This window comes from Bradyrhizobium sp. TM102 (genome assembly GCF_009176685.1).
Taxonomy (GTDB): Bacteria; Pseudomonadota; Alphaproteobacteria; order Rhizobiales; family Xanthobacteraceae; genus Bradyrhizobium; species Bradyrhizobium ottawaense.
In genome coordinates, this window is sequence record NZ_AP021855.1 from 4,973,997 (window position 1) to 5,204,682 (window position 230,686).

Here is a 230,686-nt window from a genome sequence, read left to right on the forward strand (position 1 = left end):
ACATGCACGCCGAGGCAACCAAATGGGAGCCGGTGCTGAAGGCGGCCAACATCCGCGCGCAGTGAGCAGCAGCAGGCGGCCTTGCGCGGCGCGGTCAGGACTTCGCGCGCGTAGCAAGCCTCGGCTCAGCAACAAGGGCCTGTTCAGTTGTGGGCCCTCGCCCGCATCTTCTCCGGCGTAACGGGCCGTAGGAAATCGGCATCATCGTCGGTCGACGGGATCAGGATCGCGCGCTCGCGCGGCAGCGCCTCCGGCATCTCGTCGCGGATGAAGGCCACGAGCTTTTCCCTGATCTCGCAGCGCAGGTCCCACGACTGCGGCGCGTTTCTCGCGCTGACCAGCGCGCGGAGCTCGATGGTCCGCGAGTCCGCCTCGATCACCTGGAGATTGACCACGGCACCATCCCAGAGCTTGGACTGTTTCACGGCGTCCTCCAGCCAACGCCGGATGCGCGGGACGTCGGCACGATAGTCGACGTGGAGCGCGATCACGCCGATCAGGGATGCGGTGTCGCGGGTCCAGTTCTGGAACGGCTTCTCGATGAAATAGGACAACGGCACCACCATGCGGCGCCAGTCCCACAGCCGGATCACGACATAGGTCGAGGCGATATCCTCCACCCAGCCCCATTCGTTCTCGATGATCACGGCATCCTCGATGCGGATCGGCTGCGTGATCGCGATCTGCAGGCCTGCGATCAGGTTGCTGAGCAGCGGCCGGGCGGCAAGGCCGACGATGATGCCGGCCGCGCCGGCGGAGGCGAACAGGCTGACGCCATATTGCCTCACCGAATCGAACGTCATCAGCGCGGTGGACACCGTGATGACGACGATGATGGTGTCGGTGACGCGCTTGAACACGCGAACTTGCGTCACGTGCTTGCGCGCGACGAAATTCTCGCTGACGTCGCGGAAATTCTGCAGATAGCGCGCCGCGCTCATGTCCACGATCCGGATCGAGATCCAGCCGATCAGGGCAATGACGGCCACGACGAACAGGCGCATCAGCGGCGTGCGGATCATGTCGTCGAGCGGGGCAAGCGGCAGGACCAATGCGACGGCCGCCAGGCAAAGCGCCAGCTGGGCCGGGCCGGCGGTGCGGTCGATGAATACGCTCAGGAGCGGAAGGCGGGTTCCGAAGGCGCGCGCGAGCAGCCATACGGCGAGCCGGTAGACGAACAGCGCAAGCAAGATCGCGCCGACAACCAGGCCGAGGCCGACAAACCACGACGGTATCCAGCCGAACATCCTGTCGATGTCAGCCATCAGGGCCTGCAAATTCATCGATTGTCCCCGTCATTGCATTCGCATAGCCCGCTCAACGCCTCCCGGCCGGCTTCGCTCCCCTCTCTCGTGCAACGCAGCATTCCGCAGATGCAACCGTCGCCGAACTGCGCTAATTTGTGAGCACCATGACCAGACGTACCGGCAGCGCCGATCTTCCCTTGCACACCGGACGGGTTCCGCCGTGGCTCGCGAGCCGCATGGCTTCGCTGGGATCGATCGTCACGCAGGCGATCGTGCATCATTACGGCCGCGATGCGTTTCTCCAGCGGCTGTCCCATCCATTCTGGTTCCAGTCATTCGGCGCCGTGATGGGAATGGACTGGCACTCCTCCGGCATCACGACATCCGTGATCGGCGCACTGAAGCGCGGGCTCGGGCCGCTCCAGGACGAGCTTGGCATCTATGTCTGCGGCGGCCGCGGCCAGCATTCGCGCAAGACGCCGGACGAGTTGATGCAGCTCGGCGACCGCGTTGGATTCGACGGCGCACAGCTCACCCGCGCCAGCCGCCTGGTGGCGAAGGTCGACAGCGCGGCCGTGCAGGACGGCTTCGACCTCTATCTCCACGGCTTCTTCGTGACCGCCGACGGCAAATGGACGGTGGTGCAGCAGGGCATGAACGGCGACAAGCGGCAGGCCCGCCGCTATCACTGGCATTCCGAGGCGCTGAAGAGCTTTGTCGATACGCCGCACAGCGCGATCGACGGCCCGCAGCAAGGCGAGATCGTCAATCTCACCGACCACCGCGCCGATATCTCGCGGAGCGCGCAGCTCGAGCTCCTCAACGATCTCGGCCCCGATCGAATCCTCACTGAATTCGAGCGGCTCACCGGGCCTGCGCCCGAGCCTGCGCAGGCCATGCTGCCGCATCTGATCATGCCCGCGCATCACGATGTCCGGCCGAAGGATGTGTTCGCGCGGCGCCTGCACGGCACCCTCGCCGCAGCCGCCGAACGCGGCCCGGTCGATTTCCCGGAGCTGCTGCTGACGCCCGGCGTCGGCGCGCGCACCGTGCGCTCGCTGGCGATGGTCGCCGAGGTCGTGCACGGCGCGCCCTATCGCTTCAGGGATCCCGCGCGTTTCTCGCTCGCCCATGGCGGCAAGGACCGGCATCCCTACCCTGTGCCGATCAAGGTCTATGACGAGACCATCCGCGTGCTGAAGGGCGCGATCCAGAACGCCAAGCTCGGGCGTGATGAAGAGATGCAGGCGATGAAGCGGCTAGATGATCAGGCACGGCGGCTGGAACGCACCGCGCACGGCCCGTCGGTCGAGACCTACATCGCCGGCGAGCGCGCGGCGTCACCCGACCTCGACGGCCGCTCCGTCTTCGGCTGGGAGCGCGATCTCGTGCCGACAAAAAAGCGGACCGGCTGAAGACCGGTCCGCAAGTTTCAGCGGGAGGAACGGCTCTCTCAGGTCTCGTCAGTCTCCGGCGTCTCGTCGAGCCGGTTGGCTGCATGATCCTGATACTGTTCGGTCTGAATGGACTTGCCGTCCATGCCGCGAATGTCCGAATGCTGGGCCTTGTCGCGGTTGGACAGGACCATGTTATCGCCGATCTTGTCCTTGGGCACTTCGGTCAATGCACCGGTGCCGTCGCCCTTGCCATGCATGCCGGATCTGAAGTGCGTCTTGCTGCCGTGCCCACTTGGCATCAGTCTCTCCTCTTGCAGTGATCGCCCGTTGAAAGCTCGGTACTCCCGTTGCACCGGCGTCGGTCGCGGCGGCCGCTGTGGTCTATCTGCCGCCGCCCTTGCCGGCCGCATCGTGGCGGTGATGGGAATCCTGCTCGCCTCCACCACCGGAGACGCGGCTGTGGCTTCGCTGTTCATCGTCCGCAGGCGGCTTCTTCACCTCCAGCGGCGCCTTCGCGTTCTCATGCGATGCCCCGGGGCCGCCCTGACGAATGCTGCTGGGTGTCTTGGTGGATGTCGACATGAATGTCGCCTCCTCAACGGTCTTGCTGGTGTCCCTGATTGGTCGTGTTCTGCTTGATGTTGCCTTGTTGGCCCTGTTGGTCCGGATTTTCCGCGCGCTGCTGGCCGCGCGGAGTCTGATCGGCCGACGTTTGCTTAGTGTCGCCAGTTCCCTTCCGGCTCTGATTGTCCGGCGGAACATTCGGCATTTTGCTGGTCATGATCCAACCTCTCTGAGAGATGGGAATCCCTGGACACGCAACTGTTCCTTCGCATGCCATCAGGTCCCGGTGGACAACAGCAAGCGCCACAGGCTGTTCCGAGCAGATCATGGTCAGCGACGATTTGCCGAAGAGAGAGCCTCACTCCGCCCGAACGGGAGAACGATCAGCCATCGCCGGCGCCGCAGCGGTAAATGTTCCGTGGACCGCGGCCGTGACAGGAAGCTTCGCAATCATGCGAATCCCCGGCCGCTTGCGCCAATGGATCTGCGAGGGATCGACGGCCAGACCAAGTTTCGGCCAGCGCACGAACAGCGCTTCCAGCGCGCAGGCCGCCTCGATGCGCGCCAGCTGATGGCCGAGGCAGAAATGGATTCCTGTCCCGAACGAGAGGTGACGGTTCGGCTTGCGCTCGAGATCGAGGCTTTCGGGACGATCATGCATCGCCGGATCCATGTTTGCGGCGGCGAGCATCACCATGACACGGTCGCCCTTCTTCAAACGCACGCCTTCGACCTCGACGTCCCGCCGCACATAGCGCGGTTTTGAAAATTGCACCGGAGAGACGAAACGCAAGAACTCTTCCACCGCAAGCCCGGCGCGGCTCCAGTCCTGTTCCAGCCAATCGTGAAGGCCGGGATTCCTGAGCAGCTCGTAGGCGGAACCGCTGATGAGATGCGTGGTCGTCTCGGAGCCGGCTGCAAGCAGCAGAAACACCATCGAGACCATTTCATCCGGCGTGATCTGAGCACCCTCGCGCTCGACCTGGACCAGTTCGGCGATCAGGCCTTCACCGCCCTGCACGCGCGCGGCCTGCAATTGCTGCTCGAGGTAGGCCCGCATCTTGCGAAAGGCCCACAGCAATCGACAGAAGCTGACGACATTCGTCAGCGAGGACATCGCGTTGCCCCAGGCGATGAATTTGGGCCGGTCGGCCAGAGGCAATCCCAGAAGCTCGGAGATCACTGCGAGCGGCAGGATGCGCGCGTAGCGCTGGACCAGATCTGCTGGCCATCCCTCCGCGAACAGCTCGTCGGCCAAGCCGTCGGCAATGGCACGGATGCGCGGCTCCATCGCGACGATGGCACGACGGCGAAAGGCCTCGTCCACGATGCTGCGGAGCCTCGTGTGATCTGGCTCGTCCATCGTCAGCATGTTGTTGGCGATGGTCCTGACGAAGCTCGGCATCCACCAGCGCAGACTCGCGACGTCGCCATCCTCCTTGCGCAGCGTGAAGGTGGCGCCGTCTTTCAGCACCTGTGCCGTCGCGTCATGGGTCGTGGTGATCCAGACATTGCCGACCAGGGGAAATCGCGTCGCGACGAGAGGACCGGACATGCGCAACGCCGCGATCGCCTTGGGCGGATCACGAAAGAAGGCCTCGCTTGTGAAATCGAGGCGCGCTGTCATGGGATCACCGGAGTGATTGTTGGCGTCTCACCCAAATGGTATGGGCGGGCCAACGCGCAAGGGTCGGAACTGGCGCGAGGAGACGAAGACCTATCCACGCCCGGGCGAGCGCTGGCCGGTCTTGCGCTGCTGCTGGTTGGTATAGGCGTCCCAATGGCTCCAGCTGCCGTTGCTGAGGCTCTGCATGTCGGTGCCGAGCGGACGGCGCGTGCGCTTGTCGTGATCGGCGATCACGCGCTCGGACTGGGCGATCTTACGCTTGAGTTCCGCGATCGCCTTCTGGGTCTGGCCGTTCCGCTTCGAGGAGGCGATCTCACCCATCGTGAAGCGCGCGGTCTCCAGCGCCTTCAACTCGGCGCGGTTCTTCTTCAACTGGACCCGGTGCCAGGCGATGTTGCTGTCGCTGTCCGCAACCATGTGGGAACTCCGCTGATTCGTTCCCACAGTGTATCAAGCGCCGAATCGGCGCCGCAACGGGCCCGACGCGGCGAAAATGCGGTCTTCTCAAGCAAGAATTGCGTGTTAGCGCTCGGCAAAGGCCTTTTCGACCACGAATTGGGCCGGCTCGCCGTGATTGCCCTCGACAAAGCCGCGCTCTCCCAGGAGCACGCGCGTATCAGCGACCAGTGCCGGGCTGCCGCAAATCATGACGCGGTCGTGGGCAGCCTCCAGCACCGGCAGGCCAATATCGGCGAACAGCTTGCCCGTGGTGATGAGGTCGGTGATGCGGCCGCGGTTGCGGAAGGGATCGCGCGTCACGGTCGGATAGTAGATCAGCTGATTCTGAATGTACTCGCCGATCAGTTCGTCCTTCGGCAGCGTCTCGGTGATCATCTCGCCATAGGCGAGCTCCTTGACGTGCCGGCAGCCGTGCAGCAGCACGACCTTCTCGAACCGCTCGTAGGTTTCGGGGTCCTTGATCACGCTCAGGAACGGCGCAAGACCCGTGCCGGTGCCGATGAGGTAGAGGTTGCGCCCCTCCTCCAAATTGTCGATCACCAGCGTGCCCGTGGCCTTGCGGCTGACGATGATCTCGTCGCCTTCCCTCAAATGCTGGAGCCGCGAGGTCAGCGGACCGTCCGGCACCTTGATCGAGAAGAACTCGAGCGTGTCCTCGTAATTGGCGCTGGCGACGCTGTAGGCCCGCAGCAGCGGCTTCTCCCCGACCTTGAGCCCGATCATGGTGAATTCGCCGTTGCGGAAGCGGAAGCCGGGTGGTCTTGAAGGAGAACAGCGTATCGGTCCAGTGGTGGACGCTCAAAACACTTTCCTGATTGAAATTGCTCATCTCACCTTCCCTGTCGCGTCCAATGCGGTTCCGAGGCGGGCAGCTATGCGTCGTTTGTACACGATCATTCGTATACTAATGAATAATCCTGCTTGATCCCGCGGTCAAGGCTGCCCAAGATCGAAAGCGTTGCAGTTAGGAATAAGGAGCCCCTTCCATGGCGCATGACGCACCCCAGGCCGCCGGACCCTCGAAGCTCGTGATCCGGAACATCGGCCTGATCCTGTCCGGCGCCCTGGAAAAGCCGATCCTGGATGGCGACACGATCGTCGCCGAGAACGGCAAGATCACCGCGATCGGCCGCTTCAAGGACGTCGACATCGAAGGCGCGACCACCATTGTCGACGCCCAGGGCACCACGGTGGCGCCGGGCCTGATCGACAGCCACGTCCACCCCGTTGCGGGCGACTGGACGCCGCGACAGAACCAGATCAACTGGATCGACAGCTATCTGCATGGCGGCGTCACCACCATGATCTCGGCCGGCGAGGTTCACATGCCGGGCCGCCCCCGCGACGTCGTCGGCCTGAAGGCGATGGCCATCTTCGCCCAGCGCGCGTTCTGGACCTTGCGTCCGGGCGGCGTGAAGGTTCACGCCGGCGCGCCGGTGATCGAATGCGAGATGGTCGAGGAGGACTTCAAGGAGCTGGCCTCCGCCGGCGTCAAGCTGCTCGGCGAGGTCGGCCTCGGCGGCGTCAAGGACGGTCCCACCGCACGCAAGATGGTCGGCTGGGCACGCAAATACGGCATCCAGAGCACCATCCACACCGGCGGCCCCTCGATCCCCGGCTCCGGCCTGATCGACAAGGACGTCGTGCTGGAGGCCGACACCGACGTGGTCGGCCACATCAATGGCGGCCACACCGCCCTTCCCGACGACCAGATCCGCTGCATCTGCGAGGGCTGCAAGCGCGGTCTCGAGCTGGTGCATAACGGCAATGAGCGCTCCGCTCTGTTCACGCTGCGCACCGCGCGCGAGATGGGTGATCTGCACCGGGTCATCCTCGGCACCGACGCGCCCGCCGGCTCCGGCGTGCAGCCGCTCGGCATTTTGCGCATGGTCTCGATGCTGTCCTCGCTCGGCGAGCTGCCGGCCGAGATCGCCTTTTGTCTCGCCACCGGCAACACCGCCCGGATGCGCGAACTCGATTGCGGCCTCATTGAAGTGGGGCGATCCGCCGACTTCGTCATCATGGACAAGGCCCAGCACTCGCCCGGCAAGAACATCCTGGAGAGCGTCCAGCTCGGCGACCTCCCGGGCATCGGCATGACCATCATCGACGGCATCGTGCGCACCCAGCGCAGCCGCAACACCCCGCCGGCGGGCAAGGTGCCGGAGGTGGTGGCGAAGTGACGCAGCCGGAGCGGCACACTGCTCCGCACCTCCCTCGATGGCGTTGAACAAGTCTGCGACCTGCTGCGTCTAACGCAGGCAGCCCCCGGTGGCGGCATTTGATTGCTGGACCATCGAGGAAAACATGAAGAACTCATCGCGAATAGCCCTCGGCGTTGCTGGCGCGGTGGCGGGCTATGTCGCGATCTTTGTGCTGTTTTCCCTGTTCGAATTCGGCAACCGCGCGGACCCGATCACCTCGGGTCTGTTGGGACTGTTCGTCTACTCCCCCATCGGCGCGATCGCCGGCGCGGTGTTTGCCAACTGGCTGGTGACGCGTTCAGGCGAGGACGCAGGCAATGGCAGCGTCGGGCGCAACAGCCTGAAGTCTCTCGGCGTCGTCGTCCTGCTCTGCGTCGCCGGGATCGGCATCTACATCGCCTACGCCTATGCGACGGCGACGCCCTGGCTCAACCGGAACGGCGGCAATCCCCTGCTCGTATTCGAGGTGCGTTTTCCGGCCGGGGTCACGGTGCCGACATCAGCCCAGGGCATCACCATCGAATTGCAGACCGACCTCAACACGATGCCGGGCGAAGTGACCCCGGCCGCCTTCTATCGTGACGGCGACCAGCCCGTCATCGCAGGCGACGTCGAGCTCGCGTTTCGAACCTCGCACCGGCAGCTCGCCGTCAATATCGAGGGCCAGCCGAGCCGAATCTACCCGATCGACTTGACGGCCCGGGCGCCGCATACGCCGGAGTTCGGGACCTGGCGGCGGCTCGCCGACGGCAGCGAAATCCGCTACCGCGCCAAATGGCCGGGCAAGACATAAGCGTTCGAGATCAGCGCTTGTTCGCGATCTCACAACGCACATAGGTCTGGCGCTTAGCCTGCCCGACCGGTCCGTTGTCCATCACCAGCTTGCCGTCGGTTGCGATGGAGACCCGGGGATTGGACCGAAACTTCTCGCCCTCGCCTTCGCAGGCGAGCTTCATCTTCCAGCCGAGCTTTCCGTCGGCGGTGATCTCGCCGGCGCGGCAGCGCGTCTCGTACCAGTAGAGGCGGTTGCCGCCCTCGATGCTCATGCGGTTGGGGCTGTCGTCGTCGCGGCAGTCCTTTTTGGTAGACGCCCAGAAGCCTTCGTAGGGCTGCGCGGCAAAGGCAGGCGCGCTGCCCGCCAGCGCCGCACCGAGAGTGAGGAGCATTACAAATCTCGTGGCGACTCTCATGAATAAAGACCTCGACAGACCCTCCATCGAGATTAGTCGCCAGTCCTCGCACCTTGTTCAACTGCCGTAGGTGGGCAAAGCGAAGCGTGCCCACCATTGAGAAGTGGTGGGCACGGCGCTTCGCGCCTTTGCCCACTCTACGAGACCGTCTACGGCACCCTCACCGCAGCTTGTTCAACAACGCCATCAGCATCTCGCGCTCCCTGGGCTCGAGCGGCGCCAGCGTCTCGCGGGTGATGGCCAGCGCGTTCGGCGCGACCTTCTCCGAAAGCTGCTGACCGGCGCGCGTCAGGCTGACAAGGAGCCGCCGACCGTCCTCGGGATCCTGGCTGGTCTCGGTCAACCCGCGCGCCGTGAGCCGATCGATCACGCCCTTGATGGTCGCGACGTCCATCGCCGTCAGCCGGCCGAGCTGGTTTTGCGAGCACGGCCCGGTCTCGGCGAGTTTCGACAATGCCGCCCACTGCGTCGGCGTCAGATTGGTGCCGATATCGCGGGAGAAGATCGAGCTGTGGCGCTGCCAGACCTGGCGCAGGATGAAACCGACCTGCTCGTCGAGCACGTAAGGCGGTTTTCCCGGTTTGACGCTCTTCTTGGCCGTGACGCTTCTCGCCATCCGCTCGCTGCCCCTCCCTTTGCGTTCACAACGACAGATGCGCGTCGCGGATATCCGGACGCGCATCGAGCTCGGCCATGGTGCCGCCGAAGCAGATGCGGCCGCGCTCGATGATGTAGGCGCGATCCGAAATCAGCCGCGCGAAATGCAGATTCTGCTCGGAGACGACGATGCTGACGCCCTCCTTCTTCATGGTCAGGATGGCGTCGACCATCTGCTCCACGATCTTCGGCGACAGACCTTCCGAGGGCTCGTCCAGCAGCACCAGCGACGGATTGCCCATCAGCGTCCGCGCAATCGTCAGCATCTGCTGCTCGCCGCCGCTCATGCGCCCGCCGGGACGGTTCTTCATCTCGCCGAGATTTGGAAACAGCGCGAACAGCTTTTCGCGTGTCCAATGCGGCGCGTTCGGACGCTTGGGCTGCCTGCCCACTTCGAGATTCTCCTCGACGGTCAGGTCGGTGAATATCCGGCGCTCCTCCGGCACATAGCCGAGCCCCTCGCGCACGATCTCGTGGGTCGGCTTGGCCGAGACGTCCTTGCCCTCGAACATGATGCGGCCGGTTCGTTGCGCGACCAGGCCGACGATCGAGCGAAACGTCGTCGACTTGCCGGCACCGTTGCGCCCGAGCAGCGCAACCACCTCGCCCTCGCCGACCTCGAAGCCGATGTCGAACAGGATATGCGCCGGGCCATAATGGCTGTTGAGGCCCTCGACGGTGAGCTTCATATTGATGCTCCGTCGCGATGGCGGGCATCGTAGACCAGGCCCTCGCCGAGATAGACCGCCTGCACCTGCGGATTGCCGCGCACCTCGGCCGGCGTGCCCTCGGCGATCAGCGTCCCTCGATTCAGCACGATGATGCGGTCGGCATGCTCGAACACCACGTCCATGTCGTGCTCGGTGAAGAGCACGCCGATCGATTTCTCCCGCGCGATGCTCGCGGTCAGCCGCATCAGGTCGACGCGTTCGCGCGGCGCCATGCCGGCGGTCGGCTCGTCCATCAACAGCAGCTTGGGCTGGTTGGCGAGCGCCACCGCAAGCTCGAGCCGCTTGAGGTCGCCATAGGCAAGCTCACCACAGGGGCGATCGGCATAGCCGCCCATGCCGACCAGCTCGAGCAGACGGCCGGCCTCGCCGCGGTCGAACTTCGGCGCCGAGCCGAACAGATTGAACAGCTGCCTCCCGTGCGAGATCAGCGCAACCTGCACGTTCTCGCGCACGGTCATGGTGGCGAAGGTCGCGGTAATCTGGAAGGTACGCCCGACACCCATGCGCCAGATCTCGCGCGGCTTCTTCCCGGTGGTCTCTTCGCCGAGCAGACGGACTTGCCCGGTATCAGGCTTGTTCTGGCCGTTGAGCATGTCGAAGCAGGTGCTCTTGCCGGCGCCGTTCGGCCCGATCAGCGCCAAAATCTCGCCGGCGCGCAGCGAGAACGCGACGCCGCGCACGGCATGGATGCCGCCATAGGATTTGGTCAGACCTTCGACCGCAAGAAGTGGGGGTGCAACACTCATTCGGCAGACTCGATCGGCTTGGCGAGCAGAGGTGATCCCGGCGGCGACGCCTTCCTGCGACGCTGCGCCAGCATCTCCAGCATGCCGACAATGCCCTTGGGGAAGACGACGACGATCAGAACGATGAAACCGCCGAGCACGAGTTTCGACAAATCGGTCTGGCTGACCAGCCAGATGTTCAAGGCCTTGTAGACGATGGCGCCGATCACCGCGCCGGACACCGTCTCGACACCGCCGAGCAGCACCATCACCAGCGCATCGACCGAGAGCGAGATGCCGAGATTGTCAGGGAAGACGCTGCCCTTGAGGTAGGCGAACAGCGCGCCGCCGATGCCGGCGGTCGTGCCTGCGATCACGAAGGCGGTCCACTGGATGCGCTTGGCATTGATGCCGATCGCCTCCGTACGCAGGAGCGAGTCGCGCGTGGCGCGGAGCGCGTAGCCGAATGGCGAGAATACCATGGCCCGAAGTGCGATGGTCACCAGCGCCGCAACGCCGAGCGCCAGCCAATAGAAGTGCGACGGGCTAGCCGCCCATTTTTCCGGCCAAACGCCCAAGATGCCGTTGTCACCGCCGGTGACGCTCACCCACTGGAATGCGATCGACCACACGATCTGCGCGAAAGCGAGCGTCAGCATCGCAAAGTAGACGCCGGAGAGCTGCACGGCGAAGAAGCCGAACACGGCCGCGCCCATGCAGCCGAGCAGCGGCCCGAGCAGCAGGCACACGATCATCGGCAACCCCGCCATCTTGGCGAGGAAGGCGACGCCGTAGGCACCGAGCCCGAAATAGGCGGCATGGCCGAAGGACGCGAGCCCGCCGACCGACATCAGGAAGTGGAGGCTGACGGCAAAGATGACGAAGATCGCGATCTCCGAGCCGACGGTCAGCGCATAGTTGCCGGCGAACAGCGGCAGCGTCGCTGCGATCACGAGCGCGGCAAGCGCTGCAAGCCGCTCGTTCGACGTCAGCGGGCGCCAGGGATTGACGGTGAGACCGGGCGTCTTGCGCGCCGGCGCCTCCGGTTTGCCGAACAGACCCCAGGGTCGCACGATCAGCACCACCGCCATCACCAGGAAGACCAGGATGATGGAAATCTTGGGGAAGATCAGGATGCCGAAGGCATTGAGCTCGGAGACCAGCACCGCCGCGACGAACGCGCCGACGATGCTGCCGAGGCCGCCGATCACGACCACGACGAAGACTTCGACGATGATGCGCAGATCCATCGCGTGATGCACGGCATCCCGCGGGATCTGAAGCGCGCCGCCCAGCGCGGCGAGGAAGACGCCGACCGCGAACACCGACGTAAACAGCCATTTCTGATTGACGCCGAGCGCTGCGACCATGTCGCGGTCCTGCGTCGCCGCGCGTACCAGGACGCCCCAGCGCGTGCGCTGGAACAGCAGCCAGAGAATGCCGAGCACGACGGGCCCGAGCACGATCAGGAACAGATCGTAGCTCGGGATGTTCTGGCCGAAGAAATCGATGGCCCCCTTGAATCCGGGCGCACGACGGCCGACGAGATCGTCGGGCCCCCAAATCAGGACGACGAGATCCTCGACCATCAAGGTCAGGCCGAAGGTCGCAAGCAGCTGGAACAGCTCGGGGGCGTGATAGATGCGGCGGAGCAGCACCATCTCGACCAGCACACCGATCATCGCCACGGCAATCGCGGCCAGCACGATACTGCCCCAGAAGCCAAATGCGCCCGACAGGCGCTCCGTCAGCGTGAAGGCAATGTAGGCGCCGATCATGTAGAAGGCGCCATGCGCGAAATTCACGATCCGCGTCACGCCGAAGATGATCGACAGGCCCGAGGCCACCAGGAACAGCGACGCCGCGCTGGCGAGACCGGTCAGAAACTGTACGACGTAAAAGGCCATCGGCGGTCCGGGTTCGGGGAACTCGTAGGGTGGGTTAGCGCAGCGTAACCCACCACCTTTTCTCGTGTGGCACCGAAAGAGGTGGGTTACGCCGAGCAGATACGCTTTGCGCATCTGCAGGGCTAACCCACCCTACGGCAGCGGGGATCAATCCTTCGGACGCAGCTTCTCGACTTCGGCATCGCTGGGCAGATAGTCCGAGCCCTTCTTGTAGGACGAATCCACCATCACGCCCTTGCCGTCCTTCAGCGCGGTCTTGCCGACAAAGGCACCGAGCGTCGACTGATGGTCGATCTTGCGGAAGGTGATCTCGCCGAATGGCGAGGGCATCGACAGCCCCTCTGCCGCGGTGATCAGCTTCTCCGGATCAGTCGAGCCCGCCTTCGCCAGGATCGCGGCGGCCGCCTTGATGGTCTGGTAGCCAACGATCGAGCCGAGGCGCGGATAGTCGTTGTACTTGGCCTGGTACGCCTTCAGGAACGCGTCGTGCTCGGGCGTCTTGATCGAGTACCAGGGGTAACCGGTGACGATCCAGCCCTCGGGCGTCTCGTCCTTGAGCGGATCGAGATATTCCGGCTCGCCGGTCAGGAACGAGACAACCTCGCGCCCCTTGAACAGGCCGCGGGTGTTGCCTTCGCGCACGAGCTTGACGAGGTCGGCGCCGAAGGTGACGTTGAGGATCGCTTCGGGATTGGCGGCGGCAACAGCCTGCACCACCGGACCCGCGTCGATCTTGCCCTGCGGCGGCCACTGCTCGTCGACCCACTGGATGTCAGGGCGCTTCTCCGACATCAACTTCTTGAACACGGCAACCGCGGACTGGCCGTATTCATAGTTCGGCGCGATCGTCGCCCAGCGCTTGGCGGGCAGCTTGGCGGCTGCTTCCACCAGCATCGCCGCTTGCATGTAGTTGGAAGGGCGCAGGCGGAAAGTGTATTTGTTGCCCTTCGACCAGGTGACGGCATCGGTCAGCGGCTCGGCCGCGAGGAAAAACACCTTCTTCTGGTTGGCGAAGTCGCTGACGGCGAGGCCGATGTTCGACAGGAACGTACCCGTCAGCATCGCGACGCCCTCGCTCGACACCAGCTCATTCGCCGCAGTCTGCGCGTCCGCCGGCTTGCCGCCGTCGTCCTTCGAGATCACGACCAGCTTCTTGCCATTGATACCGCCGGCCGCGTTGATCTCTTCGACCGCGAGCTGCCAGCCCTTGCGATAGGGTTCGGTGAACGCCGGCAGCAGCGAATAGCTGTTGATCTCGCCGATCTTGATGTCCTGCGCCAGGGCCGAATGAGCCATGCCGCCCGCCAGAAGCGCAAAGGCCGCGCCGACGAAGTAATTTCTTGCTCGCATCCCAACCTCCAGTTTTGAACTCTTTACGTCTTCTGCCTGATCTCATCGGAGAGGCTGTGCCCGCCTCCCGCTTCGAGCCCTATCTCAGACCGTCCTCGCCCTTCACTTCCGCAACGGTAAGACCGCCGACGCGCGGCAGCGGCCGGCCGCTGTCCGTGACGGCGACCGCGACCATGATCTCGTTGGCCCGCGGCGCGTCGTTGATCTGCACCTCCATGCCGTCGAAATGGCTGCGCACGAACGCGGCGTCCTTGTGCCCAAGCGGGATGTCGAGCGTCGTGCCCGGCCCGCTGCGCTTCTTCGACGACGGGATCAGGGCCGCGCCCTTGCTCAGTACTTTCCGCACCGGCGCGCCCATCTTGGGGTGGAGGATCGCGGCGGCATGCTCCAGCTCGCCGTTCTCGCCGACAGCGGCAGCCTTGCCGTAGCTCTGCGCCTTCGCGCCATCGATGCCGAGCGCCGCCACGGCGCGCTTCGACAAGAGCTCACCGAGCTCTTCCCCGATCGCGATCAGCGGCGAGAGGTCCTCGACATATTGTCCGGCAAAGGGATTTTCGATCACGGCGATCGCAGCCGCGCGCCGGGTCGGCGGCGAGACCTGGCGGCCCATCTCCATCTGCGTCTCTTCGACGACGGTGACGATCTTGCGGATGATCGCGCTCATGTTTCACTTCCCTGTTCAGGCACAGACGGCGTTCTCCGGCAGATGCGGGCGCGTTCGTTGCTCTTCTATATCCTTAGCTCCGATGACAAGCATATCACCACAAAGCTGCAAGACGGCACCCTCGATCAATCCGCGATCGAACAATTGGCGTGCACATTCCGCGCCAGATTCGAGCGTTGTCCCGACCTCGTCCTGCGACAACTCGCCGACGTCGCGGGTGACGAGGCGCGAGCCGAGATCGCTGTCGGGCTGAAGCTCGTTTGCAGGCGTTCGGATGATGGCGGGATGCCCGGGCAGGTCGACGGCATTGGCTATGACCGTCGCCGCCGCATCGGCCTGCGACGCCGTTGCCGCCAGCACCGTCACGGCGTCGGCAATGCCGAACGAAAAACTGCGGCCGTGGCGTCCGCTGGTCGCGATGCCCCGCACGGGGTCATCCGCATCCACCCTCATCGTTCGCATCACGCCAGCGCGATCGGGTCGGTCCATCAGGCCGACCGAAAAATGCTCGCCCTTGCCGAGATGGAGCGCGATGTCGCCACCATTGTTGACATAGGCCTGATCCAGCGTCACAGCGCCCAGCATGGCGCCCAGAATCTCCTCAGCCACGCTACCGGCAACAGCCGCCATCGGCGTGATGAAGCAATCGGAGGCGTAAGGCGCGACCGCTGCGTGCATCCGGCGCGCCACCACGCCCCTCAGCGAAGTGCGCTTCCCGGCGGCCGTCCGCAGTTCCGGCAGCTCCGCGCAGAGTTCGTCGAGCAGTCCGGTGAAGCGGCGCGCGGCCGCCTCATAGGCCGCACGTACATCGTCCGTGCGCCCCCTCGCCTCAACGACCAGATCGATCGGCCCATCCTGCAAATGCAGCCGCCGGCCATCAGACAGCAATGCGATTTGCGGGAGCCTTGTCATGCCCGCGGTCCCGGGATCGGGTTCTGCCAGGGCAGCTGGCGGACATCGTCGCCGCTCTGCACCTCGGAGAGCGGCTTCACATAGTCCATGTGCCCGCCGAGCGCGGCATAGTCGGACAGCTTCATCGTGAACTCGATCGGCGCAACCAGCGCCGGCGTCGGCACGTAGCCGAACGCGCCCGCCGGCATCTGCGTCACGTCGACCATGTAGGTGATGCCGCCGCCCGGCCAGACATAGACCGGCGCGCCGCCACTGGTGACGCGCGTCAGCGCGTCCTTCACCGAGCGCGTCAGCCGCACCGGATTGTCGGTGACACCGGCGCGCAGCGAGCCGCCGGCACCGGCCATGAACAGCACCGTGCACAGCGCCGGCTCGCAATTCTCCTGGATACGCTCGACCGAGAACTTCAGGTCGTCAGGCATCTCGGTCTCGACTGGCTTCAGGGCCCCGTCGAGCACGTAATAAGACGAATGCTCGCCGGTCGTGGAGACCATCAGCATCGAGAGACCCGGTTTTGCTTCCTTGGCGTCGAACGGCCCGAGGATCGCGAGCGGATCGGAAATGTTGGTGCCACCCCACCCCGTGCCGGGATCGGCGACCTGGAAATAGCGGCCTGGCGTCGAGCGGCGGCCCTTCATCTTGATGCCGGTGTCGGCGATGTCGAGCAGCTTGCCGGCCTGATGCTCCGAGAGCACGCCGGTGATGTGATCGTCGACCACGACGACTTCGTCGACCTTGCCGTGCCATTGCTTGGCAAACATGCCGATCGTCGCCGAGCCGCAGCCGACGCGCATGCGCTCTTCTTTCATGCCGTTGACGATCGGCGGCTGGCCGGCCTGGACCACGACGCTCGCGCCGCCGTCGATGGTCAGCTCGACCGCCTTGCAATTGGCGAGATCCATCAGCGTGTCGCAGGTGACGCGGCCCTCCTTCTTGGAGCCGCCGGTGAGATGATGCACGCCGCCGAGCGACAGCATCTGCGAGCCGTATTCGCTGGTGGTGACGTGGCCGACCGCCTCGCCCTGCGCGCGGACTGTCGCGGTCTCCGGCCCGAGATAGCGATCGGTGTCGATCTTCACCTTGATGCCGCAATAGGAGAAGATGCCCTCGGTGACCACAGTCACCATGTCGACGCCGTCGACCTCCGCCGAGACGATGAACGGCGCCGGCTTGTAGTCGGGATAGGTCGTGCCCGCGCCGATCGCCGTCACGAAGGTGGAAGGTTCGTGGACGATCTTGCCGTCCCAGTCTTCGGTGCGGCTGAACGGGACCAGCTTGCCGCCATGCGAGACCGTGCGCTCCAGGATCACATGCGGATCGACGCGGACGAGCTTGCCGTCGTGGTTGGCGTAGCGATCGCAGGCGCCCGCCGCGCCCGGCTTGATGTAGCACATCACCGGACAAGCATCGCAGCGGATCTTGTCGATAGCAGCGCTCGTCGTTTCCATCACCATGTCAGAGCCAGCGAGACCGCGGTTATCATTCGTATACGAACGATGGTGCGCGCGCCCCGGATGGCTGTCAAGCGGCGGTGCAGCGCAAAAGATGCTGCTGCTGCATAAAACCTCATTTGCCTATCCGCCCTGTCCACAAAGAAGGCAGTCGCGCTGCAGTGCGGCATGCATGGCTTGCACGTTTGTGTACAAACGGTATCGTCGCGACGTAGATTTTCGCCATTACTGGCCGAGCGCTTGGAAACGAGGATGACGCAGACACCGATCCGCCTCACCGTGAACGGGGGGATCCACGAGGTCGCTGCAGCGCCGGAGACGCCGCTGCTCTACGTGCTGCGCAACGATCTCGCGCTCAACGGCCCGAAATATGGATGCGGCCTCGGCGAATGCGGCACCTGCACTGTCCTGATCGACGGGGCCGCGGCCCGCTCCTGCGTGATTCCCGTCAGTGGCTGCGCCGGCCGCGACATCGTGACGCTCGAAGGGCTCGGCACGCGCGAGAAGCCTGACCTCGTGCAGCAAGCCTTCATCGACGAGCAGGCCGCGCAATGCGGCTATTGCCTCAACGGCATGATCATGACCACCAAGGCGCTGCTCGCGATCAACCCGCGCCCGACCGAGCAGGAGGCGCTGGCGGCGCTCCGCTACAATCTCTGCCGCTGCGGCACACATGTCGAAATCCTGCGCGCCGTGATGCGCGCTTCCGGCCAACTCACCGAGGCCGTTGATTGATGGCCTCCCCTGCCCCTGATGGATCTGAGCGCCAATCCGGTTCGCTCGTCGTCGTCCGCACCGTGGACGAGCTCACGTCCGAGACTTTCATCCGCATCGCCGCGGATGGCTCGGTCAGCGCCTATAACGGCCATGTCGATCTCGGCACCGGCATCCGTACCGCGCTCGGCCAGATCGTCGCGGAGGAGCTGGACGTGTCCTTTGCGCGCGTCGTCGTGGTGCTCGGCGACACTGCGGTGGTGCCCAATCAGGGCGCGACGATCGCGAGCGAGACCATCCAGATCACGGCCGTGCCCCTGCGCAAGGCCGCGGCGCAAGCCCGTCACTTCCTGATCGCGCGCGCGGCCGAGCGGCTGGAGCTGCCGGCGGCCGATCTCAGGATCGAAGACGGCCTCGTGCGCGGGCACGACAATCGCAGCATCAGCTACGGCGAATTGATCGGCGACGAGACGATCCGCCTCGAGCTGGCCGACGACGTCACCGTCAAGGCGGTCGGCGATTATGCCATCGTCGGCCAGTCGATGCCGCGCGTCGACCTGCCCGCCAAGGCCACGGGCGAGCTGACTTTCGTTCACGATATCCGCGTCCCCGGCATGCTGCACGGCCGCGTGGTGCGCCCGCCCTATGCCGGCGTCGATGCCGGTCCGTTCGTCGGCACCAGCCTGATCGCGGTCGACGAATCCTCAGTGCGCAACATTCCCGGGCTTGTCGCCGTGGTGCGCATCGGCGACTTCGTCGGTGTCGTCGCCGAGCGCGAAGAGAACGCGATCCGCGCGGCGGAGCAGCTCAAGGTGAGCTGGAAGCCTACGCCTACCCTCACGGATCTCGCCGACATCGAGACCGCGCTGCGCGCCAATCCATCGACGCCGCGCACGCTGATCGACAAGGGCGACGTCGATGCGGCGATAGCAGGTGCGGCCAAGCCGATGCAGCGTACTTACGTGTGGCCGTATCAGATGCACGCCTCGATCGGCCCATCCTGCGCCGTCGCGGATTTTCAGGACGGCAATATCCGGGTCTGGTCGGGCACGCAAAATCCGCACGTGCTGCGCAGCGACCTCGCACTTCTGATCGAGCGACCGGAAAGCGAGGTCGAGGTGATCCGGCTGGAAGCCGCCGGCTGCTACGGGCGCAACTGCGCCGACGATGTCACTGCCGACGCCTTGCTGCTGTCGCGCGCGGTCGGGCGGCCCGTGCGCGTGCAGTTGACACGCGAGCAGGAGCACGCCTGGGAGCCCAAGGGCACCGCGCAGCTCATCGACGTCAATGGCGGTCTGGATGCGGACGGCGGTATCGCGGCGTATGATCTCGCCACGCGTTATCCCTCGAATGCCGCACCGACGCTGGCCCTGCTGCTGACGGGTCGGATCTCGCCCGAACCTGCCGTGCTGCAGATGGGCGACCGCACCGCGATCCCGCCCTACGATTACGACCACATGCGCGTCGTCGCGCACGACATGCCGCCGATCGTGCGCGCCTCCTGGTTCCGCGGCGTCTCCGCGCTGCCGAACACCTTTGCGCATGAATCCTACATCGACGAGGCCGCGACCGAGGCTGGCGTCGATCCGATCGAATACCGCCTGCGCTATCTGAAGGACCAGCGCGCCGTCGATCTCGTCAATGCGGTCGCCGAGCGCGCGGGCTGGACGCCGCGGCCGGTGCGCGAGGAGCAGGACGGGGAGATCGTGCACGGGCGCGGCTTTGCCTATGCGCTCTACGTCCACAGCAAGTTTCCCGGCTACGGTGCGGCGTGGTCGGCATGGATCGCTGATGTCGCGGTGAACAAATCGACCGGCGATGTCAGCGTGACCCGCGTGGTTGCGGGACAGGATTCCGGATTGATGATCAATCCGGCGGGCGTCCGCCACCAGATCCACGGCAACGTCATCCAGTCCACCAGCCGCGCGCTGATGGAAGAAGTCTCGTTCGAGCGCGGCGCGGTGGCGGCGCGCGAATGGGGCGCCTATCCGATCATCCCTTTCCCCGACGTGCCCAAGATCGACGTGCTGATGCTGCCACGTCAGGACCAGCCACCGCTTGGCGTCGGCGAGTCCGCTTCGGTCCCGAGCGCGGCGGCGATAGCGAATGCGATCTTCGATGCCACCGGTGTGCGCTTTCGCGAGCCGCCCTTTACGCCCGAACGCATCCTGAGGGGATTGCACGGTGAAACATCGCCCGTGCCGCAGGCCCTGCCCGCGCCCGCCGCGCCGCCGCCGTCGCGCATCCGGGAGACTCCCTTCGCCAAACGCGCCGGCATTGTCGCGACGATTGCCGCGGTCTGCACTGCCGCAATCGGCATCGGCGCGGCGCTGCTGCCGGGGCGCGCGATTGCGCCGATCGCCCGGCCCGACGCATCGGTCTATTCCGCCGCGACGATCGCACGGGGAGAGCAGCTTGCTGCGCTCGGCAATTGCGCGGAGTGCCACACCAATATCGACAGCGTACTCAATGCCGGCGGCCGCGCATTGGAGACGCCATTCGGCACGATCTATTCAACCAATATCACCCCCGACGTCGAGACCGGCATCGGTGCCTGGTCCTATCCCGCCTTCGAGCGCGCAATGCGCGACGGCTTGCATCGCGACGGGCGGCAGCTCTATCCCGCCTTTCCCTACACACACTTCGCCAAGACAAACGAAGCCGACCTTCAGGCGCTCTATGCCTATCTGATGGCGCAGCCTGCAGTGCGCGCGACGGCGCCGGCGAACTCGCTCGCCTTCCCGTTCAACCTGCGCCCGCTGCTCGCGGGTTGGAATGCGCTCTTCCACCAGGCAAAGGAATTCAAGCCCGACCCCACCAAGTCCGAGGCCTGGAATCGCGGTGCCTATCTCGTCGAGGGCCTCGGCCATTGCAGCGGCTGCCACTCGCCGCGCAATGCGCTCGGCGCGGAGCAACGCAAGGCCTATCTCGCCGGTGGCTTCGCCGAAGGCTGGGAAGCGCCGCCCCTAACCTCGCTCTCTCACGCCCCGATCCCGTGGAGCGAGGACGAGCTGTTCGCCTATTTGCGCACCGGCCATTCGCGCTATCACGGCGTCGCCGCCGGCCCGATGGCGCCTGTTGTCAGGGATCTCAAGGCCCTGCCCGATCAGGATATCCGCGCGATGGCGGTCTATCTCAACTCGTTCAACGACACCGCAGCCGATGCGCCGGAGGTGCTCGCCGCGAAGCTGGAGAGCGCGACGCAGGTTACCATCGCCTCCTCCACCGGCGCACGGCTCTATCAAGGCGCCTGCGCCGTCTGCCACGAAGTCGGCGGCCTGCCACTGTTCGGCAGCCGGCCCTCGCTCGCGCTCAACAGCAATCTGCACAGCGCAACGTCGGACAATCTCGTGCAGGTGATCCTGCATGGTATCGCCGAGCCGGTGTCGAGCGACCTCGGCTACATGCCGGCGTTCAGGAACAGCATGAGCGACGCACAGGTGGAGGAGCTCGTCAGCTTCCTGCGCGGCCAGTTCGCGCCGGACAAGCCGGCGTGGACCGGCGTGCGCGAGACGATTGCGCGGGTGCGCATTTCAATCCACTAAGCGTGCTTCTTCACTTCCACCGGCGGCGTGCCGTGGGTGTGGAAGGACTCGATCGTCTTCAGCCCCCACGCCTGGCCCTTCTTGCGCTCCTCCTCGGTCCACACGATCGGCTTCCAGTCCGGCGCGAGGATCAGGCGCGCGCCGGCATTGGCGACTTCGACGCGGTTGCCGCCGGGCTCGTAGACGTAGAGGAAGAAGGTCTGCTGGATCGCGTGCTTGTGCGGGCCGGTCTCGATGTGGATGCCGTTCTCCAGGAAGATGTCGGCAGCGCGCAGAATTTCCTCGCGGCTATCGAGCGCATAGGTGACGTGGTGGAAGCGGCCCGGCACGCCTGAATGGTCGAGCGAATAGGCGAAGTCGTAGCTCTTGTTCGACATCGTCAGCCACATCGCAGCTTCACGGCCGTCATTGAGCACGATCTGCTCGGTGAGGCGGCAGCCGAGGTAATTCTCGAAGAACTCGCGGTTGGCCTTGATGTCGACGGCGAGGCAGTTGAGATGATCGAGGCGGCGGACATTGACGCCGCGCGCGGGGAAGCGCTGCGCCTGGTTCTTCAGCGCCGGCTTCAGCTCGGGCGGCGCCTGATACCATTCGGTCTCGTAATAGAGCTCGACGATGTGGCCGTCAGGGTCGCGGCAGCGGAAGGTCGGCCCCTGCCCCATGTCGCCGTCGATCCAGCCGATATCGAAGCCGGAGCCTTTCAGCGCGGCGACGCGGCGCTCCAGCGCCTGCTGGCTGCGCGCGCGCAGCGCCATGTGCTCCATGCCCGAAGTCTTCGACGCCGTCAGCTTGAGCGAATAGCGCTCGTAATCGTCCCAGCCGCGCAAGTAAACCGACTCGCCCTTCTGGCCGCTGAGGGTCATGCCCATGACGTCAACGAAGAATTTCAGGCTCTCATCGGGCTTGGGCGTCAGCAGCTCCATATGGCCGAGATGAGCGAGATCGAGGATCGGTTCGGGCAGCATGGCTTTCCTCCAGGGCACAGCTGGCGATCCGCCGACCGGATCGCATCATCGGGAGCAAGGCTGCAACGCGCTCTGCACCCGGAGACGGTCACAAGGTCCGCCAGCCTATTTGTACTAATGTACAAATGATTAGGTCCCGTCAACAAATCAACCACCCCTGGATCGAAGGAAGACGTCCCCCGAACGGTGGACTGACTGGCCTGATGGTAAAATGTTCCTTAATTGCCTTTCGGCTCCAACGGCCCGAAATTGCGCCAATTCCCCGCCGTTTCCGCCAGTAAGTACGCAATCGGAACAAACCTCGCGGCCGAATTGTCGCGGATTTAACGAAGTGCCCGCGCCCGGCGCTTAACCGTTTGTGCAGCCACGGCCGCGCATAGTCCGAGCAGATCCCTTGCTCTTGCCAGGTTCATTCATCGTGACATCCTTTGGACGCGTGATTTCGGTTCGCGGATCGCTGGCCCGGGTCGGGCTGCTGGCAGAAAGCCAGATGCCTATCTCGGAAGTTCGGGCGACCGTCGGCCGCTTCGTCAGTATTCGCAGCGCCAGCTCGGTCATCGTTGCGATGATCACCGAGGTGTCCTGCGAGAACCTGTCGAGCAGCGACAGTTATATCGCGGTTGCCTCGGTCGACCTGCTCGGCGAGATCCTCAACGCCAGCGACAAGCCGAAATTCCAGCGCGGCGTCACCAACTATCCGACCATCGGCGATTCCGTCGATCTGATTACCAGCCAGGAGCTGCGCACGATCTACGCGCCGACCGGCTCGGACCAGATCAATGTCGGCTTCCTCCAGCAGGATCGCTCGGTCGTCGCCTATGTCGATGTCGAGGAAATGCTGTCCAAGCATTTTGCAGTGCTGGGATCGACCGGCGTCGGCAAGTCCACCGGCGTGTCGCTGCTGCTCAACGAGATCCTGAAGGCGCGCCCGAACCTGCGCATCTTCCTGCTCGACGTGCACAACGAATATGGCCGCTGCTTCGGCGACCGCGCGCTGGTGCTCAACCCGCGAAACCTGAAGCTGCCGTTCTGGCTGTTCAATTTCGAGGAAATCGTCGACGTGCTGTTCGGCGGCCGCGCCGGCGTGCCCGAGGAGCTCGACATCCTGGCCGAGGTGATCCCGCTCGCCAAGGGCGTCTACACCCAATATCAGAACGCCGACCGCATCGGCCTCAAGCGCATCGATCCCAAGCAGATCGGCTACACCGTCGACACCCCGGTGCCGTACCGCCTGGTCGACCTGATGTCGCTGATCGACGAGCGCATGGGCAAGCTCGAGAACCGCTCCTCGCGCATCATCTATCATAAGCTGATCTCGCGCATCGAAGCGGTGCGCAACGACCCCCGCTACGCCTTCATGTTCGACAACGCCAATGTCGGCGGCGACACCATGGCCGAAGTCATCAGCCATCTGTTCCGCCTGCCGGCGAACGGCAAGCCGATGACGGTGATGCAGCTCGCCGGCTTCCCCGCCGAGGTCATCGATTCCGTCGTCTCGGTGCTGTGCCGCATGGCCTTCGATTTCGGCCTGTGGAGCGACGGCGTCTCGCCCCTGCTGTTCGTCTGCGAGGAAGCGCACCGCTACGCCTCCGCCGACCGCAATATCGGCTTCGGCCCGACCCGCAAGGCGGTGTCGCGCATCGCCAAGGAAGGCCGCAAATACGGAGTCTATCTCGGCCTCATCACCCAGCGTCCGGCCGAGCTCGACGCCACCATCATCTCCCAGTGCAACACGCTGTTCACGATGCGTCTTGCCAACGAGCGCGACCAGGCGCTGCTGCGCGCCGCGGTGTCGGACGCCGCCGCGAACCTGCTCTCCTTTGTGCCCTCGCTTGGCACGCGTGAAGTGCTGGCCTTCGGCGAAGGCGTCGCACTGCCGACCCGGTTGCGCTTCAAGGAGGTGCCACCGCACCAATTGCCGCGCGGCGAGGCTACCATCAGCAGCGTGCCTTCGGTCACCTCCGGCCATGACATGCATTTCGTCAGCGCCGTGCTCGAACGCTGGCGCGGCGCCACCTCGCAGCGCGACGTGCCGAACGACCCTGTGTTCTCGGCTCCGCCCGCCAAGACGCTCTCCAACGTCGAGGCCCCGATGCTGCAGCCCTCGATGGGGCTCGATCCGGACCGCTTCTCGCTGTTGAAGAAGCCGCTGCGGTAAGGACTCTCGTGTCCCGGACGCGCAGCAGCGTGAAACGCTGCTGCGCAGAGCCGGGCGCCACGCCACAATCACGGACTCTCGGAGACATGGGCCCCGGCTCAGCAGCGCACCGCACCGAACGATGCCTCGCATCGCCGGGAGCGCTGCGCTGCGTCCGGGGCACCAGACGTAACGACTCCTCTGGAGCCTCTCGCCCGCATCGACTATGGTCCCCGGCCGCAAGCCGGAATCCATGACCATGACACAGCCCTCACAACGTTTCCCAGCTCCCGCCCTCGACACGCTGCCCGATGACATCCGCACGCGTCTTCTCGCGGTGCAGGAGAAGAGCGGCTTCGTGCCGAACGTGTTCCTGACGCTGGCCTATCGTCCCGACGAGTTCCGCGCGTTCTTCGCCTATCATGACGCACTGATGGAGAAGGACGGCGGCCTCACCAAGGCCGAGCGCGAAATGATCGTGGTCGCGACCTCGGCCGCCAACCAGTGTCAGTATTGCGTGATCGCCCACGGCGCGATCCTGCGCATCCGCGCCAAGAACCCGCTCATTGCCGACCAGGTCGCGGTGAACTACCGCAAGGCCGACATCACGCCGCGGCAAAAGGCGATGCTCGATTTCGCGATGAAGGTCTCGGCCGACGCGCAGCGCATTTCCGAGGACGATTTCGCCGCACTCGCGCCGCACGGCTTCAGCGACGACGACATCTGGGACATCGCCGCGATCTCCGCCTTCTTTGCGCTGTCGAACCGGCTGGCGAATTTCACGGGCATGCGCCCGAACGACGAGTTCTACCTGATGGGACGCGTGCCGAAGAAGTGACGGACAAGACATGACCGAGATGGACTGGCCCGAAATCCTGCTGCGCCTCGGCACCGCGACGCTCGCCGGCAGCGCGATTGGCCTGAACCGCGACCTGCACGGCAAGCCGATCGGGCTGAAGACACTCGGCATCGTCGGGCTCTCCACCGCAACCGTCGTGCTGCTCGCGGTCCAGTTCGCCGAGCCCGGCAAGATCACCGATGCGGCGAGCCGTGTGATCCAGGGCATCCTGACCGGCATCGGCTTCCTCGGAGCCGGCGTCATCGTCCATGAGAGCGATCGTTTTCGCGTACGCGGCCTGACCAGCGCGGCCTGCACCTTCCTCGCCGCCTGTCTCGGCATTGCGTGCGGCGCCGGGCAATGGAAAATCGTCCTGGTCACGCTGGCCTTCACCTTCGTGCTGCTCACGATCGGCCGACGTTTCGAACGCTGGCTGCATCGGATGCTTGGCGGAAAGGATGAGAAACACGACGTCAGCCACGATATCGAAGAGCGCCACCTGTCGGAGCCGGATCGCCGTCCATAAGTCTCAGCGGGGTCGACCTGCACGGCGCCAGCAGACAATCGCCAGAACGACCGGCAACGACAACCCCAGCCACGAAAGAGCGTCCCAGAAGCCGTCCCCGACGAGCGCAACGCCGAGCCCCGCGCCGCAGACGACGCCGACAAGGACAGGCCAGCGGAAGACATCCCAGGCGCTCCTGTGAATCCGGAGCTGGTTCCGGGCGGGAATGGCCATGGGCTAGACGCCGACTGCCGCGGTCCGGCCCGCGTCGAGCGGCTTGCGGCGGACCGACGACTTTCGCCTCGCCACCCACAGATAGATCCCGCTGACGAGAACGATGATCGTGATGATGTCCAGCAGCGCCCAGATGATCTTCAGTGGAAGCCCACCATAGTCGCCGAAATGCAGTGGGCGCGAGACCTGAAGCGTCTTCAGATACCAGGGCACCTCGGGTGCCGCGATCGTCTTGCCGTCATTGGCATCAACGAGCATCGGCTGGAGCATGCGCGCCGTGAAAGGCGTCGCGCCCTTGGTCCAGACGACGAGGTGCTGCGGACTGCCGAAGCGGGCCGACGTCGGCATCGTCACCGAGGTGACCAGACGATCCGGAAATCTCGCGCGGACGAGTTCGACAGAAGCCTGAACCGACGGGATCGGAGCCACGGGCTTGCCGAGATGAGGCGCCAGCAAGACCGGGATCAGCTGCGCGCGCCACAGATCGAACAGCGGCGTCGCCAGCGTGTTGATCATGCCGGTGAGACCCACAACCATCGTCCAGGTCACGGTGACGATGCCGAGGAGATTATGGGTGTCGAGCCATTTGGCGCGTGGCGACGAGCGCCGGCGGATCGTGCCGAAATCGAGCCGCCGCATGAACGGCCAATACACGACCACACCGGATATGATCGACGCTGCGAACAGAAGACCCATCCCTCCGAGAAACAATTCGCCGGGCAAGCCCGCGAACATGTCCTTGTGAATCCGCAATACAATGTCCATGACGTCCTGATGGGGAGCCTCCTCCCCGAGCACCTCGGCGGTGCGCGCATCAAGCGTTAGGCGATGAAAGCTGCCCGGCGCCGGGATCGCCGTCGGAGAAACCGCGACCGTGACCAGCGGCTCCGTCTGCTTGAGATTAAGGAGCAGCACGTACTGACCGGGAAAGCGCGCCTGTGCCGCCGCGATCATCCGGTCGAGCGAGAGCCGCGCCGTACCGGCCGGCATGGCGGGCGCCGCGATCTCATCCTCGAGCAGGTCGTCGATCTCATCGTGAAAGACCAGCGGCAGCCCCGTGACGCACAGCATCAGCAGAAACAGCATGCACACCAGGGACGTCCAGGTGTGAATGCGGGACCACAGGCGAATCGTGCGTGCTTGAACCATGACGAATACTACCAGCGATAGCTGACCGTGCCCGTGATGGTGCGCGGGCTCGTGTATTGGCAACCGCCATTCGTCGTGCAGGCAAGCGTGACGCGATCGGCGATGTTCTTCACGTTCAGCGCCAGGTTGACGCCCTTCGGCTGACGATAATGCAGGCCCGCATCCAGCACGACGTAGCCCTCGTTGACGATTGTGTTGGTCGTGTCGGCGAAGGTCGGTCCGTTGTAACGGATGCCTCCGCCAAGTCCCCAGCCGTCCCAGGTGCCGCCCTGGATCGTGTAGTCGACATAGGCCGATGCGAGCTGGCGGGCGACGAGCGTCGGCACCTTGCCGAGGTCGGTCCCGGTGCTCTGCGTCACCCTCACATCCTGGTTGGTGTAGGTCGCCACGAAGTTCAGCCCGGGCATGATCTGCGCCAGCGTCTCGAACTCGATGCCGCGCGAGTTCACCTCGCCGAGCTGGACCGAGAAGCCGAGATGTGATGGATCGGACGTGAGCGAATTCTGCCGCGTCAGGTCGTAGATCGCCACGGTCATCAGCAGGTTTCGCGACGGCTGATACTTGACGCCCACCTCATGCTGCTGCGCCATCGTCGGCTTGAACGGGTTTCCCGCAAAGTTCGTGTTGGGTGTCGGCAGGAAGGATTCCGAGTAGCTATAATAAGGCGCAACACCGGAATCGAACACGTAGGAGACGGCTCCCCGCTTGGTGAAGGCCGTGTCCTTCGTGTCGGTGGTCTTGTTGGTCGCCAAGGCGTAGGTGTTTTGTTCCGAGGCGTCGTACCGGCCACCCAGCGTGAAGATCCAGTTCTGGATCTTCATCTGATCCTGCACATAGACGCCGACCTGGTCGATCGTCTGGTTCGTCGAGGGGGTGGTGAGCGCAGTCGGAACGACGACGGCCTGGTCGTACACCGGATTGAGCTTGCTGAGCGGCGGCGCTGCTCCGGAATAAGTCCGGTCCGTCATGTTGAACGTCAGATAGTCGACGCCGGAGACCACCGTATGCTGAAGCGGCCCCGTGCTGAACTTGCTGATCAGGTGGTTGTCGGTCGACAGCGATTCGACCTGCTCCTGTATGCGCACCGCACGCCGCGGAAAGACCGTGGTCGTATCGAGCGGACTTCCGATGAATGTCAGATAGCGATAGTCGAGTTCGGTGTGGCCGTAGCGGGCCTTCGATTCGAAGACCAGATTGTTGCTGAAGCGATGCTCGAACTGGTAGCCGACACGCTCCTGCTCCTGGTCGAACTTGTTGTAGCTGGGATCGCCAAGGAAAAGCGGCAGCGCCGTGATACCGGTGATCTTCCCGCCGCTCACATGGGCCATCGACAGCGGAAAGGCGTTGCCGGTCAGATCGCGGGTATAGTCGGCGAGAATGGTCAGCGTCGTGTCATTCGTCGGCTTCCAGGTCACCGCCGGCGCGATATAGGTGCGATTGTCCTTCACGTAGTTCGAGAAGTTGGCGATCTGCGCATCGGAATCCCTGAACACACCGGTCAGCCGGTAGAGCAGCGTGCCGTCCTTGGTGGCAGGACCACCGAAGTCGAAGGCACCCTGAAACCGGTCGTAGTTGCCGAACTGCCCGACAATCTCACCGAAGGCCTTTTCGGGCGGCCGCTTGCTGATGACATCGACAAGTCCGCCCGGCGCGCCCTGTCCATACATGACCGAGCTCGGCCCCTTGATGACGTCGATGCGCTCGAAACCATAGGGCTCGTTGCGGAACAGCGAGAGGAAGTTGGGATCGCCCATCTCGCGAAGCCCGTCGCGATATGCGCCGTAGCCGTTGTTGTCGAAGCCGCGGATGAAGACATTGTCGAAGCGCGGGTCCTTACCGCCCGGCTGAATGGCGAGACCTGCGACATGCTGCAATCCTTCGACCAGTGTCGTGACGGAGCGGGCATCGAGCTGATCGCGACTGACGACGGAGACGGATTGAGGCGTCTCGAGGATCGGGACGTCGGACTTCATCGCAGCCGAGCTGACGACAGGTACAAATCCCTTCACCGGATCCGTACCGCGCTCCATGGCGACGGCGGCGGGCTGAGAGCCGGACTGGAGCACCTGTCCTGCCGCGCGCGATCGCGCAGTTCGGGCGCTCACAGACCGGGTGGTGCGCGATCTCGTGACCTGACGCTTGTTCGCGCGGCTTTGCTCGACGACGACCGGCGGAAGATCTGATGCTGCGCTCGCGCTCTGGGCTTGCGCGTTTCCGCCAAAAGCGATCGCCGGAGGAAGCACGACAAGACCGCACAGCATCGACACGCATCCGCGCTTCGTTGCGCGTGCGTCAAACACGAATTCCAGCATTCCCAGTCCCCGAATTTACCGGGACGACCATGCAAAGACTCCGAACGCACAATCAAAGTCTTTTGGACGTTCGTGTCGTAGAATCTATGTAGACTGGATCCATTCTAATGAAATGGCCTCAGCATCTTGCGCCGGCCCTCCACGGGCTGCATGAATTCCCGACGCTGACGATCCACCGCAGCGCGCCGCGATGACCGACCTGCCGCGTCACGATCTAGAATCGCAACCGCCGGCCCCAAACCGGCTTCAGCAGTTCGAGCGCCGTGAGTACCAGCAATCCTGCGCCGAGCGTGACCATCAGATCGTCCAGGTGCAGGGGACCGAACCGGAACAGACTGGACGCCGGCGGCCAGAACAGGGCCGCGGCCAGAACGAGCGCGATCGACAGGAATATCCAGAGCAAAGCCGGATTCGGACGGAAGAACGCCGACAAGAACGACGCGCTGAAGGACCGGTTGACCAGCACCAGCGCGACGACGCAGACGACCAGCGCGATGAAAGCCAGCGTGCGCGCCTCGTCGGGTGGAATACCGGAACGAAGCGCAACGACGAAAATCACCGCGATCAAGGCAAAGGCCATGACGCCTTGAAGAACGCTCCAGCCGACCAAAGCCCACGAGAACAGTTCCGCATCGGCGCGCCGCGGCGGGCGCGTCATGACATCGCGCTCCTCCCGCTCGGCTTCGAACACGAGCGAGCAGACCGGGTCGATGATCAGCTCCAGAAATGCAATGTGAACGGGCCCGAGAACCAGAGGCAGCCCGAAAACCAGCGGCAGCAGGGCGAGCCCCGCGATCGGAACGTGGACGGCGAAAATGAAGGCCATCGCCTTGCGGAGATTGTCGTAGATTCGGCGCCCCAGCCGGATGGATGCGACGATGGAGCCGAAATCGTCGTCGAGCAGGACGATCGAGGATGCCTCGCGGGCGACATCGGTGCCGCGGCCACCCATCGCGATCCCGATATGGGCCGCCTTCAGGGACGGCGCGTCGTTGACGCCGTCGCCGGTCATCGCGACGATCTCGCCGTTGCGCTTCATCGCCTGAACGATCCGCAGCTTCTGCTCCGGCAGGACCCGCGCGAACACGTTCACGTTCCTGACGAGGGCCTCCAGCCCGCTCTCGTCCGCGAGCCTGATCTGCTCACCGGTCGCGACCTCGTTGACGTCGAGCCCGGCCTGCCCGGCGATCGCCATGGCGGTCGCCGGATAGTCGCCCGTGATCATGACGACGCGGATGCCGGCCGAACGACATTCGGCCACCGCCTCGGGGACATGCGGACGAAGCGGATCGGCCAACCCGACCAGACCGAGGAAGCGAAACGAAAAACCTTCCTGCGAGCTCGGCAGGGCCTCGCCGTCGCAGGTCGCGGCGGCCACGCCGAGCACGCGAAGACCGTCCTTGGCCATCGCCGCGACCGCATCCCGCATCGCGTCCTGGTCCGCACCATGCAACTTGCAGAGGCGCGCAATCGCTTCGGGAGCACCTTTGGCCGAGGCGAACACTCCCTGGGACGATTGCCAAACCTGGGTCATCGCCAGCAGTTCGGGACGCAGGCCGTAGGTGCGGATCAAGGTCCGAGCATGCAGGGTTTCATCAGCCTCCGGCAGGTTCGCCTGCGCGAACGCGTGCAGGGCCTTCTCCATCGGATCGAACGGTTCGGGCGAGCTCGCCAGAGCACTGCAACGCGCCAGCTCGAAAAACTCCGCTCCCACGGGCGCCGGCTGCGAAGACACGAGGCGGACGCTCGTCCCGTCGCGTAGCCTCAGCTCCGCGACCGACATCCGGTTCTGCGTCAACGTGCCGGTCTTGTCGGTGCACAGCACCGTGGCGGAGCCGAGCACCTCGATCGCAGCCGCGCGCCGCGTCAGCACCCGCGCCTTGGAGATCCGCCAGGCGCCCATGGCCATGAACACCGTGAGGACGACGGCAAACTCCTCAGGCAGCATGGACATGCCGATCGCGATGCCTCCGAGCATTGCCTGCAGCCAATCCCCGCGCAACGCTCCGTAAAGCAGGACAGCCGCCAGGCTGATCGCCGCGCCGCCGAGAAAGCAAAGCCGTACGAGCCGTGCGGTCTGCTGCTGCAGCCGCGGCGGCTCCGACTGCAAACCATGCAGCGACAGTCCGATCTTCCCGATCTCGCTGCGAGGGCCGGTGGCCTCGACCTCGGCGAGGCCCTCGCCTCGCACGACCAGCGAGCCCGAATACACGAACGGCAGGTCATCGCCGCCCGGGCGATGTTCGGCCAAGGCGACCTTTTCAGTCATGGAAGCCTCGGCGACCGGCGTCTTGAGGGCCTGCTTGCGAACCGGGACCGACTCTCCGGTCAGCAGGGACTCATCGACCGCCAGATCACGCGCACTGACGAGTACCGCATCCGCCGGAATCCGATCGCCTTCGGCCAGGACGAGGAGATCGCCGCGGACGATGTCCCGGCCCGCGATCCGCCGCCGCTCGCCATCCCTGACCACGAGCGCTCGCGGACTGGTCAGCTCCCGCAACGCCTCCAGCACGCGCTCGGTGCGGGTTTCCTGCACGATCGTGATCACGACGGAGATGGCGCCGAATGCCAGGAGAAGCAGCGCCTCGCGGAGGTCGCCGAGCAGCAGGTAAACCAGCCCGCCACACAGAAGGAGAGCGAGCATCGGCTCGCGCAGCACCTCGAGCACGATGCGCAGGGGCGTGCGCCGTTCGGGCCGAGGCAGCTCGTTGTAACCTTCATGTTGCAGCCGCAGCCGGGCCTCGGTTTCGCTGAGCCCGGCCGAACCGCCGCTTTCTGTCCTGCTCACGTCTTCCGCCGCATGCTCCAGAGACTTCCAGCCCCCACGACGGCTGTCACGAGCAGGACGGCGACGAAGGTCTGGATGATGGTGAAGTTCAGGGCATCACGCGCGACGAACAACGCGGTGAGCGCGCCGGCAATGATAAAGACGATACGAAAGATGAGGCTCATGGTCATGTCTCCGTCTTGCATGACTTGGAGCCCGGGCCCACGACGTCTGGGCACAACGCTGCTTCTGCAACCATGCAGAGAGACTTTAGCCCGTCACAGCGGCGCAGATTTGCGACAAGTCAAGCCTGATCCGGCCATCGCCGCATCTGGCCGGTCGACGGGTGCGACGTGATGTCCCGCCGCGAGCGATCAGCCGCGGCATCGCTCATGGTTGCAAGGCGCCGTGCCGCTAGCGCTTCGCCATCAACTCGAGCGCCGGAGCAAAGCGCTCCGCGAACGTCAACGACTTGGCGTGGTGAACTGCGGCAAACGATGCCGAAATTCCTGCCGAAGCGACCGCGAGCAACGCAATTACGAAAGCCAGACGGCGCATGTTCGCCTCCTGTGTGAGCTCGTCTACCCCATACAGATGGGACGGCTCTGTTTCAGGACGGTTTCATGGGCGCGGAAATTGATTTCACTCAAGCGCCTGTGATGGGATCCGGCTTATCTGGACGCATTCCGCAACCAACTAACAATGGTCGACGTATTTTGCAGCGGAGCCCGGCCGTGTTGGGAATTCTACGTCCGCGGACACGATCCTAAAGCACTGCGGCGACCAGCAGCATTCGCTGGAATGGGAGTCATCAAGGACTATTCAAATGAAGATCGTGATCCAGAAGCTCAATGGCCTGTGGCACCTCATCGTCGGATCGTGCCTGATCCGAACGCCCTTCCTCGACACGCAGGATCGTGCGCAAGTGGTCACTTACGCTCGCCGCGCCTATCCCGGCGCCAGGATCTTCCAGCGCGACTGACGCGAGCGGCTGCGCATGATGGTCAGCTCACTAGAGCGATTCCCGACTGCCCCTAATCATCGTCCTCCGGACCGCACCAGCCGGGCAGATAGATCGCGTCCTTGCTCTTGGCTGCGGACATCGCCTTCTCGATCGCCTTGTCGAAATCGGCCTCCACCGTCTTGCGCGAGACCTTTCGGCGCAGGAAGTCGGCCCACAGGAATTCCGAGAACGGCGTGGTGTCCTTGGCGAAGCCGCCCAGGCGGCGCAATTCGCCGGCAAGGCTGCGGAACGGATCGTCCTTGAGATCGGCAACCGATTTTGGCAGGTCGCGAAACTGCCGCCGTTCGCCCTTGGCGTCGTAAGGATAGACCCAACGCTTGTTGTCCATCACGCCCCAGAAGGCCTCGCGCTCGACCATGCGGAGGTCGCCGACGATGGTCACCAGCACCTCCTTGACGCCTTCGTCGTGCAGCGCGCGGCCGAGGTGATGATGGTCGATCACATAGTAGCGCGCGTCGGGGCCGTAGACGACGGGGATCATGTGCTTGCCGAGCAGATCCGCCTGCTTCTTCTTGTCATGCTCGCGCCAGCGCTTGCGCTTCTCCTTGACCTCGCGCATGCCGACCGTCATCTGCGTCGGCCGGAGCGACAGGATCGGGACCGGATGCACTCTCGGCTCACGCGCGTTGGTCGTGGTCATGGTCGAAGGCCCCCTCGCATGGATGCAACTGACGGTTCAGGTTCCCCGACTATGACATGGGCCATGCGGCGGCAAAACGTGTTCGGAAGGACGCGGAGATCACAAGCCGATGTAAAGGGGAACGAAGGTGTGAAGTCCTTGGCCCTTGCTACCTCTGTTGTTGCAACGCAACCCTTGCATCCCTGCCGCCGACACGACGGCCGGTTCCGCGGTCGCTTCCCACAATCCATGCACAAATAGTGCGAGCGTACAAATGCACGCGGGCATTGCGAAGATTTTCTGCAACACGTTCATCACGTGTGCTATCTAAAATCGCTGCTTCGGAGTGATCCCCGCCCCATGACGACCCAGCGGCCCATAAGCTCTGACGACGAGCACCGGGTGCTCCAGTTCAGGCCGCGCACCTCGCCTTCCCCGACGGTCCACCGCGGCAGCGGTACCGTGCAGCCGTTGCGAGTCGCCCCCGAACCGCTCGACCTGTCGCGCTACGAGAAGCCCCGCGCCGAGCCGGACGATTTCCGCCATCGCATGCTCGCCAACATCGCGGCGCTGGCCTTCACCATCGCGCTAACCGCAATCGGAATTTGGCTCGCGGTCAGCATCGCCGACCTGCGCCGGACCCAGGATTGCGTGCTGATGGGCCGTCGCGACTGCGTCAAGATCACGACGCCGCACATCTAGGCCCACCTCGCCCCGGCCCCGGCGGGCACGCGACTCCAGCGGGGCATCCCCAGCCCCGTCTCACCGCCTGCCCGCCTCCATTGAACTCAGGGCGGCGCTCCGATATACGGGCTTTCGACCCGGCCAGAGGGGGGTTTGAGGGCGTCATCAGGGGCGCGATGCCCACCCACCGTGCCACTCTGGATAACCTGACAAATATCCGCAATATATCAAAGGCTTAGTGATGTCTTCCACATTCGATCAGGTCGCCACGATCATCGCTGAAACCTGCGACATCCCGCGCGACACGATCACGCCGGATAGTCATGCCATTGACGATCTCGGCATCGACAGCCTCGATTTCCTTGATATCGCGTTTGCGATCGACAAGCAGTTCGGCATCAAGCTCCCGCTGGAAAAGTGGACCCAGGAGGTCAATGACGGCAAGGCGACCACCGAGCAGTATTTCGTGCTGAAGAACCTGTGCGCCCGCATCGACGAACTGGTTGCGGCCAAGGGCGCGAGCGCCTAAGCGCGCGGTCATGCAACTCGAATACTTCCACATGATCGATCGCATCGTCGACCTCAAGGTCGACGAGAAGACGATCGTCGTCGAAGCGCAGGTCCCGCAGGAGAGCACCATCTTCGAGGGGCACTTCCCGGGTTACCCCTTGATGCCCGGCGTGCTCCTGATCGAATCGATGGCGCAGGCCTCGGGCTGGCTTCAGCTCGGCGTGTTCAAGTTTGAACGCATGCCGATCCTTGCCGCCGTGAAGGAGGCCAAGGTCCGCGGCTCGGTCTTCCCCGGCGATCTCATGAGCATCGAGGCGAGCCTCATCCATGAAGGCTCCGGCTATGCCATGACCGAAGCCAAGATCAGGGTCGGCGGCAAGCTGCGCGCGAATTCGGCGCTGACCTTCACGCTGATCCCCTTCCCCAATGCGGATATGCGCGGCTACATGACGAAAGTCGCTGAGCGCGTCGGCTTTCCGCAACAGGCCGTATCGCCATGACTGACACTGCTTCGAAGCCCGGCCAGACCGAAGTCTGGATCACCGGCATTGGACTCGCGACCTCGCTCGGCGAGGGCCTGGACGCCAACTGGGCCGCGCTTCAGGAGAAGCGCATCAATGTCGACGAGAAGGGCTTTGCGCCCTACATCGTGCATCCCTTGACGCCTGTCAGCTTCGACAGCCAGATCCCGAAGAAGGGCGACCAGCGCCAGATGGAAGCCTGGCAGCGCATCGGCACCTACGCCGCCGGCCTTGCGCTCGATTCCGCCGGGATCAAGGGCAACAAGGACATCCTGTCGAAGATCGACATGGTGGTGGCCGCCGGCGGCGGCGAGCGCGATCTCAACGTCGACACCGGTGTCTTGACGGCCGAGGCCAAGGGCGCGAACGCGCCCGGCTTCCTCAACGAACGGCTGATGAGCGATCTGAGGCCGACGCTGTTCCTGGCGCAGCTCTCCAATCTGCTCGCCGGCAACATCGCCATCGTGCACGGACTTGGCGGCACCTCGCGCACCTTCATGGGCGAAGAGGTCGCGGGCGCCGATGCTGCCCGCATTGCGCTTGCGCGCATCGCCTCGGGCGAGAGCGACATCGCGCTGGTCGGCGGCTCGCATAATGGCGAGCGCAAGGACTTGCTCGTCCTCTACGAATTCGGCGATTTCAATCTCAAGGACAAGTTCGCTCCCGTCTGGGCGCGCAAGGACCACGCCGGCTTCGCGCTGGGATCTGCCGGCGCCTTCCTGGTGCTGGAATCGAAAGCGCATGCGCAAGCGCGCGGCGCAAAGCCGTTCGCAAGGCTGTCGAGCGTCGTCGCCGACCTCGCCCGGCGCAAGCAGCCCGGCGACATGGCCGCGACATTGGAGCAGCTGTGGGCCAAGCTGCCCAAGCGCGAAGGTAAAGGCGCGATCATCTCAGGCGCGACCGGTGCGGAGCCCGCGACAAGCGAAGAGCGCGGCTTCCTGAAGGGCCATGCCGACTTCCCGGTGCGTTCGACCGGCACGATGTTCGGCCACACCATGGAGACGCAATTCCCGCTCGGCATCGCGCTCGCCGCGCTGTCGATCTCGCGCGGTGCGCTGTTCCCGCCGAACGATTCGACGGGCACCGAGATTGAAATGCAGGGAGCGCCCACCCAGATTGTGGTGGTGGGGGCCGGACACTGGCGCGGCGAAGGCATGGCGCTGGTCGAGGCAGTTAGCTAGCTCTATCGGGGGATCGACATGACTGCACCACGCGACAAACTCGGGCGCCCCGTCGTCGTCGTCACCGGCATGGGCATCATGACCTCGCTCGGTGCCGGCAAGGCCGACAATTGGGCCAAGCTCGTTGCCGGCGAATCCGGCATCCGTACCATCACGCGCTTTCCGGTCGACGGCCTCAAGACCACGATGGCCGGCACCGTCGATTTCGTCAGCGTCGATCCATTCTCCTCCACCGGCCTGTCCGAGCGGATGGCTGAGCTCGTGACGGAAGAAGCGCTCGAGCAGGCCGGCATCGGCGCCAAGGCCGATTTCCCGGGGCCCCTCTTCCTCGCGGTTGCGCCGGTCGAGGTCGAATGGCCACAGCGACGCGAGCTCGGCCGCGCCGTCGGCGCGCTCGACTTCAACTATGACGATCTCTTGCGCATCTCCGGCGGCGGCAAGTACAGCGCCTATCATCACCGCTTCATGTTCGGCTCGGTGGCCGCGCATCTCGCCGAGACCTTTGGCACCAAGGGCTCGCCGATCTCGCTGTCGACGGCCTGCGCGTCCGGAGCCACCTCGATCCAGCTCGGCGTCGAGGCGATCCGCCGCGGCGAGACCGATGCTGCGCTGTGCGTCGCGACCGACGGCACCGTGAACCCCGAGGCCCTCGTGCGCTTCTCGCTGCTCTCGGCGCTGTCGACCCAGAACGATCCGCCGCAGGCGGCCTCCCGCCCCTTCTCCAAGAACCGCGACGGCTTCGTCATGGCCGAAGGCGCCGGCGCGCTCGTGCTGGAAAGCTACGAGGCCGCCACCGCCCGCGGCGCAAAGATCCTCGGCGTGATCGCCGGCTGCGGCGAGCTCACCGATTCCTTCCATCGCACCCGCTCTTCGCCCGACGGCAAGCCGATCATCGGCTGCATGAACAAGACGCTGGCCGATGCCGGCATGACGCCGGACCAGATCGACCACATCAACGCGCACGGCACGGCGACGCCCGAGAACGACAAGATGGAGTTCAACACGACATCGGCCGTGTTCGGCGAGCTGGCGCAGAAGATTCCGGTGACCTCCAACAAGTCGATGGTCGGCCACACCATCTCGGCGGCAGGCGCGGTCGAGGCGATCTTCTCGCTGCTCACGCTCGAGCATCAGCGCATCCCGCCGACGATCAACTACGAGACGCCGGATCCCACGATCCTGTTCAACGTCGTCGGCAACAAGGCGCGCGACGCCCGCGTCACCGCGGTGATGTCGAACTCGTTCGGCTTCGGCGGCCAGAACGCCTCGCTGATCCTGACCCGCGAACCGGCCTGACCGGACGCATGGCGCTGCTTCCTGCGAGGACGAAGGCCCGCGCGCGGGAGGCTGCGAAATCGATCGGCGGCAGCCTGATCGGCGCCGCCACCGTCGGCATGCTGCGTACCACGCGCTATTTCGATCCGGTCAAGACCTCGGACTTTTTCGCGCGCATGGTGAAGCTGATCGGCCCACGCCTGCGCGAGCACCGCATCGGTCGCGCCAACCTCACCGCGGCGTTTCCGGAGAAGTCGCCCGAAGAGATCGAAGCCATCCTGATGGGCGTCTGGGAGAATCTCGGCCGCGTCGGCGCCGAATTCGCCCATATGGATCACGTCTGGGATTACGACCGCGACCATCCCGAAAACAGCCGGATCGAACTCCCGGCGCGCAGCATCGAGCTGTTCGACCAGATCCGCGACGACGGCAAGCCGGCGCTGATCTTTGCAGCTCACCTCGCCAATTGGGAATTGCCGGCGCTCGCCGCCGTCTCGCATGGCCTCGATGCCGCGATCCTCTACCGTCGGCCGAACATCGCATCTGCCGACCGCATCATCCAGGAGATGCGCCAGGTCAACATGGGCACGCTGATCCCGGCGGGCCGCGACGCTCCCTTAAGGCTCGCGCAGGCGCTCAAGGACGGCAAGCACGTCGCCATGCTGATCGACCAGTATCTGACCGGCGGCGTCGAGGTCACCTTCTTTGGCCGCAAGACCCGCGCCAACCCGATGCTGGCGCGCCTGCTCCGCCAGGTCGAATGCCCGATCCACGGCGTCCGCATCATCCGCCTGCCCGGCGGCCGCTTCACCGCCGAGATCACCGAGGAGGTCCAACCGGTGCGCGATGCCGACGGCAAGATCGACATCCAGGGCACCACGCAGGCGATCACCAGCGTCGTGGAAGGCTGGGTGCGCGAGCATCCCGAGCAGTGGTTGTGGCTGCACCGCAGGTGGCGGTAGTTGCCGTCACTGCGAGGAGCTAAGCGACGAGCAATCCAGAGTGCCCTCACCGAGAGATTCTGGATTGCTTCGCTCCGCTCGCAATGACGAGTGCGGCCCCTCTACCTTCCCGTCTTCACCTTGGTCCACAGCCGGTTGATGATGCGCTGGGTCGCCGGCTCGCGCGCGGTGATGACGAACAGCTTTGCGAGCGTCGCTTCGTCCGGATAGATGTTCTTGTCGTTCAAAATCTTCGGATCGACCAGCTTCTGGCTGGCGAGGTTGCCGCTCGCGTAGGACAGGAAGTCCGAGTTCTTGGCGGCGACGTCCGGACGGTAGAGATAGTTGATCAGCTCGTAGGCTTCCCTCACGTTCTTGGCGTCCGCGGGGATCGCGAGATTGTCGAAGAACATCTGCGCGCCCTCCTTCGGGATCGCGTAGCCGATCTCGATGCCACTGCTGTTGTCTTTCTTGGCCTCGGCCGCGCGAGCGCGGGCCTGCATGATGTCGCCGGACCAGCCGACCACGAAGCAGATCTCGCCGGTCGCGAGCGCGCTGAGATATTCGGAGGAGTGGAATTTGCGCACGGAGGGGCGGACTTTTGCGACGACATCGGCGGCCTTCTCGAGGTCAGCCTGCTTGGTCGAGTTCGGATCGAGCCCGAGATAATTCAGCGCCGCCGGAAAGATGTCGTCGGCGGAGTCGAGCATGTGGACGCCGCAATCTCTAAATTTGGCGAGGTTCTCCGGCTTGAAGACGATGTCCCAGCTGTCGATCTTCGCGTCGGGCCCCAGGATCTGCTTCACCTTGGCGACGTTGTAGCCGATGCCCGTCGTGCCCCACATATAGTTGGCGGCGTAATTGTTGCCGGGATCGTAGGTCGCAAGGTTCTTGGTCACCATCGGCCAGGCATTTTCCAGGTTGGGCAGCTTCGACTTGTCGAGCTTCTGGAAAATGTTGGCCTTGATCTGGCGCTGCAGGAAATAGGCCGTGGGCACCACGACGTCGTAGCCGGACTTGCCGGCCATCAGGCGCGTCTCCAGCGTCTCGTTGGCATCGAAGGTGTCGTAGACCACCTTGATGCCGGTCTCCTTGGTGAAGGCCTCGAGGACGTCTGGCGCCATATAGTTGGACCAGTTGTAGAAATTGACGACCCGCTCCTCGGCCCTGACAGGGGCGGAAAGCAAATTCAGCGCGGCGGCGATCGCGAGGCCAAGGCCAAACCCGCAGCGGCCGACATTCGTCATCTCTACCTCTTGCGACCGCGCACCGCGTCCGACAGCCGCTCCAGGGCGGTGTCGAGGGTCTCGTCCTTCTTGGCAAAGCAGAAGCGCACCACTGATGTCACGGGGTCCTGCTCGTAGAAGGCCGACACCGGGATCGCCGCGACCTTGTAGTCCTTCACGATTCGCCAGCAGAACTCGGTGTCGCTCTCGTTGAGCCCGAGCGGCGACAGGTCGACGGTGAGGAAGTAGGTTCCTTGCGACTTCAGCACGGGGAAGCCGAGGCTCTCCAGCCCCTTGGTCAGGCGGTCCCTGCTCCGCGTCAAATCCTTGCGCATCGACAGGAAGTAGTCGTCGGACTTGCCGAGGCCGTAGGCGACGGCGGCCTGCAGGTTCGGCGCCGTGGTGAAGGTCAGGAACTGGTGCACCTTGGCGGCGACGCGCAACAGCGGCGGCGCGGCGCAGACGAACCCGATCTTCCAGCCGGTCAGTGAGAAGATCTTGCCGGCCGAGCCGACCTTGATGGTGCGCTCGCGCATGCCCGGAATGGTGATCAGCGGGATGTGCTTGTGCTCGTCGAAGGTGACGTGCTCCCAGACCTCGTCGCAGATCGCGATGACGTCGAACTCCTGACAGTAGCGCGCCAAGAGCTCGAGATCCTCGCGCGGAAAAACCACCGCGCTGGGATTCAAGGGGTTGTTGAAGAGCACCGCCTTGGTCTTTGAATTGAAGACGCTTTTCAGCATGTCCTCATTCAGCCGCCAGTGCGGCGGCTCCAGCCGCACGAGGCGCGGGATGCCGCCGGCCTGGCGGATGATCGGCAAATAGGAATCATAGACCGGCTGGAAGCACACCACCTCGTCGCCGGGCTGCACCACCGCGAGGATCGCCGAGGTCAGTGCCTCGGTGCCGCCGGAGGTGACCATCACCTCGCTCATCGGATCGAGCTTGAGCCCGTGCCAATGGCCGTAATGGGTCGCGATCGCCTGGCGCAGCTCCGGCAGGCCCATCATCGAGGGATACTGGTTGTAGCCGTTCAGCGAGGCCTCGGCCGCGGCGCGGCGGATGTCCTCCGGCCCCGGATCGTCGGGAAAGCCCTGGCCGAGATTGATGGCGGCATTGTCGCGCGCGGCCTGCGACATCGCCTCGAAGATGGTGACGGGAAGGTCGGCGAAGACCTTGTTCAGCGAAGAGCTCTTGGACGTCATCGCGGGGCTAGCCACCGACCTTGCTGGGAAGCCCCGCCGCCTTCCAGCCCAGCATGCCGCCGGCCAGATGCTTGTCGTAAGGCAGGCCCGCCGCCTGAGCCGCGAGCGAGGCCGTCACCGAGCGTTTGCCCGAGCGGCAGGCAAACACGACGTCCTTGCCCTGGGGATCGGGGATCGCCTTGGGATCGAAGGTCGAGAGCGGCACCACGACGCCGTAGGGATAGGCCTCGGCTTCGACCTCGTTCGGCTCGCGCACGTCGACGAGGAGATAGCGGCCCTCCGCGACACCCTTGGAGACCTCGTCCGGGGTCAGATCCTGCACCTGGTTTGCCACATCATCCTCCAACGTCGCGCGTGCCAGCCGGACCTATCCCGGCCGGCGGCAACCTCGCCTCTCGGCTCACGAAAATCAAGCGCTACAAAGGCTTGAGCCGCGCGGCGCAAGTTAAAGCTAAATCGCAGCGACTTGAAGTGGGGCGTTCAGGACGCCCGAATCTGCTGCTGCACCTCTCACCACTCGTTCGGCGTCATTCCCCCCGAAGGCGGGAAATCCAGCACGCCGCGGCTCCTCGGTCCTAGCCGGGCGATGACAGCGGTGGAACTAGATCGTCACCTGCGTTCCGACCTCGACCACGCGGCCAGAGGGGATCTGGAAATAGTCAGTGGCGTCGTTGGCCGAGCGGCTGAGCGAGATGAACAGCCGGTCCTGCCAGCGCGGCATGCCGGAATGGACGGCGGGCTTGAGCGCTCTGCGCGACAGGAAGAACGAGGTCGACATGATGTCGAACTGCCAGCCGAGCTTGCGGGCGATCGCCAGGGCTTTCGGCACGTTGGGCGATTCCATGAAGCCGAACTTCAGCGTCACCTTGGAGAAGGTCGGTGAGATCTGCTCCAGTTTCACGCGCTCGGCCGGATCGATCCGTGGGGTCTGCGCCGTCTCGATGGTGAGAATGACATTCTTCTCGTGGAGCACTTTGTAGTGCTTCAGACTATGCATCAGCGCGGTCGGCGCGCTGAGCGGGTCGGAGGTCAGGAACACCGCGGTGCCGGGCACCCGCTGCGGCGGCCGCTTCTCCAGCATCGCCACGAGATCGGCGAGCGGGAACTCGAGTTTGCGCGACTTCTCGAACAAGAGGCGGCTGCCGCGCCGCCACGTGTACATCAGGATGATCATGAGCGCGCCGAGCGCCAGCGGCACCCAGCCGCCTTCGAACACCTTGAGCAGGTTGGCGGCCAGGAACGTGAGGTCGAGAAACAGGAACGGCGCAATCAGCGCCCCGGCCGCGAGCGGCGACCAGCGCCAGACCTTCCAGATCACGACGAAGCCCATCATCGCCGTGACCACCATGGTCCCGGTGACCGAGATGCCGTAGGCCGAGGCGAGCGCGCTGGACGAGCGAAACAGGAGCACCAGCAGCACCACCGCGACCAGCAGCAGCTGGTTGATGCGCGGGATGAAGATCTGGCCGGAATGGGCTTCCGACGTATGGCGAATTTCGAAGCGCGGCAACAGGCCGAGCTGGATCGCCTGGCGCGTCAAGGAATAGGCGCCTGTGATGACCGCCTGGCTGGCGATGACAGTCGCCATGGTGGCGAGCACGACCATGCAGCCGCGGAACAAGCCCTGCGGGAAGAGCTGGAAGAACGGGCTGACGATGGCGCCGGGATCGCCGAGCACGAGGGCGCCCTGCCCGAGATAGTTCAGCGCGAGCGACGGCAGCACGATGAACAGCCACGCGGTCTGGATCGGTCGCTTGCCGAAATGGCCGAGATCGGCATAGAGCGCCTCAGCCCCGGTGACCGCGAGGAACACCGCGCCCAGCGTGACGAAGCCGATGATGCCGTGGTGGAACATGAAAGAGACCGCATAGAGCGGGTTCAGCGCATACAGCACTTGCGGCTGTTGGATGATCGGATGGATCGCCGCCGCGGCAAGGACCGCAAACCAGACGCACATGATCGGGCCGAAGAAGGCGGCGACGCGGGCGGTTCCGCGCGACTGCACGGCGAACAGGCAGACCAGGATGACCACGGTTAGCGGCACGATATAGGGCTCGAACCGCAGCGTGACGTCCTTCATGCCTTCGATCGCGGACAGCACCGACAGCGCAGGCGTGATCACGGCATCGCCATAGAACAGCGCGCCGGAAATGATGCCAAGTAGGACGACGGTCGCCCCGCCGGTGCCGACCGCGCGCTGGGCCAGCGCCATCAGCGCCAGCGTGCCGCCCTCGCCGTTGTTGTCGGCCCGGAGCAGGATCACGACGTATTTGAGCGTCACCACGACAATCAGTGCCCACAGGATCAGCGAGACCACGCCGAGCACCGCCGTCGGCGTCGGCAGCCCGTCCGCGCCCGATGCCGCCATCACCGCCTCGCGGAACGCGTAGAGCGGGCTGGTGCCGATATCGCCGTAGACGACGCCGATGCTGCCGAGGGTCAGCGCGCCGAAACGGGCGGTGGTATGGGCCTCGCCATGCCCATTGGCCGCCGCCGTTTCCGGGGCGGAAATCACTATGTCGCTTGTCATGGGAGAGCCCAGTGGCCTCTAAAATGCTTCACTGCACAATGGCGGAAGAGCGCGCGGCTTATAGTCCTGCGCTACCGGCATAGCCTAGCCCGATTCCGGGGCTTAGACATGCGAATTTGCATGACTAAGGCAGTTGCGTTCTAGATGGTGACTTGGGTTCCGACTTCAACCACCCGTCCCGTGGGGATCTGGAAGTAATCCGTGGCGTCGTTGGCGGACCGGCTGAGCGCAATGAACAAATGGTCCTGCCACAGCGGCATACCCGACTGCGCTGACGCCTTCAGCGACCTCCGGGACACGAAGAACGACGTCGACATGATGTCGAACTGCCAGCCCTGCTTGCGCGCGATCGCAAGTGCCTTGGGCACGTTCGGCTGCTCCATGTAGCCGAAGCGCAGCCGGACCTTCGAGAACTTCTCGCTGATCTTCTCCATCCGGAATCGCTCGGACAGATCGACCCGCGGCGTATGCGCGGTCTCGATGGTCAAGATCACGTTGTGCTCGTGCAGCACCTTGTTGTGCTTGAGATTGTGCAGCAGCGCGGTCGGCACAAAGGAGGGATCGCTGGTCAGGAACACCGCGGTGCCCTTGACGATGTGCGGGGGCCGCTTCTCCAGGCTGCGGATCAGATCGTCCAGCGGCACCTCGATCCGGCGCGTCTTCTGGATCAGGATCCCGGAGCCCTTCCGCCAGGTCCAGATCGTTCCCGCCATGGCCACGCCGAACAGCAGCGGCACCCAGGCGCCCTCAAGCAGCTTCAAGAGATTGGCGCTGAAGAAGCTCAGATCGACGATGACGAAGGGCATGATCACGGCCGCAGCCGTGGCAGCGCGCCAGTTCCACAATTTCCAGATCACGATGAAGCCCATGATGCCGTCGGCGACCATGGTGGTGGAGACCGCGATGCCGTAAGCCGACGCCAGATTGCTGGGGGTGTGGAACAAGAGCACCAGCAGCATCACGCCGATCAGCAGCAGCCGATTCACCCGCGGCAGGTAGATCTGGCCGGCGTGAGTCTCGGAGGTATAGCGGACCTCGAAGCGCGGCAAGAGGCCGAGCTGCACCGCCTGATAGACCAGCGAATAGGCGCCGGTGATCACCGCCTGGCTCGCGATCACGGTCGCGGCGGTCGCAAGCCCGACCAGCGGCAGCACCAGGCTCTCGGGCACCATGCGATAGAACGAGTGCTCGATCGCGCTGGGATCAGACAGCACCAGCGCGCCCTGCCCGAAATAGTTGATCAAGAGCGCGGGCAGCACAAAGAACATCCAGGCCGACTGGATTGGCTTGCGCCCGAAATGGCCGAGATCCGCATAGAGCGCCTCGCCCCCGGTCACCGCCAGGAACACGGCGCCGAGGGTGACGAGGCCAATCGTGCCGTGCGACAGCACGAACTGCACGGCGTAATAGGGATTGATCGCCGCCAGCACCGAGGGATCGTCGGCGATGTGGACCGCTCCCATCACGGCGATGACGGCGAACCAGATCACCATCACCGGCCCGAAGGCCGAGGCCACCAACGCCGTCCCCTTGCTCTGGACCGCGAACAGCAGCACCAGGATGAGGACGGTGAGCGGCACCACGTAATGCTCGAGCGCGGGGGTTGCGAGCTTCAGGCCTTCGACCGCCGATAGCACCGAGATCGCCGGCGTGATCATGGAATCGCCGATGAACATGGAAGCGCCGACCACGCCGAGGGCGAGCAGGAACCAGCTCCGCCGCCCGAGCGCGCGCTGGCCGAGCGCCATCAGCGAGAGCGTGCCGCCCTCCCCGTTGTTGTCGGCGCGCAGCAGCAGCAGCACGTATTTGGCGGTGACGACGATCAGCAGCGCCCACAGGATCAGCGAGAGCACGCCGAGAACCATGACGCGCGAGACCGGCTCGCCATGGGCGGCGCCCCTGACCGCCTCGTGGAATGCGTAGAGCGGCGAGGTGCCGATATCGCCGAACACGACGCCGATGCTCCCGAGCGTAAGGGACCAAAAGCCCGAGGTGACCGGCCCGTCCTGGGTCTCGGTCTGTGTGATGCTCGCCGTCATGAAGATGGAAAACGCTTCTTCCCTGGAATTGATCCGGCGCCTTTTGACGCTTCCGGTGCGCCTGTCAATCGGCGCATCACCATAGCAGGCGCAGAGCCGGATGCTGTGACGCTGCAGCCACGCTCATTGCCAGCGCGACGACATGCCTCAGGTAGAATGGTAGCGCAAGGGGGCCTATTTTCCGGGCAGGATCTCGTCGGAAAAAGGTGCTCACCGTGCCCGGGTGATGCTCACGGCTTCAGATTCGGCGGCAGCGGCGGATCTTCGCGCATCAGGGTGATGGTCACCCGCCGGTTGGCCGCGAGCGAGGGATCGTCCGGAAACAACGGCTGGGTATCTGCCTTGCCGGAGACGGCGAAGATGTGCGACGGCGGCAGGCCCTCGCGTTCGAGGATCTGGCGAACGGCATTGGCGCGGTCGGCCGACAGATCGAAGGCGCCGTAGTCGCTGCGGGTCGGCACGAAGCCGGCCGCTGTGTGGCCGGCGATGGAGACGCGGAGCGGCGTGGCCTTGAGCGGGATCGCGAGCTTCTCGACCAGGCGGCGGGTGCGGTCATAGGGCACCTTGGAGCCGTCGGCGAACATCGAGCGGCCGTCCTGGTCGACGATCTCCAGATTGAGACCCTGCTTGGTCTCCTCGAACATGATGTGCTTGGACATCTCGGTCAGCTCCGGCATGTCCTGCAACGCCTGGCGCAGCGAGGCTGCGGCGAGCGCGAAATTGCGGTCGACCTTGATCTTCGCGCCCGACGTCTTGTCGCGATCTTCCTGGTCCGGGGTCGGCGTGTTGGAGGCATCCTCGGGCTGGATATGGTCGACGTTCTTTAGCCGCGGGCGGGTCGGCAAACCGTCGGACTCGACGATGCCGGCATAGCGCGCCTCGCTCTGCACGCCGAAGGCGTCGCGCATCGATCCCGCGACGATCTTCAGCTTGTTGGCGTCCTGCGTCGAGAACGCCACGAGCATCACGAAGAAGCTCATCATCAGGCCCATGAGGTCGGCGAAGGTCACGAACCAGCCGTGACCGCCTCCATGGGCATCGCCGCGTTTCTTCTTGGCCATGTCTCAAAATCCCGGCGGGCGGGCTTACGCCGGCACCGGCTCGCCCTCGGCGTGGCGATGCTTCTCCGGCAGGTAGGCCAGCAGCATTTCGCGCACCAGGGTCGGGCTCTTGGAGTCGCGGATCATCAGGATGCCGTCGATGATCAGCGTGCGGTTGGTCTCCTCGTCCAGCAGCTTGCCGTGCAGCTTGTCGGCGATCGGCAGACAGAACAGGTTCGCGACCAGCGCGCCGTAGAGCGTGGCGAGCAGCGCGGTCGCCATGAACGGGCCGAGCTTGGAAGGGTCGGTCATGTTGGCGAACATCTGCACCATGCCGATCAGGGTGCCGATCATGCCGAAGGCCGGAGCGCAGTCGCCGATGGCGCGATAAATCTTGCTGCCCTCGTCGAGGTGCATGAGGAAGTTGTCGCGGTCGCGCTCGAGATTGTCGCGGATGAAGTCGAGGTCATAGCCGTCGGCGACGTAGCGGATGCCCTTGGCGAGGAAGGGCTCGTCGGTCTCGACCTTTTCCAGACCCACCGGGCCCTGCTTGCGGGCGATCTCGGCGATGCGGGCGAGTTCGTCGACGAGGTCGTGCGCCGACAGGCGGCTCATGGTGAAGGCGAACTTGGCGCCGAGCGGAAGGCCGTGCAGGAGTGCCGAGAGCGGAAAGCGGATCATGGTGGCGGAGATCGAGCCGCCGAAGATGATGATCATGGCATGTTCAGAGATGAACATGTGAAGGTCGCCGCCCATGAAGATCATCATCGTGATCACGATGATGCCCGCAATGAGCCCGACGCTCGTCATGATATCCATGGGATACTCCAACGCGTACGCAACAACGGCCGTCCTGGCCGCTGGCGCGGCCCAACCCCGAACCGCATCGGAAACCCTAGAGTGCCGCCCTTAAAGCCGCGTAAAGGTTAAGTTGAGCCGGCGCGCCAGACCGGGGCAACGCATCGGGATGAGGCCGGCTTTGCCGACTGCCGACACGAATTTCAACGCTTTGCTAACCATGATTGCGGCGCGCTAGCGTGCCAGGCCCGTCAGCTTCAGGCTCAGTTCGCGCAGGCGCTTGCGGGCAGCTGCATCGTAGGCCTGCGGATTGGCACGCGCCTCGTTCATGCCGTTGAAGAACAGCCCGCTCTTGCCTGCGACATCGTCGCCCTCGACGAGGCGCAGGATCGCCGCCCCACCCTGCTCCACCGTCGAGATCGGCGTGACGCCGCCGGCGCGCACCATCGTGGTGTTCATATAGGTCGCCGGATGCAGCGCGTTCACGGTGATGCCCGCGCCCTTCAGTTCGTCCGCGAGATCGATGGTGAACATGATCTGGGAGAGCTTGCTCTGTGCATAGGCACGCGAACCGCTGTAGCCTTTCGTGATCATGACGTCGTCGAAGTCGATCGGGTGCTGGCCGAGGGAAGCGACGTTGACGATCCGCGACGGCGCCGCCGCCTTGAGCAGCGGCAACAACAGATGGGCCAGCAGGAAACCGGAGAGGTGGTTCACGGCAAAGCGCAGCTCGTGACCGTCGGCGCTGACTTGTCGCTGCGGCCCATCGTTTTGCGAACCGATGCCGGCATTGCTGACGAGGACGTCGAGACGTTGATGATCGCGGATGACCGCTTCGGCGAGCGCACGCGTACCCGACATCGACGACAGATCGGCCTGGTAGAAGGTCGGCGCGGCATTGCCGGCTTTCGCGATCTCGTCGCTCAACACCTTCGCGCGCGTGGCGTCGCGGCCATGGATCAGGACCCTTGCACCGTCTTCCGCCAGCCGTCGCGCGACGTAGCGGCCGACGCCGTCGGTCGAGCCGGTTACCAGGATCGTCTTGCCATTCATCTTCATCGTGCGTCCTCCGGCTGCGGCCCTGCGCCACGGGGGCGGAACGAGGGATGACTGCTATTCTAGGGCCCTGCGGCATGCTCCATCGCGGGAGCCGTTTTGCAATGTTGACGCTGTTCAGCCTTCTCACCGCGCTGCCTGCGGTGTTGGCGCTCCACCTGCTCGAGCCGGAACTCGTTCTGCCGGCCTTCAGCCTCGTGCTCTTTGCCGAGGCCGCCTTCGCGGTGATCGCAGCGCGCTTGATTCACCTTCCGGACAATGCGGAGGACATCACGCTGTGGGACCTTGCAGGCGGCTTCACCCTGATCGGGTGCGCCGCCGCGATGTTCGGCGAGCCGGATCAGGCCGCCCTGTTTCTGACGGAACAGGGTGACCCGCGACCGGTGTCGCGGCCTTAGGCCGCCTCATCACCCCTCAGTGGATCTCCGCCGAGCGCTTCAGCGCGGCCTTCAGCTTCTCGAGCGAAAAGTCGGGGCTGCGGGCGATCTCCAGAATCGGCGTCTCGCGGCGGCCGCAGAGCTCGGCGGCCTCCGGCAGCTTTGCCGCGATGTCGAGCGGGATCACGATGGCGCCATGCTGGTCGGCGTGGATCAGATCGTCAGACTTCACGGTCATGCCTGCAACGCGAACCTCGCCGCCAAAGCTCTCCGCATGCACCCAGGCATGCGACGGACCGATCGAGCCGGCCAGCGCCTGGAAGCCCGGCGCCCATTGCGGGATGTCGCGGATCGAGCCGTCGGTGATGACGCCGAGGCAGCCGAGCGCCTTGTGCACGTTGCTCTGCACCTCACCCCAGAACGCGCCGTAGCCGAGGTCGGGACCATCGATGTCCTGGATCACCGAGATGCGCGGACCATGGCCGGTGCCGACATATTCGTAATACTCGATGCGGCGCCTGGACTGCTCTTCGGCCGGAAGCGAGGATTTCAGCACCGAGCGGATCGCAACCGTTCGGGCATAGCCGACGATCGGCGGCAGGTCGGGAAACGGGCAGACCAGTTGCTTGGTGGTGTAGCCGATCAGCCGGCGCTCGGGCGCCACAATCTCCATGGCATTGCAGATCGTCGGCGTGTCGTAGCGGCCCAGCGCTTCGAGGACGGAAGCGGGCAGCGGCCCGGTCGCTTTATCAGTCACGGCGTTCTCTCCCAGATTGGCGGTCGCTGTTGGCGCGATGCCGCCGGCACAGGGCGATATAGCCGAGATCAGGTCTCAGCCCAACTCGGGGAGCCTCATGGCAGATATCCGCGTGTGGCCGCTCAGTGCAGCCGTCCGGGCCGGTCGTCGTCGTCGTTGGGCGGCTCCGACAAATTCGCCAGCGTCGGCGCCGACGGCGGTGAGGTGACCTCGCCTCCCGACGGCGCGGAGGCTTCCATCGCGCGGGCCTGGTCGCGATAGGATTTGTAGCCGAGCGGCAGGCAGAGCAGGTACAGGACGGTGCCGGACGAGAGTACGTGCCAGGGATAGGCGATCAGCAGCGCGATGAAGACGATCACCGCGACGAACGCCGGCAGCACCAGCTCCGGCGGCACGCGCATGCGCTTGGTCTTGCCGGAGAACACCGGCAGGCGCGACACCATCAGGAAGGCGATCAGCAGCGTATAGGCCGCCGTCATCGCGGCGGGCCAGCGGCCGAGATCGAGGAACGCAACATAGATCGGCAGCAGCACGGTGATCGCGCCGGCCGGCGCCGGCACGCCCGTGAAGAAATTGGCAGCGAAGGCCGGCTTGTTCGGGTCGTCCATGGTGGCATTGAAGCGCGCCAGGCGCAGGCCGCCGGAGATCGCGAACACCATGGCGGCGATCCAGCCGGCATTGCCGAGCTCGTGCAGCTGCCAGAAATACAGCATCAGGCCCGGCGCGACGCCGAAATTGACGAAATCGGCGAGGCTGTCGAGCTCGGCGCCGAACTTGGACTGCCCCTTGATCATGCGCGCGATGCGGCCGTCGATGCCGTCGAGGGCGGCCGCGAACACGATGGCGTAGACGGCGAGCGACATCCGCCCTTCGATCGACAGGCGGATCGAGGTCAGACCGGCGCAGATCGCCAGCAGCGTGATGACGTTGGGCACCAGCATCCGCACCGGAATCGGGCGGAACCGCCGGCGGCGTACGTCAGGGTCTTTGAAGTCATAGGGCGTCATCGCGGGTCCTCACCTCAAGGCGAGATATAGCAAGCCGCGTCTCGCTCCGCCATTGCGGCGGAAGGCCCCCACAGACCGACTTATTGGTTAATTGGCGCGGAAGGCGCGACTGGGGTCGTCTCCGGAAAGATCGGCCAGAATCGTCTCGCCGGCGATCGCGGTCTGCCCTTCCGAGACCAGCGCCTTGATCCCCACAGGCAGATAGACATCGAGCCGGGAGCCGAAGCGGATCAGGCCGAAGCGCTCGCCGGCGCCGATCGCCTGGCCCTCCCTGACGAAGCAGACGATGCGCTTGGCGACGAGCCCTGCGATCTGCACCACGCCGATCCGCGCCGTCGCCGTCGAGATGACCAGCGAGTTGCGCTCATTGTCCTCGCTGGCCTTGTCGAGCTCGGCATTGATGAAAAGGCCGGGCCGGTAGGCGATGCGGTCCACCCTGCCCGCCACGGGAGCGCGGTTCACGTGGCAGTTGAACACGCTCATGAACACCGAGATGCGCGGCAGCGGCCGGTCGCCGAGCCCGAGCTCGGCCGGCGGCAGCGCCATGGTGATCATCGAGACGCGGCCGTCAGCCGGCGACACCACAAGCCCCTCGCGCACCGGCGTCACACGGACGGGGTCGCGGAAGAACAGCGCGCACCACACGGTCAGGATCGTGCCGATCCACCCCAAAGGCGACCACAGCCAGAACAGGACGAGGCTTGCCAGCGCAAAGCCGCCGATGAAGGGATAGCCCTCCTTGTGGATCGGCGGGATCTGACGCTGGATCGAATCGAGAATGGACATCGGTATCTGCCGCTCGGGGTTAATGGCACGGGTCGTCGCGCGGGCCTGTTTAGGCCAGAGTTGGGACCGGAGACAAGGTCACTCCGCTGCCGCAGGCGCCGTCAGGGCGTCATCGACCGGCGGCGGCTCCCGGTTGGGGGCCTCGCTGGTATCGGCCATCTTGGCCAGTTTCTCGCGTGCCGCCTCGGCCTCACGCTGCCTGTTCCACATGCTGGCATAGAGACCGCCATGCGCGAGCAGCTGGCCATGGGTCCCCCGCTCGGCAATGCGGCCCTGGTCCAGCACGATGATCTCGTCGGCCCCGACGATGGTCGAAAGCCGGTGCGCGATCACCAGCGAGGTGCGGTTCTTCGCCACGCGGTCGAGCGCGCCCTGGATCTCGTGCTCGGTATGGGTATCCAGCGCCGAGGTCGCCTCGTCCAGCACCAGGATCGGCGGCGCTTTCAGGACGGTGCGCGCGATCGCGACGCGCTGCTTCTCGCCGCCGGACAGTTTGAGCCCGCGCTCGCCGACCTGGGTCTCGTAGCCCTTGGGCGCCATGCGGATGAAATGGTCGATCTGCGCCAGCTGCGCGGCCTCTTCGACTTCAGCGTCATCGGCGTCCCAGCGGCCGTAGCGGATGTTGTAGCGGATGGTGTCGTTGAACAGCACGGTGTCCTGCGGCACCATGCCAATGGACGCGCGCAGCGAATCCTGCGTCACCGCGCGGATGTCCTGGCCGTCGATCAGGATCCTGCCGCCGGAGACGTCATAGAGGCGGAACAGAAGGCGCGAGATGGTCGACTTGCCTGCGCCCGACGGGCCGACGATGGCAACGGTCTTGCCGGCCGGCACCTCGAAGCTGATGCCCTTGAGGATCGGGCGGGTCGGCTCATAGGCGAAGCGCACGTCCTCGAAGCGCACGGTGCCGGCGGAGACGACCAGCGGCATTGCATCGGGCGCGTCCTTGATCTCGGCCTCGCGGCCGATCACGCCGAACATCTTCTCGATGTCGATGATCGCCTGCTTGATCTCGCGATAGACCATGCCCATGAAGTTCAGCGGCTGGTAGAGCTGGATCATCATGGCGTTGACCAGCACGAAGTCGCCGACCGTGTTGGTGCCGTTGCGCACGCCGATCGCGCACATCAGCATGGTCGCGGTCAGCCCCAGCGTGAAGATCACGGCCTGGCCGGTGTTGAGCACCGCGAGCGAGGTGTAGGTGTGGACGCTCGCCTCCTCGTAGCGCGCGACCGACTTGTCGTAGCGCTGCGCCTCGCGGGCCTCGGCGCTGAAATACTTCACGGTCTCGTAGTTGAGCAGCGAGTCGATCGCCTTGGTGTTCGCCTCCGTGTCGGAATCGTTCATCCTGCGGCGGATGCCGATGCGCCACTCGGTCGCGATGTAGGTGTAGTACATGTAGAGCGTGACCGTGATCAGGGTGGCGACCACGTAACGCCAGTCGAACTGCCAGAGCAGCACGGCCATCAGCAGCGAGACCTCGACGATGGTCGGGATCAGCTGCAGGATCACCATGCGCACGATGACCTCAATGCCCTCGCGCCCGCGCTCGAGCACGCGCGTCAGGCCGCCGGTCTTGCGCTCGAGGTGGAAACGCAATGACAGCTCGTGCATGTGGACGAAGGTGATGGTGGCGAGCTTGCGCACCGCATGCATGGCCACGCGCGCGAAGATGCCGTCGCGCCATTGCGTCAACAGCGCCATCAAAATGCGCATCGCACCGTAGCTCACGGTCAGCAACAGCGGCGAGGCGATCACCCAGAGGTGCCAATTGTCCGCCTGCACCGGCGCCGTGTTGGCGCCCGTCAGCGCGTCCGTCGCCCATTTGAAGCTAAACGGCACCGTCAGCGTAATCAGCTTGGCAGCGAGCAGCAGCACAAGCGACCACACCACGCGCATCTTCAGGTCGAAGCGGTCGCCCGGCCAGATATAGGGCCACAGATGCGCCAGCGTTCCCATCAGCGTCGCCCGCTCCGGTGGTCCGCCGGGAGGAGGATCGGGAACGTCGGCGCCGTCGAACGATTGAGGTTGGTCCATCAAAAAGCCTGAAAGCCCGCCGGATGCGGGCGTCGCTGCGATTTACGATTTTCGCACGTCATATAGAGCCTTCCCGATGCCAGCGCACCCCGCCAGATGGCGATTCTTTGATTGTTTGCCGTCGTTTACCAGTAGATTTCCGGGAGTATCGAATCACCGATTGGGCTTGACGCCTCTTCGCTGCAATGCATCATGGCACCAATGAGCACGATCAAAACTGTCTGTGTCTATTGCGGCTCAGGCCCCGGAACCAATCCCCGCTTCACCGAAGGCGCCAAGGCGTTCGGCAAGGCGCTCGCCGAGAACAACGTCCGGCTCGTCTATGGCGGCGGCTCGCTCGGCCTGATGGGCTCGGTCGCGACCTCCGTGCTCGATCACGGCGGCACCGTCACCGGCATCATCCCGGAATTCCTGCGGATGCGCGAGAACGCGCTGACACGCGTGCAGGAGATGATCGTCACCCCCGACATGCACGAGCGCAAGCGCTTGATGTTCGAGCGCTCCGACGCCTTCGTGGCGCTGCCCGGCGGCGTCGGCACGCTGGAAGAGCTGGTCGAGCAATTGACCTGGAAACAGCTCGGCCGCCACGCCAAGCCGGTGCTGCTCGCCAACATCGACAATTTCTGGGAGCCGCTGTTCTCGCTGCTGTCGCACATGCGGCAGACCGAGTTCATCCGCGCCGGCCTTTCGGTCGACATCCTCAAGGCCGATCGAGTCGAGGACATCTTGCCCAAGCTGAAGGCGGCCGCAGCCCAGATCGACGAGGCCGAGAAGAAGCTCGCCCCGGAAGTCGCGCGCAAGCTCTGACGTCCTACTCGCTCGGAAACGTCACCGCCTCGATCCGGTTACCATCGGGGTCGGTGACGAAGGCCGCGTAGTAGCGCACGCGATCATGCGGACGGATGCCGGGCGCACCGTCCGAAGCGCCGCCGGCGGACAGCGCTGCGGCGTGAAACGCATCGACCTCGCTTGTCGTCTTCGCCCGCAGGCAGATATGAACGCCGCTTTCGGGCGGCACGCGCGGCATGGCCTCGCGTAGATTGATCCAGAATTCCGGATAGGCCTTGCCGAAACCGACCGTGCGCGGCCGCGTGACGAGGCGCGAAAGGCCGAGGGCGGCGAGCGTTGCCTCGTAGAATTTCGCGGCGCGATCGAGATCGCTGACGCCGACGGAGATGTGGTCGATCATGCCGTACTCCCTCCCCTCGCAATGACGGCGTTTGTGGCCACGCCGTCGCTTACGCCGGCGCGCCCGACTTCACGAGCTTGTAGATCACCGAATCCATCAGCGCCTGGAACGAGGCGTCGATGATGTTGGGGGAGACGCCGACCGTGGTCCAGCTGTCGCCGTTCTCGTCCTCGCTCTCGATCAGGACGCGCGTGACCGCGCCGGTGCCGCCGTTGAGGATACGCACGCGGTAGTCGATCAGCTTCAGCCCCTCGATGTATTTCTGGTACTTGCCGAGGTCCTTGCGCATGGCGACGTCGAGCGCGTTGACGGGACCGTTGCCTTCGGCAGCCGAGATCAGATGCTCGCCGGCGACGTCGACCTTCACCACGGCCAAAGCGACGGTGACGCGTTCGCCATGCGAATTGTAGCGCTGCTCGACATTGACGTCGAACTGCTCGACCTCGAAATAATGCGGCACCTTGCCGAGCGTGCGGCGCGCCAACAGCTCGAACGAGGCGTTGGCGGATTCATAGGCGTAGCCGGCCGCCTCGCGCTCCTTCAATTCCTCGACGAGGCGTGTCAGCTTCGGATCGCTCTTCTCGTAGGGAATGCCGGCGCGGTCGAGCTCGGCGATGACGTTGGAACGTCCGGCCTGGTCCGAGACCAGGACCTTACGGTGGTTGCCGACCGTCTCCGGCAGCACGTGCTCGTAGGTCTGCGGGTCCTTCAGCACCGCGGACGCATGGATGCCGGTCTTGGTGACGAAGGCGCTCTCGCCGACATAGGCCGCATGCCGGTTCGGCACCCGGTTGAGCATGTCGTCGAGCGTGCGCGAGACCTTGACAAGCGTCGCCAGCTTCTCGGCCGTGACGCCGATCTCGAGGGCGTCCGAAAACTCCGGCTTCAGCTTCAGCGTGGGGATCAGTGAGCAGAGATTGGCGTTGCCGCAGCGCTCGCCAAGGCCGTTCAGCGTGCCCTGGATCTGCCGCGCGCCTGCCCGCACCGCGGCGAGAGAATTGGCCACCGCCTGCTCGGTGTCGTTATGGGCGTGGATGCCGACGTGGTCGCCAGGGATGTGTTTCGTCACTTCAGTGACGATGGCCTCGACCTCGTGCGGCATGGTGCCGCCATTGGTGTCGCACAGCACCACCCAGCGCGCGCCGGCCTCGAAGGCGGCCTTGGCGCAGGCGAGCGCGAAGCTCGCATCTTCCTTGTAGCCGTCGAAGAAATGCTCGCAGTCGAGCATGACCTCGCGACCGGCGGCCTTCGCGGCCGCGACGCTGTCGCGGATCGAGGCGAGGTTTTCTTCCTTCGTCGTCTCCAGCGCGACGCGCACCTGATAGGCGGATGCCTTCGCCACGAAGCAGATCGCGTCGGCCTTCGCTTCCAAAAGCCCGGCCACGCCGGGATCGTTCGAGACCGAGCGTCCGGCCCGTCGCGTCATGCCGAACGCGGTGAAGCGCGCATGGGCGAGCTTGGGCTTGCTGCCGAAGAACTCTGTGTCGAGCGGATTGGCGCCGGGATAGCCGCCTTCGACATAGTCGATGCCGAGGTCATCGAGCATCGCGGCGATGACCTGCTTGTCGGTCAGCGTGAAATCGACGCCGTTGGTCTGCGCGCCGTCGCGCAGCGTGGTGTCGAACAGATAAAGGCGCTCCTTGCTCATTGCGGCGCTCCGAGCGTCTTCTTCATGGTGGTGTTGGCGAGCCACTCGTCGTTAATCGTGATGCTGTTACGCTGCATGGCGACGTAGCCGCGCTTGGCGAAAAAACCCTGCGCGGTGTCGCTGGCATCGACCGAGAGGTTTTGCGCGCCGCGGCCGCCTGCAAGCTTTTCCAAAGCGTCGACCAGCAGGGTTGCGATGCCCTGCCCGCTGACGGCCGGATGCACGTAGAGCATGCGGATGTGGTCGGTACCGCGCAGCGAGGCAAAGCCAACCGGCGAACCATCGAGCGTCGCGATCAGCGTCAGGTCGGACGCGAGGTGCTTGCCGAACTCTTCGCTGTCCGCCGCCTCCATCCAGGCCTGTTGCTGCGCCTCACTATAGTCGTCGCCAGTCAGCTCCTCGATGCTGGCGGCGAAGATCGCAGCAAGAATTGGCACGTCCGCCGGCAGGAACGGCCGCAAGCCGGGCTTTGGCAAAGTCTGTCCCATCGTCCTCACCACATCCCATAAAGCTTAAGCACCAGCGCCACGGCACCAGCGAGCAGCGCGATCTTCAGCGCGATGTAATAGAGCCAGTGACGCGGGAAAGGCGTGTCGGGCCGTTTCATCGCGAAAACTCCCAGGTGGTGCCGGCCTTGGAGTCCTTGATCGCGACGCCCATTGCAGCAAGCAGATCGCGAATGCGGTCGGATTCCTTGAAGTCCTTGCGGCTACGGGCCGCCGTCCGCTCTGCGAGCAGGCGCTCGACCTCCTTGGCGTCGACGCCACTCGCCTGCTGCTTGCGGCCTTCCCACTGCGCGGCGCTCTCGGACAAGAAGCCGAGCAGGCGCAACGAGCCCGCCAGGGCACCCACGTCACCTCCACGCAGGCTGTGCAGCGCCGCGATCGCCAGCGGGGTGTTGAGATCGTCGAGCAGCGGCTCGACCACGGACGCAGCCGGCTCGCCGGGTGCGACGTCGGCCGCGACGCGATACCAGTCGTCGAGCGTCTTGGCGCTCTCCTCCAGCGACTTCATGGTCCAGTCGATCGGCGAGCGGTAGTGCGTCTTGAGCATGTTCAGGCGCAGCACCTCGCCAGGCCAATCCGCGAGCAGCTCATGGATGGTGATGAAGTTGCCGAGGCTCTTCGACATCTTCTCGCTTTCGACCTGCAGGAAGCCGTTGTGCATCCAATAGTTCGCCATGCGCTGCTGGTGGAAGGCGCAGCAGGTCTGCGCGACCTCGTTCTCGTGATGCGGAAACACGAGATCGATACCGCCGCCATGGATGTCGAAATGCTCGCCGAGATGCTTCCAGGCCATGGCCGAGCACTCGATGTGCCAGCCCGGACGCCCCTCGGCCTTGATACCGGCCGGTGACGGCCACGACGGCTCGCCCGGCTTGGACGGCTTCCACAGCACGAAATCGGTGGCATCGCGCTTGTAAGGCGCGACATCGACGCGGGCGCCGGCGATCATCTCGTCGAGCGATCGCTTCGACAGCGCACCGTAGCGGGGCAGCGAGGAATTGGCCGCGTTCATCGCCTGCGGCGAGAACAGCACATGGTCCTCGGCGGCATAGGCAAAGCCGCCCTTGATCAGCCGCTCGATGATCTCGCGCATCTCGGCGATATGCTCGGTCGCGCGCGGCTCGACGCTCGGCCGAAGCGCGCCGAGCGCGTCGACGTCGGCGTGAAACTGCCTGCCGGTCTGCTCGGTGACCTTGCGAATGGCCTCGTTCAGTGGCAGGCCCGGGAAATCGCGCGCGGCGCGGTCGTTGATCTTGTCGTCGACGTCGGTGATGTTGCGGACATATTTGACGTACGCCTCGCCATAGAGGTGGCGCAGCAGCCGAAACAGCAGGTCGAACACGATCACCGGCCGCGCATTGCCGATATGGGCGAAGTCATAGACGGTCGGCCCGCAGACATACATGCGGACGTTCTCCGCATCGAGCGGCGCGAAGATGCGTTTTTCCTTCGTCAGCGTATCGTAAAGGCGCAATTCCATATGGATACCCGTCGGCTGTTGGCCGGGCGTCCAGGGCTCTCAATGTTTTGAGAAAAGACGGCTCCAGCCAGCGAATCGCTAGCTCGTAATCTCGCGGCAAATGGCGCAAATGGCGAGGAGACCGTTCATGCGGCCACATATGGGCTATGAGGCGGCCCCGCGTCAAGGGAGCCGCGAAAATGCCGTTTTACGTCCGCAAAGCGCGCCGCCGCCGGGATCGTTCATGATCCTTAACTATTTGAGTCCATTCTGGAACCAGATTGTTCCTTTTTGCCTCCCGGTATTTTCATGCGATCCTTGCCCGCGCTCATTTTCAGCGCCGCGATCCTCGCGACATCCGGCGCCTGCGCCGAGACCCGCGTCTTCATCATCGCCAACCAGGCTGACGGCTACGGCGTCGATCAGTGCCTGGCCAAGGGCGAGAAATGCGGCGCCTCCGTCGCCCGCACCTACTGCCAGTCACGAGATTTTGCCCAGGCATCAAGCTATCGCCGGGTCGACCCCGACGAAATTACCGGCTCTGTCCCCAAATCCGGCGCAAACTGCTCCCATGGCCATTGCGACGAATATGTCGCAATCACTTGCCAGCGCTGAATTCGCTCGGAGCTGGCGCAGCTTAGGCCCGGTCCATTGGCCCCCAAAACGACGTGACGATGCCGCAGGAAGCGGCTATGGGGAGGGCGCGCTTCGGGGCCCAAATTGCTTCGGCGTCCAAGTCGCTTCGGCGTCCAAGTCACTTCAGCGTCCAAGTCACATTGGGCCATGACCTCGCTAGAATGGCGGATATGCCTGAATTCCTGTCCCTCTCCCGTGCTCGCTTGCTTCTTGCCTGTACCGTGCTCTTGGGCACCGCCCTGCTCGTCACCGGCGCTCTCGCGCAGGCCGGTCCGCCCGGACCGCCGCCTCAGCCCGGTCAGAACGGACTCGGGCCCAATCCGATGTGCGTGCGTTTGGAAGGCCAGCTCGCGGCGCTGGACCGCGGCGGCGGTGGTGACCCCGCGCGCGAAGACCAGATCCGCCGTTACCAGGATTCCCAGGCCAAGCAGCAGGCCGAGCTCGACCGGGTCACCATGCAGGCCAAGCGCATGGGCTGCGATTCCTCCGGCTTCTTCTCGCTGTTCAACGGCCAGTCGGCCCAATGCGGACCGGTCAACACCCAGATCCAGCAGATGCGCGCCAATCTGGACCAGATCACCGGCAATCTCGAGCGCCTGCGCGGCGGCGGCGGCTTCAGCCCGGAGCGCGACAGTCAGCGCCGCTCGGTGCTGGTTGCGCTGGCGCAGAACAATTGCGGCCCGCAATATGCCAACGCCGTGCAGTCACAAGGCGGCGGCAACTTCCTCAGCAATCTGTTCGGCGGCAACAACGCGCCGCAAGGTGTGCCGCCGTCCGATCTCGGCCCGCCATCCGGCACCTACCGCACCGTGTGCGTGCGCACCTGCGACGGCGCCTATTTCCCGGTCTCGTTTGCAACGGTGCCGGCGCGCTTCCCCGACGACGAGAAGACCTGCAAGGCGCTCTGCCCGGCCGCGGAAGCCGTGCTCTACACCCATCGCAATCCCGGCGAAGACATGAACTCCGCGGTCTCGGTCAGCGGCCAACCCTACACGGCGCTGCCGACCGCCTTCAAATTCCGCAACGAGTTCAACCCGTCCTGCTCCTGCAAGGCCGCAGGACAGACCTGGGCGGACGCGCTGAAATCGGCCGACGACAAGGCGGCAGCCGAGCAGCAGGGCGATATCATCGTCACCGAGGAGAGCGCCAAGAAGATGCAGCAGCAGCGGCTCAACAAGGGCACGCCTGCGAACGCCAAGAAGGGCGCAGCCCCCGCGCCGACGACGGCGAATGCACCGGCCGCGACGCCGCCGGCAGATACCGGCACGGCAGCATCGAGTTCGGAGAACAAGCCGATCCGCTCGGTCGGGCCGACCTTCCTGCCGCAGCAGCAGAAGTAAATCACCTTTTGCCCAACTGTCATGCCCCGCGACCCGGCTACGCCAAGGCTTCGCCGGGGTTTGAGGTCTTGGCGCGCCGAAGCTTCAGCGTAGGCGGCAAGCGGGGCATCCAGTACTCCGTGTCGACACTTGGCTCGCACCGGCAGCGCCGCGGCGTACTGGATCATCCGCTTTCGCGAATGATGACAACAATCAATGGGCGCAATCGCCCGTCTCACTCACGCTCGCGGCTCCACGGGAAGAGATTGGCCGGAAAGTCCGCTGCGTAGCGCCTTCCCTTCGTGGGCGGCGGCGGCGCGTCCGGTGGATTCGGATTCGGCTCGACCACCCGCCGATAGAGGTGCCAGGTGGCATGGCCAAGCACCGGCAGAACGACAGCGAGACCGACGAAGAGCGGTACAGAGCCGATCACGAGTAGCACCGCGACGATGAGGCCCCATCCGGCCATCGCAACCGGGTTCGCCGCTACTGCTCGGAGCGAGGTACGGATCGCGTCGATCGCAGTCGCATGCCGGTCGAGCATCAACGGAAACGACACGACGCTGACACACAAAGCCACAACCGCAAACAGGAAGCCGACACCGCAACCGACGATGATGAGCGACCAGCCTTCCGGTGTCGTCAGCACGCGCGTTGCGAAGTCGGGAATGCTTGCGGCCGCCGCATGACCGAAGATTGAGACATAGATTGCGTTCGCGACACCGATCCAGGCCCCGAACAGGACCAGCAGGAGCACGCCGAGTTCTACCATGGCCCCGAACGACGGTGCGCGCAGCACCTTGACCGCATCCCATGCAGCGACCTCCTCGCCGCGCTCACGACGCCGGCTGAGTTCGTAGAGACCGATCGCGGCAAACGGGCCAATCAAGGCAAAGCCGGCGGCCAGTGGAAATAGCAGCGGCAGCACCGAATAGCCGAGAACCATCCTGAACAGGACGAGACCGAGAACGGGATAAATCACGCACACGACGATCGCGTGACTCGGCATCGCCTGGAAATCTTCCCAACCCAGGCGCAGGGCCTCGGTCAGATCGGACAGGCTGATCTTGCGAATGGGATAGGAGGCCGCTTCGCCGAATACGTGCCGCCTGATGATGTCGTGGGAGTACAGAGTGGCCATGAACGGACCCTCCCGTGCTGAAAATCGCGGTTTCGATAACACGCGCTTTCCAGCCACGCGTGTCCGCCTGATGAGCAGGAAACGCGATGGGTCGAGTACGGCAACTCAGGTTCAGCGAACGAGCCTGGCCGGACGGAACCCGTCGCGACCTGCCTCGCAAAGTTTAGCGCTTGCGGCGCAAAGCTGCACTCACGGTTGAGTGAATTGTGCACCAGCACGGATTTGTGCGTTGCATCACCCAGACCCAACATGCGCGCCAGATGCTTCGTCGGCTTGCCAGCACGGCGATCACCCCACGTCGGGCACCTACCATTGCGCTATTGACGCCGGGTTAGGCTGGTATCATTTTAGAAGCAGACGCCCTTAGAGTTGATGGTCGCGAACATTCTCTTGATTTCGCGGCCGGTGGAATGGGCGAGGCAAGAGGCCGGCGATGGCATAAGTGCCAACCGAGAAAGGCCAGCCATCGCGACAGACATGAGCTCCGCCCTGGATTCGTATCCGTAGCCTTTGATGGCAAGGATGGATCAGGATGGCTGTCGCACTGATACTGCTTCTGGTCGCGATCGGCTCGGTGCTGTTTCACCTCTACAGCCCATGGTGGTGGACGCCGATCGCCACGAACTGGGCCTATATCGACCACACCATCAACATCACGTTCTGGATCACGGGCTTTGTTTTCGTCGCCGTAATCGCCTTCATGGCCTATTGCGTCTTCCGCTTTCACCACAAAGAGGGAAGACGGGCTGATTACAATCCCGAGAACAAAAAGCTCGAATGGTGGCTGAGCGTCGGGACCGGAATCGGTGTCGCGGCCATGCTGGCGCCCGGCCTCGTGGTCTGGCATCAGTTCGTGACCGTGCCTGCGGACGCCACCGAGGTCGAGGTCATGGGCCAGCAATGGCAATGGAGCTTCCGCCTTCCGGGCAAGGACGGGCGGCTCGGCACATCCGATGTCCGCAACATCGCTTCCGACAATCCGATGGGACTCAATCGCGACGATCCGCATGCGCGGGACGACGTCGTGATCGAGAACGGCGACCTGCACCTTCAACTGGGAAAGCCGGTCAAGGTTCTGCTCCGCTCGGTTGATGTCCTGCACGATTTCTACGTGCCCGAATTCCGAGCCAAGATGGACATGGTTCCAGGCATGGTGACTTACTTCTGGATCACGCCGATCCGAACCGGAACGTTCGACGTTCTCTGTGCGGAGCTTTGTGGCGCGGCTCACTATCAGATGCGGGCCAAGGTCATCATCGACGAAGAGCGTGAATATCACGCTTGGCTGGAGCAACAGAAGACGTTTGCAGAATTGTCGCCGGCAAACACCGTCGTGAAGGCGGCATATCAATCCGGCGGCAAGTAGCAAGGCGCCGCCGCGAAGATGAATCGGGTGCGTGAGACCAACTCGTCGCCCCCGATGGAAACGACCGAGGAGGTTCTCTATGGTCGATATTCCATATGAAGGGATCGCTGGCGCGCCGCCTGCCGAAGTACCCGATGTCGAGCTCTATCATCCGAGGAGCTGGTGGACACGGTATGTCTTCTCGCAGGACGCCAAGGTGATCGCCATTCAGTACTCGCTGACGGCCTCGGCCATCGGGCTGGTGGCCCTGGTGCTGTCGTGGCTGATGCGACTGCAGCTGGGATTCCCCGGCACGTTCTCTTTCATCGATGCCAACCAGTACCTCCAGTTCATCACCATGCACGGCATGATCATGGTGATCTACCTGCTCACCGCGTTGTTCCTCGGCGGCTTCGGCAACTACCTGATCCCGCTGATGGTTGGCGCCCGGGACATGGTCTTCCCTTATGTGAACATGCTGAGCTACTGGGTCTATCTGCTCGCAGTGCTGGTGCTGGCCTCGACATTCTTCGTGCCTGGCGGCCCCACCGGCGCCGGCTGGACGCTGTACCCGCCGCAAGCAATCCTCTCCGGAACGCCCGGGCAGGATTGGGGCATCATTCTCATGATGTCGTCCCTGATCCTATTCATCATCGGCTTCACGATGGGCGGGCTGAATTATGTGGTCACGGTGCTCCAGGCGCGCACCCGCGGCATGACCTTGATGCGCCTGCCCCTGACGGTGTGGGGGATTTTCACGGCGACGGTCATGGCGCTCTTGGCATTCCCTGCGCTCTTCGTTGCCTCGGTCATGCTGCTGCTCGACCGTCTGCTGGGCACCAGCTTCTTCATGCCCTCGCTGGTCGAGATGGGCCAGCTGTCGAAATATGGTGGCGGCAGCCCGCTGCTCTTCCAGCACCTGTTCTGGTTCTTCGGCCATCCCGAGGTCTACATCGTCGCCCTGCCCGCCTTCGGCATCGTCTCCGATCTGATCAGCACCCATGCGCGCAAGAACATCTTCGGCTACCGCATGATGGTCTGGGCAATCGTGGCCATCGGCGCGCTCAGCTTCGTCGTATGGGCGCACCACATGTATGTGAGCGGCATGTTCCCGCAATTCGGGTACTTCTTCGCCACCACGACGCTCATCATCGCCATTCCCACCGCGATCAAGGTCTACAACTGGGTGCTGACCCTGTGGCGCGGCGACATTCATCTCCGGGTGCCGATGCTGTTCGCCCTCGGCTTCATCATCACCTTCGTGAACGGCGGGCTCACCGGCCTCTTCCTCGGCAACGTCGTCGTGGACGTGCCCCTCTCCGACACCATGTTCGTAGTCGCGCATTTCCACATGGTGATGGGCGTGGCGCCGATCATGGTCGTGCTGGGTGCGATTTATCACTGGTACCCCAAGGTCACGGGGCGAATGTACAATGACGCACTCGGCAAGTTTCACTTCTGGGTCACTTTCCTCGGCGCCTACCTGATCTTCTTCCCCATGCACTATCTTGGACTGCTCGGGGTTCCGCGCCGGTATTTCGAACTCGGAGATACGTCGTTCATCCCGTCCTCGGCCCATTCACTGAACGCCTTCATCTCCGTGGTGGCCTTGACCGTCGGCTTCAGCCAGATGGTGTTCCTGTTCAATCTTGCCTGGAGCCTGTTCAAAGGTGAGGCCTCAGGCGGCAATCCGTGGCGGGCGACGACGCTGGAATGGCAGACGCCGGAGACCCCTCCCGGGCATGGCAACTGGGGCAAGGAGCTGCCGGTCGTCTACCGCTGGGCCTATGACTACAGCGTACCCGGCGCCGAGGAGGACTTCATTCCGCAGAACCAGCCGCCGCGCGCGACGCACGTCGTTCAAGGAGCTGCTTCGTGAGTGCCGTCATCCTGTTCGTGGCTGTGATCGCGGTCGTCGCCGGATGGTGGCTGTCGCAGCAGCGGCTGACGGCCAGGCCCTGGCTGGAGGAAGGTCCGGCCGGTGACTTCCCCGGCGGCGACGCCATGACCTGGCCGGCAGCGAAGATCGGACTTGGCGTGTTTCTCGCCGTCGCGAGCGCATTGTTCGTCCTCTTCATCAGCGCCTACTCGATGCGCATGAACGTGGTGGACTGGCGGGCGCTGCCTGTGCCGCGGCTGCTGTGGTTCAACACGGGGGTCCTGGTCCTGAGCAGCATCGCGCTGCAATGGTCCTACGTGGCCGCGCGCCGAGACGACGCTGAAGGCGTCATGATCGGCCTGCTCGCGGGCGGCGCAGCTGCCGTGATCTTCCTCGGCGGACAGCTTCTGGCCTGGCAACAGCTCGGTGCGGCCGGATATTTCGTGGCGTCCAATCCGGCGAACTCCTTCTTCTACCTGTTGACCGCAGTGCACGGGCTGCATCTGTCGGGCGGTCTGGTGGCTTTGGGCCGAACCTCGACCAAGATGTGGCGTGGCGCCGGGATCGCCGACATGCGCTTGAGCGTGGAACTGTGCGCCATCTACTGGCACTTCCTGCTGCTGGTCTGGCTTGTGCTGCTCGGGCTTCTCACGGGCTGGACCGACGATTTCGTCAACGTCTGTCGCCGATTGCTGAGCTAGGGAGGCGTGACCAGATGGCCGAGACTGTGCTGACAAATCCGGGCCATTCGACTGCGCGGCTTGAAGGCTGGCGCGGCATCGCCGCCGACTGGGCGTCCGATCAGCGCGCCTTCAAGAACGTGTCCTGGGGCAAGGCCATGATGTGGATCTTCCTCCTCAGCGACACCTTCATCTTCAGCTGCTTCCTGCTCTCCTACATGACGGCGCGCATGTCGACGACCGTGCCCTGGCCGAATCCCAGCGAAGTCTTCGCCCTCAATATCGGCGGCAACCACATCCCCCTGATCCTGATCGCCATCATGACCTTCGTGCTGATCAGCAGCAGCGGAACGATGGCGATGGCGGTCAATTTCGGCTACCGCCGCGATCGCGTGAGAACCGCAATCCTGATGCTGGTCACAGCGGCATTTGGCGCAACATTCGTCGGAATGCAGGCGTTCGAATGGACCAAGCTGATCATGGAGGGCGTTCGCCCCTGGGGCAATCCATGGGGCGCGGCACAGTTTGGCTCCAGCTTTTTCATGATCACGGGTTTCCACGGCACTCACGTGACGATCGGCGTGATCTTCCTGATCGCGATCGCGCGAAAAGTCTGGCGGGGAGACTTCGATGTCGAGAGGCGCGGCTTTTTCACAAGCCGCAAGGGCTATTACGAGATCGTCGAGATCATGGGCCTGTACTGGCACTTCGTCGATCTCGTGTGGGTGTTCATCTTTGCATTCTTCTATCTTTGGTGAGGTCGGCGCATGACAAACGCGACAATACATATGGAAGGACAGCTCCACGCTCCGGCGCATGGCGCAGTCGCAACAGGAGCCGTTCACGCCAAGGGTCAACAGCACCCGATCAAGCTCTACCTCGTGGTCTGGGGCTGGTTGTTTGTCCTCAGCACGTGCTCCTACCTCGTCGACTACTTTGGCCTGCACGGCTACCTGAGGTGGTCGCTGATCCTGCTGTTCATGATGTTGAAGGCCGGCCTGATCGTCGCCGTCTTCATGCACATGGCCTGGGAGCGACTGGCCTTGGCCTATGCAATCCTGCTGCCGCCGATCGCGGTATTGGTATTTGTGTCGATCATGGTGCTCGAATCCGAATACACGCACTTGCTTCGGGTCCTGTTCTTCGCAACCCCGTCGTAGCGCCGGCAGGCCCAGTCTCCAACCTCACCCCTCGAACGCGTCGATCGACGCCTTGCTGCCGCGCGAGACCAGCGTCTCGCCCCCGGCGGGCAGCCCCTCGCCCTTGTCGCGAAAGCGGTTGGTGATGGGATAGCGGCGGTCGCGGCCGAAATTCCTCGGCGTCACCTTCACGCCGGGCGCGGCCTGGCGGCGCTTGTATTCGGCGACGTTGAGCAGATGGTCGATGCGGGTGACCGTTTCGCGATCGAAACCGGCCGCGATGATCTGATCCAGCGGCTGCTCGCGCTCGACAAGACGCTCCAGGATGGCATCGAGCACCTCATAGGGCGGCAGCGAATCCTGGTCGGTCTGGTTCTCGCGCAGCTCTGCGCTCGGCGGCCGCGTGATGATGTCGGGCGGGATCACCTCGCCCGCCGGCCCGAGCGCGCCATCGGGCTTCCAGCCGTTGCGCAGGCTCGCCAGCCGAAACACCTGCGTCTTGTAGATGTCCTTGATCGGATTGAAGCCGCCGTTCATGTCGCCATAGAGCGTGGCGTAGCCGACCGACATTTCGGACTTGTTGCCTGTCGTCACCACCATCAACCCGGTCTTGTTGGAGATCGCCATCAGAAGCGTACCGCGGCTGCGGGCCTGGAGGTTCTCCTCGGTGATATCAGGCGGCAGATTCTTGAAGAGGCCCGAGAGGATGGTCTCGAACCCGGTCACGGCTTCTGCGATCGGCAGCACCTCATAGCGGATGCCGAGATGACCGGCGAGCTCGCCCGCATCGGCGATCGAGTGTGCTGCGGTGTGGCGATACGGCAGCATCACGCCATGCACCTGATCGGCACCGAGCGCATCGACCGCGATCGCCGCGCAGAGGGCCGAGTCGATGCCGCCGGAAATGCCGAGCAGCACGCCGGGAAAACCGTTCTTGGTGACGTAGTCGCGCAGGCCCAGCACGCAGGCGGCGTAGTCGGCCTTGTCGCCCTCGGGTTGCTCGGCGATCGGTCCCGTGCAGCGCCAATCGTCGCCGTTGCGGATGAAGCGCAGCGTGACGATGCTCTCCTCGAATGTCGGCAATTGCGCCGCGAGCGAAAGATCGCCGTTGAGCGCGAAGGAGGCGCCGTCGAACACCAGTTCGTCCTGACCGCACACCTGGTTGAGATAGACCAGCGGTAGCGCGCTTTCGGTGACGCGCGCCACGGCGACGGACAGGCGCACGTCGCTCTTGTCGCGGGCGTAAGGCGAGCCGTTCGGCACCAGGATGATCTCGGCGCCGGTCTCGGCCAGCGTCTCGACCACGTTCTCGTAATCCTCGGACTCTTCCAGCCAGATGTCCTCGCAGATGGGGACGCCGATGCGCACGCCGCGCACAGTCACGGGCCCCGCCGCCGGGCCGCGCGCAAACAGCCGCTTCTCGTCGAACACGCCGTAGTTTGGCAGATTGCATTTGAAGCGAAGTGCGGCGATGCGGCCGCCGTCGAGCAGCGCGCAGGCATTGTAGAGTTTGCCGTCTTCGACCCAGGGCGTGCCGACCAGCATGGCCGGCCCGCCATCGGCGGTCTCTCGGGCCAGTGCCTCGATCGCAGCGCGGCAGGCCGCCTGGAAAGCAGGCTTCTGCACGAGGTCCTCCGGCGGATAGCCGGCGATGAACAATTCCGGAAACAGCACGAGATCGGCGCCGTCGGCGATGGCTCGCGTGCGCGCATTGCGCGCCTTGGCGGCGTTGCCCTCGATGTCGCCCAGGGTCGGATTGAGCTGGGCGAGCGTGACCGCGAATGCTTTGAGACGTTCGGTCATGGCCGCCGCGCTCCGATCAGATAAATCCCAGTCGCTCGATGATGGCGATGATCCAGAACGCGCCGGCCATCAGCAGCGCGACGCCGACGGCGGCCGAGCCCATGTCCTTGACCCGCCCGATCTGCTTGTCGTGATCCATCGTCAGCCGGTCGGCAAGCTTTTCGATCGCGGTGTTGAGCAGCTCGACCGTCAGGACGAACGCAACCGAACAGACCAGCTCGACCGCGCGCATCGCGGTCGCGCCGATCAACCAGGCCAGCGGCAGCGAGGCGAGGAGCGCAAAAATCTCCTCGCGGACGGCCTGCTCCGATCGGAACGCAAAGGCCAGACCGTTACGGGAATTGATCGTGGCCTTCCAGATCCGCAGCAAGATCCTAGAGCCCCGCTGCGGCCGGCATCGGCGTGGCCTTGCCCGCGCGTTCCTGCTTGAGGAGCTCGGCGATCAGGAAAGCCATGTCGATGGATTGCTCGGCATTGAGGCGGGGATCGCAGACCGTGTGATAGCGGTCGTTGAGGTCCTCGTCCGTGATCGCGCGGGCGCCGCCGATACACTCGGTGACGTCCTGCCCGGTCATCTCCAGATGCACACCGCCGGCATGGGTGCCTTCGGCGGCATGGATCGTGAAGAAAGACTTCACCTCAGACAGAACCCGGTCGAAGGGGCGCGTCTTGTAGCCCGAGGTCGAGGTGATGGTGTTGCCGTGCATGGGGTCGCACGACCAGACCACCACTTTGCCCTCGCGCTTCACGGTGCGGATCATGTTCGGCAGATGCTCGCCGACCTTGTCCGAGCCGAAGCGGCCGATCAGCGTCAACCGGCCCGGCTCGTTGTCGGGATTGAGCACGTCGATCAGCTTCAACAGCTCGTCGGGCTTGAGCGACGGGCCGCATTTCAGCCCGATCGGGTTCTTGATGCCGCGGAAATATTCGATATGGCCGTGATCGAGCTGGCGGGTGCGGTCGCCGATCCAGATCATGTGGCCGGAGGTCGCGTACCAGTCCCCGGTGGTGGAATCGACGCGGGTCATCGCCTGCTCGTAGCCGAGCAGCAGCGCCTCGTGGCTGGTGTAGAAATCGGTGGCGCGAAGCTCGGGATGGGCCTCGAGATCGAGGCCGCAGGCGCGCATGAAGTTGAGCGCATCCGAGATGCGGTCGGCCAGCTCCTTGTAGCGGCGGGACTGCGGCGAATCCTTGAGGAAGCCGAGCATCCACTGATGCACGCTGCCGAGATTGGCGTAGCCGCCGGTGGCGAAGGCGCGGAGCAGGTTCAGCGTCGCCGCCGACTGGCGATAGGCCATCAGCTGGCGCTGCGGATCGGGCACGCGCGCTTCCTTGGTGAAAGCGATGTCGTTGACGATGTCGCCGCGGTAGCTCGGCAGCTCGACGCCATTGATCTTCTCGGTCGGCGAGGAGCGCGGCTTTGCGAACTGGCCGGCAACGCGCCCGACCTTCACCACCGGCACCGCGCCGGCGTAGGTCAACACCACGGCCATCTGCAGCAGCACGCGGAAGAAATCGCGGATGTTGTTGGCGCCGTGCTCGGCAAAGCTCTCGGCGCAGTCGCCGCCCTGCAGCAGGAAGGCCTCGCCGGCCGCAACGCGCCCCAGCGCCTTCTTCAGGTTGCGCGCCTCGCCGGCGAACACCAGCGGCGGAAAGGTCGCAAGCTGCGCCTCGACGTCCGCCAGAGCCTTGGCGTCGGGATAGTCGGGCACCTGTAGCACCGGCTTGCTGCGCCAGGACTCGGGCGTCCACCGCTCGGACATCGCAATCTCTCCGTGAAGCAAAAAAGTGCAACCTGATCTGGGGGTTGCGAGGGCCGCCTTATACACAGGCTGGCACGACATCGCCAGTTGTAAATCCATTTGGTACTGCAAACCCTTGCGGGGAAAGCCAAATTCGCATTTGCTGGGAGGGCGAGGCAACTGGCAGGATACCTTGCGCCCATGGACGCGGCACTGGACGACGTTTTCATCGACGAGATCAACTTCCCGGCGACCGACGGGTATGCCCTGACCGGCACCCTGTTCCTGCCGCGCGGCACCAAACGCCATGCCGTCCTGATCAACTCGGCAACCGCCGTTCCGCGCAAGATCTACCGGGGCTTTGCCTCCTATCTCGCCCATCGCGGCTGCGCGGTGCTGACCTACGACTATCGCGGCATCGGCGATTCCCGGCTGCCGGCGATGGTCGGCTACAACCAGCGGAAATCGCTGGTCGGCTTCAAGGCGTCGATGTCGGATTGGGCCGCGCTCGACGTCACCGCTGCGGTCAGCTGGATGCGGGAGCGGTACAACACCCTGCCGCTTGCCTATGTCGGCCATTCCTTCGGCGGTCAGGCGCTGGGGCTGATCGCCAACAACAGCGAAATCTCGCGCGCCGCCTTCGTGGCCTCGCAGGCCGCGACCTGGCGGCTGATGACCTCGCCGGAGAAATACCGCGTCTTCGCCTTCATGAACCTCATCGGCGTGCCGCTCGCCCACACGCTCGGCTACGCCCCGGGCTGGGCCGGCGTCGGCGAGGATCTGCCCAAGGGCGTCTTCCTGCAATGGGCCGATTGGGTCTCGAGCCCCCGCTATCTCTTCGATTCCAAGCTGCCGGCGCTGGAGAATTTTGCAAAGTTCAAGGGCGAGCTGCGGGCGCTGTGCTTCTCCGACGATCCCTGGGCGACCCGGCCGGCGGTCGAGCTGCTCGCGAGCGGGTTCACCGCGATCAAGCCGGAGGTGCTCAACGTCAAGCCGTCCGAGGTCGGCGCCAAGGCAATAGGCCATTTCGGCTTCTTCCGCCCCGAGCACCGCGACACGCTGTGGCGCGGCGTCGCGGAATGGATTCAGGGGGACTGAGACACAGCTTCGCGTCCTCGCGGCGCATTTCGCCCGAGCTTCCGGAATGCCTTCGCGGAGACAGTCTCGATTGCTTGTGCAAGGGCTTCTTGCAATGAGGGCGCGTGTGGCGATCTGCGTCTCTCTCGTGTCCCGGACGCGCTGCAGCGTCCTTACGCTGCTGCGCAGAGCCGGGACCCAGCAGGCCACGGCACTCGTTGATGCATGGGCCCCGGCTCTGCAGCGCATCGTCGAAGGGACGCTGCGCCGCGTCCGGGGCACGAGACCTTCGTTCAATGACACACATGATTGATCATCCTCGCGGCGCATTTCGCCCGAGCTTTGCTTGATCGCTTCACCCTCACTTGAAAGAGGGCGCAGGGAAGACCGGGCGCCGGCTGGCACCCGCGGTCCACTGTGCGAATTCTGCGTAACAAGAAGCTGCACAGCGGCATACAGGTGAAGCCGTACATCCGGCCTTCCCTGCGCAGTGGGTTTACGGCTTATGTCGTGCTCTCCCCGGGGAGCGTTGCACTATTGCCCCCGTCGCCTTGTAGATGACTGATGCGCGTGCCCGGTCGGGCCGCCACATCACCGCAAGACTTGGCGCACAGACCCCGGGCGCCAGGACGACACGATTTTGCCGTACGCCGATCACACCGGTCGTGTGCGCCAGGTGTTTCGCTCACGGTTGCCCGCCCTGCGGAATCCTTGGCGCCGATGTGACCCACGTCCACCGCCGCCCGGCCCGCGTTCGTGACGATCGCGATACGCCCCTCTTCGTTGGGCCGGGATGCCGCAACACATACGCGATATCCGAATTTCGGTAAAGTGGAATATTTTCGGCGATCAGAGTTGCCCCAGCGCTCGCGTGTTTCGCCCGTCGGCAGCACAAGGTGTTGTAGATATCGTGCCCGGCCGCGGCTCGGGCGTTGCCGTGGAAGCGCTGAAGGCGTGCGATTCCCGACGCACAGCCGCGCCTTCACCGACAAGGAAGCCGCCAAGCTGAAGGCTTCGGGACCGCCGGCGTGCGCCTTGAACCAGGGCGTGGACTCATAATGTTGGGTCGCTATCGTAAAGCGGAAGTCGACCACCTTGACCGTGATCTGCGGCTTGTAACCCCTTGCCGACCTTCTCTACCTGCTTTGCGGTGGTCCGTAGTTTGAGATAGGCTTCGGTCTCAGATGCAACCTTTGGACGAAATCGTTAGTGCGAATGGCACTGAGTAGACATACACTTAAGGGGCTGTTCCTCATATCCTGTCTGATAGGCATGGGGATGATCACCTTCCTTAGGGGGCGCGATCTCTTCCAGCAATTCGGCTTCTCTATCGGCCTCGGTGCGGTTCTGATCATTGCGGGGTCCTCTGTGATCTTCGTCGCTATTGCGATCCGGCAAACCTTAGCGGTTTCGGGAAAACGTCCGCAGGCGATCAATAGACAATCAGATGAGGCTGACTTGGACATGCCTCAATGAGCTTTCCTCGCATCGCTGTTTTCATCGCGACAATTTCTCGGCTGGGGCAGCGGCGCTTCCGCTCCTGACCCATCAGCGACCTCGGAAGCCATCCGCTCCTCGGCCGATGCCGGCGGTAAACCGGACGTCAGGCGGATAGCCGATCAATGAGCAGCGGCCCTACCGGATGATCGTCGTCAGCGACGAGTAGCGCCTGTTCGGCTTGGCCTCGCCGGCCGAGAACTGCGCGAAGGCATCGCTGACGCGCGCCGCCGGCGTGGTGCCGTCTGCGAAGCGGAATTCCTTCGGCCGCGGCGCGTAGAAGCTGGCGCGGTAATAGGCGTCGTCGAAGCGTACCTCGCCGACCCCGAACAATGCGTCGCAGGCGAACAGGAGCGCGTAAACTCCCGCGAGCGCAGCGACGACCTCCTTGAGAACTGACATGTTGATGCCCCACCCTTTTGCGGGAAGGATGCATGCCGGTTCCAAAGCCCTGGTTTAAGACCGCGCGGTTCTTGTCCGCAGGGTTTGCCACGGCTGAGCGGATTGCAGACAATTTTATCGATCTCAAAAAAAGAGCCGCCGATCGGACGATCAGGCGGGCTCAGGATTGGCCGCTCGGGAGGTTTCGGACGGCCAGGTTCATCAGCCGTGGCCGGCCTCCTTGCGATGGCCGCTCTCGCTGAGGCGGTCGACCCAGGCGATGCCGATCGCCGAGATGATGAAGGTCAGATGGATCAGCACCTGCCACATCACGCCGGTCTCGGTGAAATTGCTGCGCGTGGTGCCGAGATTGCCGGCCTCGATGAAGGTCCTGAGCAGCGAGATCGAGGAGATGCCGATGATCGCCATCGCGAGCTTGATCTTGAGCACGCTGGCATTGACATGGCTCAGCCATTCCGGCTCGTCGGGATGACCGGTCAGATTCAGGCGGGAAACGAAGGTCTCGTAGCCACCGACGATCACCATGATCAGAAGGTTCGAGATCATGACGACGTCGATCAGCCCGAGCACGACCAGCATGATCTGCTGCTCGCTGGCGTCGAACGAGTGCGCGACCAGATGCCAGAGCTCCTTCAGGAACAGCAGCACATAGACGGCCTGAGCGACGATCAGGCCGACATAGAGCGGCACCTGCAGCCAACGCGAGCCAAAGATGAGCTGCGCAAACAGGCCTAGGCGCGGCGGCGCGGCCTGCGCCGAAGGTGCTTGGGGTTCGGACGTCATGAATTACTCCGGATTGCGGAAAGAGTTGTCGCCTCAGAGACTCGCTATGACCGGCGCGAGCTCGAGCGAGCCCCGATAGATCATCTCGAAGGCGACGTAAATGATGATGGCAAGGCCGATATAGGCGACCCAGCGATGCTTCTGGAGCACTCGGCCAAGCAGATCGGCGGCAACGCCCATCATCGCGACCGACAGCAACAGCCCGAAGACGAGAATGTAGGGATGCTCGCGCGCGGCGCCCGCGACCGCGAGCACGTTGTCCAGCGACATCGAGACGTCGGCGGCGACGATCTGCACCGCGGCCTGGCCGAAGGTCTTTCGCTGCACGGCCGCACCATCCGCGCCGCCGCCATGGCCGAACGCCAGCTGCCGCGCATGCGCCTGCTCGCGCAGCTCGCGCCACATCTTCCAGCAAACCCAGAGCAGCAGCACGCCGCCGGCAAGCAACAGGCCGATGACCTGCAGCAACTGGGTCGCGACGCCGGCGAAGACGATGCGCAATGCCGTGGCGGCGGCGATACCGACGATGATGGCGCGACGGCGCTGCTCGGCCGGCAGTCCCGCTGCGGCGAGGCCGATGACGACGGCATTGTCGCCGGCGAGAACGAGGTCGATCAGGACGACTTGAAGGAGGGCCGTAAGCGCTTCGGGTGTGATGAATTCAGTCATGTTTGATCATTTTTTGGGGCAGACGGATCGAGCCAATGCGGCTTGCGGCGCTCGATCCAGTCGAAGACCTTCGAACGCGACGAGCGCAGCGCAGGCACGTCCTCGGCGAGCAGCGCGAGGCCGAGCGGCAGCATCCAGATGCCGAGCACCGGCAGGATGGAGAGCACACCGCCGACGACCAGCAGCGTGCCCGAGGGGATTCGCACCCAGCGGCTGGACGGCTTGAGCAGATAGGCGAAGGTGTCGCCCATGCGTGGCGGCAAACGGTGGACGAGCTTGTCCAGACGCGGGTCTCCGCCGGCCATCTGACCGGCGCCCTCGGTTTTCGCCGTGCGCTCGTCCGAAACTGTGCTCATGCTTACTCCTTCAAGGCAGCCTGCCGTTCGGCACCCGCAGCACTCGGCACGACCGGTTTCGCGCGCGGCAGCACCAGCGTCAGCAAGCGCAACAATTTGATCGCCTGCACTTCATGAGGATGGACGTCCTCATCCGCCGCAGCCACGCGCTCCGACAGCTCCATCAGATGGGACGAGAGCGGCAGGTTCGAAACCGGCCGCAGCGTGTCGATCACGACATTGGCAAAATCCGGCTCCTCGAGCCGTTCGGCCAGTTCGTCGAACATCGCGTAGAGCCGTTCTTCCGAAATGTGCGGCGCCAGCTTGCGATCCCTGATGAAGCGGATCACCTCGTCGCGCTCGACCGCCGAAACGCGCCGGTCGGCAACCGCGACCAGCGCGCCCACGATTACCAACGCGGCCGCGGCCTGCTCGTTCAGGCGGGACGGTTCCGTGATCTCGATCTCGATGGGATTTGAGGATTTGGCGTCAGACATCGTTGCTCCCTTAACTTGCGAAATGACCGCACGGAGCTGCGATGGGGACGAATGGTCGGAGAGAACGTACAGAGGCCCGACGATCGGCCGATCCATCGCATTCGCGCGGGACAGGTCATCCGACATCACGAGGTTTGCCGACGTCGTCGGCGTCCTCGCCAGAGGGGCCCGGATTCTTGTTCGTGTCAGAGATAAAGGTGGGCCTGTCGGAATCAAGGCGGCACGGCTGCGACCAGCCGCCGCATCGGTTCCGTGGTCGGGCATCGTGTTCCGGACGCGCTGCGCACCGCTAAGTCGGCGCTGCGCTGCGTCCGAGGCAAGAGGCCACCATTTCGTCGCGCACCTGCATCAACGCGTCTCACCCCACCGGCTCGACCAGATGCGCACGGGATGGCGCGGGATCGAAGCGGTCGCCGAAATATTGCGTCTCGCGCGTCACCAGTCCGTCGTGGAATTCCATGATGCTCACGACATGAGACGGCACCCCGTCATAGCTCAGCACGAATTCACTGACCCAGAGATCGCCGCCGCCAACGATCCGCCGAACCGTGAAGCGCTTCTGGTTCGGCTGCACGAACCTGCTCTCCTGAATGTTCCTGCGACCGCGGATGCGCTCGCCCGACTGCGGATAGTCGAGCACTGCGTCCTCGCGATAGATATCGTGCTCGACCTCGAAATCATTGGCATCCGAGGCGTCCCAATGACGCTGAAGCGCGGCCAATACGGCTTGATCGTTCATCGCGGTCTCCAATTTCGAATTGCCGCATCGTAACACTGAAGCCGCCTCTGGTCGTGATCGCTGCTTGGCGCCGGGAACCACGAGGCCGGCACGTCGGTTAGTGCAGCTCACGACCCATCCGCCGCCTCACAGGAACCCCATGTGCCGCTGGATCGCATACCGAGGCGAGACCACCTCGTTTGAGCCCTATGTCACCGAGCCCGAACATTCGCTGGTCGCGCAAAGCATCCGCTCGCTGCAATCCACGGCGGGCTCGAATGGCGACGGCTTTGGTCTCGGCTGGTACGGCGAGCATCCGGAGCCCGGCCTTTATCGCGAGACCCGCCCTGCCTGGTCGGACGAAAACCTGCGCTACCTCTGCCGGCATCTGCGCTCGCATTTGTTCTTTGCCCATGTGCGCGCCGCCACCGGCACGGCGGTGACGCGGCAGAATTGCCATCCCTTTGCCTGCGGCCACTGGATGTTCATGCACAACGGATTCGTCGGGAGCTGGAATCGGCTGCGGCGGAAGGTCGAGGCGCTGATCCCCGATGCCTATTATCCGTCGCGGCTGGGCACGACCGACTCGGAAGCCGTGTTCCTGGCGATGATGGGCGCCGGCCTCGACGGCGATCCGCTTCGAGCGACGCGGCGCGTGCTGCAAGCCCTCGTCGGCCTCGTCAATGAAGGCCAGCTGCGCGAACGGCTGCGCTTCACCAGTGCGATCGCCAACGGCCGGGATCTCTATGCGTTTCGAGTTGCGGTCAACGACGCCGCAAATACGCTCTATTACCGCGAGGACGGCGGCCAGGTCATCGTCGTGTCCGAACCCTTCGACAAGGAATCGGACTGGACCGAAGTGCCGCCAAATCACGCGCTGATCGCGCGCGCGTCCGAAAACGTGAAGATTGTTCCGTTCGACGCGACAATTTGCAGTAGCGCCGACAGGGAACCCGCCCCTACCAGAAGGATTAGTGCCCGCAGGTGATCTTTGCCGGGTGGGATATGACATTTGCTTCAGACGTTTTGAAACTGCTTCGCCTGGATTCCTCGGGCGACAAGCAGAATCTCGTGATTCGCTCCGCTGGCGGCGGCGACAAGGCGGCTGAATATTCCTTCGGAATCGAGGAGGAATACTTCCTGGCCGATCGGCGCACGTTCGACGTTGCGATCGAAACGCCCAACGAGCTCTTCGAGTCGGCGAACTGGTCGACCGGCGGCCAGGCCATGCGGGAGATGCTGCAATCCCAGCTCGAGGTCGCCACCAACGTCCACGTCGACGTCAACGACGCCCGCGAAGAGCTTCGCTTCCTGCGGCGCGAAGTCGCGAACGTCGCCGCGCAATATGGTTTCGTGATCATGGCCTGCGGCACGCACCCGACCGCGGTCTGGCGCATGTCGCAGCCGAGCCCGAAACCGCGCTATGAGGAGATGATCGAGGATCTGCGCAGCATCGGCCATCGCAACATGATGTGCGGCATGCATGTGCACGTCCAGTTGCCCGATCCTGAGAAGCGCATGGCGGTGATGCGGGCGATGCTGCCGCATCTGCCGCTGTTCATCGCGCTGTCCGCGTCCTCCCCGTTCTGGAATTCGCACAAGACCGGACTGAAGGGCTACCGGCTTGCCGCCTATTCCGAGCTGCCGCGCACCGGCCTGCCCGAACTGTTCGAGAGCAGGCAGGATTACGACGATTATGTCGGCGCGTTGCAGCGCTCCGGCGTGATTCCCGACGAGAGCCACATCTGGTGGGCGATGCGTCCGTCAATGCGGCATCCGACCCTCGAGCTTCGGGCGCCCGACACCTGCACCTTCGTCGACGACGCCGTCGCCATCGCCTCGCTCTATCGCTGCCTGACGCGCCACCTCTATCTGCGACCGGATCTGTCCAAAGGGGTCACCGCGGTCGAACGCGCAATTGCGGTGGAGAACAAATGGCGCGCCCAGCGCTACGGCACCGATTGCATCTTCGGCTCCAGAGACGGACCGGTCACGATCTCCGAGATGCTCTCCCGAATCATCGACGACACCGCCGGGGACGCCGACGCCCTGGGCTGCATCGCCGAGATCGAGCATTGCCGCACCATTGTGGACCGCGGCAGCTCGGCCGAATTCCAGCTTCGCGCCTATCGCGAAAGCGGCGACGACATCGCAGCCGTGTCACGATGGATCGCGACATCGACGACTTCAGGGACGAGCGCGCCCATCGGGCGCAGCGCTCCAGCGCCGTCATAGCGCCCGCGCAAGCTTCGCGGACGAGAACGTCATTTCTGAATTTGCTACGCCGTGGGGGAATGCATGACTGACATCGCCTGGTGCGCCGGTTGCGGCCACAGCCTGGTCCCGATCCTGTCCGAGAACGGCCGCGCGCGGCCAAGCTGCTTCTGGTGCGAGGGCGTCGACGCACGGACCATGGAGATGGCAAAGTGGGCTGACAGCCCGGCCGGCAAGCCGGATCGGGCCGCGCCTCGCGCCTTTGATTGAGCTGGCCTCTGCGTCAAACCCGCGCCACCACGCGCGGACGGAACACGGAATCCACGGTCGGGGAAAGAGCCGCGACCGGCTTTCGCGTCGGCCGGCGCCGCGGGATGAAGAAATTGTTCACGAGGATCGGCTCGTCATCGCCGAGCGCGATCCGCTCCTTCACGAGCAGGCTCATGACCGAGCGCATCTTGATGACTTCCTGCGCCACGAAGCTGCAATCCTCGTCGCGGTTGATCTGCTCATGCATGATCGCTTCCGCTTCGCGCATGCTCACGCGGAGCGCTCTGATGGTTCTGCGGATTTCGTTGATGCGGTTGTCCATGGCGGCCTCCATCTCGGTCGCAGCATAAGAACAAAACATGAACAATCTGTCAATCACCGCCCTGCCCGGTCGCGACGTTTTCGCTGAATCCCAAAGGCGCCATCGGACCGATCCGGCTCCGCCGCCGCTGCACGAGCACTCGCGCCTGCCGACAAATTAGACAGCCCTCTCGCTATGCCGAAAGCGCGCGTCCCTGGTACGCGTCCGACCATCAGAACAAGCCGTCGATCTAACCCTCCGTGCAACCACCGGATTTTTCCCGAACGGGCACGCCGGCATCGCGGCGCCAGGCCGGCTTGCTCCTTCGCAAACCAACTGGCCCAAAATTCGCAATGACGGTGCAAGCGAAGCAACGGCGCAGAGCGGAGAACGTCATGAACGTGCATGCTGCGGGCGATCTCAAGACGACCGGCCTCACCCATCCGAATGGCGCGCCGCTCCGCCTCAACACCCAGGACTTCGTCGCAATCGATCGCGACCGGAATGCGAAGTTCGAGGCGACGTATCGTCCGCAAGCGCTCTACAATCGCGCCAATGAAGGCTTTCACGCCAACAACGAGACCTTCCTGCTGCACGAAGTCGTGACCAATCTGCCGATCTACCGTCCCGACACCGGTCCCACCGACTTCCATCTGCATCTGCCGCCCGGCGGCTTTCAGCTCGTGCTGGTCACCTCGGGCGCTTTCACCTTCGACTATGACGGGCGCTTCTACAATGTCGGCCCCGGCGCGGCGATGCTGCAAAGCGCGATCGTGCATCGCCAGTTGTTCTACACCTGGTCGGGCCTGACGACCGAAGAGAATTTGAAGACGCCGCAGACGGTGGTACCGGATCCGGTCTCGATGGGCTATTCGGGCAAATTCCTCGAAGCCTTCATCACCGATCCCACCACCTTTCCGAATCCCACCATCGTCGGTCCCGATCAGATCAACGAAGCCGAAACGCCGCGCGTGGCCTGGAGCCATCCGCTGCACGATCGCCCGGCCAATGCCGGCTTCTGGCTTCAGGATCCGCTGGCGCTGGATGCGTTGTTCAAGCCGCTTTGCGACGGCTCGATCAAGTCAGCGCTGCCGGTTTACGTGCGCGATATCGGCATCGAGGCGCCGAGCGGCCAGCTCGTCACCGGCCACATCATCGCAACCGACCCGCGCGGCGGGTCGCTTCTGCCGAAGAGTACATTGGCATCCGCGGACGCCGCCTCGTTCGCCAAGGGCGAGGTCGTGATCTATCGCGTCATTCGCGGCACGGCCGAATTCAGGACCAAGGCGGGCGAGACCTTCGAGCTCGCGGCCGGCGACGTCGTGACCGCAGGCAAGAGCTCGATCAGCCTCATTGCGGTCGGCGAGAACACGCAGGTGCTCCGGCTCGGCCTTCTCAGCGGTATCGACGACCTTCGCGGCTGGACGCCGACGCAGCGCGACGAGATCGACGGTCTCGCCGGCCAGATCATCACACGGAAGGACATGCGTCCCCTGCGGACCGAAGGCAAGCCGGTCGGATATCTGTACGACCGAGCGTAGAAGGTCCCGTTGGCTATTCCGGGACCCGGCGCCCCGGAAAGCAGACAGGCATTGATATCGACAGCCATCTTGTTGCGGTGCGCTTTGTTCAGGAGCGCGTCGCGCTCTGCACCGGGTTCAAGGCGCGCGGCCTGTTCGCGCAATCTCAGTGCATCGGCCGCCAGACGCTCGGCAAGTGAACCCGCCTGATGGATGCGGCTGCGATTCTCTGTCATGACAAATGTCCTTGGTGCCTTGGGAGAGTCGAGGTCGATCAAGCCTGCGCCTTTTTAGGGCGCAGGACCGGCGGGACCGCGCCGTCGAGCCAATCCTCAGTTTCCGCGAGAGCGAGCCAGGCATCGCCCATTCGCCTGTACCGCTTGCGCGCCGCGTCGCTGGGAGCGGTGCCTTCCAGGGTCAGACAGCGTCCGGCATTCTCCCGAAGATGCCCGGACCGACTGACCTGGATCTCCGTGCCGCTCGCGGGATCGGCAGAAGTCTGCCAGGAGTTTCGGCACACAGAACACCGCCATTGATAGACGAACTTGCCTATGGGCAAGTAGGTCGAGTGCACCGGGGCCGCAGCGAGCCGCCCGCACACGGCGCAGCCGACCGTCGCTTGCGACGCGGTCATTTCGCCGTCGTCCTGAACCACCTTCGCGCTCCAGCGGCGTTCAAACTTGCGACAAAGATGCAGGGGATATTGCAAAACGTTCAATGCGCGCCTCCTGTTTCGGCGGGAGCGCTGTAACGTCTCTCGGCCACTAGCGCCTGTCGTGTGTTGTGCTAGCGATACATTCAATGTGGGGTCTCAATCGCCATTCACCAGAGCGCGGCGCCGAAAATACGTTCCCGGCATCCGGCCCGTGGCCATACCCCGACCACACTTCACGTGCCGATGAACGATGCTCCGGCGGGGCTTCCGTTTGAGTGACAGTCTTCCTGCCGTACCAATCCGTGGGACTTAGGAACATATCGCGGCCTCTCCTGTTGCGTCTGCCCATGGATGCATGCGTCCCCGAGATCAGGCCATGGGCGTACGCTCCCTTTCTTCCCTTCCAATATCTTCATCGAAAGTTTTCAGATGCGCATACTGAAGAAACGTTCGCCATCTTTGGCGGCCACGAGCCTTCGCGTTCTTGCAGAAAATCCGGTCGCGTCCGCGATTGCCGCGCCTGTCGCCTTGATGGCCACGGCTGCGGTCGTCAATCGAAAGCTCGCCGACAAGGCTCAACGCGAGAACCCGCCGCAGGGGCGCTTCATCGACATCGACGAACAGTCCGGTCGCCTCCATGAGGAAATCAGGCACAGCAAGATGCGACGCGTCGCGAGAGCGGGTCATATGATCCAACAGTCGGATACGGCCGATTTGATGGCCGCAATCGACGAAGCCGCGGCCGAAACGCTGCATTGATCTGAGAATGTATGAAGCTGTCGGAAAGGAACGACCATGGCCCCGAAAATCAAAGAGCGGACCTGCCCGGCGTGCAGCGGAACGGGCTTTCCTCTGTCCATCAAGGCGGCTTCGCCGGGCCGCAAAGTCTACCCGGTCAAATGCGAGGCCTGCGAAGGCAAGGGAAAGATCACCGAAACCGAGTGAAGTGACTTCGTGAGTAAGGCCTACTCCGCGGCCTGGCGCACGTGGCGCGCGGTCGGGGTGCGCATGGTGACGAGCTCTTCGGCCGCCGTCGGATGCAGCGCGATCGTCGCGTCGAAATCGGCCTTGGTCGCCTTCATCTTCACCGCGATCGCGACGGCTTGCGTGATCTCGGCGGCCGCATCGCCGACGATGTGGCAGCCGAGCACGCGATCGGTCGAGCCGTCGACCACGAGCTTCATCAGCACGCGGGTGTCGCGGCCGGACATCGTCGCCTTGATCGGGCGGAACGAGGTCTTGTAGATGTCGACGTGACTGAACTGCGCGCGCGCTTCAGTCTCGGTGAGACCAACGGTGCCGACCTCCGGCTGCGAGAACACGGCGGTCGGGATGTTGGCGTGGTCGACCTTCACCTCGCGCTTGCCGAACACGGTGTCGGCGAAGGCGTGGCCCTCGCGGATCGCGACCGGCGTCAGGTTGAAGCGATGGGTGACGTCGCCGATCGCGTAGATGCTGTCGACCGAGCTCCTGGAGAAATGATCGACCGCGATGCCGCCATTGTTCGGGTTGATGGCGACGCCGGCATTCTCGAGGCCGAGATTGGCCACCGCCGGATGGCGGCCGATCGCGAACATCACCTGCTCCGAGGCGATGCTCGATCCGTTCGACAAATGCGTGGTGAACTCCTCGCCGTGGCGATCGACCTTGCTCACCGTGCAGCCGGTGAGAATGGTGATGCCCTGCTTCTCCATCTCGGCACGAACGTGGGTGCGAACATCCTCGTCAAACCCGCGAAGGATGTTGTCGCCGCGATAGATCACGGTGACGTCGGAGCCGAATCCGGCGAAGATGCCGGCGAATTCCAGCGCGATGTAGCCGCCGCCCTGGATCACGATCCGCTTCGGCAGCTTCTTCAGGTGGAACGCTTCGTTGGAGGAGATCACGTGCTCGATGCCGGGAATCGACGCGCCGTGGTTGGGCGCGCCGCCGGTGGCGATCAGGATGTATCTTGCGGTGATCTTGCGGTCGTTTTCGAGCAGGCGGACGGTGTGCTTGTCCTCGATCACCGCCCGGCTCTTGACGATCTGCGCGCCCGACTTCTCGACATTGGCGGTGTAGGCCGCCTCCAGCCGCGCGATCTCCTTGTCCTTGTTGGCGATCAGCGTCGGCCAGTCGAAGCTGGCGGGCGGAACGGTCCAGCCGAAACCTGCGGCGTCCTCGAGCTCTTGGCGAAAATGCGAGCCGATCACGAACAGCTTCTTCGGCACGCAGCCGCGGATCACGCAGGTCCCGCCCATGCGGTACTCCTCCGCGATCGTCACGCGGGCGCCGTAACCGGCCGCGATGCGGGCGGCACGCACGCCGCCCGAGCCGCCACCGATGACGAAGAGGTCGACGTCGAATTCAGCCATTGTCCACTCCGACCCCTGTCAGGAAGTCCTGATCAGATAGTGTCTGTCAGATCTCCTTGCCACGCTTGCGCATCTCGGCGCGGAAGGCTCCCATCACGGTCTCGGAGAAGTTCTGGGCCCAGGAGTTCATGAAGGCCATGGACAGGCCGATGGCGCGCGGCTCGGCGTCGATCAGCTTCTTGCCCAGCGGCGACTTGTAGAAGGTGACGAGATCCTTCAGCTCCTGCTCGGTGAACTCGCTGGCATAGATCTGCGCCATGCCGTCGCCAATCTCGTTCTGGCGGCCGTTGAGCTGCTGGGCGACGACGCCGGCAACCTCGTTGAGATCCTTCTGGTAGTTGAGATTCTGCTGGATCAGCGCGATCTTGGTCTTCTCGACCAGGCCCGGCACCGCGCCTTGATACATCGCGGTGGCATTCTTGATCTGCAGAATTTCCCTGGCCGCCGCGACCGCCGCCGGCGTGGCCTTCGGCTGGGCGGGTGCGGCGCCAGCCTTCGGCGCCGCCTGCTGCGCGGCGGCCGGGACGACCGAGAGGGCCAGTCCCACAGCGAGGGTCGCAGCCGGCAAAATCTTCAAAACGCTCTTCATTCCTAGTCTCCTTTCGGCTTACGCCGTTCAATCACGCGAATTCCCTCGCCGCCCGCCAGAACAGCCGAGCTGGCCAAGCCGATGAACAACCCATGCTCGACCACGCCGGGGATCGCGCTCAACGCGCTGGCGAGGCCGGCAGGATCCCCGATCTGTCCGAGCTGGGCATCGACGATCCAGTGGCCGCCGTCGGTGACGAAAACGTGGCCATCCTTGTCCCCGCCCTTGGCCTTGCGGACCGCCATTTGCCCGGAAACGCCGCACTCGGCAAATGCCTTCTCGATCGCACGGCGTGTTGCGCCAAGGCCGAACGGAATGACCTCGATCGGCAGCGGAAATTTGCCGAGCGTCGGCACCCATTTGGTGTCATCTGCAATCACGATCATGCGATCCGAGGCCGCTGCCACGATCTTCTCGCGCAGCAGCGCGCCGCCGCCGCCCTTGATCAGGTTGAGCGCGGGATCGATTTCGTCGGCGCCGTCGATGGTGATGTCGAGATGGTCGATCTCGTCGAGCGTGGTCAGCGGCACGCCGCACCGCGTCGCATCGAGGCGAGTCGCCTCGGAGGTCGGCACGCCGATCACCTTGAGCCCGGCGGCGACGCGCTCGCCGAGCAGCTCGACGAAATGCTTGGCGGTCGAGCCGGTGCCGAGCCCGAGCTGCATGCCGTCCCGCACCTCCTCGAGCGCGCGCGCCGCGGCCTGTCGCTTCAACTGGTCCATATTCACGTTTGCGCCTGCCTCTGAAGTCTCGAACGTGCCGCCGATCCCGGCCGCTTTCGGCGGCCTATGTAGCCTCGTTTTCCGCCGGAGAACAGTGTCTGGGGAACCAGGCTATAAGCTGATCTTATGGCGCCGCCCCTTGCACTGACCTTGCCGGGCCGGTAGCGCTTGGACCATGACCTCCCCTCACACCATCGTCTTCGATCTCGACGGCACGCTTGTGGATACGGCGCCCGACCTGATCACCGCGCTGAATCACGTGCTCGACCGCGAAGGGCTGCCGCCCGTGCCGATGGCCTCGGCCCGCAACATGATCGGCGCCGGCGCCCGCAAGCTGATCGAGCGGGGGCTGGAGGCCGAGGGCCGCACGGTCACCCCCGCCGACATGGACCGGATGACCGCGGATTTCATCGCCTATTACGCCGATCATATCGCGGTCGAATCCCGCCCCTTCGAGGGGCTCGAGGCCGCGCTTGACCATTTTTCAGCGCAGGGCCATCGCCTCGCCGTCTGCACCAACAAGCTGGAATGGCTGTCGAAGCGGTTGCTGGACCAGCTCGACCTCAGTCGCCGCTTCGCGGCGATCTGCGGCGCGGACACCTTTGGCGTCCAGAAGCCCGACCCGACCATCTTTCGTGAAACGGTGGCGCGCGCCGGCGGAGCGGTCAAAGCCAGCATCATGGTCGGCGATGCCGGAACCGATGTCGGGGTGGCCCGCCGGGCCGGAGTGCCGGTGATCGGGGTCAGTTTTGGCTACACCGACGTGCCGATCGCCGACCTGAAGCCGGACCGGCTGATCCATCACATGCGTGACCTGCCAGCCGCCGCCAGCAGCCTGATGACGGCATAGCTCTACCAAGCTATTGATATAGCGTCGTTATTCCGCGAAATACCCCTTAACCATTCATTATTTATGCGCAGCCCGCCGGTTGCCCTGCCCCAGACGACGCTCCTAAAGTCCGCGCGGGGTTATGTGGCGGTTCGTCGCAGTTGAAGTGGATGGGTCATGCGTCGTGTCATCGCGGTTGCGTTAGCCGGAGCGAGTCTATTGGGAGCGGCAAGTCTTGGGGGCTGCTCCTCGATGTCCTGGGACATGTTCAAATCGGCCCCGCCGACCGTCCAGGTCCGAATCGAATCCAACCCGCCAGGTGCCGACGCCACCACCTCGCTCGGGCCGGGCTGCAAGACACCCTGCTCCGTCTCGGTTCCCGCACCCGAGGCCCCGTTTACGGTCGCTTTCGCGCTGCCCAAGTACCAGCCGGCGAGCGTCCCGGTGAACGTGATCAAGAATCCCGGGGATTTCACCACCCCGGCCTCGGTGGTCACCGACCCGAATCCGGTGGTTGCGGAACTCCAGCCGGCCACCCCGCCGAAACCGATCCGCAAGCCGCACCGGCCCAGGAAGCCCAAACCGGCCGCCGCGGCGCCTGCTGCGGCACCGGCTGAGGCCGCAACGGCCGCGGGCTCACCGTTCCCCGATCCGAACGCCGGCAGGCGCTGATCTACGTATACCACCCGATTGTCCTCGTCGCGTCCGATGCTTAGATTGGGTGCCGAGCACCGCCGAAGCCAAGGTGCGCCCGTCGCCGTCAGTGACAAGGCCTCTCGCATGAACGGATCCGCCGCGCTGTCCACCCCGATGACCGATCCGTTCGGGCGGACCATCAGCTATTTGCGCGTTTCGGTCACCGACCGCTGCGACCTCCGCTGCTTCTACTGCATGTCGGAAGACATGACGTTCCTGCCCAAGGCGAACCTGTTGACGCTGGAGGAGCTCGACCGGCTCTGCTCGGCCTTCATCGCCAAGGGCGTCAAGAAGCTGCGGCTCACCGGTGGCGAGCCGCTGGTCCGGCGCAACGTGATGACGCTGGTCCGTTCGCTGTCGCGGCATCTGTCGAGCGGCGCCCTGAACGAGCTGACGCTGACCACCAACGGCACCCAGCTTGCGAAACACGCAAGCGAGCTCGCCGATTGTGGCGTGCGCCGCATCAACGTCTCGCTCGATACGCTCGATCCCAAGAAGTTTCGCGAGATCACCCGCTGGGGCGAGATCGACAAGGTGCTGGAAGGCATCGAGGCCGCGCGCGCCGCAGGACTTGCCGTGAAGATCAACGCGGTGGCACTGAAGAACCTCAACGAGGACGAGCTTCCCGACCTGATGCGCTGGGCCCACGGCAAGGGCATGGGCCTGACGCTGATCGAGGTCATGCCGATGGGCGAGATCGGCTCGGGCCGCATCGACCAGTATCTGCCGCTCTCGCTGGTGCGCGCGCGCCTCGCCCAGCAATTCACGCTGACGGATTTGGCGGAGAGCACCGGAGGTCCGGCCCGCTATGTCAGCGTCACCGAGACCGGCGGCAAGCTCGGCTTCATCACGCCGATGACGCATAATTTCTGTGAATCCTGCAACCGGGTTCGCATTACCTGTACGGGAACGCTGCACACCTGCCTCGGCCACGAGGATGCCTCCGATTTGCGCAAACCTCTGCGTGCATCCGATGACGACATGCTGCTTGCGGATGCGATCGACCGCGCCATCGGCTTGAAACCCAAGGGCCACGATTTCATCATCGACCGCCGCCACGACCGTCCCAGCGTCTCCAGGCATATGAGCGTCACCGGCGGCTGACACCATCGGCTGCGGCCTTATTCCCCTTAACTCTCAACAAACTTCCAATTGACGGGCGGCATGGCCGCTGGTTTGGTGCGACAGCCTCATGCCTGCGCGGCGAGACAAGCCACGCGCCCGCTTCGGCAGTCAAGACGGCCGGGGCACGATCGGGAGGATCCGTCGTTGCAAGCGCTCCTGAAGCTGAGCCGAGGAATCGACGCGTTCACACGCTGGACGGGCAAACGCTTGGCGTGGCTGATCGTGGCCGCCGTCATCATCTCCGCGGTCAATGCGATCGTCCGCAAGACGTTCGACACGTCATCCAATTCATGGCTCGAGCTGCAATGGGTGCTGTTCAGCATCGTGTTCCTGCTGTGCTCGCCGTGGACGCTGCTCGACAACGAGCACATCCGCATCGACATCGTGAACAACGCGCTGCCGAAGCCGGTCCGCAACCTGATCGACGTGATCGGTCACCTGTTCTTCCTCATTCCGCTCTGCATCGTCATGATCATCACGGGCGTGCCGTTCTTCCAGCGCTCGTTCGAGATCAACGAGCAGTCCGGCAATGCCGGCGGTCTGCCGCAATGGCCCGCCAAATCCCTGATCATGATCGGATTCGCTTTCCTGCTCGTTCAAGGCATCTCCGAGCTGATCAAGCGCATCGCGGTCATGCGCGGGTTGATCCCGGACCCGCATGAATCCCAGGTGTCGGCGCTCGAGGCGGAAGTCGAGCATCTCGTCGGAGCGATCGAGAAGAAATAGCCGTTGGCGACGGTTTAGGGGAAGTCATGACCGCATTCATCATCGCCAATATGGCGCCCATCATGTTCGCGTCGCTGGTCGTCATGCTGCTGCTGGGCTATCCCGCGGCATTCTCGCTCGGCGCCGTCGGCCTGTTCTACGCCATCATCGGCGTCGAGCTCGGCCAATTCCACCCGGACTTCCTCCAGGCCCTTCCCGAGCGCGTCTACGGGGTGATGAACAACGACACGCTGCTCGCCATCCCGTTCTTCACCTTCATGGGACTGGTGCTGGAGCGGTCAGGCATGGCCGAGGACCTGCTCGACACCATCGGCCAATTGTTCGGAACCATCCGCGGCGGCCTCGCCTACGCGGTGGTGTTCGTCGGCGCGCTGCTCGCCGCAACGACGGGCGTGGTCGCCGCTTCCGTGATCTCGATGGGACTGATTTCGCTGCCCATCATGCTGCGCTATGGCTACGACCGGCGCGTGGCGACGGGCATCATCGCCGCTTCGGGCACGCTCGCGCAGATCATTCCGCCCTCGCTCGTCCTGATCGTGATGGCAGACCAGCTCGGCAAGTCCGTCGGCGACATGTACGAGGGCGCCTTCATCCCGGGCCTCGTGCTCGCGGGCCTCTACGCCCTCTACGCCTTCCTCGTCAGCGTGATCTTCCCGAAGGCCGTCCCGGGCCTGCCAAAGGAGGCCATCGGCTTTCGCGAGGAGAGTGGCGATCGTGGCCTCCGCTCGCTCGGTGTGCTCTTCATCGCGAGCTGCGTGTTCGGCTGGTTCATGATGCGCCATTCGGAGACGCACGGCGCCGATTACGTCGTGCTCAGCATGTTCTACGGCATCATCTTCGCGTTCGCCGTCGCCGTGCTGAACTGGGTTATCGACAAGCTCACCGGCTTCCGTTTCCTGTCCAAGATGGCGCAGCAGACCACCTTCGTCATGGTGCCGCCGCTCTTCCTGATCTTCCTGGTGCTCGGCACGATCTTCATCGGCATCGCGACCCCGACCGAAGGCGGCGCGATGGGCGCCGCCGGCGCCCTCATCCTCGGTGCTGCGAAGCGGCGGCTGAGCTGGGACCTGATCCGGCAGGCCACGGAATCGACGGCCAAGCTGTCCGCTTTCGTCGTGTTCATCCTGGTCGGCGCCCGCGTCTTCTCGCTCACCTTCTACGGCGTCAACGGGCACGTCTGGGTCGAGCACCTGCTCACCTCGCTGCCCGGCGGCCAGGTCGGTTTCCTGATCTTCGTCAACGCGTTCGTGTTCGTGCTGGCCTTCTTCCTCGACTTCTTCGAACTGGCCTTCATCGTGATCCCGCTGCTCGGACCTGCCGCCGAGCATCTCGGCATCGACCTGATCTGGTTCGGCGTCATTCTCGGCGTCAACATGCAGACCTCGTTCATGCATCCGCCGTTCGGCTTCGCGCTGTTCTATCTCCGCTCGGTCGCCCCGAAGGACCGATACACCGACCGCGTCACCGGCAAGCGGATGGACCCTGTCACCACCGGCCAGATCTATTGGGGCGCGGTGCCATTCGTCGTCATCCAGATCATCATGGTCGCTCTGGTGATCGCGTTCCCGTCGATGGTGATGCACTACAAGGGCGTCCAGTCGACCATCGACCCCAGCACGATCAAGATCGAGGTGCCGCAGATCGAGTTGCCGCCGCTGGATCTCGGGCCGCCGCAAAAGTAGCGGGGACAACACGCGCCGTCGTGCTCCGCTCAAGCGGCGCACGACGCGCGACGGCGTGCGTGACAAGCACCGGAAACGGAGGCATACCGGGCCATCCTCAATCCCATGGATGGCCGCTCATGCCCCGATCGCACCCTGCCGCATCGCTCGTTGGCCCGTTGATCGCCTCACTCTGGCTGACATATGCCGCAACGTCGGTGCAGGCTGAGCCGATCGCCGATGTCCACATGCTGGCGCAAAAGGAGCAGCAGCCGCTGCTCGACACGCTGCGCGATCTCGTCGCCATCGAATCCGGCAGCAAGGACATCGAAGGCCTGAACCAGATCGCCGAGCGCGTCGCAGGCCAGCTCAAACAGCTCGGCGGCACGGTGGAGATCCTGCAACCCACCGACATCTATCGCCTCGACGACACGCCCGAGAAGATCGGACCGGCCGTGCACGCCACATTCAAGGGCACAGGCAGCAAGAAGATCATGCTGATCGCCCACATGGACACGGTGTACCTGAAGGGCATGCTGAAGGATCAACCGTTCCGCATCGACGGCGACAAGGCCTACGGCCTCGGCATCGCCGATGACAAGCAGGGCGTCGCGCTCATTCTCCATACCGTGGCGTTGCTGCAGAAACTGAGCTTCAGGGATTACGGCACGCTCACGGTGCTCGCGAACGGCGACGAGGAGATCTCCTCCCCCGGCTGGCGCAGCACCATCACCAAATTTGCCTCTGATCAGGACGCGGTGTTCTCATTCGAAGGCGGCGGCACCGACGGCACGCTGCGCCTCGCCACCAGCGGCATCGGCTCGGCCTATCTCACCGTGCAGGGCAAGTCATCACATGCCGGCGCAAGGCCCGAGGGCGGCGTGAATGCGCTGTACGAGCTCTCGCACCAGGTGCTGCAGATGAAGGACCTGTCCAAGCCCGAGCAGGGCCTGAAGCTGAACTGGACGGTCTCCAAATCCGGCACCAACCGCAATGTGATCCCTGCCGACGCCACCGCCCAGGCCGATGCGCGCGCGCTTAAGGTGTCCGATTTCGACGAGTTGGAGAAGGCCCTCCAGGACAAGATCAAGGATCGCCTGCTGCCGGACTCCAAGGTCGAGCTGAAGTTCGAGGTGCGTCGCCCGCCGTTAGAGGCCAACGAGGCCTCGCGCCGCGTGGCGGCCTACGGCAAGACGATCTATCAGGAGCTCGGAATGTCCCTCAAGGTCGACGAGAAGGCGACCGGGGGCGGCACAGACGCAGCGTTTGCCGCGCTGAAGACCAGTGGAGCCGTGGTGGAGGGCATGGGCCTGTCGGGCTTCGGTGCGCACTCCAACGACGCCGAATATGTGCAGATCAACAGCATCGTGCCGCGGTTGTATCTGGCCACACGCATGATCATGGATCTGTCCACGGGTAAACTGAAGTAGCGACGGCCTTTCTTCCTTCTCCCCTTCTTGTGCAGGGCAATCGCATATGGCAGCGATTTCGCCTGTAGCCATCCTTCGAGACGCCCGCCGTTGGCGGGCCCTCAGGATGAGGACCGGACGTTCGGCACTCGCTTCAACGAGCACCGATGCTGCTTAGCCCCATCCTGAGGAGACCGTGAAGCGGTCGTCTCGAAGGACGAGGCGCGCGCTCGGGTCTCTCAATGCGCCATCTGCGATTACCCTGCCTTCTTGCGGGAGAAGGTGGCGCGAACGCAGTGCGCGCCGGATGAGGGGTCTCTCTCCGCGCATTCAATCGAGAGTGAGACTAGCGGAGAGAGACCCCTCACCCGTCTCGCTGCTATCGCGGCGAGCCACCCTCTCCCACAAGGGGAGAGGGTGAAGCGGTGTTGCTGTCCGCCAGCCGAAACCGCAGCGTGAACTCGGCCCCACCCCCCGGAAGATTTTCCACCGCAATCGTCGCGGCGTGATCGTCCGCCACCGCCCGCACGATGGAAAGCCCCAGTCCCGCGCCGTCGCTGCGCCGGCGGTCGGCGCGCCAGAAGCGCTGGAAGATCAGCTCACGCTCGGCCTCCGCAATCCCCGGGCCGCTATCGCGCACGCGCACCGAACCGTCCTCGCGCACCTCGACGTCAACGGTCGTGTCTTTTGCCGTGAACTTGATGGCGTTTTCCGCCAGGTTGAAGACCGCGCGCTGCAGCATCTCCGCATTGCCCTGGATCCTGACCGGCGCGTCGGTCCCCCGGAGCGCAATGTCCTTGTGCTGCGCGATCGCGAACGGGGCGATCGAGGCGACCACTTCGGCGCAGACGGCGCGCAAATCCGCAGTCTCGCCGGGATCGAGCACCAGGGTGTCGAGCTCGGCGATCTCCAGAAGCTGGGCGACGAGGCGGCTCATGGTTTCGATGTCGGCATGCAGCGCATGCCGTGCCGCCCGATCGTCGAGCGTCTCGATCCGCGTGCGCAGGATCGCGAGCGGCGTGCGCAATTGATGCGCGGCATCCGCGGTGAACTGCCGCTGTACCCGAAAGCCGCCTTCGAGGCGGTCGAGCGCCTGGTTGACGGCGGTGACGAGCGGCAAGATCTCGCGCGGGATCTGCTCCGTCGGCAGGCGGATGTCGGTGCGCGCCGGACCGATATTGCTGGCCTCCTCGGAGGCCTTCCACAGCGGCGCGATCGCGCGGCGGAAGATGATGATGTCGGTGGCGAGCAGGACCAGCAGGATCGGGATGGTGATCCATCCTACGCGCCGGAAGAAATTCGACACGATGTCGTCGATGATGACGTCCCGGTGCGCGAGGTCCTCGGCAACCTGGATGCGCACCGTCTTGCCGTCGATGTCGCGGGTGACGGCGGCGCCGGAAATGCTCTCCGACGAGCGCGGTGCAGCGGTGGCGGCGGAGCGCCGATGGGAGGAGAACAGCAGCCGGCCATCGGCATCGCGAATGTCATACTGATAGCGGCCATACGCTTCCGAATAGAGACCCTTGAGACTGTCGGGCAGATTGAACGTCAGCAATCCGCCCGGCTGAACAACGATGCGCTCCGCCAGCACCTCGGCCTGGGCGCGCATGGCATCGCGATGCAGCTGGTCGATCTCGGAATTGAGCAGCCAGAACAGCACCAGCGGCAGGAAGATCGCGACCACCGCGACCGCCAGGATGTGCAGGAACACGATGCGCCAGATCAGCGATTTGAACGTCGGAGACCTACCATAGGACCCGGCATAGGATCCGACGTTGGATCCGAGCTGGTTCACGCTATTTCTCCACGTCCATGAGATAGCCGACGCCGCGGATGGTATGGATCACGACCTTGGCGCCGTGTTCAGCGAGCTGCTTGCGCAGCCGCGAAACATAGACCTCGACCGCGTTGGAGGCGACCTCGCCGTCGAGCCCGAAGATGTGATCCTCGACGTTCTTCTTCGGCACCACCCGCCCCTGCCGGCGCAGCAAAATCTCCAGCACCGAGGTCTCGCGCGCGGAGATGATCCGCGGCTGGTCGTCGACGAAGATCTGGCGGCTCTCGGTGTCGTAGACGAGGTTGGCGAGACTGAGCGAGCGGCCGAGCAGCTGGCCCGGCCGGCGCAGGATCGCCTCCAGCCGCGCCACCAGTTCCTCCATCGCGAACGGCTTGGCGAGATAGTCGTCGGCGCCGCTGCGCAGGCCGCTGACGCGGTCCTGCAGACCGCCGCGGGCGGTCAGCACCAGCACGGGGAGCGGTTCCATCTTGAGGCGCAACTCGCGCAGCACCGACAGGCCGTCGCCGTCGGGCAGCCCGAGATCGAGGATCATCGCGGCATAGCTGACGCTGCTCACCGCCTCGCGCGCCTCGGCCGCGCTGCCGACGATGTCGCTCTGATAGCCAGCCGCCGCCAGCCCGCCAGCGACGAGGCGCGACAGCTCGGCATTGTCCTCGACGATCAGAAGGCGCATCGCATATCTGCCGGATACTCAGGTCACCGCACGCCTCGCGCGGCATCTTCGCTGTCTTCCATCATTCCGGACGCCTCGGCCAGCGAAAAAGCGTCCGGCCGAACCAGTCGTCTGTCAGGTTTGTGTAAGCCGACCAGGTGTACCCCCCAAGAGGCGCAGGCCAATCGCATTTGGAAGCGACTTCCCTATGGCCATCCTTCGAGACGCCCGCCGTTGGCGGGCCCTCGGGATGAGGACACGGTGCGCGGCAGCAATCCTCACGGGCACCAGTGCCGCCTAGCCTCGTCCCTCGAAATAGGCGCAAAGCAGGGTCGTGTCCCTTGGAGCTATGGATTTCCGGAACAGCCGGCACTTGAAGTGACGACCCTTCCCCTCTCCGCTCTCGATCAGGAACATGCACCTGCCGCAGACGTCGGCATTGTGACGGCGCTTGGCAACATCGAGCCCATCGAGGACGCGGCGAAGCGTATCGCGCAGCTGAGATCGATCGGGGAGCTCAAGTGTCACGAGCTGATCTCGAAGGACGTTAATTGGATCGCGCTCGAGGAACTTCTCGCCTTCGCTCGTGATGCAGAGCGCAATCGAGCGCTTGTCTTCTGCAGATGGCTTGCGAACCATCAACCCCTTGCTCTCGAGCACGGCGGCGATCTGCGATGCGACGCTGCGGGTCGTGCCCAGAAAGCTGGCGAGAGCCGTGGGCGTCCGCGAGAACCTGTTTGCGCGGGCGAGAAAGCGCAAGGCCATCCATTCCCGATCGCTCAGCCCCGCAAGGCTCCCTTCAAAAAGCCAGCTGTCGGCCGATTGGACCAGGAGTTGTAGAATTTCAATTGCCAGTCTCATTTGAGAAGTCCCACGGGAAACGGCGGCCCTGGCATCTCGATCAACGATCGAGAGCCGCCGTGTTCGGTGAATGCTGCATTCCCGTCGGGACTGGTTGAGTCCGGTATACCGTACCGTGAAGCGCGACCGGCGTGATGACACGCCGCAGCTTCAGCCCGATTGCCGGATTCCGATAACTCGACCGTTCCGTAAAAGGAACACCGAAAAACTACGCATCGCGTGGGCGTTGAATGACACGAAATCTCGCGCCTCCGGACGCGATGGTCTCTCCCGGCGCACCGCTGATGAGCAGGCATCAAAGAAGGCCACGCTTGTCAGGTTTGTGTAAGCAATGGCGCTTCAGCATGCAGGGATGGAGAGAGCGCAGCGAAGAACCACCTTATGGATGGATCCGCTCCGAACAAACACCTTCCGCAAATCTCAACGGCGGGCAACGCATGCACATTGTCAGCTTCACACTCGCACTCGCATTCGCCTTCTGCCTGATGGCGCTAGCCTGACTTGGTATGGCTCTGCTGAAATGCTGCCCTTAGTTCGGCTAATTGATCGTTCGTTGCTCCCAGCAACGCGTCGGCCCCATCTGCAGGCAAGTCCGCATAAGCGATCGGCCGGTCGAACTGGCTCGCCGTGAAGTCGTACCTCTTGCCTTCGATCCGATTGTAAAAATGGTCGCCGGCCGGCAGTGGCGTCTTCAGCAGGTCGCCGCCGAAGAGTTCATGAACGAGCAGCGACGTGACGTTGCATTGTCCTGCGGCCGGATTGTCCGCCGTCCATTGGCTCGCGGTCGACCGCGACCACGCCTTGAGCAGCGCGCTTTGAACGGCCTCGGGATCGAAACTCATGTCACGTCCAAACGGCTGCCGACGAACCATATTCCGGATCATTGGATCCTAACATTCTGCTTTGCCCGACAAGTCAAGTACTCCTGGTTTCAAAGAAGCAGGACGCACAAGAAACGCCCCGAAGCTTCCGCTCCGGGGCGCTGCATTCGGCGGCGTGACGCGATCAGCTCTGCGAGCGCCGCGCCATGAAGATGTCGTAGCCGACCTCGGCGACCTGGAACCAGGCGTAGCCGTCGCTCGTGAACTTGGCGAGGGAGTCGTGCACCTTCTTGAAATTGGCGTTGGTCGCGCCGACTTCGGCATGCAGCTCCTTGGCGGCCTTGTGGCAGGCATCCATGATCGACGGCGAGAAGGCGTGCAGCTTGGCGCCGCCCGCGAGCAGCTTCTTCAGCGCCAGCGGATTGGCGGTGTCGTAGCGCGCCATCATGTAGTTGTTGGCGTAGTGGCCGGCCTGCTCCAGCACGCTCTGGTAATATTTCGGCAGCGCGTTCCACTTGTCGAGGTTGACGAAGGCCAGCAGCATCGGCCCACCCTCCCACCAGCCGGGATAGTAGTAGTGCGGCGCGATCTTGTAGAAGCCGAGCTTTTCGTCGTCATAGGGGCCGACCCATTCGGCGGCATCGATGGTGCCCTTCTCCAGCGCGGGATAGATGTCGCCGCCGGCGAGCTGCTGCGGCACCACGCCGAGCTTCTGGAGCACGCGGCCGGCAAAGCCGCCGATGCGGAATTTCATGCCCTTGAGATCGTCGGGTGCGTTGACCTCTTTCCTGAACCAGCCGCCCATCTGGCAGCCGGTGTTGCCCGCGAGCAATGAGACGACGTTGTAGCTCTTGTAGAATTCGTTGAGCACGTCGCGCCCGCCGCCCTGCATGTACCAGGCCTGGTTGATGCGCATGTTGGGACCGAACGGCACGGCCGAGCCGAAGGTGAAGGTCGGATCCTTGCCGAAATAATAGTAGGACGCGGTGTGGCCGATTTCGCAGGTGCCGTTCTGAACGGCGTCGAGCACCTGGAGGCCCGGCACGATCTCGCCGGCCGCGAAGATCTGGATCTGGAATTTGTTGTCGGTCGCCTCGGCGACCATCTTGCACATCATCTCGGCGCCACCAAACAGCGTGTCGAGCGATTTCGGCCAGCTCGTCGGCATGCGCCATTTGATTTCCGGCATCGACTGCGCGATCGCGGGAGCCGCGAGCGTGGCGGCGCCGGCCGCACCAAGTCCTGTGACCTTGATGAAGTCTCTTCTCTTCATGATTTCCTGCCCTGATGTACCAGTGATTGTGAGCCTTCTTGCCGAGGCTTGGCGCCACCATGACGCAAGCCGCCGCCCAATTCCATCCCGATCGCACTGCGGCAAAGAAAAAGCCCGGCCTCCAATGGAGGCCGGGCTTTCCGGTCTTTGCGACTTTAGGTCTAGGCGGTCAGCCGCGCGTGCGCGAGCGGATCATGAAGCTGTCGTAGGTATATTCGGCAACCTGCCACCACAGATATTCGTCGGAGCGGTAGGCCTGCATGGCGTCGATCGACTTCTTGAAGTCGGGGTTCTTGGCCGAGATCTCCGCCCAGAGTTCGTTGGTTGCCTTGAGGCAGGCTTCCAGCACCTCGTTGGTGAAGGGACGAAGCTGGGTGCCGCCGGCAACCAGTCGCTTCAGCGCCGCCGGGTTCTGCATGTCGTAACGCGCCGCCATCCAGGTGTTGGCATTGGTCATCGCGTTGGTGAGGATCGCCTGGTAGTTCTTCGGCAGCGAATTCCACTTATCCAGGTTGGCGAAGGCGTGGACGGTCGGACCGCCTTCCCAGAAGCCCGGATAGTAGTAGTACTTGGCGACCTTGGCGAAGCCGAGCTTCTCGTCATCGTAGGGGCCGACCCACTCGGCGGCGTCGATGGTGCCCTTTTCGAGCGCCGGATAGATGTCGCCGCCGGCGAGCTGCTGCGGCACCACGCCGACCTTCTGGAGCACCTGGCCGGCGATGCCGCCGATGCGCATCTTGAGGCCGGAGAGGTCGGCAACGGTCTTGATCTCCTTGCGGAACCAGCCGCCCATCTGGGTGCCGGTGTTGCCGCAGGGGAAGCCGATCACGTTCGACTTCTTGAAGAACTCGTTGCCGAGCTCCATGCCGCCGCCCTGATACCACCAGGAGTTCTGCTGGCGCGCATTGAGGCCGAACGGCACCGAGGCGTAGATCGCGAAGGTCGGGTCCTTGCCGACATAGTAGTACGAGACGGTATGGCACATCTCGACGGTGCCGTTGGAGGTCGCATCGAGCGCCTGGAGGGCCGGGACGATTTCACCGCCCGCGAACACCTGGATCTGGAATTTGTTGTCGGTCATCTCGGCGACGTACTTCGCCACCTGCTCGGCACCGCCATAGATGGTATCGAGCGACTTCGGGAAGCTCGAAGTCAAGCGCCACTTCACCTCGGGCGAGGACTGCGCGATCGCCGGCGAGGCTACCGCGGTTGCCGCCGCGCCTGCTGCCGACACTTTCAGAAAATCACGACGCTTCATCTTCAGGTCTCTCCTTGCTGGGGCGTTTCCCCTTAACTTCTCTTCTTGCCGCCGCTCATTCCGGCGACGCGTTAGGGCCGCGTCGAACCGAAGGGGCTTGACTGCCGTGGGCCTTTACCACGGAAGCCCCGCTTGCGGAACGCGACAATGGCATGACGGGACTCTACGAAAGTCGCATGCCCCCCAAAAGGACGAGGAAGGCGTGCCCCGGGCGGCCGGCTCAGGCCGCCGCGATGACGCCCTTGAGCTGGTCGCGGACCTGCCCTGCAATGGCGCGGTAGATCGCCGCATGAGGACCGTCCGGCTCGCTGTCGACGACGGGATTGCCGGCATCCGAGGTAGCACGAATCGCCATGTGCAGCGGGATCTCGCCGAGGAAGGGGACTTCGAGCTTCTCCGCCTCGTGCCGCGCCCCGCCATGGCCGAAAATGTCCGACCGCGTGCCGCAATGCGGGCATTGGAAGTAGCTCATGTTCTCGACGATGCCGAGCACGGGCACGTTGACCTTCTTGAACATGGCAAGCCCCCGTCGCGCATCGATCAGGGACAGATCCTGCGGGGTCGAGACGATCACGGCGCCCTTCAGCGGCACGTTCTGCGCCAGCGTGAGCTGGGCATCGCCGGTGCCCGGCGGCATGTCGACGACCAGCACGTCGAGCTTGCCCCATTCGACGTCGCGCAGCATCTGCGTCACCGCCGACATCACCATGGGACCGCGCCAGATCATCGCGGTCTCTTCCTCGACCAGGAAGCCGATCGACATGATGGCCAGACCGAAGCGCCGAAGCGGAATCATTTTTCGCTCGTCGTTCAGCTCCGGCTTGTCGTGCAGGCCGGTCAGCCGCGGCACCGAGGGGCCGTAGATGTCGGCATCGAGCAGCCCGACCTTGAGGCCGAGGTCGCGCAGGCCCAGCGCCAGGTTCAGCGCGGTGGTCGACTTGCCGACGCCGCCCTTGCCGGAGGCGACCGCGATCACGGCGGCAACGCCGGGAATTTCCGACTGCCGCGCCATCGGCGACCCGCCGCCCTGCGGCGGCTTGTGGGCATGGACCGGTTGCACGCCGGGCGTGCCGCGGCTGGGTTGCGGGGGCGGCGGCGGCGCGGAGCCCGGCTTGCGCTCGGCGGTCAGCGCCACCATGACGGTGGTGACGCCGGGAATGGTGCGCACAGCGGCCTCGGCTTCGGCCCGGATTGGCTCCCAGGCCCTCGCCTCGGCGGCATCGACATTGATCGAGAAGAACACCTTGCCGTCGGACGCGCTGATCGCGCTCAGCACGTTGGCATTGGTGAGCGCGACCCCGCGGGGAGATTTGATCCTGGCGAGGCTGTCGAGAACCTGTTGCTGCGTCACGCTCAAAGCGCATCTCCTGAACGGAGCATGATCCGGAGCCGGAGGACGGCGCCAGCGCAAGGCGTGGCGCGGCTTTCCGGCAAGGTCATGCTCGAGACTCTAGGATGCCCCATTAGAGCGGAAACGCCCAAAAGGCTACTGCCTGCCGATATCGTCGGCCTTCTCGGCGGGCGCCGCCCCCTGCTCCCTGGCGGCCTCGAAATTCAGCTCGATCATGACCCCGTTGGGATCGTTGACGAAGATCTGCCAGAGGTCGCCGCCGGGCACCTGGCGGGACTCGAACTTCATGTCCTTGGACGCCAGCCGCCGCTTCATGCCGTCAAAGCCGCGACTGACGAAGGCGACATGATGGACAACGCCGGAATCCGGCTTTTGTGGCTCGGCGGTCGCAGAAATATCGACGAGATGCACCACCGCCTTGCCCTCGCTGTACATCCAGGCGCCGGGGAAGGCGAAATTCGGCCGGGCGCCTTTTTCCAGGCCGAGCACATCCTCGTAGAAGCGGACGGTCTCGGCCAGATTCCGGGTCCGGATGTTGAAATGATCGAGGACGCCAACGCTCACGCCGCCCATGCTTTCGCTCCCTTTTTTGAAGTCCTTAGGTCCGCCATCCTAGCACAGGGGGCCGCCAAACGAAGCCGTTGCCCTCCCGGCTTAACGGTTTATGGTGCGCCTCCGATCCGCCCTCGCGGCGGAACTTGGAGGACGCCGCCCTGGCGCCCTCGCCCGGCTGCAACCGTAAAACTCAAGCTACGGACAAGGTACCACACATGGCTAAAGTCGCTTTCCTCGGTCTCGGCGTCATGGGCTACCCCATGGCCGGACACCTCGTGAAAAAAGGGGGCCATGAGGTCACCGTCTACAACCGCACCGCGGCCAAGGCGAAGGAATGGGCGGACAAGTTCGGCGGCAAGACCGCACCGACCCCGAAGGCCGCCGCTGAAGGCCAGGATTTCGTGATGTGCTGCGTCGGCAACGACAACGATCTGCGCGCGGTCACGATCGGCCCCGACGGCGCGTTCGCCGGCATGAAGAAGGGTGCGACCTTCGTCGACCATACCACCGCCTCCGCCGAAGTCGCGCGTGAGCTGGACGCGGCCGCGACCAAGGCCGGCTTCAGGTTCATCGACGCGCCGGTCTCCGGCGGCCAGGCCGGCGCCGAGAACGGCGTGCTGACGGTGATGTGCGGCGGCGCGCAGGACGCCTATGCCGGCGCCGAGCCGATCATCACGGGCGCCTATGCGCGGATGTGCAAACTGCTCGGGCCCGCCGGAAGCGGCCAGCTCACGAAGATGGTCAACCAGATCTGCATCGCCGGTCTGGTGCAGGGTCTCTCCGAGGGTATCCACTTCGCCAAGAAGAGCGGCCTCGACGTCGCCGCAGTGATCGAGACCATCTCCAAGGGCGCGGCGCAGTCCTGGCAGATGGAGAATCGCTACAAGACCATGAACGAGGACAAGTACGATTTCGGCTTCGCGGTCGAATGGATGCGCAAGGACCTCTCGATCTCGCTGGCTGAAGCCCGCCGCAACGGCGCCAACCTGCCGGTCACCGCGCTGGTCGATCAGTTCTATTCCGAGGTCGAGAAGATGGGCGGCAAGCGCTGGGATACGTCCAGCCTGCTCGCGCGCCTGCAGCGCTGAGGAGCGCATCGACGGTCGCTGCCGGGCAGCTGCGACCGTCCCCCCGGCCTTGACGCGGCGCCGCGTCGAGGCTTGCAAGCGCATCGAGCCGAAGAACGAACACCGCGGGGACTGACTTGCTGAGCGTGATAGCCGTCGTCTTCATCGTTGCGTATGCGGCCATCGCGCTCGAACACCCGCTCGGCGTCAACAAGAGCGCTTCGGCTCTCCTGGGAGCGGGCCTGCTCTGGACGATCTACGCGCTGTCCGTCGGCGACGCCTCGCTCGTCAACCATCAGCTCGACGAATCCGTCGCCTCGACCGCGCAGATCGTCTTCTTCCTGATCGGTGCCATGACGATCGTCGAGGTGATCGACGCCCACAACGGCTTCGAAGTCATCACCTCGATCATCCGCACCACGAAGCAAACCACGCTGATGTGGATCATCGGCTTCGTGACGTTCTTCCTGAGCGCGATCCTCGACAATCTCACCACCACCATCGTGATGATCTCGCTGATCCAGAAGCTGATCGGCAACAGGAGCGATCGCCTGCTGTTCGCCTCGATCATCGTCATCGCGGCCAATGCCGGCGGCGCCTGGACCGTGATTGGCGACGTCACGACGACGATGCTCTGGATCGGAGGGCAGATCACTCCCCTCAGCATCATGAAATCGGTGTTCCTGCCCTCACTGCTCAACCTGCTGATACCGCTGCTCGTCATCGGCTATTCGCTCAAGGGGAAGGAGATCGTCCCTCCGCTGCAAGGCCAAGCACAGGCCCTCAGGGTCGAGGTGTTCGAGCGCAACTTGATGTTCTATCTCGGCCTTGGCACCCTGGTCGCCGTTCCGGTCTTCAAGGCCGTGACGCACCTTGCGCCTTTCATGGGTATTCTTTTCGGGCTTGGCATCCTCTGGCTGGTCGGCGAGGTCGTTCACCGCCACAAGGACGAGGATGCGCGCCGTCCCCTCACCCTCGTCCATGCGCTGACGCGCATCGACATGAGTTCCATCGTGTTCTTCGTCGGCATCCTCATGGCCGTCGCATGCCTGGAGCATGCTCGCGTGCTGGAACTGTTGGCGAAATGGCTCGACGCCACGGTCGGGCGTCTCGACGTCATCGTCATCCTGCTCGGCCTGTTGAGTGCCATCATCGACAACGTGCCGCTCGTCGCGGCCACGATGGGCATGTACAATCTGGTGCAACATCCGCCCGACAGCTTCATCTGGGAGTTCATCGCCTATTGCGCCGGCACCGGCGGCTCGATCCTGATCATCGGCTCGGCCGCGGGCGTTGCCGCCATGGGACTCGAGAAGATCGAGTTCTTCTGGTACGCCCGCCGCATCGCAGGCCCCGCCCTGGTGGGGTATCTGGCGGGCGCGATGGTCTACATCGCCCAGTACGCAGCGCTGCATTGACGGCGCAGGCGAGATCCAAAATTAACGCCGGGTTAACGTAATTCTTTAGCTCCTTAAGTCACCTCTTAAGGATTTCTTGCCAGAGATAGACAATGCAGAAGGCCCGCGTCCGGCGTGGGCAGGAATCGTGTTGCTTGATGAGTAACCCCGCTGAAAAGCCTGAGGTTGTGGAGCTTCCGGCCGAGCCGGTGAGCGCTCCATCGGCGAGCAGCCGAAGGGCTGCGGCGCAGCGGGTGCGCGAGGCGCGGGACAAGTTAACGTCGACCAGTGGAACCCGGCCGGCCTTCGACGCCGAGATGCTGCGCCAATACGCCCAGACGCGGCTGTCGGCTTCCTATGTCGTGATGCTGCTGGTGGTCGCGACCGGCGTGCTGTTCGGCCTGTGGATGCAGCCGATCCCGGCCGCGGCCTGGACCGCCGGCATGCTCTGCATCCACAGCGCCATGACCCGCAGTTGCCGGCGCTTCCTGACCGAGCCCGCCTCGCCCGCGGCGACGCGCGCCTGGCGGACGCGCTTCGTCGTGCTCGACCTGCTCTATGGCCTGTGCTGGATGGCGATCCTGATCCATCCCGTGCTCGACATGGTCACGGAATCGCTGATGATGTTCCTGATGCTGCTGGTGATCGCAGTGTCGAGCATGCTCGCCGCGAACTTGCCGATCGCAGCCCTTGCCGCCACCGCGCCGGTCGCGGTCGCCATGGCGCTGAGCTTCGTGATGACCGGCTCGCTGGACAATTACATTTTGGCCGCGCTCGCGCTCGCCGCCGAAGGCTATTTCGTGCTGCTGGCGCACCGCCTGCACTCTTCCACCTTCGCCACGCTGGAAGCGCGCGCCGAGAAGGACGCGCTGATCGGCGAGCTCGAACAGGCCAAGGCGATCTCGGACGAGGCCCGCCACCGCGCCGAATCCGCCAACGTCGCCAAGTCGCGCTTCCTCGCGCAGATGAGTCACGAGCTGCGGACGCCGCTGAACGCCATCCTCGGCTTCTCCGAGGTGATGAAGAGCGAGATCTTTGGCGCGCATGCGGTACCGGTGTACAAGGAGTACTCGGCGGACATCCATAATTCCGGCGTGCACCTGCTCAACCTCATCAACGAGATCCTCGACTTGTCGCGGATCGAGGCCGGCCGCTACGAGCTCAACGAAGAAGCGGTGTCGCTGGTCGGCATCGTCGCCGACTGCCATCACCTGATGAAGCTGCGCGCCTCCAGCCGCGGCATCACCATCCACGAAGTGTTCGAGCAGGCCATGCCGCGGCTGTGGGCCGACGAGCGCGCGATCCGCCAGGTCGTGCTCAACCTGCTCTCCAACTCGATCAAGTTCACTCCGCAAGGCGGCGAGATCTGGCTCAAGGCCGGCTGGACCGCCTCGGGCGGACAATATCTCTCGGTGCGGGATTCCGGCTCCGGCATTCCCGAGGACGAGATCCCGGTCGTGCTCGCCTCGTTCGGCCAGGGCTCCAACTCGATCAAGTCCGCCGAACAGGGCGCCGGTCTCGGCCTGCCGATCGCCAAGAATCTGATCGACCTGCATGGCGGCACGTTCACGCTGAAATCGAAGCTGCGCATCGGCACCGAGGTGATCGTCACCTTCCCGCCGGAGCGCGTGATGAGCGCGCTGGCGCCGCTGTCGGATGATTCCCCGCCGCTCCAGCCGGAGAGTTCCGTACTGCCCGAGGAGAAGCGCCGGCCGCGCCACAAGCCGATCATGAGCGCAGGTACAGGCTCCTAACCAGATGCTTGCAGACATGCCCGACAATCCCCCACTATGTCCGAATGAGCAAAGAAACGCCGTGCGTCGCCGTCTGCATGATCGATCCCAGGACCAAGCTGTGCTTCGGCTGCGGCCGGACCTTGCCCGAGATCGCGCGCTGGCACGCCATGGAAAGCGCGGACCGGCTCGCGGTCATGGCGCTGTTGCCGGCACGCATGACGGAAGCTGGACCGGCGCCGATCGCGGCATCGCCGAAACGCACCTGACCGGCCTGCTCGCCTGCGGAGGCGCGCGATGATCCGCTTCCTGCTCGTTCTCGTCATGCTTGCAGGCACGGCAGGCGCGGTCGTCGCCTATGGCGACCCCGAGCAGATCGCGCGCGCCAGCCACAAGGTCTCCCACATTTTTCGCGCGCAGACGGCAACGCCCGCTCCCGCCGTGCAGATCCCACGCGGCCAGGGCGGCGAATTCGCGCTGCGCGCGAAGATCAACGGCATCGCCGCGCCGATGGTGATCGATACCGGCGCGACGTCGGTGGTGCTGACCTGGGAAACCGCGAAAGCCATCGGGCTGCCGCTCGAGATGCTCGAATACGATGTCGACCTCGAAACCGCGGGCGGACATACCAAGGCAGCCCGCCTCACCCTCGACCGTCTCTCCGTCGGCCATCTCGTCGAAAAATCGGTGCCGGCCCTCGTCGTCCAGCGCGGGCAGATGAAGACCAATTTGCTCGGCATGAGCTTCCTCGACCGCCTGGAGAGCTGGGGGGTGCGCGCCGACAAGCTGATGCTGACCGGCTATCCCGAGCTTCAGAGCAGCCATCGCCGCTCGCGCACGGCGCTTGACTAGAGCATCCGCAAGAACCGCCGCGCGGGTGCCGACTGCCTCGCTTCACACGGGCCGTGACTCAATCCCTGCACCGCGCGTGCCTGCTTGTTGGTGCGGCCAACCCAAAAACGCGAAAACAACCCCATGCACAGTAGCCGAGGCTCGTCAGAACAAGGGCTTACGCGGGCCAACGATTGTCGCCTCTCAGGAGTCTTTTGACACGTCGGGCAAAACACCGGCACAACGGCAACATCGCACAATCCGCGAGCGTCTCTCGAGCGGTGGCGCGTCAACGCATCGACCTCTGAAACAACCCATCGGCCCGCAGGAACGGGGCTAGGCGGCCGCTTCTTCCGCCGGCGCACGCGCACCGACGCGCGCGATCGCATCGCGCAGCACCTCGAGGCCGGCGCCCGCCTTAACCCCCTGCTCGGCCAGATGGCGGCGGAAGGCCCGCGCGCCGGGCACGGCATGGAATGCGCCGACGAAATGCCGCGTGATCGCGTGCAGCCGCGTGCCGCGCGCAAGCTGCTGCTCGATATAGGGCATCATCGCCTCGAGCGCGTCCTGCACGGTCGCGTGCGGGCTCGCCTCGCCGAAGATCTCCCGATCGACGCCGAGCAGCCGCCACGGGTCCTGATAGGCGGCGCGGCCGAGCATCACGCCGTCGACATGTTCGAGATGCGCTCTCGCTTCGTCGAGGCCTCGAATGCCGCCGTTGATGATGACAGGCACGTCAGGCATCGCGCGCTTGAGCCGATAGACGCGCTCATAGTCGAGCGGCGGGATGTCGCGGTTCTCCTTCGGAGACAACCCGTTGAGCCAGGCCTTGCGGGCATGCACGATCAGTGCGTCGCAGCCGGAGGCGACCACCGCGCGCGCAAGCGCATCAAGGGCCACTTCCGGATCCTGGTCGTCGATGCCGATACGGCACTTCACCGTGACGGGAACCGCGACAGCCCGCTTCATCGCATCGACGCACCGCGCCACCAGCTCTGGCTCCGCCATCAGGCAGGCGCCAAAGCGGCCATCCTTCACGCGGTCCGACGGGCAGCCGACATTGAGATTGATCTCGTCGTAGCCGAACGCCTCGCCGATCCGCGCAGCCTGCGCCAGCTCGCGCGGATCCGAGCCGCCAAGCTGAAGCGCCACGGGATGTTCGCTCACGTCGAACCCAAGCAGCCGCTCCCGGTCGCCATGAATGACGGCGCCCGTCGTCACCATCTCCGTGTAGAGCAGCGCCCGCCGCGTCAGGTGGCGGTGGAACACCCGGCAGTGCCGGTCGCTCCAATCCATCATGGGGGCTACGGAAAAGCGATAATTTAGTGATTTCAATAGATTACCACATTTTCTTGCCGTTGCCTTCCGTTATACTATTTTCGCGAGAATAGTATAGCTGCCGATCCCATGTGATCGCCAAGCCGCCCGTAACCACGGCAATATATGCGATGTTGGACATTGCCCTCACTCCCAATCCATCCACGCCAGCGCGATGTGCCTGCGAGGCATCACTGCGACGCGTTGCCGTCATTGTGGGGCAATGGCTGCCGAAACAGCAGTGTCGATCAGTAGTGAATCGGATTTCGACACCCTATCGGCAACTGAAGAAACCGAACTCTCGCTCGGATCCATCGAGAGCCATTTGAGCTAGCGCGCGTCCAGCAGCGGCTATTTCGGCAAACTCCAGGAATGACCGGCAACGCTCGCGCAGCGCGGTTCCCGACCGCCAGCAACTGCCAGCAATCGCTCTACAATTGGGTCAATCGCTCTGGGGCAGCGGCGAGCCATTTCCCTACCATCACTGCGTCGACGTCAACCACGAAGGGACGCGTGATGATCTGGAAAAACCTCGTCAACCAATCTGCGACCCTTGCATCACGGCCGAAAGTCCTCACCGCCACCTTCATGTGCGCCCTGTCAGCGACGGTACGCTTCGCTTCCACGGCAGATGAAGCAACGAAGATTCCGCCGCAACCGGCGCACGCGCAAAATCCCCTGGCCTCGATCATGACCCGGGACGGCGTTCCGATCTTCTGCATGGGCTGGAGACCGAAGCCCACGCAGCCGCTGGTCTTTCAGCGCCCGCGAGGCTGCCGTGCCTGGCCGCTTTAGCAGGATGTCGGAGATATCGTCATGATCCGGGTCCCAACCGGTGGCGCCACGCCCGCGTCCATCGTCGACACGCTGAAAGCGATGGCCGGCGCCTCTCCAAAGGCACGTGCCAGATTCGCCAAAGGCCGCTGCGTCCGGGGCACCTATATTCCGTCGGACCGGGCTGAAGAAGTTACGAAGTCCCGGAGCTTCACGGGCGCGTCGCGCGTGGTGGCGCGCTTCGCGGTAGACGGCAATTCGCGCATGCCGGATACGGACAATCCCGTGCTGCGCGGCTTCAGCTTCAGGCTTGGGGATGTCGACCATCGTTCCGACATCCTCACACAGAGCGCTCCCGTTCACTATGCGAGGACACTTGCACAAATGCTGGCGTACCTGAAGGTGCGCGTTCCCACCCCAGACGGACGGCCCGATCCGGATAAATTCGAGGCGTTCTCCACTGCCAATCCCGAGACCCTGCATCAGGCAAGCTACATGGCCGCCCATCCGCTTCCCGCAAGTTTTGCCGACACCACCTACTGGGCCGTCCACTCCTTTCCGGCGACAAACGGGCGTGACGAGACACAGTTCATCAAGTTCAAGATCGTCCCGGTCGGCAACCGGGCTGCGCCGACCGAAGACGTAGCCGAAACAAAGCCTGGAGCCTTCCTGCACGATGATCTGCAAAGCAGGATCGCAGCACGCGATATCCGGTTCAGCCTGATGGCGGTGCTCGGCCGTCCCGGCGACCCGATCCTGGACGTCACGACTCGATGGCCGGATGAGGACCAAAGGGAGACGGTGCGCCTCGGCACGATCGTGATCACCGCAATCGAAGCGAACGAAGTGTGCGACGCATTGGCCTTCGATCCGGCAGCCCTCGCTGAAGGCATCGGTTATCCACCCGATGAGATCTTCGCGGCACGCCGCGCCGCCTACGCGACGTCGCTGGCGCAACGCCGGTGATCGAATGATCAGCTTTCGCTATCCTCGGTGCCCTGCACTTCACGGCGCCATGCCGCTGGACTGGCGCCGACCTGGGCCGAAAACACTTTTGTAAGGTGGCTTTGATTGGCGAACCCAGCCGAAATCGCAATTTCGGACAGCGACAGATCTCGCGCGGTCATCAACTGCTTGGCCGCTTCGACACGCCGGCGAAGCAGCCATTGGTGCGGCGGCAGGCCGGTCGAAATTCGAAACGCGCGCGAGAAATGACTGACCGAGAGGCCAAACTCGGCAGCGATCAGTTGCAATGGAAGCATCCCGCCGAGGTCCGAGTCGAGCCTTTCGCAGGCGCGCTGTACCTGCCAAGGAGCAAGACCGCTCCGGGGCACCCGAGCGCGCCATCGCAACCCGCCAAAGGCCTGCGCAGCGTGTGTGGTAAAAGCGAGCATAATGTAGTCTATGAAGAGCTGGTTGGTCTCAGTTGGCCGGCGCAACGCTTGCAGTAGCGTCCCGCCAATATGACGCATGACTTGGTCGTCGTGGCCGACGCCGAGCTGAGAAGGCAGATCACCCACGCGCGGTGCGCCGGACTGTTCAGCGATACCGTCGAGCGCAAAGCGCGGAAGATAAAAATGGAGCGAGTGGAACGGTTTGTTGATGATGAAACGCGGATCCTTCTTCATGTCGTACAGATAGGTCGCGCCCGCACGAATATCGGCCTTGACGGCGTTGCCATGCTCCCAAATCTCGCAGTTCGGGTAGTCGTTGAGCTTTAGGCTTACAACATACGCATCCTGAAGACCCATCTCGCCGGAGGGGCGTGGCACGGGCGCATCAACACGAGTCTCAGTGACGGCGATCTCGGCGTTGCGCAGCGAACGCGTGATCAACGAAACCGGTTCTTGCTCCAGGTGCAAGAACCGCTTCACGGTCTGACCGTAGAAACCTGACGATTTCATATGCACCGCCTCCTTGAGTGGAGTTGCACGGAACACCTGATCGGGATCGACCAAAGGTCATGACCATTGCGATGAGTACGAAACAGCCGTCTGGGGCTGTCCGTGATCACATATCATCTTCGGAGCCGCCAGCGGCCTCGCGACGCCATGCCGCCGGACTGATGCCGACCTGCACCGAAAACACTTTCGTAAAGTGACTTTGATTAGCGAACCCGGCTGAGATCGCAATTTCGGACAGCGACAGGTCTCGTGCGGTCATCAACTGCTTGGCCGCGTTCACCCGCTGACGCAGCAGCCATTGGTGCGGCGGCAGGCCGGTCGAGATTCGGAACGCGCGCGAGAAATGACTGACCGAGAGTCCGAACTCGGCCGCGATCAATTGCAATGATAGCCTCCCACCAAGGTCTGAGTCGAGCCGTTCGCAGGCTCGCTTTACCTGCCACGGGGCAAGACCCCCGCGAGCGGGTCCGGCAGTGCTTTGCAGCCCGCCATAGGCCTGCGCGATGTGCGCGGTGAACGCCAGCATCATGTGATCGATGAAAAGCTGGTTGGCCTCTGCCGGCCGACTCAGTGCTTCCAACAGCACTGCCCCAATATGACGCATGACCTGGTCGTCATGGCCGAAGCCAAACTGACAGGCGAGGTCACCGCGCGGGACACGGGATTCTCTGGCGATGCCGTCGAGCGCTGAACGCGGAAGATAGAAGTGCAGGGAATGAAACGGCTTGTCGATGATATAGCCCGGATCGCTCCGGAGATCGTACAGATACGTGGTACCGGCTTTGACATCCGTCTTCATGACGCACTTGCCATGATCCCAGAGTTCGCAGTCCGGATAATCCTGAAGCTTCAGACTGACGAAATAGGCCTCATCCGCCGCTGAACCGGAACGGCCTGGCACGGGATTATCATTCCGGGTTTCGGTGGCCGCGAGTTCGATGCCGCGCAGCGAACGCGTGATCAGCGAGGGCGGCGTATCCGTCAGGTGTAACTGCTGTCTGACCCTCTGTCCGAAGGTGCTCGCCTGTGCCATTTCGACCGGCCCGTCCGAAGTTGACCAGGCAGCTCGTCTCACCGCCACCCGTCATGTCGGCACGCATTATCCGGTATCGGAGTGCGGAGGTCTAGGTCGCGGTGAACGTCGACCGTGATTGTGATCGTCGGCCGCCTTAATTGTCACAAAGTAATTTTTCGAAGTGATTTCAATACCCATCGCGTTCGATGGCAACCTTGCCATTGGCGTCAATCGGAACTCCAGCCGATCACGAAATGCGGCGCGGAGCGCTTTGAGCAGAATCAGACAAATCGCGGCCGCTTTGGGAAAGACCCCGTAATACCACGCGCCTAGATCGCGCAGCGAGAGTTCGCGGCGCCTCGCGGATCAATTCGGGCATACGGAAGCAATGGCTTCACACCGGCCCGCAAGTCGCCCCAGGCGACGCCAGCGCAAGTCCCCCTCCGAAGGGAGCACCCCAATGAGCGAGCCGATCTCGCACGATTCCGCGCATGAGAATCCTTCGGCCGCGTCCGGCGAGCGTCAGGGCCGATCGACGAGCGCCGAACAGCGTTCCGCCGACGCGGAGATGGCGCGCGTCCTCCACACCGAACCGATCCGCATGGCGTTGGACCCCTCTGGAGCCGCAATTGCGCACTGGAAGCATGATCCGTTGCACGATGTCGTCGAGCCCATGAGCGACCACGTCATCATGGCTTACAATGGCAGGGTGCAGCACGTGGAGCGGCGCTCGGGAAAATCGCTTTCGAAGGGAACGTTCCGTCCCGGAGCCGTGATCATCATTCCGGAAGGATCGAGTTCGCGGTGGGATATTCCGAAACCCGTGGATGTCGTTCAGCTCTACCTCCCGACCACAACGCTCGCGCGCGTGGCCCGCGAAGCCGACGCGACCACTGTGGTCGATCTCCGGGAGCGAACCGGGCATCCCGACCCCGTTACATCCCGACTACTCCTGAGCGCGGCCGACGGGCTGGAGGGCAACTCCGCTCTCGATACGCTGTTCAGGCATCAGCTCATCGACCTGCTCGCGACGCGCCTGCTGGCCGCGCACACCGCTTCGCCCACCGCGTTCCAGCCGATCATCGGCGGGCTTTCGCCGAATGTCCTGCTTCGCGCCATCGAACGCTTGCGTTCGGATAGCGACGCCGACGTCTCGCTTGCAGCTCTCGCTTCGGATGCCGGCCTGTCGCGCTCGCACTTCTGTCGCGCCTTCAAGGAAAGTACCGGGCTCTCTCCTCACGCATGGCTGCGGCAATATCGCCTCGAGCAAGCCATGAACATGCTGCGCGACACCGACACATCCATCGTGTCGGTGGCGGCCGAGCTTGGCTATGCCTCGCAGACGGCATTCGCGGCCGCCTTCAGGCGGTTGACCGGAGAAACTCCGACCGATTGGCGACGAGGCGCGCGGTAGCAACGCAAGGATAGTTTCATGAAGAAACCGATCGTGAACGATCCCCTGGAGGCTCTGCTTGGCGCAGCCGGTGCGCACCAGGACGGTTGGCCGGCCGCCCAGCGGCGCGCTGCCGAAGTCGAGATGGCGCGTGTGCTCAAGACGGCGCCGGTACAGATGGCTTCAGACCCTGCCAACGGCGCCATCGCGCATTGGAAGCACGGGGCGTTGCACGACGTGGTCGAGCCCATGGCCGACCATGTCATCATGGCTTACCCCACGGGCGTTCAGCGTCTGGAGCGGCGCAGCGGGAAATCGCTGGCAACTGGAACGGCGCGTCCCGGAGTCGTGACGATCATTCCGGCGGGTTCAAGCTCGAAATGGGATATTCCCGGCCCCGTCGATGTCATCCAGCTCTATCTTCCGCGCACCACGCTCGAACGCGTAGCCCGCGAAGCCGACGCATCCGCTCCCGGCGAACTGCTGGAACGGACGGGGCATCCCGACGCCATCACATCCAGCTTGCTGATGAGCGCAGCGGATGTACTCGACGGCAATTCGTCCCTTGATGCCCTGTTCAGGCAGCAGCTGACGGATCTGCTGGCCACGCGTCTGCTGGCTGCGCATACCGGCACAGCCGTCACGTTCGAGCCGGCCGTGGGTGGGCTGTCGCCCCATGCGCTCCGCCGAACGATCGAACGCCTGCGCTCGGGCAACGATGCTGACGTTTCGCTGGCGGCGCTCGCATCGGATGCCGGCCTGTCGCGCTTCCACTTCTGTCGCGCCTTCAAGGATAGCACCGGGCTTTCACCGCACGCCTGGCTGCGCCAGCAGCGACTCGAGCGGGCCATGAACATGCTGCGCGATACCGACGCATCGATCGAGCTGGTGGCCGCAGAGCTCGGTTATGCTTCGCAAACTGCTTTCACGGCAGCGTTCAAGAAGCTGACGGGTAATACCCCGAGCGATTGGCGCCGGCGCATCCGGTAACAGCAATCTCTCTGCAACCGCGTCAATCGCGCTGGCGCGGTCACAACTCCGATCCCGTAGATTTGCGGTATCGAACATCGACAACGGACGGAGACGAACAATGGCCTGGAAGCACTGTGTCGCCCTCCTTGCAATCGTACCGCGACGGAAGGTCGTTGCGACCGCGCTGGTGTACGGACTGTCACTCAGCGTGCGCTTCACTTCAGCTACGGGCGAGGAAGTTGAAATTCCGACACTGCCCGCAACGTCGATCGTAACCAGAGATGGCGCCCCTGTTTTGCGCGACGGCTGGCCGTTGAGGGCCAGCGAACCGATCACCCTTCAGCTCGCCCGGGCGTCGCGCGGCTGTCAGGCTTCCTGCGAACGTCCAACGATACTAGCGCCGGACTGCAGCGCTCCGTAAGCGCCCGACAATTTTCGTTTCACGTATTCGCGTCGTCACCGATCGCTACGAGCCATCCCCGGATGCGGGAGCGGCAACGGTGACGCGCGCGTAGGTTCGAGAAGTCAAACCAGAGGAGTAACGACATGCGACTTGTCATCATTGGCGCCGGCTTCGCCGGCATGTACGCCGCACTTTCCGCCGCCCGCCTGCGCGACATCCAGGGCGTTTCGCCCGAACAGCTCGAGATCGCGCTGGTTTCGCCCGAGCCGACGCTCGTGGTCCGCCCGCGGCTCTACGAATCGAAGCCCGAGACCTTGACCGCGCCGCTGCTGGGTGTGCTCAAGGCCATCGACGTCGTCTATGTGCAAGGCAGCGCAGAGACGATCGACACCCAGTCGCGCGTGGTGGGAATCGTCGCCGCCGAGGGTGTGAAGAAGAGCCTGTCCTATGACCGGCTGGTGGTGGCGACCGGCAGTCGGCTGGCGCGTCCTGATATTCCGGGCCTTGCCGAACATGGTTTCAGCGTCGACCAGCTCGACGACGCGATTGCCCTCGACCGGCATCTGCATGGCCTGGCTGACCGGCCGGCATTGAACGGGCGCGACACCGTCGTCGTGGCCGGCGGCGGGTTCACCGGCATCGAGGCGGCAACCGAGTTGCCGACGCGGCTTCGCGCTATTTTCGGCAAGCGCGTCAAGCCGCGCGTCATCATCGTCGACCGAAACAGCGCTATCGCTCCCGCCATGGGTGAACGCCCCCGCCCCGTCATTGAGGACGCCCTGCACAAGCGCGGCGTGGAGACCCGGCTCGGCGTCGGTGTCGCCTCGCTCGATAAATCGGGCGTTACGCTGACCTCAGGCGAACACATCGAGACCGAGACCGTGATCTGGGCGGCCGGCATTCGCGCAGCTCCGTTGACCGCACAAGTCCCCGCCGAGCGCGACAATTCCGGCCGGCTGCTGGTCGACCGTGATTTGCGCGTGCCGTCGGTACCCGGCGTCTTTGCCACCGGCGATGCCGCCCGCGCCGCCTGCGACGATGACGGTAATTTCGCGCTGATGTCGTGCCAGCACGCCACGCGAATGGGCGCCTTTGCCGGCCACAACGCCGCCGCAGAACTGCTCGGCGTTCCGACCAAACGCTACCACCAGGAGAAATACGTTACCTGCCTCGACCTCGGCGAAGCCGACGCGGTGTTCACCCGCGGCTGGGAGCGCGAGGTGACGATGGTCGGCGATACCGCCAAGAAAACCAAGCAGGAGATCAACACCGTCTGGATCTATCCGCCGAAGGCCGAACGCGCCGCCGCCCTCGCCTCGGCCGATCCGGAGCGTGTGGGCGATGTAAGCGGCTTCTTCTAGCCCGCGACGTGAAGCAGGCCGCGCTCCGCGCTGGCTGCGCGGCCTGCCCAAACAAGACCTGCCAGCACCCAGCCACTTAACAGGAGAGAAAACATGAACCTGCACGATCCCTCATACACCGGCAACAAGGTGCCCGATGAATTGGTCCCGTCGCGCTACGCGCTGCGGATCGGCGAGATTGACGTGATGGTGGTCAGCGACGGCGTGCTGACGCTGCCGGGCGCGATGTTGGCCCACAACGCTGCGCCGGCCGTCCGCGAGGCCTGGCTGAAAGAAAATTTTCTGCCACCGGACGCTTTCGATTGGGCACTCAACGTGGTCGTGGTGCGGAGCGGCGGCCGGACCATCCTCATCGACGCCGGCATGGGGGCGGAATTTCCGCTGCCCCGGGCCGGGCAATTGATCCATCGGCTGGAGGCCGCCGGTATCGATCTCGCCTCCGTGACCGACGTAGTGCTCACCCACATGCACATGGACCATGTCGGCGGGCTGCTTGTCGACGGCGTGAAGCAGCAACTGCGTCCGGACCTGCAGATCCACGTCGCGGCCGCCGAGGTCAAGTTCTGGGAGTCGCCCGATTTCTCCCACGTCTCGATGCCGGACGGCTTCCCGGATGCGCTTCGCGCCACGGCCAAACGGTTCACGAAAGAATACCGCAGCCAGCTTCGGCTCTTCGAGGATGAGCACGAAGTGGCGCCGGGCGTGGTCATCCACCGCACCGGCGGTCACACCCCCGGGCACAGCATCGTTCGCCTGACGTCCGGCGGCGACCGGCTGACATTCGCCGGCGACCTCGTGTTCGCGGTCGGGTTCGAACACCCCGACTGGCACAACGGCTTCGAACACTACCCCGAGGAAGCCGCCCGTGCGCGTACCAGCCTTTTGCGAGAGCTGGCGGAGACCGGCGGACTGCTGGTCGCCACGCACATGCCGTTCCCGTCCGTCGGCCATGTGGCCACAGCGGGCGATGCGTTTCGTTGGGTGCCGGCCTTCTGGGATTACTGATCGCTTGTCGGGTTAGTGCCGGCAAGCGCGCAGCAAGCGCTCATCCGATACGGGCCGTGTCTTCCGCGCCAGAGCGCGGCCCGCTCAACATCGATCAACCTGGAGCTCGACCGCGATGAAACATGAGACCGTGCGAACGAAGGCCTTCGCCATGCCGCTGACGAACCCGGCTTTTCCACCCGGCCCCTACCGCTTCGTCAACCGCGAGTACTTCATCATCCAGTATCAGACCGATCCCGAGGCGCTGCGCCGGATCGTGCCCGAGCCGCTCGAACTCACCGAGCCGGTGGTGAATTACGAATTCATCCGCATGCCCGACTCGACCGGCTTCGGCGACTACACCGAAAGCGGTCAGGTCATCCCGGTGTCCTACCGGGGTGAGACCGGCAGCTTCACCCATCAGATGTTTCTCAACGATCATCCGCCGATCGCCGGCGGACGCGAATTGTGGGGCTTTCCCAAGAAGCTGGCGCAACCAAAGCTCGCGGTCGAGATCGACACGCTGGTCGGCACCTTGAACTATGGCTCGGTGCGGATCGCGACCGGCACCATGGGCTACAAGCACCGCGCGCTCGACACCGCGATCGAAGCCGGCAAGCTCGCCGCACCCAATTTCCTGCTCAAGATCATCCCGCATGTCGAGGGCACCCCGCGCATCTGCGAGCTGGTCCGCTACCACCTCGAAGACATCACGGTAAAGGGCGCATGGACCGGACCCGCGGCACTGGACCTGTATTCGCATGCCTTGGCTCCCGTCGCCGAGTTGCCGGTTCTCCAGGTGCTGTCGGCCAAGCACATCGTTGCCGACCTGACGCTTGGGCTAGGCACGGTGGTCCACGACTACCTGGCATCTGGCGCTGCCGCACGTCGACGCGGGAGCGGGTCCGAAATCCTGATCGAAGCGAATGCCGGGTGATCGGGTCAACCGCAATGCAGGGAGTATTGGCCATGTTGAACGTGATACGCGAGCAGATCAGTCCGGCGACGCAGCAAACCAGACCGCTGCCCTACGATGTCGTAGCTCTCGTGCTGCAAGGCGGCGGCGCGCTCGGGGCCTACCAGGCCGGAGTCTATGAGGGTCTGCACGAGGCTGGCATCCGGCCGAACTGGCTGGCCGGCATCTCAATCGGCGCCCTCAACGCCGCCGTCATCGCCGGCTCGCCCGAAGGCGAACGGGTGCAGCGGCTGCGCGAATTCTGGGAGACCATCTGCGCCTTCTCGATCGAGTGGCCCGCCGGCGAAGGGCTCGCCAATGCCTTGCCCTTTGCGTTCGACATCAGCTCGGTGCGCAACGCGCTGGCGGCAACGCGGGCGCTGGTGCAAGGCCAGCCCGGCTTCTACAAGCCGCGGTTCCCGTCGCCGCTCTGGTCCCCGTTCTCAGGCGATGCGGCGACTAGCTTCTACGACACCGCACCGTTGCAGCAGACGCTGGAGCGACTGGTCGACTTCGACCGCCTGAACTCGGGTGAAACGCGCGTCAGCGTCGGCGCGGTCAATGTCCGCACCGGCAACCTGACTTATTTCGACACCGCCGAACGCCGGCTGGGAGCGAAGCATTTCATGGCTTCCGGCGCACTTCCTCCGGGATTCCCCGCCGTTGAAATCGACGGCGAGCACTACTGGGACGGTGGCGTCGTTTCCAACACACCCCTCTCCCGCGTGCTGTCCGGCGAGCCGCGCGACACGCTGACATTCCAGATCGATCTCTGGTCGGCGATGGGTCGCGTTCCCCACGACATGATGGAAGTGTCGAGCCGGCAGAAAGACATTCAATATTCCAGCCGGACGCGCGCCATTACCGATCACATGACGCGGATGCAGAAAATGCGTCAGGCGCTGCAACGGACGATGGAGAAATTGCCGGCCAGCGCAAAGGACGATCCGGAAATCCGGGCGATTGCCGATCTGGCCCGTCATCGCTCCTACAACATCATCCACCTGATCTACCAGTCCAAGATCTACGAGGGACATTCCAGGGACTACGAGTTCGGGTTGAGTGCGATGCGCACGCATTGGCAGAGCGGGCTGGATGACATCCGCCGCACGCTGGCCGAGCCGCAACGCCTCGACCGGCCGGCCCACGAACTCGGCATGGTCACCCACGACGTCCATCGCCGCGACTGAGCTTCAACGCCCTCCAGATTTGGGAGAACGCCATGTCCACACTTGCCTATACCGAGGAACAAAAAGCCAAAATCAGCCTTCGCCCCTCACGGCAAGCGATCAAACGTGCCGCCCTGGCGCTGGCGGCGGCGCTCGGGGTCGCAGCCGGAGCCGATTTCGGCCACTACTACCTCACCACCGGCCGCTATCTGGAAACCACCGACGACGCCTATGTCAAAGCCGACTCGACCATCATCGCGCCGAAGGTCTCCGGCTACATCGCGCAGGTGCTGGTAAGCGATAACCAGCCGGTGACGGCCGGCCAGTTGCTGGCGAAAATCGACGATCGCGATTTTCGCGCGGCGCTCCGCCAGGCCGACGCCGACGTTGCGGCGGGCGAAGCCGCCGTCCGCAATCTCGATGCACAGCTCGCCCTGCAGCAGCCAATCATCGAACAAGGTATCGCCGATATCGCCGCCGCTGAAGCCAACCTGAAGTTCGCACAGGAAGAGCAGGCGCGCTACGACGGCTTGATGAAGACCGGCTCCGGCACGGTGCAGCGCGCCCAGCAAACCGATGCGGCGCTGCGTGCCAGCAACGCGCAATGGCAGCACGCGAAGTCCGGCCTGCTGGCAGCCGAACGCAGGGTCGATGTCCTCACCACCCAGCGGGCGCAGGCGATCGCGCAGCGCGACCGCGCGGCTGCGATGGAGCAGCAGGCGGCGCTAAATCTTTCCTACACCGCCGTCACCGCGCCGGTCGACGGCACAGTCGGCGCGCGCTCGCTGCGGGTCGGTCAATTCGTGCAGGCCGGCACACAGTTGATGGCGGTGGTGCCGCTCGACGCCGTGTATGTCGTCGCCAATTTCAAGGAGACCCAGCTCACCCATGTGCGCAACGGCCAGCCGGTGGAGCTCAAAATCGACAGCTTCCACTCGACCCGGCTCAAGGGCCATGTCGATAGCCTCTCGCCGGCCAGCGGCCTCGAGTTCGCACTGCTGCCACCCGACAACGCCACCGGCAACTTCACCAAGATCGTGCAGCGCGTGCCGGTGAAGATCGTGCTCGACGATCACAACCTGAAGGGCCTGCTGCGGCCGGGCATGTCGGCCGAGCCGACCGTCGACACCAAGGCAACGGTCGTCACCGAGCGTGAAGCCGGGAAGCGCCTCGCCTCGCGGGCCGCCGGGCCCCGCAGTTGAACGGCGCCGATCGCCCGCCCCTCGCATCCGACGAGAACCATCATGACCACATTGCAAACCGCCAATAACGGCGTTCCCGCCAGCGATCCCCGGCTCGCCGCCGAAGCCCCGAAGGCTCCTGCCGTCTCCGCAAAAACCTGGATCGCAGTGGGCGGCGCCACGCTCGGCGCCTTCATGGCGGTACTGAACATCCAGATCGTCAACGCCTCACTCGCCGACATCCAGGGCGCGATCGGTGCTGGAACCGACGACGGCGGCTGGATCTCGACCTCGTATCTGATCGCCGAGATCGTGGTAATCCCGCTCTCCGGCTGGCTTGCCCAGGTGTTCTCGATCCGGGTGTATCTTCTCACCAACGCGGTCCTGTTTCTGCTGTTCTCGGCGGCCTGCGCACTGGCGCAAAACCTGCCGCAGATGATTGTGCTGCGTTCCGTGCAGGGGTTTACCGGCGGCGTGCTGATCCCGATGGCGTTCACGCTCATCATCACGCTGCTGCCAAAGGCGAAGCAGCCGATCGGGCTCGCGTTGTTTGCGATCTCAGCGACATTCGCCCCCGCGATCGGCCCCACGATCGGCGGGTATCTCACCGAGAACTGGGGCTGGGAATATATTTTCTACGTCAACCTGGTGCCCGGCGCGGCGATGATTGCGATGCTGTGGTTCTCCCTGGAGCCAGCACCGATGAATGTGTCGCTGCTTCGCGAAGGCGACTGGCCGGGCATCGTTACCATGTCGATCGGCCTGTCCGCGCTTCAGACGGTGCTGGAAGAGGGCAACAAGGACGACTGGTTGGGCTCGCCCTTCATCGTCAAGATGTCGGTTATCGCCACGGTTGCGCTGTCAGCCTTCCTATGGATCGAGCTGACCGCCAGCAAGCCGCTGTTGAATCTGCGCCTGCTGGCTCGTCGCAACTTCGGCTTCGGTATCCTCGCCAACTTCCTGCTCGGCATCGCGCTGTACGGTTCGGTGTTTATCCTGCCGGTCTATCTGTCGCGTATCCAGGGCTACAACGCCGAGCAGATCGGCATGGTGCTGGCATGGACCGGCTTGCCGCAATTGCTGTTCATCCCGCTGGTGCCGCAACTGATGCGGCGCTTCGACGCCCGAATCATCATCGGTGCCGGCTTCGCGCTGTTCGCGGTTTCCAATTTCATGAACATCCACATGACCAATGACTACGCCACCGACCAGTTGTTCTGGCCCAACGTCGTTCGTGCCGTAGGTCAGGCCTTCGTGTTCGCGCCGCTATCGGCGGTCGCTACTGCGGGCATCGAGGCAGAGAACGCCGGCTCGGCCTCGGGCCTATTCAACATGATACGTAACCTCGGCGGCGCCGTCGGCATCGCCCTGTTGCAGACATTGCTCACCAAGCGCGAACAGTATCACTCCAACGTGTTGATGCAGTCGGTTTCCATGCTCGAGCAGGCGACTCAGGCAAGAGTTGAGAAGCTGACACAGTATTTCATCAGCCACGGCGTGATCGATCGCAGCGATGCCGCGCACCGCGCCTATGTCGCGATCGGCAAGATCGTGCAGAAGCAGGCGTTCATCCTCGCCTTCAGCGACATGTTTTTCCTGCTCGGTGCCGCGCTCGTCGTAGCACTCGCAGCTTCCATGATGCTGAAGAAGCCCGGCCAGCTCAGTGCCGGCGGCGCCCACTGATCATTCGTTCCAACCGCACCCAAGGGAGCACGACCATGAACCCCCGCATCAACTTCGACCAGGCGACCAAAGGAATTCCCATGTTAAAGGACAAGGTGGCCATCGTCACCGGTTCGACCAGCGGCATCGGGCTGGGAATCGCGAAGGAGCTGGCCCGGCTCGGCGCCAACCTGGTGTTGAATGGCTTCGGCGACGCAAGCGAGATCGAGACGATCCGCCAAGGGATCGAAGGCGAACACGGTGTCCGGGCCGTCTATGACGGCGCCGACATGTCGAAAGCCGAAGCCGTACGCGGATTGATCACCGCGACGATCGAGAAATTCGGTCGCCTCGACATACTCGTGAACAATGCCGGCATCCAGTTCACCGCTCCGGTTGATGAGTTCCCAATTGCCAAGTGGGATGCGATCCTCGGAATCAATCTGTCGGCGGCGTTCCACGGCATTGCGACAGCAGTACCTCAGATGAAAAAGCAGCGTTGGGGACGGATCGTCAACATCGCCTCCACCCACGGCCTCGTCGCTTCGACCCACAAGGCCGCCTACGTCGCCGCCAAGCACGGGCTGGTCGGCCTGACCAAGGTGGTCGGGCTTGAGACGGCCGGAAGCGGCGTTACCTGCAATGCGGTCTGCCCCGGCTGGGTGCGTACGCCGCTGGTCGAAAAGCAGATCGGCGACATGGCCGCGCAACGCGGCATCAGTCAACAGCAAGCCGTCGAGGAGTTGCTGTCGGAAAAGCAACCGTCTCTCGATTTTGCGTCCCCGGAGCAACTCGGAGGCACCGTCGCCTTTCTGTGTTCGCCGGCGGCAGACCAGATCACGGGAACAACGATCTCCGTCGATGGCGGCTGGACCGCGCAATAGCCGGAGCGGCCAAAGATGTCCATGCTCGCGAGCGACTCCCGCACCTTCGCAAGGACACCGGATTCGGCGGATGACGCAGCGGAGCTGTCGCGCCTGGAGGCGCGGCTGCCGCTGTTGCTCAGCATGATCGCCGGAATGGTCGATGCCACCGGCTTCTTCACCCTGGGTCATGTCTTCACGGCGCATGTGACCGGCAATATCGTGCTGGCCGCCGGCGTCGCCGTGGAGGGCGGCTCGTTTCACTGGGCGCAGTTGTTGGCCATTCCTGTCTTCATGCTGGCGTTGGGGAGCGTCTGGCTGGTCGCGCAGGCTTCGCGCCGGCGCGGTCCGAGCCTGGCGCGACTGTTGCTCCTGGTTCAATTCCTGCTTCTGGTCGCACTCCTGATCTTTTGCGTCATCACCAAGGCATCGGCCGATCCGGTGGGATTGCTGGCCGGCACGGCCGCCATGATCGCGGTGTCGGCCATGGCCTGCCAGTACGCCCTGCTCCGCCTGGCGGTGCCCGGCGCGATCTCGACCGCGGTGATGACCGGCAATCTGGCCAACGCGGTCCTGTCAGCGATGGACTTGCTGACAGACCGACATCCGCTACTGCCGCACGATTCAACCCCGCTGAATCGTTCGCTGGGTCGCTTGTTCGGGTTCCTGCTCGGATGTGTCGTCGCCGCGGCAGCAGCTTCATTGGCGGCAGACTGGGCCTGGTCCCTTCCGGCAGCACTGGCTGCTGTTGCGATAGCTGTACGGTAAGCCAGTTAGCTCCTTCCGGGTGACTGTTACTAAGCGCGGAAGCACCTGCGCCGGGAGACTTGAAGGGCCGCGCTCAAATGGCGCCGCGGTCGCGCAATGCCAGCCGTGCGCCAAGCTCAGCACCGAAGCCGCTCACGCTAGTCGTCGCTAGATTTTCTTTGATCTTCCGGTGCACACGTCGTGCACACAGCGCCTTCTAACCGTTTGAAAAACATGAGCTCTCGCTCCAGTCCATCATGGGGGCTACGGCGAATTTTCGTTCTAAGCTATTCATCTTATTGAGGTATTTTAACTTCGATCAGCCCTTTGTGTAATTGGACCGACTGAGAATTCTCATTTGACGAGGCTTCCGTAACTTGGCTCTTCTAGGACGATATTTGCATGAATTGGAAGCAGAAATCGCTTCTTCGGATTCTCAATGCACACGTCAGACGGAGGCCGAGGTGTGCATGTGCAGTCAAAGCGCTTCGCTCGCACTTTTCTGTGGCAGCCCTCAACAACTTATCGATGTCGCCAAACGGTACGAAGAGCAATCCATCATTGCTTCTAATGATGAGGTCGCCTCGCTCAGCGATTGCTCGAACTGCCAGCTCTTCCGAAATCTCCCAATCGTTCCATGACCGTTCAGCGAAGTCAGTTTGCCTTCGCTTTCACATATCGGCCTGGTGCCACTTCCCCCGGAGGATAGAGGTTGCTGCCGAGTTGCGTCCGGGCGGGCACCTGATCTTCAGCCCACGGCTTGAGCCACGCGATCCAATCGTTCCACCAACTGCCTGGCTTTTCGTCAGCGCTCGCAAGCCACGCCGCCGGGTCTTCGCATCGCTTGTCCGACAGCCAATAGGTTCGCTTGTTCTTCGACGCAGGGTTGATCACGCCGGCAATGTGCCCACTCGCTCCGAGCACGAAGCGGGTGTTGCCACTGAACAGGCCCGTGGTGCGATAGGCCGATCGCCACGGCACGATGTGATCTTCAACGGTCGCCAAGACATAGGCAGGCAGGTCGACTCGCCCCAGATCGACGGACGTGCCGCACATCGTCAACCGGTTCGGCTCCCGAAGTCTGTTCTCCAGATACATGTTCCTGATGTACCAGCAATACATCGGCCCCGGCAGGTTGGTCACGTCGGCGTTCCAGAACAGAAGATCGAAACGCTCAGGCGATTTTCCCTTCAGATAGTTGTTGATCACGTTCGGCCAAATCAGCTCCTTGGAACGCAGGGTTTGGAAGACGAACCCGAGCTCCGAGCCGCGGTAAATGCCGCCGTTGCCGATGGTCTGCTCGCGCTGCCGCACACCCTCCTCGTCCACGAACACGCCGAGATCCCCCGGTTCACGGAAGTCGAGCATCGTGGTCAGCAACGTCACACTGGCGACCGACTCGTCGCCGCGCGTCCGCAGGATCGCCAGCGCAGATGACAGAATGGTTCCTCCGACGCACCAGCCGACCACGTTGACCTTGTCGGCACCCGAGATCGAGCGGGTCACCTCGATGGCGCGCATGGCGCCCTGCCCGACGTAATCGTCCCAGCCAAAGTGCCCGCACGAGGCATCCGGATTGCGCCAGGAGACCATAAAGACGGTCAGGCCGTGCTCGACCGCAAAGCGGACGAAGGAGTTGGCCGGTTGCAGGTCGAGGATGTAAAACTTGTTGATGCATGGCGGCACGATCAGCAGCGGCCGGGCCGTCACCTGCTCGGTCGCGGGTTCATACTGAATGAGCTGAAACAGCTCGTTCTCGAACACGACCGCGCCCCTGGATGCGGCGACGTCTTTTCCGACCTCGAACGCCTCCTCGTCCGTGATCGTCAGGCTGCCTCGGCCGAGATCGGCCATGAGATTGTCCAAGCCCGCCTTCAGGCTCTGCCCCTCGCTGTCCGTCGCAAGCTTTATGACGTCAGGATTGGTGGCGAGAGAATTAGTCGGGCTCATCGCCTCGACCAGCTGGCGCGTGAAGAAGCGCAGCCGATGCTTTTCCTTCTCGTCGAGATCGAGTGCTTCGACGAAGTCGACGCAATAGCGCGCATTGAGTAGATAGCATTGCTTGAGCAGGCTATAGGTGGCATTGTCCCGCCATTCCGTCGCGTTGAACCTGCGATCGCCGCGCGCGGGCTCGATGCCTGCTTCGCTCTGGACGCCGGCGGCCGATTTGAGGACATGCTCGGTGAGCTTGTACAGCCGCATCATGTGGTCCGCCTGCAATTGAGCGAGGCCTGACGAATTCAGAGCCGGGCCGGGATCGGCCCCGTTACGATCGCCCTTTGGCGCCCATCCGAGCGAGCGCCACAGGCTTTCACCCGCCTTCATAAAGCCCTCGACAAATTCGTCAGGCATGTTGAATGGCCGATTCATGGCGTTCCTCGCTTGGCAAAATTGATTGGTTCGTTGACGTCCGGTTTTCGGGCCGCTTCTGCCTGGCGCCCTTTGCCCCCGCTTGCACCGAGCGCTTGCCGTCTCATCCGCCGCGGTCTCAGGATCCGGAGCGGACGGTCGCGCCCTCCCTGATTCCGTCGACATTGACGCAGAGGCGCTTGATCTTGTCGTACAGCGTCTGCTTCGGAATGCTCAGAAGGGCAGCCGTTGCCTGGACATCGCCTTGCCTGCGCCGCAGCGCATCCTCGATGATCGATCGCTCGATGTTCTCCAGTTGCCGCGGCAATGACATATCGGACGCGCCGAAGCCCGACTTGTTGATCGACTTGCCGTCGAGGACACCGAGCACGAAACGGTCGGCGACGTTGCGAAGCTCGCGCACGTTGCCCGGCCACGAATAGGCCAGGAGGTGAGACATTGTCGGGTCATCCAGGATCGGGGCGTCGCGCTCGAAACGCCTGGCGGCATCCAGAGTGAAGTGCTCGAACAGCAGCGGGATGTCCTCCCGCCGTTCGCGCAGCGGCGGCAGCTCGATGAAAGCGACGCCGAGGCGATAGTAAAGATCGGCACGAAACAGCCGCTTTTCGCTGAGCTCCAGCAGATTCACCTTGCTCGCGGCCACGACACGGCAATCTACAGCGATCGGCTTGTTGGTGCCGACGCGCTCGATCGAGCGATCCTGCAGCGACCTCAGCAACTTGACCTGCACGCTGAGCGGCATGCTTTCGATCTCGTCGAGGAACAGCGTTCCGCCGCTGGCGTATTCGATCTTTCCGATCCGCTGACGCGTGGCGCCGGTGAATGCGCCGACCTCGTGGCCGAACAGCTCGCTCTCGACCAGCGATTCCGGCAGGCCGCCGCAGTTCACCGCAACGTAGTTGCCGCCGCGGCGGCCGCTATGATTGTGCAGGCAGCGCGCCACCACATCCTTGCCCGTCCCGGTCTCACCATAGATCGTGACGTCGACATTGGTCGCAGCCAAGGTGGAGACCAACCGGCGCACCTCCTGGATCTGCGGCGACCGACCGAGCAGGCTGGCCTCGATTCCCTGGCGGTCCGCCAAGGCGGATCGCAACGATCGCACCTCGAGCGTCAGCCGCCGCTTCTCCGCCGCCCGGCGCACCACCGAGATCAGCTGCTCCGAGGAGCAGGGTTTCTCGATGAAGTCATAGGCGCCGGTCCGCATTGCCTGCACGGCCATCGAAATATCGCCGTGACCGGTGATCAGGATCACCGGCAGATCCTGATCCAGCCGACGCAGATCAGACAGCCAATCGAGGCCGCTGCGCCCGCGCAGGCGCACGTCGCAGACCACGACAAAGGGCATGTCGGCGCGCACGGAGCTGTGGGCGGTCTCGACCGAGGCAAAGCCCGAAACGGAAAATCCCGCAAGCTCGAGCGCCTGGACCCCGCCGATCCGAACGTCGTCATCATCCTCGACATAGATCACGCCGATCGATTGGTCATCGCCCATGCGGGAGCCGCCTCTGTAATCTCAGCCAATGGAAGGGTCACAACAAATTCGGCGCCGCTCGGCGCCAGGTTTCGCGCATGCAGCTCGCCACCGAACGAGCGTGCAATGTGGTTGGACAGCATCAGGCCCAGCCCAAGCCCCTTGCCCGCGGGCTTGGTCGTCACGAACGGCTCGAACATGCGCTGCAGGACGTCGGGGGCGATCGCGGGCCCGCTGTTGCTGATCGCAATGCGGCAGCGCGCGCTCTGCGCCTCCTCCCTGCCCGCCCGGATCAGGATCGACTTCGGCTCGACATTCTCCACCGCATCCAGCGCATTCGCCACGATGTTGCACAACAGCTGCTCGAGCCGCGTCTGATCGGCGATGACGCAGAGTTTTGCGTCAATGTCCGTCGCGACGGCAACCCCGCCCTCCTTGACTCGCCCGGACAGTATTTTGAGCGATTCAGCCACGGCCTGCTCAACGGAAACCGCGCCAAGCGGGCTGCTCGACTTGTATGCGAACACCCGCAACTGGCCGGTCAGGCGTCCGAGCCGCCGCACCAGCTCGCCAATGCGGGTGAGATTTCCACGGGCATCTCCGATTGATCCGCGGTCGACCAGCAAAACGGCATTGTCGGCGGCGGTCTGCAAGGCCGCCAAGGGCTGGTTCAGTTCATGAACGATGCCCGCCGACATCTGGCCGAGCGCGGCCAGCTTGCCGGCATGAACGAGTTCGTCCTGCGTAGCGCGCAATTCGGCTGTGCGCTCCTGCACCCTGGTTTCGAGCATGTCGTTCGCCGCCTGCAACGCGGCCTGGCTCGCCAACCGCTGCTTGATCTCTCTGCGGCGTTGCTCCACAAGTCCAAGCGCCAACAGCGCGACGAGGGCGGCTAATCCCGATATGACCCCGATGACGAGCGCAGTCTGCCGTATGGGCGCCTCGTCGTCGAGAAGCACGAGTTTCCACAGCCCGCGGTTGATCGGAAGCTCGCTAACGGTATAGGCGGTGCCGTTCTCCGCGGTGATCCTTGCCGTGCCGTTCTCGGACTGGGCGACGAAGGTCCATCCGAGCGGCGCAAGATCGTGGTTTCCGTAGGGCTTGGATCGCGCGATGTCATCGCGCGTTTGAACCGACAGCGGCTCCATCGGGCGATAGCGCCACTCGTCGCGAGAGGCGAGTATCGTGACCTTGCGCTCGTCGACCAGTAGAATGTCGTTGTCGATGTTGCGCCACGCCCGCTCGAACGAATCCAGATTGACCTTGACGGTCGCGATCCCCTTGGTCGTCCCGCTGTCCTTCAGGGCATAGGACAGATAATAACCGGCGCGCGCGGTGGTGATACCGACACCGAAGAATGCACCGCGACCGTTCGCAAGCGCTTCGCTCACATAGGGACGATACGACAGGTTTTCGCCGAAGGGTGTTCCGGGCTGGTCGAAATCGGCCGCGGCCAGGGTCGCGCCGGTGACACCGAGGACGTAGAGGTTGTCGGCCCCCGCCAGCAGGTTGATCGATTTCAGATAGAGGCTGACGGCTTGCTGCAACGCGGGATCGCCGGGCGCCTCCAGCAGCCGGAACACGCCGGGGGACGTCTCCAGGAGAGACGGGAGATACTCAAATCTCGAAAGATGGCCGTCGAGTCTGGCAGCCTCGACGGCCAGCCGCTGCTGGGCCGCGGCGTGCAGATGGTCCAGTCCCCGGCGGAACATGACCGCATATCCGAGCCACGCCGCGGCGGCGACCAACGCAAGGGCAAATGCACCGCGAATGAACCAACGCGTGGAAGCAGGCGCCCCCGAACCAACCTTGGCAGGCTCCTTGACGTTCACCAGGGATGAGAGCTCCGCCATCTTGTGAACCAGCACAAACCCGGGAGCGCCGGCAATTGCGGCAGGCCACTCACGCATAGTCTAACTCTATGGTCTTGCCCCGGAATACGCGATAGGAAAATCCGGTATAGGCGATGATGACCGGCAGCGTCACGCAGACCCCGATCAGTATGACTCGGAGCGACTCCGGACTGCTGGCGGCCTGCCAGACCGTGAGCCGGTCGATCACGACATAGGGGTAGATGCTATAGCTGAGACCAAGGAAGCTCAGGAGGAACACGAGCACCAATAGCGCGAAAGGCAGCCAGCAAAGCGCGCCGCGCACGGCCGGTGCACCCAGCAGAAGGCGGACCGTCAGCAGCGCGACGCTGGACGTGATCGGGATCGAGGCCACCGCGATCATCGCCGGCAGGGTGAACCACCTGATGCGGACCGTCTCGCTGATCCACGGCGTTGCCATCGAGATCAGGATCAGACCGAGAACCATGGGTGCGAAGGCGATCTTGCTCCACTCGATCGCCTTCTCCTGCAGCTCGCCATGCGTCTTCATCACAAGCCACGTCGCGCCGAGCAGTGCATAGGCCATCGGCAACGCAATCGCGATTGCGCCGGCGAAGATCGGATAATTCCAGCCTTCGCCGAACCCGCTGATGTAGCGGCCGAGCATCCAGCCCTGGCACACCGACGCCAGCATCGACCCGGCGATGAACATGCGATCCCACATCGCCTTCCGGTCGGCTTTGGCCTTGACCCGGAAATCGAAAGCTGCACCGCGCAGGATCAGGCCGACCAGCATGAGCGCGGTCGGCAGGTACAATTCCGACAGGACCAGTCCATGCGCCTTTGGGAAGGCGACGAGGAGAAGGCCGACGCCGAGGACGAGCCAGGTCTCATTCGCATCCCAAAACGGGCCGATCGAGGCGACCATGGTATCCCGCTCGTCCGGCGTCGCCCGATGCATCAGCATGCCGACCCCGAGATCGTAGCCGTCGCTCACGACATAGACGAGCAGCGATACGCCCATCAGTCCGATGAAGATCAGTGGCAGAAGCTCGTCGAAGGACATCGACATCATGCGAACTCTCCGCGGCTCTGATAGCGAAGCGGATCCTGTGCAAGGTCCTCCGACGTGACCGCCGCCGGACGCTTTTCCGGCTTCTCCGACATATATTTCAGCACGCCGACATAGGCCACCAGCAAGCCCACATAGAGGGTCACGTAGATGACCAGGGTCAGCGCGATGCTCGCCGATGGAACGCGCGAGGCGACCTCGCTCGTTCGGATCAGGCCTGACACGATGAACGGTTGCCGTCCAATCTCCGTGACGTACCATCCGGCGATGGTTGCCACCCATCCGGCAAAGGTCATTCCCGCGAACAACCTGAGCAATGGCCGCGGCATCAGGGAAAACTCCCAACCGTCGCGCCAATGCCTCCAGAGGCCGACCCAGCTGACGAGCAACATCAGGATGCCCGTTCCCACCATGATCCGGAACGACCAGAACAGCGGCAGCACCGGCGGATGCGCCGATGGAAACTCGTTCAACCCCTTGAGCTCCCCGTCAGGATCGTGACGGAGGATAAGGCTCGCGAGTTTCGGCACGGCCAGTTCGAAATGGTTCGACCGGGTCGCATCGTCGGGAATCGCGAACAGAAGCAGCGGCGCGCCGCGCGTGGTTTCCCAGATGCCTTCAACCGCCGCGATTTTCTGCGGCTGATACTTGAGCGTATTGAGCCCGTGAAAATCGCCCGCCACGATCTGCGCCGGCGCGGCCAGGGCCGCGAACACGAGCCCGGTTCGCAGCACCCGCGAGGCGCTCGCCGTCGCGACGCCCTTGAGGAGCTGCCAGGCGCTGATCCCGATCAGCAGGAACGCGCACGTCAGCGACGACGCAAGCACCATGTGGACGAAACGATAGGGAAAGGACGGATTGAAAACGATCTCCAGCCAATTCCGTGCATGGAACTGGCCGTCGACAATTTCGTATCCCGCCGGTGTCTGCATCCAGGAATTGAGGGCGAGGATCCAGAACGCACTCATCAGAGTGCCCAGCGCCACCAGAAAGGTCGCCCCAAGGTGAATTGCTTCGCCGACGCGGCGGTGGCCGAACAGCATCACGCCAAGAAAGCCCGCCTCGAGAAAAAAAGCGGTCAGCACCTCATAGCTCAGCAACGGGCCTGCGATATTGCCGACCCGCTCCATATAGCCCGGCCAGTTGGTGCCGAACTGGAAGCTCATGGTGACGCCACTGACGACCCCGAGCGCAAATGTCAGGGCGAATACCTTGGTCCACAGCCGATAGGCGCGAAGCCAGTCCAGCTTCTGCTGTGGGTCGGTTGCGCGCAGATGCTTCAGGCGGAAGAACAGCAGCACCCAGCCCAGGGCGATCGAGATCGATGGAAATAGAATATGAAACGTGATGTTCGCGGCGAACTGGATACGCGCAAGGAGCACAGCGTCCATCAGCATCCCCTCCGGGCTCGAGCCGGCGCCGGGTGCGCAACGGCCGACACGACATCCATCTCCTTCGCGACCGCAATCAATGAAGCTTGACGTGCGGCTCGGTCCGCCGGGTGATCAGGCGGGCCAGCGTGTCGAGCGCCACCTTGGCCGGACCATGCAGGGCGTATTCGTGCATCTTGTAGAGCGACAGGTACATCATCCGCGCGAACAGCCCCTCGAAGACCAGGCTGCCGCCCACCAGTGCCCCCATCATCGAGCCGACCGTGCTGAACTCGCCGAGCGAGACCAGGGATCCGAAGTCCCTGTAGCGGTAATCCTTCAGCGCTTCGCCCCGCAGATGCCGCGGGATCTGGGAATAGAGATGCGAGGCCTGCTGATGGGCTGCCTGTGCACGCGGCGGCACATTGCCCCGCTCGCCCCATGAGCAGGCCGAGCAGTCGCCGATGGCAAAAATGTTGTCGTCGCGCGTGGTCTGCAACGTGGGCCGCACCACCAGCTGGTTGATGCGGTTGGTTTCGAGCCCGGCAATGTCCTTCAGGAAATCGGGCGCCTTGACGCCCGCGGCCCAGACGATCAGTTCGGCGGGAATGGTCCGCCCGTCCGTCAGGCTGACGCGGTCGGACCCGACTACGGACACCTTGGCGCCGACCAGCAGATTGACACCCAGCCTGAGCAGCAGTTTCTCCGTCTCCTTCGAGACGCGTTCCGGCAATGCGGGAAGCACCCGATCCGCCGCTTCAATCAGCGTGATCCTGACGTCCTTCTGCGGATCGACCTGATCGAGGCCGTATGCCACCACTTCGCGCGTCGTCCGGTGCAATTCCGCCGCAAGCTCGACACCGGTCGCACCGGCGCCGATGATCGCGACCTTCAACTGATGTTCGCCGAGCGGTGACGATTGGGCATGGGCGCGGATGCAGGCATTGACCATGCGTTCGTGGAACCGCTTGGCATCGACCTGCGTTTCGAGCTTGATCGCGTGGTCCACGACGCCCGGCGTGCCAAAATCGTTGTTCTGGCTGCCAATAGCCATGACGAGGATATCGTAGTCGAAGCTCCGCTTCGGCGTCACCTCGCGCCCTTCGCCATCGAGATAGGGCGCCACCAGCACTTGACGCCGCTCCCGGTCGATCCCGATCATCTCGCCGATCCGGTAACGAAACCCGTGCCAGTAGGATTGCGCGAGATAGTCGACCTCGTGGGCAGCGATATCCATGCTGCCGGCCGCGATCTCGTGCAGCTTCGGCTTCCAGACATGCGTCCGGTTGCGCTCGATCAGCGTGACGTCGAGCTTGCCCTTGCGGCCATATTTGTCGCCGAGGCGGGTCGCGAGTTCCAATCCTCCCGCCCCGCCTCCGACGATCACGATCCGGAGCTTTCCCGATTGCGCCTCACTCATGATGGCCTCGCCCGATCGCGTTCACAGTCCGCCCGATCGTGTCCTTCCGATCAGGCTCTCTCCGACACCGCATCCGCGGCTGCGACGGCAGCCATGTTCACGATGCGGCGGACGGTCGAGGATGGCGTGAGAATGTGGGCGGGCTTGGCCGCGCCGAGCAAAATGCCGCCGACCGTCAGCCCCTGCCCCGCAGCCATCCGCAAAAGATTGTACGAGATGTTGGCCGCGTCCAGATTGGGCATCACCAGCACGTTCGCCGGACCTACGAAACCGGAATCGGGAAACTCGTGGTCACGCACCGACTGCGACAGCGCCGCGTCGCCGCGCATCTCGCCTTCCACGGCCAGATCGGGCGAGCGCGCGCGGATGATCGTGCGCGCCTCCCGCATCTTGTGCGCCTCCGGCACCGCCGAGCTGCCGAAGCTCGAATGCGACAACAGCGCCACTCGAGGCGTGATGCCGAATCGCCTGACTTCGGCGGCCGCCAGCAGCGCGATGTCGGCAACCTGCTCGGCAGTCGGATTGAGATTGCAATGCGTGTCGCAGATGAACAGCTGATGCTGCGGGAGAATGAGCATTTGCATTACGGCGAGCGTCCGCACGTCGTCCCGCGTTCCGATCACGTTCTTGATCGCCGCCAGGTGATCGGCGGTTCGCCCGATCACTCCGCAAAGCATCGCATCGCCGATCCCTCGCTCGAGCAGGATCGACGCCAGCACCGTTGCATTGCTCCGCGTCTCCGACAGCGCGAGGGCCGCCGATACGCCATCGCGCCTCCTGCGCGCATGATACACGTCAGCGCATTTGGAATAGACCTGCGCATCGTGCGGATCGATGATCTCGCAGTCCTGGCCGGGCCTGAGCCGGAGACCGAAAGCCTTGATCTGCTGTTCGATGGTGGCAGGCCGGCCGAGCAACAACGGCTTCGCGATCCGCTCGTCAGCGATGACCTGTGCTGCCCGCAGCACGCGCTCATCCTCGCCTTCGGCCAGAACGAGGGATTTTCCGCTCCCCTTCGCCACCGAAAACACCGGCTGCATCGCATTGCCGGACTGGTAGACAAAACGGCTCAGCTTCTGCCGATAAGCGTCCATATCGGCGATCGGGCGCCTTGCAACACCGGTATCGACGGCCGCCTTTGCCACCGCCGGCGCAATCATCTCGATGAGACGTGGATCGAACGGCTTTGGAATGAGATAGTTGCGCCCGAAGCGAAGGTCCTCGCCCTTGTAGGCGGTTGCGACCACCTCAGGAACCTCGGCCATGGCGAGGTCTGCGAGTGCGCGGACCGTCGCCAGCTTCATCTCCTCGTTGATGGTGGTCGCACCGCAATCGAGCGCGCCACGGAAGATGAACGGGAAACACAGGACGTTGTTGATCTGGTTGGGATAGTCCGAACGCCCCGTGCCGATGATCGCATCGGGACGAACCGCCAGCGCGTCTTCCGGCATGATCTCCGGAACCGGATTGGCCATCGCGAAGATCAGGGGATCGCGGGCCATCCTCTTGACCAGGTCTGATGTCAGCACCTTGCCGGCCGACAGTCCGAGGAAGATGTCCGCATCCTGGATGATGTCGTCCAGCTTCCGCGCATCCGTCTTCACGGCATAGCGCGCCTTGTTGTCGTCCATGCTTTCGGTACGGCCGGCATACACGACACCCTTGGCGTCGGTCACGATGATGCGCTCGCGGCGCAATCCAAGGCTCACGATGAGATCGAGGCAGGCGAGCGCCGCAGCACCCGCGCCGGAGCAGACCAGCTTGACCTCGGCGATGTCCTTCTTGACCAGCTTCAGCCCGTTGAGGATCGCGGCTGCAGCGATGATCGCGGTGCCATGCTGATCATCGTGGAAGACGGGTATCTTCATCCGTTCGCGGAGCTTCTTCTCGATGTAGAAGCATTCCGGCGCCTTGATGTCCTCGAGGTTGATGCCGCCGAAGGTCGGCTCCATCCGCGCGATCGTCTCGATCAGCGCGTCGGGATTCTCCTCGGCGAGTTCGATGTCGAACACGTCGATGCCTGCGAACTTCTTGAACAGGCACGCCTTGCCCTCCATGACCGGTTTTCCGGCCAGCGCGCCGATATTGCCGAGGCCGAGCACGGCGGTGCCGTTGGTGACGACGGCGACGAGGTTGCTGCGGGCCGTCAACACGTCCGCTTGCAACGGATCCTCGGCGATGACCAGGCAGGGCTCGGCCACACCAGGTGAATACGCCAGCGCCAGATCGCGCTGGGTGGCCATCGCCTTGGTCGGCACCACGGAGATCTTCCCCGGCGTCGGCAGGCGATGATATTCGAGTGCGGCTTCCCTGAGATCCTGGTCCATCGTGTTCCTCGACTTGATTCTTCGGTTCGGGAGGCCGCATGCGGCCTCAGATCATGTGCTGGCCGCCATTCGCCGATATCGTCGATCCCGTGATGAAGCCGGCATCGTCGGAGGCGAGAAACACCACCGCGCGCGCGATCTCGTGCGGTTCACCCAGACGGCCGACCGGAATCTGGGGCAGAATGTTCTTGGCCACGATCTCCGGACTGATCGCCTTGACCATCTCGGTGGCGATATAGCCGGGGCAGATCGTGTTGACGGTGATGCCGGCGCGGGCGCCCTCCTGGGCCAACGCCTTCACGAAGCCGATGTCGCCGGCCTTGGCAGCGGAGTAGTTGACCTGGCCCATCTGGCCCTTCTGGCCGTTAATCGAGGAGATGCAGATCACGCGACCGAACTCGCGCTCGCGCATGCCTTCCCACACCGGCCGCGTCATGTTGAACAGCGAGTTCAGATTGGTGTTGATGACCGCGTACCATTGCTCTGGCGTCATCTTGTGGAACATGCCGTCCTTGGTGATGCCGGCGTTGTTGACCAGCACATCGACCGGCCCCAGGTTGGCCTCGACCTGTTTCAAGCCGGCGACGCAGGCCTCGTAGTTCGAGACGTCCCATTTGTAGACGTTGATGCCGGTCTGACTCTTGAACTTCGCAGCTGCCTCGTCGTTACCGGCATAACTCGCCGCCACCTTGTAGCCGGCCGCCTTGAGTGCGACCGAGATCGCCTCGCCGATGCCGCGCGTTCCGCCGGTCACCACCGCAACTCTGGACATGATTTCCTCCTGATCCTGATCGGTTATTCTTTTGCCGGCGCACGGCCAGCCGCTGTCGTTCGCGGATGGTGTGGTGCCGTCCGCGTTCATTCTGCTCCGGCGCTTATGGCCGGTGTTCTCTGCTACCGTTCGACCGTCAGGGCGACGCCCATGCCACCCCCGATGCACAACGTTGCAAGCCCCTTCTTCGCACCCCGCTTCTGCATCTCGAACAGCAGCGTCGTCAGCACGCGGGCGCCAGACGCACCGATCGGATGACCGATGGCGATGGCACCGCCGTTCACGTTCACGATCGAGGGATCCCAACCCATGTCCTTGTTGACGGCGATGGCCTGGGCCGCGAAGGCCTCGTTGGCTTCGACGAGATCGAGATCCCCGACCTTCCAGCCGGCCTTTTCCAGTGCCTTGCGCGAGGCCGGGATTGGCCCCGAACCCATTACCGCCGGGTCGACGCCGGCGGTCGCCCAAGAGACGATTTTTGCAAGCGGCGTCAGGCCGCGCCTGCTGGCTTCCTCCGCGCTCATCAACACCAGCGCGGCCGCGCCGTCGTTGAGGCCCGAGGCGTTGCCGGCAGTCACCGAGCCTTCCTTGTTGAAGGCGGGCTTAAGTTTGGCGAGAGCATCCTGCGTCGTGCCGGCACGGATATACTCGTCCTGGTCGACGACAACGTCGCCCTTCCTGGTCTTGACGGTGACGGGAACGATCTCGTCCTTGAACCGGCCGCCCTTTTGCGCGTCCTCGGCCTTGTTCTGCGAGCGGGTGGCGAAAGCGTCCTGCTCCTCGCGGGTGATCTGCCATTTGGCGGCGATGTTCTCCGCCGTGACGCCCATGTGGTAGCCGTGGAAGGCGTCCATCAGGCCGTCCTTCAGCATGGAATCGACGAATTTGACGTCACCCATCTTGGTGCCGACACGCATATGCGACAGATGCGGCGCCATCGACATCGACTCCATGCCGCCGGCAACGATGACCTTTGCGTCGCCATTGGCGATCTGCTGCAGCCCGAGCGCCACCGACCGCAGACCCGAGCCGCAGAGCTGGTTCATGCCCCACGCCGTCTTCTCCTCCGGAATGCCGGCCGCCATGGCGGCCTGCCGCGCCGGATTCTGCCCCTCACCGCCGGACAGCACCTGGCCCAGGATGACCTCGTCGACATCTTCAGGCGAGACCTTGGCGCGTTCGAGGGCACCCTTGATCGCGACGGCTCCGAGCTCGTGCGCGGTCAGCGATCCAAGTGCACCGTTGAAGGAGCCGACCGGCGTTCGCGCGGCGGACACAATCACCACATCAGTCATGACCATTTCCTCTTGTCTGTCTGTTAAATCTCTCGCAATCCAATCGCTAGATGCCCCTGCCCTCTGCCACGGCGGTCTCGAAGTCTGTCGGATCGATGTCGCGCTCGAGACCGACACGCAGCTTCTCGCGATCGAGTTCGCCCTCCCACCAGGCCACCACCACGCAGGCAACACCGTTGCCGCAGAGATTGGTCAGCGCGCGGCATTCGCTCATGAACTTGTCGATACCGAGCACGATCGCCATGCCGGGAAGCAGCTCCGGCCTGACGGCGGCGAGCGTGCCGGCCAGCGTAATGAAGCCGGCACCCGTGATCCCCGATGCGCCCTTCGAGGTGAGCATGGCAACGACGAGAATCGTCAACTGCTCGCCGAAACTGAGCTGCACGTTCATCGCCTGGGCGATGAACAGCGTCGCCAACGTCATGTAGATGTTGGTGCCGTCCAGATTGAAGGAGTAGCCGGTCGGCACGACGAGGCCAACGACCGGCTTGGAGCAGCCGAGGCGCTCGAGCTTCTCCATCATCTGCGGAAGCGCGCTCTCCGAGGACGACGTGCCAAGCACGATCAGCAATTCATCCTTCAGATATCTGAGGAACTTGAAGATCGAGAATCCGGCGAAGCGGGCGATCAGACCAAGGACCACAAAGACGAACAGGAGCGCAGTGACATAGAAGGTTGCGATAAGCCCAGCGAGATTGCCCAATGCCTGCGGACCATACCGCCCGATCGTATAGGCCATCGCACCGAACGCACCGATCGGGGCCGCCTTAACAATGATCGAGATGACGCCGAACATCGCGTGAGCCACGTCATCGATGAACGCCCGCACGGTATGGGCGCGCTCGCCGAGCCCCATCAGCGCAAAGCCGAACAGGATTGCAAACAGCAGGACCTGCAGGATTTCTCCCTGCGCAAACGCTCCCACGACCGTGTCCGGGATGACGTGCAGGACGAAATCGATCGACCTCATTTCGCTCGCCTGCTTGGCGTAACCCGCGACAGCAGCGGCGTTGGATTGACCCTGAAAGCCTGCTCCAGGCTGCACCACATTGCCGACGATCAAGCCGAGTGCCAGTGCAAGCGTCGACACGATCTCGAAATAGATCAGCGCCTTGATCGCGACCCGACCGACCTTCTTGACTTCGGAGATATGGGCGATGCCGGAGACGACGGTACAGAAGATGATGGGCGCAATCACCATCTTGATGAGCTTGACGAAGCCGTCGCCCATCGCCTTGATCCACTCGTTCTTGCCGAGTTCGGGCGAGACCCAACCGACGATAATGCCGAGCACGATAGCTGCGAGCACCTGAACGTAGAGCACCCGGTAAAATGGCTTCTTCTGCGTCACGGCCTTCTTATCGACCGTCGCACTGGTCGCTCCAGACATTATGTCTCCTCCCTCATTTCGCTGCGTTCCGCGCGGGCAGTCCTACTTCTTCTTCTGCGGCGGCAGATCGGTACAGTGGCCCTCAAAGACCTCCGCCGCCATGCCGATGGACTCGCCGAGCGTCGGATGCGGATGAATGGTCTTGCCGATATCCGCGGGCTCGCAGCCCATCTCGATCGCGAGACAGACCTCGCTGATCAGATCGCCCGCATGTGTGCCGACGATGCCGCCGCCGATGACGCGTTGCGTCGCCGTGTCGAACAGAAGCTTTGTGAAACCCTCGTCGCGACCGTTGGCGATGGCGCGGCCGGAGGCTGCCCAGGGGAAAACCGCCTTGCCGAACTTGATGCCTTCGGCCTTGCACTGATCCTCCGTCTTGCCGGCCCAGGCGACTTCGGGATCAGTGTAGGCCACGGACGGAATCTGCCTCGCGTCGAAATAGGATTTTTCGCCATGGGCGACTTCCGCGGCCACATGACCTTCATGCACGGCTTTATGTGCCAGCATCGGCTGCCCGACGATGTCGCCGATCGCGAGGATATGCGCCACGTTGGTCCGCATCTGCCTGTCGACGTCGATGAATCCGCGATCGGTCACCGCGACACCCGCCTTCTCGGCGCCGATCTTCTTGCCGTTCGGGCTGCGGCCGACCGCGACCAGAACCAGGTCATAGAGTTGCGGCGCCGACGGCGCCTGCTCGCCCTCGAAGGAGACCTCAATCCCGGCCTCGGTGGCCTTCCCACCGACCGTCCTGGTCTTCAGCATCACCTTGTCGAAGCGACGCGCGTTCATCTTGTCCCAGACCTTGACCAGGTCGCGGTCAGCGCCCTGCATCAGGCCGTCGAGCATCTCGACCACGTCGATGCGTGCGCCGAGTGTCGAATAGACCGTCGCCATCTCCAGCCCGATGATGCCGCCGCCGATCACCAGCATGCGCTTCGGGATCGATGTCAGCAGCAGGGCGCCGGTCGAGTCGACGATGCGCGGATCCTCGGGCAGGAACGGCAGCTTCACGGCCTGGCTGCCGGCGGCGATGATGGCCTTGGCGAACTTGATCGTCTTCTTGCCGCCTGCCGAGGTAACCTCGAGATGATGCGGGTCGAGGAAGGCGCCGACGCCGGTCACGACCTCGACCTTGCGGGCCTTTGCCATTCCGGCAAGGCCGCCGGTCAGCTTCTTGATCACGCCGTCCTTGAACGCACGCAGCTTGCCGAGATCGATCTGCGGCGCGCCAAAGGAGATTCCGTGGTCCGGGAGGTGCTTGACCTCGTCGACGACGGACGCCGTATGCAGCAGCGCCTTGCTCGGAATGCACCCGACATTGAGGCAGACGCCGCCGAGTGTGTCGTAACGCTCGACCAACACGGTCTTCATGCCGAGATCGGCGGCTCGGAAGGCGGCGGAGTAGCCGCCGGGACCGGCGCCGAGCACCAGCATGTCGCATTCCATATCCGCCTTGCCGGAATGGAATGCTGCGACAGGAGTCGCTGCCGGTGCCGCGGCGGCGGGGGCAGGCGGCGGCGTGGCCGCGGCGCCCGCGGCTTCCAGCATGAGGATGACGGCCCCTTCGCTGACCTTGTCGCCGACCTTGACCCTGACCTCCCTGACAACGCCGGCATGCGAGGACGGAATCTCCATCGACGCCTTGTCGGACTCGACCATGATCAGGCTGGTGTCGACCGCGACGGTCTCGCCGGGCTTGACCATGACTTCTATCACCGCGACGTCCTTGAAGTCGCCGATATCAGGCACCTTCACTTCGACCTGCTGAGCCATGCTGCCCTACTCCCGATCTCAGAACAGCACGCGCCGCAAATCGGCGAGCACGCTGGCGAAATAGACGTTGAAACGTGCGGCCGCCGCACCGTCGATGACGCGGTGGTCCCACGACAGCGACAGCGGCAAGGTCAGGCGTGACGTCCAGGTCTTGCCGTCAGGCGAATGCTGCTTCCAGTATCCCTTGCACACGCCCATGATCGCGACTTCCGGCGCGTTGATGATCGGCGTGAAATAGATGCCGCCGATGCCGCCGAGCGAGGAGATCGAGAAGGTGCCGCCCTGCATCTGGTCTGGCTTGATCTTGCCTTCGCGCGCAAGCTTGGCGAGCGCGTTCATCTCATTGGCGATGTCAGGCACCGATTTCTTGTCGGCATCGCGGATGACGGGCACCATCAGGCCGTTCGGCGTGTCGGCGGCAAAGCCGATGTGCCAGTAGTTCTTGTAGACCAACGTGTCGCCGTCGAGGCTGGCATTGAACTCCGGAAACTTCTTCAGCGCCGCGACGGCTGCCTTCACCATGAATGGCAGCAGCGAGAGCTTCACGCCGCTCTTCTCCAGCTCCTTGTTCATCTTGACCCGGAACTGCTCGAGCTCGGTGATGTCGGCCTCGTCATGGGTCGTGACATGCGGGATGACGACCCAGTTGCGATGCAGATTGGCTGCCGAAATCTTCTTGATGCGACCGAGCTCCTTGCGCTCGACCGGGCCAAATTTTGCGAAATCGATCTTGGGCCAGGGCAGCAGATCGATGCCGCCGACACCGCCCCCGCTTGCGGGCGCAGCCTGCGGCTTGGCGGCGGACGCCCCGCCCTTGGCAACGGCCTCGACGTCTTCGCGAACGATACGGCCGTGATTACCGGAGCCTTTGACCTTGCCGAGATCGACACCCATCTCGCGTGCCAGCTTGCGCACCGCCGGTCCGGCATAGGCGAGCGCGAAGGCCTTTTCGTCGACCCCGCCGACTTGCGCCACGGGAGCCGCTGCGGGCGCCGACGACACTGCTGCAGGCGCAGGCGCCGCAGAGGCGGCCGTCGTGGACGCATCGCTGGTCGCGAGCACGAGAATGATCGCGCCCTCGCTGACCTTGTCGCCGGTCTTGACCTTGATCTCGCGCACGGTCCCCGAGAGGGGCGCCGGCACTTCCATCGTCGCCTTGTCGGATTCAAGCGCGATCAGCGGATCCTCAGCCTTGACGCTGTCGCCGGGCTTGACGAAGATTTCAATGACCGGAACGTCCTTGAAGTCACCGATATCGGGGACGCGCACCTCGGCGACACCGGCCGGTGCGCTGACTGGCGATGGCGGCGCGCTGACGACCGGGCGAGCCTCGGCCTGCTCCGCGCCAGCGCCCACGAACTGCACGATCACGGCGCCTTCACTGACCTTGTCGCCAACCTTCACGGCCACCGACTTCACCACGCCGTCGCGCGGCGACGGCACTTCCATGGTCGCCTTGTCGGACTCCAGCGCGACCAACGGATCCTCGGCCTTCACCGTGTCGCCCGGCTTGACGAAGATCTCGATCACGGGGACTTCCTTGAAGTCGCCGATATCGGGAACCTTGATGTCGATCAGACCACTCATCGCTCTGCCCTCGGCTCCCTGGCTCACACAGTCCACGGCGCAGCGCGCCCGGCATCGATTTGATATTTGGCGATGGCCTCGGCCACGATTGCGGGCTTGATCGTCCCCTCATCGGCGAGCGCCTTGAGCGCCGCGACCGCGACGTAGTGCCGGTCGACCTCGAAGAACTTTCTAAGCTTCACGCGGTAGTCGCTGCGGCCGAACCCGTCGGTGCCGAGCACGACGTAGCGACGCCCGGCCGCCTGGACATATTCCCGGATCTGGTCGGGGTAGTTGCGCATGTAGTCGGTGGAGGCCACGACCGGCCCTGGATGTCCCTTGAGCTGCGATTCCACCCAGCTCTCGCAACGCGGCTCGGTCGGATGCAGCAGGTTCCAGCGCTCCGCCGCCATGCCATCGCGGCGTAGCTCGTTGAAGCTGGTTGCGCTCCAGACGTCAGCGGTCACGCCGAAGTCTGCCTTGAGCAAATCGGCGGCCGCGATCACCTCGCGCAGGATCGTGCCCGACCCGACAAGCTGGACGCGGAGGCCCTTCTTCGCGGTCTCGCCTCCGTTCTTCAGGAGATAGAGTCCCTTGAGGATCCCCTCCTCCGCCCCTTCGCCTGCATCGGCAAGCGCGGGATGCGGATAGTTCTCGTTCATCAGGGTGAGGTAGTAGTAGACGTCCTCCTGCGCCTCGTACATCCGGCGCATGCCTTCGCGGACGATCGTCACGACCTCATAGGCGAAGGTCGGATCGTAGGAGATGCAGTTCGGGATGGTCGCGGCGAGCACGTGGCTGTGGCCGTCCTCGTGCTGCAATCCCTCGCCGTTCAGCGTAGTCCGGCCGGCGGTGCCGCCGAGCAGGAAGCCGCGGGCCCGCATGTCGCCCGCAAGCCAGGCGAGATCGCCGACGCGCTGCAAGCCGAACATCGAGTAGTAGATGTAGAACGGGATCATCGGCACGTTGTTCGTCGAGTAGGACGTCGCCGCAACGATCCAGCTCGACATCGCGCCGCCCTCGTTGATTCCCTCCTGGAAGACCTGTCCGCTCTTGTCTTCGCGGTAGTACATCAGCTGATCGGCGTCCTGCGGCCTGTAAAGCTGGCCGACCGACGAGTAGATGCCGAGTTGCCGGAACATGCCTTCCATGCCGAAGGTGCGGGATTCGTCCGGTACGATCGGCACGATGTGCTTGCCGATCACCTTGTCGCGCACGAGCGCACCGAGCAACTGCACGAAGGCCATCGTCGTCGAGATCTCGCGCTCGCCGGTGTTTTCGAGCAGCCGCTGGAACGTCGAGAGCGGCGGAATTTGCAAGGACGCGGATTTCCGCCGGCGTTGCGGTAGGTAGCCGCCGAGCTTTTCGCGCTGCGCCCGGAAATACTTCATCTCCGGACCATCTTCCGGCAACCGGAGGAAGGGCACCTTGGCCAGGTCCGCGTCGGCGACCGGCACCTGGAAACGGTCACGAAAGCCGCGCAGCGCGTCCTGCGTCATCTTCTTCGCCTGATGGGCGATCATCTGGCCCTCGCCGGACTCGCCCATGCCGTAGCCCTTGACGGTCTTCGGCAGAATGACCGTGGGCTGGCCCTTGTGGTTCACGGCCGCGGTGTAGGCGGCAAAAACCTTCTCGGGATCGTGGCCGCCGCGCGCAAGCTGCCAGATCTCGTCGTCGCTCATGTCAGAGACGAGTTGCTTGGTTTCCTCGTACTTGCCAAAGAAGTGTTCGCGAATGTAGGCGCCGCTCTTGCTCTTGAAGTCCTGGTATTCGCCGTCGACGCATTCTTCCATGAGCCTTAGCAGCAGCCCGCTCTTGTCCTTCTCCAGCAGGCGGTCCCAACCCGAGCCCCATAGCACCTTGATGACGTTCCAGCCCGCACCGCGGAAGACACTTTCGAGCTCTTGCACGATCTTGCCGTTGCCGCGGACGGGCCCGTCGAGCCGCTGGAGATTGCAGTTGATGACGAAGATCAAATTGTCGAGGTTCTCGCGGCCGGCGAGCGAGATCGCGCCGAGCGATTCCGGCTCGTCGGTTTCGCCGTCGCCCATGAACGCCCAGACCTTCCGGTTGGACGTCTCGGCCAACTTGCGGTTCTCGAGATATTTCAAGAACCGCGCCTGATAAATCGCCATCAACGGCCCCAGCCCCATCGACACCGTCGGGAACTGCCAGAAGTCCGGCATCAGCCAGGGATGCGGATAGCTCGACAAACCCTTGCCGCTGGTCTCCTGCCTGAAGCTGAGGAGCTGCTCCTCGCTCAGTCGCCCCTCAAGGAAGGCGCGCGCATAGATGCCGGGGGAACAGTGCCCCTGCACGAAGATCAGGTCGCCGCCATGGGTCTCGGTCGGTGCGTGCCAGAAATGGCCGAAACCGATGTCGTAGAGCGTGGCGGCAGACTGGAAGCTGGCGATGTGGCCACCGAGCTCCGAGCTCTCCTTGTTGGCGCGCAGAATTATCGCCAGCGCATTCCAGCGGATGATGGAGCGAAGCTTGTGCTCGATCGCGCGGTCGCCCGGCAGCGCCGGCTGCTGCTCCAGCGGGATCGTGTTGCAATAGGGTGTCGTCAGCGACTGCTCGATCTGAAGGCCACCGCGTCGCGCGGCGTCGAGCATCGCATTGACGACGAACTCCGCGCGTTCGTTGCCGCGGTGCCCCCGGACCGCCGACAGGGCATCGAGCCACTCCCGGGTTTCCTGCGGGTCCTGATCGTGAGCGTCCGCGATCGTCATTACCTTCTCCATTGCATGCCAAGCCGCAGTCGCGTGCCAACGTTCATTGCGGTCCGCATTCATGCGGACACGCGCAATGCCGATCGGGTGATGTCCCGGTCGTTTCAGGTGATGGGTTGTGTGTTGGCTGGCATCTGAACGTCCCCTCGCGCTGCATGTTCTGAAGCTGTCGCTTCTTTTGGCAGATGCTTAAGCAGCATTCATGCCAGACCGCGAAAAGAACGGCATTCGCGTCGATGTCGTTCAACTTGCTCGGTTTTACCGGGCGGGTCGGAGCCCCCGCCCATGCATCCGGGCTCGATCCGTCTGAAGCTCCGGAAAACCGGCTAGAGCATCGCCCGAAATCTCGGATCAGCAGATGGAGGGTTCCGAATGCCGCGCGCAATGCCGGTAACCGGCCTTGCACGTCGGGAACGAAAGCGCCCGCGCAAGGCAGCGCGCCCGGTCACCGCGTGAATCAACGCGGGACCACAAATCATGTTGACGTGCTTCACCGCGATAGCTGAATGTCGGCGACCGCGCGCGGGACGGCGTTGTTGTCACGCCACGGCTCGCGCAAGACGGAACGTGTCGCACAATCTGAGCGGAGCCGCCGCCATGTTCGGCTCTCGCACATCGCAAGGGGTGGGCGCATGACGGTGCTACTTGATTTCCTCAACGACGATCCGCGAACGAAGCTGCGGACCGATCGGCCGCGCCATCCCGAAAAGGTCAACCGCCCGGACACGCCGCTACAAAAAAAGCCCGCATGGATCCGCGTGAAAGCCCCCGGCTCCGCCCAATGGACCGAGACGCGACGTATCGTGCGCGAAAACAAGCTCGTGACCGTCTGCGAGGAAGCCGGCTGTCCCAACATCGGCGAGTGCTGGGCGAAGAAGCACGCGACCTTCATGATTATGGGTGACACCTGCACGCGCGCCTGCGCGTTCTGCAACGTGCGCACCGGCCTGCCCGACCCACTCGATGCCGACGAGCCCGGCAAGGTCGCCGACGCCGTCGCCAAGCTTGGGCTCGAGCATGTGGTCGTGACCTCGGTCGATCGCGACGACCTCGCCGACGGCGGGGCCGCCCATTTCGCAGCCACAATTGCGGCGATCCGCGCAATGAGCCCGGCGACCTCAATTGAAATCCTCACGCCTGATTTCCTGCGCAAGCACGGCGCACTCGAGACGATCGTTGCCGCAAGGCCAGACGTGCTCAATCACAATCTGGAAACGGTGCCGTCAAAATATCTCGCGGTGCGTCCAGGTGCGCGCTATTTCCATTCGGTCCGACTCCTGCAACGCGTGAAGGAGCTCGACCCGCGCATCTTCACCAAATCGGGAATCATGGTCGGCCTCGGCGAGGACCGCAGCGAGGTGCTGCAGTTGATGGACGATCTGCGTTCCGCCGACGTCGATTTCCTGACCATCGGCCAGTATCTCCAGCCGACGCGCAAGCACCATGCCGTGATGCGCTTCGTGCCCCCTGATGAATTCGAGGCCTATCGGAAGACCGCCTATGCCAAGGGATTCCTCATGGTCTCGGCCACGCCACTGACGCGATCCTCACACCACGCCGGTGACGACTTCCGCAAGCTGCGCGAGCGCCGAAGCATTTAGCTATCTATGCGGCTCGATCGCGCTTCTCCACAAACCAACACCTAGCGCAAACCGACGCTCAGATTCACAGCCGTAGCTCAGGCTGAGCGGATTGGCAGGCAATATACGCTCGTCGTGCTCTCAAACGGATGGAGTCCGTTGGCGCTCTCGAGATTTTCTTTGATCTCCCGGTGCACACGTCGTGCACACGTCGCTTCCTAACCGATTGAAGAACTAGAACTCTCGCTCCAATCCATCATCGGGGCCATGGAAAATTTCCGATCTAACCCGTTAATTTTACTGAGATATTCCGCCTCTGCCCGACCCTTGATGTGATTGGAACGAAGAAATCTGGTGTGACGAGGCTTCCGCAACCTGGCTCTTCTAGAACCACATATGCACGAATTGGAAGTGGAAATCGCGTCTTCGGAGTCCCGGTGAACGCGTCACGCAAACGCTCAGCGAGAGGGCACACGCCACTCATAGGACACGCATCAAAGGCCCTCGAGCACTCAGCTTGGAGATATCGGCTTCGATCATGTCGGTCGGTCATGTGAATCCAGGTTGCGCAGACGCTGCGCCATTCAATCGCGACCGCGCAGACCGAAGTTTCCGTCCCTGGTCAGACGACACACCCGGTTGCTCACATCCGCGCATGATCCGCTTGTCTTGTGTGAATTACATTTGTCACAATGACAGATCATATGTATAGTTGATTGAGATGACACAAGCGGCTTAAGCGGCATCGTCAGCCAGGGAGGGCGCCGGAAGCTTCAGATCTCACGACTACAATGACCACTCCGCGCGGCGCGGGGCAGCGCATTCGATTCGAGCGACAGACCGCTGCGCGCCCAACGCACGGCATGACACGCGACCCAAAGCAGAGGCGTCATGGTCCGAGTTATTCAGATTTCCGATACGCATCTCAGCCCGAGCAAGCAGCACTTCGACGCGAACTGGGCGCCACTTGCCCGTTGGATCGCGCAGCATAAGCCAGATCTCGTCATACATACCGGCGACGTGACGGTCGATGCAGCCGATCAGGAAACCGACGCAGCATATTGCGCGACCCAACTGGCCTCGCTCGGCGTCCCTGTCGTGGCGGTTCCGGGAAATCATGACGTCGGCGAGGTCGGCAATCCGCATCAGCCGGTAAATGGCGAGCGGCTCGATCGCTTTCGCCGCCACTTCGGCGACGACCGCTGGCTACGCGATGTGGACGGTTGGCGCCTGATCGGCCTCAATTCGATGATCTTCGGCGGCGGCCCCGAAGAGGCGCAGCAGACCGAATGGCTCGAGGCCGCGATGGCCGATGCTGCGGGGCGTCGCCTTGCCTGGTTCACCCACCGGCCGCTGTTCATCGAATTACCGACCGAGGCCGACACCGGTTACTGGTCGGTCAAGCCGGAGCCGCGCCGCGCCCTTCTCGATCTGCTGCAACGCTACCAGGTGGAGATCGTGGCCAGTGGACATCTGCATCGCTGGCACGAAATCCGGCTGAACGGCACGCACTACATTTGGGGGCCGGCGGCCGGCTTTCTGGTCGGTGAGAAACTGGCGCCGCCGATGGGCGGCGCTGCACGGCTTGGGGCGGTGGTCTACGACATCGACGGCGAAAATATCGACGTGAGCATTCGTCCGGTGCCCGGCCTCACCGATTACTGGATCGACGACGTCGTGCACGAAGTCTATCCACCGCGCGATGCTGAGGCGTGATCTGCGATGGCCGGCCTCACATTGCGCGGCATCCATAAGGCTTTCGGCGACACGGCCGTCCTCAACGACATCGACCTCGATATTGCGGACGGCGAGTTTCTGACGCTGGTCGGCCCCTCCGGCTGCGGCAAGTCGACGCTCCTGCGCATCATCGCCGGGCTCGAATCGCAGGACCGCGGCTCGGTCTCGATCGGCGGGACTTCGGTCGACCATTTGCGGCCTCACGAGCGCAGAATCGCCATGGTGTTCCAGAATTACGCGCTCTATCCCCACATGTCGGTGTTCGACAACATCGCGCTGCCCCTCACCATGACGCGCCTCAACCTGTTCGAGCGCCTGCCCTTGATGCGTCAACTGTCGCCTCGCCGCAGGCGCGTCATGGACGGGATCGCGCGTGAGGTGCGGGCCGTCGCGGAGCAGCTTCGCATCGAATCCTTCTTTCACCGCCGCCCCGGACAGCTTTCGGGCGGGCAACGGCAGCGCGTCGCGCTCGGCCGCGCAATGGTGCGTCATCCGCAGGCTTTCCTGATGGACGAGCCATTGTCGAACCTCGACGCCAAGCTGCGTGTGCACATGCGTGGCGAGCTGACCGAGCTGCACGCGCGTCTCGGCGCCACGATGATCTACGTGACACACGACCAGATCGAAGCGATGACGATGTCCGATCGCCTTGCCGTGATGGATCACGGCAACATACTCCAGCTCGGCACCCCCGCCGAGGTCTACGAACGGCCCGCCACGACTGCGGTCGCGCAGTTCATTGGCAGTCCGGCGATCAATCTATTTCCGGCCCATGTGGGCCCCGGCGGCCAGGTCGAGCTGCTCGGCCGGACGCTGCCGATCGATGTCCGCAACGCGCCGACGCCGGAACTGACGGTCGGCGTGCGTCCGGAAGCAATGCGGATCGGAGGCGGACCGTGCGCCGTCACGTGCAGGTTCCGGCGCCGCGAAAATCTCGGCTCGGAAAGCATCCTTCAATTCGATCTCGCGGCCTCCCCGGAAGTGGCGGTGCTCTGCCGGGTCGACAACAGCATCCCCATCCCCGAGGGCGAAGTCCCGCTGGCCTTCGAGCCACGGGATTGCCACGTCTTCGACAACAACGGCCGCCGCCTCGAGGTGGAAAGCCGCAATGCAGCCGGCCGCGATGTGCGCCGCGCGAGCGAGGCCCGATGACCACGGTCGCTGCTCAAGTCACTCCGCTCGACGCGGCGCCGCCAGCCGGCCGCCAGCGATGGGTCGAGCGGTTCGCGGGCTTGGGCTTTGCCGCGCCGGCCTTCATCCTGCTGGTCCTGACGAATCTGGCGCCGCTGGCTGCTCTCGCCTTCCTGAGCTTCACCAACTACGAGCTGGGTGCGCTCGACTTCTCGTTCGTCGGTTTCAAGAACTTCGGCGCGGCGCTACAGGATCCCGTGATTCGACGCTCGGTTACCAATACCCTGCTCTACGTGGCGATTGTCGTGCCCGGCGGCGTCCTGATCTCGCTGCTGGTCGCAATCCTGATCCACCAGCGCAAGCGCACGCGCAGCCTCTATGAGGTTATCTATTTTCTCCCCGTCACCTCGACGCTCATCGCAATGGCCACGATGTGGCAGTTCCTGCTGCACCCGACCCTGGGGCTCATCAATCAGGCGCTCAAGGGACTGGGGTTCGCGGAGACAGCTTTCCTGAGCGAGCCGCGCCTCGTCATCCCGACGCTCGCCGCGATCGGCATCTGGCAGCTCGTCGGCTTCAACATGGTGCTGTTTCTCGCCGGCCTCTCGGCTATTCCCCGCGATCTCTACGAAGCCGTCGATATCGATGGCGCGAGCCACCCCATTGACCGCTTCCTGAAAGTGACGTGGCCGATGCTCGGTCCGACGACGATGTTCGTGACCGTGACGACCTTCATCACCGCCTTCAAGATCTTCGACACGGTTGCGGTGATGACGCGTGGAGGCCCCGGAGGCGCATCCGAGGTGCTGCTGTATGCCATCTATCTGGAGGGGTTTCAGTACTTCCACATGAGCTATGCGGCGACGCTCACGCTGGTCTTCCTGGCGTTCACCCTCGTGTTCTCGGTGCTGCAGACCTTCATCCTCGACCGACGGGTGCACTATTGATGCGCACATCGGCCACGATCACTCGCCCGCCGACGCCGGTGGCGATCCGGATGCGGCGCCTCGTGTCGCTTGCGCTCGTCCATGCGGTGCTGATCGGCGGCGCCGTCTTCATGCTGCTGCCGTTCGTTTTCATGCTGACGAGCGCGATCAAGCCGCCGGGCGAGATCTTCGAGGCGACGTTCCGGCTCTGGCCGCGCCAGTTCTACGGATGGCAGAATTTCGAATCTGCCCTGAGCACCGCGCCACTGCTGCGTTTTCTGCTCAACGGACTCATCGTCTGCGGCGGAATCCTCGTCGTCCAGCTGCTGGTCGCAATTCCCTGCGCCTATGCGCTCGCCAAGCTGAAGTTTCCGGGACGGCCGATCCTGTTTTCGCTGGTCCTGCTCGGACTCTGCATTCCGGTCCAGGCGCCCTCGCTCCCGCTCTACATCGCGTTCGCCGAACTCGGCATCCTCAACACCTACCTCTCGATGATGATGCCCTTCTTCCTGTCGGTGTTCGCGATTTTCCTGTTCCGCCAGTTCTTCAAGTCCTATCCGGATGAGATCATCCAGGCCGCGCGGCTCGACGGCGTCGGTGAGTTCGAAATCGTGTGGCGCATCGTCGTGCCGAGCGCATGGCCGGCGATCGCGGCGTTTTCGATCTTCTCTGTCGTGGCGCACTGGAACGACCTGTATTGGCCGCTCATCGTCGTCTCCGACACCAAGCTCGCGACGCCGCCGCTCGGCATGATGTATTTCGCCGATTCCGAGTTGGGCTCGAATTACGGGGCGCTCGCCGCCGGCGCCACCATCATCACGGCGCCGCTGGTCATCGCGTTCCTGATCGCGCGGCGGCATTTCCTTGCCGGCATCACGATGACCGGAATCAAATGACTTCAACAACCGCTAGGGAGACACCGTCATGCTGCATCGCCGAGACCTCCTGAAAAGCGCCGCGGCCGTTGGGACGACCGCGCTTTCAAGCCCGCTCCTGACGCGATCGGCCCACGCGCAGGACGTTACGCTGGATGTCCTTTATGCCTTTCCTGCCTTCGCGAAATTCCATGAGCCGATCGCCCAGGAGTTCACGAAGCGGCAGTCGGGCATCAAGATCCAGTTCCGGGCACCGGCGGCGAGCTATGACGAAGGTCATCAGACTATGCTGCGGCAGGCCGTCACCAACCAGCTGCCCGACGTCTACTATTCGGGTTATCACCTCCTCGCCGAGCTCGTGCGCACGCTGGTGAAACGCAACCAGATCACCGAGGTCGCCTCGCTGCTGCAGAAGGAGGACGCCGCCTGGCGCAAGGCCAACTATTCCGACGGAATCCTGGCCCTCGGGGCGGTCGACGGCAAGATCTACGGCCTCGCATTCAATGCGTCGCTGCCGGTCATCTATTTCAACACGCAGCTCGTGAAGGAGGCGGGCGGCGATCCGGACAGGATGCCCGACAACTGGACGGACATGATCGCGCTCGCCGTCAACATCAAGAGCAAGGGACCCGATGTCGCCGGCATAGCCTATAACATCCATGACTGGCCCGACGACTGGCTGTTCCGTTCCCTGATCCTGCAAGGTGGCGGGCAGATGCTCGACGCGTCGGAAACCACTGCCGGTTTCGGCAAGGATGCCGGGCTGAAGGCTCTGGTCCACTGCCGGCGGTTCGTGGCCGATGCCAAGATGCCGCTGATCGATTGGGACTCCTCGCGCCAGCAGTTCATCGCCGGGAAAATCGGCATCTTCGCCGACACGCCGGCCCGGTTGCGCCAGGTCACGGATCTGATCGGCGACAAGTTCACCTTGCGCACCTGCACATTCCCGATCGACGACAAGCAGAAAGGTGGGCTGCCCACCGGCGGCAACGCGGCAATCATCACGGCGAAAGATCCGGCGAAGCAGCGGGCCGCCTGGGAGTTCCTGAAATTCGTGAGCGGACCTGAAGCGCAGAAAATCGTGGTGGAGACTACGGGCTACATGCCGACCAATTTGCGCGCCTCGGGGCCCGACTTCCTGGCTCCGTTTTACGACAAGAACCCGAACTTCCGCACCGTGTCGCAGCAGATCGAGCGCGCGAAGCCATGGCAGGGCTATCCGGGCGGACAGTCCGTGAAGATCTGGCGCACGCAGCGCGAGATCATCCATGCCGTCATGCGCGGCGAGACGACTGCCGAGGCCGGGCTCGATCGCATGGTCAAGGAAAGCAACGCCTTGATGAAGAGTTCGTAAGCAACGGACAGCCGGCCACAGCAGGTGACCAAGCGCTGTTAAAGGCCCTTCTCCCCGGAACAGGACTCCCGTGTTCATCATTGCCCAGCTGAGCGATTTCCACGTGCGTCCGCATGGCAGGAAAGCTTACGGCGACATCGATACCAACGCGATGTTTCACGACGCGATCGACGCCGTGCTGAACCTCGGTCCGCAACCCGACTGCGTCGTGGTCAGCGGCGATCTGACCGACTGCGGGCTCGAGGAGGAATACGAGATTGTCGCCGCCGGCCTGGCAAGGCTGCCGATGCCGGTATTCGTCATTCCCGGCAACCACGACCGGCGCGAGCAGTTCATACGGTCGCTGCGACCACGCCACCGCTATCTTCCGTCCGACGGCTTCATCAACTTTGTCGTGGATGAATTCCCGGTCCGGCTGATTTTCCTCGACAGCGTCGAGGTCGGACAGATCCACGGGACCTTCTGCGCGGCGCGGCAACAATGGCTGCGCGAAGTGCTCGCGGAAGGCCCCAGCAAGCCGACGGTCATTATCATTCATCATCCGCCGTTCCTCGTCGGAGCCGACGGAATGGACGAGCTGGGTATCAGCGACGCTACAGCGCTCAACGCAATCATCAAGGACCATCCGGACACCGAACGTGTGCTGTGCGGTCACTATCACCGCTCGATCACGGTGCGCTACGCGGGGACCGTGGGCTATGTGGCGCCGAGCACGGCGCACCAGGTCGCGCTCGACCTGCGGCCAGGTCGCGGTAACCGCTTCATCAAGGAGCCGCCGGGATTTGCCTTGCACTGTTGGCGGCCGGACATGGGCATCAGCAGCCATCTCGTCCCGATCGGAGACTTTGGTCGTCCGTTCGACATCGCGCCCGATCGGGACGATCCGGGAACCGAGGAGCGCAAGAGCCTTCCGACGCTGCTATGGCGCGCAGAGGCCGTCGTTGCTGAGGCTGCAGCCAGGCTGGTCGCGATGCAATCCACGCCGCTACGCACAGAGCGCAAGGACGGGCTCGATATCGTCACCGAGGCGGATCTTGCCTCCGAGGCGATCGTCGTCGCGGGCTTGAAGGCGCTGACGCCGGATGCCGGCATCCTGGCCGAGGAGAGCGGCGCGAGCCAAGGGGACAATGCGGCGCGCTGGATCATCGATCCGCTCGACGGCACGATCAACTACGCGCAGGGACTGCCGTGGTTTTCCGTGACGGTCGCCTACGAGGTCGACGGTGAGACGAAACTTGGCCTGATCAACGCTCCCAAGATCGGACTGACTGCGCGCTATCTCGCGGGGGCAGGCGCAACGATCGATGGCGTGCCCGCCCGCGTCTCCACGACGCGTTCGCTGTCAGATGCGGTCGTCTCGGTGATTCTGACCTCGCATTTCTCGCCCGACGAAGTCCAGCGGACGACGCGTGTAATCGAACTGCTCGGCAAAGTGGCGCGCGGCGTGCGTATCGTCGTCTCGGGCGCCTTCGAGACGACGATGGTGGCCTCGGGTCGCCTGGACGGCTTTGTCTCATTGAAAGCCGACATCGTTTCGCACGCTGCCGCGTTGCCGATGGTGTGGGCCGGCGGCGGGAAGGTCACGACACTGACGGGGCGTCCGTGCAGCAACGACGATCTCGACAAGATCGCCTCCAACGGATTGATCCATGAGGAACTGCTGACTCTCCTGCGCCAGGCGCTGCGATGACGGAGTTTTATCTCGGAAACAGCTTATCGCGGATGTAGCGCGACGTCTGGGTCAGTCTGGCGCCGCGCGGCTTGCGCCAAACCGCTCGATCGATCTCCTTCTTGTCGCCGACCTTCAGGCGCCCCGACACCTTCTTGGCCAGGAAGATCGCATCACTCATCCGCCGGCCGGTTCGGCTCTTTCTCGCTTTCACTTCCTTCCATAGTTTCAACGGCCCGAGCTTCAGCTTGGGAAGCTCCTCCTTGATCTCGCGACGAAGGCATCTCCTGTCGCTCTCGCCTGCTCGCCTTCGGCCGCCGGGAAACATCCAGAGCCCGTCGCGCCTGCGTCTGACCATCAGGACGCGTCCCTTTCTTGCGACGACCAGCTTCGACGATTTCGCCATTGGCACCAGTCCTGCCGAGCACTTGCGAGAGAGCGCTCAATCTACGGGCAGATGATCGCCTTGATGATGCCGTCGCGCCGCGCGACCTGCTGCTCGAACGCGGCAGGCGTCTGGTCGAGCGAGAAACGATGCGTGGCCAGCGGCGCCAGCTTGACCTGCCCGCCTTGCGCAAGCGCGATGGCGCGCGGATAAACTTCCGGCATGCGCCGTGAAAACTTGATCGACAGGCCCTTTCGACGCGACTCCGCGCCGCTGAGGACGTACTGATTATTCTCCGGGATGCCGACGAGGACGACTCGGCCACCGATGCGGGCGCAGCGGGCCGCATGCTCGAAGCCGTGCGATGAGTCGGTTGCCTCGATCACCAGATCGACGCCGCGGCCTTCGGTGGCGTCCCCGACCTCGGCGTAGCTGCGGCACGCCACGTCCGCCCCGAGATCACAGGCCAGTGCAGTACGCTGCTCGACGGGGTCGATCGCGATGATCTTTCCGCTACCTGCAAGCCGCGCCAGTTGCACGAGCAGCAATCCCACCGGCCCGCAGCCGAGCACCGCCACGCTTTCCAGAAGCCGCGGGCGCGCCAGATCCATCGCATGGATCGCGACGCCAAGCGTCTCCAGGATCGCCGCGCCGGCCGGGTCGATGCTGGCAGGCACCAGATGCACGGCGGATCGGGGCACACAGACGAATTCGGCCATGGCGCCGTTGTGAGGCGCGTAGCCCAGGAATTTCACGTTGGGGCAGAGATTGGTGTGACCGCGGTGACACCATTCGCAACGGCCGCAGGGAATGGAAGGATCGACCGCCACCAACGCGTCGGCCGAGAACCCCGCTTTTCGCGCCGAGTCCGGCGTGAGGACACCCGAGAACTCATGGCCCAGGACGAACGGCCTGACTTGGGTCGGGCCAGTTGTTCCGCCCTCGAGATAGGAATGCAAATCGCTGCCGCAAACGCCGACAGCCTTGACGCGGATGATGAGTTCGTCCTCCGCGAGCGGCTTCGGCTCGGGGATATCGAGGACGCGGATGTCACGAATGTCCTGGAGCACCGCAGCGCGCATGTCGACGCCATCCTTCTGAGCAGTTGTCTCCCTCATATTACATATGTAATCCTTAAGTGACAAATGCTTTTGCACACCGTTCGGCGCGCACGGGGGCCTCGCGCCCTCGGTGCCGAAGGCGTGGATCCCCTCTTCGTTGTGAGAAAGCGGTTATTTCTGCTTGTCGATCAGTTTCAGCGCGGCGACGGCGGTGTTCTCGTCCGTCACCAGCACCTTGCCGATCCGCCCGCGCAGCACCGCGGCGATGATCGGCGCCTTGTTGAGCCCCCCGGCGATCAGCATCGACGTCGGCACCCGCGCCAGCTTCTCGAGCGGCAGCGCAATGGCGCGGCTGTTGATGCCGTGATCTATGGGCCGGCCGGTCTTGTCGAGAAATTGCGCCAGGACGTCGCCGACGGCGCCTGCCGCCCGCAGGTGCTCGGCACGAACGTCCGGCGGCAGCCCATGCCGCATCAGCAGCGAGCGCGGCGTCAGATCTCCCATGCTCAACAGCGCTAGATCGATCTTCTCAACGCTGTTCAGCACCTCCTGATAGACCTCCTGGGCCAGGAAGGTGTCGCGCGAGCGCCGGCTGCTGACAAAGATCGGGGCGGCCAGATAGCTGCACTGGGCGTGCAGCCGGTGCGCGAGCTCACCCGCGATCTCGAAGGTGTTGAGCTCGAGTCCACGCGACAGGCCCCCCATCATGGAGACGATGGAGAGCTCGGGATAGTCCGCCGGCGTGACGTAACGGATGGTCTCACGCAAGGTCGCGCCCCATCCGATACCGATGATGCGCGGCCGCTTCTGTTCGAGGAATTTCGATAAATACGCGCCCGCCGCCATCCCGATCAGGCTGCCGACCTGCTCGGGATTCTCCGGGCTCGGGATGACGACCGCGTCCTCCAGACCGCATTCCCGGCGCAGGCGGTGCTCCAGCTCCGTGCAGCTCGCAAAGGCGGAGTTGAGGCGGATGTTGACGATACCGGTCTGCCGGGCATCCGACAGCATGCGATTGACGCGGGCGCGGGTCAGCCCCAGCCGCTCGCCGATCTCGGCCTGGGTCAGGTTCTCCATGTAGTAGAGCCAAGCGACCCGCAGGATGGTTTGATCAGTCACGGCGCAGCCCCCCGCAGCGGCCCCAAGGCACAGTCAGACGTCGGAGCATTTGAGGCGATCTTTCGTTGGTCGTCAAATCTCTGCGATGCGGATTTCGTCATGCGGCCTTCGCGCCCGGCACGCCATCCTCGACCACAAAGCTCGTCAGCCGGCGCACCGCGCTCGCGGCATCCTTGACGTCGTCGAGCGCCTCGAATCCCACAGTGCAATGCCGGGCGTCGAGCTCCACGGTCGCATAGCCGCGCTTGTCGCCTCGCGCGTAGACCAGATGCGGATTCTCCGCCAGCGCCTTGCGCACGCTGGCTTCGCTCGGACCGTCTGAGGTGATCGACGTGCCGACGAACTCGGTCGCAATGGTCGGTCGATCTGGCCGGGCGAAATCATGCTTCAGATCGGCGGCAAAGAAGGCGTGACGGTCGCCGCCGATCACGATCGGATTGCGTCGGCGTTGCGCCACGAGCGAATCGAGGAGACGGCGGCGGGCGTTGGGATAGCCGTCCCAGCCGTCCATCCAGAAGTGAGCACCATCGTCCCCTTCCCGCTTGTCCTGCGCCATCAATGTCTGCTGCGCGACGATCGTCCAACGGCCGCGACAGTCGCGCAGGCGGGCATCGAGCCACTGTTCCTGTTGTTCGCCGAGCATTGTCCGCGTTTCATCCGTCCGGCTCGCACAGTCAGCCACCCAGGTCGGACGCCCGCTTCCGACGCAGGCCGATGCCGAGCGATATTGCCGGTCGTCGAGCAGCAGCACGTCGAGCATCTCGCCGAAGCGATAGTGTTCATAGATCGTGGCGTCGGCGCCGCGCGGGCGCGCCGAGGGAGGCAGCGGCATGTGCTCGTAATAGGCCTGATAGGCTGCCGCACGGATCTTGAGGAACTGAGCAGCATCGCGCGCCGTATAGGAGCGATCATTGGCATAATCGTCCATCACCTCGTGGTCGTCCCAGACCGAAAGCCAGGGAAAGGCAGCGTGCGCGGCTTGCAGGTCGGGATCGCTCTTGTAGAGCGCGTAGCGGTTGCGGAATTCCTCGAGCGTCGTCGGAATTCCGACGCCATGCTGGCGGACGTGGCGCGATCCCCAGGATTTCTCGTAGATATAGTCGCCCAGATGTACGACGAGGTCGAGATCACGCGCGGCCATGTCGCGGTAGGCGGTAAAATAGCCTTGCTCGTATTGCTGGCAGGATGCGAAAGCAAAACGTAAAGGCCGCGCCGCCCTGGCGGGCGCGGTTCGGGTGCGTCCGACCGGGCTGAGCGCCGGGCCGGCGCGGAAGCGATACAGGTAGACGCGGTCCGGCAGCAGCCCCGTCGCCTCGGCATGCACGGAATGCGCAAGCTCCGCGGTCGTCCGCACGACGCCGCGGGAGGCGATGCGCGAGAAGGCCTCGTCCTCCGCAACCTGCCATTCGACGTCCACTGCCGCGTCCCGCATGCCGCCGCCCTCGAGCGGCTGCGGAGCAAGGCGGGTCCACAGGATGACGCGATCCTCCCGCGGGCATCCGGACGCAACACCGAGCGTGAACGGATCCGCGCTGAACGAAACCGGCGCTCCCCGCACGAACCCGGCGGGTGCAGCCAAGGCGGCGCTCGCCAGCGATCCCACGAGAAAGCGGCGGCGGGGAATCATGGGCGCGCCGGCATCGTTTCGAGCCTGCGGCGAATGCTCACGGCGATATCCGGCCGATCGGTCGTGATCTGCCGCACCGGTTGCGAGAGCCAATAGGCGATATCCTCCGGCTCGTTAGTCACCCATGCGCCAAGGCGCTCGGATCCGAGCACCTTGAGGGCGAGCGGCAACGCGAGCCCCAGGAGTGATTTTTCGACCGCGACAATGCAGCCGGGAATGGCGGCCAATCGCGTCAGCGCAGGCTCAATTCCGCCCATCATCTCCGCCGAACGACGGTCGAGCGAAACGAGCACCCGCGCCTCCGGCCACAGCCGGAGCACGGTCTCGATCACGCCGGGCACGAAGCAGGTGATGATTGCACGCCGTTCCAGGCCCCGGCGCTTGATCTGGTCGATCAGCCTCGCTTCGAGGCCCGAATAGGAATTGCCAAGCGCATCCGTCTTGATCTCGATGTGGAGCTCAAGCGTGGTTTCGCTGAACACGTCGAGCACCTCGTCCAAGGTCGGAATGCACTCATCGCCCGCATCACGAAGACGCATTGCCGTCAAGCGTTGCAGGCTGCGCTCGCCCACCGGTCCGCTCTCGAATGTGGTGCGGTCGAGCAGCGGATCATGGATCACGACGACACCGCCATCCGTGCTCTGATGGACGTCGAACTCGACTGCGTCGACCCCTTCCCTGCACAGGTTGCGGAAGCCCGTCAGGCTGTTCTCTGGCCAAAGATTGCGTCCGCCGCGATGCCCGGCGATGAAAACCATGATCAGTCCCTATTTGCTGCTGTCGACAAGACCCTTGATGAACCAGCGTTGCAACAGCAGGACGACCAACACCGGCGGCAACATCGTGAGGAGCGCACCACTCATGGCGATGTTCCAGGCTGGCTCGCTGTCGGAGCGGGGAATCAGGCCCTTCAACGCAATGACCGCCGTTGCCATCTCCTTATCGGTCGTGAACAGCAAAGGCCAGAGATATTGATTCCAGCCGAACAGGAACAGGATGATGGCGAGCGCCACCATGTTCGGCACGGATAGCGGCAGCAGGATGCTCCAGAAGAAGTGCAGCGGCGAGGCGCCATCCAGCCTCGCCGCCTCGCACAGCTCCTCCGGGATCGTCAGGAAGAATTGGCGAAACAGGAACGTGGCGGTGGCCGAGGCGATCAGCGGAAGGATCAGCCCCGGATAGGTGTTGACCATGTTCCATTCGAGCGCGATCGCGACCTCGTGCCCGCTGATCCAGCGCCAGAGATCGGCGACACGCAGCGTATCCAAGAGCCATTGCAGCGGCAGCGCGGCATTTGCCACGGCTTCGAAGGTCGGCACGATCCGGACCTCGATCGGCAGCATCAGCGACATGAAGATCAGCCAGAATGCGAGCATTCGATAGCGGAATCGGAAGAAGGTGATGGCGAAGGCCGAGAGCAGCGATACCGCGATCTTGCCGGCCGTGATGCCGAGCGCCACGATAATCGAATTCGTGAAGGTGCGGCTGAAATTGCCCTTGCTCCAGGCCAGCTGCAGATTGTCGAAGAACTGGCCTCCCGGCAGCCATGGCAACGGCACCTTCTGCACCTCGGCCACCGTGAGCGAGCCGGCCACGAACGCGAAATACAGGGGTATGCAGACCGTCAGTGCGCCCGCGATCAGGATCGCGTGGCAGAGCATGTTAAGGACGGGTGAGCGTTCCACCATGCGGCTAGACCCCGTAATTGACCTTGCGGTCGAAGTAGCGGAATTGCAGCAGCGTGCAGATCAGCGCAAAGCTCATCAAGAGAACCGACTGTGCAGCCGAAGAGCCGAGATCGAGATTGACGAAGCCGTCGACGAAGACCTTGTAGACCAGAATGTTGGTTGCACCGGCCGGGCCGCCTTTGGTTACGGCATCGATGATGGCGAAGGTTTCGAAGAAGCCATAGATGAAATTCATCACCGTGAGGAAGAAGATGGTGGGCCCGAGCATCGGCAGCGCGATCGAGACGAAGCGGCGGATCGGTCCCGCGCCATCCACGGCGGCAGCCTCCATCAGCGACACCGGCACCGCGAGCAGCCCCACGACCAGAAAGATATAATCGTAGCAGATGTGCTTCCATGACGCGGCCAGTGTCACCAGGATCAGCGCATCGGTCGGATTGAGGTTGGGGTCCCATGCAATACCGAGCCCGTGCAGCACCTGCGCGAGCGGGCCGACCGCCGGATTGAACAGGAAGGCCCACAGGATGCCGGCGATCGCGGGCGCAATGGCATATGGCAGCAGGATGATCGTGCGATAGGCCGAACGGCCACGCACGATCCTGTCGGTGGCAAAGGCCAGCACGAGCGCGCTGCCCAATGTGAGCACGTTCTGCGCCACCGTGAACCAGAACGTCACCGCGATCGACTGGCGGTAGTCGCCGCTCGCAAGCAGCGTCTTGAAATTGTCGAACCACACGAACTGAACGTTGGTCCCGAACGGATCGCTGAGCAGAACGGACTGCATCAGCGCCCGCAGCGACGGAATGAAGAAGAAGAACAGCAGGATCAGCAATTGCGGCAGCAAGAGCAAAGTCGGCAGGCCCGGACTGTCGCCGAAATTGGCGCGCTTCAGTCCGGCCTCCTCACGCGGCCGCCTTCTGCCCGACCGACGCGAGCTGCCGGCGACTGCCGCCCGCACGGCCTTGAACCCACCACCCCCGCGCCTTCCCTGAAGCACGGGTGCGCGTGCCTCGCGCCATGGGATGGACAGGCGCAACGTCATGGACGCTCGGTTTCCGGAGTCTTCCCGGCATTCAGCTTTTCGAACTGCCGCAGGATCTCGTTACCCCGCTTGACTGCGTCATCCATGGCCTGCTGCGGCTGCTTCTGACCGGCGAACACCGCCTCGACCTCCTGGCGCTGGGCCAGCATCGTCTGCACGAAGTTGCCGAAGCGAAAGCCGCGGGAGTTCTCGTTCGGCGTGCCGCGCGAGAGCTGCAGCACCGCGATCTCCCTGGTCGGATGATCCTTGTAGTAGCCCCGCTCCCGCGCGACCGCATAGGCGCGATTGGTGGCGGGAACATAGCCGGTTGCGCCATGCCACCAGACCTGGGTTTCCGGCTGCGCGACGAAATCCAGAAAGGCTGCGACGGCCTCGTATCGCTCCGGCGTGTGGCCCTTCATGACCCAGATGGCCCCACCCCCGATCGTGCTGTTGAGAGGCGGATTGATGTCGCTCTCGTGCGGCAGGAAGGTGGCGCTCCAATTGATGGTCGCATTGCGCTCGATGTTGCCGTGCGAGGCGGTCGAATTGACGAAGGTCGAGCACCGCCCCGACGTGAACAATTGTTCCGGACTGAAGCCCTGACCCGCGATCTGCATCACGCCGTCATCGAGCCATTTCTTGAGCCGCGCGACTTGCGACACCACCTTCGTCTTGTTGTAGACGAACTCGGTGCCGAGCCCGTCGAAGCCGTTCGCTAGCGTACCGTAGGGCTGATTGTTGATGGCGCTGTAGTTCTCGAGCAGGCTCCAGTAGAAATCGCCTGGCAGGACCGTGCCGCACTCGCTGATCCCCTTGGACTTGATGGTGTAGAGCTGCTTCTCCAGCTCCTGCCAGGTGTCGGCCGGCTTGTCGAAGCCGGCCTTCTGGAAGTGATCCTTGTTGTACCAGAAGATCGGCGTCGACGAGTTGAAGGGCATCGCCGACATCCGGCCCTTGTAGCTCCAGAAGCTTGCGACGGGCTTGATGAAGTCCGAGAAGTCGATCTTGTAACCTTTCTGCTCCACCAAATCCTGCACGGGGACAATGGCCCCTGAAAGCAGCATCGTCATGTAACCGCGCTCGGCGATCTGCACCATCTCCGGCGGCCGCTTGGCGCGATAGGCGGCGATCACCCCGTTGGTCACCTCGTCATAGTTCCCCTTGGCGACCGCGACGATCGTGTACTTGTCCTGCGACTTGTTGAACTTCTCGACCAGCTCATTGAGCCGATCGCCGAGGACGCCACTCATGGCGTGCCACCACTGGACCTCGACCCGCGCCTGCGCCGGACCCACCAATGCCAACGCGCCGAACAAGGCCGCAATGAATGCGACTTTCCTACCCATGGGCAGCCCTCCCTTCGCCGGACAAAAATGCCCGTCATATACATTTGTATTTTTACAATGACATATGTGTCGAGATGATGAAAGAGGGGCGAATGCCCTTTCCTACGCAGGCAGCGCCGACGTGGATGCAAGCCGTGCCTGGATACGCCCGGTCCAGCTGGCAATGGGCTACGAAGCGCTTCTGATTGCCCGACCGACCTTCTGCAGGGCCTCGAAAGCTTGAAAGCGCCGATCGGCCCAGTCTGCGAGAGCGGCCTGGGGTCGAGAGATGTCTCCCAGAACCGACATCGCCTCCATCGCCTCGCCGAGATTGGCATGGTTGCCCGATGCAACTGATCCAAGCATGGCGGAGCCGAGCAGGACGGCCTCCGGGGATGCCGACGCAGCCACCGTCAAACCCGTCATATCGGCGAGGACCTGCCGCACAAGGCGGCTCTTTGCGGCGCCCCCGCTCACCACGATCGTATCGACCGCGATGCCCTTGTCCTGCTGGGCGCGAACGATCTGCCTGGCCCCGCAACCGAGACCGCACAGGCCGGCAAGATAAAGCGCCAGCAAGCTCTCCAGATCCGAGCGCATATCGAGCCCGGCAATCAGCGCACGCGCTTCGGGGTCCGCGAACGGCGCGCGATTGCCGAGGAACTCGGGGACGACATGAACCTCGCCGACCAATTGCGGAATCATTCCGTCACCGCCGCGCGATTCGGTTTCCGAAGCGAGCCAATCGGCAAGCGTCTGCTGCTTCTGGCGTGCCGCCTGCGTCGCTTGCGCGGAATGCGGATGCATCTGCAACAGATGCTCGATGGCAGCGCCGGCGGCCGACTGCCCGCCTTCATTAAGCCAAAGCCCGGGCACCATGGCGGAGAAATAGGGTCCCCACACGCCGGGGACGAAGGACGGATCCGGCGTGGTCGTCATGGTACAGGCGGACGTTCCGAACACATAGGCCATGCGCGTCAGCACCGTGCCCGCCGTGCCGCGCGCGCCCACCGTACCAACACCGCCGGCATGTGCATCGATGAGGCCGGCAGCGACCGGCGTACCCGTCGCGAGTCCGAGATCGGCCGCAGCCTCCGCCGTCAGGCCCGCCGCAAGCCTCGTTCCGCCGGGCACGACCTCGGTGCCAATCCTGCGGAACTGCTCGTCCGCCAGCACGCCGAGGCCGACCCTGCGGAAGAATTGATCGTCCCAACGGTTTTCGTGGCCCAGATAGGTCCACTTGCACGTCACGGTACAGATGGAGCGAGACAGGCTCCCCGTCGCACGCCAGGTGAGAAAATCGGTCAAGTCCATGAATTGCCACGCACGGGAAAACGTATCGGGCATGTTTTCGGCGAGCCACAACAGTTTCGGCGTCTCCATCTCGGGGGAGATCGTTCCGCCGACATAGTCGAGAACCGTCTCGCCCGTCTGGTTGATCCGGCGAGCCTGATCGGCGGCGCGGTGATCCATCCATACGATGACATTGCGAGCAGGATCGCCGGACGGCCCGACGGGCAGCGGCGCGCCCCCTTCGCCCAGCACCACCAGCGAGCAGGTCGCGTCGAAGCCGATGCCGGCGATGCAGTCCGGCGCGATGCCGGCCTGCGCCACCGCGCCGCGCACGCTGCGGCATACGGCACGCCAGATGTCCTCGCTCGAGTGCTCGACGATGTCGCCTGCCTCCCGCCAAAGTGCGATGGGAGCGTTGTCACTCGCAAGGAGCTTGCCCGAGCGATCGAACACGCCGGCCCGCGCGCTGCCGGTGCCGACATCGATGCCAAGAAAATGGCGGTCATCGGATTGTTTGGTCATCTGGATCGCCAATCGGAGAACGCTACAGATCGTTGCTCTGCGGCAGAATGACGAGGTCGCGGATGGTGACGTTCCTCGGACGCGTCAACATGAAAAGCACCGCCTCTGCGACCTCCACCGGCTGCATCAAGCCACCTGCCGCCATTTCTTCCTCGATCTTCTCTTTGGGCCAGTCTTTGATGAGCGAGGTCACGACCGGACCGGGTGCAACGGCGCCGACGCGCAAACCGTGTTTGGCGACCTGGCGGCGCAGCGTATGCACGAAAGCCTGCACTGCGTGCTTGGAGGCGGTATAGATCGGCTCCCAGACCACGGGGACGAGACCTGCGATCGAACTGGTGACGATGATGTCGCCGCTTTTGCGTTCGACCATATGCGGCAGCACCGCATGGATCGACCGGAACAGCGCATTGATGTTCAAATTGAGCATGCGGTCCCAGGCGTCGGGATCGCCGCCAAGCACCTCACCGCCGACATAGGCACCTGCATTCGCATGGAAGATGTCCAGCTGGCCCGCCTTCTCCAGCACCTGCGGCATCACGGCTCGCATGCTCTCGGGATCGGTGAGGTCGATGCGTAACGGAATCGCCTGATCGCCCAGCTCCACGCAGGCTTTGCTCAGCGCCTCCTCCGCCCGATCGATCAGCACCACCCGCGCGCCCGCGCCGATCAAAGCTCTGGCGCATTCGAGACCGATGCCCGATGCGGCTCCGGTGATCGCGGCAACTTTTCCTGCAAGTTCCTGGGCCAAGGCTTGTCCTTTTCTTGTTCGAGTTATTCAAGCTCGGCCATGGGAGAGACGCGAGCGCCGTGCCAGCGAATCGACAATGACCGCAATGGCAAGGACCGCACCCGTAATCATGTACCGTAGCGACGAGGAGAGATCGAGCAGCGTCAGGCCGCTCGCGATGGATTGGATGACGATCACGCCGAGCAGAGCGGAATAGGCGGTCCCGCGACCGCCGAACAGGCTCGTGCCACCGATGACCGCGGCGGCGATCGCGTTGAGGTTCACATCCCCGGTCCCGGCCTGCTGGCTGGAAGATGCCAGCCGCGCCGCGGCAAGAATGCCGCCGGCCGCCGCCAGCGTGGAGCAAAGCACGAACGCGGTCAGATAGACCCGGCGAACGTTGATGCCGGCCCGGCGGGCCGCCTCGCGATTGCCGCCGACGGCAGACATCGAGCGGCCCCATTTGGTCCGCGTCAACGCGTAGTTCATGACCACGCACAGGCCGACAAACAGACCGAACATCCACGGAATGCCGCGGCCGAGATTGAGATAATAGACGACGAATTCGAGCATGACGGTGACCAGCAGCGCCTTCAGCACCATGCGGCCGAGCGAACTGGCCGATAGCCCCGCCTGCCGCCGGCGCATCGCTGTGCGATAGCTGGTCACGAACATCACAAGGCTCGCAACCGCCGCCAGCACGTAGGACACGATTGGCGGCATGACGAGCATCTGCCCGAAATTGACCAGTGGAGATCCGTACGGAAGGTTGATCGAGCCCGAGGAGCCGAGCAGATACAGCTGCAGGCCGAGCCAACCCAGCAGGCCGGCCAGGGTCGAGACGAAGCTCGGCATCCCCAGGCGATTGAACAGAAATGCGTAGAGCGCGCCGATGGCAGCGCCCAGCACCAACGCCGTGACGATCGCCACAGCGACGGGCCAATCCTGACCGACCCAAAGCACGCCGACGAGCGCTGAAGCGAACCCGCTCACCGAACCGACCGAGAGGTCGATCTCGCCGACCATCAGGATACAGACGATGCCCAGCGAGATCACCCCCACCGTCGAACAATCGAACAGCAAATTGACCAGATTGTTAGGCGCCAGAAAAACAGGATTGAGACTCTCGAACGCCGTGCAGATGACAATGAGCCCGACGACCACCGGCAGCGAACCGAGGTCGCCCGACCGCACGCGGTCCACAAAGGCGCTGATCGTATTGCCGAGCGTGTCCGCGTGCCTGACCCGCTCGTCGCTGCGGTCGAGCAGGCGCGCGGTCGAAATCTGTTGCGTGTCGTCGGTCATCGCCCAAGCTCCGGCGACTGATGGGCCCGGCGCCGGCTGGCGCGGCGCGAGACCGAGTTTTCGTCCGCACCGGTGATCGCGGTGACGAGATCCTGGTTGGAAGCGTCGGGCTCGAACTCGCCGTTGTTGCGGCCGAGGCGCAGCACCACGATCCGGTCCGCGACCGCGCGGACGTCCTCCATGTTGTGGCTGATCATGATGACGCCGAGGCCGCGGGCGCGGACGCGCTCGACGAGGTCGAGCACCTCGGCGGTTTGGGCGACGCCGAGCGCGGCGGTGGGCTCGTCGAGCAGGATGAGCTTCGGCTCGGTCAGCAGTGAACGCGCGATCGCCACGGTCTGGCGCTGTCCGCCGGAGAGCGAAGCAACCGGCTCACGCACGCTCGGGATCCGCGCCGACAATTCGTTGAGCAGCGTCCAGGCGCGGAGCTCCATGGAGACCTCGTCGAGCCGCATCGGATTGAGCTCGCGGCCGAGGAAGATATTTGCGACCACATCAAGATTCTCGCAGAGCGCAAGGTCCTGGAACACGGTGGCGATACCAAGACCGAGCGCCGCGGCGGGATCGGATAGGGTGACAGGCTCGCCGCCGAAGGCGATCGATCCAGAGCTGGGCTGGTGCACGCCGGCAAGGATCTTCACCAGCGTGGATTTTCCAGCACCGTTGTCGCCCACGAGCGCCACGACCTCGCCGGCATGCACGTCGAGATCGACGTTGGTCAGGGCGGACACGGCGCCGAAATGCTTGGAAATTCCGCGAAGACTCAAGACCGGCTTGCGCGGTCCACCCTGCGCGTGATCGACATCCGAGATCGTGGTCATGTGCCAGTCCGTCCTCTCGTCGTTCGTCCCGGCCGCCGCGAGCGGCCGGGACGGACGCAGTTACTGCGTGATGCCGAGCTTCTTGCAGCCGGCGGCATAGCGGCCCGTGCAAAGTTGATCGGCCGTCTGGATCTTCTTGTCGATGATCTCCGCCTTCAGGTTCTCCTGAGTGACGACCGCCGGCACGAACAGATTCGACGGCGCATTGAAGAGCGTGGTTTCCGCCTTGGGTGTCTCGCCGGAGAGGAACTTCACCGCGGCCTGAGCCGCCGCGGCGGCCACGATCTCACTGGGCTTGGAGATCGTGTTGTACTGATCGCCGGCGATGACGAGCTGAAGCGCGGCGATCGTCGCATCGTTGCCCGTCACCGGCGGCACTGGATCGACGCCAGCGGCCTTGAAGGCGGCAATTGCGCCGCCGCCGGTGCCGTCATTGGCCGCCACGACGCCGAGAATCTTCTTGCCAAAGCGAGTGACCTGGCCGCTCGCCCATTGCTGCGCCTTCGGCGGCGCCCAGTCCGGCGTGTCGTATTCGGCGAGAATTGGATAGCCGCTCTTGTCGAGACCGGCGTGAATGCCCTTCTTGATGAGCCCCGCGGCGGCATCGGTCGGCGATCCATTGATCTCAAGCACGCCCTCACCTTCCTTCGCCGTGACGTTGGCGGCCTTCAGATGCTTGATGAGCGATTCGGAGATGGCCTTGCCGATGGCTTCGTTATCGAAGGAGACGTAGAAATCGACCTTGGCGTCCGGGACCGGCCGGTCATAGGCAATGACCTTGATGCCCTGCGACTGTGCCATCTTGACCAGGGAGGCGGCGGCGGTCGAGTCGACGGGGTCGAGCACAATCACCTTGGCGCCCTGCGAGATGACCGAGTTGAACTGCTGTTGCTGCCGTGTGGCATCAGCACTGGCGTTCTGATAGATCACCTTGCAACTTGCGCAGAGCTTCTTCATCTCCGCAGCGAAGCCCGGATAGTCATGTTGTTCGTAGCGGGTGGACGCCTGATCCGGCATCAGGAAGGCAACGGTCGCGTCCTTCACCTCTGCGGCCTGCGAGAACATGGCCGTTGTGCCAAGCAGCGACAGGGCCAGGGCCAGTGTGCCCGTATGTTTCGGGGAGAACCTTTTCATTCGGACTTTCCTTTCCAGAACTAGAGTGCTGTGGTTGATCCTTGAAGACGGGCCTTCGCGGCTCCCGTCGCCGGCGGCGATGAGTGCCGGTGCTCCGAAGCCGCGCGGAATTCCTGGACAAGCGATTCCTGTCGCGGGCTGCCATCGGCATGCCCGCGTCATTCTTCCCGTGGTGGTCTCCTCCTTTGCTTTTTCGCCGGCTAGGCCGCGCGTGCCGTATTGATGTTCTGCGCGAGCAATCGCCTGAAGCGCGAAGGCGGCATGCCTTTCTCGGCCAAAAACTGCCGGTTGAAATTGGAGAGATTGTTGAAGCCGACCTCGAAGCAGATGTCGGTGATCGACGCCTGCTCGTCGCTCATCAAGATCTGGCAGGCGAGATTGATGCGCAGCCGCTTGACGTATTGCACCAGCGACATGCCCGTGTGCCGGCGGAAGGAGCGCGAAAACGCGCTCTGCGATTGGCCGGCGATGGCCGCAAGCTCGGCTTCACCGAAAGGCTGCGTCAGGTTCTGCCGGATGAAGGCGAGCGCCTTGTTCATCCCCGCGGACATGTATCCCGAGGGGTCAGGCAAATAGTTCGGGCTCGAGAGCGGCCGCGCGCTTCGGGCGCGCGAGAGCGTTCCCAGGATCATCAGGAACAGCTCGATCCGGCGCACACCGTTCGCCGTCGCGATCTCCTCCATGAGTGGCGCGACCGCTTCGCTTGTGCTGCGGGTGAAAAGCGCGCCGCGGCGGGAGAATTCCAGCAGCGAGGCAAGGCCCGAAAGCTCAGGCATGACCTTTATCAGGTCGCCGATGAATTCTTCGCTGAACTGGAGGACGCGTCCCCGCAGCGGAATGGTGGTCTCCGCCGGCAGATCGCTCACCCAATTGTGCGGCAGATTGGGGCCGGTAAGAACGAGATTGCCCGGTTCGAATTCGCCGATGAAGTCGCCGACGAAATACCGACCGCTGGTCGCCACGACCTGGTGCAGCTCGTATTCTGGATGGAAATGCCAGCGGACCGTGTGGAATGGGTAGCCGTGCGACCACGCCTTGAACGACTCGCCGCGCCGTATCTGGACAACTTCCAGGTCCGGTTCCATATCCGCTCCCTTCGGGCCGGTGCGGTTTTTGATGATCCGCCCCTGTTCCCTTGTCGGCTGAATTTGCTCAGCGCTTCGTTAGGGATCGTAGCGACCGGTATCCGGGCCCGCCACCACGATTTCAATGTGCAACTGATACTTTTTTGATGTGCAGCACACAGCGGCCCCGTAACCGGGTCCGGCGCCTCACAACACCGGCTCGACCGAAAGTGCGGTCTCGCACATGCGCGACGGTTGCGCACAGCAGGTCACGATTGCGCGGAAGGCTTACGGTGATTGAGCTAACTGTTGCCACTCGCATTCACCCCACGGAATGAGCTGCGACAACCGCGGCCGTGCTCTTCAAAACGTACGCTCACACAAATGATCATGAGTGGATTTTTATGGATCCTCTCGGTGCACACGCCGCGCACACGCAGCCGTCTAACCAATTGAAAAACTTGAATTCTCGGTCCGATCCATCATGGGGGCCACGGAAAACAAAGACCCCTAAGATTCAACGGCTTCGCCCCAAGTATCCGATGGAGTGAGCATAAAAAGCGGCCTCTCTCAGCTATCCGGCTAAAGATAAACATCCATCGCCCAAGCAGAACGGTCCGTTCAACCATTGATCCGAGAACTCAATGACTGTGAACCGACGGGCTCAAATTTGGACACGCTACATCGATCAATAGATCTGTCTGAGTCGCTCCATAGGGGGTAACGGCGCGTAAGAATTGACGTCAGAAGGTCGCGCCGCCTTCCGGCTCGTGCGTTGCAAGGGAGCTCACCGCCATCTTCGCGGACGATGCGATAGCCGATCCAGGCCAAGCCCCGTGCTGCCCTCGCCGATCTGCTTGGTCGTAAAGAACGGCTCGAAGAAGCCGCTGATGTGATACCTATCGATTCCCGGGCCGTTACTCGAAATTCGCGGAGCCGCAAGGACGGTGGATGCGGAGGGCTCCCACATCTGTAACGATGGGACGCTTCAAATCAGCAAGTCATGAGGCGCGGGTACAACGGCGTGATGCGGAACGTTATGAACGGGGGCGACCGCGTGTTCGTCCAGTGCATCAGGGATCGATTTGCCGATGGTGTGGAGGTCCACTTCCTGACCAGGCGGAACGTGCCGACCTGGCGGGCCATCAAGCTCAACTACCGCGCCGAATGTGGGAGGAGTCGCATAGCTATCGAAGCGAAACGCCAATTCCGCACCCCCAATCTCGAAGGCAACTTTAGCCGGCTGTACGGGGTCCAACGCGGTTGCAGCAGGTTGCGCAGCCTGCGGCCAGTTTCCGGAGTCACCGCCATTTGCGACGCTCGGTTTGACCATCTCAGCTGCTTCGGGTGCGTCTTTAGAGCCATGTAAATCGTGCTCGGAGTTGCCATGCTCCACGACGGTCGGTTCTTCCCCGGCTGACGCTGCCGCAACATCCAAGACCGGAGCTTGATGCTCGGCGCCATTTCCCGGCGCGAAGCCAGCCTCAGTCAACTCTGTGGCTGCCGCCTTTGCAGGGCCTGGTTTTGAAACGTGCTGTGAGTCACCGCGGCCCTCGCTACCGGCCGTTGCGACGCTTGGCTCATCGAGCTCAGCTGCTTCAGGTGCGTCTGCAAGAGTTGAGTGCCCCGAATTGCCGCGTTCCACGCCATCTGCGTCTGCCGTCTTCGCCGAACCCGGCGAAGCATCCGAAGCCGGGAAATGATGCTCGTTGTCGTTACCGAAGCTGTGTCCTTGCACAGAACCAGATTCAGTCAGCTCTGTGGCTGCCGCCTTTGCAGGCCCGTGCTGTGAGTCACCGCGGCCCTCGCTACCGGCCGTTGCGACGCTTGGCTCATCGAGCTCAGCTGCTTCAGGTGCGTCTGCAAGAGTTGAGTGCCCCGAATGGCCGCGTTCCACACCATCGGCGTCTGCCGTCTTCGCCGAACCCGGCGAAGCATCCGAAGGCGGAAAATGATGCTCGTTGTCGTTACCGAGACTGTGCCCTTGCGTAGAACCAGCTTCAGTCAACTCTGTGACTGCCGCCTTTGCAGACCCTGGCTCTGAATTGTGCTGTGAATTATCGCGGCCCGCGCTACCGAGGCCAGGCTCAGGGTCGGCTGCTTCCGGTGGTTTTGCAGAGGTTGAGTGCCCCGAATTGCCGCGTTCCAAGCCATCTGCGTCTGCCGTCTTCGCCGAACCTGGCGAAGCATCCGAAGCGGGGGAATGATGCTCGTTGTCACTGCCGGCGCCATTTCCCCGTATGAAGCCAGCTTCAGTCAATTCCGGTGGCTTCGAAGCGTGCTGGGAGTTACCGCCCGCGCTACCGGCCTTTGCGACGCCTGGCTCACCGGGGTCGGCTGCTTCCGGTGGCTTTGCAGAGGTTGAGTGCCCCGAATTACCGTGTTCCACGCCATCGGCTTCTGCCGTCTTCGCTGCCCCTCGCGAAGCCTCCGAAGCGGGGGAATGATGCTCGTTGTCATTGCCGGCGCCATTTCCCCGTATGAAGCCAGCTTCAGTCAATTCCGGTGGCTTCGAAGCGTGCTGGGAGTTACCGCCCGCGCTACCGGCCTTTGCGACGCCTGGCTCGCCGGGGTCGGCTGCTTCCGGTGGCTTTGCAGAGGTTGAGTGCCCCGAATTACCGTGTTCCACGCCATCGGCTTCTGCCGTCTTCGCAGCCCCTCGCGAAACCTCCGAAGCGGGGGGATGATGCTCGTTGTCATTGCCGACGCCATTTCCCCGTATGAAGCCAGCTTCAGTCGGCTCCGGGGGCTTCGAAGCGTGCTGGGAGTTACCGCCCGCGCTACCGGCCTTTGCGACGCCTGGCTCACCGGGGGCGGCTGCTTCCGTTGGCTTTGCAGAGGTTGAGTGCCCCGAATTGCCGTGTTCCACACCATCGGCTTCTGCCGTCTTCGCTGCCTCTCGCGAAGCCTCCGAAGCGGGCGGATGATGCTCGTTGTCATTGCCGACGCCATTTCCCCGTATGAAGCCAGCTTCAGTCAATTCCGGTGGCTTCGAAGCGTGCTGGGAGTTACCGCCCGCGCTACCGGCCTTTGCGACGCCTGGCTCACCGGGGTCGGCTGCTTCCGGTGGCTTTCCAGAGGTTGAGTGCCCCGAATTGCCGTGTTCCACACCATCGGCTTCTGCTGACTTCGCTGCCCCTCGCGAAGCCCCCGAAGCGGCGGGATGATTCTCGTTGTCATTGCCGACGCCATTCCCCTGCATGAAGCCGGCTTCAGTCGATTCCGCTGCCGCCTTTGCAGACCCTGGCTCCGAAGCGTGCTGTGAGTTATCGCCCGCTGCGCTGCTAGAGCCAGCCCCCCCATTGATCGGCTCATTCTTCGATGTGAGATTTTCAACTGCCGTGACCGTCGCGCTATGAGCAAGCGCGATCGGTGATACATGAGCCGACCCGCCGGACCCACCATCGCTCTCATCCGTTGTAGCCACCGAATCGCTAGTGAAGGTTCTGGACCTTGTCGCTCCCCCCGAGCCGGTCCGAGCCTGCCCGAATCCGAACGTCAAGCCGTTGTCGGTCAGAGTGCTCCAAACTGCCGCGCTCCCGAGCGCGCTCTCGCTCGTCCCGATAACTGTATGGGCACTATCCGCACTCAGAACAGCTTCGGTTGCGGTCGCCGATGTCAGCGCTTCGAGCTGATCCAGGGTGATCGCGACAGCCGCGCCTTCCGGCTGGCCGACGAAATCCGACTCCGCAATGGAGACAATCCCCTGCAGATGGATTTCCAGCAGGCCCCGGTCTCCGACATCGAGACTCCGATCAGTCGGATTCACGTACACGATCGTTTCGTTGGTTGCGGGATTGTAGATCCAGGCGAGGGTATGCGGCGGTATGGACTTGCTTGCTGCTGTCATATGGAGCCAGGCAAGCGCTCCGAAAGCCGCAAGATTGATCCGGCTCGATCCAGATGCGAAATCGAAGCCAGAGTGGGAAGAGGTCGAATTGGAATCGATCGGGGAGCGATAAACAACGTTTTCGCCAACGTCGCCGCCCATCCGTTGATCGCGGCCATCTCCGCCAATACCGGCATCGCGACCCGAGCCCGGTGAGCCATGGGGTTCTTGCAGGTTGTGGTCCGCAGCACCATGACTCATTTGGTTCGAAGCGCCTTCGCCCGCGACGCGTTCGTTGCCGGTGGTCACAAGCGCGGCAGGCAGGCGCAAATCGTGCAAAGGGAAAGCCGGGGGAAAGCCGTCTACATCATTGGTATCGGCATCGGTTATCGAGGCCAGTTTTGTAGTCGCATTCTCGCCGGTGACCACCACGAAGCTGTCGATCGGCGCTTTGCCCGGGTCATGCGATTGCACGGCAAGATGGGGGTCGTTCAGTGCGTAGATCAACGCACCGGTTAGAGTGGCGAAGGTGCCATACCCTCCGTGAATCGACGTCGGAGTGGAAGCAAGCCGCGGGAATTGATGTTCAGAGGTCGGGTCTCCAACGATCTGTGTGTCGCTGGTGCCCCGCAGTAATGGCGTAGGAAGATTGGGCGTGCTCGATCCAACCGGGCCGTGGTCCTTCCACGTTTTCGAGCCTGCGGATTGCTCTGCCGGGCTCAGCGCTCCTAGTGCCTCCGCCGGGTTCGTGACCAGGCTCGCCTTGGCAAAGAAGTCCCTCTGGGTTGACGTCTCGCCGGATTCCCAGGCCACGAGGTGTCGGAGAATAGCTCTCTTCCAGGGCTCATATTCGGCATGCTCTCCCGCGCGACCGACGCTGTCGTCGTCCGGATCCACGTCGTTCGCTTCCGACGCCTTGAGTTCGTCCGCAATTGCGAACGCCAGAAACGCCAGCGCAAGCAGGCCGAAGCCGGACGGTCGCTGCAACAACGCGAGGGTAGCGAGCACAGTTCTGTTGGTAATTTCAAGCTTCTGAAATATGTTGTATAGGTGTACTTTGACTGTCCCTGGGGAAACGTTTAGCTGGCGCGCAATCTCCTTGTTTGACATTCCTTCTGAGACTAGTCGTACAATTTGAAGTTCCCGGTGCGTCAATAGCTCCAGCATCGTTTCCACTTTGCCGCCGCCGTCAGCTGCCTGGCCGGCTGGCAAGAGATCGGATTGCTCGCGCGACACGCTGCGCTCCGTCATCAGGCGCAGTAATCGCAGCATAGTGTCCGAGGAAGCATGCTTCGAGATTACGCTGGAGGCGCCAGCAGCAATAGCGGCGGCTAGATCGTGATCTGCTTCGGATTCGGTAAACAACACCAAGCGCGTGGAGAGATTCTCAGCTTTCGCAATCGCGAGGATCTCGGGGACCGTCAGATCTGGCAGGTTGTCAGCAACAAGCGTGACGTCGGGTGTCAGATTCCGAATTGCTTCGAGACACCTTGTCCCATCGCTGCACGATGCGACAACGTCGAAGTCCTGCTGTGCCCCGAGTACCGACTTCAGCCCCTGTAGAACGATCGGTTGTCGATCTACGATCAGAAGCCGGATCCGTCTCTGCTTCACAGATACGTCTAACATGGACTGTGCCTCGGCCCGGCCATCTATGTACTTCGGCATATGGCCGAGGCCAAGCGGGATTATTAAAATACAATTAATAGAATAGGGAAAGAGGCTTAGCTGGCTAAAAATGACTTAAAATCGCAAGCTTTTAAGGCATTTAGGTGATAAATATATCATTTGACCCGATGGCCAGTGCGATTTACCGCGCGGGCGACATCGAGGCGATCGTGGAAATGTATGCCGAAGGTGCCGTGGTTCGCTGCGGCTGCGGGGGCGTCAAGACCATTACCGGCAACGAGGCACTTCGTGCCTATCGGATTGATCGCCTCCGAGAATATCCGGCGGGCACGTTGGACGATCTCAATCCCTGGCACGAGGGGGTCATTATCTCGTACGACCCTGGCGCGATCCAAGCCCGCGTTGGGTCACGTGTTGGCCTTGCGGGGCAAGGCCGGCGTTCCCGCGGACGCGTCGTTGCGTGCCACTCGTTAGCGAAAGCATGTCGAAGGACGATACGCCTCCAGCAGAGTGAGACTGCCAACTCGTCGATGTTAAGGAGGCTTCCCAGCTTACTGCACCGCCAATGCGGCGCGAGCGCGTGAAGGCGCTGGAGACTCGGCTTCAGCTTGAAGCGATGCCGCCCCAACTCGTCTTCAACACGGATACTAGCGGGCCATATACCTACGACGCGGCATGCGATTGTCGGGCCACCCCGTACTCGCCATTGATCATGGGAACCATGTCTGTGGTGGTCGGTTGGCTTGCTGTTGAGCTGGAACGCCGCAGAGCAGCTCGACACATCGGCATGAGTTCTAGTGCCGAGTATCCGTCGGGAGCCAATCCCATGATGGACCATGCGACTAGAATTGAAAATCGTTTGTTAGCAGCGTTGCCGCCAGCGGATTTTGCTTTGCTCGCGCCTCATCTCCGGAAAGTCGCGATCGAACGCAATTCCGTGCTCATCCGATCGGGCGATCGGATCGAACATCTTCTCTTCCCCCTCAGCGGCGCCATCGCCGCGATCACGGAGCTGCCGAACGGGCAAACAGTTGCCACGGCGATCATCGGGCGCGAGGGCGCCGTGGGTTTGACGTCAGCGTTTGGCGCATCCGCCGCGCCTGCGACCGCGGTCGCCCGTCTATCCGGGGCCGCGCTGCAGATCTCACCTGCGCAATTCCTGGCAGCCCAACATCGCAGCCCCGCAATCGCATCCATGGTGCAGGTCTTCACGATGTCGTTGTTGACGCAACTCCAGCACGTGGCGGCCTGCAATGCACTACATTCCGTCGAAGCGCGCTTAGCGCGCTGGCTCCTTCACATCCATGATCGTGCGAATGCAGGTGACCTGCTCCCGCTGACGCAAGAAACATTGTCGGAGTTGCTCGGCGTTCGCCGCACCACGGTCACGCATGTCGTGTGCACAATGCGCGCGTCAAGAGCGCTGAAATCCAGTCGGCGCGGCCAGCTCGAGATTGATCGGCCGCGGCTCGAAGCCGTGGCATGCGAGTGCTACAAGGTCATGAGCCGCAGAATCGATCGGATAGTCTCGCACGGCGCGGTCGGGCTCATCCCTGGGGCTCCAGCGCGCCCCCCCCTCCCGCTCGCCCGGTAGCCGAATAGCCAAGACAGGCTCGTAGGCCGGTTCGCTTTCGCGAACCATCCGCACGCACCCTTCCGGTCGTCCATTCGCTTTGAGACGCTCGTTACACCGCGATTTATTGCAACCGACCAGCACGGGCATGAGCTTCGCCTGTGCGAAGCTGGAACGACCTCCCGCGGTCTGAGCTCGGGCATGGGGGACTGTCCGCCTTGCGCAGCTTGCGCTGACGATTCTCTTCTCGACCTACCCGGTCTCTGAGCTTCTCGAGTTCTGCGAGCCGGGCGACAAGCGCTTCGAGACGCTCTCGAAGAAGGGCCGCAGGACTCTCCGCTCGAATGCGGGTATTCATGACACGCCTCCTGATCGAGCCTCCGGGGAGGCCGCTCGGCTGGCCAGATATGCCTTCGGCCTCGCGTTTGGCCTGTCGGAGCACAAGGCCCAGCCTGGCTTGGCCGCACGGCAGCCCATAGGTCTCCTTCATGGGCTGAGAAGATCTTACGGGCTGGATTGGGTTGCGCTGGAAATCCGAGTACTAGCTCCAGGGCAATCGGCCTTGCGCTTTTCCTCGTTCTCTTCGTCTGCGCAATCGACCCCACCATTTGCACTTGGAATTCCAGAGCCGCCGCCGGTTGCGAAGGGCCCTTTTGCGTTGCCTCCGCCAGCACCGGCCCCGCCGCTACCGCCAGCCCCGCCGGATGCCCCTCCGGCATGAGAAGATCCGGCAGAGCGACCACCAGGTGTTCCCCCACCCCCTGATGATCCGCCGCTGGAACTCCCCGGCCCTGCCGCGGACGAGCGATCATTGTCAAAGAACGACTGGCCGCTGTCGCTTTGCTTCGCCCCGTGCAGGCCGCCCGAACGTGCAATGGCTTTTGAGGTCAGGGAGGTGGACAGAAGCAGCGTCATGACGGGGGGCGTCACGGCTGCAAATCTTCCGCAGGTCTTCAAAAACGCCCGCCGGTCGTCATCTTCGTTGCCGTCCCGGGTCACGATGCGTCCTCCTCGATTTAAAACGACGTTTGCATTATTATATATTAAATATAGATTTTCAACCAAGAATTTTCTTTGTCCGGTGAGAGGTTACTGAACGTGCGCGACCCGGACAGAAAGCCGGCGATTTCCCGTGCTTCTCCCGGTTTTTTGCGGCGCACTGTCTCGGGGCATCAATTTGAGTTGCGCCCGAGCATTTAATTTAGTTAACTTGAATTTAACTAACGGGCGCGGGCTCGGCTACAATGGATCATTGCGATGCCACTGCAATTCTATCGGTCCGTCCGGGACATGGAGATCTGGAGTGCGAGCAGCCACGGCTTCTCGTTCGTGATCAGTTTCGGAAGCCCGGGAGGTCCAGGCTTTCACGGCCGCTCCGGCTACCTGGCGAGTTGGCGTCCGCTCCACAATAACCAAGCCGCAATCAAGATTGGCGGCTCGCCCTTTCGAACGTTGGCCGAGGCCGAGGGGGCCTGCCTCAACATGATTGAGCATCTGGCACCGCGATAGGCCGCCCCTCGCGCATACTGCCGAAGACGCGCCAGACGTACCCCTCAGTTCGCGCTGGCTGGATCCTGACGCAACAGACCAAGGGAATCCGGCTCATCTGGCGCTGCATGCAGCTCGCTTCGCGAGATCGCCAATGCCGCGAGAACCGTACGATTGCTGATTTCCAGCTTCTGGAAGATATGATGAAGGTGGACCTTGATCGTACCGTCGGCGAGATTCAACCGACGCCCAATCTCCTTGTTCGATAGCCCCTCCGATACGAGCCGCATGATCTGCCGCTCCCGGTCAGTTAGCTGTGTCAAAGGCTTCACACTGGCCAGGGGGGCCTCGCTGACGTGCCCGTTGTTCGGCGAAGCCGCAGCTTGGCCCTGGGCAGCTTTCCGCAGGGTTGCGACCAGCATCTCCGCATCCGAATCCTTCGAGAGGACGATGCAGGCGCCGTTCAGGGCCGACCTTTGTAACTCACTGTCGGCCGTAATACCGGTGAAGAAGATAATCGGAGCACGTGGGCCGACGGCGTTCGCACGAGCGAGCATCTGCTGTCGACTGAAGTCGGGCAGTGCAGCATCGACAAGCGCTACGTCCGGCGCAAGAAATCGAATTGCCTCGATACAGCTCGCGCCATCGCTGCAGGAAGCAACGACGACAAAATCACGCTGCGTCGCAAGAACGCTCCTAATCCCTTGCAAGACGATCGGGTGTCGATCAGCGATGACAATTCTGATGCGGCGCATGCTTCCCTTGCCTGTTGCTAACAACCCCTCTTGCAGCCGTTTAATCCACCCTCCTTCTGAGACGCGGGAGTTATATCCAGTCAGCTCCGTCAATAACGTCGCAGGGTCCTAGTCTGAGACGGACCTTGCGGCAACGTTCGATGGCTTACACTATCGTAACTCGCCCAGAGAATGCGTGCAGCACCGTAAGAATGCGGTGCTCAACGCAAAATTCGAAACCGCGGTTTTTGCGAGGATAATGACATTCCATCTACAATTTTTGATGGCTTCGGACTGAAAATTCACGCCAAGAATGTCATCGGCGCACTGATCGGGCGGGTGTGCCATGATGGTCAACATCCAATTAACTTAGTTCGAGCCGGATATTACCAACGATATATAGGGACATTCACGATTCAAATCTAACATTCGACGAAGTTTCACTGAAGCGAGGCCCGTTCATGAAGCCTAGCTCCGGGAAGGGAGGAGGGAAAGTATTACTATTCATCAAAGCAACGGCTGGTAATCAAGGACAGAACAAGGCTGCGGTTGATCGTAGCCCGTGTAGCACCGACGGAAGTCCCAGTACCGCGCTTGAGGCCGAATTTCGTTAATTCAGCAATTTTTCAATTATTGGCACGGATTCGTCGTCGGCAATGAGTAGGTGGTCACATGTATTCTTCGGCAGTTTTGCGTCAAACACATAAAGCCCTCATCGTTCAATTCACAGAATTGCAGAACTTACGTAATCGCGTGTTGAAAGCAGAGGAGCGATTGCTCGCGCCCAAGCGACGGGCCCACGGACGGAGGGCGCTCAGGAGGCGACCGCCCGGTCGGAGATACAGTCTTAACCGCTAGCACCAAGTACTGCGCTGCACACAAGCGCCGCCGCGCGCCCGGATCGCGCTTGCCCAACCCTGCCATGACCTGATAATGCCCCCTCCTGTTTCGGTTCGGAAGTAGCTGGGGACGGCTTCCATGGGGAAAAGTGACTGGGTCGACTTGACCACAGCCGAGCTGTGGGGGCTTTACGATGAGGTGACGACCGTTCTCAGTCGCAGGATGACCGCGGAAAAGGTCAAGCTCGAAGAGCGGCTGCGCAAGATTGAGGGGACCGCCGTTTCGTCCCCGAACGGGGAACGTCCGCGCCGCCCCTACCCGCCGGTGCTGCCGAAATACCGGAACCCGAAAGACCCGTCCGAAACCTGGTCTGGCCGCGGCAAACAGCCCCGCTGGCTGAAAGCGCAGCTGCGCGCCGGCAAGAAGCTGACCGATCTCCTGATCGACCGCTCGTCCGCACAAAGACGCCGCCGGACCGGCTGAGCCCCAGCCGCACCGCGACGGCCCATTGGACCGCAGAATTTACCGATTGTCGTCCTGTTTCCCGTTGGGGGTGCCGTCACCGCCGCCATTGCCGAAGCCATTGTTGCCACGCACAATTCGCCCCCCTGAACTGGCTATCGCGGCCGAGGTCAGGGAAGTGGAGAGCAACAGCGTCACTGTCGGAGGAGTAACCGCGGCGAATTTTCCGCAGGTCTTCAAGAACTCACGACGATCATCGCCTTCCGCGTCGAATTGGGTCATCGGCTCGTCCTGCTGTATTCCAGCCCAATCCTCAAGGTAGACCCAAAATCGTCGACCCTCAAATTAAATAAGTTAATCGCTGATTTGAATTACGCGACTGGAGATCACGATTGCGTTGCCGGCGGTGCCCGGAGATTGAACTCTCCGGTGCAACAGAGCCCAACATTCAGCTCACGGTTTATTTTGACATTTAATCCAAGGCCAATTAATAATAAAATTTAATTTGCAGGCGGACTTGGGGGCCCTGACTCCAAGCGCTGCAGCCGGAGTCTGCGGAATTGCATGTTGATTTCCAGCTTCACTCGTTGAGCGGCCTCCTTGCGCGAGCCAGCTCCCTGCGCGCCGAATACGCAGCTGCAAGACCTTGGCCGCACGTTGTCCTCAACGATGCCTTTCCCGAGAAGCTGTTGGACATGGTCGCGGCCGAATGCGCCGCCCTCCCGGAAGCCCGCCTGATTACCACGACTACCGATCGCCTGGTCAAGCAGGAGGTATCGGACGGACTGGGGCCGGCCACTCAGCATCTGCTGAGCCTAGTGGACAGTGCCGGCTTTCGAGCATTCATTTCGGCAGTCACCGGCGTTCGAGATCTTCATTCCGATCCGACGCACAAATTTGCGGGAGTTCATCGAACGCCCCCAGGAGGCTTCACGAAGATTCACCGCGATTTCGAGGTTCACCCGACGACCGGGCTGTTCCACCGGGTCAATCTGCTCATCTATCTCAATCGGGATTGGCCCGAAGCTTACGGCGGCAGCCTCGAATTATGGCCTGCGGACATGTCGGCGCTCGGATGCCGCATCTTTCCCCGGTTCAACACCGTGATCCTCTGGGAGACGCACGGTGCCACTCTCCACGGCCTTCCGGATCCGGTCTCCTGTCCCCCCGGTCGAATGCGCCTTTCCGTCGCATCCTATTACTACACGACGACGCGCCGTATCGTCGCATCGGGCGAACGCCGCGTGCGGTATTGGGCAGCGCGACCCGGCGAAGATCCGGGGATCGAGCAAATGAGCTGGCAGGATCACGTGCGCGCGCTCCTACCCGATCCGCTCCACAACGTGCTCCGGGCGGCACGCGATTGGATATCCAGAGCGCACCGGTCGAGAACACCATGAAGCCGGCGTCTTCCAGCGGCAACAGCGGGACCCATCAATGACCGCGACCGGAACCTCAGTCGCGCAATTGCGATCTGATGCGGATAAGAGAGCGCTTCGCAGGCCAGGCTTTTCACCTGTTCGACTGCGAATGCTGATGAAGCGCGCCCTCGCTGAAACGGGACTGGACATGTCGGGAATGACTGTGCTGACCGAAGCCGCGACTGGCGCTTATGCCGTCACCCCAGTCTTGGCTGCAATGGCCGGAGCCAAGCAGGTCTACGCATTCACGAAACCTGGCCGCCATGGGACTGTGACAGATGCCAAACGAGAGACGTTCGAGATCGCAGCCACCCTAGACGTCGCTGACCGCATCGAGATTCTGGAAAAGATCAGCCCCGAGGTGCTTCACAGCGTCGACATCGTGACCAACAGTGGCCACCTCCGTCCGCTTACAGCTGCGCTGATCGACCAGCTGCGCGGCGACGCCGTGATTGCCTTGATGTTCGAGGCCTGGGAGTTTCGTCGCGAGGACTTGGATATCGAAGCGTGCGCGCGACGCAAAATCCGGGTGGTCGGCGTCAACGAGCGACACCCCGCCATCGACGTCTTCTCATTCCTTGGCCCGCTCGCCGTGAAGCAGTTGCACGATTGCGGGCTGGCAGTTCTCGGTAACAAAATCGCCCTGCTCTGCGACAACGACTTCCTTGCCCCCCTGCACACCGGGCTGACGAACCTGGGGGCGAACGTCGAGACGTTCGACAGTGTTGCGGCAGTCCATCCTGGCGCATGGGAGGCCTTCGTGGTCGCGTTGCAGCCAACGGACTCGCCGCGCATCGGCCGGGCGGAGGCTGCGCATCTGGCCGCATGCGCGCCCGACGGCGCCGTTGTGGTGCAGTTCTGGGGCGACGTCGATCGAGCCGTGCTAGCCGCCAATGGTCTTGCGGTCTGGCCCCCACAATCGGTCGGACAGGGCCATATGGGCATTCTGCTGTCGGAGATCGGCCCCGAGCCGATCATACGATTGCAGACCGGCGGCTTGCGCGCGGCCGAGTGGGTCCGCCGGGGCGGTGCCGTCACAGAGGACGGTTTCGCCCAGCTTGTACCATGGCCGGAGGTGACATGACGGAGCAGCCGCAGCCCGATGTCGTACTCCTCGCGGACGGACCGACGGGCTTCGCAGCGCTTCGCTCGTTGGCTGCGCACTGCCGCGTGGTCCAGATATTCCGGAGACCGGACCAGCCCGACGCGAGCGCGTTGAAGGCATTTGCCAACAACCGCGGCATCCCGGTCGCGGCAATGCAGGACCTGAACCAGCTTCAGAAAATGATCGCAGAGCTGCGCCCGGCGGCCGTTGTGATCTCTTCGTTCGATCGGATCATCCCGCCGCAGATTCTCGCATTGTGTCGCTTCGTCAACGTGCACTATTCGCTTCTGCCGCATTATCGCGGCCGCGCCAACGTCAATTGGGCAATCATCAACGGCGAGACGACCGCCGGGATCAGCATTCACCTCGTCATCCCGGAACTTGATGGCGGCAATCTGCTGTTTCAGCAGGCCATTCCGATCGGCGCGAACGACACGGTCACCTCGCTCTACGAGCGCCTCAACGCGATTCAGGAACGTGAGCTCGGCGGGGTCGTCGTACGAGCGATCACCGGCTACCAAGGCACTTCTCAAGATACCGACAATGCCTCCTATGGCTGCGCCCGTGTTCCGGAAGATGGAGAGATCGACTGGTGCCAGCCTACCGACACCATCGATCGGCTGATCCGCGGCCTGACACCGCCATTTCCAGGTGCCTTCAGCCACCTTGACGGGCAGCGGCTCATCATCACCAACGCGTCGCCGCGGCTTGATGCTCCCTGCTATATTGGCCGCGTACCAGGCCGGATCGTGGGACGGTCACCTTCCGAAGGCTGGGTGGATGTGCTGACAGGCGACGGCGTCCTGCGCATGTTCAGCGTCCTTCCTCCCAACTCCGAGCGACCATGTGCTGCCGCTTCTGCCATCGGATCGACGCGCGCCACCCTGGGGCTGTCGCGCCTCGATCTTCTTCGCCGGATCGTCGCGCTTGAAGACAGGCTCGCTACGCTCGAGCGGCTCAAATGCGCTCACGAGTAAACGCAAACGCTCTGGCCAAGGAAGGCTCAGGGCTTTCGCGCCAGTGCCTCATACCCCCTCTCGTCCAATCGTGACCCACAGCCCGTCACGGCCCGGGCTTTGCACGCGAACCCAGCGATAGGGCGTCCGCGACCAGGGCTTAACCTGTGGCGTGAGATTGTCGAGGACGAGATCGCCGCTCCTGGTACGCATGAGGAGCACCAGATGATGTTCACCGGAACTGACGACGACTTCGCTCAATAGCAGGACACGCGCCGGCCAGCCGCGCCGAAGCAACTCGTGGCGCTTGCTCACCGCGTAATCGTTGCAATCGCCACGCGCGGGATTAATGGTCCACGCCTCGCCCGCAAGGCCGAGCTCGTTGCGGGCGGGCTCAATCGCCAGATTGACCGCGCGATTGACCTCCCGCAACTCCGCCCATCGCTTCTCGGTCAACCGGATCGGCCCGCCGCGGAAGAAACGCCGCGGGCGGCATTCGGCCTGATAGCGCAGGCAAAACGCGGTGTAAGTGAGGGGGGGAAGGGCCGGACGCCCCAGCTCGATGCGCGCAGGGTCCGCTTGGGGGGCCCTCGGCACGGCCGGCAATGCCGCACCCGCCCATTGAACGCCCCCGATGATGATAACGATGGCTGTCGCGATGATCGAGCCTGAGGTTCGTTGCACCTGCCGCTCTCCTGCAAATGCCAAATCGACGCGGGCCGCAGCACGACCCAGCCGAACGCTGCAGGCCGCAATCCGTTGTTATTTAAATTATATATTATAATTTAATTTGCAAGATTAAATAGAATTAATATCTGCATTTAAACCGCGGCGGACACGACCAGGGCCGGCGACGCTTTGCAAGCGAGGAACTCGGATGGATCGAGAAGCCCCGATCAGACAGGCCCTTTTCATCCGGGCCACGCGAAGTGCAATCACAGGCGACAGGCGTGGCCGCCCCAGAGCGAGACGGACGGCTTCGGACCGAACATTATTTTATTGATTTAATTGGTCGCCATGCTCAAATCGCAAGAACAGCCCTCGCAGGCCGGACCGATTTCATATGCCAATTGAGCTGCTCGTCATTGTGGGAGCCGAAGCTTCAATACTCGGCTTCGTCGTCGCGATGGCCCTGCGCGCCAAGCGGATGGACGTGCTGAGCGGGCGATCGCTTGAACAACCCGTGATCTCAGCGCGGCACGACAGGCACGCGCCCCCGCCGATCGGTCGGCGAGCGCGCGATCTACTGCGGGGGTGGGCGCAGCGACGCTGACGCCCATGTGTAGGGCGCCAGCCCGCGTGCGTTCGCCAAGCGCTGCCCACGGCTTGCACCGAGCTCAGCGCTCCTTGAATGCACGCTCCGCCTGATCGTGCAGCGGCTTGAGCAGATAGGACAGCGCGGTCCGACCAGCCGTCTTGATGAAGACCTCCACCGGCATTCCTGGCAGCAGCTTGGCGGAGCCGAGCTTCGCCAGCTCCTCGGGCTTCAGCAGGATACGGCCCGTGTAATAACTCGTGCCGGCGCGCTGATCCTGCGTGATATCTGCCGAGACCATGCTGACCTCGCCGTCGATTTCGGGCGTGGTCTTCTGGTTGAACGCTGCAAAGCGCATCGTCGCGGTCTGCCCCACATAAACCTGGTCGATATCCTTCGGTGGGATCTTGACCTCGACCGCAAGCGAGTCCGCATCAGGAACGATCAGCATGATTTGCTCGCCGGGAGAGATCACGCCTCCGACCGTGTGGACGCTGAGTTCATGGACGCGGCCGGACTGTGGCGCCCTGATATCGATCCGATGCAATTGATCGACCGCCGCAGTCTTGCGCTCGCCCAGTTCGGAGAGTTTTGAGCGCGTTTCGATCAGGTCCTTGCCGACTTCCGTCCGCAGGTCCTGGTCGATCTGAATGCTCTGGAGGCCGATTTCGGAGATCTTGCCTTTCGATTGCGCAATCATGCCGGCCAACTGGCTGCGCTCGCCTTCGATGCGTGCGGAGTCGCGCTCGAGGGAATTGAGCCGCGTGATCGGCACCAGATTCTTTTGCCAGAGGCTACGCACGCCCTCCAGTTCCTGGCGGATAAATTCAACTTCCTTCTGCTTGGCCTCGGTCTGCCCCGTATAGCCCTTGATCTCGTTCTCCAGCTGCGCGCTTTTTTCCTGCAACTGCGCTTTTTGGCCGCTCCTTGCCTGACGGCGGAGGTCGAACAGCTTCCGCTCCGCAGCGATTGCACGGCTCGCCTCAGAATTGTTCTCCTTGGCTCGGTCGAGCAGCACCTTGGGAAACACGACCTGCTCGGCACCATCGCGCTCGGCCTCGAGCCGGGACTGGCGCGCGAGCAGCTCATCGATGCTGTTCGTGACGATCGTCGCATTGGCGAGCGTCTGAGTCTCGTCGAGGCGGATCAAAACGTCGCCTGCATTGACCCGATCGCCCTGGCGCACGCGCAACTCACCCACGATCCCACCCGTGGAGTGCTGAACCTTCTTGACGCTCGAATCCACGACGACGACACCCTGGGCGATCACCGCGCCCGACAATTGGCTCGTTGTCGCCCAACCGCCGATTCCAAAAGTCACCAGACCCAACATGATCATACCGACGATCATGTAACGCTGGATGGATTGCATCGCCGGCGCTACCAGCTGGCCGTTCATCGGTTGCCTCCTTGAGCTTCCGCGACCACCTTGAGCGGCACGGGATTTCGCAAGACCTTCTTGAGGACCTCCTCCCTCTTGCCGAAGGACTGAACCCTGCCTTCCCCGAGGCACAAGACATGATCGACGGCTTCAAGCGCCTTCGGACGATGGGCGATCACGACGGCGATCCCGCCGCGACGGCGCACGTTCAGGATCGCCTCGGTCAGCGCCTCCTCGCCCTCGGCGTCGAGATTGGAGGAGGGTTCATCCAGCACCACGAGGAATGGTTTGCCGTAGAAGGCGCGGGCGAGCCCGATGCGCTGCCGCTGCCCCGCCGACAGTGCCACCCCCCCCTCGCCGATCTTCGTGCCGTAGCCCTCCGGAAACGAGAGGATGAGATCGTGCGCGCCCGCGGCATGCGCGGCCTCCAGAACAGCGGCGGCGGTCGCCTGCGGATCGAACCGCGCGATGTTCATCGCAACGCTGCCGTCGAACAATTCCACGTCCTGAGGCATGTACCCGATATGCTTGCCGAGGGCGTCAGAAGACCAGTGGTCGAGTGCGGCGTTGTCCAGCCGTATCCGGCCTCGAATGCCCGGCCATACCCCAACCAGCGCACGTGCCAGCGTCGATTTGCCGGATCCGCTCGGCCCAATGATTCCAACCGCCTGCCCGCGCCGCAATTGGAACGACACGTCATTGACGGTAGGCCGCTCCGAGTTCGGAGCGCCGATAAAGAGATTCTCGACCGAGAGAGCGTCAACAGGAGGAGGCAATTCCAGCCGTTCTTCCTCGCTGGGGAGAAGCTTCAGCAAAGCATTAAGCCGTTGTCCCGACTGCCGCGCAGCGACGAACCCTTTCCAGTTCGCAATGGCCAGTTCGACGGGCGCCAACGCCCGCGCGCTGAGGATCGATCCGGCGATGATGATGCCGGCCGTCGATTCCTGGTTGATGACAAGGACTGCGCCAACGGCAAGAACCAGCGACTGCAGGATTGCCCTGAAGATCTTAGAGGCGCCTCCGAGGCTGTTGGCTACATCGCTGGCCCGCTCATGAGCCGCGAGGTACTTCGCGTTGACATCGCGCCACCGCAACGCCGCCTGCTGCCGCATGCCCATGGCCTGCAGAACCTCTGCATTTCGTCGACCCTCGAGCGCGAGTGCCGTTCGCGAGACCGCGAGGCGCGAGGACGCCTTTGCCGGCCCGCGCGTCCTGGTTTCCGTGAGCATGGTAATGCCGATCAACACCAACGCGCCGGCCAGCGCAGTGACGCCAATCCAGAAGTGAAAGAGGAAGCAAACGCCGAGATAGATCGGCATCCAGGGTAGATCGAAGAGCGCCGTCGGCCCGCCGCTCGAAAGAAAGCTGCGGACCTGATCAAGATCCCGCACCGGCTGCAAGCCGTCGCCATCGGCCCTGGTCTTCAAGGGCAAGCGGACAAGCGCGTCGAAAATGCGAATGCCGAGCCGTTCATCAAAGTACCGGCCGACCCGCGCGCTGATCCTGCTTCTGACGAAGTCGAGCCCACCTTGAAACAGGTAGAGGACCGCGGCCAGGACCAGCAAGGCAATCAGCGTCGGTATGCTGCGCCCGGGCAGCACCCGATCATAGACTTGCAGCATGAAGAATGAGCCGGTGAGCATGAGGAGATTGCTCATCCCGCTAAAGGCCGCGAGCGCCCAGAATATCCGGCCGCACGACCGCAGAAATGCCGACATCTCTGAGTGCGGCTCCTCGTAGTCCTCCGCCGACCGGAAACGGCCGACGAATATCCGTTGCCGAAGGGCTTCAACCACGCGCCTTGCCCAGCCGACGAGCCGCGATGTCGGCGCTTCGGCCTCGTCCGCCAGCCGGCGCCCGGCCGACCATAGGCCTGACAAATGCATAATGGGGATTCGATAAAGATTCGCAGGCGGGGGAAACACCCCCCGCCGTCCAACGTCAGTCATGACACCTGCCCTTTAATGATGCCTTTGTCGGGGGATCCCCAAGCGATCCCCCGAGGCAGTTGTTGAGTATCAGCTTGTGCGGCTGACCCGTATCCTACGCGAAGTGGAAGTCGTGGCTGTTCAGCTTGTCGAGCTGCGTGTTCTTCAGCGTGAGGGTGTCACTCCCCGTCGCGATCACGACGTCGTGGCCTGACTGGGCCGCGTGGGAGAGAACGCTCGCAAAGCTGTCGAACACGCTCTTGCTGAACTCGATCGTGTCGTGAGCAGGTCCGCGGGCCGCGAAGTCCTTGATGACGTCCTGGCCGAAGTTGGACGCAAACTGGAACGTATCCGCACCCGCCTTGCCCACCATGACGTCGTTGCCGGTGGTGCCGGTCAGCGTATCGCTGCGGCCCGAGCCGACCATCGCCGCGCCCGAGCTGGTGCCGACCACGTGACCTGTGGTGTCGACCTGTTCCGCGGTGAAGGCATGAGACTTGCCCGACAGGTCGGAGGTCTGGAAGCTCCACTTGCCGTCGGCTCCCGTGGTCACCGAACCGACCGAGGTCGTGCCGTCCGACAGCTTGATCTCGCTGTTGGGATCGGCCGTGCCCTTGATCGTTGCCGTGTGATCCCAGTGCTGGCGCACATTGGTGACTTCGACGGTCGCAGCGTCCTTGGTGCCGCCATGACCAATCGGCGGATCGATCGGCTGCGACAAGGCGCTGGTGTTGCCGGCGGCATCGGTTGCCGTCGCGGTGAAGGTGTGGGACCCGTGCTTGAGATTCGGGGTCGTCACGCTCCAGTCGCCATCACTCGCGACGGTCGCGGTGCCAAGCAGGGTCGTGCCCTCATAGAGCTTGATCGAGCTCCCCGCTTCCGCCGTACCGGATACCGTTGCGCGGTTATGCGTGGTGGGATCGCTCAACAGGATCGGAGCATCGGGGGCAGCGCTATCCACCGTGACATCCAGCGCAGCCGATGCCTTGCTGGTGGCGCCGGAGACCGTGTCGGTCGCGGTGAAGCTGTGCTTGCCGTCAGGCAGTGCGACGGTGGTGTAGTGCCATGCTCCGTTCGCATCCGCCGTGACGGTGCCGAGCTGGGTCGTGCCGTCGAGCACCTTGACCGTGCTGTTGGCAACCGCAGTCCCCGCCAGGGTCACCGTTTTGTCGCTCGTGATGTGATCACCGGCGGTGCCGGTATCGTTGGAGAACGAGGCGATCTTCGGCGCGGCCGGCGCAGTGGTGCCGGTGCCTGATGTGCCCGTGCCGGTGGTACCCGTACCCGAGGTACCCGAACCGGACGTGCCCGAACCGGTGGAGCCCGTCGTCGTTCCAGAACCGACGACCGCATCCACAGCAGCCGACGCAGCACTGACGTTGCCGGCAACGTCGGTCGCCTTTGCCGTCAGGGCGTGCGAACCGGCCGACAGTGCGGACGTCGTGACGCTCCACGCACCGCTCGCGTTGGTCGTCGCGGTGCCGACCTGGGTCGTTCCGTCGAACACCTTGATCGCGCTGTTCGCTTCAGCGGTCCCCGACATCACGACCTGATTGGCAGTGTTGACGGTGTCACTCGCGATCGCCGGTGCAGCTGGCGCCTTGGTATCGACGGTGACCGCCACCGCAGTCGATGCCACGCTGGTTTGCCCCGACGAGTTGGTCGCGGTCGCCGTCAGCGTATGCTTCGCATCGGTCAAGACCTTGGTGATGTAGTCCCAGCTTCCGGTCGAAGTCGCGGTCGCCGTGCCGATCTGCGTCGAACCGTCATAGACTTTCACGGTGCTGCCAGCCGCGGCGGTACCGTGCAGGGTGATCTGACTGGCGTCAGTGATGCCATCGCCAGTCTTGCCCGTATCGGGTGACCAGGATGCGATGCTCGGCGCTGCCGGGACTTCGGGCGTTGCGGGGGGCATCGTCGGTGAGGTCGTCGTCGTACCGCTGTTTGCCGACGTATTGAGCGCCGACGCCAGCGCCGCGCCGTCAGTGTAGTTGCCCGAGAACACCGAGTTATTCCCGCGGATCAACGCGTCACCGTATTGCGCGCCACCGATGTGGTTGTTGGTGAACGACACGCCGGTGATCGAGGAAGTGCCCAGGTTGGAATCCGCGTATACGGTGTAGGCGCCACCAGTCAGCAGGTTATTGGTGACGGTGACATTCGAGACCGGCCCGAAGTCGTTGTCGATCATGACCGCGGAGGTCCATCCCCACTGATTGATGATCGAATTGCCGGTGATCTGAATGTTGGAGAGGCCACCGTCGATCTGGATGCCGTCATAGTGAGGCGATCCGCCCGCTTGGAGATCGTGGATGTAGTTGCCCTGGATGACGGAGTTGCTGCCGGGAACGATGCCGTTCTCCACGTTGTAGATGTTGTTCCCGATGAACGTACCGCTTCCCATGATGCCCTGATTGCCAGTGCCATCCGGCGCACGGCCGGTACCATCGATGGTGCAATTCTGGACCACCGCGCCCGTAGCTCCGGAATCAATGGTCACCCCAGCCCAACCGCCGGACGTGATCTTGCAGTTCTCAAGCGTCACATTGTCCGCCTTGATGTAGACGCTGCCGGTGATGTTGAGTCCGGAGACCACCGCTCCCGCCTGCGTGATGACCACATCTCCAGAAGGAGTCAGCGTTACCCCCGCCGGCACCCCGGTGTTCGTCGCGTCAGGCCATGCATTCGTTGTCGTTGCCAAAACAGTTTCTCCGTCTTCTCTGTATTATCCCCGTTAACTGACACCAGTGCTTATTGCGAGTTTGCGCCATCGATTTAATTGGTGATCGAGATACGCCAGGTGCCGTGCTTGTGCGGCGTTAATGGTCGTCTGCAGACGGCCTTTTTTTGACAAGACCACGGCTCCGCCAAGGTCATTTCGCCACAAGGGCCGCCAGATTCCTGTTTCCGGAAATACAGCGCGGAAATCTACGTTACGGAAATTAAAAGCGATTTCGTTTTAGCTACGATCAAACGACCGCAAAACATGCGCGCGCCACACTTCACAGAAAAATTCTTTCGTGCAGGCTCGTTGCAACGGGTCGAGCGACTCCGAGATCGGCCCCGTTCAACGTCGACGCACATTAAATAAACCATCGAATGTATAAATAGCCAACACGCGCATTATTAAATACGACGCGCGAATGTCCTCTGCAGCAGACAGCGGCAAGACATCAGCTCGAATTTGCCGTGCTGCTCCGTTGGCTGAGATGCGCGCCTACCGGCGAAGCCAGAGGCGATGCAGGATGACTTCGTAAATGGGCTTAGGTGACAAAGCGGTGCGGCCCGATTTCGCCGGGCAACGTCAAAGCACTGCCTGGCCTAAGTCTTCCGGCACAAAAATACTTTTTCGCCGCGGATCAGACCATATTGCGCAACTTGAGGCTCGACCGCCGTATACTCGTCGACGACGAAGCCCGCTCGTTCGAGCCGGCGTCGGAAATCACGACCGAAGAAGCGGACGTGATCATGCTGGTTGAAATACAGTATCCGATCTTCTTCTGTTTTCTGCCTCGATCGATCCTCGAACGTTTCTTGCCATCCCTCAATGAGAGGGATCATCGCGATCAGCGTCCCGCCCTTACGCAAGATCCGAAAGAGTTCGGGGATGGCCAAGCGATCGTTGACGTGCTCGAGGATATGGCAGCAGATGATCCGATCGAACCTGTCACTTTCGAGGTCTATCTTTTCGATATTGATGTCGAAATCAGCGCCCTTCCCTCCGAACTCGCAGGTGACGTAACTTCGCGGCTTTCTCGCCTTGATATACTCCGTGAGCCCCTTTTCGGGCGCGAAGTGGAGGATATCCTTGCCCATAAACAGGCCCTGCTCGGCGTCGCAAAGCACCAACAGACGGTGTCGCTCGTGCGACAGACAATTCGGACAGAGCGAGTCGAAGTTGATTCCCAATGCCAGCGGATTTGCGTACGCGAAAAATCTGCCTCGATACTCACATACCGGACAGGTCCTCTCGAATCGTCCGAACAGGAAACGGATCGTCCGAAGCCCGCTGCGTAATGACCAGACATAAGGTCGCAAACGTCCCTTGATGCCGCCAATCGGCGATGACGCCACGTCAAAATCGCTCATCTTGCGCTCCCAACATCTGCCATTCCCTAAGCGAAGCACGCACACCGATGCAAACGCCCCAAAACGTCCACATGTAGTTCCAGAAATGCACCGTCAAACCCGTGAACAGGAACACCATGCAAGCGATCGTAAACCCCGTCTGAATCCCGCTTGGGCGGCGCCCGGGCACAGGCAATACCGCCGAGAGATTCAAAACGATCAGCAGGATGGTGACCGGTACGCCGTAATGAAGGCTCGTGACCAGCCACACGCTGTCGACTGTGCGATCGAGTAGATAATAGCCGAACGTCACGAATCCGGCTCCCGTCAGAGGCGACTGCCACACCTGCGCCGAGACGGCGTCCCAGATCATGAGGCGATAGAATCCCGTTTGAGGCTCGAGTGTCGCGTGGGACAGCAGCCAGCTGAGAGGGTTATTCGTCACAGCGGTGACGGCCAGCAGGAACATGCCCGCTCCCGTCCAAAGCAGAGGCCATCGCCACGGGCAGCGGCGCAACAACCGCTCGTAGGCGTAGCTTGACATTACGACGACCATCCCCAAGACAGCGGCCGAAGATAACGACAGCAATCCGCCGAATAGGCACAGACACGCCCACGACAGACGCTTGATGGCACTTGTCGCCGAGAACAGCACGATGGCCGCAGTCAGCGAACAGAATACGCCATAGAGAATAGGATGATCGAACGTCGATATTGCGCGTCGCAGACCTGCTCGTACTCCATCTGCGCTCGACGTGCCGTCGTCCACGAACGCCTCAGGCTGCGGCATGAGTGTGGCCATGATCTCGCGGACGATCCAATGCCCCGTCAACACGTCCACTAGCGCAACGCATATCGCAATCGCCGTGAATGCCTTGATGAGACGAATGAACTGCTGGACCGCCGACGGCTCCAGAACGAAGGCTCGCGCAACAAAGTATGCTCCGACAAAGTCGAGAGCCTCTGCAACAGCAGAAAACGCCGATTGAGGTCCGGCGGCGTAACCAGCCGCCGCCACCATGGCGAGCGCAAGCGTCCCCGCGAGCCCGTCCGACAGCAGGAGCCGACGGCTCGGCTGCAATAGCCGCGCAACCGCCGGCAGCAGCAGGACCAGAAGGCATATCCTGGTCGGCGTTAGCTTTGCCCCGGCGATCAGCACCTGGAGCCCCGACGGCAATACGATGCCCATCAGAAGGAGCGGGACGGCCAGACTGCCCCGTTGGAGAATGGTCGAATGGAATCCGGCCGCCGTCGCGCGGATACGCGGCTGCCCCGCGAGGAGAGCATAGCCAGGATAGCTCATGAGGCTGTCTCCCTGGACAGGCCGGACCAAGCCATTAGATCCGACAAGCGCTTGAGTTGGTGCGGAGCACGCCGGCGCTTCATCTGATGGCCTCCTGCGCCGCGACGCTGCCAAAGTCCAGATTGCGCACCAGGCGCCAGCCGTCGGTCGCATTTCTGAGATAGGTGGGCCGGTTTCGCCGAAACAGGGTCGGCCCATACTGCCCCGAGCCGATGTGATTGTCGGTGATCGAAACACCCGAGATCGGATTGTCGTTGAACTTCGCGTCCGAGTAGACCGTATAGCTGCCGCCAGCGAGAAGATTGCCTTCGATGACGATGTTGGAGACCGGGCCAAACTCGTTGTCGATCATGATAGCGCCGGCAGCGCCGTGAGAATTGATGATCGTGTTTTGCCGGATGACCGTGTCCGAGATGCCGCCATCGATCTGGATACCATCGTAATGTGGCGCCCCGCCGGCATTGAGATCGTGAATAAAATTGTGTTCGATCAGATTGTCCCTGCCGGTCAGGACGATGCCGTTTTCGACGTTCGAGATGTTGTTGCGCTGGAACGTACCCTGTCCCATGATTCCCTGGTTGCCATTGCCATCGGGACCAGCACCCTGGCCGTCGATCGTGCAATCCCTGACGACAACTCCTGTCCGATGCGGATCGATCTTGATAACGGCCCAAGCGCTAGCCGAGATGCGGGACATCTCGATGGTCACGTTATCGGCGTTGACGACGACGCCGCCCTGAATGTCCAGTCCTGAAATCGTCGTGCCGGAAACGGCAATCGTGAGGGGACCGGACGGCTTCAGCACGAGATCACGAGGCGGCCCCGTGTTGCTTGCGTCCGGCCATTGGGAGGCGAATGCCAGCTTGGATGCGCCGTTCGGCTCGGCTGCCACAGCAGCCGCCGGAATCTGGAGCGCTGCGACCGCAACCGCTACACGGGCAGCTTCGAGCACAATCCCGCCCCAGCGCATATGGCCAAGCGCGAGCCCCCTGGCTCCTCGCCAACTCCGTCGCTGTCCTTCTAGGCTATCTGATCTCATCGCTCTTCTCGCCGGAAACAACCCGACGCTCTCATGCCGGCTCGACCCTCGGTGCCTCGTAACCGCCAACCCACTCTCGCCGACGCCTCCAGACGGCTTCCCAATAAACAGCGTTCTTTTGCCATTCCGCATTCCGCGCCAGGGCGGCTGCCATGCCGTAACCGTACCGGCGTGTAAGCGGCACGATCAGGTGCAAAGCCTGCCCGATCGTCCGTGCCGGCCAGCCGAAATGCCGATTGATCAGGGTGATTCTCCCCTTGAAAACCTTCACCCTCTTGTCGACAGGCACGACGTCGGATGCCCCGCCATAGTGGACGATGGTCGCTTCAGGCGTGACCGCGGGCCGCGCACCGAGCGACCGCGCGCGATGACAGAGGTCTGCTTCTTCTCCGTACATGAAGAATGTGGGGTCGAACCCGCCGAGCCTCTCCCACACCAGCCGGTCGATCAGCAGAAAGCAACCTGTAACGATGTCGACGTGCCGCGCGGTATCTCGGTCCCATCCGCCATAGGCCTCGGAATTGAAAATCGGACTGCGACGACCGAAATAGGTGAACCCCAGCGCGAAGCAGAACAAATTCCACAAACTGATTCTTCGAAAGCACGAGGTGCGATTGAGACTGCCGTCCGGAAACAGGGTGCGTCCGCCCCAGACGTGAAATGACGGATTGGCCTCGGCGAACTCAAAAAGAACATCGATCGCGCAGTCGAGAATAATGGTGTCTGGATTGAGCAGAAGCAATCGTCGGCCGCGCGCCTGTTTTGCAGCCAGATTGTTGGCGCGTGCAAAGCCGATGTTGTCGTTTAGGGCAATCAGCCTGATGTCAGGGAATTGACGGGCAATTGCGGCAGCTGACTGGTCGGACGAATTATTGTCGACGACGATGACCTCATACCTCGTACCCATTGTCTCAGCGGCGATCGACGCCAGACAGTCGAGCGTCATGTCGCGGGTATTGTAGCTTACGACAATGATGGAGAGGTCCAGTTGCCGATCCGAGTCCGGACCTTCGTCATCATGGTACGCGCTGCTCATAGCGACTCTGCTCCTTTCAAAGAAACCGCGGCCCGCTCGTCGCGCTATCACCCTCGAACCTGAGCTTAGGTGCGGGTTTGGTCTCACTCCGCTGCACCGGCCTCGATTGTTCCTGTCAGATTGTTGCCGGGCTCATCACGGCGCACCGCGGCCTCAGTCCCAACGCCTCGTCGGCTGCCTAGACCTGCAATGTGCGACGACAGCCAACGCGAAACCCACACCTTTTGCTTCAGCGCCGGCGCTTCGACAAATCGCCAGGAGGCATACGCCAGAACGAGAGTCACGGATGCCGACAGCAAGGCCAACGGCCAGCCGGCTGCGAGATCGAACAGCGTCAGGAGCGCCAATATGACCGGTGAATGGATCAGGTATACGCCGTAGGACAGATCGTGCTTGAGTGGCACGCGACTGGCGGCCTCGGAGAGCCCGAGACAGATCACGACGTAGGGTATACACAGCGGCATCGCCACCGCGCCCAACCCGCTCGCAAGACCGATCAGCGCGCCTCCCACGGCGACCGCGGCCCCGATTCCGGAGAACGGGATACTTTCACGGTAGAGGTAGAGGGTCGTGCCGGCGATGAAGTAGACGAAGAGACCGATGAAATCCAAGAGCCGCTGCGGACAGGCCGCGTGCAGCGATGGCGAAAGCGCCAGCCCAACATAGGTGAAGTATACCAGGGCGAAAGTGATCATCGTCAGCGCCCGTCGGCGGAGAAAGCCCGCCACGCTCATCGCCGCCAGCACCGCATAGGACCAGACCTCGATATTGAGCGTCCATAGCGGTCCGTTGACCTGCACTTCGTGTCCATGCCGCACCACGCCGGGCAGGTAGTGGGACATCAGGGTAACGGCGTTCTTCAGATACAGGTAAAGCTCGGCGCTGCCGAAATAGTCGGCTAGCGAATAGGTCGTCAGGGCTGGACCCAGCACGAACATCGACGCGATGACCACGACGAAGAGTGCGGGCAGGATACGCAACGACCTGTTTACGGCGAACCGGACGAGATCGCCAGATCGGGCCAGGCCAGGCGCCAGCAGGAAGCCGCTGACGCAGAAGAAAATAACGACTGCAAACAGGCCGAACTGGATGAACCCGCCGCTGAACCGGTAGAGGACGTCGTTTGTTCCCCACCAAGCATGGTGAGCAACCACCGTGAGTGCGGCCACAAGTCGTATCTGATCAAAACCGGGGCCTCTGGCCGAAAGGACGGCAAGCCGATCGCCGATCGTCGTTGCCCCGAGTGAAATCATCGATTTCTCACGCGAAATGATCTTTCTGCCGCTTCATGATTATATAACGTTTAATATAGAACCGCAATTAAATGAGGCGCCCATTTTAACCGGACCGGACCTCGCCGGCCGGGCGATTTGACTGAGACGAGGCCGTAAATTCGGTTACCCCGTCAGTGCCTGGCCTTCCTCCGGAGACGGTCACGATGATCGAAGCCGCAAGCCCGAGCGAAACAAACCTCGGCGCGAACTCGCCCAGCCGGGAGGTCATGCCAAACAATCCATCACCACGATCCGCCGGAACTCCGAACATCGCTTCGATTCGCAGGCCTGAATCGACGCACCAACTCGCCAGCTTGCGCCCCGAAGCGAAATGAGCACCCACTGCCTCGTAGCCGCTGGAGCGCCCGGACCGGAGACTCGCCCCGAGATAAGACCGAATGCCCCTTGGGGACATCGTGTTGGGCATCTGGATCACTGCGAGCGATTGCTCGTGCATGAACGATCGCAGCCTCAGAAGCAGCTTTTGCGGATCCGGAGCGAGGTGCAACAGATTGAGACATAAAACGCAGTCGTAGGTGTCGCGATTGGAGTCGATACTGTCCAGATCGGCGTAGATCATCTCGATCCCGTCCCCGGCGGGGCCGGCTGCGATCACTGGATCGAGCGGAATCGCGGTGACGTGCAGTCCTCGCGCCTGCAGCCGCTTTTCCGTCTTGCCAGACCCACAACCGATCGAAAGTACGCTGCGCGCCGATGCCGGCACGAGCGCGATCGTCGCCTCGGATTCAGGTTCATAATAGTCCTTGGAAAAGCTAGCGCGGCGAAGGCGCGTTTCCGTCGGGAGCAACGAGTAGGGCGAGCGGCGGCCGTCCGCGATTTGCAGCAGAATTGCCTTCTGCCTGCCAAATTCTTCTTCCCCGATCCCCATCCGGCCGACGTACCGGTTGGTGAGGTGATGGACGGTGAAATCCTCCAGGTGTGAGATTGGCAGCAGTTTCCGCAAACCACATTGGGTGTATGGATCCGTCGCGGCCGTACAGGCCAGATCGTACTTTCCCTGATGCGGAGCTACATCGAAGCCGCCCGAATGTAGGACGCAGCCTAGCTGCTCCCGGGTAAGGACAAAGCAGGCGGCGTGCTCGTTGGTAAAATGCGCGAGAATATAGTCGCCGCGCCGCCTGACCGATAAGGAATCCCAGTGAAAGTGCGCGTGAATATCAGGATAGTTACGCTGGCCGTCTTCGCCGAATTCAATCCGCAGAAACCCGGCAACTTCTTCTGGAGATAGAAACGACGTTGCATCCAGCCAGGCGCGGATGTTCCTCTCGGTGATCAGAATGTCGTCTTCCGAGTAGATGAACAGATCGTACTGGTCACGACGTTCCGCAAACAGCTTCTTGTGCGCGAACGGCAGGGACCACGGGTTTCTGTCGGGTAGGCCAACAATGCATTCCACCCCCGTTCTCGCGCGCTTGTCGATGTTCGACAGCACGACGATATCAACGACGAGGGACATCGACCGGTATTCCCGGATGACCCGCTCGAGATAGCGGTCATTCGAGGTTCCATGGCTTGCAATCGCGACCAGTACGCGAGGCAGGTGACGGCCGTCTTGGCGCGCCACGTGTCGGGCTGCATGCTCGTTCATCGGATTGGGGTCCCGGTGAGGGTCAAAAGCGGGTCTCGCGTTTAAATCCACGCATATTATATAACCAAATCCGGACCGGTCGACATTTATTATGATTTAAATTTGGATTATATCGCGATATGGTTCTCAGCAATGTCAGGTTGGTCTCTCAGCGCTTTGGCGCGACACCCGGAGAATCCCATCGCATGAAGGTGCTGGTCTATCCCCATTCCATGGAACTGGGAGGGTCACAGCTCAACGCAGTCCAGCTCGCCGAGGCGGTTCGAGACCTCGGTCATGAGGTCACCGTGGCGGCAGAGACTGGCCCTCTTCTGGACAGAATAAGGGAGACCGGCCTCAGACATATTGAAATTCCTCGCCATCGGGCCCGCCCCTCGCCTCGTGTTGGCCAGATGCTCCGCAGCATCGTCAACGAACGCACCGTAGACGTGGTGCACGGTCATGAATGGCCCCCTATTGTTGAAGCTTTTCTGAGCGTTGGACTATCGACGAGGGCTGCCGTGGTGGGAACGGTCATGTCGATGTCCGTCCCCTCCTTCCTGCCGCGCAGCGTTCCCCTGACCGTGGGCACGGAGATGATCCGTCGCGCTGCGATCACTGCAGGACATCAGGATGTTACCTTGCTCGAGCCGCCAGTCGATACGAAGTCCGACCACCCCCTCGTCGATGGCACGGGCTTTCGCGCGGCTCAGAATATTGGTCCGGACGAGGTCGTCATAGCGATGGTCTGTCGACTTGTGCCGAACCTTAAACTGGAGGGGCTGCTATCTGCGTGCGATGCTGTCGGCGAAATCGCGCTCGACGGCCTGCCAGTGCGGCTGCTGATCATTGGTAATGGACCGGCGCGACCGAACGTCGAAGCGCGTGCGGCCAGAATTAACTCGCTAGTCGGCCGGAACGCCGTCGTACTGGTGGGCGAGATGTCCGATCCGCGCCCTGGCTATGCTGCCGCGGACGTCATCATTGGCCAGGGTGGCTCGGCGCTGCGCGGAATGGCCTTTGGAAAGCCGCTGGTGGTCGTTGGTGAAGACGGGTTCAGCGAGCTGTTGACACCCGAGAGTGCGCCGACCTTCCTGCAACAAGGCTGGTACGGATTGGGCAAGGGCTCGCGTGGCGCCGGCGCCAGCGCACTTCGATCGGCTCTCGAGACCATTCTCGCCTCCGCGTCGCTCCGTCAGGAGCTTGGCGGATTCGGGCGGCGGCTGGTGGAGCACCGCTTCAGCCTCGCGCAGGCGGCGAGAACGATAGAGCAAACCTATCTACATGCCCTACGCAGCAAGCCCTCAACCAGCCAGCGATTGGCAGACGCCGGCCGATGCTCGGCCAGCCTTGCCAACTATAAAGTGCAGCGAAAATACCGGCGCTGGATGGGCCTGGCTTCCGCCGAAGACGACAACGATCGGGCACGAATCTCTGCGGTGCTATCCGCAAAGTCGGCGGCCCCTCGATCAGAAAGGGCCGCGCCAGATCCGACTCATAAGATATCCCGGCAGACAGATACATGACCCGCCACGGTGGCAGCGCGGTTTGAGCGGGCAAGTTCAGCCTTCACCGCATCTACGATACGATCCTGGTCCGCGCAGTCCATCTGCGCATAAAGTGGAAGCAGGATCGCGTGATCCTGAGCTAGCTCGGATTGCCGCAGATCATCGCGCGACCCAGCGCCGGCATAGGGCGCCTCGCGATGGCAGCACATGATGCCCCTGCGCGTAGCGATGCCCTGATCGAGCAGCGATTGCATCGTCGCCCGCTGATCCAATCGATCGGGCAAGCGTACGCAGTAGCTCTGCCAGTTCGATCGTGCCCACGCCGGCTCGAACGGCAACCGCAGCCCCTCAATATTTCCAAGCAGTTCGGCGTAGCGGGATGCCAGCGCGCGCCGCCGCGCAATCAGCTGCGGAAGTCGCTCGAGCTGTTTGCGCCCGATCGCAGCCTGCATATCCGTCATTCTGTAATTGTAGCCGACGAGGACGTACTCCTCGAAAATGACACGCTGCGAACCATGACGCACGATATCCGGAACGCTCATCCCGTGTTGACGCAGAAGCCTGAACTTGCGATCGAGTTCGGCATCGGCGGTGGTGAGCATTCCCCCCTCACCAGTCGTGATCACCTTTCGCGGATGAAATGAAAAGCAGGCAATGTCTCCATGCGGCTTGCCGATCGCCTCCCATTGCCCGTTCATGCAGATCTGCGATCCGGCGGCACAAGCCGCATCTTCGATCACAGCGATCCCGTGACGACGCGCCACGGCCATGAGCGTTGCCATGTCGCATGGCATGCCCATCTGGTGCACCGCGATGATCGCGCGTGTGCGCTCGGTGATGGCTTCAGCCAGCCGAGCGCAATCCAAATTGTACGTCTCGGGCTCGATGTCGACGAAAACTGGAGTGGCGCCCTGATATCGGATCACGTTCGCTGTCGCGATGAAAGAATGGCTGACCGTGATCACCTCGTCGCCGCTGCCGATACCCAGCGCGGCCAAGGCAAGGTGCAGGGCGGTCGTGCAATTCGCGACGGCACAGGCGTGCGGAGCGCCGACAAGTGCGGCGAACTCCTCTTCGAACGCAGCCACCTGCGGACCTTGCGATACCCAGCCCGACAGCACCACGGCGCGCGCAGCGTCAGCTTCTTCGTCCGCAAGCAACGGAACTGCGATCGGGATCACGATGCCGCCACCTGCCGCTGGCGATCCGAAGGGAGTTCGCGTTCTGATCGCCACCATTTCACGAGGTCGGCGAGCCCCTGCTCGAGCGAAACCGTGGTGCGGAACCCCAGCAGACGATCGGCCTTTCCTGTCGATGCCAGCCGTCTCGGCACCGGATTGACCGAGCGCTCAGGCGCAAATTCGGGAGTCAGACCGCGGCGTCCCATCACCGAGGCAAGCACCGTAGCCAGTTGCGTCAGGCTGGTCTCAGTACCGCTCCCGACGTTGAAAACCTCGTCGGTAATCTTCGCCCTGGCCGCAAGGATGTTGGCGCGCGCGACGTCACGGACGTGAACGAAATCCATCGTCTGACGGCCATCACCAAAGATAACGGGAGGTAACCCGGCCTCAAGCCGCTCCATCCAGCGGATCAGGACCTCGGTGTACCGTCCGTGGATGTCCATGCGGCTGCCATAGACGTTGAAATATCGGAATGCCACGTAGTCGAGGCCGCATGTGTCGTTGAAGGCCCGCAGCAGCCCTTCGTTGAACGCCTTGGCCGCTCCGTATAGCGTCCGGTTGTTGTACGGATTTTGCCGCTCGGTCGTCGGAAACTCCTCGGCCAGACCGTATACGGACGCCGAGGAGGCTGCGATGACCTTCTCGATATCGTGCTTGATGCACAGCTCGAGGAGGTCGTAGGTGGCGTCCACCATGACCTCCTTGGCCAGGCGCGGCTCCGCCGCGCAATGAGTGATGCGGAGTGCGGCCTGGTGAAACACGATGTCGGCAGCCTTCACCAAGGCTTCCATCAGCTTGCGATCGCGTATGTCACCGTGAACCAGTCTCACCGGTCCACGACCGAGCGCACGCCGGAGATTTTCGGGGCGGCCTCTGACCATGTTGTCGAGCGCAACGATCTCGATGCAACCCTCATCGCAGAGCTGATCGACGATGTGGGAGCCGATGAACCCTGCCCCGCCAGTGATCAGAACGCGCTTTCCCTTGAGCTCAATCAAGACGCCCTCCTGTTGCAGGACCTTGTTGTGAAGCTTTGTGATTGCTGCGCCCGGTTGCCGGCGGCTTCGCTGGGGCGCAATGCTCCGGCGTTCCTCAACGTGGAGACAATTTCGGTCGCCCGGTCCGGCAGCAGCTCCGGATAAATGGGAAGGGAGAGAAAGTCGTTCGCAAGCATCTCGGTTACCGGCAGATCACCGGCCCGATAGCCGAGTTCGGCATAGGCCTTCTGCAGGTGCACCGGAATGGGATAGTGAATCCCTGCACCTATGCCTGCCTCCCGCAACAATGTGAGCGCGTCGTCGCGACGCTGCAATCTGATCGAATAGACATGATAGACGTGGCGGGAGTACGAGGGCGGTCGCGGACGCGCGAATGGGAGCTCGGAAAGTAGCTCGTTGTATCGTTCTGCGATCGATCGGCGGGCCTCGGTCCAGCCTTCGATGTAGTCCAGCTTGACATTCAGTACCGCACTCTGGATCTCGTCCATGCGATAATTGTATCCGGGAATGACGTGGTCGTATTTTGTCTCCTGCCCCCAGTCCCGCAGCAGCGACACGCGGTGCGCAAATTCAGGCCGATCGGTTACGACGGCCCCACCCTCGCCGAACGCCCCCAGATTTTTGCCTGGGTAAAAGCTGAAGCACCCCAGATCTCCGATCGAACCTGCGCGGCGTCCTCGGTATTCCGCGCCGTGCGCCTGCGCGGCGTCCTCAATGACGACCAGACCGTAACGTTGCGCAATCGACATGATGGGATCCATGTCGGCCATCAATCCATGGAGATGAACCGGCACAATGGCTCTGGTTCGAGGTGTGATTGCAGCCTCGATCAGACCGGGATCCATCGTCCACGTGACCGGGTCAACGTCGACAAAAACCGGCTTGGCGCCGCTGTAGAGTATCGCCGCGGTTGTCGCCACGAAGGTCATGGACACGGTGATGACTTCATCGCCCGGCCCGACGCCCGCCGCCAACAGCGCAAGGTGGAGCGCTGAGGTTCCACTATTCACGGTGAGGCAACGCGCAGTCCGGCAATATTCCGCAAAACGTCCCTCGAACGCCGCCACCTCCGGCCCGAGCACAAAATGCCCGCTGCTGACGACCCGTGCTACGGCGGCGTCGACTTCCGGCTTGATTTGACAGTATTGGGCTTTCAGATCCAGGAAGGGTATCAAGATTCAAACCTTGGATTGGAGCAACCGTTATTAAATAATTAACTCGAATTATAATATTTAATCAAGCGCCATTTTCAAGAAAATAAATTCGGTTAATTCAATCTAGCCCGAAAGACCGGCGGACGGAGGCACGATCGGCGGTGGCCCTGCTTCCGACTGCGGACATGGTCCGAGCGGGTACTCCGGCGACTGTGGCACCCGGGGCAACATCCCTCGTCACGACGGAGCCCGCGCCGACGGTCGCTCCCGCGCCGATCGTGACACCACATAGGATTGTGGCGTTGGAACCGATGGCAGCCCCCCTGCCGACACGAGTGCGCTCCAATGTCCAGTCAGAAGCTTGCTGAGGGCGACCATCCGCGGTCGTTGCCTTCGGATATTTGTCGTTCGTGAACACCACGCCATGACCGATGAACACTTCGTCCTCGATTGTGACGCCTTCGCAGATGAAACTGTGCGATGATACTTTGCACCGCGCGCCAATCTTTGCTCCCGCCTGGATTTCGACGAAAGCTCCGATCCTGCTCTCATCACCCACCGTGCAACCGTACAGATTGACCAGTTCCGGGTGAACGATGCGGACATCGCGACCAAGTTCTACGTCTTGTGTGATAGGCATATCGCGCACTCCGAATGATGTCGTAGAACCGCTATGGCGCCGTCCGCGAGGGCCACAGCCCCGGCGCCATTCTCGCCAAGCCGGCTGCGGCGTAGTGAAACTGCTGCAGGAGCGGGTGCTCAGTGACCATCAGTCCAAGCCAACAACAGAGCACAGCGACGGAAAAGGCTGACGCCAGCCCACCACCCGAGGTAAGGCCTCCAGCTTCCGTCAGCGCCGCGCAAATAGACACACCGGCAATCACCAGAACCGTTACAGCTCCGCTTCTCCATAGGGTGCGTACAAATTCGGCGGGCCGAAGGCCGAGTTGTCGTCCCAGAAAATAGAACGCAACCAACGCCTGAAATGGCAATGTCACAAGAGCGGATGCAGCAACGGCGTGCACGCCAAGGAACGAGGCGCCCAAGATGACCAGAAGTGATGGTGGCAGCGAAATTAACGACGAGATCAGCGCATCCTGAACCCTTCCGACCGCAACAAACATCGGGTAGGTCAGGCACGCCGCGAAAAGCGCAAGGTTTCCGATACAGAGCAGCTGCACCAGCGGGACGATCTCCAGCCACGTCGGGCCGAGCCAGATCAGAATGATCGGCCGCGCCATGATCGCCATAAAGACCAGGAACGGCCACTGCACGGCGGAGAGCAGCTGGATGGCCTCGAGATAGACGGCCTTGAGATCACCACCCGCTTTGCTTCGCGCAACAATTGCCGGCATGACGACCGGACTAATCACCTGCGTGACCAGCTTGTCGAATATCTGTGTCGAGGCGGTCGCGCGGCTGTAAAGGCCGACAGCGGTGAAGTCGAGCACTCTGGCCAGAAACAGCTGCGGCGCCAGGCCAAAAAACACATTTACGACGCTCACCGCGCCCGAGTAGAGGCCGAAACCGACGATCTCTCGGCAATCGATCAAGGATGGCCGCATCGCACCGAAATCTCTCCGCCATATCAGCAGCATCACGGCCAGCACCCCGTTGCCGGCCACCCCTCCCCAGAGCGGGGCCATGTAGCTGAAGTGGGCCATTGCGAGGCCGACCGAAACGACGGCGATCGTCGTACCTGCCGCGAGGTTACAGATTGCGAGTACGCCAAACTGCATCTCACGACGGAACAATGCGGCTATGGTTCCGGAGAAGGGCAGCAAGAGAAGATTTAGTGAGGAAACCTCGATCCCTCGGCCCAAGCGGTCCAGCTCGAAGAAGCGCGCGATCGGCTGGGCAGACACGAACAGCACGAAAGCCGTGGCAGCCGAAATCATGAGGGTAATCGTGAACGTGGTCTGCACGCTCGCGCGCGACAACTCTCGCTTCTGAATCAGATAGCTTGCGCCCGCAAATTCCTGGAAGCAGGCCGCAATGATGGACGTGACGGCGTTCGCGACGGCATAGATGCCAAACTCTTCCGGGGACAGCAAACGGGCAAGCACGGCGGTCACAACAAAGACCAGCAGCAGGCCGACGTAACGGTCGAGCGCCGAGAACAGAATGGAGCGCTGCACGGACTTCATTGCGTCGTCTGTCATGTCGGTCAGGTGAGCTGGATCGCCGCGCGCGTCATGCTATCGCTCTGGCGCGCTGCCGGGTTCCGTAAGGCTCGCGCAGCAAGACGGGCGCACCCTGCTTTGCGATCGAGCACGATGCCGCCTCCAGAACCTCGATCACGTGGAGTCCCGAGATGCCGCTGGAAATCGGCTGGCCACCGGTGCGGATGCAATCGACAAAATGATCGACCTCGGTCTGTAGCGCCTCCATAGTCGAGATATGCGGAGCCCACATGTCGCCGGCGCGATATCCGATCCGGAATTGATGTGCATCTTCGGGAGGCGCGTCGAGCGTAATTCCCTTGTCATAGACCTTGATCTTTTCGGTCGGCTCGAGATCGTCGTAGACGATCATCTTCTTGCTGCCACCGATGAAAGTCTGGCGCACCTTGACGGGCGACAGCCAATTGACGCTGACGTGGGCCACGCATGCGTTGGCAAAGAACAGCGTGATATGCGCCATATTTTCCGGCGAGCCGACAACGTGGCACGAGCCGGTTGCCGAGACCGCGATCGGCGCTTCATCGAGGATATGGTGGATGATCGAGATATCGTGCACCGCCAAGTCCCAGATCACATTTACGTCCTTTTGAAACAACCCGAGACTCGCGCGCGTGCTGTCGTAGTAGTAAATGTCGCCAAGTTCTCGGCTCAGCAGGAGCTCCCGGATCTTCTGGACCGCCGGTGTGTAGAGGAAGGTATGATCGACCATGAGCGTCAACCCACGCCGATCTGCCTCTTCGATCAAGCGGGTCACGAGCTCAGCGCTCGGCGCGAGGGGCTTTTCGACCAGAACGTGCTTCCCGGCTCTCAACGCCGCAATTGCCAGCTCGTAGTGCGTATGCACCGGCGTGGCGATAGCGATTGCATCGATACGGACGTCCTTCAGCAAATCTTCGTAGCGAGAGGTCGTCTCTACCGCCGGGTAAAGCTGCTTCATCGCGCCGAGCCTGCCTGGGTGCAGGTCGCTCACGCCGACGACGCGGGTGGCAGGATTGATGGAGAAATTGCGAACGAGATTGGGTCCCCAATAACCGCAGCCCACGACGCCGATTCCCAGTTGACTGTCTCGCATGCTAACCTCGATGCATCCAGGTGATACGCCTCAAATCATCCCATTGCCGACGATCACTTCACGCCGGGCACTAGGTCCGCGCTGGCATGTCCTGCCATATGCCCCGGGTATCTATGACGTCGAGATGTCGGCGCTCCGATAGGGGCACCATCTTGAATTCGTCATGATCGACGAGGAGAACCGCGATTTCGCAACTGCGCAGAGCCTCCTCGATGTTCACGAAAGCGACACGGTGATCGGCCAACTGAGGCGGCAGGCGGCGAAGGTTCGGCTCAACGACCTTGACTCGTTCTCCGTACTTTGCCGCGAGATGCGTGGCGATCTCCATGGCGGGACTCTCACGCAAATCGTCGACATTGGCCTTGAAGGTCAATCCACAACAAGCGACGTTTGCATAGGGATGATCGTCGATCAGCGCCTCTGTACGTTCGATGATCTTCTGAGTTTTGGCGTTGTTGACTTCCCGGCTTGTTCGCATCACTCGAGCGAGGTCTGGTGCGGAGTCGATGATGAACCAGGGATCGACCGCAATGCAGTGCCCGCCTACTCCCGGTCCTGGCCGCAATACGTTTACGCGAGGATGGCGGTTGGCGATGTCGATCACCTCCCAGACATTGATGTCGAACCTGTCGCAAATCAACGAGAGCTCGTTCGCGAATGCTATGTTGGTATCGCGGAACGCGTTTTCCGTCAGCTTGACCAATTCGGCTGCCCGCGCTGTGGTCCCGACGCAGGCGCCGCGAACGAACATTTTGTAGAAGCGTTGAGCACGCCGCGTGCATGTTGGCGTAATTCCCCCAATGCACCTGTCGTTGTTGATAAGCTCTGTCAGGATCCGTCCCGGCAACACGCGTTCTGGACAGTAGGCGACGTAGATCGCTCCGTCTTCCTTGCCGTTGACGCCTATGTGTAGATCTGGCCTGCGTTCGACGATACGTTTTGCTATGGCCTCGGTCGTCCCGATCGGCGATGTCGATTCGAGGATGACGAGATTACCCGGCGCAAGGATGTCGACGATTTGGTCGACTGCGGCATTAACGCTTGAAAGGTCTGGACGGTTTTCGCGGTCGATCGGCGTCGGCACTGCGATGATGAAGACGTCCGCAGGCTGCGGCTTGGTGGCGGTCGTCAGGGCACCGCTCGACACGACCTTGGAAACGAGACCATCGAGATCGGGCTCCGCGATGTGAATCTTTCCGGATGCGACCGTATCGACGATACGCTCGTTTGTGTCGATGCCGACCACCTGCATTCCCCGGCTCGCAATCAGCGCTGCGGTCGGGAGCCCGATATAGCCAAGTCCAACGACATTGATCTTCTGAAATTCAGGCATCGAGAAGCACCTTCACGATACGCTCGCTCGCGTGCCCGTCACCAAACGGATTATGCGAACGGGCCATGGCGGCATAAGTCTCGTCATCGTCGAGCAAGCGAAATGTCTCGGCAACGATCTTGTCGTAGTTCGCGCCGACCAGGCGCGCCGTCCCGGCCTCCACCCCCTCAGGACGCTCGGTCGTATCGCGCATCACCAGGACTGGTTTGCCGAAGGTGGGGGCCTCCTCCTGCACGCCACCTGAATCCGTCAGGACCAAATGGGACAACGAGAGCAGACTCACGAAGTCCGTGTATTCCTGAGGAGAAATGAGGACGACCCTCGGGTGATCCGACAATCGGGACGCGAACAAGTCGCGGACGTTCGGATTCGGATGCACTGGGAGCACCACAGCAACGTCTTCCCTTTGCAGGATCGTCTCCAACGCGTTCACGATGTTGACGACACCGCCGCCGAAATTCTCCCGGCGGTGGCAGGTCACCAAAATGATGCGCCGATTGCCGTGTCGCTTCTTGATGCCGTCCCAGCGGCACGAAAGCCCCGGATCGGATTCGACCATGGCTTTCGCGAGGATGAGCGCGTCCACCACCGTGTTTCCGGTGACATGGATGCGGTCGTCCGAGACGTTCTCAGAGCGCAGCGCGCGGGCAGCGCGCTCTGTCGGCGCGAAATGCTGATCGGCGATCGACCCGACGATCTTGCGGTTCACCTCCTCGGGCCACGGAGCGAAGATGTCGCCGCTGCGCAGTCCCGCCTCGATGTGCGAGACCGGTATCCGGTGGTAATAGGACGCCAGCGCGCCGACCATGGCAGTCGCCGTGTCGCCTTGGACGATAACCCTGGTAGGCTTCACCTTGTCGAGGAGCTCACCGACTTCTCCGAGCAACCGGGCCGTTAGATGATCCAGCGTCTGATTGGCCGTCATGACGTTCAGATCAAAATCCGGAACTACCTTGGCAAGCTTGAGGACCTGATCAAGCAGCTGTCGATGCTGTGCCGTCGCACAGATCGTTAGCGAAATGTCCTTGCGATTCTCGGCCTTGAGTCGGTTGATGACCGGAAAGAGCTTGATGGCTTCTGGTCGGGTTCCCAAAAGGATGAAAAAATGCTTGCGCACGTCTCACCCTCCGATCCGGCTCGGGCCGGGCGGCACGGCGCCCGGCGTGCCAAATGTATGCCCTATCGCTTGCTTGGCGAGCGCTTGCACCAGGATGCCCGCAAACAGCGTGTTCGTTGTGGCGTATCGCCACCACATCCGCCCGGGCTCTTGATAGATGCGGTAAAGCCATTCGAGGCCCAGCCCCTGAATCCGCGCCGGCGCGCGCCGAACGGTGCCTGCAAGGATATCGAACGCACCGCCCACGCCCATGATAAAGGGTACGCCGAGCTCGTCACGATGGGCGGCGAGAAAGCGCTCTTTCCGTGGTGTCGGCATGCCAATGAAGAGACAATCGGCCGCGCTGGACTGGATGTCCCGCACGACCTCCCTTTCCTGCTCCGGCTTGAAGTAACCATCGTGCCAGCCGGCGAAGACGAGTGAGGGATATCTCTCTCGCGCGCGCTGCATTGCCTGCTGCAGGACGGCGGGGGTGGCACCCAGGAAGTAGGGCTTGTAACCTTCCCGCGCACATACCGCGAGCAACTCGGCCAGGAGATCGACGCCGGCGACTCGGGACGTTGCCGGCAGCCCTAGGGCTCGGGCACCCCAGAGAATCCCCATGCCGTCGATGCTGACGATGTCGCTATTGGCGACATCGGCCGCGAGCATGGGATCCGATCGCATATTGACAAATTTGGCAACGTTCAACGCGACATGCTGCAGCCGTCGGCGGCAACGCATGGCGCCGCGCGCGAGCTCGACGGTTTCCGCCATTGTCAGCAGGTCGATGGGGCAGGCCAGGAACGATGCACGCATTTGAACCGACCCTCCGAAACGCAATTTGTTTAAGTTGCATTTAAGATTATAATAACGATAATAATTGGCTACCATTTAATTGCAAGGATTAAATGCATCAACCTCCTTCAGAGACGCCAAAATAGCGCGCCGGCAGATATGCCGCAGGCCAACGTGAATTAAATAGGGAATCACCAAAATGATCTCGGTCATTATTCCCCACCTCAATCAGGCTGACGCCCTGGAAGCCTGTCTGCGAAGCCTGGATGCGCAGACCCTGTCACGGGATTTGTTCGAGATCATCGTGGTGGACAACGGCTCGACCGTACCGCCGATAGACGTCATTGCCGACCATTCCGGCGTCAGGCTGGAGCACGAAGCGCTTCCCGGTCCGGGCCCGGCGCGAAACACAGGCGCAGCTTGCGCGAGAGGCGATATCCTCGCTTTTGTGGATGCCGACTGCCGGGCTCATCCGGACTGGCTGACCGCGATCCGTGAGGCGTTCCAGCAAACCAGGGCGGCGACGATCCTTGGCGGAGAGGTTCGCATCAGGCCTGCCGCCGAAGGGCGTTTCACCGCGATCGAAGCCTATGAAAGCGTTTTTGGCTTTCGCAATCGCTTGTACGTCACCAAGCACGGCTACTCCGTCACGGCAAATCTGGCGGTTCGCCGCGCCGACTTTGCGAGGATCGGACCTTTCCCGGGCATTCAGTTCGCGGAAGATATGCAATGGGGACAAATGGCCATCCGCGCCGGCTGCGAATTTCGCTACATTCCCGGGATGATCGTGTTCCACCCTGCGCGCCGCTCGCTTCGAGAGCTGTATGCGAAATGGGACCGCCAAATTGCGCACTACCGCAACACCGCACAGGCCGCGCGCGGCTGGCAGCTGCGCTGGTTTGCCACGGCCCTGCTCGTCCTGGTATCACCGGCGGTCGGCGCCATCACTGTACTGACGAGCGGACGCCTCCATGGGATAAGCGCGCGCCTCAAAGCGATTGCCGTTCTCTGCGCGGTTCGCAGCCATCGAACGACCAGGATGCTGGCCCTGCTCCGGAGAGAGGGCACGGTTGTCTGGAATCGCTAGCCGAGCGCGCTGCCGTTGCGCTGCGGCACGCCGCCGACCGGACTGGCTGGCTGTTCGAACGCGACGTTGTGACTGAGATCCTGCAGGTCGGTACGCCGACCGAATGACCACAAAATCCAACCGAGCTCGTAGCTGCGGCACTCGAGCCGAACGTCCACATTTTGGCGGTCGATCAGCTCTCCCCCGCTCTCGCGCCAAACGTTCCTGATCGCGCGCAACACCCGCGGCGCCTTGGTCGTCAGTTCACCCTTGCGGACCTGCGAGCGGATCGTCAGGTTCAGTTCAGGCACGAGCATGGTCCGGCCCAGCTGGTTCTGGCCGAGTACCCAGTTGAATCCCTTGACCAGCGCTTCCCGCGCTCCCCGTCGTCCAAAGCGCTCGGCCCATTCCAGCAGCGCAGGGGCCATTCCATACTGATGGACCGAATAGATCTCGTAGAAATCGAGGATGCGGCCGCTCGTCGCATCGAAGAACCACGGCCATTCACCTTGGGGACCTTGCAGCGCAATCAGATCGCGCACGCAAGTATCAGCCATGACGAGCGCGGACGCATCGCCGGTGAATTCGCCGTACTGATAGCAGGCGATGGAGAGATAGGTTTGCGTCGCAAATGATGCGAAACGGCGACGAAAACCGGACGGCGCGTCGAAGAACAATCCGGAATCGCCATGGAAACGTTCCTTCAGGAAACGGTAGAGCGGGCCGGCGAAGCATAGCCACTCCTTCTCGCCCTCCCTCGCCTGGGCGATGACACCCGTCAGCAGCATGCCCAGATCCTGCGCCCGGAAAGCGTGCCACCGCGACTGATCCGAGAGAACCGCTTTCAACTCTCGCCTGACTGGCTCCGGAATCGGGAGGCGGAGCTCGGCGGCGGCCCACAGCGCCATGCCGAATGCATATTTGCGCACGGGGAGCGCGGTAAGCTTCATGGCATTTCGATAGAAGATCTCCGGGAGATCAATATCAGCCGGAAGTTTCGCGACCCGCGACATCCCAAGCAAGACGTTGAGAGTGTAGAACACGTCGCTATGCGGCAGCGACTCGTTCGGCGAAGCGGGCCGGTCGAGGTGATAAACATGCGACCAACGACGCTCCGCAGGCAACCAGCAGCGTTCAAGCCCCTGCAACGCGTAGTTCACCAGGGGCGAGTTTGATAACGGCGCCTTCGCTCCAGCGGGCACTATGAATTTCACACCAGAATTCGGACTGATCATCATTTCCAGTACACCATTGTAAATTCGGCTCAGTACTCCCGGATGCTTTCATCCAAGCCGCGAAGCAGGGGATAGAGAAAATATGAAATCACCGTTCGCTGTCCGACCTTCATCTCGGCGGTGACCGCCATACCAGGCATCAACTGAACGCGCTCGGACGGCAGCCGAAGGTGCGTGTCCCGCAGATCGATCAGTACGCGGTAATAGGGAGCTGACGACCGGCGCACACCTTCGGCCTTCGCCTCTGGCGAGAATGAGTCCTGACTAATGACTCCGACCTCGCCAGTAGCGGTGCCGTACTTCTGAAATGGAAATGCCTCGAACTTCACTCGTACGGCCTGCCCGACCGCCACCTGCCCGATATCCCTACCCTCCACGTTGACCTCCGCCCGGAGCGTCTCGTCCCGTGGAACCAGCACAAACAAGGTCTCGGCCTCGCGGACCACCGAACCCACCGTCCGATTGGCAATGTCGAGTACCACCGCATCCGCCGGTGCATTCAGCACGATCAGCTGCCGACGGAGCTCCGCCTTTTTGAGCTCTTCGGCAGTGCCATCCCGCTTTGGCAACGTCTCGACAAGTTCCTGATAGGCGCCGCGGCGAAACTCGGCAGCGAACACCTTCTGGTCTGCACGGGCCTTGTCCAGACGATGCGTGTTGTCGACGATGCTGCCACGGACTCGCGCCAGGTTGCTTTCGACCTCCAACCGCGCATCCCGTGATAGCAGGAAGTTCAGTCTTGAACCGACCTCCTTGGCCATCAACGCGCTTCGCATGGCTTCAATGGACTGCATCGTGTCCAGCCGCTGGGCCAGGACCAACTCCTCGCTCTGAGCCGTTTTTAGATTGGCCTGTGCGGACGCAATCTGTGCGTCATAGTTCTGGATCTGAAGGTCGTAAGCCGCCTTCCTCTGGAGGAATACCCTTCTCTGCAGAGCTTGGTCGGCGTTCGCCGCCTCATCGAGGCCGTAGTCCGTGCCGTCCAACTCGGCTCGAAGCCGGCCGATGGAGGCGTCGAGACCCGCCAGGCGACCGCGCAGTTGAGCAAGATCGGCTTGAGAGAATGTCGGATCGAGGACCGCAAGAACGTCGCCGCGATTGACGGCGTCGCCGGCCTTGACGCGAATCTCCCGAATAACCGACGTTTCCAGCGGCTGTACGACCAGGTTCGGACGCGTCGTGATCAACTTTCCCTGCGCAGTCACAATCATATCAACGCGAGACACGCACGCGAATGTGATCGCCGCAGCGATCAGGGCCACGACGCAATAGAGCGTGATCCGTCCCACACGCGGTGGCGTCTGCTGCTCGATCTCGGCTGCGTCTGATTGAAATTGCGCGACAAAGCGAGAATCTGTGGGCGCGGACCTCATGAGCCGGCGTCTCGTCCGTGAACCGGATGGAGACCCGGATCTGCCTGAGGCTGCTTCAGCTCTGATCTTTTCAGCCGCAGTCATGCGACCTGCCTCGTCTGCTGGTTCCAGAGATGCCTGTAGAAGCTGCATTTCGACAGCAGCGCGTCATGACGATCTACATCGACGACCCGTCCACGGTCGATCACCAAGATCTGGCTTGCGTCCGACAACATCGAAAGCCGATGCGATACGATGACGACGGTCCGTCCCTCCGCGATACGTCGCAGATTGCGCCTAATGATCGCCTCGCTCTCGGAATCCAGTGCGCTGGTGGCCTCATCGAGGATCAGGATACGCGGGTTGACGATCAAGGCCCGCGCGATAGCAAGCCGCTGCTTCTGCCCGCCTGACAGGTTCGATGCCTGCTCCTCTAGCATGGTGTCGAACCCCCTCGGCAACCGCTCTATGAACTCGTCCGCACCGGCGAGCTGAGCCGCCCGGACGACCTCCTCGAACGTGGCGTCGCGCCTCACGCATGCGATATTTTCGCGCACTGTGCCCCGGAACAGGAAACTGTCCTGGAGCACGATCCCTAGATTCCGCCGCAGATGGGCGAGATCGATCTCGCGCGAATCGTGACCGTCGATGCGCACCAACCCCTGCTGCACCGGATACATTCCCGCGATCAGGCGTGTCAGCGTCGTCTTGCCCGAACCGCTCCGGCCGACAATTCCGAAGATCGAGCCGGGAGCGATCGAGAACGACACGTCGTCCAGCGCCGGCGTTCCCTCCCCATAGCGAAACGTGACGTTTTCAAACTCGATCTGCCCGGCGAAGTCGGGCCGCACGCCTTCGCGACGACCGTCGCGTTCCAGCTCCGTGTTCATGACCTCGCCGAGCATCTTAACGGCGAGCGCAACCTCTTGATATTCGTGCACCATGGTCACCATCTGCACCAGCGGCCCCGAAACGCGTCCCGCCAGCATGTTGAAAGCGACAAGTGCGCCGATCGTCATCTCGCCGCCGAAGACATCGAGCGCACCAAGTGCGACGATGCCGAGCGTCATCATCTTCTCGAGGAAACCGGTCAAGGCCTGAGCGCCCGCCGAGATTTTTTCGACGCCAAACCGCATCGATACCGACTGCGCGCAACGATCGTCCCATGTCCTGTTCTGGCCGGGCTCCATGGCCAACGACTTCACGGTACGCATGCCGTGCACGGTCTCAACGAGGAGCGCCTGGCGCCCGGCTTCGGCCTGATAAAGCTGGTAGAGCCGCCGTCGGAACGGTCCCATCAGAATAGCAATCACGCCCGCGCTGATGGCGGTGAAGGCCAGCACGACGCACGTCAGCTTGATGCTGTAAAGCGCCAGAACAGGCAGAAAGACGAAAAGCGAAAGCGCGTCCAAGGCGGTCAGGAACAGTCGGCCGGTCAGGAACTCACGGATTCGTCCGGCCTGCTGCATGTGCTTCACCAACACGCCGGCCGAGATGCGCTCGAAGAAGGTTACCGGAAGTCCCAAAAGATGCCGAAACGTCCTGGTCGCGACCCGGATGTCGATCTTGTTCGTGGCATAGAGCAGCAGGTAGCGCCGCAAGAAGCTGAAGACGGCGTCGAAACAGAGCGCAAGGATCGCGCCAGCCGAGAGCACGTAGAGTGTCGTGAGGCTCTCATGGACAAGAACCTTGTCGATCACGAGCTGAAAGAAGATCGGAAGCGCCAGCCCGAGCGCATAGAGGAACACCGCAGCAATTGCGACGTCGGAAAGGAGCCGCCACTCCCGCAGCATTTCGGGTATGAACCAGCGCAGCCCGAAGGGCCTGTGGCCCTGCGATGGGGAACTCTCGCGCTTGAACAGAACGACCTTTCCGGTCCACCTGGAGCAGAAGCGGTCCGCATCGACCAGCAGGTGCTCTCCCGTCCGCTCGGCCAGAGGATCAAAGACCGTTACAGCGTCGCATTCCGGGCCGGCGCCGACCACGAGGACCCAGTTGAGGTTCGAGAGCTGGACAAGAGCCGGATAGGCCTCGCCGAGCTGGCATATCGCCTTCCAATCGAGCTGCGCCGTGCGGGCGCGAAGGCCCGCATCATGAGCCATGCGGAGCAAGAGATCGGTCGAGATGCCAGTCTCGTCGACGGCATAGGCGTGCCGCAACCGATCAGAAGGCAGATCGATACCGTGATGGGCAGCGATCCTTGACAGGCATTCAAGGGCCGTTTGAGCAGCCCGACGCGGCTCGTCCTCGGACGACGGCGGTTCTGGTTCGAACCTCTCGATTTCAACGGAAGTTGGTTGAGGCATTGGAAGATCGCGGATTGTCCGAAACTGACGAGGCAGGCTCGACGCGCGCACTCGCCTGTGGCGCGGCCATCGGCGTCCTCGGCCGAGAGCGCTGGACGACGCCGGCATCGACCAGACCCTGAAGCGCGTTCTGCATCACCTCCACGGAGTTCGCGAACGACTCCGCCGAAAAGATCAGCCTTTGGCGAAAGACTTTCTTGGGCGCGTTGTTGGCATCACGTTCCGTGGGCGAGAGACTGACCAGGTCGACCCGCACGATCGACCCGCCAATTGTGACCTCGTCAATCCCGTCAGTATAGAGCTCTGTATGCATTGCGGTTCTCCTATGCTGCTAGCTGCGGTCTGAAGAGGACGTCAACCGCGTAGCTCGTCGCGTTGAAGGTGTTGGTGGGGAAGAGGCTTCCGGATCCGTATGCATAGACGCCGTTTCCGCCGCTGGACGCGGATGACGGAGCGGTCAATGGTCCGTTGGTTACCGAACTGGCAAATAGATTCGGATCGTCCGAGTAGTTTCCCGCAGTGTGGTAGGAGGCGATATAGGTCGTGCCCGCCGTGATGGTGACCGGCGTTGCAAAGTTGACCTGCTGCCAGCCACTCGCCGTCTCATTGGTAAATGTGGCCGTCGCTAGCAGGGTCCCGGTGCTGCTCCAAAGATCGGCGACGTGAGTGCCGGTATTGGATGGTCCCTTGTAGAAGCGCAGCCCCATGACGTCGCCAGTGGTGGACGCCTGGAACTTCATACCGAGCTCAACCGAATTCGGATCATTCACCGTCACCACGCTGGGCGTTGGATTCGAGCTGAACAGGCTTACGGTGCTTGCTGACGGCGCGTGAACGGTCACGGTCGCACTTGCGCTCGCCGTCCCGCCTCGACCGTCCGAGATCGTGTAATTGAACGAGGCCGGACCGGTGTAATTGCTCGCCGATGTGAACGTCACCGTATTGTTCTGGGTGCTGAAGCTAGCGGTCCCGTTGACGGCCCCGCTGACCCCGGTGATTGTTAGCGCATCCCCGTTAGGATCGGTATCGTTTGCGAGGAGTGCCGAACCAGAAATGCTGAGTGGCACGTTTTGGGTGGCGTTGAAGCCGCTGTCGTTGTTGGCGATCGGCGGCTGGTTCGTGCCGCCACTCCCGTTGCTGAACAACACATCGACCCAATAGTTTGTCGCGCTGAATGTACTGGTTGGAAACAGATTGCCTGTTCCATAAGTGTACACACCATTGTTGCTCGCGGGAGCCGTGAGCGGCCCGTTCGTGCGTGCGGCGGTAAAGTAGTTTGACGTCGTCGCATAGCGTCCGTTGCTGTGGAAGCTCGCCACGTAGGTGGATCCGGCCGCAATCGAGACGGGGCTGCTGAATGTGAGGGTTTGCCAACCGCTGCTGGTCTCGTTGGAGAAGGTTGCGCTCGCGAGAAGCGTTCCCGTGCTGCTCCACAGTGAGCCGGTGTGAGAGCCGGTGTCGTTTGCACTCTTGTAGTACTTGATCCCGGTAATCGTGCCGGCAGCGGAGGATGTGAACCGTACGCCGAGATTGACCTGAGATGTGTCGGACGTCGAGAGCACCGAAGGCGTATCGGACGCCGAGAACAAGCTGACCGTCGAGGAGGCCGTGCCCACTGCTATGTTGAACGTCTCGCTGGCCGTGAGTCCGCCGAGATCAGTCGCGGCGGCCTTCACACCGAGCGTGCCGACGTCGGCCGACGCCGGCGTGCCACTGAAAGTCCGGGTCGACGCATTGAAAGCCAACCAGGCGGGAAGCGCCGAGCCGTCGGCCGCAGTTGCCGTATAGGCGAGTGAATCCCCGGAATCCACATCGGTGAAGGTGCCGGCCGGCAGCGTCAGCGAGAAGGCCGAACCAACCGTTGCAGTCTGGTTGCCGGTTTGGGCCGCCAGGACCGGCGCATCATTGGCGCCATGAATGGTGACTGTGAGCGTAGTCGACGATGTTGCGCCGGCGGCGTCACGCATCGTGTAATTGAACACGTCCGTCAGCGTGGTAGTCGATAGCCGCAAGGCTTGGATGGCAGAGTCAGTTTCATTGACGGTATAGGTGAAAGCACCCGAAGCATTGAGCACGAGACTTCCGTGCGCTCCATTCAGCGCCGAGCCCAGCGTGCCGGAAGTCGAACCGAAGCTGACCGCAGTCACGGCCTTCGTATCGCCTGCGTCCGGATCGGTGTCGTTGGTCAGAACGTTTCCCGTGGCGGGTGAGCCGCCGCTGCCGTTACTGACACCGCCCTTCTCGGTCGCGTCACCCGTGTCGGCGACGGCGGTTGGCGGGGCGTTCGCGGTCGTTGTCACGACAATATTGAACGTTTCGCTCGCGGTGAGGCTGCCGAGATCCGTCACAGCTGCCTTCACACCCAGCGTGCCGACATCCGCTGACGATGGTGTACCGCTAAAGGTTCGAGTTGATGCGTTAAAGGTCAGCCAGGCGGGAAGTGCGGAGCCGTTCGCCGCTGTCGCACCATAGGTGAGTGAATCGCCGGAATCGACGTCGGTGAAGGTGCCGGCCGGCAGCGTCAGCGAGAACGCCGAACCCACTGTCGCGGTTTGGTTACCGGTCTGGATCGCCAGCACCGGTGCATCATTGGCACCGTGAATGGTGACTGTGAGCGTGGTCGAGGATGTTGCGCCGGCGGCATCACGCATCGTGTAATTGAAGACATCCGTCAGCGTGTTGTTCGCAAGCCGCAGCACCTGCACGGCGGGATCCGTCTCGCTGACCGTATAGGTGAAGGTCCCTGAGGCGTTGAGCACGAGGCTTCCATGCGCGCCATTCAGCGCTGAGCCGATCGTGCCGGAGGTCGAACCGAAGCTGACCGCAGTTACGGTCTTCGTATCGCCGGCGTCCGGATCGGTGTCGTTGGTCAGCACGTTTCCAGTGGCGAGCGAACCGCCGGTGCTGTTATTGACGCCGCCCTTCTCGGTGGCGTCGCCGGTGTCGGCCACGGCGGTCGGCGACCTGTTCGTAGCGGCGGATCCATTGAAGACCACGTCGACAAAGTAGTTGGTCGACTTGTAGACGTTGGCCGGGAAGACGGTCCCGGTTCCGTAGGCGTACACTCCATTCCCCGCCGCTGGCGCGGTCAACTGGCCGTTCGTAACTGAACTCGTGAAGTAGTTCTGAGTGTCGGAATAATTTCCGTTGGTGTGGTAGGACGCGACATATGTCGTTCCCGCGGAAATGGCGATCGGGCTCGCGAAACTGACCTGCTGCCAGCCGCTGGCCGTCTCGTTCGCGAAGGTCGCCGTACCAAGGAGCGTTCCCGTCGAGCTCCACAGATGCGCGACATGGGTACCGGTATTCGACGATCCCTTGTAGAAACGAAGGCCGGTTATCGTCCCGCTCACAGAAGCGGAAAACTTGACTCCGACCTCGACGGAGCTCGTATCACCCGAATTGGCCACGCTCGGCGCGGCGTTTGTGGCGAACAGGCTTTGCGCGGAGACGGGATAGTTGACGTTGAGGAGAACCTGGCCGGTTCCGGTGGCCTCGCTCGTGTCAGTGATCGTATAGGAAAATTGCGCCGATCCCGCGAAATTCGCGGTCGGAGTGAACGTCACTGTCTGAGCCTGAGCGTTGTAGCTTACGCTACCGTTGATTGGGCTGCTCACGCTGGTGATCGAAAACGACAGGCCGGCCGGATCCGTATCATTGGCGAGCAGCGCCGATGCCGGAATGGTCAGAACACCGTTTTCGGTTACATTAAAGCCGCTGTCATTGTTGGCCTGCGGCTGCTGGCTGGTATTTCTGAAGACGACATCGACCCAATAATTCTGAGCCTTCACAATCGAAACAGTGTTCGGGAAGAGCGGTCCGGGACCGTAGGCATAGACACCGTTGAGGCCGCTGCCTGTCGCCGTCAGCGCACCGTGCGTATGGCCGGCATTGTCGAAATAGAAGTCGGTCGTAGAGTACTGACCGGTATTCGTGTGATAGGAGGCGATGTAGGTGACCCCGGCCTGCACATGGACCGGTGTCGCGAAATTCACCTGTTGCCAACCACTCGCGCTTTCGTTGGTGAACGTGGCGCTCGCAAGCAGTACGCCATTCGTCGTCCAGAGATCGCCCAGATGCGTCCCCGTGTTCTGCGGCCCCTTGTAGAACCGAATGCCGGTGATATCGCCGGACTCGGCGGCGACGAACTTCACACCCAATTCTACAGCGCCGGCGTCGTTGGTTGTGACTACGGCCGGCGTATCGGTCGGATTGAAGATCGTCAGGTTCGACGAAGGCGTGACGGTGTAAGCAACGCCCTGGCCAGCCGTCTCGAGGTTCAGGCTGTCGTCCACCGCCCGGCTCTTGATGTTGTACTGGCCGGAAGCGCCAGCGGAGAATGTATACGACCAGGTCACATTCGCGATGCCGACTCTGCTGCTGGCGGGATGCCACGTCTGTCCACTGTCTGCCGAGACTTCAACACCGCCGATGACGCCGCCCGCATCGCTCGCCGATCCGGTGACGGTAACCGACTGGCCCTCCGGGATGCTGCTGGCCGAGACGTTCGTGACGGTGGATGTTGGAGCAGTGTGATCAGTCGATTGGGAAGCAATTACCAGACTCGCTTGCAGCGTCGCGGGTTGCACGCCCATGTCGGCGAGCACATTGACCGTTGCTTGCTGGACGTTCGGATCAATCGGCGTAGCGGACCCAACCACCTGGTCGTGATCGGAGGCGAGGCCCCACGACCAGAACACCGTGCCGGCCCCGAAAACAAGGGCACCGCTGACCGGGTCGCGAAACTCGACCAGATTATGAGTTGCTGTTCCGTTGCCCGTGGTGTTGCCGTAGTCCAGGAGATATTGGCCGGTGATCTGCAGCGTCGAAGACGACACATTTACCAGTCCAGCCGGGCGGAAGCCGTTATCAGGCGACGAATCCCACTCATAACCGAGCAGATTCTGTACAAGCGAGGCGGTTTGGCCCACCGGCGTATTGGCAACCGACGTATTGCGCCAGAAGCGCAACTTCGTCATGTCGTACGGAATCCGGATAATATCCGTGCGATCGGAGTCCACCTGAAATACCTGGCCGGTGAGGGCGTTGGAAGGGATTCCCGACAGGCCTCCAGTCGACGCAAAGCGCGCGTCCATGAAGGTGCCAGTCGCCGTTCCAGTTGGGTCGATCAACTGATTGGCGTGGGTGTCCTTGTACGAGATCAGGGTGCGGTTGGCCGTCTGGCTGGCATCGATACTGGGCGCGAGTCTCGTTTGCCAATACACTTCGTTGCCACTGAGAAACATCAGATTGACGCCGGCACGGCCGGCCGCCTGGACGTTGGAAAACTGGCTGTCGGTCCAATATTCATCGTGACCGACATCCATGTAGACTTGATGGTTGAGCAGGAGTGATCCGCTGGTCGCAGCGTCGATGCCGGAGATATAGGAGACGTCGTATCCGTTCTGCTCAAGCCAGTAGATCGCCGGATATTCCGCCGAGAACACCATATCGTTGGCGGTGCCGTACAGACCACCGTCACGCGTCGTAATGGGGCGGTTGTAGCTTACGGCATAGGCCGAACCGTTGATGCCAGGTCCGTTGCCGGTGTAAAGATTGGCTCCGCCCCAGGGGTTGTAGGCTTGCCACGTCTGATCGGCCGTCTGAAATACCACAGCGCTGTGCGACGCATCGTTGCGGATGACGAATGGAATCTGGAAGATCTGCGTTCCGTCGATGACGTTGGCGATGTACACGCCAGAAACGGCGTCAGTCGGTATGCTCCATGAGTCGGTCACGCTCCAGTTGCCGGCGTCGACGAGGCCCGTCGATGCGTTCTTCAATGGCGCCGGCTGCACAACCGAAGTTGCGGCCTGATGCTGTACGGTCGTAATCAGTCTGGCGCCGTTGCCGCCGTAATAACCCAGCCGGTAGATATCGATACGATAATTCGGATTGCCCGTCTGGTTGTTGATCTTGAATTGAACGGTGCCGCCGATGTTGGTACTTATCGCTGTCGTGAACCCCTGGATTTTCGTTGAGTCCGCGCCAGGGTCGATCTGCCAGATATTTGGCGATGTGCCTTGTTTCTGATTTTCCAGTACGATCGGGTTCGTGACTGGGTCTGCAACGAGCGTGCCGCCCTGCCCATCACTTGCAAAGGTCCAGTTCGTATCCTGGCCGGAGAACAGCAGAGTGACATTGCCGACTCCATTGCTGAAATCGACTGTGCTGATGTTTGAGCCCAGGTCGTAATGAACGGAGGCCGACATCGTCGACGTGAAAGCGAAATCCCTGAGGTCGATCAGATTGCCGGTTGAAAGCGGTCGGTCCGGCGACGAGCTCCCGATCAGGCCATGAAATTGGGCGGAGCGATCGAGAACCAGGGTGCCGACGTCCGTCTCGAACGAGACGGTTATTCCGTAAAACGAACCGTTCACGAGCTGTCCGGAGACCGAGCCTCCGATCTCGAGTGCCGATTTGTCGGAAATCGCGAAGGCGCCCGACCCGCGGACATCACCTTTGAAGTCCGCTGCGGCAACCCCCTCGCCGCCGGGTGATCCGACCTTGATGCTCCCGTTATTTATGGCGTTACCTTCCACCACGAACGACGAGTCTTCCCCGAGCGCGATCGTCACACCTGCTTCAACGATCAAACTGCCCACATCGACATTGGCTCTGGTCGTGACAACATAGGATCCAGGCGCGCCAATGAAGGCGCCGTGCGCCGCCGTCGGAATACCCGCACTCCAATTCGTGGCGACATTCCAATAGCCGCCGCTCGAACTTATCCAATGTGTCGTACCGGCTCGCGAACGCGAAGACGCGGCCACCGCTCGCAGATCGGAGCCTGAGGAGAGTAGCGAGCCGAGGCTGTCCGGGCGCGTCAGGATGCTGGTCGTCCTCCACAGCCAAGCAGCGTCTCTGCTCCGGATCGCATTCCAGAGGGGCGCACCGAGCAAGTCAGCATCTATCTGGCCGAAATCACCCTCTTCCGGGAGGAGCGGCCTTGCCGGCCGATGGAAGACGCTCGCCTTTTGATTCAACATGGCCAGCCCTCGAGCTTCGCAAGCGAAGTATTTAATTTAAAAGAGCCGCGTCGGTCAATTAATTAAATCGGAAATAATAATTTTAAATCAGCCATCGATTGCGACGCCGGAGCGCGCCCCGGGCAACCGCAGGATTTCATTGAGGTATCTGCCGTATCCGCTCTTCTCCAGCGGCTGAATCAGTCCAAGAAGCTGATCTTCATCGATGAATCCCTGCCGAAAGGCGACCTCCTCGAGACAAGCCACCTTCATGCCCTGTCGTTTTTCAAGCGTCTGCACAAAGGTCCCTGCGTCGAGAAGCGACTCGACCGTGCCCGTGTCCAACCATGCAAAGCCCCGTCCCATGCGCTCGACGTGGAGAGCGCCGGCCGCGAGAAAGCGCATTTGCAGATCGGTGATCTCGAGCTCTCCCCGCGGCGACGGCTTGACACGACGGGCATATCGCACGACCCGGTTGTCGAAGAAATAAAGACCGGTGATCGCCCAGTTCGATGTCGGCTTTCTCGGCTTTTCCTCGATTCGTAGTGGGCGGCCCGCCTCGTCGAACGTAACGACGCCATATCGTTCGGGATCGCGCACGTGATACGCGAACACGGTTGCGCCTTCCTCGCGGGCTGCCGCCCTTGTGAGAAGTTCGCGCAAGCCGCCGCCGAAGAAGATATTGTCTCCGAGCACCATTGCGACGCGATCGGTTCCGATGAAATCGGCACCTACGATGAAGGCTTCCGCCAGGCCGCCGGGACGAGGTTGCTCCGCATAGCTGAGGCTAATCCCCCACTGGCTTCCATTTCCGAGCAATCGCTCAAACTGAGACCGGTCTGCCGGGGTCGTGATCACCAGGATTTCGCGGATTCCTGCCAGCATCAGCGTCGACAGCGGGTAGTAGATCATCGGCTTATCATAGATGGGCAGCAACTGCTTGCTCACCACACGCGTGATCGGATAGAGCCGCGTTCCGCTGCCGCCAGCCAGGACAATTCCCTTCAGCATCGGTGTCTCCTTTTCCGACAAGTTGGTCGAGACAGGTTTCGAGAGAGTGGCGCCAGGCCGGCAATCGAATTCCAAACACGCGCTCCACTTTGGACGAGTCCAGGCGGGAGTTCAGGGGCCTGCGCGCAGCGCAGGGGTACTGCTCAGTCGTGATCGCTTCCAGCGCCGGCGGCCGCACTCCACGACGGGATAAACCATCGAAAATTGCCTCGGCAAAGCCGTGCCAGCTCGTTGTTCCCTGGCCGGACACATGGAAGATGCCTGCCGCGATGCGGCGATCATCTGTGATCGACCGCTCTGCGATCTTCAGGAGCGCTGCGGCCAGCTCCGCTGCTGACGTCGGGCTTCCGTGTTGGTCGCAGACCACCCTTACGATTGGACGCGTTTCGGCCAGCCGCAACATCGTCCGAACGAAGTTGCTGCCTGTTGCGCTGTAGATCCAAGACGACCTGACGACAGTCGCGAGAGGATGCGCCGCCAGAACGGCCGCCTCGCCGGCCAACTTTGACGCGCCATATGTGTTCAACGGCGCCGGAACGTCGGTCTCGTCGTAAGCCTCGCTCTTGGCACCGTCAAAGACGTAATCCGTCGATAAATGCACAAGCGGAATGTTTCTCTGCCATGCGACATCCGCTAACGCAGCCGCACCATCGCGGTTGACACTGAAGGCTTTTCCGACTTCCGACTCTGCCCGATCCACAGCCGTATAAGCCGCGGCATTAATGATCATGCAGGGGGCGATCGAGGCGACCGTCCTGTCGATCCCGTCCCGGACTTCTAGGTCGAGCTCCTCACGTCCGAGGGCCACTGCAGATAGGCCGCTAAGCGCAGCGAGATCACGAAGGCAACTGCCCAATTGGCCGTTTCGACCAGCAATCAGAATCGGTCGTTCGATCATGGCAACCTCAGTGGCGGGTGGCTGGGAGACCAAGGCGCGCGCCGTCGTAGACCATATTGCGAGCCCGCGCCCACCAGGCGCCGCTGGCCAGATACCATTCCACCGTGTCGGCGAGACCTTGTTCGAAGCTTCGGGTCGGCTGCCATCCCAGCTCGCTGCGCGCTTTGGACGCATCGATTGCGTAACGTGCGTCGTGTCCCGGACGGTCCGGCACAAACGAGATCAAGGATCGCCTCGCTGTCGGCCCCGGACGTAGTCGATCAAGCACGTCACAAATCTGGGTGACTACCTCCAGGTTCGAGCGTTCGCTATCGCCGCCGAAATTGTACTTCTCTCCGGCCCTGCCCTCGAACAGCAGCCTGATCAGGCCTGCGGCGTGATCGTCGACATGAAGCCAATCGCGCACATTGCTGCCGTCGCCATAGACAGGCAACGGCTTGTGCTCAATCGCGTTGAGAACCGTCAGGGGAATGAGCTTTTCCGGGAATTGGAATGGTCCGTAATTGTTCGAACAATTGGAGACGATCACCGGCAAGCCATAGGTCTTATACCAGGCGAGCGCGAGGTGGTCCGAGGCGGCCTTGCTCGCCGAATAGGGTGAACTCGGCCGGTAAGGGGTATCTTCCCGGAAGCAGTCGACCGGCCCCAATGAACCGTAGACCTCGTCCGTCGACACGTGAATGAACCTGAACTGACTTCGCCTCTGGCTTGAAAGCCCGTCGTAATATCGTCTGGCAGCTTCCAGTAGAGTATAGGTACCGACGATGTTGGTGCTAACGAACGCTGCCGAGCCTGTAATCGACCGATCGACATGGCTCTCCGCTGCCAAGTGGATGACTGCGCTTGGCTCCCACTCGTAAAACAAGCGAGTGACCGCCTCCTGATCGCAGATGTCATGCTGCTCGAATCGATAACAGCTGGTACCTTCGATGGATGCCAGCGAGGCCAAATTGGCCGCATAGGTCAACTTGTCGACATTGACGACCGAGGCACCGGCTTCCAGCACCAACTGTCGACAGACCGCAGACCCGATAAATCCCGCTCCTCCGGTCACCAGGACACGCATGCCACGCCCTCTATTCAAACACTGAAGCAAGCTGGTCGAAACGGGGAAGCGCCCGATCCTTCGGTGAAAGCTGGGCCGCCGAGGCCCTCACCGGCCACTCGATAGCCAATTCCGGATCGGCCCAATGGATGCCGGCGTCGTGGTCCGGAGAGTAGACCTCGTCGACCTTGTAAAAGACCGTAGTTTGAGGCTCGAGCGTACAGAAACCGTGAGCGAACCCTTTTGGAACGAGCAACTGCTCGTCAGTCTCGCTATCCAGTTTGACCGAGACGTGCCGGCCGAATGTCGGCGACCGCCGCCGAAGGTCGACCACCACGTCAACGATCGCTCCCCTTAACACGCGAACCAGCTTGGTCTGCGCGAAAGGAGGCTGCTGGAAGTGCAATCCGCGAACCGTCCCGACTCGCTCCGAGCAGGATTGATTGTCTTGGATGAAATCGTGAGAAATTCCTCTTTCGGCGAAAGCAGAGCGACGAAACGTCTCGCAAAAATAGCCGCGCGTATCGGAAAAGCGTTTCGATCGGACCAGCTTGACATCCGGAATCGCCAAACTTCGCACTTCCAGCATGACCGCACGCTCCGATAAGCGGCGCTAGCGCCCGGACGGTCGGCCTATTCTCCCCATGTCCTCCCAACTGAGCGGCGCAGCAGACCAAGTCCGCCTCGCTCAGTTCGCGACAAATATCGGGTTTAATCGGACGCCGGCCCTTCATCGAGTTAATTTCCAGACAATTAATGCCTGAGCCAGATTTAATTGGCAATACAAAATTTATCAGATATATTATTTTAAATACGGCCGCGGATTCGAATAACGCCTACGGCCCCGTGCTCCCGCGCGACTGTCAATAGCCGAGAGAATTGTCCGATGCTTCAGACCAATACGCTCCAGACCGATGGGGCACGTCTGCCCTCCTCCATGCCAATGCAGGCTGATCGCCAAGACGCCGCGGGCATCGGCGAGCTCATTAAATTGGCGCTCGTCTTTATAAGGCGGCAATACCTCGTCATCATTTTCACCACCGTCCTGGCAGGTGCCGCCAGCCTCATATACCTCCGACTGGTCTCGCCGGCCTATACGGCGCAGGTTCAGGTCCTGTTCGAAAACCCGAGGGCACAATTCCTCCAGAAGCAATCGTTGCTCTCCGAACCGATCGTCGATGTCACTCAGATCGAAACGCAGCTGCAGATCATCAAGTCGCAGGCAACCGCTGCGGCCGTGATCAAGCAGCTAAAATTGGGCGATCATCCGGATTTCAAGGAGTCCCGGTCGCTGCAGTCCTGGCTACTGAGCTGGCTTCGACGATGGCGATCGAATGCGTCGGAAGCTGCGCAATCTGCCGCGCCAGAGCAACTCTCAGAAGCCGCCATTGCGAGCTTTCTGGATCGCCTATCTGCAGGTCGAGTTGGCTATAGTCACGTTATTGAAGTCAACTTCACCTCGAGCGATCCAGCGCTAGCGGCGGAAATCGCGAACGCAATTGCCAAAGCCTACATCAACGATCAGCTCGACGCGAAATTTGAAGCCAGCCGCACTGCAACAAGTTGGCTGCGGGAACGGCTGCGAAACCTCGGTGAGGAGGCGTTGACCGCCGAACGTGCCGTTGACGCTTACAAATCTCAGAACAACATCGTTTCGCCCGGTGGAAAACCGATCGACGAGCAGCAGATCACGGAACTCAATACTCGGCTGGCTACCGCCCGTGCGCAGAGTTCGGAGGCTGCGGCCAAGCTGTCCCGCTACGAAACTCTCCTCGGCACCGACCCGGCAAAACCATCCGCGATGAGCAATCTGGATGCCATCGGCTCCGACGCGATGAACAGTCCAATCATTACGTCGCTACGCCAGCAATATCTCGAACTCTCCAGGCGTGAGGCCGAGTTATCGGCACGCGTTGGGCGCGATCATCTGGCGGTCGTTAACGTCCGAAACAGGCTCCGTGAATTTCGGGTCTCCATTCTAGACGAGGTGAGGAGACTTTCCGAGATCAGCCGCAGCGAAGCCGAACTCGCAAAGCAACGGCAGCAGGAGATCGAAAAACGTCTGTCCGTTGCCATTGCGCAGTCGCGCCTCACGAACTCGGCAGAGCTGACGATAAGAGATTTGGAAAGTCGCGCAAAAAGCTTGCGGGCCCTCTACGATACCTTCCTTCAGCAGTACATGGGCTCGACGCAACAGGAGACCTTCCCTATCTCTGAAACCCGGGTCATCTTCCCCGCCTCCGCCGCTCAAACCAAGAGCAAACCGAAGACGAAGGTCGTGCTGAGTTTCGGTCTTCTGGGTGGCCTCGCGCTGGGACTACTGCTCGGTTTCGTGAGAGACGTAATGGACCGCGTTTTCCGTACCTCTTCCCAGCTCGAGGCCGCGCTGGAACTGCCGTGCCTGTCTCTCGTGCCAATCCTGAACTTACCCAAGCCGCAGAGGCCGTCGGCCCGGCTTCAACAGACGCAGGAAGACTCGAGCCAACGAATACTTTCGACCGCTCCGGACATTCATCGCGCCGTCGTAGGCATGCCCCTGTCTCGGTACACGGAGGCCATCCGTGCGATCAAGATTGCGATCGATCACAGCCCGGCAAAGACCCCCAACCAGGTGATTGGCCTGACGTCAGCTCTCCCAAACGAAGGCAAGACCACGATTGCTGCTTCCGTGGCGCAACTCATCGGACACAGCGGGAAGAAGGTCATCATAGTGGACTGCGATCTCCGGAATCCATCGCTCTCGGCCCGTCTCGTCCCGAAGGCGGTGGATGGCATTATTGAAGTCATGAACGGTGATCGCCCACTCGAGGAGGTGGTATGGCGGGATCCGAGGACAAATCTTGCCGTTCTTCCGGCCGTTCAACGCGGGCCCGTACTTCACTCGAGCGAACTTCTGTCCGACAGCGCGATATGCAAGCTCTTTGATCGCCTGCGACAAAGCTATGACTATGTCATTGTAGATCTTCCGCCGCTGAGTCCGCTTGTCGACGTACGGGTCACGGCGCCTCTGATCGATTGTTACGTTCTCGTCGTCGAGTGGGGACGCACCAAGATCGAGGTCGTTCAGCATGCACTGCACACCGCCCCGACGATCTCGGACTCGCTGATCGGCGCAGTCTTGAACAAGACGGACATCAAGGCAATGGCGCGATACGACACCCATCGAAGCGACTACTACGACGACAGTCACTATGTTCGTTACGGTCTTTCGAGCTCTTGAGCGGCCCCCTCGCCGCGCACCATCACGATTTGCGCGTTAGACGGTCTGCCGATCGGAGCATCCGGAGGAACGTCAAGCCAGAGAGGTGACGTGGTATGCTCGTCAGGTTCCTGATGCTGGCACTCGTTGTGTCCGTCGCAGCAGCTTTTGCAATGCCCGAGATCCCGCAGCAGCGAGCTCTATCCTCTGCTCTCCTCGCGACGGCGGTGCTGGCAACCGCAATCTTCGCCTCATCCTCCGCAATCGCGAGTCTGGTACGGCGGTCAGGACTCGTTCTCATCCTCATTCTCGCTGTACCGGCGATTTACATGGCCGTCCAGCTCGCGCCAGTTCCTGTCCACGGCCTCGGCAATCCGATATGGGAAACGGCATCGGCCGCCTTGAATGCTCCCCTCGCCGAACGGCTCACGGTGGACGTCCGTGCAACCGTGCAGGCATTCTTGCACTACAGCACTGCCGTCGCCCTCGCGCTCATCACGACCGTCGTCGCGCTGGACAGACAGCGTGCGTGGCAACTCCTCTCCATGCTGGTCGCGATCTCGACGATCGTCAGTGCGTACCTGCTGTTGCGGCAGACGATCGGAGCGGACGGTTTCTCGCGCGGCGATACTCCTGTCCTCGCAGCGACCGGCGCAGTCCCGGCAGTGCTGGGGCTGGTGCTGTCCGCAGCGATGATGACCCGTGCGTTCGAGGACCGCCGCCGTGTCAAGCAACGCCCATTTCGAGTGGCAACGACCCCTTGGTTCGCACTCCTCGCGACACTTCTCTGTCTGTCGGCAATCCTCGCCAGCGGAGACGGGATGGGAACGGCCACAGCGGCATTGCTCGGAGTGGGAATCGTGCTCGCCGCGTTCGCGATCCGGAACTGGTTCTCTGGGGTTTGGGGTATCGCGAGCGTCCTGGCCACGGCTGCCGTGTTGTTTCTGGCGGCCTTCACCCTCATGCCAATAAGGCCTAATGCCGATCTGACAGTCGCCCTGTCCGAGCACCCCCCGGGGGCGACTGAGCGGATGTTGCAGGATGCCGGCCATGCCGGCTCCGGCGCGGGAACCTACGCGGCATTGCTGCCAATCCATCGCGATATTGCCGCGCCGTTGTCACGAGAGCGCCCGACGGCTGCCGCGGCCATCGCAATCGAGATGGGCCGCCCCTTTCTGTACGGCGTGTTGATCGTTGCGGTGGTTGGCGCCGGGGCCTTGCTCAGATGCTCCCTGCGGCGAAGGCATGACTACGTCTACGCGGCCATTGGCGCCGGCGCTGCGACTTCGTTGGTTGTGCTGGCCTTGGTCGAAGACGGCATTCTCGAGTTCGGCGCATCGCTGTTGGCTGCCGCGCTGTTCGGACTTGCGGTCGCCCAAAGCCGGCGTGATACAGGAGCCGTAACCGAGCAGTCGCGGTCGGCGCGGCCCGTCGTTGGACTGGATAGTCCGGGCCCGGCATGCGCGCCAATACGCTCATATGGGATTGGCAATGCATCGATTCGTATTGGATTGGGCTCCATCGCAATCGCGCTGATCGCGCAAACGGTCTGGCTGCTCGCTCAGCCGTCGTATCCCGGCGGTTTGCCGGTTGAAGCGCTCGTTCCCAATGATGCCTCACGCCAAGCACTTCTGAGAGTGCTGCCGCAGAACTCACTGCGCAGTGATGGCGATTTGCGGTCTGGGAGACCCGCTCCCGCCCCACAGCCCGCGGCCAATGGAGCAGCAGCCTCAAGACCGGAGTTCGGAGTCCATCCTGCCGCGCCGACTGTACTGGCGCAGGCACTGCGGTCCTCGCCATTACGAGGGGATCTTTGGCTCATGCTTGCGGCACTGTCGAGGGAACAAAGATCGGTCGAATACGACGTCGCGGCCTTGCTGAAACTCTCGTACTACACAGCTCCAAACGATCTGGCCCTGCTTCCGCTACGACTGACTGCCGCTCTCGGCGAGGCTTCGGTCGTCAGCGATCCCGAATTGCGTGAACTGGTGCAGCGCGACGCCAAGATTGCCTTTGCTAGGCAGCCCGCTCTTCGACCCGCTCTCATTGCAGCCTATCAATCGGCGTCGGCGGAGGGGAAGGCCCTGGTGGACAATCTGATTTCGGAATGGGATTCAGCAGCTCTTCAAAGCATGCGCAAGGAAGGCCCGATCCCGGGACCTAAAGCGGATCCACCTTTGCCGAGCCGGACATGGGGTCGAGGGGCGGCGCGGTAGTTCCAAACCCGTTCCGCTTCGATGGGCAGTTCTTCGAGCACGCGCCAGATCCGAAGAGCGTCATTTGGTATCATTTAAATTATGATATTTTGCTTGATATATTCAATATTAATAATAAATTAAATACGAATTCCGAGTGCCCCGCCATGAACTTCGTGAACCGGCACCTCCCCGATCGAAACGATACGGCTCGTGTCAGCCTCGAGCCGTCGGTGTCCTCCAGGCATAAATGGCCCCTCCGTTATGACTGGATCGAACCTGTTGCACTCTGTGCCGATATCGCGACGATTTTGTTGGCCAGCATCGTCTCCACATTACTGTACCGGCTCCAAAACGGGCAAGCTGAGGGAGACCATGGCAACGCATTTGGCTTAGCGCTGGTCAGCGCAGCTTGCGTTGCATCCGTGCTGAAGGCTCAAGGTCTTTATCGCCCGATTGAGCTCCTCGTCCTCAAAAACCAGGTTCGGGCCGTCTGCGTGACGTGGGCGTCATTGCTGCTCTTGATTTGGGCCGCCGACGGCTTTGCAATTCGGCCGGGCGTATCTCAGGAAGCAGGCCCGCTCTTCGCCATCCTTGGCCTGTGGTTGCTTGTAGCCGAGCGATGGGCTGTCAAATCGCTGCTGATAAGAGGCCTGAGCGAAAGAAGATTTGCCAGCACGAATATCGTTCTAATCACGGACCAGCCGCTTTCGAAGAATGCCGGCCTACCGGAAACCTTGGCTATGCATGGATATTGCATCCAGGGGCGGTTCAGCCTGCCGCCCATTGGGTTCGGTCCCGCCGGTCGCAAGCGCCTCACGTCTCGCGTAATCGACCACATTCGCAACGCTCGGCTCGACCAGGTGGTGGTCGAAGCCAGCCCGGAGCGATGGCCCGAGCTTCGGGCATTTGTTGCCGAGTTGCGGGTACTGCCGTTTCCGGTCATATTCGTGCCGGTCGGCACAACAGCCGAATTGCTACGACATCCTACGCGCAGCCTTGGTAGTGCCGTTTGCGTGGAATTGCAGCGCGGTCCCCTTACCCCGTTCGAGTGCGCAACCAAGCGAATCATTGATATCCTTGGCGCGGGGCTCGCCTTGGCGGTATCCGCACCGCTGCTTGCGCTTGCCGCAATCGCAATCAAGCTGGATTCTCCCGGCCCCGTGTTCTTCCGACAACAACGCTGTGGTTTTAATGGTCGGACATTCTTGATCCGCAAATTTCGGACCATGCACGTGCTCGAGGACGGCAGCGTGATAGTTCAGGCCACCCCGGTCGACCAACGCATCACCCGCGTGGGCAGATGGCTGCGTCGGTCTAGTTTCGATGAATTGCCGCAACTGCTGAATGTGCTTGAGGGCAGCATGTCGCTGGTGGGTCCGCGCCCCCACGCCTTGGCCCACGACGGACAGTTTGACAAGCTCGTGCGAAACTACGCGTTTCGTCGCAGGGTCAGGCCAGGACTGACCGGATGGGCCCAGATCCACGGCTGCCGCGGCGCAACACCTACAGCGTCCATGATCGAAGCACGTGTACAGTACGACCTCTGGTACGTCGACAATTGGAGCCTTCGGCTGGATCTCGCAATCCTGTTGCAAACTCCGATGGAGGTCTTGCGGGGCCGCAACGCCTACTAGGCTCGATCCCCGCTCAAAGTGCCAAGCTGCGCCGACCTGCTGGCGTAACGACGTCTCACGCCCGCTGCCGAAGC

At 62.9% G+C, this 230,686-nt stretch carries 196 protein-coding genes and 2 pseudogenes (2 of these 198 only partly in view); 73 read left to right on the forward strand and 125 right to left on the reverse strand.

Annotated elements, in window-relative coordinates:
- Window positions 1–65 carry the 3' portion of a tripartite tricarboxylate transporter substrate binding protein gene (locus tag GDN70_RS23930; RefSeq protein ID WP_038946341.1) on the forward strand. It extends 916 nt beyond the left edge of the window, so only the last 65 of its 981 coding nucleotides appear in the window; the start codon falls outside the window, past its left edge; the stop codon is at window positions 63–65.
- A 78-nt stretch (window positions 66–143) separates the two neighbouring features.
- On the opposite strand, the gene GDN70_RS23935 is transcribed toward GDN70_RS23930, so the two are convergent.
- On the reverse strand, window positions 144–1,283 hold the full coding sequence (locus GDN70_RS23935) for a mechanosensitive ion channel family protein (RefSeq protein ID WP_038970956.1): 1,140 nt from the start codon (window positions 1,281–1,283) through the stop codon (window positions 144–146).
- Window positions 1,284–1,411: 128 nt separating this feature from the next.
- Here GDN70_RS23935 and GDN70_RS23940 point away from each other — a divergent pair, with 128 nt between their 5' ends.
- Window positions 1,412–2,662, forward strand: coding sequence for a DUF763 domain-containing protein (locus tag GDN70_RS23940; RefSeq protein ID WP_038970957.1), 1,251 nt, complete (start codon window positions 1,412–1,414; stop codon window positions 2,660–2,662).
- Between the two features lie 38 nt (window positions 2,663–2,700).
- On the opposite strand, the gene GDN70_RS23945 is transcribed toward GDN70_RS23940, so the two are convergent.
- The 6 genes and pseudogenes from GDN70_RS23945 to GDN70_RS23970 all read right to left on the reverse strand — a co-directional run bounded on the left by GDN70_RS23945 (window position 2,701) and on the right by GDN70_RS23970 (window position 6,123).
- The gene (locus GDN70_RS23945; protein ID WP_028145226.1) at window positions 2,701–2,943 is read right to left on the reverse strand and encodes a hypothetical protein; all 243 of its coding nucleotides are present in this window, start codon (window positions 2,941–2,943) and stop codon (window positions 2,701–2,703) included.
- Between the two features lie 82 nt (window positions 2,944–3,025).
- On the reverse strand, window positions 3,026–3,226 hold the full coding sequence (locus tag GDN70_RS23950; RefSeq protein ID WP_028145227.1) for a hypothetical protein: 201 nt from the start codon (window positions 3,224–3,226) through the stop codon (window positions 3,026–3,028).
- A 13-nt stretch (window positions 3,227–3,239) separates the two neighbouring features.
- Window positions 3,240–3,425 (reverse strand): hypothetical protein, encoded by a 186-nt coding sequence (locus GDN70_RS23955; RefSeq protein WP_028145228.1) that lies wholly within the window; start codon window positions 3,423–3,425, stop codon window positions 3,240–3,242.
- A gap of 141 nt (window positions 3,426–3,566) precedes the next feature.
- Window positions 3,567–4,835, reverse strand: a complete 1,269-nt coding sequence (locus GDN70_RS23960) for a cytochrome P450 (RefSeq protein ID WP_038970958.1) — start codon at window positions 4,833–4,835, stop codon at window positions 3,567–3,569.
- Window positions 4,836–4,925: 90 nt separating this feature from the next.
- Window positions 4,926–5,252 carry a hypothetical protein gene (locus GDN70_RS23965; protein WP_018320980.1) on the reverse strand — a complete coding sequence of 109 codons (327 nt, stop codon included), beginning with the start codon at window positions 5,250–5,252 and terminating at the stop codon, window positions 4,926–4,928.
- 105 nt (window positions 5,253–5,357) lie between these two features.
- A pseudogene (locus tag GDN70_RS23970) lies at window positions 5,358–6,123 on the reverse strand (ferredoxin--NADP reductase).
- 157 nt (window positions 6,124–6,280) lie between these two features.
- Here GDN70_RS23970 and GDN70_RS23975 point away from each other — a divergent pair.
- Together GDN70_RS23975 and GDN70_RS23980 are read left to right on the forward strand one after the other, a co-directional pair.
- On the forward strand, window positions 6,281–7,477 hold the full coding sequence (locus GDN70_RS23975) for an amidohydrolase family protein (protein WP_028145232.1): 1,197 nt from the start codon (window positions 6,281–6,283) through the stop codon (window positions 7,475–7,477).
- Between the two features lie 124 nt (window positions 7,478–7,601).
- Complete coding sequence (locus GDN70_RS23980; RefSeq protein ID WP_028145233.1) at window positions 7,602–8,291, forward strand: hypothetical protein; 690 nt, start codon at window positions 7,602–7,604, stop codon at window positions 8,289–8,291.
- A 10-nt stretch (window positions 8,292–8,301) separates the two neighbouring features.
- Here the strand turns inward: GDN70_RS23980 and GDN70_RS23985 are convergent, their stop codons facing one another.
- From GDN70_RS23985 to GDN70_RS24025, 9 genes are all read right to left on the reverse strand, one after another.
- Window positions 8,302–8,688: a hypothetical protein gene (locus GDN70_RS23985; RefSeq protein ID WP_028145234.1), complete on the reverse strand. Its 387-nt coding sequence runs from the start codon at window positions 8,686–8,688 to the stop codon at window positions 8,302–8,304.
- 160 nt (window positions 8,689–8,848) lie between these two features.
- Window positions 8,849–9,304 (reverse strand): MarR family winged helix-turn-helix transcriptional regulator, encoded by a 456-nt coding sequence (locus tag GDN70_RS23990; protein ID WP_028145235.1) that lies wholly within the window; start codon window positions 9,302–9,304, stop codon window positions 8,849–8,851.
- 25 nt (window positions 9,305–9,329) lie between these two features.
- Window positions 9,330–10,034, reverse strand: a complete 705-nt coding sequence (locus tag GDN70_RS23995; protein WP_028145236.1) for an ABC transporter ATP-binding protein — start codon at window positions 10,032–10,034, stop codon at window positions 9,330–9,332.
- Window positions 10,031–10,822, reverse strand: a complete 792-nt coding sequence (locus tag GDN70_RS24000; protein WP_028145237.1) for an ABC transporter ATP-binding protein — start codon at window positions 10,820–10,822, stop codon at window positions 10,031–10,033. Before GDN70_RS24000 ends, GDN70_RS23995 begins: the two co-directional genes overlap by 4 nt.
- Complete coding sequence (locus GDN70_RS24005) at window positions 10,819–12,708, reverse strand: ABC transporter permease (protein WP_028145238.1); 1,890 nt, start codon at window positions 12,706–12,708, stop codon at window positions 10,819–10,821. Before GDN70_RS24005 ends, GDN70_RS24000 begins: the two co-directional genes overlap by 4 nt.
- Before the next feature lie 147 nt (window positions 12,709–12,855).
- Window positions 12,856–14,058 carry an ABC transporter substrate-binding protein gene (locus GDN70_RS24010; protein WP_028145239.1) on the reverse strand — a complete coding sequence of 401 codons (1,203 nt, stop codon included), beginning with the start codon at window positions 14,056–14,058 and terminating at the stop codon, window positions 12,856–12,858.
- Window positions 14,059–14,137: 79 nt separating this feature from the next.
- Window positions 14,138–14,722: an amino acid synthesis family protein gene (locus tag GDN70_RS24015; RefSeq protein ID WP_018320970.1), complete on the reverse strand. Its 585-nt coding sequence runs from the start codon at window positions 14,720–14,722 to the stop codon at window positions 14,138–14,140.
- Between the two features lie 15 nt (window positions 14,723–14,737).
- On the reverse strand, window positions 14,738–15,634 hold the full coding sequence (locus tag GDN70_RS24020; RefSeq protein ID WP_028145240.1) for a UPF0280 family protein: 897 nt from the start codon (window positions 15,632–15,634) through the stop codon (window positions 14,738–14,740).
- Entirely contained in the window at window positions 15,631–17,088 is a 1,458-nt protein-coding gene (locus GDN70_RS24025) for a hypothetical protein (RefSeq protein WP_028145241.1), read from the reverse strand. The genes GDN70_RS24020 and GDN70_RS24025 overlap by 4 nt, the downstream gene beginning before the upstream one ends.
- 249 nt (window positions 17,089–17,337) lie before the next feature.
- Between GDN70_RS24025 and GDN70_RS24030 the strand changes: the two genes are divergently transcribed.
- Both GDN70_RS24030 and GDN70_RS24035 read left to right on the forward strand, forming a co-directional pair.
- Complete coding sequence (locus GDN70_RS24030; protein ID WP_097668145.1) at window positions 17,338–17,820, forward strand: (2Fe-2S)-binding protein; 483 nt, start codon at window positions 17,338–17,340, stop codon at window positions 17,818–17,820.
- On the forward strand, window positions 17,820–21,344 hold the full coding sequence (locus GDN70_RS24035) for a molybdopterin cofactor-binding domain-containing protein (protein ID WP_152103116.1): 3,525 nt from the start codon (window positions 17,820–17,822) through the stop codon (window positions 21,342–21,344). Before GDN70_RS24030 ends, GDN70_RS24035 begins: the two co-directional genes overlap by 1 nt.
- On the opposite strand, the gene GDN70_RS24040 is transcribed toward GDN70_RS24035, so the two are convergent.
- Complete coding sequence (locus tag GDN70_RS24040; protein ID WP_152103117.1) at window positions 21,341–22,309, reverse strand: catechol 2,3-dioxygenase; 969 nt, start codon at window positions 22,307–22,309, stop codon at window positions 21,341–21,343. The genes GDN70_RS24035 and GDN70_RS24040 overlap by 4 nt on opposite strands.
- Before the next feature lie 418 nt (window positions 22,310–22,727).
- Between GDN70_RS24040 and GDN70_RS24045 the strand changes: the two genes are divergently transcribed.
- From GDN70_RS24045 to GDN70_RS24055, 3 genes are all read left to right on the forward strand, one after another.
- A complete protein-coding gene (locus GDN70_RS24045) occupies window positions 22,728–24,467 on the forward strand; it encodes an ATP-binding protein (RefSeq protein ID WP_026202466.1) in 1,740 nt (579 codons plus the stop codon).
- A 238-nt stretch (window positions 24,468–24,705) separates the two neighbouring features.
- The gene (locus GDN70_RS24050) at window positions 24,706–25,284 is read left to right on the forward strand and encodes a peroxidase-related enzyme (protein ID WP_038946319.1); all 579 of its coding nucleotides are present in this window, start codon (window positions 24,706–24,708) and stop codon (window positions 25,282–25,284) included.
- Window positions 25,285–25,294: 10 nt separating this feature from the next.
- Window positions 25,295–25,810 carry an MgtC/SapB family protein gene (locus GDN70_RS24055; RefSeq protein ID WP_152103118.1) on the forward strand — a complete coding sequence of 172 codons (516 nt, stop codon included), beginning with the start codon at window positions 25,295–25,297 and terminating at the stop codon, window positions 25,808–25,810.
- A 216-nt stretch (window positions 25,811–26,026) separates the two neighbouring features.
- On the opposite strand, the gene GDN70_RS24065 is transcribed toward GDN70_RS24055, so the two are convergent.
- The 5 genes from GDN70_RS24065 to GDN70_RS35135 form a co-directional block, all read right to left on the reverse strand.
- Window positions 26,027–27,172 carry a PepSY domain-containing protein gene (locus tag GDN70_RS24065; protein ID WP_095425879.1) on the reverse strand — a complete coding sequence of 382 codons (1,146 nt, stop codon included), beginning with the start codon at window positions 27,170–27,172 and terminating at the stop codon, window positions 26,027–26,029.
- An 8-nt stretch (window positions 27,173–27,180) separates the two neighbouring features.
- On the reverse strand, window positions 27,181–29,145 hold the full coding sequence (locus GDN70_RS24070; RefSeq protein WP_095425953.1) for a TonB-dependent siderophore receptor: 1,965 nt from the start codon (window positions 29,143–29,145) through the stop codon (window positions 27,181–27,183).
- Window positions 29,146–29,698: 553 nt separating this feature from the next.
- Window positions 29,699–32,275, reverse strand: a complete 2,577-nt coding sequence (locus GDN70_RS24075) for an HAD-IC family P-type ATPase (RefSeq protein ID WP_152103119.1) — start codon at window positions 32,273–32,275, stop codon at window positions 29,699–29,701.
- On the reverse strand, window positions 32,272–32,439 hold the full coding sequence (locus GDN70_RS35130) for a hypothetical protein (RefSeq protein ID WP_162832235.1): 168 nt from the start codon (window positions 32,437–32,439) through the stop codon (window positions 32,272–32,274). Before GDN70_RS35130 ends, GDN70_RS24075 begins: the two co-directional genes overlap by 4 nt.
- A 229-nt stretch (window positions 32,440–32,668) precedes the next feature.
- Window positions 32,669–32,812 carry a hypothetical protein gene (locus tag GDN70_RS35135; RefSeq protein WP_162832236.1) on the reverse strand — a complete coding sequence of 48 codons (144 nt, stop codon included), beginning with the start codon at window positions 32,810–32,812 and terminating at the stop codon, window positions 32,669–32,671.
- Between the two features lie 268 nt (window positions 32,813–33,080).
- Between GDN70_RS35135 and GDN70_RS35140 the strand changes: the two genes are divergently transcribed.
- Window positions 33,081–33,236, forward strand: coding sequence for a hypothetical protein (locus tag GDN70_RS35140; RefSeq protein ID WP_173015858.1), 156 nt, complete (start codon window positions 33,081–33,083; stop codon window positions 33,234–33,236).
- A gap of 52 nt (window positions 33,237–33,288) precedes the next feature.
- Here the strand turns inward: GDN70_RS35140 and GDN70_RS24080 are convergent, their stop codons facing one another.
- Entirely contained in the window at window positions 33,289–33,918 is a 630-nt protein-coding gene (locus GDN70_RS24080) for a ParB-like protein (protein ID WP_028145250.1), read from the reverse strand.
- Between the two features lie 339 nt (window positions 33,919–34,257).
- Here GDN70_RS24080 and GDN70_RS24085 point away from each other — a divergent pair, with 339 nt between their 5' ends.
- The 6 genes from GDN70_RS24085 (at window position 34,258) to GDN70_RS24110 (ending at window position 39,030) form a co-directional block, all read left to right on the forward strand.
- Window positions 34,258–34,599 carry a hypothetical protein gene (locus GDN70_RS24085; protein WP_018320952.1) on the forward strand — a complete coding sequence of 114 codons (342 nt, stop codon included), beginning with the start codon at window positions 34,258–34,260 and terminating at the stop codon, window positions 34,597–34,599.
- A 223-nt stretch (window positions 34,600–34,822) separates the two neighbouring features.
- Window positions 34,823–35,110, forward strand: coding sequence for an acyl carrier protein (locus GDN70_RS24090; RefSeq protein ID WP_007592476.1), 288 nt, complete (start codon window positions 34,823–34,825; stop codon window positions 35,108–35,110).
- A gap of 10 nt (window positions 35,111–35,120) precedes the next feature.
- A complete protein-coding gene (locus GDN70_RS24095) occupies window positions 35,121–35,591 on the forward strand; it encodes a 3-hydroxyacyl-ACP dehydratase FabZ family protein (RefSeq protein WP_028145253.1) in 471 nt (156 codons plus the stop codon).
- Window positions 35,588–36,793, forward strand: coding sequence for a beta-ketoacyl-ACP synthase (locus tag GDN70_RS24100; RefSeq protein WP_028145254.1), 1,206 nt, complete (start codon window positions 35,588–35,590; stop codon window positions 36,791–36,793). Before GDN70_RS24095 ends, GDN70_RS24100 begins: the two co-directional genes overlap by 4 nt.
- A gap of 18 nt (window positions 36,794–36,811) precedes the next feature.
- Window positions 36,812–38,089 carry a beta-ketoacyl-ACP synthase gene (locus GDN70_RS24105; protein ID WP_028145255.1) on the forward strand — a complete coding sequence of 426 codons (1,278 nt, stop codon included), beginning with the start codon at window positions 36,812–36,814 and terminating at the stop codon, window positions 38,087–38,089.
- A gap of 8 nt (window positions 38,090–38,097) precedes the next feature.
- On the forward strand, window positions 38,098–39,030 hold the full coding sequence (locus GDN70_RS24110) for a lipid A biosynthesis lauroyl acyltransferase (protein ID WP_152103120.1): 933 nt from the start codon (window positions 38,098–38,100) through the stop codon (window positions 39,028–39,030).
- A gap of 101 nt (window positions 39,031–39,131) precedes the next feature.
- Here the strand turns inward: GDN70_RS24110 and GDN70_RS24115 are convergent, their stop codons facing one another.
- The 8 genes from GDN70_RS24115 to GDN70_RS24150 form a co-directional block, all read right to left on the reverse strand.
- Window positions 39,132–40,256, reverse strand: coding sequence for a polyamine ABC transporter substrate-binding protein (locus GDN70_RS24115; protein ID WP_038946309.1), 1,125 nt, complete (start codon window positions 40,254–40,256; stop codon window positions 39,132–39,134).
- 2 nt (window positions 40,257–40,258) lie between these two features.
- On the reverse strand, window positions 40,259–41,440 hold the full coding sequence (locus tag GDN70_RS24120; protein WP_049824287.1) for an aminotransferase: 1,182 nt from the start codon (window positions 41,438–41,440) through the stop codon (window positions 40,259–40,261).
- Between the two features lie 7 nt (window positions 41,441–41,447).
- Window positions 41,448–41,774, reverse strand: a complete 327-nt coding sequence (locus GDN70_RS24125) for a rhodanese-like domain-containing protein (RefSeq protein WP_026202463.1) — start codon at window positions 41,772–41,774, stop codon at window positions 41,448–41,450.
- Window positions 41,775–42,041: 267 nt separating this feature from the next.
- The gene (locus GDN70_RS24130) at window positions 42,042–43,970 is read right to left on the reverse strand and encodes a potassium transporter Kup (RefSeq protein WP_038970979.1); all 1,929 of its coding nucleotides are present in this window, start codon (window positions 43,968–43,970) and stop codon (window positions 42,042–42,044) included.
- 140 nt (window positions 43,971–44,110) lie between these two features.
- On the reverse strand, window positions 44,111–46,009 hold the full coding sequence (locus GDN70_RS24135) for a potassium transporter Kup (protein ID WP_038946304.1): 1,899 nt from the start codon (window positions 46,007–46,009) through the stop codon (window positions 44,111–44,113).
- A gap of 230 nt (window positions 46,010–46,239) precedes the next feature.
- Window positions 46,240–47,070, reverse strand: coding sequence for a flagellar motor protein MotB (locus GDN70_RS24140; RefSeq protein WP_028145261.1), 831 nt, complete (start codon window positions 47,068–47,070; stop codon window positions 46,240–46,242).
- 24 nt (window positions 47,071–47,094) lie between these two features.
- On the reverse strand, window positions 47,095–47,868 hold the full coding sequence (locus GDN70_RS24145) for a motility protein A (RefSeq protein WP_018320941.1): 774 nt from the start codon (window positions 47,866–47,868) through the stop codon (window positions 47,095–47,097).
- A gap of 213 nt (window positions 47,869–48,081) precedes the next feature.
- Window positions 48,082–48,906, reverse strand: a complete 825-nt coding sequence (locus tag GDN70_RS24150; RefSeq protein ID WP_152103121.1) for an SDR family NAD(P)-dependent oxidoreductase — start codon at window positions 48,904–48,906, stop codon at window positions 48,082–48,084.
- 101 nt (window positions 48,907–49,007) lie between these two features.
- Between GDN70_RS24150 and GDN70_RS24155 the strand changes: the two genes are divergently transcribed.
- On the forward strand, window positions 49,008–49,301 hold the full coding sequence (locus GDN70_RS24155) for a hypothetical protein (RefSeq protein ID WP_028145263.1): 294 nt from the start codon (window positions 49,008–49,010) through the stop codon (window positions 49,299–49,301).
- A gap of 16 nt (window positions 49,302–49,317) precedes the next feature.
- On the opposite strand, the gene GDN70_RS24160 is transcribed toward GDN70_RS24155, so the two are convergent.
- The 4 genes from GDN70_RS24160 to GDN70_RS24175 all read right to left on the reverse strand — a co-directional run bounded on the left by GDN70_RS24160 (window position 49,318) and on the right by GDN70_RS24175 (window position 53,867).
- A complete protein-coding gene (locus tag GDN70_RS24160) occupies window positions 49,318–50,037 on the reverse strand; it encodes an RraA family protein (RefSeq protein ID WP_038946302.1) in 720 nt (239 codons plus the stop codon).
- 122 nt (window positions 50,038–50,159) lie between these two features.
- Window positions 50,160–51,044 (reverse strand): phosphatidylcholine/phosphatidylserine synthase, encoded by an 885-nt coding sequence (locus GDN70_RS24165; RefSeq protein WP_038946300.1) that lies wholly within the window; start codon window positions 51,042–51,044, stop codon window positions 50,160–50,162.
- Window positions 51,045–51,131: 87 nt separating this feature from the next.
- Window positions 51,132–51,830, reverse strand: coding sequence for a phosphatidylserine decarboxylase (locus GDN70_RS24170; protein ID WP_152103122.1), 699 nt, complete (start codon window positions 51,828–51,830; stop codon window positions 51,132–51,134).
- Window positions 51,831–51,908: 78 nt separating this feature from the next.
- Entirely contained in the window at window positions 51,909–53,867 is a 1,959-nt protein-coding gene (locus GDN70_RS24175; protein ID WP_038970981.1) for an ABC transporter ATP-binding protein/permease, read from the reverse strand.
- Between the two features lie 201 nt (window positions 53,868–54,068).
- On the opposite strand from GDN70_RS24175, the gene GDN70_RS24180 reads away from it, so the two are divergent.
- Entirely contained in the window at window positions 54,069–54,674 is a 606-nt protein-coding gene (locus GDN70_RS24180) for a TIGR00730 family Rossman fold protein (RefSeq protein ID WP_026202462.1), read from the forward strand.
- Between the two features lie 4 nt (window positions 54,675–54,678).
- Here the strand turns inward: GDN70_RS24180 and GDN70_RS24185 are convergent, their stop codons facing one another.
- The 4 genes from GDN70_RS24185 to cysS all read right to left on the reverse strand — a co-directional run bounded on the left by GDN70_RS24185 (window position 54,679) and on the right by cysS (window position 58,690).
- Window positions 54,679–55,056 (reverse strand): VOC family protein, encoded by a 378-nt coding sequence (locus GDN70_RS24185; protein ID WP_028145268.1) that lies wholly within the window; start codon window positions 55,054–55,056, stop codon window positions 54,679–54,681.
- 49 nt (window positions 55,057–55,105) lie between these two features.
- The gene (gene cimA, locus GDN70_RS24190; RefSeq protein WP_038970982.1) at window positions 55,106–56,704 is read right to left on the reverse strand and encodes a citramalate synthase; all 1,599 of its coding nucleotides are present in this window, start codon (window positions 56,702–56,704) and stop codon (window positions 55,106–55,108) included.
- Complete coding sequence (locus GDN70_RS24195) at window positions 56,701–57,192, reverse strand: GNAT family N-acetyltransferase (protein ID WP_028145270.1); 492 nt, start codon at window positions 57,190–57,192, stop codon at window positions 56,701–56,703. Before GDN70_RS24195 ends, cimA begins: the two co-directional genes overlap by 4 nt.
- Window positions 57,193–57,307: 115 nt before the next feature.
- Window positions 57,308–58,690: a cysteine--tRNA ligase gene (gene cysS / locus GDN70_RS24200; protein WP_038970983.1), complete on the reverse strand. Its 1,383-nt coding sequence runs from the start codon at window positions 58,688–58,690 to the stop codon at window positions 57,308–57,310.
- Window positions 58,691–58,978: 288 nt separating this feature from the next.
- Here cysS and GDN70_RS24205 point away from each other — a divergent pair, with 288 nt between their 5' ends.
- Both GDN70_RS24205 and GDN70_RS24210 read left to right on the forward strand, forming a co-directional pair.
- The gene (locus GDN70_RS24205) at window positions 58,979–59,284 is read left to right on the forward strand and encodes a hypothetical protein (RefSeq protein WP_038946295.1); all 306 of its coding nucleotides are present in this window, start codon (window positions 58,979–58,981) and stop codon (window positions 59,282–59,284) included.
- 182 nt (window positions 59,285–59,466) lie between these two features.
- Window positions 59,467–60,645 carry a DUF2865 domain-containing protein gene (locus GDN70_RS24210; RefSeq protein ID WP_152103123.1) on the forward strand — a complete coding sequence of 393 codons (1,179 nt, stop codon included), beginning with the start codon at window positions 59,467–59,469 and terminating at the stop codon, window positions 60,643–60,645.
- 214 nt (window positions 60,646–60,859) lie between these two features.
- Here the strand turns inward: GDN70_RS24210 and GDN70_RS24215 are convergent, their stop codons facing one another.
- A complete protein-coding gene (locus tag GDN70_RS24215; RefSeq protein ID WP_038970985.1) occupies window positions 60,860–61,765 on the reverse strand; it encodes a DUF2189 domain-containing protein in 906 nt (301 codons plus the stop codon).
- 532 nt (window positions 61,766–62,297) lie between these two features.
- On the opposite strand from GDN70_RS24215, the gene GDN70_RS24220 reads away from it, so the two are divergent.
- The 5 genes from GDN70_RS24220 (at window position 62,298) to GDN70_RS24240 (ending at window position 66,829) form a co-directional block, all read left to right on the forward strand.
- Window positions 62,298–63,131 (forward strand): cytochrome c oxidase subunit II, encoded by an 834-nt coding sequence (locus GDN70_RS24220; protein WP_028145275.1) that lies wholly within the window; start codon window positions 62,298–62,300, stop codon window positions 63,129–63,131.
- 79 nt (window positions 63,132–63,210) lie between these two features.
- Window positions 63,211–64,989, forward strand: coding sequence for a cbb3-type cytochrome c oxidase subunit I (locus tag GDN70_RS24225; protein ID WP_038946291.1), 1,779 nt, complete (start codon window positions 63,211–63,213; stop codon window positions 64,987–64,989).
- Window positions 64,986–65,690: a cytochrome c oxidase subunit 3 gene (locus GDN70_RS24230; protein ID WP_038970987.1), complete on the forward strand. Its 705-nt coding sequence runs from the start codon at window positions 64,986–64,988 to the stop codon at window positions 65,688–65,690. Before GDN70_RS24225 ends, GDN70_RS24230 begins: the two co-directional genes overlap by 4 nt.
- Window positions 65,691–65,704: 14 nt before the next feature.
- Entirely contained in the window at window positions 65,705–66,427 is a 723-nt protein-coding gene (locus GDN70_RS24235; protein WP_038970988.1) for a heme-copper oxidase subunit III family protein, read from the forward strand.
- Between the two features lie 9 nt (window positions 66,428–66,436).
- Window positions 66,437–66,829: a cytochrome C oxidase subunit IV family protein gene (locus tag GDN70_RS24240; protein ID WP_028145279.1), complete on the forward strand. Its 393-nt coding sequence runs from the start codon at window positions 66,437–66,439 to the stop codon at window positions 66,827–66,829.
- A gap of 24 nt (window positions 66,830–66,853) precedes the next feature.
- Here GDN70_RS24240 and GDN70_RS24245 read toward each other — a convergent pair whose 3' ends face one another.
- Genes GDN70_RS24245 through GDN70_RS24255 form a run of 3 tightly spaced genes read right to left on the reverse strand, consistent with a single transcriptional unit; the run spans window position 66,854 to window position 70,374 of the window.
- Window positions 66,854–68,611, reverse strand: a complete 1,758-nt coding sequence (locus GDN70_RS24245; protein ID WP_152103124.1) for an NAD+ synthase — start codon at window positions 68,609–68,611, stop codon at window positions 66,854–66,856.
- 16 nt (window positions 68,612–68,627) lie between these two features.
- On the reverse strand, window positions 68,628–68,981 hold the full coding sequence (locus tag GDN70_RS24250; RefSeq protein WP_028145281.1) for a diacylglycerol kinase: 354 nt from the start codon (window positions 68,979–68,981) through the stop codon (window positions 68,628–68,630).
- A gap of 4 nt (window positions 68,982–68,985) precedes the next feature.
- Window positions 68,986–70,374 carry a class II 3-deoxy-7-phosphoheptulonate synthase gene (locus GDN70_RS24255; RefSeq protein ID WP_028145282.1) on the reverse strand — a complete coding sequence of 463 codons (1,389 nt, stop codon included), beginning with the start codon at window positions 70,372–70,374 and terminating at the stop codon, window positions 68,986–68,988.
- 180 nt (window positions 70,375–70,554) lie between these two features.
- Here GDN70_RS24255 and GDN70_RS24260 point away from each other — a divergent pair, with 180 nt between their 5' ends.
- Window positions 70,555–71,451 (forward strand): alpha/beta fold hydrolase, encoded by an 897-nt coding sequence (locus GDN70_RS24260; protein ID WP_038970990.1) that lies wholly within the window; start codon window positions 70,555–70,557, stop codon window positions 71,449–71,451.
- A gap of 1,251 nt (window positions 71,452–72,702) precedes the next feature.
- Window positions 72,703–72,906 (forward strand): hypothetical protein, encoded by a 204-nt coding sequence (locus GDN70_RS24275; RefSeq protein WP_131233226.1) that lies wholly within the window; start codon window positions 72,703–72,705, stop codon window positions 72,904–72,906.
- Window positions 72,907–73,065: 159 nt separating this feature from the next.
- Here the strand turns inward: GDN70_RS24275 and GDN70_RS24280 are convergent, their stop codons facing one another.
- The 6 genes from GDN70_RS24280 to GDN70_RS24305 form a co-directional block, all read right to left on the reverse strand.
- Window positions 73,066–73,329, reverse strand: a complete 264-nt coding sequence (locus GDN70_RS24280; protein ID WP_028145286.1) for a hypothetical protein — start codon at window positions 73,327–73,329, stop codon at window positions 73,066–73,068.
- Window positions 73,330–73,530: 201 nt separating this feature from the next.
- Window positions 73,531–74,112: a TIGR00645 family protein gene (locus GDN70_RS24285; RefSeq protein ID WP_152103125.1), complete on the reverse strand. Its 582-nt coding sequence runs from the start codon at window positions 74,110–74,112 to the stop codon at window positions 73,531–73,533.
- A 33-nt stretch (window positions 74,113–74,145) separates the two neighbouring features.
- Window positions 74,146–74,781, reverse strand: coding sequence for a TerC family protein (locus tag GDN70_RS24290; protein WP_028145288.1), 636 nt, complete (start codon window positions 74,779–74,781; stop codon window positions 74,146–74,148).
- A complete protein-coding gene (locus tag GDN70_RS24295) occupies window positions 74,778–75,137 on the reverse strand; it encodes a hypothetical protein (RefSeq protein ID WP_038946281.1) in 360 nt (119 codons plus the stop codon). Before GDN70_RS24295 ends, GDN70_RS24290 begins: the two co-directional genes overlap by 4 nt.
- A gap of 2 nt (window positions 75,138–75,139) precedes the next feature.
- A complete protein-coding gene (locus GDN70_RS24300; RefSeq protein WP_028145290.1) occupies window positions 75,140–75,613 on the reverse strand; it encodes a TerB family tellurite resistance protein in 474 nt (157 codons plus the stop codon).
- Window positions 75,614–75,971: 358 nt separating this feature from the next.
- Entirely contained in the window at window positions 75,972–76,352 is a 381-nt protein-coding gene (locus tag GDN70_RS24305; protein WP_038946279.1) for a nuclear transport factor 2 family protein, read from the reverse strand.
- 139 nt (window positions 76,353–76,491) lie between these two features.
- Between GDN70_RS24305 and GDN70_RS24310 the strand changes: the two genes are divergently transcribed.
- The 3 genes from GDN70_RS24310 (at window position 76,492) to GDN70_RS24320 (ending at window position 78,815) form a co-directional block, all read left to right on the forward strand.
- Window positions 76,492–77,319: a class II glutamine amidotransferase gene (locus tag GDN70_RS24310; protein ID WP_028145291.1), complete on the forward strand. Its 828-nt coding sequence runs from the start codon at window positions 76,492–76,494 to the stop codon at window positions 77,317–77,319.
- Window positions 77,320–77,336: 17 nt separating this feature from the next.
- On the forward strand, window positions 77,337–78,566 hold the full coding sequence (locus GDN70_RS24315; RefSeq protein WP_038946278.1) for a carboxylate-amine ligase: 1,230 nt from the start codon (window positions 77,337–77,339) through the stop codon (window positions 78,564–78,566).
- Between the two features lie 63 nt (window positions 78,567–78,629).
- Window positions 78,630–78,815, forward strand: coding sequence for a hypothetical protein (locus tag GDN70_RS24320; protein ID WP_126261556.1), 186 nt, complete (start codon window positions 78,630–78,632; stop codon window positions 78,813–78,815).
- Between the two features lie 13 nt (window positions 78,816–78,828).
- Here the strand turns inward: GDN70_RS24320 and GDN70_RS35145 are convergent, their stop codons facing one another.
- On the reverse strand, window positions 78,829–79,137 hold the full coding sequence (locus GDN70_RS35145; RefSeq protein WP_240536297.1) for a hypothetical protein: 309 nt from the start codon (window positions 79,135–79,137) through the stop codon (window positions 78,829–78,831).
- Between the two features lie 374 nt (window positions 79,138–79,511).
- Between GDN70_RS35145 and GDN70_RS24330 the strand changes: the two genes are divergently transcribed.
- Window positions 79,512–80,657, forward strand: a complete 1,146-nt coding sequence (locus GDN70_RS24330; RefSeq protein ID WP_152103126.1) for a hypothetical protein — start codon at window positions 79,512–79,514, stop codon at window positions 80,655–80,657.
- 253 nt (window positions 80,658–80,910) lie between these two features.
- Here the strand turns inward: GDN70_RS24330 and GDN70_RS35565 are convergent, their stop codons facing one another.
- Window positions 80,911–81,354, reverse strand: a complete 444-nt coding sequence (locus tag GDN70_RS35565) for a hypothetical protein (RefSeq protein ID WP_244611270.1) — start codon at window positions 81,352–81,354, stop codon at window positions 80,911–80,913.
- 366 nt (window positions 81,355–81,720) lie between these two features.
- Between GDN70_RS35565 and GDN70_RS35570 the strand changes: the two genes are divergently transcribed.
- Together GDN70_RS35570 and GDN70_RS35150 are read left to right on the forward strand one after the other, a co-directional pair.
- Window positions 81,721–82,050: a hypothetical protein gene (locus GDN70_RS35570; RefSeq protein ID WP_240536299.1), complete on the forward strand. Its 330-nt coding sequence runs from the start codon at window positions 81,721–81,723 to the stop codon at window positions 82,048–82,050.
- Window positions 82,051–82,086: 36 nt separating this feature from the next.
- Window positions 82,087–82,236: a hypothetical protein gene (locus tag GDN70_RS35150; RefSeq protein WP_154694136.1), complete on the forward strand. Its 150-nt coding sequence runs from the start codon at window positions 82,087–82,089 to the stop codon at window positions 82,234–82,236.
- Between the two features lie 20 nt (window positions 82,237–82,256).
- Here the strand turns inward: GDN70_RS35150 and gor are convergent, their stop codons facing one another.
- The 3 genes from gor to rpiA are packed head-to-tail and all read right to left on the reverse strand — an operon-like array spanning window position 82,257 to window position 84,962.
- Window positions 82,257–83,645 carry a glutathione-disulfide reductase gene (gene gor, locus GDN70_RS24350; protein WP_095425860.1) on the reverse strand — a complete coding sequence of 463 codons (1,389 nt, stop codon included), beginning with the start codon at window positions 83,643–83,645 and terminating at the stop codon, window positions 82,257–82,259.
- Between the two features lie 46 nt (window positions 83,646–83,691).
- A complete protein-coding gene (locus GDN70_RS24355) occupies window positions 83,692–84,234 on the reverse strand; it encodes a DUF2059 domain-containing protein (protein WP_028145297.1) in 543 nt (180 codons plus the stop codon).
- Between the two features lie 2 nt (window positions 84,235–84,236).
- Window positions 84,237–84,962 carry a ribose-5-phosphate isomerase RpiA gene (gene rpiA, locus GDN70_RS24360; RefSeq protein WP_038946268.1) on the reverse strand — a complete coding sequence of 242 codons (726 nt, stop codon included), beginning with the start codon at window positions 84,960–84,962 and terminating at the stop codon, window positions 84,237–84,239.
- A gap of 169 nt (window positions 84,963–85,131) precedes the next feature.
- Here rpiA and GDN70_RS24365 point away from each other — a divergent pair, with 169 nt between their 5' ends.
- From GDN70_RS24365 to GDN70_RS24390, 6 genes are all read left to right on the forward strand, one after another.
- Window positions 85,132–85,806: an HAD family hydrolase gene (locus tag GDN70_RS24365; protein ID WP_038946267.1), complete on the forward strand. Its 675-nt coding sequence runs from the start codon at window positions 85,132–85,134 to the stop codon at window positions 85,804–85,806.
- A 156-nt stretch (window positions 85,807–85,962) separates the two neighbouring features.
- Window positions 85,963–86,457, forward strand: coding sequence for a hypothetical protein (locus GDN70_RS24370; RefSeq protein ID WP_038946266.1), 495 nt, complete (start codon window positions 85,963–85,965; stop codon window positions 86,455–86,457).
- A gap of 108 nt (window positions 86,458–86,565) precedes the next feature.
- Window positions 86,566–87,585 (forward strand): GTP 3',8-cyclase MoaA, encoded by a 1,020-nt coding sequence (gene moaA / locus GDN70_RS24375; protein WP_018319985.1) that lies wholly within the window; start codon window positions 86,566–86,568, stop codon window positions 87,583–87,585.
- Window positions 87,586–87,750: 165 nt separating this feature from the next.
- A complete protein-coding gene (locus tag GDN70_RS24380) occupies window positions 87,751–88,332 on the forward strand; it encodes a TRAP transporter small permease subunit (protein ID WP_028145301.1) in 582 nt (193 codons plus the stop codon).
- A gap of 26 nt (window positions 88,333–88,358) precedes the next feature.
- Window positions 88,359–90,014, forward strand: a complete 1,656-nt coding sequence (locus GDN70_RS24385; RefSeq protein WP_028145302.1) for a TRAP transporter large permease subunit — start codon at window positions 88,359–88,361, stop codon at window positions 90,012–90,014.
- A 119-nt stretch (window positions 90,015–90,133) separates the two neighbouring features.
- Complete coding sequence (locus GDN70_RS24390; RefSeq protein ID WP_049801678.1) at window positions 90,134–91,423, forward strand: M20/M25/M40 family metallo-hydrolase; 1,290 nt, start codon at window positions 90,134–90,136, stop codon at window positions 91,421–91,423.
- Between the two features lie 358 nt (window positions 91,424–91,781).
- Here GDN70_RS24390 and GDN70_RS24395 read toward each other — a convergent pair whose 3' ends face one another.
- The 8 genes from GDN70_RS24395 to GDN70_RS24430 form a co-directional block, all read right to left on the reverse strand.
- Window positions 91,782–93,200 carry an ATP-binding protein gene (locus tag GDN70_RS24395; RefSeq protein WP_152103127.1) on the reverse strand — a complete coding sequence of 473 codons (1,419 nt, stop codon included), beginning with the start codon at window positions 93,198–93,200 and terminating at the stop codon, window positions 91,782–91,784.
- Window position 93,201: 1 nt separating this feature from the next.
- Window positions 93,202–93,876, reverse strand: coding sequence for a response regulator transcription factor (locus GDN70_RS24400; RefSeq protein WP_038946264.1), 675 nt, complete (start codon window positions 93,874–93,876; stop codon window positions 93,202–93,204).
- 276 nt (window positions 93,877–94,152) lie between these two features.
- Complete coding sequence (locus GDN70_RS24405; protein ID WP_152103128.1) at window positions 94,153–94,716, reverse strand: MarR family winged helix-turn-helix transcriptional regulator; 564 nt, start codon at window positions 94,714–94,716, stop codon at window positions 94,153–94,155.
- Window positions 94,717–95,207: 491 nt separating this feature from the next.
- Window positions 95,208–95,558 (reverse strand): hypothetical protein, encoded by a 351-nt coding sequence (locus tag GDN70_RS24410; protein ID WP_028145307.1) that lies wholly within the window; start codon window positions 95,556–95,558, stop codon window positions 95,208–95,210.
- A 163-nt stretch (window positions 95,559–95,721) separates the two neighbouring features.
- Window positions 95,722–96,810: a TRAP transporter substrate-binding protein gene (locus GDN70_RS24415; protein ID WP_028145308.1), complete on the reverse strand. Its 1,089-nt coding sequence runs from the start codon at window positions 96,808–96,810 to the stop codon at window positions 95,722–95,724.
- 169 nt (window positions 96,811–96,979) lie between these two features.
- Complete coding sequence (locus GDN70_RS24420; protein ID WP_152103129.1) at window positions 96,980–98,068, reverse strand: TRAP transporter substrate-binding protein; 1,089 nt, start codon at window positions 98,066–98,068, stop codon at window positions 96,980–96,982.
- A 220-nt stretch (window positions 98,069–98,288) separates the two neighbouring features.
- Window positions 98,289–99,425: an Mrp/NBP35 family ATP-binding protein gene (locus GDN70_RS24425; protein WP_028145310.1), complete on the reverse strand. Its 1,137-nt coding sequence runs from the start codon at window positions 99,423–99,425 to the stop codon at window positions 98,289–98,291.
- Window positions 99,426–99,554: 129 nt separating this feature from the next.
- A complete protein-coding gene (locus GDN70_RS24430; RefSeq protein WP_028145311.1) occupies window positions 99,555–99,992 on the reverse strand; it encodes a VOC family protein in 438 nt (145 codons plus the stop codon).
- A gap of 197 nt (window positions 99,993–100,189) precedes the next feature.
- Between GDN70_RS24430 and GDN70_RS24435 the strand changes: the two genes are divergently transcribed.
- The 5 genes from GDN70_RS24435 to GDN70_RS24455 all read left to right on the forward strand — a co-directional run bounded on the left by GDN70_RS24435 (window position 100,190) and on the right by GDN70_RS24455 (window position 105,023).
- Complete coding sequence (locus tag GDN70_RS24435; RefSeq protein WP_028145312.1) at window positions 100,190–101,062, forward strand: NAD(P)-dependent oxidoreductase; 873 nt, start codon at window positions 100,190–100,192, stop codon at window positions 101,060–101,062.
- A 116-nt stretch (window positions 101,063–101,178) separates the two neighbouring features.
- On the forward strand, window positions 101,179–102,459 hold the full coding sequence (gene nhaD / locus GDN70_RS24440; protein ID WP_152103130.1) for a sodium:proton antiporter NhaD: 1,281 nt from the start codon (window positions 101,179–101,181) through the stop codon (window positions 102,457–102,459).
- Window positions 102,460–102,596: 137 nt separating this feature from the next.
- Window positions 102,597–104,192, forward strand: coding sequence for a HAMP domain-containing sensor histidine kinase (locus tag GDN70_RS24445; RefSeq protein ID WP_028145314.1), 1,596 nt, complete (start codon window positions 102,597–102,599; stop codon window positions 104,190–104,192).
- A gap of 44 nt (window positions 104,193–104,236) precedes the next feature.
- Complete coding sequence (locus GDN70_RS24450) at window positions 104,237–104,440, forward strand: DUF1289 domain-containing protein (protein ID WP_038971005.1); 204 nt, start codon at window positions 104,237–104,239, stop codon at window positions 104,438–104,440.
- 28 nt (window positions 104,441–104,468) lie between these two features.
- A complete protein-coding gene (locus GDN70_RS24455) occupies window positions 104,469–105,023 on the forward strand; it encodes a TIGR02281 family clan AA aspartic protease (RefSeq protein ID WP_038946259.1) in 555 nt (184 codons plus the stop codon).
- A 315-nt stretch (window positions 105,024–105,338) separates the two neighbouring features.
- On the opposite strand, the gene dusA is transcribed toward GDN70_RS24455, so the two are convergent.
- Window positions 105,339–106,301 carry a tRNA dihydrouridine(20/20a) synthase DusA gene (dusA, locus tag GDN70_RS24460; protein ID WP_244625816.1) on the reverse strand — a complete coding sequence of 321 codons (963 nt, stop codon included), beginning with the start codon at window positions 106,299–106,301 and terminating at the stop codon, window positions 105,339–105,341.
- A 390-nt stretch (window positions 106,302–106,691) separates the two neighbouring features.
- Here dusA and GDN70_RS24465 point away from each other — a divergent pair, with 390 nt between their 5' ends.
- Window positions 106,692–107,114 (forward strand): hypothetical protein, encoded by a 423-nt coding sequence (locus GDN70_RS24465; RefSeq protein WP_028145317.1) that lies wholly within the window; start codon window positions 106,692–106,694, stop codon window positions 107,112–107,114.
- 21 nt (window positions 107,115–107,135) lie between these two features.
- The gene (locus tag GDN70_RS24470) at window positions 107,136–108,059 is read left to right on the forward strand and encodes a catalase (protein WP_038971008.1); all 924 of its coding nucleotides are present in this window, start codon (window positions 107,136–107,138) and stop codon (window positions 108,057–108,059) included.
- A gap of 8 nt (window positions 108,060–108,067) precedes the next feature.
- Here the strand turns inward: GDN70_RS24470 and GDN70_RS24475 are convergent, their stop codons facing one another.
- Window positions 108,068–108,997, reverse strand: coding sequence for an AraC family transcriptional regulator (locus GDN70_RS24475; RefSeq protein ID WP_028145319.1), 930 nt, complete (start codon window positions 108,995–108,997; stop codon window positions 108,068–108,070).
- A 106-nt stretch (window positions 108,998–109,103) separates the two neighbouring features.
- Window positions 109,104–110,030, reverse strand: coding sequence for an AraC family transcriptional regulator (locus GDN70_RS24480; protein ID WP_028145320.1), 927 nt, complete (start codon window positions 110,028–110,030; stop codon window positions 109,104–109,106).
- Window positions 110,031–110,472: 442 nt separating this feature from the next.
- Here GDN70_RS24480 and GDN70_RS24485 point away from each other — a divergent pair, with 442 nt between their 5' ends.
- From GDN70_RS24485 to GDN70_RS24530, 10 genes are all read left to right on the forward strand, one after another.
- Window positions 110,473–111,426 (forward strand): AraC family transcriptional regulator, encoded by a 954-nt coding sequence (locus GDN70_RS24485; protein WP_028145321.1) that lies wholly within the window; start codon window positions 110,473–110,475, stop codon window positions 111,424–111,426.
- Window positions 111,427–111,444: 18 nt separating this feature from the next.
- On the forward strand, window positions 111,445–112,395 hold the full coding sequence (locus GDN70_RS24490) for an AraC family transcriptional regulator (protein ID WP_028145322.1): 951 nt from the start codon (window positions 111,445–111,447) through the stop codon (window positions 112,393–112,395).
- A 528-nt stretch (window positions 112,396–112,923) separates the two neighbouring features.
- A complete protein-coding gene (locus GDN70_RS24495; RefSeq protein WP_152103132.1) occupies window positions 112,924–114,141 on the forward strand; it encodes an NAD(P)/FAD-dependent oxidoreductase in 1,218 nt (405 codons plus the stop codon).
- Window positions 114,142–114,234: 93 nt separating this feature from the next.
- Window positions 114,235–115,146: an MBL fold metallo-hydrolase gene (locus tag GDN70_RS24500; RefSeq protein WP_038946254.1), complete on the forward strand. Its 912-nt coding sequence runs from the start codon at window positions 114,235–114,237 to the stop codon at window positions 115,144–115,146.
- 115 nt (window positions 115,147–115,261) lie between these two features.
- Window positions 115,262–116,062, forward strand: coding sequence for an acetoacetate decarboxylase (locus tag GDN70_RS24505; protein WP_028145325.1), 801 nt, complete (start codon window positions 115,262–115,264; stop codon window positions 116,060–116,062).
- 32 nt (window positions 116,063–116,094) lie between these two features.
- Entirely contained in the window at window positions 116,095–117,270 is a 1,176-nt protein-coding gene (locus GDN70_RS24510) for a patatin-like phospholipase family protein (RefSeq protein ID WP_038946253.1), read from the forward strand.
- A gap of 32 nt (window positions 117,271–117,302) precedes the next feature.
- Complete coding sequence (locus GDN70_RS24515; RefSeq protein WP_028145327.1) at window positions 117,303–118,451, forward strand: HlyD family secretion protein; 1,149 nt, start codon at window positions 117,303–117,305, stop codon at window positions 118,449–118,451.
- A gap of 42 nt (window positions 118,452–118,493) precedes the next feature.
- Window positions 118,494–120,113, forward strand: coding sequence for an MDR family MFS transporter (locus GDN70_RS24520; RefSeq protein WP_152103133.1), 1,620 nt, complete (start codon window positions 118,494–118,496; stop codon window positions 120,111–120,113).
- 80 nt (window positions 120,114–120,193) lie between these two features.
- The gene (locus GDN70_RS24525) at window positions 120,194–120,976 is read left to right on the forward strand and encodes a 3-hydroxybutyrate dehydrogenase (RefSeq protein ID WP_028145329.1); all 783 of its coding nucleotides are present in this window, start codon (window positions 120,194–120,196) and stop codon (window positions 120,974–120,976) included.
- A 15-nt stretch (window positions 120,977–120,991) separates the two neighbouring features.
- Window positions 120,992–121,723 carry a YoaK family protein gene (locus GDN70_RS24530; RefSeq protein WP_028145330.1) on the forward strand — a complete coding sequence of 244 codons (732 nt, stop codon included), beginning with the start codon at window positions 120,992–120,994 and terminating at the stop codon, window positions 121,721–121,723.
- A gap of 633 nt (window positions 121,724–122,356) precedes the next feature.
- Here the strand turns inward: GDN70_RS24530 and GDN70_RS24535 are convergent.
- The 13 genes from GDN70_RS24535 to aceE all read right to left on the reverse strand — a co-directional run bounded on the left by GDN70_RS24535 (window position 122,357) and on the right by aceE (window position 143,098).
- On the reverse strand, window positions 122,357–124,237 hold the full coding sequence (locus tag GDN70_RS24535) for an alpha/beta hydrolase (protein ID WP_244625817.1): 1,881 nt from the start codon (window positions 124,235–124,237) through the stop codon (window positions 122,357–122,359).
- Window positions 124,191–125,567: a sigma-54 dependent transcriptional regulator gene (locus tag GDN70_RS24540; protein ID WP_038946247.1), complete on the reverse strand. Its 1,377-nt coding sequence runs from the start codon at window positions 125,565–125,567 to the stop codon at window positions 124,191–124,193. Before GDN70_RS24540 ends, GDN70_RS24535 begins: the two co-directional genes overlap by 47 nt.
- Window positions 125,540–127,456, reverse strand: a complete 1,917-nt coding sequence (locus GDN70_RS24545; protein WP_152103134.1) for an ATP-binding protein — start codon at window positions 127,454–127,456, stop codon at window positions 125,540–125,542. The genes GDN70_RS24540 and GDN70_RS24545 overlap by 28 nt, the downstream gene beginning before the upstream one ends.
- Window positions 127,449–128,453 carry a cytochrome d ubiquinol oxidase subunit II gene (locus GDN70_RS24550; protein WP_085967607.1) on the reverse strand — a complete coding sequence of 335 codons (1,005 nt, stop codon included), beginning with the start codon at window positions 128,451–128,453 and terminating at the stop codon, window positions 127,449–127,451. Before GDN70_RS24550 ends, GDN70_RS24545 begins: the two co-directional genes overlap by 8 nt.
- Window positions 128,450–129,841, reverse strand: a complete 1,392-nt coding sequence (locus tag GDN70_RS24555; protein ID WP_271611536.1) for a cytochrome ubiquinol oxidase subunit I — start codon at window positions 129,839–129,841, stop codon at window positions 128,450–128,452. Before GDN70_RS24555 ends, GDN70_RS24550 begins: the two co-directional genes overlap by 4 nt.
- Window positions 129,842–129,917: 76 nt before the next feature.
- Window positions 129,918–131,240, reverse strand: a complete 1,323-nt coding sequence (locus GDN70_RS24560; protein WP_152103136.1) for an NAD(P)/FAD-dependent oxidoreductase — start codon at window positions 131,238–131,240, stop codon at window positions 129,918–129,920.
- Between the two features lie 50 nt (window positions 131,241–131,290).
- Window positions 131,291–133,567: an NADP-dependent malic enzyme gene (locus GDN70_RS24565; protein WP_152103137.1), complete on the reverse strand. Its 2,277-nt coding sequence runs from the start codon at window positions 133,565–133,567 to the stop codon at window positions 131,291–131,293.
- Between the two features lie 46 nt (window positions 133,568–133,613).
- Complete coding sequence (gene phbB / locus GDN70_RS24570; RefSeq protein WP_038971021.1) at window positions 133,614–134,339, reverse strand: acetoacetyl-CoA reductase; 726 nt, start codon at window positions 134,337–134,339, stop codon at window positions 133,614–133,616.
- A gap of 122 nt (window positions 134,340–134,461) precedes the next feature.
- Entirely contained in the window at window positions 134,462–135,634 is a 1,173-nt protein-coding gene (locus GDN70_RS24575; protein ID WP_085968296.1) for an acetyl-CoA C-acetyltransferase, read from the reverse strand.
- A gap of 46 nt (window positions 135,635–135,680) precedes the next feature.
- The gene (locus GDN70_RS24580; RefSeq protein WP_028145339.1) at window positions 135,681–137,024 is read right to left on the reverse strand and encodes a dicarboxylate/amino acid:cation symporter; all 1,344 of its coding nucleotides are present in this window, start codon (window positions 137,022–137,024) and stop codon (window positions 135,681–135,683) included.
- Between the two features lie 42 nt (window positions 137,025–137,066).
- Complete coding sequence (gene lpdA, locus GDN70_RS24585; RefSeq protein ID WP_038971015.1) at window positions 137,067–138,800, reverse strand: dihydrolipoyl dehydrogenase; 1,734 nt, start codon at window positions 138,798–138,800, stop codon at window positions 137,067–137,069.
- A gap of 18 nt (window positions 138,801–138,818) precedes the next feature.
- Entirely contained in the window at window positions 138,819–140,387 is a 1,569-nt protein-coding gene (locus tag GDN70_RS24590) for a dihydrolipoyllysine-residue acetyltransferase (protein WP_038971016.1), read from the reverse strand.
- Window positions 140,388–140,410: 23 nt separating this feature from the next.
- A complete protein-coding gene (aceE, locus tag GDN70_RS35155; RefSeq protein ID WP_085968297.1) occupies window positions 140,411–143,098 on the reverse strand; it encodes a pyruvate dehydrogenase (acetyl-transferring), homodimeric type in 2,688 nt (895 codons plus the stop codon).
- A 632-nt stretch (window positions 143,099–143,730) separates the two neighbouring features.
- On the opposite strand from aceE, the gene lipA reads away from it, so the two are divergent.
- The 7 genes from lipA to GDN70_RS35160 all read left to right on the forward strand — a co-directional run bounded on the left by lipA (window position 143,731) and on the right by GDN70_RS35160 (window position 152,391).
- A complete protein-coding gene (lipA, locus tag GDN70_RS24610) occupies window positions 143,731–144,699 on the forward strand; it encodes a lipoyl synthase (RefSeq protein ID WP_038971018.1) in 969 nt (322 codons plus the stop codon).
- 870 nt (window positions 144,700–145,569) lie between these two features.
- Window positions 145,570–146,394, forward strand: coding sequence for a metallophosphoesterase (locus tag GDN70_RS24615; RefSeq protein ID WP_028145344.1), 825 nt, complete (start codon window positions 145,570–145,572; stop codon window positions 146,392–146,394).
- A gap of 6 nt (window positions 146,395–146,400) precedes the next feature.
- Window positions 146,401–147,567: an ABC transporter ATP-binding protein gene (locus GDN70_RS24620; protein ID WP_028145345.1), complete on the forward strand. Its 1,167-nt coding sequence runs from the start codon at window positions 146,401–146,403 to the stop codon at window positions 147,565–147,567.
- A complete protein-coding gene (locus GDN70_RS24625) occupies window positions 147,564–148,493 on the forward strand; it encodes a carbohydrate ABC transporter permease (protein WP_028145346.1) in 930 nt (309 codons plus the stop codon). Before GDN70_RS24620 ends, GDN70_RS24625 begins: the two co-directional genes overlap by 4 nt.
- A 50-nt stretch (window positions 148,494–148,543) precedes the next feature.
- Window positions 148,544–149,368, forward strand: coding sequence for a carbohydrate ABC transporter permease (locus GDN70_RS24630; protein ID WP_028145347.1), 825 nt, complete (start codon window positions 148,544–148,546; stop codon window positions 149,366–149,368).
- Between the two features lie 28 nt (window positions 149,369–149,396).
- Complete coding sequence (locus GDN70_RS24635; protein ID WP_095425760.1) at window positions 149,397–150,701, forward strand: ABC transporter substrate-binding protein; 1,305 nt, start codon at window positions 149,397–149,399, stop codon at window positions 150,699–150,701.
- A gap of 70 nt (window positions 150,702–150,771) precedes the next feature.
- Window positions 150,772–152,391 carry an inositol monophosphatase family protein gene (locus GDN70_RS35160; protein WP_173015859.1) on the forward strand — a complete coding sequence of 540 codons (1,620 nt, stop codon included), beginning with the start codon at window positions 150,772–150,774 and terminating at the stop codon, window positions 152,389–152,391.
- Window positions 152,392–152,398: 7 nt separating this feature from the next.
- On the opposite strand, the gene GDN70_RS24645 is transcribed toward GDN70_RS35160, so the two are convergent.
- The 15 genes from GDN70_RS24645 to GDN70_RS24720 all read right to left on the reverse strand — a co-directional run bounded on the left by GDN70_RS24645 (window position 152,399) and on the right by GDN70_RS24720 (window position 172,926).
- Window positions 152,399–152,776: an NUDIX hydrolase gene (locus GDN70_RS24645; protein ID WP_152103140.1), complete on the reverse strand. Its 378-nt coding sequence runs from the start codon at window positions 152,774–152,776 to the stop codon at window positions 152,399–152,401.
- A 41-nt stretch (window positions 152,777–152,817) separates the two neighbouring features.
- Window positions 152,818–153,837 (reverse strand): zinc-binding dehydrogenase, encoded by a 1,020-nt coding sequence (locus tag GDN70_RS24650; protein WP_152103141.1) that lies wholly within the window; start codon window positions 153,835–153,837, stop codon window positions 152,818–152,820.
- A gap of 150 nt (window positions 153,838–153,987) precedes the next feature.
- The gene (locus tag GDN70_RS24655; RefSeq protein ID WP_197742265.1) at window positions 153,988–154,935 is read right to left on the reverse strand and encodes a sugar-binding transcriptional regulator; all 948 of its coding nucleotides are present in this window, start codon (window positions 154,933–154,935) and stop codon (window positions 153,988–153,990) included.
- Window positions 154,936–155,032: 97 nt separating this feature from the next.
- Window positions 155,033–156,562 carry an alkaline phosphatase gene (locus GDN70_RS24660; protein ID WP_152103142.1) on the reverse strand — a complete coding sequence of 510 codons (1,530 nt, stop codon included), beginning with the start codon at window positions 156,560–156,562 and terminating at the stop codon, window positions 155,033–155,035.
- The gene (locus GDN70_RS24665) at window positions 156,559–157,320 is read right to left on the reverse strand and encodes a glycerophosphodiester phosphodiesterase family protein (protein WP_028145353.1); all 762 of its coding nucleotides are present in this window, start codon (window positions 157,318–157,320) and stop codon (window positions 156,559–156,561) included. The genes GDN70_RS24660 and GDN70_RS24665 overlap by 4 nt, the downstream gene beginning before the upstream one ends.
- Before the next feature lie 9 nt (window positions 157,321–157,329).
- Window positions 157,330–158,250: an ABC transporter permease subunit gene (locus GDN70_RS24670; protein WP_152103143.1), complete on the reverse strand. Its 921-nt coding sequence runs from the start codon at window positions 158,248–158,250 to the stop codon at window positions 157,330–157,332.
- A 4-nt stretch (window positions 158,251–158,254) separates the two neighbouring features.
- Window positions 158,255–159,292 carry an ABC transporter permease subunit gene (locus GDN70_RS24675; protein WP_152103144.1) on the reverse strand — a complete coding sequence of 346 codons (1,038 nt, stop codon included), beginning with the start codon at window positions 159,290–159,292 and terminating at the stop codon, window positions 158,255–158,257.
- Window positions 159,289–160,620: an extracellular solute-binding protein gene (locus GDN70_RS24680; RefSeq protein WP_063615352.1), complete on the reverse strand. Its 1,332-nt coding sequence runs from the start codon at window positions 160,618–160,620 to the stop codon at window positions 159,289–159,291. Before GDN70_RS24680 ends, GDN70_RS24675 begins: the two co-directional genes overlap by 4 nt.
- Before the next feature lie 168 nt (window positions 160,621–160,788).
- Window positions 160,789–162,414 (reverse strand): FGGY-family carbohydrate kinase, encoded by a 1,626-nt coding sequence (locus GDN70_RS24685; protein ID WP_152103730.1) that lies wholly within the window; start codon window positions 162,412–162,414, stop codon window positions 160,789–160,791.
- 22 nt (window positions 162,415–162,436) lie between these two features.
- Window positions 162,437–163,165, reverse strand: a complete 729-nt coding sequence (locus GDN70_RS24690; RefSeq protein WP_152103145.1) for an SDR family oxidoreductase — start codon at window positions 163,163–163,165, stop codon at window positions 162,437–162,439.
- 27 nt (window positions 163,166–163,192) lie between these two features.
- On the reverse strand, window positions 163,193–164,449 hold the full coding sequence (locus GDN70_RS24695) for a sugar ABC transporter permease (protein WP_028145359.1): 1,257 nt from the start codon (window positions 164,447–164,449) through the stop codon (window positions 163,193–163,195).
- Complete coding sequence (locus tag GDN70_RS24700; RefSeq protein ID WP_038946225.1) at window positions 164,446–165,270, reverse strand: ATP-binding cassette domain-containing protein; 825 nt, start codon at window positions 165,268–165,270, stop codon at window positions 164,446–164,448. The genes GDN70_RS24695 and GDN70_RS24700 overlap by 4 nt, the downstream gene beginning before the upstream one ends.
- 60 nt (window positions 165,271–165,330) lie before the next feature.
- Entirely contained in the window at window positions 165,331–166,404 is a 1,074-nt protein-coding gene (locus tag GDN70_RS24705; protein WP_038971029.1) for a sugar ABC transporter substrate-binding protein, read from the reverse strand.
- Between the two features lie 200 nt (window positions 166,405–166,604).
- Window positions 166,605–167,489 (reverse strand): AraC family transcriptional regulator, encoded by an 885-nt coding sequence (locus tag GDN70_RS24710; RefSeq protein ID WP_152103146.1) that lies wholly within the window; start codon window positions 167,487–167,489, stop codon window positions 166,605–166,607.
- A 967-nt stretch (window positions 167,490–168,456) separates the two neighbouring features.
- On the reverse strand, window positions 168,457–172,926 hold the full coding sequence (locus GDN70_RS24720; protein WP_152103147.1) for a LuxR C-terminal-related transcriptional regulator: 4,470 nt from the start codon (window positions 172,924–172,926) through the stop codon (window positions 168,457–168,459).
- A 580-nt stretch (window positions 172,927–173,506) separates the two neighbouring features.
- Here GDN70_RS24720 and GDN70_RS24730 point away from each other — a divergent pair.
- Window positions 173,507–174,520, forward strand: coding sequence for a Crp/Fnr family transcriptional regulator (locus GDN70_RS24730; RefSeq protein ID WP_244625818.1), 1,014 nt, complete (start codon window positions 173,507–173,509; stop codon window positions 174,518–174,520).
- A gap of 609 nt (window positions 174,521–175,129) precedes the next feature.
- On the opposite strand, the pseudogene GDN70_RS35575 reads toward GDN70_RS24730, so the two are convergent.
- Both GDN70_RS35575 and GDN70_RS24745 read right to left on the reverse strand, forming a co-directional pair.
- Window positions 175,130–175,414, reverse strand: a pseudogene (locus tag GDN70_RS35575) (hypothetical protein); the annotation flags it as partial.
- A gap of 638 nt (window positions 175,415–176,052) precedes the next feature.
- The gene (locus GDN70_RS24745; RefSeq protein ID WP_049801681.1) at window positions 176,053–176,742 is read right to left on the reverse strand and encodes a response regulator transcription factor; all 690 of its coding nucleotides are present in this window, start codon (window positions 176,740–176,742) and stop codon (window positions 176,053–176,055) included.
- A 957-nt stretch (window positions 176,743–177,699) separates the two neighbouring features.
- On the opposite strand from GDN70_RS24745, the gene GDN70_RS24750 reads away from it, so the two are divergent.
- Window positions 177,700–178,044: an H-NS family nucleoid-associated regulatory protein gene (locus tag GDN70_RS24750; RefSeq protein WP_152103148.1), complete on the forward strand. Its 345-nt coding sequence runs from the start codon at window positions 177,700–177,702 to the stop codon at window positions 178,042–178,044.
- Between the two features lie 39 nt (window positions 178,045–178,083).
- Here GDN70_RS24750 and GDN70_RS24755 read toward each other — a convergent pair whose 3' ends face one another.
- Complete coding sequence (locus GDN70_RS24755) at window positions 178,084–178,305, reverse strand: hypothetical protein (protein ID WP_028145369.1); 222 nt, start codon at window positions 178,303–178,305, stop codon at window positions 178,084–178,086.
- Between the two features lie 278 nt (window positions 178,306–178,583).
- Between GDN70_RS24755 and GDN70_RS24760 the strand changes: the two genes are divergently transcribed.
- The 3 genes from GDN70_RS24760 (at window position 178,584) to GDN70_RS24770 (ending at window position 181,526) form a co-directional block, all read left to right on the forward strand.
- Window positions 178,584–179,423: a 2OG-Fe(II) oxygenase gene (locus GDN70_RS24760; protein WP_244625819.1), complete on the forward strand. Its 840-nt coding sequence runs from the start codon at window positions 178,584–178,586 to the stop codon at window positions 179,421–179,423.
- Between the two features lie 136 nt (window positions 179,424–179,559).
- On the forward strand, window positions 179,560–180,528 hold the full coding sequence (locus GDN70_RS24765; RefSeq protein ID WP_152103149.1) for a hypothetical protein: 969 nt from the start codon (window positions 179,560–179,562) through the stop codon (window positions 180,526–180,528).
- Window positions 180,525–181,526 (forward strand): methionyl-tRNA formyltransferase, encoded by a 1,002-nt coding sequence (locus tag GDN70_RS24770; protein WP_095425753.1) that lies wholly within the window; start codon window positions 180,525–180,527, stop codon window positions 181,524–181,526. Before GDN70_RS24765 ends, GDN70_RS24770 begins: the two co-directional genes overlap by 4 nt.
- A 48-nt stretch (window positions 181,527–181,574) precedes the next feature.
- On the opposite strand, the gene GDN70_RS24775 is transcribed toward GDN70_RS24770, so the two are convergent.
- The 10 genes from GDN70_RS24775 to GDN70_RS24820 form a co-directional block, all read right to left on the reverse strand.
- Entirely contained in the window at window positions 181,575–182,189 is a 615-nt protein-coding gene (locus tag GDN70_RS24775; protein ID WP_038971035.1) for a transglutaminase-like cysteine peptidase, read from the reverse strand.
- Window positions 182,190–182,842: 653 nt separating this feature from the next.
- Window positions 182,843–184,159, reverse strand: a complete 1,317-nt coding sequence (locus GDN70_RS24780; RefSeq protein ID WP_038971036.1) for an HlyD family type I secretion periplasmic adaptor subunit — start codon at window positions 184,157–184,159, stop codon at window positions 182,843–182,845.
- The gene (locus GDN70_RS24785; RefSeq protein WP_049801687.1) at window positions 184,156–185,859 is read right to left on the reverse strand and encodes a type I secretion system permease/ATPase; all 1,704 of its coding nucleotides are present in this window, start codon (window positions 185,857–185,859) and stop codon (window positions 184,156–184,158) included. The genes GDN70_RS24780 and GDN70_RS24785 overlap by 4 nt, the downstream gene beginning before the upstream one ends.
- 325 nt (window positions 185,860–186,184) lie before the next feature.
- Window positions 186,185–188,689 (reverse strand): Ig-like domain-containing protein, encoded by a 2,505-nt coding sequence (locus tag GDN70_RS24790; RefSeq protein ID WP_173015860.1) that lies wholly within the window; start codon window positions 188,687–188,689, stop codon window positions 186,185–186,187.
- A gap of 701 nt (window positions 188,690–189,390) precedes the next feature.
- Window positions 189,391–190,158, reverse strand: a complete 768-nt coding sequence (locus tag GDN70_RS24795) for a methyltransferase domain-containing protein (RefSeq protein ID WP_081494263.1) — start codon at window positions 190,156–190,158, stop codon at window positions 189,391–189,393.
- The gene (locus GDN70_RS24800; RefSeq protein ID WP_095426585.1) at window positions 190,145–191,440 is read right to left on the reverse strand and encodes an O-antigen ligase; all 1,296 of its coding nucleotides are present in this window, start codon (window positions 191,438–191,440) and stop codon (window positions 190,145–190,147) included. Before GDN70_RS24800 ends, GDN70_RS24795 begins: the two co-directional genes overlap by 14 nt.
- Window positions 191,441–191,519: 79 nt before the next feature.
- Entirely contained in the window at window positions 191,520–192,392 is an 873-nt protein-coding gene (locus tag GDN70_RS24805) for a right-handed parallel beta-helix repeat-containing protein (RefSeq protein WP_173015861.1), read from the reverse strand.
- A 118-nt stretch (window positions 192,393–192,510) separates the two neighbouring features.
- Window positions 192,511–193,515, reverse strand: a complete 1,005-nt coding sequence (locus GDN70_RS24810) for a glycosyltransferase family 2 protein (RefSeq protein WP_050995553.1) — start codon at window positions 193,513–193,515, stop codon at window positions 192,511–192,513.
- Between the two features lie 83 nt (window positions 193,516–193,598).
- Window positions 193,599–194,768 (reverse strand): acyltransferase, encoded by a 1,170-nt coding sequence (locus tag GDN70_RS24815; RefSeq protein WP_038970398.1) that lies wholly within the window; start codon window positions 194,766–194,768, stop codon window positions 193,599–193,601.
- 85 nt (window positions 194,769–194,853) lie between these two features.
- Window positions 194,854–196,398, reverse strand: coding sequence for a bifunctional 2-polyprenyl-6-hydroxyphenol methylase/3-demethylubiquinol 3-O-methyltransferase UbiG (locus GDN70_RS24820; protein ID WP_081494264.1), 1,545 nt, complete (start codon window positions 196,396–196,398; stop codon window positions 194,854–194,856).
- Window positions 196,399–196,583: 185 nt separating this feature from the next.
- On the opposite strand from GDN70_RS24820, the gene GDN70_RS24825 reads away from it, so the two are divergent.
- The gene (locus tag GDN70_RS24825; RefSeq protein WP_050995556.1) at window positions 196,584–197,903 is read left to right on the forward strand and encodes a glycosyltransferase family 4 protein; all 1,320 of its coding nucleotides are present in this window, start codon (window positions 196,584–196,586) and stop codon (window positions 197,901–197,903) included.
- Here GDN70_RS24825 and GDN70_RS24830 read toward each other — a convergent pair.
- The 9 genes from GDN70_RS24830 to GDN70_RS24870 form a co-directional block, all read right to left on the reverse strand.
- Complete coding sequence (locus GDN70_RS24830) at window positions 197,873–199,123, reverse strand: DegT/DnrJ/EryC1/StrS aminotransferase family protein (RefSeq protein ID WP_049801691.1); 1,251 nt, start codon at window positions 199,121–199,123, stop codon at window positions 197,873–197,875. The two genes, GDN70_RS24825 and GDN70_RS24830, sit on opposite strands and share 31 nt — an antisense overlap.
- On the reverse strand, window positions 199,063–200,064 hold the full coding sequence (locus tag GDN70_RS24835; RefSeq protein ID WP_028143648.1) for an NAD-dependent epimerase/dehydratase family protein: 1,002 nt from the start codon (window positions 200,062–200,064) through the stop codon (window positions 199,063–199,065). The genes GDN70_RS24830 and GDN70_RS24835 overlap by 61 nt, the downstream gene beginning before the upstream one ends.
- On the reverse strand, window positions 200,061–201,239 hold the full coding sequence (locus tag GDN70_RS24840) for a DegT/DnrJ/EryC1/StrS aminotransferase family protein (protein ID WP_028143647.1): 1,179 nt from the start codon (window positions 201,237–201,239) through the stop codon (window positions 200,061–200,063). The genes GDN70_RS24835 and GDN70_RS24840 overlap by 4 nt, the downstream gene beginning before the upstream one ends.
- Before the next feature lie 97 nt (window positions 201,240–201,336).
- Complete coding sequence (locus GDN70_RS24845) at window positions 201,337–201,858, reverse strand: acyltransferase (protein ID WP_038970400.1); 522 nt, start codon at window positions 201,856–201,858, stop codon at window positions 201,337–201,339.
- A gap of 31 nt (window positions 201,859–201,889) precedes the next feature.
- The gene (locus GDN70_RS24850) at window positions 201,890–203,365 is read right to left on the reverse strand and encodes an oligosaccharide flippase family protein (RefSeq protein ID WP_038970418.1); all 1,476 of its coding nucleotides are present in this window, start codon (window positions 203,363–203,365) and stop codon (window positions 201,890–201,892) included.
- A gap of 46 nt (window positions 203,366–203,411) precedes the next feature.
- Window positions 203,412–204,473 carry a Gfo/Idh/MocA family protein gene (locus GDN70_RS24855; RefSeq protein ID WP_152103151.1) on the reverse strand — a complete coding sequence of 354 codons (1,062 nt, stop codon included), beginning with the start codon at window positions 204,471–204,473 and terminating at the stop codon, window positions 203,412–203,414.
- 70 nt (window positions 204,474–204,543) lie between these two features.
- Entirely contained in the window at window positions 204,544–205,806 is a 1,263-nt protein-coding gene (gene wecC, locus GDN70_RS24860) for a UDP-N-acetyl-D-mannosamine dehydrogenase (protein ID WP_038970402.1), read from the reverse strand.
- Complete coding sequence (gene wecB, locus GDN70_RS24865; RefSeq protein WP_028143643.1) at window positions 205,799–206,923, reverse strand: non-hydrolyzing UDP-N-acetylglucosamine 2-epimerase; 1,125 nt, start codon at window positions 206,921–206,923, stop codon at window positions 205,799–205,801. The genes wecC and wecB overlap by 8 nt, the downstream gene beginning before the upstream one ends.
- A 3-nt stretch (window positions 206,924–206,926) precedes the next feature.
- Window positions 206,927–207,721: a WecB/TagA/CpsF family glycosyltransferase gene (locus GDN70_RS24870; RefSeq protein ID WP_038970403.1), complete on the reverse strand. Its 795-nt coding sequence runs from the start codon at window positions 207,719–207,721 to the stop codon at window positions 206,927–206,929.
- A 178-nt stretch (window positions 207,722–207,899) separates the two neighbouring features.
- Here GDN70_RS24870 and GDN70_RS24875 point away from each other — a divergent pair, with 178 nt between their 5' ends.
- Window positions 207,900–208,787, forward strand: coding sequence for a glycosyltransferase family 2 protein (locus tag GDN70_RS24875; RefSeq protein ID WP_038970404.1), 888 nt, complete (start codon window positions 207,900–207,902; stop codon window positions 208,785–208,787).
- Here GDN70_RS24875 and GDN70_RS24880 read toward each other — a convergent pair.
- The 9 genes from GDN70_RS24880 to rfbC all read right to left on the reverse strand — a co-directional run bounded on the left by GDN70_RS24880 (window position 208,784) and on the right by rfbC (window position 224,170).
- Complete coding sequence (locus GDN70_RS24880; RefSeq protein WP_244625820.1) at window positions 208,784–210,004, reverse strand: hypothetical protein; 1,221 nt, start codon at window positions 210,002–210,004, stop codon at window positions 208,784–208,786. The two genes, GDN70_RS24875 and GDN70_RS24880, sit on opposite strands and share 4 nt — an antisense overlap.
- A gap of 26 nt (window positions 210,005–210,030) precedes the next feature.
- Entirely contained in the window at window positions 210,031–211,458 is a 1,428-nt protein-coding gene (locus GDN70_RS24885; protein ID WP_173015862.1) for an HlyD family type I secretion periplasmic adaptor subunit, read from the reverse strand.
- Window positions 211,455–213,659 carry a peptidase domain-containing ABC transporter gene (locus GDN70_RS24890; protein WP_152103152.1) on the reverse strand — a complete coding sequence of 735 codons (2,205 nt, stop codon included), beginning with the start codon at window positions 213,657–213,659 and terminating at the stop codon, window positions 211,455–211,457. Before GDN70_RS24890 ends, GDN70_RS24885 begins: the two co-directional genes overlap by 4 nt.
- A complete protein-coding gene (locus GDN70_RS24895; RefSeq protein ID WP_028143639.1) occupies window positions 213,637–213,972 on the reverse strand; it encodes a hypothetical protein in 336 nt (111 codons plus the stop codon). Before GDN70_RS24895 ends, GDN70_RS24890 begins: the two co-directional genes overlap by 23 nt.
- Before the next feature lie 10 nt (window positions 213,973–213,982).
- The gene (locus tag GDN70_RS24900) at window positions 213,983–220,648 is read right to left on the reverse strand and encodes a DUF4082 domain-containing protein (protein WP_152103153.1); all 6,666 of its coding nucleotides are present in this window, start codon (window positions 220,646–220,648) and stop codon (window positions 213,983–213,985) included.
- Between the two features lie 87 nt (window positions 220,649–220,735).
- Window positions 220,736–221,638, reverse strand: a complete 903-nt coding sequence (gene rfbA / locus GDN70_RS24905) for a glucose-1-phosphate thymidylyltransferase RfbA (RefSeq protein WP_152103154.1) — start codon at window positions 221,636–221,638, stop codon at window positions 220,736–220,738.
- A complete protein-coding gene (gene rfbD / locus GDN70_RS24910; RefSeq protein WP_038970423.1) occupies window positions 221,547–222,536 on the reverse strand; it encodes a dTDP-4-dehydrorhamnose reductase in 990 nt (329 codons plus the stop codon). The genes rfbA and rfbD overlap by 92 nt, the downstream gene beginning before the upstream one ends.
- A 7-nt stretch (window positions 222,537–222,543) precedes the next feature.
- Window positions 222,544–223,602 carry a dTDP-glucose 4,6-dehydratase gene (gene rfbB, locus GDN70_RS24915; protein WP_152103155.1) on the reverse strand — a complete coding sequence of 353 codons (1,059 nt, stop codon included), beginning with the start codon at window positions 223,600–223,602 and terminating at the stop codon, window positions 222,544–222,546.
- A 10-nt stretch (window positions 223,603–223,612) separates the two neighbouring features.
- The gene (gene rfbC, locus GDN70_RS24920) at window positions 223,613–224,170 is read right to left on the reverse strand and encodes a dTDP-4-dehydrorhamnose 3,5-epimerase (protein ID WP_028143636.1); all 558 of its coding nucleotides are present in this window, start codon (window positions 224,168–224,170) and stop codon (window positions 223,613–223,615) included.
- 297 nt (window positions 224,171–224,467) lie between these two features.
- On the opposite strand from rfbC, the gene GDN70_RS24925 reads away from it, so the two are divergent.
- The 3 genes from GDN70_RS24925 to GDN70_RS24935 all read left to right on the forward strand — a co-directional run bounded on the left by GDN70_RS24925 (window position 224,468) and on the right by GDN70_RS24935 (window position 230,612).
- Window positions 224,468–226,801, forward strand: coding sequence for an AAA family ATPase (locus GDN70_RS24925; RefSeq protein ID WP_038970407.1), 2,334 nt, complete (start codon window positions 224,468–224,470; stop codon window positions 226,799–226,801).
- A gap of 95 nt (window positions 226,802–226,896) precedes the next feature.
- Complete coding sequence (locus tag GDN70_RS24930) at window positions 226,897–228,996, forward strand: hypothetical protein (RefSeq protein WP_152103156.1); 2,100 nt, start codon at window positions 226,897–226,899, stop codon at window positions 228,994–228,996.
- Between the two features lie 146 nt (window positions 228,997–229,142).
- Window positions 229,143–230,612, forward strand: a complete 1,470-nt coding sequence (locus GDN70_RS24935) for an exopolysaccharide biosynthesis polyprenyl glycosylphosphotransferase (RefSeq protein WP_038970425.1) — start codon at window positions 229,143–229,145, stop codon at window positions 230,610–230,612.
- A 55-nt stretch (window positions 230,613–230,667) separates the two neighbouring features.
- On the opposite strand, the gene GDN70_RS24940 is transcribed toward GDN70_RS24935, so the two are convergent.
- A protein-coding gene (locus GDN70_RS24940) for an H-NS family nucleoid-associated regulatory protein (RefSeq protein ID WP_028143633.1) crosses the window boundary here: on the reverse strand, window positions 230,668–230,686 show its end. The gene runs 347 nt beyond the window's last position; the window shows 19 of its 366 coding nt (coding positions 348–366); the start codon falls outside the window, past its right edge; the stop codon is at window positions 230,668–230,670.

Coding starts and splice junctions, on each gene's coding strand:
- GDN70_RS24695 (WP_028145359.1), bottom strand. CDS start 164,449: ATGACCGACGACACGCAACAGATTTCGACCGCGCGCCTGCTCGACCGC.
- GDN70_RS24165 (WP_038946300.1), bottom strand. CDS start 51,044: ATGACGCCCTATGACTTCAAAGACCCTGACGTACGCCGCCGGCGGTTC.
- GDN70_RS24815 (WP_038970398.1), bottom strand. CDS start 194,768: ATGATTTCACTCGGGGCAACGACGATCGGCGATCGGCTTGCCGTCCTT.
- GDN70_RS24880 (WP_244625820.1), bottom strand. CDS start 210,004: ATGATGATCAGTCCGAATTCTGGTGTGAAATTCATAGTGCCCGCTGGA.
- GDN70_RS24470 (WP_038971008.1), top strand. CDS start 107,136: ATGATCCGGGTCCCAACCGGTGGCGCCACGCCCGCGTCCATCGTCGAC.
- GDN70_RS24205 (WP_038946295.1), top strand. CDS start 58,979: ATGCGATCCTTGCCCGCGCTCATTTTCAGCGCCGCGATCCTCGCGACA.
- GDN70_RS24745 (WP_049801681.1), bottom strand. CDS start 176,742: ATGCGCCGCATCAGAATTGTCATCGCTGATCGACACCCGATCGTCTTG.
- GDN70_RS23940 (WP_038970957.1), top strand. CDS start 1,412: ATGACCAGACGTACCGGCAGCGCCGATCTTCCCTTGCACACCGGACGG.
- GDN70_RS23965 (WP_018320980.1), bottom strand. CDS start 5,252: ATGGTTGCGGACAGCGACAGCAACATCGCCTGGCACCGGGTCCAGTTG.
- GDN70_RS24070 (WP_095425953.1), bottom strand. CDS start 29,145: ATGAAGTCCGACGTCCCGATCCTCGAGACGCCTCAATCCGTCTCCGTC.
- GDN70_RS24645 (WP_152103140.1), bottom strand. CDS start 152,776: ATGGCGAAATCGTCGAAGCTGGTCGTCGCAAGAAAGGGACGCGTCCTG.
- GDN70_RS24540 (WP_038946247.1), bottom strand. CDS start 125,567: ATGGGCGATGACCAATCGATCGGCGTGATCTATGTCGAGGATGATGAC.
- GDN70_RS24550 (WP_085967607.1), bottom strand. CDS start 128,453: ATGATGTCGATGTCCTTCGACGAGCTTCTGCCACTGATCTTCATCGGA.
- GDN70_RS24310 (WP_028145291.1), top strand. CDS start 76,492: ATGTGCCGCTGGATCGCATACCGAGGCGAGACCACCTCGTTTGAGCCC.
- GDN70_RS24535 (WP_244625817.1), bottom strand. CDS start 124,237: ATGTCGACGGAATCAGGGAGGGCGCGACCGTCCGCTCCGGATCCTGAG.
- GDN70_RS23980 (WP_028145233.1), top strand. CDS start 7,602: ATGAAGAACTCATCGCGAATAGCCCTCGGCGTTGCTGGCGCGGTGGCG.
- GDN70_RS24210 (WP_152103123.1), top strand. CDS start 59,467: ATGGCGGATATGCCTGAATTCCTGTCCCTCTCCCGTGCTCGCTTGCTT.
- GDN70_RS24890 (WP_152103152.1), bottom strand. CDS start 213,659: ATGCCTCAACCAACTTCCGTTGAAATCGAGAGGTTCGAACCAGAACCG.
- GDN70_RS24050 (WP_038946319.1), top strand. CDS start 24,706: ATGACACAGCCCTCACAACGTTTCCCAGCTCCCGCCCTCGACACGCTG.
- GDN70_RS24850 (WP_038970418.1), bottom strand. CDS start 203,365: ATGAAGTCCGTGCAGCGCTCCATTCTGTTCTCGGCGCTCGACCGTTAC.
- GDN70_RS23990 (WP_028145235.1), bottom strand. CDS start 9,304: ATGGCGAGAAGCGTCACGGCCAAGAAGAGCGTCAAACCGGGAAAACCG.
- GDN70_RS24615 (WP_028145344.1), top strand. CDS start 145,570: ATGGTCCGAGTTATTCAGATTTCCGATACGCATCTCAGCCCGAGCAAG.
- GDN70_RS24290 (WP_028145288.1), bottom strand. CDS start 74,781: ATGACTGAATTCATCACACCCGAAGCGCTTACGGCCCTCCTTCAAGTC.
- GDN70_RS24635 (WP_095425760.1), top strand. CDS start 149,397: ATGCTGCATCGCCGAGACCTCCTGAAAAGCGCCGCGGCCGTTGGGACG.
- GDN70_RS24445 (WP_028145314.1), top strand. CDS start 102,597: ATGAGTAACCCCGCTGAAAAGCCTGAGGTTGTGGAGCTTCCGGCCGAG.
- GDN70_RS24065 (WP_095425879.1), bottom strand. CDS start 27,172: ATGGTTCAAGCACGCACGATTCGCCTGTGGTCCCGCATTCACACCTGG.
- GDN70_RS24885 (WP_173015862.1), bottom strand. CDS start 211,458: ATGACTGCGGCTGAAAAGATCAGAGCTGAAGCAGCCTCAGGCAGATCC.
- rfbD (WP_038970423.1), bottom strand. CDS start 222,536: ATGATCGAACGACCGATTCTGATTGCTGGTCGAAACGGCCAATTGGGC.
- GDN70_RS24015 (WP_018320970.1), bottom strand. CDS start 14,722: ATGAGCGCGATCATCCGCAAGATCGTCACCGTCGTCGAAGAGACGCAG.
- GDN70_RS24515 (WP_028145327.1), top strand. CDS start 117,303: ATGTCCACACTTGCCTATACCGAGGAACAAAAAGCCAAAATCAGCCTT.
- GDN70_RS24185 (WP_028145268.1), bottom strand. CDS start 55,056: ATGATCGACCACATCTCCGTCGGCGTCAGCGATCTCGATCGCGCCGCG.
- GDN70_RS24355 (WP_028145297.1), bottom strand. CDS start 84,234: ATGAAGAGCGTTTTGAAGATTTTGCCGGCTGCGACCCTCGCTGTGGGA.
- GDN70_RS24875 (WP_038970404.1), top strand. CDS start 207,900: ATGATCTCGGTCATTATTCCCCACCTCAATCAGGCTGACGCCCTGGAA.
- GDN70_RS35150 (WP_154694136.1), top strand. CDS start 82,087: ATGGCCCCGAAAATCAAAGAGCGGACCTGCCCGGCGTGCAGCGGAACG.
- GDN70_RS24400 (WP_038946264.1), bottom strand. CDS start 93,876: ATGCGCCTTCTGATCGTCGAGGACAATGCCGAGCTGTCGCGCCTCGTC.
- GDN70_RS24810 (WP_050995553.1), bottom strand. CDS start 193,515: ATGAGCAGCGCGTACCATGATGACGAAGGTCCGGACTCGGATCGGCAA.
- GDN70_RS24660 (WP_152103142.1), bottom strand. CDS start 156,562: ATGATTCCCCGCCGCCGCTTTCTCGTGGGATCGCTGGCGAGCGCCGCC.
- GDN70_RS24315 (WP_038946278.1), top strand. CDS start 77,337: ATGACATTTGCTTCAGACGTTTTGAAACTGCTTCGCCTGGATTCCTCG.
- GDN70_RS24305 (WP_038946279.1), bottom strand. CDS start 76,352: ATGAACGATCAAGCCGTATTGGCCGCGCTTCAGCGTCATTGGGACGCC.
- GDN70_RS24925 (WP_038970407.1), top strand. CDS start 224,468: ATGCTTCAGACCAATACGCTCCAGACCGATGGGGCACGTCTGCCCTCC.
- GDN70_RS24500 (WP_038946254.1), top strand. CDS start 114,235: ATGAACCTGCACGATCCCTCATACACCGGCAACAAGGTGCCCGATGAA.
- GDN70_RS24415 (WP_028145308.1), bottom strand. CDS start 96,810: ATGAAGAGAAGAGACTTCATCAAGGTCACAGGACTTGGTGCGGCCGGC.
- GDN70_RS24650 (WP_152103141.1), bottom strand. CDS start 153,837: ATGCGCGCTGCGGTGCTCCAGGACATTCGTGACATCCGCGTCCTCGAT.
- GDN70_RS24830 (WP_049801691.1), bottom strand. CDS start 199,123: ATGGTGGCGATCAGAACGCGAACTCCCTTCGGATCGCCAGCGGCAGGT.
- GDN70_RS24755 (WP_028145369.1), bottom strand. CDS start 178,305: ATGACCCAATTCGACGCGGAAGGCGATGATCGTCGTGAGTTCTTGAAG.
- GDN70_RS24420 (WP_152103129.1), bottom strand. CDS start 98,068: ATGAAGCGTCGTGATTTTCTGAAAGTGTCGGCAGCAGGCGCGGCGGCA.
- GDN70_RS24260 (WP_038970990.1), top strand. CDS start 70,555: ATGGACGCGGCACTGGACGACGTTTTCATCGACGAGATCAACTTCCCG.
- GDN70_RS23995 (WP_028145236.1), bottom strand. CDS start 10,034: ATGAAGCTCACCGTCGAGGGCCTCAACAGCCATTATGGCCCGGCGCAT.
- GDN70_RS24175 (WP_038970981.1), bottom strand. CDS start 53,867: ATGGACCAACCTCAATCGTTCGACGGCGCCGACGTTCCCGATCCTCCT.
- GDN70_RS24390 (WP_049801678.1), top strand. CDS start 90,134: ATGCCCCGATCGCACCCTGCCGCATCGCTCGTTGGCCCGTTGATCGCC.
- GDN70_RS24720 (WP_152103147.1), bottom strand. CDS start 172,926: ATGTTAGACGTATCTGTGAAGCAGAGACGGATCCGGCTTCTGATCGTA.
- GDN70_RS24560 (WP_152103136.1), bottom strand. CDS start 131,240: ATGAGTGAGGCGCAATCGGGAAAGCTCCGGATCGTGATCGTCGGAGGC.
- GDN70_RS23955 (WP_028145228.1), bottom strand. CDS start 3,425: ATGACCAGCAAAATGCCGAATGTTCCGCCGGACAATCAGAGCCGGAAG.
- GDN70_RS24520 (WP_152103133.1), top strand. CDS start 118,494: ATGACCACATTGCAAACCGCCAATAACGGCGTTCCCGCCAGCGATCCC.
- GDN70_RS24505 (WP_028145325.1), top strand. CDS start 115,262: ATGAAACATGAGACCGTGCGAACGAAGGCCTTCGCCATGCCGCTGACG.
- GDN70_RS24450 (WP_038971005.1), top strand. CDS start 104,237: ATGAGCAAAGAAACGCCGTGCGTCGCCGTCTGCATGATCGATCCCAGG.
- rfbB (WP_152103155.1), bottom strand. CDS start 223,602: ATGCGTGTCCTGGTGACCGGAGGAGCGGGATTTATCGGGTCTGCGGTC.
- GDN70_RS24365 (WP_038946267.1), top strand. CDS start 85,132: ATGACCTCCCCTCACACCATCGTCTTCGATCTCGACGGCACGCTTGTG.
- GDN70_RS24580 (WP_028145339.1), bottom strand. CDS start 137,024: ATGTCTGGAGCGACCAGTGCGACGGTCGATAAGAAGGCCGTGACGCAG.
- GDN70_RS24225 (WP_038946291.1), top strand. CDS start 63,211: ATGGTCGATATTCCATATGAAGGGATCGCTGGCGCGCCGCCTGCCGAA.
- GDN70_RS24765 (WP_152103149.1), top strand. CDS start 179,560: ATGAAGCGCGCCCTCGCTGAAACGGGACTGGACATGTCGGGAATGACT.
- GDN70_RS24485 (WP_028145321.1), top strand. CDS start 110,473: ATGAGCGAGCCGATCTCGCACGATTCCGCGCATGAGAATCCTTCGGCC.
- GDN70_RS24095 (WP_028145253.1), top strand. CDS start 35,121: ATGCAACTCGAATACTTCCACATGATCGATCGCATCGTCGACCTCAAG.
- GDN70_RS24300 (WP_028145290.1), bottom strand. CDS start 75,613: ATGTCTGACGCCAAATCCTCAAATCCCATCGAGATCGAGATCACGGAA.
- GDN70_RS35130 (WP_162832235.1), bottom strand. CDS start 32,439: ATGAGCCTCATCTTTCGTATCGTCTTTATCATTGCCGGCGCGCTCACC.
- lipA (WP_038971018.1), top strand. CDS start 143,731: ATGACGGTGCTACTTGATTTCCTCAACGACGATCCGCGAACGAAGCTG.
- GDN70_RS24785 (WP_049801687.1), bottom strand. CDS start 185,859: ATGTCGGCATTTCTGCGGTCGTGCGGCCGGATATTCTGGGCGCTCGCG.
- GDN70_RS24405 (WP_152103128.1), bottom strand. CDS start 94,716: ATGAGACTGGCAATTGAAATTCTACAACTCCTGGTCCAATCGGCCGAC.
- GDN70_RS24105 (WP_028145255.1), top strand. CDS start 36,812: ATGACTGCACCACGCGACAAACTCGGGCGCCCCGTCGTCGTCGTCACC.
- GDN70_RS24195 (WP_028145270.1), bottom strand. CDS start 57,192: ATGGGACAGACTTTGCCAAAGCCCGGCTTGCGGCCGTTCCTGCCGGCG.
- GDN70_RS24110 (WP_152103120.1), top strand. CDS start 38,098: ATGGCGCTGCTTCCTGCGAGGACGAAGGCCCGCGCGCGGGAGGCTGCG.
- GDN70_RS24545 (WP_152103134.1), bottom strand. CDS start 127,456: ATGCGTGAGTGGCCTGCCGCAATTGCCGGCGCTCCCGGGTTTGTGCTG.
- GDN70_RS24255 (WP_028145282.1), bottom strand. CDS start 70,374: ATGTCCGAGCGGTGGACGCCCGAGTCCTGGCGCAGCAAGCCGGTGCTA.
- GDN70_RS24870 (WP_038970403.1), bottom strand. CDS start 207,721: ATGCGTGCATCGTTCCTGGCCTGCCCCATCGACCTGCTGACAATGGCG.
- GDN70_RS35140 (WP_173015858.1), top strand. CDS start 33,081: ATGAAGATCGTGATCCAGAAGCTCAATGGCCTGTGGCACCTCATCGTC.
- GDN70_RS24430 (WP_028145311.1), bottom strand. CDS start 99,992: ATGGGCGGCGTGAGCGTTGGCGTCCTCGATCATTTCAACATCCGGACC.
- GDN70_RS24120 (WP_049824287.1), bottom strand. CDS start 41,440: ATGACGTCCAAGAGCTCTTCGCTGAACAAGGTCTTCGCCGACCTTCCC.
- GDN70_RS24135 (WP_038946304.1), bottom strand. CDS start 46,009: ATGACGGCGAGCATCACACAGACCGAGACCCAGGACGGGCCGGTCACC.
- GDN70_RS35145 (WP_240536297.1), bottom strand. CDS start 79,137: ATGGACAACCGCATCAACGAAATCCGCAGAACCATCAGAGCGCTCCGC.
- GDN70_RS23960 (WP_038970958.1), bottom strand. CDS start 4,835: ATGACAGCGCGCCTCGATTTCACAAGCGAGGCCTTCTTTCGTGATCCG.
- GDN70_RS24685 (WP_152103730.1), bottom strand. CDS start 162,414: ATGACCAAACAATCCGATGACCGCCATTTTCTTGGCATCGATGTCGGC.
- GDN70_RS24590 (WP_038971016.1), bottom strand. CDS start 140,387: ATGAGTGGTCTGATCGACATCAAGGTTCCCGATATCGGCGACTTCAAG.
- GDN70_RS24320 (WP_126261556.1), top strand. CDS start 78,630: ATGACTGACATCGCCTGGTGCGCCGGTTGCGGCCACAGCCTGGTCCCG.
- GDN70_RS24665 (WP_028145353.1), bottom strand. CDS start 157,320: ATGGTTTTCATCGCCGGGCATCGCGGCGGACGCAATCTTTGGCCAGAG.
- GDN70_RS24530 (WP_028145330.1), top strand. CDS start 120,992: ATGTCCATGCTCGCGAGCGACTCCCGCACCTTCGCAAGGACACCGGAT.
- rfbC (WP_028143636.1), bottom strand. CDS start 224,170: ATGCTGGAAGTGCGAAGTTTGGCGATTCCGGATGTCAAGCTGGTCCGA.
- GDN70_RS24020 (WP_028145240.1), bottom strand. CDS start 15,634: ATGACAAGGCTCCCGCAAATCGCATTGCTGTCTGATGGCCGGCGGCTG.
- GDN70_RS24575 (WP_085968296.1), bottom strand. CDS start 135,634: ATGACTGATGTGGTGATTGTGTCCGCCGCGCGAACGCCGGTCGGCTCC.
- GDN70_RS24030 (WP_097668145.1), top strand. CDS start 17,338: ATGACGCAGACACCGATCCGCCTCACCGTGAACGGGGGGATCCACGAG.
- GDN70_RS24280 (WP_028145286.1), bottom strand. CDS start 73,329: ATGTCAGTTCTCAAGGAGGTCGTCGCTGCGCTCGCGGGAGTTTACGCG.
- GDN70_RS24675 (WP_152103144.1), bottom strand. CDS start 159,292: ATGACGTTGCGCCTGTCCATCCCATGGCGCGAGGCACGCGCACCCGTG.
- GDN70_RS24180 (WP_026202462.1), top strand. CDS start 54,069: ATGAGCACGATCAAAACTGTCTGTGTCTATTGCGGCTCAGGCCCCGGA.
- GDN70_RS24140 (WP_028145261.1), bottom strand. CDS start 47,070: ATGGCCAAGAAGAAACGCGGCGATGCCCATGGAGGCGGTCACGGCTGG.
- moaA (WP_018319985.1), top strand. CDS start 86,566: ATGAACGGATCCGCCGCGCTGTCCACCCCGATGACCGATCCGTTCGGG.
- GDN70_RS24150 (WP_152103121.1), bottom strand. CDS start 48,906: ATGAAGATGAATGGCAAGACGATCCTGGTAACCGGCTCGACCGACGGC.
- GDN70_RS24455 (WP_038946259.1), top strand. CDS start 104,469: ATGATCCGCTTCCTGCTCGTTCTCGTCATGCTTGCAGGCACGGCAGGC.
- dusA (WP_244625816.1), bottom strand. CDS start 106,301: ATGATGGATTGGAGCGACCGGCACTGCCGGGTGTTCCACCGCCACCTG.
- wecC (WP_038970402.1), bottom strand. CDS start 205,806: ATGCCTGAATTTCAGAAGATCAATGTCGTTGGACTTGGCTATATCGGG.
- GDN70_RS24100 (WP_028145254.1), top strand. CDS start 35,588: ATGACTGACACTGCTTCGAAGCCCGGCCAGACCGAAGTCTGGATCACC.
- GDN70_RS24845 (WP_038970400.1), bottom strand. CDS start 201,858: ATGCCTATCACACAAGACGTAGAACTTGGTCGCGATGTCCGCATCGTT.
- GDN70_RS24825 (WP_050995556.1), top strand. CDS start 196,584: ATGAAGGTGCTGGTCTATCCCCATTCCATGGAACTGGGAGGGTCACAG.
- GDN70_RS24490 (WP_028145322.1), top strand. CDS start 111,445: ATGAAGAAACCGATCGTGAACGATCCCCTGGAGGCTCTGCTTGGCGCA.
- GDN70_RS24855 (WP_152103151.1), bottom strand. CDS start 204,473: ATGCGAGACAGTCAACTGGGAATCGGCGTCGTGGGCTGCGGTTATTGG.
- GDN70_RS24115 (WP_038946309.1), bottom strand. CDS start 40,256: ATGACGAATGTCGGCCGCTGCGGGTTTGGCCTTGGCCTCGCGATCGCC.
- GDN70_RS24275 (WP_131233226.1), top strand. CDS start 72,703: ATGGGGATGATCACCTTCCTTAGGGGGCGCGATCTCTTCCAGCAATTC.
- GDN70_RS24800 (WP_095426585.1), bottom strand. CDS start 191,440: ATGAGCTATCCTGGCTATGCTCTCCTCGCGGGGCAGCCGCGTATCCGC.
- GDN70_RS24780 (WP_038971036.1), bottom strand. CDS start 184,159: ATGAACGGCCAGCTGGTAGCGCCGGCGATGCAATCCATCCAGCGTTAC.
- GDN70_RS24510 (WP_038946253.1), top strand. CDS start 116,095: ATGTTGAACGTGATACGCGAGCAGATCAGTCCGGCGACGCAGCAAACC.
- GDN70_RS24710 (WP_152103146.1), bottom strand. CDS start 167,489: ATGGAACCGGACCTGGAAGTTGTCCAGATACGGCGCGGCGAGTCGTTC.
- GDN70_RS24630 (WP_028145347.1), top strand. CDS start 148,544: ATGCGGCGCCTCGTGTCGCTTGCGCTCGTCCATGCGGTGCTGATCGGC.
- GDN70_RS24220 (WP_028145275.1), top strand. CDS start 62,298: ATGGCTGTCGCACTGATACTGCTTCTGGTCGCGATCGGCTCGGTGCTG.
- GDN70_RS24080 (WP_028145250.1), bottom strand. CDS start 33,918: ATGACCACGACCAACGCGCGTGAGCCGAGAGTGCATCCGGTCCCGATC.
- GDN70_RS24215 (WP_038970985.1), bottom strand. CDS start 61,765: ATGGCCACTCTGTACTCCCACGACATCATCAGGCGGCACGTATTCGGC.
- GDN70_RS24025 (WP_028145241.1), bottom strand. CDS start 17,088: ATGGTGATGGAAACGACGAGCGCTGCTATCGACAAGATCCGCTGCGAT.
- GDN70_RS24625 (WP_028145346.1), top strand. CDS start 147,564: ATGACCACGGTCGCTGCTCAAGTCACTCCGCTCGACGCGGCGCCGCCA.
- GDN70_RS24385 (WP_028145302.1), top strand. CDS start 88,359: ATGACCGCATTCATCATCGCCAATATGGCGCCCATCATGTTCGCGTCG.
- GDN70_RS24035 (WP_152103116.1), top strand. CDS start 17,820: ATGGCCTCCCCTGCCCCTGATGGATCTGAGCGCCAATCCGGTTCGCTC.
- GDN70_RS24240 (WP_028145279.1), top strand. CDS start 66,437: ATGACAAACGCGACAATACATATGGAAGGACAGCTCCACGCTCCGGCG.
- GDN70_RS24245 (WP_152103124.1), bottom strand. CDS start 68,611: ATGACCGAACGTCTCAAAGCATTCGCGGTCACGCTCGCCCAGCTCAAT.
- GDN70_RS24285 (WP_152103125.1), bottom strand. CDS start 74,112: ATGACGTCCGAACCCCAAGCACCTTCGGCGCAGGCCGCGCCGCCGCGC.
- GDN70_RS24900 (WP_152103153.1), bottom strand. CDS start 220,648: ATGTTGAATCAAAAGGCGAGCGTCTTCCATCGGCCGGCAAGGCCGCTC.
- GDN70_RS24085 (WP_018320952.1), top strand. CDS start 34,258: ATGACGACCCAGCGGCCCATAAGCTCTGACGACGAGCACCGGGTGCTC.
- GDN70_RS24235 (WP_038970988.1), top strand. CDS start 65,705: ATGGCCGAGACTGTGCTGACAAATCCGGGCCATTCGACTGCGCGGCTT.
- GDN70_RS24010 (WP_028145239.1), bottom strand. CDS start 14,058: ATGCGAGCAAGAAATTACTTCGTCGGCGCGGCCTTTGCGCTTCTGGCG.
- GDN70_RS24770 (WP_095425753.1), top strand. CDS start 180,525: ATGACGGAGCAGCCGCAGCCCGATGTCGTACTCCTCGCGGACGGACCG.
- cimA (WP_038970982.1), bottom strand. CDS start 56,704: ATGAGCAAGGAGCGCCTTTATCTGTTCGACACCACGCTGCGCGACGGC.
- aceE (WP_085968297.1), bottom strand. CDS start 143,098: ATGACGATCGCGGACGCTCACGATCAGGACCCGCAGGAAACCCGGGAG.
- GDN70_RS24565 (WP_152103137.1), bottom strand. CDS start 133,567: ATGGACCAGGATCTCAGGGAAGCCGCACTCGAATATCATCGCCTGCCG.
- gor (WP_095425860.1), bottom strand. CDS start 83,645: ATGGCTGAATTCGACGTCGACCTCTTCGTCATCGGTGGCGGCTCGGGC.
- GDN70_RS24370 (WP_038946266.1), top strand. CDS start 85,963: ATGCGTCGTGTCATCGCGGTTGCGTTAGCCGGAGCGAGTCTATTGGGA.
- GDN70_RS24410 (WP_028145307.1), bottom strand. CDS start 95,558: ATGAGTTTCGATCCCGAGGCCGTTCAAAGCGCGCTGCTCAAGGCGTGG.
- GDN70_RS24895 (WP_028143639.1), bottom strand. CDS start 213,972: ATGCATACAGAGCTCTATACTGACGGGATTGACGAGGTCACAATTGGC.
- GDN70_RS24700 (WP_038946225.1), bottom strand. CDS start 165,270: ATGACCACGATCTCGGATGTCGATCACGCGCAGGGTGGACCGCGCAAG.
- GDN70_RS24935 (WP_038970425.1), top strand. CDS start 229,143: ATGAACTTCGTGAACCGGCACCTCCCCGATCGAAACGATACGGCTCGT.
- GDN70_RS24155 (WP_028145263.1), top strand. CDS start 49,008: ATGTTGACGCTGTTCAGCCTTCTCACCGCGCTGCCTGCGGTGTTGGCG.
- GDN70_RS23985 (WP_028145234.1), bottom strand. CDS start 8,688: ATGAGAGTCGCCACGAGATTTGTAATGCTCCTCACTCTCGGTGCGGCG.
- GDN70_RS23975 (WP_028145232.1), top strand. CDS start 6,281: ATGGCGCATGACGCACCCCAGGCCGCCGGACCCTCGAAGCTCGTGATC.
- GDN70_RS35570 (WP_240536299.1), top strand. CDS start 81,721: ATGCGCATACTGAAGAAACGTTCGCCATCTTTGGCGGCCACGAGCCTT.
- lpdA (WP_038971015.1), bottom strand. CDS start 138,800: ATGGCTCAGCAGGTCGAAGTGAAGGTGCCTGATATCGGCGACTTCAAG.
- GDN70_RS24795 (WP_081494263.1), bottom strand. CDS start 190,158: ATGAGCGATTTTGACGTGGCGTCATCGCCGATTGGCGGCATCAAGGGA.
- GDN70_RS24130 (WP_038970979.1), bottom strand. CDS start 43,970: ATGACAAGCGACATAGTGATTTCCGCCCCGGAAACGGCGGCGGCCAAT.
- GDN70_RS24930 (WP_152103156.1), top strand. CDS start 226,897: ATGCTCGTCAGGTTCCTGATGCTGGCACTCGTTGTGTCCGTCGCAGCA.
- phbB (WP_038971021.1), bottom strand. CDS start 134,339: ATGTCCAGAGTTGCGGTGGTGACCGGCGGAACGCGCGGCATCGGCGAG.
- GDN70_RS24005 (WP_028145238.1), bottom strand. CDS start 12,708: ATGGCCTTTTACGTCGTACAGTTTCTGACCGGTCTCGCCAGCGCGGCG.
- GDN70_RS24495 (WP_152103132.1), top strand. CDS start 112,924: ATGCGACTTGTCATCATTGGCGCCGGCTTCGCCGGCATGTACGCCGCA.
- GDN70_RS24480 (WP_028145320.1), bottom strand. CDS start 110,030: ATGGCACAGGCGAGCACCTTCGGACAGAGGGTCAGACAGCAGTTACAC.
- GDN70_RS23950 (WP_028145227.1), bottom strand. CDS start 3,226: ATGTCGACATCCACCAAGACACCCAGCAGCATTCGTCAGGGCGGCCCC.
- GDN70_RS24750 (WP_152103148.1), top strand. CDS start 177,700: ATGGGGAAAAGTGACTGGGTCGACTTGACCACAGCCGAGCTGTGGGGG.
- GDN70_RS24555 (WP_271611536.1), bottom strand. CDS start 129,841: ATGGACGCTGTGCTCCTTGCGCGTATCCAGTTCGCCGCGAACATCACG.
- GDN70_RS24055 (WP_152103118.1), top strand. CDS start 25,295: ATGACCGAGATGGACTGGCCCGAAATCCTGCTGCGCCTCGGCACCGCG.
- GDN70_RS23935 (WP_038970956.1), bottom strand. CDS start 1,283: ATGAATTTGCAGGCCCTGATGGCTGACATCGACAGGATGTTCGGCTGG.
- GDN70_RS35135 (WP_162832236.1), bottom strand. CDS start 32,812: ATGCGCCGTCTGGCTTTCGTAATTGCGTTGCTCGCGGTCGCTTCGGCA.
- GDN70_RS24620 (WP_028145345.1), top strand. CDS start 146,401: ATGGCCGGCCTCACATTGCGCGGCATCCATAAGGCTTTCGGCGACACG.
- GDN70_RS24465 (WP_028145317.1), top strand. CDS start 106,692: ATGACCGGCAACGCTCGCGCAGCGCGGTTCCCGACCGCCAGCAACTGC.
- GDN70_RS24330 (WP_152103126.1), top strand. CDS start 79,512: ATGAACGTGCATGCTGCGGGCGATCTCAAGACGACCGGCCTCACCCAT.
- GDN70_RS24525 (WP_028145329.1), top strand. CDS start 120,194: ATGTTAAAGGACAAGGTGGCCATCGTCACCGGTTCGACCAGCGGCATC.
- GDN70_RS24670 (WP_152103143.1), bottom strand. CDS start 158,250: ATGGTGGAACGCTCACCCGTCCTTAACATGCTCTGCCACGCGATCCTG.
- GDN70_RS23945 (WP_028145226.1), bottom strand. CDS start 2,943: ATGCCAAGTGGGCACGGCAGCAAGACGCACTTCAGATCCGGCATGCAT.
- GDN70_RS24435 (WP_028145312.1), top strand. CDS start 100,190: ATGGCTAAAGTCGCTTTCCTCGGTCTCGGCGTCATGGGCTACCCCATG.
- rfbA (WP_152103154.1), bottom strand. CDS start 221,638: ATGCTGAAGGGAATTGTCCTGGCTGGCGGCAGCGGAACGCGGCTCTAT.
- GDN70_RS24705 (WP_038971029.1), bottom strand. CDS start 166,404: ATGAAAAGGTTCTCCCCGAAACATACGGGCACACTGGCCCTGGCCCTG.
- GDN70_RS24170 (WP_152103122.1), bottom strand. CDS start 51,830: ATGTCCATTCTCGATTCGATCCAGCGTCAGATCCCGCCGATCCACAAG.
- GDN70_RS24475 (WP_028145319.1), bottom strand. CDS start 108,997: ATGAAATCGTCAGGTTTCTACGGTCAGACCGTGAAGCGGTTCTTGCAC.
- GDN70_RS24090 (WP_007592476.1), top strand. CDS start 34,823: ATGTCTTCCACATTCGATCAGGTCGCCACGATCATCGCTGAAACCTGC.
- GDN70_RS24820 (WP_081494264.1), bottom strand. CDS start 196,398: ATGAACGAGCATGCAGCCCGACACGTGGCGCGCCAAGACGGCCGTCAC.
- GDN70_RS24040 (WP_152103117.1), bottom strand. CDS start 22,309: ATGCTGCCCGAACCGATCCTCGATCTCGCTCATCTCGGCCATATGGAG.
- GDN70_RS24295 (WP_038946281.1), bottom strand. CDS start 75,137: ATGAGCACAGTTTCGGACGAGCGCACGGCGAAAACCGAGGGCGCCGGT.
- cysS (WP_038970983.1), bottom strand. CDS start 58,690: ATGGAATTGCGCCTTTACGATACGCTGACGAAGGAAAAACGCATCTTC.
- GDN70_RS24680 (WP_063615352.1), bottom strand. CDS start 160,620: ATGGGTAGGAAAGTCGCATTCATTGCGGCCTTGTTCGGCGCGTTGGCA.
- GDN70_RS24000 (WP_028145237.1), bottom strand. CDS start 10,822: ATGAGTGTTGCACCCCCACTTCTTGCGGTCGAAGGTCTGACCAAATCC.
- GDN70_RS24145 (WP_018320941.1), bottom strand. CDS start 47,868: ATGGATATCATGACGAGCGTCGGGCTCATTGCGGGCATCATCGTGATC.